Genomic DNA, 226,989 nt, shown 5'->3' on the forward strand with positions numbered 1-226,989 from the left:
ACCATGGCGAAGGGCGCACTCTTCGGCGGCATATCGGGAAATCCACCATGGCCACCATCGACGCATCATTCGCACCCGCACGGCCCGCACGCCGCAACGACTGGCTCGGGCGCAGCGCGACGTTCTGCTATCTCGCCATCGCCGCCGGACAATTGCTCTTCGTCGCCTTCATCCTGCTTTATTATTATCCGCCGACGCTCACCGGTAATTTTGCGGCATGGAACGACAAGCCGATCATCAAGGGCTTTGTGGCGGGCGACACCGCCGGCAACCTCTTCTTTGCGCTGCATGTCCTGCTCGCGGCCGTCATCACTTTCGGCGGTCTCGTCCAACTCGTCCCCGCCGTCCGGGCCCGCCGCCCCGCAATCCATCGCTGGAACGGCCGTCTCTATATGCTGTGTGCGCTGGCGCTCGCACTTGGCGGGCTGTGGATGACGTGGGGCCGCGGAACCTGGCTGAATTATATCGGCGCGATCGGCATCACACTCGACGCGCTTTTGATCACGGGCTTCACCGCGCTCGCATGGCAGGCGGCGCGTCACCGGCAGTTTGCCGATCATCGCCGATGGGCGATCCGCCTGTTCGCTGTCGCAAGCGCGGTCTGGTTCATGCGTGTCGGCTATATGGCGTGGGGGCTCGCGACCGGCGGCGCCGGGATCGGCAAGGCGATGGACGGTCCGTTCGACCTGTTTCTCGCTTTCGCCAATTCGCTGCTGCCGCTCGCGATCGCCGAAATCTATCTCCGCGCCGGGGCGCGCGGGACGCCGCTCGCGCGGCAGGCCACCGCCGCACTGCTCGGCGTCAGCGGCCTTGTCATCCTCGCGGGCAGCGCGGGCGCGTGGATGGTGATGTGGGGGCCATATATCTAGCCGCGCTTGCCTTCGCTTCCGGGCTGACTAGTGTGCGCGCCATGACCCGCCTTCTTGCGCTGCTGCTCGCCCTCTTTGCCCTCACCCTGCCATTGTCGATCCCGGCCCGCGCCGCCGACGATATCAGCGCCGCGTCGCGCAGCGTCGTGCGCGTGGTCACCGTCGCGATGGTCGACGGCGAGGTGGTCGGCTTCGGCCATGGCAGCGGCATCGCAATCTCGCCGACGCGGATCGTCACCAACGCGCATGTCGTCGAATCGGCCGCCAAATATCCCGGCGATGTCGCGCTGGGCGTCGTCCCGTCCGAAGGCAAAAAGAGCTTCGCCGGCAAGCTGATCGCGATCGACACCGCGCGCGACCTCGCGCTCGTCGAGATCACCGAAGGCCGCCTGCCCGCGGCCGCAATCTACACCGGGCCGCTCGATTCGGGCGCCGACGTCGTGGCTTTGGGTTATCCCGGCAATGTCGACCTTGCGACCGCGCGCAGCGCCAACGACTATATCACTCCGCGCACGCCGACGCGCAGCGAAGGCAATATGTCTAATATGCAATCGGTCGACGGGGTCGCGATGCTGATCCACACCGCGAAAATTTCGCGCGGCAATTCGGGCGGTCCGCTCGTCGACCAGTGCGGGCGCATCACCGGGATCAACACCGCGATCACGCGCGCCGACGACGGCGATTCACCCTTTGCCTTTGCGATTGCCGGCCGCGAACTGACGCGTTTCCTGACCGACGCAGGGCAGGAATATGCCAGCATCGGCACGCCATGCCTGTCGATGGCAGAAGCCGACGCGCGCGACCGCGCGGCGATCGACGCCGAAGCGCGCGCCAGCGAACAGGCCAACGCCGCAAAGGAAGCCGCAGCGCGGCTCGACCGCGAACTTAAGCAGGCGCGCGCCGAGGAAGACGCGCTCGCTTCGCGCGAAAATCGTATCGCGCTCGCCGGCGTGCTGTTCGTGATCGGGGCACTCGCCGGGGGTGCCGGCCTGATGTTCTATAACCAGAAGAACCTGCGAAACGCGAAGATCGCGGGCGGCGCGGGCGCGGTGCTGGTGCTCGGGGCCGCGATATTGTTCGTGACGCGTCCCGACGCGCACGCCGAAATCGCCGAAGAAGCCGCCAAGACGACAGGCACGACGGCGCCCACGCTCGCGCAGGGGAATCTCCTCTGCACGATCCGGCCCGACCGCAGCCGCATCACCGTATCCGCGACGACCGACGTTCCGATCTCGATCGGCAAGGGCGGCTGCGTCAACGGCCGCACCCAATATACGCAGGGTGCCGACGACCGCTGGCAGCGCATCCTCGTGCCCAACGAAGAAGCGACCGTCACCGTCGCCTCGATCGATTCGGCCGGACGCGACTATCGCGTCGAACGCTATTTGCTCGATGCTGAAACGATGACGAAAGCGCGCGAAACGCGCGCGGCGATCACACTCAAGAGCTGCACCGCCAACTCCGACGAGCTCGCAGGACTTGCGGCGCAACAGGATGCGATCCGCAGCGCGCTGCCCGCCAGCCCGAACGAGCGGCTCGTCTATCGCTGCCAGCCGGCGAGCGGTGCGGCGGTCAAGCCGGCGACCGCGCCTTGAGGCGGTAACCGGCGTTCGCGCCGATCCAGATATAATTGCTCATCATCTCGCCGGCAAACTCGCCGTCGACCGTGCCGACCTCAAGATGCAGCGGATCGTCCGGCCGCGCATAGGCATAAGCACAGGTTTTGCGGTTCCACAGCGTCGCGACAAGTTCATCGCGATAAAGGATCGCATAGCGCTTGTTGTCGGCGGCCGGATAAGGCGCGCGGCCGCTGACGATGCGAAAGCCCGCCATATAGGCATCGTTGACGACCCCGCAGAGCGCGTCCCCTTCGCGCGTCGCCGTCATGCGCAGCTCGGCCGCAAGCGAAGGGCTGTCGCTGAGCGCGGTAAGCTGGCGCACCTGCACCTTGCCTCCGGCGCCTTCGCTGAACCAGGTCATGATGCGGCAGGTCCGCGCGGCTGTGTCGGGGTCGTGACACTGGAGCCGCCCCGCGCGCGCGTCGGCAAGCTGGTCCTTCACCGGCCTGTACGCCGGATCGATATCGAAACTGGTCCCCGAGACCAGCAACAACAGCACGGCAAGCAAAGACATGGCGGTCCCCCCGGCGAAAGGATGCGGCCGAGAGGTTGAAATCGCGTTAGCCGTTCAGGGCAGCACGCCCATGAGCGCACGAGCGACACCTGCGATGGCGACGAACCGCGCCAGTGTCGATTAGATCGCCAACGCCGCGAGCCCGCACCTCATGCGCCGCATGCTTTGAACAGCATCAGCGTGCGCTCGCGCGCCAGCTCGCTCGACGCCTCATGATAATCCTTGCGGCGGTCGCTGTTGAAACCGTGGTTGGCATCATAGACGAAGATCTGCGCGGTCGGGTGCTGCCTGGCGATCAGCGCGTCGACGCCTTCCATCGGGATGCCCGCGTCATAGCGGCCGAAATGGGCGATGGTCGCGCATCGCGGCGCCTGATCGGCGAACTGGGTGGGAACGAGGCTGCCGTAATAGGCCGACGCCGCGGCAAGGTCGGGGCTGAGCTGCGCCATCCGCCACGCGACCGAGCCGCCATAGCAATAGCCGGTGATGAATACCGGGCCTTGCCCCTTCAACGCGTCGATACATGTCTGCGCGTCCTTCAGGCTTTGCTCGAAGGGGTGCAGTTCGCGCGCCAGTTGAACCGCGCGTTCGAACTGCGGCCCCGAATAGTCGCTCTCGAACCCCGGATGCTCGCGGTCGAACAGCGCGGGCGCGAGCACCTCATAACCGTCGGCGGCATATTCGTCGCACAGGTCGCGGATATGATCGGTGACCCCGAAGATTTCCTGGATCAGCACCAGCCCGCCGCGACGTGCGCCCTCTGGCCGCGCATGATAGACGGCGATTTCGGCCTCATCGTCCATTGTCATCCGGATCATCTCGCCCATGCGCCTCCCCCTCTTCCGTTCGTGCCGAGCTTGTCGAAGCACCGTTCTTCGCTCTTACGACCTTTGAAGAAAGAACGGCCCTTCGACAAGCTCGGGGCCGGGGGCTGTGGGGAAGCCCGCCATTCCCCAAGCCCCGCCTTGCATTGCAGCAAAATCGTTGCTACGCGCGCCCCGACTTTGCAGCGGGGGCATTTTCGGATGTCATCAAAAATCCGCGCAACCATCCCCCTCGGGATCGTAGAAAAGGACTTTCGCGCGTGGAGAATTCCGGCGGCATTCAAGGCAACATCACGGCGGGCCTCGCGGGCCGCTATGCCAGCGCGCTGTTCGATCTGGCCCGCGAATCGAGCGCGATCGACGCGGTGGCCAAGAGCCTCGCAACGCTCAAGGCCGGTCTTGCCGATTCGGCCGACCTGTCGGCGCTGATCGCCAGCCCGGTCGTCGGCCGCACCGACGCCGCGAACGCCATCGCCGCGGTCGCCAAGGCGCTGAAGCTCGATTCGCTGACTGCCAAGTTCCTCGGCGTGCTTGCCGAGAATCGTCGGCTCGCCGACCTGCCGAAGATGATCGACGCCTTTGACGCGATCGTCGCCGATCACCGCGGCGAAGTGACCGCCAAGGTCACCAGCGCCCACCCGCTCACTGCCGAGCAGGTCAAGGCGCTGACCGCGAACCTCAAATCCCGTGTCGGCCGCGACGTCACCGTCGCGACGACCGTCGACCCCGCCATTCTCGGCGGCCTCGTCGTCCAGCTGGGCAGCCAGCTGATCGACGGCAGCATCCGTACCCGTCTCAATAGCTTCGCACAGGCGATGAAAGGCTAAACAATGGAAATCCGCGCCGCTGAAATCAGCAAGGTCATCAAGGACCAGATCGCCAATTTCGGGACCGACGCCACGGTCAGCGAAATCGGTTCGGTGCTCTCGGTCGGCGACGGCATCGCCCGCGTCCACGGCCTCGACAACGTCCAGGCCGGTGAAATGGTCGAATTCGCCAACGGCGTGCAGGGCATGGCGCTCAACCTCGAAGCCGACAACGTCGGTATCGTGATCTTCGGCAGCGACGCCGAGATCAAGGAAGGCGACACCGTCAAGCGCACCGGCACGATCGTGGACGTCCCCGTCGGCAAGGGCCTTCTCGGCCGCGTCGTCGATGGCCTCGGCAATCCGATCGACGGCAAGGGCCCGATCAAGGCCGACAAGCGCATGCGCGTTGAAGTGAAGGCACCGGGCATCATCCCGCGCACCTCGGTTCACGAACCCGTCCAGACCGGCCTGAAGGCGCTCGACGCCCTCGTCCCCGTCGGCCGCGGCCAGCGCGAACTGATCATCGGTGACCGCCAGACCGGCAAGACCGCCGTCGCGATCGACACCTTCATCAACCAGAAGCAGGCGAACGCCGGCACCGACGAATCGAAGAAGCTCTATTGCATCTACGTCGCCGTCGGTCAGAAGCGCTCGACCGTCGCGCAGATCGTCCGCCAGCTCGAAGAAAACGGCGCGATGGAATATTCGATCGTCGTCGCCGCGACCGCTTCGGAGCCCGCTCCGCTGCAGTTCCTCGCACCCTACACCGGCTGCACCATGGGCGAATTCTTCCGCGACAACGGCATGCATGCCGTGATCGTCTATGACGATCTTTCGAAGCAGGCCGTCGCCTATCGCCAGATGTCGCTGCTGCTCCGCCGCCCGCCGGGCCGCGAAGCCTATCCGGGCGACGTTTTCTATCTCCACAGCCGCCTGCTCGAGCGCGCTGCAAAGATGAACAGCGACAATGGTTCGGGTTCGCTCACCGCGCTGCCGATCATTGAAACGCAGGCGGGCGACGTTTCGGCGTACATCCCGACCAACGTGATTTCGATCACCGACGGCCAGATCTTCCTCGAAACCAACCTGTTCAACGCCGGTATCCGTCCCGCGATCAACGTCGGCCTGTCGGTGTCGCGCGTCGGCTCGGCCGCGCAGACCAAGGCGATGAAGAAGGTGTCGGGTTCGATCAAGCTCGAACTCGCGCAGTATCGCGAAATGGAAGCCTTTGCGCAGTTCGGTTCGGACCTCGACGCGTCGACGCAGAAGCTGCTCAACCGCGGCTCGCGCCTGACGCAGCTGCTGAAGCAGCCGCAGTTCCAGCCGATGCCGTTCGAAGAGCAGACCGCGTCGATCTTCGCCGGCACCAACGGCTATCTCGACAATGTCGCGACGACCGACGTGTCGCGTTATGAACAGGCGATGCTTGCCTATCTGCGCAGCGACCATGCCGATGTGCTGACCGCGATCCGTGACACCAAGGACCTTGGCGACGACGCCAAAAAGGGTCTGGTCGCGGCGCTCGACGCCTTCGCCAAGATCTTCGCTTAATCGCTTTCCGCATCCCGGCTCGGCCGGGACGCAAAGAGGGGCTTAAATGGCTTCGTTGAAGGAACTCAAAGGGCGCATCGTCTCGGTCAAGTCGACCCAGAAGATCACCAAGGCCAAGAAAATGGTCGCGGCCGCCAAGCTTCGCAAGGCGCAGGCCGCGGCCGAGGCTGCGCGTCCTTACGCGGAGCGTCTCGAAGGCGTCGTCGCCAGCCTCGCGTCGAAGGTCGGCGGGTCGGACAGCGCGCCGCAGTTGCTCGCCGGCACCGGCAAGAGCGACACGCACCTGCTCGTCGTGCTCAACAGCGACCGCGGCCTTGCCGGCGCGTTCAACTCGAACATCGTCAAGGCGGCGCGCGACAAGGCGCTCGACCTGCAGGCCCAGGGCAAGAAGGTCATCTTCTACCTGATCGGCCGCAAGGGTCGTCCGGTGATCGCACGCCTGTTCGCCGGCCAGATCGTCGAACAATATGAAACGACCGGCATCCGCGACATCGGCTTCGAACAGGCGCACGACGTCTCGGCAAAGGTGATGGAACTGTACGAAGCCGGCGCGTTCGACGTCGCGCATCTCTTCTATTCGAAGTTCCGCTCGGCGCTTCTTCAGGAAGCGACCGGCCAGCAGTTGATCCCCGTTCCCGCCCCCGTCGATGTTCCGGCGTCGAGCGGCGCCGCGGTCGAATATGAGCCCGACGAGGAAGCGATCCTCGCCGACCTCTTGCCGCGCAACATCACGATCCAGATCTTCAAGGGCCTCCTTGAAAACGCCGCGTCCGAACAGGGTGCGTCGATGACCGCGATGGACAATGCGACGCGCAACGCAGGCGACCTGATCAACAAGCTGACCATCGTTTACAACCGCACGCGTCAGGCGGCGATCACCACCGAACTCATCGAAATCATTGCCGGCGCCGAAGCGCTGTAAGCTATCCAAGCAAGGAAGAAACCAATGGCTACCGCTCCCGCTGAAAAGAAGGCTCCTGCCAAGAAGGCCGCCGCGCCCAAGGCTGCTGCGCCCAAAAAGGCCGCCGCTCCCAAGGCTGCAAGCACCGGCACCGCCACGGGCCGCATCGCACAGGTCATCGGCGCCGTCGTCGACGTCCAGTTCACCGGCACGCTGCCCGCGATTCTGAACGCGCTCGAAACCGACAACAACGGCAACCGCCTTGTCCTCGAAGTCGCCCAGCACCTCGGTGAAAACACCGTCCGCACGATCGCGATGGACGCGACCGACGGCCTGACCCGCGGCCAGCCCGTGACCGACACCGGCGCGCAGATCTCGGTCCCCGTCGGCCCGCAGACGCTCGGCCGCATCCTCAACGTCATCGGCGAGCCGATCGACGAACAGGGCCCGGTGAACGCCGTCAGCGTCGCGCCGATCCACGCCAAGGCTCCGGAATTCGTCGACCAGTCGACCGAAACGAGCATCCTCGTCACCGGCATCAAGGTCATCGACCTGATCGCCCCCTACGCAAAGGGCGGCAAGATCGGCCTGTTCGGCGGCGCGGGCGTCGGCAAGACGGTTCTCATTCAGGAACTGATCAACAACATCGCCAAGGGCCATGGTGGTACGTCGGTGTTCGCGGGCGTCGGTGAACGCACCCGCGAAGGCAACGATCTCTATCACGAATTCCTCGACGCCGGCGTTATCGCCAAGGACGCCGACGGCAATCCGACCCCCGAGGGATCGAAGGTTGCGCTGGTGTTCGGCCAGATGAACGAACCCCCGGGCGCCCGCGCTCGCGTTGCGCTCTCGGGTCTGACGATCGCCGAATATTTCCGCGATCAGGAAGGCCAGGACGTGCTCTTCTTCGTCGACAACATCTTCCGCTTCACCCAGGCGGGTTCGGAAGTGTCGGCACTGCTCGGCCGTATTCCTTCGGCTGTGGGTTACCAGCCGACCCTGTCGACCGACATGGGCGCGCTGCAGGAACGCATCACCTCGACCAACAAGGGTTCGATCACCTCGGTGCAGGCCATTTACGTTCCCGCGGATGACCTTACCGACCCTGCGCCGGCAACCTCCTTCGCTCACTTGGACGCGACGACGACGCTCAACCGCGCGATTTCGGAACTCGGCATCTATCCGGCGGTCGATCCGCTCGACTCGACCTCGCGCGTTCTGACCGCCGCGATCGTCGGGCAGGAACATTATGAAACCGCCCGCCGCGTTCAGGAAACGCTGCAGAAGTACAAGTCGCTTCAGGACATCATCGCAATTCTCGGCATGGACGAGCTCAGCGAAGAAGATAAGCTGGTCGTTGCCCGCGCGCGCAAGATCCAGCGCTTCCTGTCGCAGCCGTTCCACGTCGCCGAAGTTTTCACCAACATCCCCGGCAAGTTCGTGGCGATCGAAGACACGGTGAAGTCGTTCAAGGCAGTCGTCGACGGCGAGTATGACCACCTTCCCGAAGCGGCCTTCTACATGGTCGGCGGCATCGACGAAGCGGTCGCCAAGGCCGCGAAGCTCGCCGAAGACGCGTAACACACCTACACCCCTCCCCCGTGGGGAGGGGTTTAAGGACATATCATGGCTCTGAAGTTCGAACTCGTCACCCCCGCCCGCCTAGAGCGGACCGCCGACGTCCATATGGTCACCGTGCCGGGGACCGAGGGCGATTTCTCGGTGCTCGAAGGCCACGCGCCCTTCATGGCGACGCTGCGCAACGGCCCGCTGACGATCTATGCAACCGCGGGCGCAGCGCCCGAGGTGATCGAAGTCGAAGGCGGCTTTGCCGAGGTTAACGAAGCCGGCCTGACCGTCCTCGCCGAGCATATCGCAAGCTAATTGCTTCCGCCGTCCACGGCGATCAAAAGCCCGCATCCTCTTCGGATGCGGGCTTTTTTTATGCGTTCGCGATGGGACGAGAAAAATTCGCGCAGAGAGACGCCGAGGCCGTAGCTATTCTGCTCACGCGGAGACGCGGAGGATCAGGTTCGCGCAGAGGCACAGAGATCTCAGCAATATGATGAAAGGCGGCAAAGCCGCCAATTTTTCTTCTCCGCGTCTCCGCGTGAACCCTTTGCCGTGCCCATAAGCCGCATTCACAATCGCCCGGCGCATTAGGACAATGTCAAAGTTTCCGATTTATTCACCGTGTCGGATGGGGGTTCGTTTGCACTGGCAGCGATGCTCCTGAAAGATATGGAAGCAGGATAAAACGGATGAGTGCATTCGGACGCCGCCCCGGAACCGCTGGCCGCCCCGCCTTTGGCGTCGCGAAGCCGATGCAGACTGGCCCCGGCGTGCCCGGCGGCTCGCAGTTCCCCGCGATCGACACCCCGGTCGAAATCCCGCAGATGCCGTCGAACATGACGCCCGAAGAAGAGGCGATGGAACGGCTCAACCAGCGGTCGACCGCCGAAATGGCGGAACCCGAAAAGGCGCAAGGATTCGAGGCCAGCGTCCACAAGATCAAGGAACAGGTGCTGCCGCGCCTGCTCGAACGCGTCGACCCCGAAGCGGCCGCGACGCTTAACAAGGAAGAACTCACCGAGGAATTCCGCCCGATCATCCTTGAGGTGCTCGCCGAACTGCGCATCACGCTCAACCGCCGCGAACAGTTTGCGCTCGAAAAGGTACTCGTCGACGAATTGCTCGGCTTCGGTCCGCTCGAGGAACTGCTGTCGGACCCGGACATCAGCGACATCATGGTCAACGGGCCCTACCAGACATATGTCGAGCGCAAGGGCCAGTTGGTCATCGCGCCGATCCAGTTCCGCGACGAACAGCATCTGTTCCAGATCGCGCAGCGGATCTGCAACATGGTCGGCCGCCGCGTCGACCAGACCACCCCGCTTGCCGACGCCCGTTTGAAGGACGGCAGCCGCGTTAACGTGATCGTACCGCCGCTATCCCTGCGCGGCACCGCAATCTCGATTCGTAAATTCTCGGCCAAGCCGATTACGCTCGACATGCTGTGCCAGTGGGGCGCGATGAGCCAAAAGATGTGCACCGCGCTGAAGATCGCGGGCGCGAGCCGTTTCAACATCGTCATCTCGGGCGGTACGGGTTCGGGTAAGACGACGATGCTCAACGCGCTGTCGAAGATGATCGACCCCGGCGAACGCGTGCTGACGATCGAAGACGCCGCCGAACTCCGTCTGCAGCAGCCGCACTGGCTGCCGCTCGAAACGCGCCCGGCGAACCTTGAAGGCAATGGTGCGATCCACATGGGCGACCTTGTGAAGAACGCGCTGCGTATGCGTCCCGACCGCATCATCATGGGCGAAGTTCGCGGCGCGGAGTGCTTCGACCTTCTCGCCGCGATGAACACGGGTCACGACGGGTCGATGTGTACGCTCCACAGCAACAGCCCGCGCGAATGCCTCGGCCGTATGGAAAATATGGTGCTGATGGGCGACATCAAGATTCCGAAGGAAGCGATTTCGAAGCAGATCGCCGACTCGGTCGACCTGATCGTCCAGATCAAGCGCCTGCGCGACGGTTCGCGCCGCGTCACCAACGTTACCGAAGTGATCGGCATGGAAGGCGACGTCATCGTCACCCAGGAACTCTTCAAGTTCGAATATCTCGACGAGGACAAGGACGGCAAGATCGTCGGCGAATATCGCGCGATGGGCCTGCGCCCCTATACCCTGGAAAAGGCCCGCCAATACGGCTTCGACCAGCCCTATCTCGAGGCCTGTCTCTGACCTTATCTGCCGCTTAGCCAGAATGCCGTCGCGAACAGCGCGACGGCGGCGGAGCCCAGCGCGATGCCGCGCCACGGCATGAATCCGACATTATCGACGTCGCGCCGGTTGTTGCGGCGCCAGCTCGCAACCTCGGCAACGCCGAACAGGATCGCGGCACCGATCCCGACTGACAGCATCGACACTTGCATTGCCGCGCATCCCTTCGCAAACAGGGCCTTCCCCTGGAGAGAGGTGCCCATATGCGTTCCCTGTTACTGGTTGCAAGTGCTGCCGCCCTGATCGCCGTTCCCGCTGCCGCGATGCAGCATGATGCCCACGCCGCCCACAAGGCGCATGACGCGATCGCCGCCGCCGTGGCAGCCCCCACCCGCTCGGCAACGAACACGCCGCGCGACAAATATCGCCACCCCGCCGAAACGCTCGCCTTCTTTGGCGTGAAGCCCGGCGACACGGTGGTGGAGCTTTGGCCCGGCGGCGGCTGGTACACAGAGATTCTCGCCCCGCTTGCAAAGTCGGGCAGCGGCACGCTCTATGTCGCGGCGCCGTGGGAACGCGGTCTCAACCGTGTCAAAGCGAAGCAGGCCGAGAATGCCGAAGTCTATGGCGCGGTGAAGCTGGCCGAATTCCCGAATGCGGGTACCAATCCAAAGGTCCCCGATGGCAGCGCCGATGTCGTGCTGACCTTTCGCAACGTCCACAACTGGCGCTTCGACGGCACCGACAATACCGCTGCGGCCTTCAAGCAGATCTTCGCGATGCTCAAACCCGGCGGCACGCTGGGCGTCGTCGAGCATCGGCTCAACGAAAGCGACGACAGCGCGAAGGAAGAAAAGTCGGGCTATATGAAGAAAAGCTCGATCGTCGCCTTTGCCGAAGCCGCGGGCTTCAAGCTTGCGGGCGAGAGCGAGATCAACGCCAATCCGAAAGATACCAAGGATTACCCCAAGGGCGTCTGGACGCTGCCGCCGAACCTGACCGAAGGCGAGACCGATCGCGCGAAATATATCGCAATCGGCGAATCGGACCGGATGACGCTGAAATTCGTGAAGCCCGCGAGCTGAAACACTTCGAATCCATAGACCCGGCGCTGTTGCTCAGCGCCTATGCGCAGGGCATTTTTCCGATGGCCGACGGGGCGGACGACCCGTCGGTCCATTGGGTCGAACCGCGGCTGCGCGCAATCCTGCCCCTGGATGGCTTTCACCTGTCGCACAGCCTGAAAAAGGTGATCGTGTCGGACCGCTTCCGCGTGACGACCGACACCGCCTTTTCCGACATGGTCGCGCTGTGCGCGCAGCCCGCCGACGACCGGCCGACGACGTGGATCAACCCCGTGATCAAGGCGAGCTATGACCGCCTGTTCCAGATTGGTCATGCGCATAGCGTCGAATGCTGGCTCGATGGCGAGCTCGCGGGCGGCCTCTACGGCGTGTCGCTCGGCCGCGCCTTTTTCGGCGAATCGATGGTCAGCCGCGCGCGCGACGCATCGAAGGTCGCACTCGCGCACCTCGTCGCGCGGCTCATCGCCGGCGGGTGGCGATTGCTCGACTGCCAGTTCATCACGCCGCATCTCGCCAGCCTCGGCGCGATCGAAATCCGCCAGGCCGACTATCTCGCGCGGCTTTATTCGGTGTTGGCTGGCGGCGACGGCGCCGCCTTGGGTGCCGGCGCCGGGACGACGGGCGGCGCCACGGGCGGCGCAGTGCCCTCGCCGCCGTTCGTCGCCGGGGACTGGGGCGCACTCGACGCCTTGGGCGCGGCGGCGGCGCCCGATTTGGGCGCCGAACGCGCAACGGGTTCGCCCCCCGGATATGTCATTGCGCAGCTTTTGACAAAGACGTCATAGATCGGGTGCTGGATCACGTTGCGGTCGGGCCGCTCGCGAAAAATCCAGCCTGAAAAGACGCGGCGCCATTTGTCGTCGCGTTGATCCTGGACCGTCAACTGTACGAACGCGCCCGTTTCGGGCGGGTCTTCCCACGGCGCGGTTTGCTCGCAGGCGCGCAACCGGACGATCGCGCGTCCAACCCGCGCCGTTTCACCGGGCTTCATCTCAAGCTCGCGAACCAGGCCGTTACGCTTGTTGAGCAGGCCGACGACGGCGACGCGCTCGGCCATCGGCGTCGCGCCCTCTATGCCGCCGACTTCCTGCGGCACGCGTTCGGATTTGGCGACGGTCGGGACCGTGGTGCTGCCTCCCGGTTTCGACGGTGTCCGGTCGCAGGCGGTCAGCGCGGTCGCGGCCAGAAGCGCGATCAGCGCAGTCGAAATCTGGCGCGGCACGCTACGCTTCACTCGGCGCCGGGCCGCCAGGCCTCATAATCGCCGGTCGCAGCGGCACGCTGGCCGCCGCGTTCGAGCGCCCCGGCGGGGCGATAGGCGCCCGTGCTGCCGGTCAGATTCGGGGTCGGTTCCTTTTCCCACGCGCGCGGCGCGGGGAGGATATCGGTCGGGAGTTCGTCGAACGTGCCGTGCAGCCAGCCGTGCCATTCGGGCGGCACGCGGCTCGCGTCGTTCGATCCATTGTAGATCACCCAGCGACGGCTGCCCTTTTTGGCGCGGAAATAGCGGTTGCCGAGGCTGTCCTCGCCCACCTTCGTGCCGGTGCTCCAGCTATTCAGCAGGGTGCCGACGGTCGCACCGTCCCACCAGGTAAAAATCTTGCCCAAGATGCTCATGGCGTGGCGTTTACAGCCAAGCAGCGCGGTCGCGCAAGCGCCAAAGCGGCATAGCGCTTCCCCTTTGTCCGTTTGTCCTGAGCTTGTCGAAGGACCGCACTTGCCTTCGACCTCGACAGGAAAAGGACCGCCCTTCGACAAGCTCAGGGCGAACGGAAACGGGGATGGCTCAATCCGTCCACGTCACCTTTGCCGTCTCGTCGATCCCGAGCCGCGCCGCCGTGCCGCCCGCAAGTTCGAGCACCGCCGAAACCTCGCCGCCGCTCACCACCGGTTCGAGCGATTCGGGGATCGTATTTTCGGCGATCCGGTCGATGCTGCCGTCAGCGCGAATGAAGAGCATATCCAGCGGGATCAGCGTGTTCTTCATCCAGAAGCTGCCGATACGCGGTTTCGCGAACGGAAAGATCATGCCGCCGTCGGCGGGCAGGCTGGTGCGGAACATCAGCCCGCGATCCTGCTCTTCATCGGTGCGCGCGACTTCGACGTTGAATTTATGCGCCGTCCCTTTTGACGTGATCGTCAAAGGGATCGTTGCGGCGCTCGCATTCTCGCTTGCATCCTTGCTGCATGCCATCATCGGCAGAGCGAGCGACAGGGCAAGGGCGGTCAATATGGCGCGCATCGGCAAATCCTCATCCCGAATGAATTGCGCCCGACCTAATCGAACGCTGCTTCATCGTCCAGCGCTGCCAGCCCGGCCTCGTCCCCCGGCGCCACGGAGAGGATACGGCGCGCGATCGTCATGCTGTGCCCCGCGCGCAAAAAGGCGCCCATTTGCCGCTCGCGCTGCTTGGGATCGTCGGACGCGCGGACGGCAAAGGGTCCGAACCGCCGTCGACGTGCAAAGCCGACTGCCGCCGCCACCGCGGCGCCTTCGGCCGTCTCGATCGCCTCGCCGCTGTCCTCTTCGGCAATTCCGTCGACAAAAAGCTGCGCTTTGACCCGCTGTACGCCCAGCCCGCGCCGCGTCATCGCGCCCGCCCGCATTGCGGCATATTGGCGGTCGTCGAGATATCGCAATTGCTCCATCCGGTCGGCGATCGACTCGCACGCCGTCATGGCGTCAACATCGTCTATCCATTCGGATTCGCGGATTTTTCTTGCCAGATAGCGCGTCAATTTGGCCCTGCTGGTCGCGAATCGCGCGACATAGGCAAGCGCCAGTTCGTCAAGCTTGGCTGCGCCGAGGGGCCTTTTCGATCGGTCGGATGAGGGGCGGCGGTTGGCCATATGCCATGTTTGTGCCACAGTCGGGCCTGATTGAGAACGATCAACACCGCCATATCGGGCCATAACGCCCGGAAATGGGCGATTGTTCTAACAACACAGGGCTCGCGCACGGTACTATGGCTTCAAAAGATGACATGCTTGTTGCCGCGCGGCCCGTTTCACGGGATGTCGCACCCCCTATGACCGATATCATCGAAACACCGGCCGACGAACTGACGTCGACGCCCACCCTTTGCGCCCAGCCGCGCCGCTTTTCGGACTTCGCCACCGTCGGTGAAGCGCTCGACTATGCCGCCGCGGGCACGCGCGGGCTCAATTTCCACGATCCGCGTGGGCGTCTTGTGCGACCCTATCCGTACAGCGAACTCAAGGCCGATTCGCTCGCCACCGCCTATCGCCTGATCGCCGCTGGCGTGAAGCCCGGCGACCGTATCGCGCTGATTGCCGAGACCGGTGCCGAGTTCGCCGCGCTCTTCTTCGGCACCATCTATGCCGGCGCCTGGCCGGTGCCGCTGCCGCTGCCGACCAGCTTCGGCGGACGCGATTCCTATGTCGGCCAGCTCGTCGTCCAGCTTTCGAGCTGCGACCCGACGATGCTGTTCTTCCCGCCCGAAATCGCCGCGATGGCGATCGAAGCGGCGGAAAAGGAAGGCGTGAAGCCCATCGACTGGAGCGAGTTCGAAAAGAAGCCGGCACCGGTGACAACGCTTCCCGAGCAGAAGTCGGACGAGACCTGCTATCTCCAGTACAGCAGCGGCTCGACCCGCTTCCCGCATGGCGTCGCGGTCACCCACGCCGCGCTGCTCAACAATCTCGCCGCGCATAGCCACGGCATGAAGCTTGAGGACAGCGACCGCTGCATCAGTTGGCTGCCCTGGTATCACGACATGGGCCTTGTCGGCTGCCTGCTCTCGCCCGTCGCCAACCAGGTGTCGGTCGATTACCTCAAGACCGAGGATTTTGCCCGCCGTCCGCTCGCCTGGCTCGACCTGATCAGCCGTAACGAGGGCACGACGCTCAGCTATTCGCCGACCTTCGGCTACGATATTTGCGCGCGCCGCGTGTCGAGCCAGACGCATGTCGCCGACCGTTTCGACCTGTCGCGCTGGCGCGTCGCGGGCAATGGCGCCGACATGATCCGCCCCGACGTGATGCAGAGCTTCGTCGACGCCTTTGCCGACGCGGGCTTCAAGGCCAGCGCCTTCCTGCCAAGCTATGGCCTCGCCGAAGCGACGCTCGCCGTCAGCATCATGCCCCCGGGTGAGGGCATTGTCGTCGAACTGGTCGAGGAAACCGAATTGTCGGGGGCTGCGAATGATTCGGGCCGCCCGACGCGTTATCGCGCGATCGTGAACTGCGGCCGCGCCGCGCGCGACATGGTGATCGAGGTTCGCGACGAGGCGGGGGGCGTACTGCCCGACCAGACGGTCGGCAAGGTGTGGTGCACCGGGCCGTCGCTGATGACCGGCTATTTCCGCGATCCCGAATCGACGGCCGCCTGCATGAAGGACGGCTGGCTCGACACCGGCGATATGGGTTATTTGTCAGACGGCTATATCTACATCGTCGGCCGCGCCAAGGACATGATCATCATCAACGGCAAGAATCACTGGCCGCAGGATATCGAGTGGGCGGTCGAACAATTGCCGGGCTTCAAATCGGGCGACATCGCGGCCTTTGCGATCACCGCGCCGGGCGGCGAGGAAACCCCCGCCGTGCTCGTCCAGTGCCGCACCAGCGACGAGGCCGAACGCCTCGCGCTGCGCGAGACCATCCGCGAACGCGTCCGCGCGATCACGGGCATGAATTGCCTGATCGAGCTGATCCCGCCGCGCACATTGCCCCGCACCAGTTCGGGCAAACTCAGCCGGTCGAAAGCGCGCGCGCAATATCTGGCCGGGGAAATTCAGCCTTTCGCAATGGCTGCGTAGGACGGACTCGACCGTTTTCGGCCGAAAGCCGACCTATCTTTCGTCGTCACCCCGGACTTGATCCGGGGTCCCGCTATTTCGTGAAACGTGCCCGTGCCTTCAAAAAGCGGGATCCCGGGTCAAGCCCGGGATGACGGAAGTGGGTGGCCGATCGCCCGCTTCCCACCCCAAAACAAACATCGCCTTCAAATAGGTCTTTCCTACATTATCCGGCCGTGCCAGCTTTCATTCGGCGAACAAAAAAGCGGTCGCGGCCCGGCTTGCGGGTGCGACCATGATCGGACGTGCCGCACATATCCAGCACTCCGCGACTTGCAAATGGGAGCGCTCATAGGGCTGAACTTCCCTGAACTTTGGAAGATGGCGCTCTCCTTGCGCCGACCCGATCGCGGATCCAGCCGGGCGATATCCAAAGAGGGCAGCGGCAGCTCACCACCCCCATTGCCGGCTGTCGCGCACATTGTCCCTCGGTGGGACAGATATTCTCACCAGAACAGCCGCATAGTTACCTTCGGGTAACTCCCGCGCGCTAGACAGGGCGGGTGAAAAGCCTGCTGACCGATCCACTTGCTGCCGAAGTCATTCCTGCGCGGACCCTGTTGGGGCTGGGGCCGCGTGATCAGGACATCGGCAACCTCCGCCAGCTCCAGCTTGCGCCGCTCCGCGGCCGCGGCTCGCTGCGTCTGGTGATGGGCATGGGCATGGCGATCGTCGCGGCATTCACCATGATCCTCAACGTGCCGATGGCAGTCGCGGGCGGCTGGCTGGCATGCACGCTGATTTTCGGCTTTTGGTCGTACAGTCGTTTTCGCGGCCTTCCATTCGGCGACCTCAAGCTTTCGGGCGTTGCCGAATATCGGCTTTGCACGCGCCATGCGCTCTATTCGGCGCTGGTCTGGGGCAGCCTTTTCTGGCTGCAGGGACTGACGCCCACGCTCGACCATGTGCTGTCGATGTGGACGATCGCGGTGCTGATGATGGTTACCCTTTCGATCGTCGCGCACAGCGTCCCGCTGGCCTGTGTGCTGTTTATCGCGCCGGTTTCTTTGTCCGCCGCCGCCGCGCTCACGCGCGCGGGAGCGCCGCAACTCGCCGCGGTCGCCCTTGTCGCGGGCTTTCTGCTTTGCGCCTTTTGCGTGCGCTTCGCGCAAAGCCATATCCGCTTCCGCCGCGCCGAAGAGACGCTGCACGAAAAGACCGAGACGGTCAGCCTGCTGCTCCGCGAGTTCGAAGAAACCTCGGCCGACTGGCTCTGGCAGACCGATAATAGCCGCCGCCTGATCCATGTCTCGCCGCGCCTTGCCTATGCGCTCGGCGGCACCGCAGAGACGCTGGAGGGCGTCCCGCTCCTGCAAGCGCTTTCGGGCGACGCCTGGGAGACCGGCCTGTTCCCCAAAAGCCTGCACGACATGGCCGAACGGATGAAACGGCGCGAAAGCTTTTCGAACCTGATCGTCCCCGTGACGATCGGGGGTGCACCGCGCTGGTGGGAATTGTCCGCATCGCCGCGCCTTGACGAAACCGGCAAATTCCTCGGCTTTCGCGGCGTCGGGTCGGACGTCACCGAAAAGCGCGCGACCGCTGAACAGATCGCCAAGATGGCGCGATTCGACAATCTGACCGGCCTGCCCAATCGCCTCAGCCTCAACGAAGATCTGGCGCGCGCGCTGAGCCATGCCATCGACGCCAAATCGCGCTGTGCGCTGCTGATGATCGACCTCGACCGGTTCAAGGCGGTCAATGATACATTGGGCCATCCCGTCGGCGACAAATTGCTCGCGCAGGTCGCGGCGCGGCTCAAGGGCCTGATGGAGCGCGGGATGACGTGCGGGCGCCTTGGCGGCGACGAATTCGCGGTCGTGCTCCACAATGTCGCCTCTGCCGACAGCGCCGAGGACCTTGCGCAGCGGATCATCACGACGATCAGTCGCCCTTATGTGGTCGACAATCACCAGCTTTTCGTCGGCGCCAGCATCGGTTTCGCGATCGGGCCGACCGATGGCGCGACGGTCGAGACGCTGACGCGCAACGCCGACCTTGCGCTCTACAAATCCAAGGACAAGGGGGGCAATGTCGTTGCCGCCTATGTCGCATCCCTGCACGCCCAGGCCGAGGAACGGCGCGTGATGGAGCAGGAATTGCGCGGCGCCCTCGAACGCGGCGAATTCGAGCTTTATTATCAGCCGGTGGTGACCGCGGTCGACGGCACGCTCAACGGTTTCGAGGCATTGATCCGCTGGAATAACAAGAAGCTCGGCAATGTGTCGCCGGGCCGCTTCATCCCACTGGCCGAGGATGCGCGCCTGATCTCGCCCATCGGCGAATGGGTGCTGCGCACGGCGTGCCGCGAAGCGATGAAATGGCCGTCTAACCTGAAGGTCGCGATCAACGTCTCGGCCGACCAGCTTACCGACCCCAGCTTCGCCTCGGTCGTCGTCTCGGCGCTCGCGCAGAGCGGGCTTTCGCCGCAGAGGCTCGAGATCGAAGTCACCGAAAGCGTGTTCCTGCGCGACGGCGGCGGCGCGGCGCAGTTGCTCGACCAGCTCATCGGCCTCGGCATCCGCCTGTCGCTCGACGATTTCGGCACCGGCTATTCGTCGCTCGGCTATCTGCGCAAGACGCAGTTCTCGACGATCAAGGTCGACCGCAGCTTTGTCGTCGGCGCGGCGAAGGGCAGCATCGAATCGATCGCGATCATCCGCGCCGTCGTCGCGCTGGCCGACAGCCTGGGCATGTCGACGACCGCCGAGGGCGCCGAAACCGAACTTGAGGTCGAGACGCTCCGCGGCTTCGGCTGCAGCAATATCCAGGGCTATTATTATGGCCGTCCCATGCCCGCGAGCGACGTGCTGACGCTGTTCCGCGCGCCCGACGACATCGCGACCGTCGCCGCCTGACGGCGATAAAACGAACCGTCCGCGCGACGAATTGAACGGCTTAACAAAAGGTTCCCCCATCCACCGCAGCGACGGCGCGACTCGTCGCTAGACGGGTGGTGGACCGCGCGCGACGTGGCAAAGACGCTCCAACGCTTGAAGACAAGCCTCGGGGGTCGCATTTCATGCTCTATCGTCGTTACCTGGCAGCCGCCATCGCGTCTGTGATGACCATCACCGGCCTGCTTGCGAGCGTTCCGGCTGCGGCGCAGGGTTATCTGCAGTGCGTTCCCTTTGCCCGCGCCGAATCGGGCGTCGAAATCCGCGGCAATGCCAAGACCTGGTGGTCGCAGGCGGCCGGAACCTATCAGCGCGGCGAAGAGCCCCGCAAAGGCGCCGTGATGGCGTTCGCCGGGACCAGCGGCATGCCGCTCGGCCATGTCGCGGTGGTCAAGAAAATCGTCAGCGACCGCGAAATCCTGATCGACCACGCCAACTGGTCGCCGATCAACGGCCGTCGCGGCCAGATCGAGCGCAACGTCCGTGTCGTCGACGTCAGCAACGCTGGCGACTGGAGCATGGTCCGCGTGTGGTACGCCCCGATCGGCGACCTTGGCCTCCGCGCCAACCCGGTGCAGGGCTTCATCTACGCCGACGGCGAAGCCGGCGCGCCGAACAATGCCCCCAGCTTTAAGGCGCCGGTCTGGGTCCAGAACGATTGGAAGCCCGGCAACGGCCTCGAAACCGTCGCCGCTTCGCTCGGCCAGTAAGACCAAACGACTTTCTGCAAGCGCATCGCGCATAAAGAAAAGCCCCGGATCGCTCCGGGGCTTTCTTTATGCGCGGGCGCGTCAGTTGATTAGGCGTCGTCGCCTTCGCCAGCGGCGGTGCCTTCACCAGTGGCGGTGTCTTCGAACCAGGCCTCGACTTCGCCCGACAGCTTGATCGTCATCGCCTGACCGAACCGGTCCTTCGACTTGCCCGCGGCGACGCGGATCCAGCCTTCGGAGATCGAATATTCCTCGACGTCGGTGCGCTCCTTGCCCTTGAAGCGGATTCCGATGCCGCGCTGCAGCACCTCCATGTCAAAATAGGGCGAGCGCGGATTGGTCGACATGCGGTCGGGGGGCGTATCGGTCATGACTATATTTCCCAAAAAATGATGGCGCGGCCCTAGCTGGACCGCGCCATCATCGTCAATCGTTGAGAAGCGGCGCCGAGGGACCGGCGCCGCGACCTCAATCCTAGAACCCGGCCTTCAGCGTGACGAAGAACTGCTGCGGAGCCCCGGTGAGCAACGTCTGGCTGTCGCCGCGGTTGGCGAAGCCGTTGGTGCCGATCGTCGACACATATTCCTTGTCGAACAGGTTCGTCGCATTGGCCTGGATCGAGATGCGGTCGTTCAGCCGGTATCCGATGCTGGCATCGACAATGATGAACCCACCCACCTCGGCGTCATTCTCGTACGAATAATAGCGCTTCGACGTATAGTTGGCACCGACGCGCGCGAAGAAATCGCCATTGTCCCAGGTGATCTCGCCCTTGCCGAGATGGCGCGGCGAGTTGACCACCGTCTTGCCCGCGGTCGCCGCAACCACCGCGCCCGCCGCGTTGACGACATCGTCCTGATATTCGGAGTCGTTGTAGGCATAGGAAGCGAAGAGCGAGAGTTCGGGGGTGACGCGGAATGTCCCCGCCGCCTCTACGCCCCAAGAGCGGACATCGCCGACGTTGCTGAGGATCGCGGGGTTGCCCTGAATGCCCGACCCGTTGGCGAACGCGATGATGCGATCCTTGAAGTCGACATAATAGCCCGCGATCACGCCCTGAAAACGCGGCGACTTGGTGCGGAAACCAAGCTCATAGGTCGTCGACGTCTCAGGCTTGAGATCGAGCGCGTCAAAGCCTGCCTGCGTCGTCGCGAAGGGCCCACCGGTCGCCGACGATTCATAGGCGCGGATATTCTCGGTATAGCTCGCGAACAGCTCGTTATCGTCGTTCAGGCGATAGAGCAGGCCAGCCTGCGGCAGGAACCAATCCTTCGCCTCGGTCGTCCCCGACGCCAGTCCGCCGCTCACGACCGGCGTCGCGCGGTTGGTGACGCGCAGCCCCTTCCAGCCGGCGTTGATCTGGAACTGGCCCAGATCGAGCGTGTCCTGCACATGATATTGCAGCGTCTGGGTGTTGAAATCGAACTCCCACTGCGTCGCCAGCGGATTCTTCGGGAAGGTCAGGCTGCTGCGATCGGGGGCGCCGGTCGTGTTGCCAAGGCCGTAGAAGCGCCGCGCCTGATTGAAGGCATTATCCTCGTACCACATGCCGATTTCGAACTTGTTGTCGCCGACCTCGAACAGGCTGGAGGTGACGATGCCATAGCGTTCAATGTCATATTCGGTGGTGCGGATCGTCATCGGCGCGCCGCCCGGCGTGGTCACATAGGGGGTGAACCAAAGGCCGCGCCCCTTGTTGCCGTGATAATAGCCCATCGCCTTCAGCGTCCAATGTTCGCCGAGCGGCGCCTCGACGCCGACGCCGGCGAGCCAATCCTTGCGCAGGCCCGCGGCATCATAATAGGCGTCGTCGACCGTTCCGACCGGTGCCGGAAACGCCTGACCGACGCCGGCATAGGGCGCGGTGAAGGGCGTGCCGAGCGGCAGGCTGCCATTCGCGATCCCCGCGTCATAAGCGGCACGGGCGACCTGATTCTGATAGACTTTGGCGACCTGGACCGCGAGGTCCCAATCCTTCGCGAAATTGTCCCACTGATAGCCGAGGCGGCCGATCATGTCGGCGCTCAGATCCTGATAGTCATTCTCGCGGCGGTTCGAATAGTTGACGAAACCGAAGAATTGGCCGTCGCCGACGGGCTGGACGATGCGCACATTGACCTGGTCCTGACGCTGGACGCCATTGCCCTTCCACTTGTCGGCATCCTGCCACGCATAGCTCAGCGACAGGCGCGGCCCGCCCGCGCCGATCTCGCCGCTGTCGATCCGTGCGAAGAGGCGCTTGGTATCGTCGCTGCCATAGGTCGCCGACGCCTCGACCCCGAGCTCTTCGGCCGGCGCCCGCGAGAAGAATTCGATCGTCCCGCCAAGGTTGCTCGTCGATGCGGCGGCGAGCGAACCCGCCCCCTGCGCGACTTCGACGCGGCCGACATTCTCGCTGATGATCGCGCGGCTGATGTGCAGGCCGTTATGGTTGCCATAGTTCATGTCGCCAAGCGGAACGCCGTCGAGCGTGAAGCCGAGCTGGTTCTGGCTGAACCCGCGGATCGAGATGCGCGCCGACCATTCATAGGCGCCAAACGGATCCGCGGCCTGGAAATTGACGCCGGGCAGCTTGTCGATGGCCTTCAGCGGGCTGATCCCCGATACTTCGAGCGCGATGTCGGCGGCGCCCAGTTCCTGCACCTGACGCGCCTGCCCCTGCCCGAGCACAACGATCTCTTCGACATCGCCGCCGTCGGCGGCCACATCGACGGCGGCTTCCTCGGCAAAAGCCGGGGTCGCGGCCAGCACGGCAAGCGCAGCGATCGAAGCGGCCCCGGCCCGCAGGCGGTTCCTGAACTGATAGGTCATTGATGAATCCCCTTTTCCCGGTCGCGAAATGGCGCCTGGGTCGCGGGGGCATTAGGCGGACGATATTGCGGCGCTGCGGCGAAGACGTGACAAGCCGATGACGGAACGAAGAAGGATCAGCGGCAGTCGCGCACTCAAGCCGACGGGAACTATTAACATAAATCAAATTGTGGAAATCATGTCCCTTGGTGAACCACATATTGAACTGACAAAAGTTTATGCAAAGACCGTAAGCAGAAAAATTTTAGTTAACGCCTTTTGTGAAATCGCATGGGATTCCGTAACGACCTCCTCAACTATTAGTTTACGCCCTGAGTTAACGACAATTAATTTCAACAACAGCGGGAACTTTGACGTTCATTCGGGAATCTGGGGCTTAGGGACCAGATCATGTACCAAGGGGATGTCTCATGCCTTTGTCCTGTCTTGAATTCCGCCCAGCCCATCTCATCCTGATCCCGGCGTGCCTTGCACTCGCCGCGTGCGAATCGTCGGGCAGTTACCGCGTCGGCAGCGTCGGCAGCGGCGGTGCCACGGGCACCGTCGGCCCGGCAGGCGCCGCGGGACCGACCGGTGCAACCGGACCTGCGGGCCCCGCAGGTCCGGCTGGTAGCGGCCTCGGCCTCGGCGATGCCGGCGCGCTCGCGGTCGGCGGCCTTGTCGGTCCAAGCGGTATCGCCGGCACCGGCCTTCTCGCAAACACCGGCGATCCCGCTGCGACCAATCCGGTGATCGGCAATGTGCTCGTGAAAACGGGCGGCCTCGTCAATGTCATCGCCGACAAGGGCCTGCTCCTTGCGAGCGCGGTCGACAGCAAGGTGCCCGGCAACGCGAATCTGGTCGGCACCGTCGTCGGCGTGGTCAAAAGCACCGGCGTCGCGCTCGTCCAGACCGGCAGCGGCCAGCAATATCTGGTCGACGGCCTTGCCGCCGCCCCAGGCCAGTTGATCACCGCAACGATCGGCAAGGCGACCGCGATCGGCAGCCCGAATGCCTCCCCCCTGATTGGCGCCAGCATCCTGTCGCCCGGACAGCAGAACGGCAGCCTGCTGACCGTCGGCGTCGGATCGGCGGGACAACTGGTCACGCTCCAACCCGGCACCGGCGGCAATTTGCTGGGCGGCGTCACCGGGGGCCTGACCGGGGGCGCGACCGGCAGTCCCACGGGAACGCCCGTCACGCTCGTCAGCAATGTCGTGACAACCACGACCGGCGCGCTCGGTCAGGTCACCAACGGCCTGACGGGCGGCACGACCGATGGCGGAACGGCGGTCGATCCCGTGACCGGGCTCGTCACCGGCGTGACCGGTACCGTTGGGGGTGTCCTCGGCGGGCTGAAGCCGAAGCGCGGCAACTGAAGCCGCACCCGATGCGCCCATTGCGCAACGCCTGCACCGCGGCGGTAGTGGGAGCCCTGCTCCTCCCCGCCGCGGCGCTCGCGGCCCAGCCGGCGGCGACGCCGCTCGATGGCCGCCCGCCGCTAGCCCCCGATCGCAGCCGCGACCCGCTCCCCGATCCCGAGGCCAAGCCGCTCTCGCTCGGCAAGGTCGAACTCGGCGCGCGGCCCGACGTCATTATCCGCGAAATCCGCTTCGTCGGCGCGGGCGTGCCCGCCAATGTCGGTCGCGCCGCGCAGCGCTTCGTCGGCAAGCCCGCATCGTCGGAAAATCTCGCGAAGCTCGCCGCCGCGATGACACGCGCATACAATCGGTCGAGCGTCGCGCTCTTCACTCTCGTCATTCCCGAACAGGATCTTTCGGGCGGGGTCGTCACCGTCGCCTCCGCCGAAGGCTATATTGGATCGGTGACGCTGAGCGGCGAGCGCGAAAGCGGCCCCGCGCCGCTCGTCGGCAAGATGGCCGGCAGCCTCGCCGGGCAGCGTCCGCTCCCCCGCGCGCGCTTCGAACGCGCGCTCGGCAATATCGCCGACATTCCCGGCGTCACCGTCACCCCGACATTGGCGCTCGGCGGCGCGCAGGGTGCGGTTGCGCTCGATCTCGCGGTCGACGCAAAGAAACCGACGATCGGACTCGGCTTTACCACGCGCACCAGTCAGTTCGTGAACGACGGGATCGTCGAGGCGAATGCGCGCGGTGCCAGTTTGCTGCGTAGCGGCGACGAAACGCGGCTCACCGGCGCCGCAGCACTCAATCTCAAATCCTTGCTCTACCTTGCGGCGAGTCATTCGACCCCGATCGGCGCGGGCGGCACACGCGCCGAACTGTCGGGCGCGGCGCTGCGCACGCGTCCCAAGGGGCTCGCGATCGATGGCGAGGCGTGGAGCGCGGGGTTCGGCGTCACCCATCCGCTGATCCGCGCGTCGCGGCGCAACCTCCTCGCCTCGGCTCGGATCGACTATCTCGATTCGAAAAACGCCCTTTTCGGATCGACGATCGCCGCCGAAAAAACCTGGACCGCGAGCGGCAGCCTTGCCTTTCGGCTCAGTGAAGAGCGCACCGTCGTCGGCGCGCGTATCGGCGGCGCAAAGGGTCTCGACATCGCCGGTGCGCGCGTCGATCCCGGCGTCGGGGAGACCGGCTTTGCATATGCCGACGCCAGCCTTGAGGCGAACCGCGCGATCGGCAAGGCATTCGTCGTCCGCGCCGCCGCAACGGGACGCTGGACGCGCGACCGCCTGCCCGCGGCGCAGCGCTTCAGCGTCGGCGGCGCCACCTTTGGCCGCGCGTTCGAAGACGGGCTGGTCAATGGCGACCGCGGCTATGCGGCGTTCGGCGAATTTGCGCTTCGCCCGCTGCGAAGCGGACGTTTCTCGAAAAGCGAAATTTACAGCTTTGTCGACTATGCCGACGTCACTTTACTCGGCCGTACCGCGATCCCGCGCACCGGTTTCGAACTTGGCAGTTGGGGCGGCGGCGTGCGCGTCGCCTATGCCGAAAATGCGACGATCGGCCTCGAACTCGCCGATCCGTGGAAGCAGCCCGTGCCGGGCTATGATCAGGATTTACGCGTCGCGCTCAGTTGGAAATTGTCGCTTCGTCCATGACCGCGGGACCCAGCGCCGCGGCAGCCGCGTAGAGCTTGTCGGCGAGCGGATATAGCTCGCGCTCCTCGCGCTCGACCCGCGTCGCCAGCACGTCGAAGACCGCTATCGTCTCACGGCAGAACGCCTCCCAGTGAGCGGCGACGCGCTCGGCGGTCCATTTATCGTCATAGGCGACATATTCCGCCGCAAGATCGCCCATTTCCAGTTCGAATTCGTGCGTGATGTGCATCAGGTCGGGGTCGCCCGTCGCCCGCAGGCGCGGATAAAGGATCCAGTCCTCGCATTTCAGATGGCGGACCAATGTCTCGCGAAGCAGTCCGCGCGCCGATGCCAGTTCGGTCAGCCGCGACGGTTCTGAAGCCTGGAGCAATTCGGTCACGATCCGCGCCAGCGCGATCAGCGCCACATGCTCGGCGCGCAGTCGCTCTATTTCGCGGCTTAGGGGCACGACACCTCCAGCGATACGAGCGGTCCCTCTGCGCCATCTTGAAGGCACCGCAATCGGAAAGCAAATTCATATTAAATAATGTCCGAAACGCACGAAAGGTCCGCATCAAATGCCGGACTCTTTGCGGCATCGCGGCGTCGCGCGGCGCACTAAACACGGCCCGAGTGGCCCGATCTATGGGATAGCTGGCCCAAACGATGGAATTCGCGCCGCAAAGGCAGTTGTCAATTGCCGGGGCAAGCCATAGGGCATTATTGATTATTCCTCGCAATAGCAGTAGCTTTTTCGCACCATGCAACGATCGACCATCCGGACGTGGTTTCTGATCCACAAATGGACGAGCATCGTCTGCACGGCCTTTTTGCTGATGCTGTGCGTCACCGGCCTGCCGCTGATCTTCCATCACGAGATCGACGAACTGACCGAAGAAGCGCCAAATTATGGCATGCCCGGCGTTGGATCATCGGGCGAAGCGCCGGGCCTGAAGCCGCTCGATGCAATGCTCGCCAAGGCGCTCGCCGCGCGGCCGGGCGAAGTGCCCGTCTTCATGGCGTTCGACAACGACCAGCCATCGATGACGATCACCACCGCGCCGCGGCCGAATTCGCCCGCCGAAGACATGACGATCCAGCTCCTGGATCGCTCGACGGGCGAGGCGACCGGGGCGGTGGATGAGGATGGGGTGATGCACTTCATTCTCCAGCTCCACACCGACATGTTCCTCGGCCTGCCGGGGATGCTCTTCCTGGGGTTGATGGGGCTGCTCTTCGTGATCGCGATCGTCTCGGGCGTCGTGCTCTATGCGCCCTTCATGAAGAAGCTCGACTTCGGAACGCTGCGCACATCGCGCAGTCGCCGCGTCAAATGGCTCGACTATCACAACCTCCTCGGCATCGTCGCGCTCGCGTGGATGACCGTCGTGGGCGCGACCGGGGTGATCAACGCGCTTGCGACCCCGATCTTTCAATATTGGCAGATGACCGAACTTGCCGAGATGACGAAAGCCTATGCCGGCAAGGGGGCGGTGGCGCCAGCGAACTACGGCTCGATCGACAGGGCGATGGCGGCGGCGCGCAAGGAAATCCCGGGCAACAATCCGCAGTTCATCGCCTTCCCCGGCGGGGCGTTCAGCAGCAAGCATCATTATGCCGTCTTTTTCCAGGGCGACACCCCGCTTACCGAACGGCTGCTCACGGCGGCGCTGATCGATGCCGAGACGGGCGAATTCACCGACGCGCGTCCGATGCCCTGGTACGCCAAGGCGCTCGCGCTGTCGCAGCCGCTCCATTTCGGCGACTATGGCGGGCTGCCGCTCAAACTGCTCTGGGCGATCCTCACCGTCTTCACGCTGATCGTCCTCGGCTCGGGCCTCTATCTCTGGCTTGGCAAGCGCCGCAGCGGGACCGACGCGCTCGTCCGCGAGGTCGAGAGCGGCGGCACTTTGGTGCCCTCCGAATGAGGAAGACCCACAGCCTGCGCGCAATCTTCGCGATCCCGCTCGCCCTCGCGCTCGTCAGCATCGTCGGGCTCGTCGTCGCGCTGACCGGTGACGGCGTCCGCGACGCCGCGTCGTGGGCTGCGCTCGCCATACCTGTTCTTGCCGTCGGTTGGGCCATGCGCGCCCGCCGAACCTGACCAATTCCGCGCGGGGTAGGGCCGCGTCTGTAGGGGAATATCTATGACCAAATCGACCGTTCGCACCGCGCTCGGCCTCTCCGCCGCGACCGCCGTGCTCGCTGCCGCGACACCCGCGATGGCGCAGGAGGGTGCAGCCGGCGAAGAGATCATCGTCACCGCGCAGCGCAACAACCAGACCAAGGTGACGGGCGGCGGCAATGTCGGCGTCTTCGGCACCAAGGCGGCCGAGGATATTCCGTTCAACATCCGCAGCTATAACGAGGCACTGATCCTGAACCAGCAGCCCGACACGCTGGGCGAAGTGCTGGAGAACGACCCGACGGTTCGCACCGCGCTCGGCTTCGGCATCGCCGGCGAAGTCTTCGTGATCCGCGGCTTCGATCTGTCATCGGACGATGTCGGCTTCGATGGCCTTTATGGCGTCACGCCGCGCCAGCTCGTTGCGCCGGAACTCTTCTCCTCAGTCCAGGTCATCAACGGCGCGAGCGCTTTCCTGAACGGCGCGGCACCGGGCGGCAGCGGCATCGGCGGCAGCGTCAACCTGATCCCCAAAAAGGCCGAGCGCGACATGGTTCGCGCAACGCTGGGCTATACCTCCGCCTCGCACATCTCGGGCGCGGTCGACGTCGCGCGCCGCTTCGGCGCCAATGGCGAATGGGGTTTGCGCATCAACGGCTCGGCGCGCCGCGGCGACATCGCGATCGACGAAGAATTCCACTCAAGCTACGTCCTCGGCGCGACGCTCGATTATAACAACGGCCCGCTGCGTACCTCGCTCAATCTCAACTACCAGCGGCTGAACCAGAAATATTGGCGCGGTCAGGTCGGCATCGGCGGAGTGGTCCCGCGCGTGCCCGATGCCGACACCAACTATTCGCAGCCATGGAGCCAGATCCTGACCAAGGATTTCTTCGGCACCTTCAGCATCGAATATGATGTGTCCGACCAGGCGATGCTCTACGCCAAGGTCGGCGCACGCGACGGCCGCGAGGACCAGACCACCGCGAGCATCACGGTGCTCGATGCCGTGACCGGCGCCGCCACGGGCAGCGGTTCCTATGTGCCGCGCGAAGATAATAATGAATCGGCCACCGCCGGCATCCGCATCAAGCTCGAAGGCGGCGGCATGAGCCACGAGATCAACGCCGGCGCTGCGGTGAGCTGGCAGGTCAATCGCAACGCCTATGATTTCTCGGCCACCAACTACGCCACCAACCTCTATGATCCCGTAATCGCGCCCGCACCCACGCCCGGCGGCTTCGTCGGCGGGGATATCGACGATGTGTTCCCGATCAGCCGCAACCGCGTGTCGAGCGTGTTTTTCTCCGACACGCTGGGGCTGTGGGACGACCGCATCCTGATCACCGGGGGCCTTCGCCTGCAGGAAATCAAGACGACTTCATACTCCTATTTCGGTGGCGCACGCACCGGCGGCTACAAAGAATCGGCGGCGACCCCGGTCTTCGGCCTCGTGATCAAGCCGGTCGAAGGATTGTCGCTCTACGCCAACCGCATCGAGGGCCTGGTCGCGGGCTCGACCGCACCGGTGACGATCGACGACGGCCAGGGCAACGACCTCCCCGTCACCAACGGCGGCGCAGTGCTGCCCCCCGTCAAGTCGAAGCAATATGAAGTCGGCGGCAAGCTGAACTTCGGTCGCTTCAACGCCGGCCTCGCACTGTTCCAGATCGACAAGCCCAACAGCTTCGTCGATCCGGTGAGGCTGATCTATGGCAATTACGGTACCCAGCGGAACCGCGGCGTCGAGATCACGCTCGACGGCGAGCCGGTCGATGGCCTCCGCATCATATCGGGCCTGACCTTCAACGACGCCAAGCTTCGCCGGACCGAAGGCGGCGTGAACGAAGGCAATGACGCGATCGGCGTGCCCGACGTGCTGGCCAACGCCAACGTCGAATGGGACCTTCCCTTCCTTCCCGCGCTGACGCTGGTCGGCCGCGTCGTCTATACCGGCAAGCAGGCGGTCGACGCCGCTAACACGCTCGAATTGGACAGCTGGACGCGCTTCGACCTCGGCGCACGTTATGTCGCGCTGGTCGGCGACACGCCGCTGACGCTGCGTTTCAACGTCGATAATGTTGCCGACAAGCGCTATTGGGCCTCGGCCTATAACGCGTTCAGTGCCTTCGGCTCGCGGCTGCTGCAGGGCGGCCCGCGCACTTTCAAGGCATCGGCCTCGATCGAATTCTGAGGGAGCGTCCATGACATGAGCGACATCGACAGTATCGCGGGCCTCGAGGCCATCCTCGGGAAGGCACCACCGGCGGTGGGACTCAAGGTCATAGATCATGTCGATGCGACGGCGCAGCGCTGGCTCGCGGCGTCGCCGCTGATGTTCGCGGGATTCGGCGATGCAGACGGCATCGCGATCACGCTCGGCGGCGGCGACGCCGGCTTCGCGGCGGCCGATCCTGCGACGCTGTCGATCCCGATCGCGGCGCTCGACGATCCGGCGCTGGCGGTGGCGGGCGCCAGCTTCGGCTCGCTCTTCCTCGTCCCCGGCATCGGCGAGACGCTCCGCGTCAACGGCCGCGTTGCGGCGGTCGACGACGGCGATGCGCGGGTCGCGGTCGAGGAATGCTATGTTCACTGTGCCAAGGCGCTGATCCGTTCGGGTTTCTGGTCTGCAGCACCGAACGACGACGCCCCCGGTTCCCCCGATGCCTTCGCCGGCGCAAGCTGCTTCATGGCTCTCGCGACGATGGATGCCGCGGGGAATGCCGACCTCAGCCCGAAGGGTGATCCCGCGGGCGCGATGACGCATGTCGCCGGCGACCAGCTATGGTTCGCCGACCGCCCCGGCAACCGCCGCACCGACAGCTTCCGCAACCTCATCGGCCAGCCGCGTATCGCGGCCGCGCTGCTGATCCCCGGCGCATCGTCGGTCGCGATCGTGCGCGGTACCGCGATGCTCACCGACGACGAAACCGCGCGCGCGACCTTCGCGGTACAGGGCAAGGTCCCGCTGCTCGCGACGCGCGTCGACGATGTCGACATCGCGATCCGACCCAGCGCGGCGCTGGCGCGCGCGAAGCTCTGGCCCGCAGCCGCCGCGCCCGCCGATATCAAGCCCGCGAAGATGTTCGCGGAGCATGTCCGGCTGAACAAGGACAAGGGAATCGGGGCACGCATCGCGAGCGCGTTCGTGTCGGTGCCGGGAGTGATGCAGAGCAGCCTGGACAAGGATTACAAGACCAACCTCTACTGAGGGATAGTTGACGGAACCCCTCGCCCGCTCCGAACATTTGGAATCGGAACAGCGAAGGGAAAGTCGATGGCCGCACGTGCATATTGGAAGGGTCAGATCCGGCTCGCGCTGGTGTCGATCCCGGTCGAAATCTATTCGGCAACGAAATCCGGCGCCGCAGTCACCTTTCGCCAGATCCACGAACCGAGTGGCAAGCCGATCAAATATGAAAAGGTCGTGCCCGGCATCGGCGCGGTCGACCATGACGATATCGTCAAGGGCTTCGAACTGTCGAAGGGCAATTATGTCCTGCTCGACGAGGAGGAGATCGAGGCGGTCAAGCTCGAGAGCAAGCGGACCCTGGAGCTTGTCCAATTTGTCGACACCGATGCGATCGACGTCCTCTATTACACCAAGCCCTATTATGTCGTCCCTGCCGACGAGCTCGCCGAAGAGGCCTATATCGTCCTGCGCGAAGCGCTGAAACGCACGAAGAAGGTCGGGCTGGGTCAGCTTTCCTTGCGCGGGCAGGAACAGCTCGTGGCGCTGCGTCCGTGTGGCCGCGGGCTGGTGCTCGAAGTGCTGCGCTACGCCGACGAGGTGAACAAGGCGGCCAATTATTTCCGCGACGTCGGCAATGCCAAGCCGGACGCCGACCTGCTCGACCTCGCCGAAACGCTGATCGGCAAAAAGTCGGGCGCGTTCGACGCAGGCGATTATCATAATCATTATATCGACGCGCTGAAACGCGTGATCGCCAAGAAGGCGAAGGCAAAAGGCAAGCGCGTGCTCGAAGATGTCGAGGAACCCGCAACCAGCAGCCGCGGTTCGAACGTCATCGACCTGATGGCGGCGCTCAAGGCTTCGGTCGATGGCAAGAAGACTGCGACAACCAAGGCGGCTTCGGCCAAAAAAGCGCCCGCCAAAAAGCCCGCCGCCCGCAAGCGCGCCTGAGATGGCGAAGCGCGCCGATCCGCTCGCGCAATATAATGCCAAGCGCGACTTCGCGCTGACACCCGAGCCCGCGGGCAAGATCGAAAAGGGCGCGGGCAACCGCTTCATCGTCCAGAAGCATGACGCGACCCGCCTCCATTACGACTTCCGGCTCGAAGTCGATGGCGTGCTCAAAAGCTGGGCGGTGACCAAGGGCCCGAGCGCCGACCCCGCCGACAAGCGCCTCGCAGTGCGCACCGAGGATCATCCGATGTCCTACGCCGATTTCGAAGGCGTGATCCCCAAGGGCGAATATGGCGGCGGCAGCGTGATGCTGTGGGACCGTGGAACGTGGAAGCCCGTCGCGGGCAAGAGCGCGAAGGACCTCGAAAAGGGCCATCTCCACTTCACGCTCGACGGGACCCGGATGAAGGGCGAATGGCTGCTCGTCCGCATGCAGCCGCGACCGGGCGAGAAGCGCGAAAACTGGCTGCTGCGCAAGGTCGACGATGCGTTTTCCGGCGGCACCGACGACCTCGTCGGGCGGCAGCTCACAAGCGTCCTCACCGGCCGCACCATGGCCGAGATCGCGGGCGACGAGGGCGGCGAGCAGTCGCTGAAGGGCGCCAAAGGCGCGGCCTTCGCACGGAAGATGCAGGCGGCAGCCGCGCACAACAAAAAGGTCGCGAAACCGGCAACCAAGGGCAAGCCGCCCAAATTCCGTCCGCTCCAGCTCGCGACGCTCGTCGACGCCGTCCCCGGCGGCAACGGCTGGTTCCACGAGATCAAATATGACGGCTATCGCGCCGAAATCGCCGCAGCGGGATCGGACGTGCGCGTCTATACGCGCAGCGGCCTCGACTGGACCGACAAATTCGCGCCGCTCGTCCGCCATATCGCCGCGCTCGATCTGCCGCCGTGCCTGCTCGACGGCGAAATCGTGGCCTATGGCAAGGACGGCAACCCCGACTTCTCGTCGCTGCAAGCGGTCCTAAAACGCGGCCACGGCGCGCAGGACGAAGCGACCGCGCTCCACTTCTTCGCCTTCGACCTTCTCGAACTGGACGGCAAGTCGCTCGCCAAACTCGGCAACCTCGAACGCAAGGAACGCCTCGAAGCCCTGCTCCGCGATGCCAAGGCACCGATCGCCGTCGCCGATCATGTCATCGGGGCGGGTGAGACACTCTACGCCGCGATGTGCGGCGCCGGGCAAGAGGGCATAATCTCGAAACGCGCCGACGCCGCCTATGCCGGCCGCCGCAGCAAAAACTGGGTGAAGGTTAAATGCACCCGCCGACAGGAATTCATCATCGTCGGCTGGAATCCATCATCGACCAAGGCGCGCCCCTTCGCGTCGCTCCTCCTTGCCCAGCGCGAGGGAGACGCGCTTGTCTACAAGGGTAATGTCGGCACCGGCTTCGATGCCGAGACGATGGCCGATCTCGCGAAATCATTCGCCAGGCTGGAGCGCAAGACCGCTCCGCTCGACGTCGACGCTGCCGCCGCGCGCAAGGTTCATTGGCTCAAGCCCGATCTCGTCGCCGAAATCGCATTCGCCGAATTTACCGCGAGCGGATCGGTACGCCACGCAAGCTTCCTCGGCCTGCGCCACGACAAGGAGGCAAAAGACGTGACTCCCGAAACGAAGCAACCCGCCCCCGCGCCGGAAAGCGACGTGACGATCAGCAGCCGCGACCGCGTCATCTTCCCCGAGGCAAAGGCGACCAAGGGCGACCTTGCCGACTATTACGCCGCCATCGCGCCCGTCATGCTCCCGCACACCGCGCGCCGTCCGATCAGCCTCGTCCGCTGCCCGCAGGGGCGCGGCAAGAAATGCTTCTTCCAGAAACATGATTCGGGATCATTCGGCGGGCATGTGATGCATGTGCCGATCAGGGAGAAGGACGGCGGACACGAGGATTATCTTTACGTCGAGGACGCCGACGGCCTGCTCGCCTGCGTCCAGATGGGGACGATCGAATTTCACGGCTGGGGCAGCCATGTCGATGCGCTCGAAAAGCCGGACCGCATGGTATTCGACCTCGACCCCGACGAGGGGCTCGATTTCGCGGCCGTCAAAAAGGCCGCGCTCGACATCCGCCGCCAGCTTGCCGACATCGGGCTCGTCAGCTTCGCGATGCTTTCGGGCGGCAAGGGCGTGCACGTCGTCGTCCCCCTCGATCCGGGGCATAGCTGGGACGCGCACAAGGATTTCTCGAAACGCTTTGCCGAAGCGCTCAGCCTCGCCGAGCCCGACCGCTTCATCGCGACGATGAGCAAGGCAAAGCGCAAGGGCAAAATCTTCATCGACTATCTCCGCAACCAGCGCGGCAGCACGGCGATCATGCCCTATTCGGTGCGCGCGCGCGAAGGCGCGCCCGTCGCGGTGCCCATCGGCTGGGACGAACTCGTCGATATTCGAAAAGCCGGCCAGTGGACGATCAAGGATAGCGAGGCGTTGCTCGCACGCGCCGCCAGCGCGGAACTCAAGGGCTGGGGCTTTGCCGGCCAGTCGCTTCCCGACTTTTGATATAGCGGACATTCGCTCCGCCTTTCCGTCACGGGCTCGCGCCGGTCGGCTGGCCTTCGCGCCACGCTATGATACCAATCAAATACCAAAATATCCCTCTATTCTCGATATCCGACGTTTTATTGCGCAAAATCGCGCTTGACGTTTAAATTGGTATGTCTAAGGTCCCCTCAAAATCAGAGCAATAATTGATTTTTGAACTTTTGGAGGGAGACTTAACATGACCAATGCAAGATATCTGCTCGCTTCGGCCAGCATTGGTGCATTGCTTTTTGCCGCCAGCGCAGCCCACGCCCAGGCGCCCGCCCCGGCCCCCGCCGATGCGGCGGAAAGCGAAATCGTCGTCACCGGCATCCGCGGCTCGATCCGCGAAGCGATTGATGCAAAGCGCGACCTCGCGGTCATCGCCGACGTCGTGACCGCCGAGGATGTCGGCAAATTCCCCGACAAGAATGTCGCCGAAGCGCTCCAGCGCGTTCCCGGCATCGTCGTCAACCGCGAGTTCGGCGAAGGCGAGCGCGTCTCGCTGCGCGGCACCGCGCCGAACCTCACCAAGACTCTCCTCAACGGCCACAGCGTCGCGACCGCCGACTGGTTTATCCTCGATCAGGTCGCCTCGACGCGCAGCTTCAACTATCTGACCCTGCCCGCCGAGATCATCGGCCGTCTCGAAGTGTACAAGAGCCCGCAGGCCGATGTCGAAGAAGGCGGCGTCGGCGGCACGATCAACGTCATCACGCGCAACCCGCTCGACCTCGACCCGCTCACCCTCTCGGCCTCGGCGCAGGCCGCCTATTCGGACCTGTCGGGCAAGGTCGACCCGCAGGTCTCCGGCCTCATCAGTTGGAAGAATGCGGATGAGACCTTCGGCGTCCTCGTCGGCGCCATCTATCAGAAGCGCCGCACGCGCCGCGACGGGCTCGAAATCTTCGGCTACCGTTCCTTCCCCGTCGGCGGCGGACAGAGCGCGCTCGTCCCGACGCTGATCGGTTCGACGATGTTCGAACAGGATCGCGAACGCTATGGCGCCAATGTCGGGATCCAGTTCCGTCCGTCGGACGAGCTCGAGATCAACATCACCGGCCTTTATTCGCGCTTCAACGCCGACAACTTCAACCAGAATTATATCGCATGGGGCGAGCAGGCGCTCGCCGGCGGCGGCACCATCAGCAATGCCGTGGTCCGCGACGGCGTCGCGGTCTCGGGCAATATCGCGTCGGCCACAGGCGGCACGACGGGCTTCGGTGTCGTCTATGACGCGATCGACCGCCAAGCGGTCGCCAAGACCGTCTCGGCCGACTTCGATTTGACCTACCGCCCGACCGACAGTCTGTCGGTGCATTTCAAGGCCGGTTGGACCAAGGCGAACGGCGACACGAGCAACGAGAATTTCATCGAATTCGCCGGCCCCGGCGCGTTCAGCTATGACCTCACCAGCGGCCGCCCCGAAGTCAGCTTCTCGAACCCCAACCCCCTCAACCCGCTCGGCATCCGCCCCGACTTTGCGCGTATCCAGTCGGTCACCAACGACGATGAGGAGAAATATTTCTACCTCGACGTCGAAAAACAGGTCGAATGGGGTCCGCTCACCGCGCTCAAATTCGGGGTCAAATATACCGACCACGACCGCGTCGCCGAACGTTTCGCCACCAACGGCGGCGTCTTCACCCCCGGCCTGCGCTGCAATGGCGCCCCATGCACCTCGGCCGACTTCGCGACCGGCAGCGGCATGCCCGGCGACTTCCTCGACAATATCGCAGCGCCCGGCACGCTGACCGACTATTGGCGCGTCGATCCGGCGAAGCTGCGGGCCATCTATGGCGCATCGACGTCACCCTCAAACGACCGCTTCCTCGTCCCCGGCAACACCTATTCGATCAACGAAAAGGCCTGGGGCGGCTACGGTCTCGCCAAATTCGGCGGCGAAGGCTGGCGCGGCAATGTCGGCGTGCGCGTGATCACGACCGACCAGACGTCCGAAGGCTATATCATCGGCGGCGCGAACCCCCAGTTCACCAACCCGTTCGGCGGCTTCACCCCGTCGACCGCGAAGCGATCGTACACCGACATATTGCCGAGCGCGAACCTCTCGGTCGATCTCTCGCCGCAGGTCGTGCTGCGCTTCGCCGCGGGCAAGACGGTTACGCGTCCCGACTTCGTCGACATCACCCCCGGCGTCGACCTCAACGGCACGTTGCTGACGGGCCGCGGCGGCGATCCGAACCTCGATCCGTATCGCGCCAACCAATATGACCTGTCGATCGAATGGTATCCCGACCGCGAGACGATCGTCGCGCTCGCCGCCTTCTACAAGGATATCCAGTCGTACATCGTCAACACGACCTCGACCGAAATCCTGCCGGGCGTGTTCGTGCCGGGGTCGCAGCCCGCGGGCTGCGTCGCGGCGGGTGGCGGCAATCCCAACCTGTTCAACTGCCCCTATCAGATCAACCGTCGCAGCAACGGCGACGGCGGACGCAACCAGGGCTTTGAATTCCAGGTGTCGCGTCCGATCTGGGGCGGCTTTGGCGCGGTGGTGAACTACACCTACTCCGACGCCAAGGCGAATAATGGCGACCCGATCCCGGGCAATTCGAAGCACTCGCTCAACCTGACGGGCTATTATGAGAATGACCTGATCAGCGCGCGGCTCTCGTACAACTACCGGTCGAAATTCTTCATCGATATCGACCGCGCGGCGCCGCTCAATCAGGCCGCACTGTCGTCGCTCGACGCGTCGGTCAGCGTGAACATCACCGACAATATCGCGCTCACCGCCGACGCGATCAACCTGACCAACGAGAAGATCGAGCAATATTCGGGCACCCGCGACCGCCCGCGCGCGATCTATGACAATGGTCGTCAATTCTATGTCGGCGCGCGCCTGAAGTTCTGACGCGCCGAACCGCCCGCGCTATCGTGCTGCGGCACGATAGCGCGACGGCGGCACCCCGAAGCGCCGCGCAAAGGCGGTCGCGAAATGGCTCGGCGAGGCAAAGCCCGTCGCCAGCGCCACCTCGGTCACCGGCTCCGCGCCATACCATAGCAACCGCGCCGCCTCGTCGAGCCGCGCGCGCATTACATATTGCCAGGGCGACACACCGAACGCGTCGCGAAAGGCACCGGTGAAGCCCCGCTCATCCATTCCGACCAGCGCCGCGAACGCAGCAAGGCTATGCTCCGCATCGAGCTGCCCGCGGATCGCATCGACCAGCCGGTTGCGATCCGATGCCGACAACGCCCGCCGCATGGGCCGCGGATCGCGATGCCCATAGCGATGAAACAAATGCCGTTCGAGCGCATCACCGACCTCGTGCGACGCCGTCCGCGCCAGATCATCATCCGCTTCGCGTACCAGCTCGAACAATCGCGCCGCCGCGTCGAAGAGAAACGGATCGCGATGCCGTACCCGCGCCACGAGCGGCGCGTCGGCCAGCAGCGCCGTCGGCACGCTCAGCTCGACAAACTCCGCCCGCTCCCCCTGTGCCAGCGCGGCATAGCGACACGCCGCAGGGATCATCCACACATCGCCGCGCGACGGCAGCACCGGCCCCGACGGCCCCACAGCGAACTCGCACTCCATCCGGTCGAGCCGGCCGCCAAGATGGACGACGATGACATGATGATCTTCCTCGAACGCCCAATCGGTCGGCGCTTCGAGATTTTCGGTGGCGGCGAGCACGCCAAGCTGGCCGATCTGCGCCTGATGCCGCGCGACGACGTCGCGCTCCGATCGCGGCCTGATACCATCCCAGACGGTTGCGGCTTCGGTCAATCACCCACCTTGCGAGCCCCCACGACTCGCCGAGACAATATTCGAAAACTGCGCCGGAATTTGAAAGCGGACAAGATCAAAGCGGCTTAGCCTTGGATAAACAACGACCAAGGAGACCAAAATGGCCGATCACCGCATCAAGGGTAAGACCGTCCTCATCGCCGGCGGCGGCAAGAATTTGGGCGGACTGATCGCGCGCGACCTTGCAGACCAGGGCGCAAAGGCGATCGCGATCCACTACAACAGTCCAGCATCGGCCGCCGAAACCGAAGCGACGCTGGCCGCGATCCGCGCGGCAGGTGCCGAGGCCGTCGCCTTTCAGGCCGACCTCACTTCGGCGGGCGCGATGGAAAAGCTGTTCGCCGACACGATCGCCGCGATCGGCCGCCCCGACATCGCGATCAACACCGTCGGCAAGGTGCTGAAAAAGCCCTTCACCGAAATCAGCGAAGCCGAATATGACGAGATGACCGCGGTCAATTCGAAGACCGCCTTCTTCTTCCTGAAAGAGGCGGGGAAACATGTGAACGACAATGGCAAGGTGTGCACGCTCGTTACCTCCTTGCTCGGCGCCTACACGCCTTTCTATGCCGCCTATGCAGGCACCAAGGCACCGGTCGAGCATTTCACCCGCGCCGCGTCGAAGGAGTTCGGGGCCCGGGGTATTTCAGTCACCGCGATTGGCCCCGGCCCCATGGATACTCCCTTTTTCTACCCTGCAGAGGGCGAGGATGCGCAGGCCTATCACAAGTCGGCCGCCGCGCTTTCGGGCTTCTCGAAGACCGGGCTCACCGACATCGAGGATATCGTGCCGTGGATCCGCCTGCTGGTGTCCGACGGCTGGTGGATGACCGGCCAGACGATCCTCGTCAACGGCGGCTACACGACCAAGTGACCCCTCCCCCGGCGGCCGTCCCTCCGGCCGCCGGACCTATCCCATGGGCCATCTTCCCTTGCCGCCGGGGCAGGGATATTCAGGCCGCGATCCATTCCGAAGGGGAATTTCATGCACGCCAGGCCGGTCACCGCGCAATGACGGCGAAGCGCCACGGCGCCTCCTCTGCCCGCCCGATGCTGCGCGACCGCGACGGTCATCACGCGCGCGTGACCTTCGAAGAATTATTCTTCGATCTCGTCTATGTCTTCGCGGTCACCCAGCTCAGCCACACGCTCCTCCACCACCTCAGCCTCGTCGGCGCGCTCGAAACGCTGATCCTCTGGTTCGCGGTGTGGCTCGGCTGGCAATATACCTGCTGGGTCACCAACTGGTTCGACCCCGAACATCCCCGGCTGCGTAGCTTTCTGTTCGTCCTGATGCTGCTCGCGCTGGTGATGTCCGCCGCAATTCCCGACGCGTTCGGCGACAAGGCGCTGGTCTTTGCCTGCTGTTATGTCGCGATCCAGCTCGGCCGCACGCTCTTCGTGATCTTCGCGCTCGACCGCTCGACCGCGCTTGCCGCGAATTACCGGCGCATGGCCGCGTGGTTCGCCATGTCGGGCTGCTTCTGGATCGCCGGAGCGCTCGCAGGACATGAGGCACGGCTGTTCCTGTGGGCCATCGCGGTCTTCCTCGAATATGTCGCGCCGATGACCGGCTTCGCCTTTCCCGGGCTCGGCCGATCGCGCACGAGCGACTGGACGATCGAAGGCGGCCATTTGGCCGAGCGCTGTCAGTTGTTCGTCATCGTCGCGCTCGGCGAAACCTTGCTCGCGACCGGCGCGACGCTCGCGCGCGGCGAAAGCTGGAGCGGTCCGCTCCTCTCGGCGCTCGGGGCGACCTTCCTCGGCACGCTCGCGCTCTGGTGGCTCTATTTCGGCACCTCGAGCAAGGACGCGACGACAAAGATCACCACGTCCGACGACCCCGGCCGCATCGGCGCCTGGTTCAACTATGTCCACGCGATCCTCGTCGCGGGCATCATCGTCTGCGCGGTCGGCAACGATCTTGCGATGGAGCATCCGGGCGGCCACGCCAGCCTGCCGCAGGTACTGGTGATCGCCGCCGGGCCGATCCTCTATTTGGCCGGCAGCGCGATCTATCGCCGCGTCGTTTATGGCCGCATCCCGGCGTCGCACCTCGCGGGGATCGTCGCGGCGCTCGCCCTCGCTCCCATCGGGCTGAACGCCGACCTGCTCACCATGGGGTGGCTCACGACATTGCTTCTCGCCGCCGTCGCGATCTGGGAAAGCCGGACGCGGCGCGCGGCCCCGGCGATCGAGGGGCGCTAACCGCCAACGCGGCAGCGCCCGGCCGGGTCAGCCGCGCCTATTCACAGCAGCGATCGGGGTCGTCCGAGGCATCGAGCGCGACGAGCAGGCCGATCCCCGCCAGCAGCACGAGCCCGCCGACGACGACCGCCGCGGTCCCCACGTCGGACATGTGACGGCGCCCCTTCCCCGGCGTGGAGCCGCCGGGCGCATAGCGCTGTCCGCCGATCGAAAGCTGCGGGGCCGCCCCGCCCCCGGCAAAGCCGAACTCCAGCCCTTCGCCGATCCGCCATGCAGGCCCTTTGAGCCCCGCGCCGTCGCTCCGCTGCATCGGCGCGACGGTCAGCCCGGCACGAATTTTCCGGTTCTCGTCGCTGCGCGTTCCGCCGAGCGGGATGCGCAGCCGCGCGCCCACGAAGCCGCCCGTCGCGACCGGCCCCGCGCCGTTCAGATGCGCGGGCTCGCGGACCGTCTGCGCATGGAGAGGCGACGCGGCGCACGATAGCAGCGCGAGCGATGCGGCAATCGACTTCATGGTCATAAGATACCCTCCCTGTTCGCGCTTGATCGCCCGCAATTGAGGCCGAAGAATGGCTGAAGTGTCGCGCGGAAAAAGCTTAGCCTTCCGCCGCTTTCGCCTTGCGCGCCTGCCGCCACGACGGTCGCTTCTTCACTTCGGCCACGCCGTCCGAAACCGCAGGCGTCAGCGGCATCGCCGGCACGCGCTCGCCGCGCGCCTCGGCCGCCTCGATCCACGCCAGATAGCCCTCAGGAATATCGTCCCCTGCGCTGACCCAGTCCGCCTCGCCCGCAAAGCGCTGCGCCGGCTCGGCATCGGCTGGGGGCCCTTCGTACATTTGCAGCGGCCCATGATAGGGTATGTCACCCTCGCAGAGCTGGACCAATTCCACGCCCGGATCGTCAATCTGCATCGCAACCGCCTCCTGCCCGCCCTGGTCGGCGGCGGCGATCAGCGCACGCTGGCGTTCGGCGAGCGCCAGCAGCGCCGCACCGATCTCGGCTTCTGCCCGCGCATCGAGCGCCGCCCCCTCGAACCCATCCAGCAGCGCCGCCGCCTCATCCTGCACCGCGGCCGGGTCGCCCGCGCCTGCCGCGCCGCCATGGATCACTGTCCGTACCGTCGTCGTCGAGGCCTCCGCCACCGCGGCCGCCGCCTCCGCGCCAACCTCGCCAGTCCCGGCAACGGCCCCGGCCCGTGTTGAAAAATAGTTGATCGTCGTCCGCTTGCCCCCCGCATCCTGCCCATAATGGCGAAGACAGAACATCAGCAGCGCGTCATTATGTTTGCGCCGAAACCCCATCAGCCTCTCGCCGACGAAGACCGGCACCAGATAGCCGTCGATGGCACGTTCGAACGCGATATCCTTCAGCCGCGCCACCCCGAAATCGAGCGCGGCCTCCCATGCCCGCCGAAAGCTTTCCGCGCCGGGCGCGCGGCGAAGCGTATAACAGTTCGCCTGCGCCATATTGACCATCGCGGCCGCCCGACTGACCGACCCGGTGTCGGCAAGCGCTGCGACAAACGCCCGCTGCCGCTCGGGCGTCCATCCATCGTGCCGATATTTGCGCGGCACCGGCGTAAATTCGGGAAGCGGCGCCCGATCTTCTGCTGCAATAGGTGTCCGGTTCTGCATGATAAGCCCTCCTGTCTGCCAAAACCGGACAGGATATGGCGGGGTAAAATATTGTAGGAAAGGGATTTGTTTATGATTTGTTCTCAATGAACCCGAGGCCCGTCGCGCCCGATATCATGCGCGGCGGCGGCTCGGCTATCCTGCTGCGGTCCATGTCGGCGATCGAGGCGTCAGTGCACCAGCAATCTATCTGGACCGCTCGGCGGGAGCCGGTCACGCTTCCAGTGCGCTCTCGCAAATGTGCGCACCCCTTGATCGGCCCAATTATATATCCGAGCGAAGACGATACCGAAGCCGATCGCGGCAAAAAGGGAAAACCATGGCATCGGCCCGTGGAATAGCCGAATGACCAGCGACTTCACCTGATAGTGGCTGAGATACATGAACATCGACGAAGCGGCGATCTCCGCAACGATCGTTTTTACCCAGGCCGGAACCGATATCTCGGGCACAAAGAGCAATAGCGCTACCCCGCCCGTTATATAGGCGCTCGCCGAAGTGAGGCCGTGGTGCTCGACGACAGCCGCGGTCACGACCACCATGGCAAAAACACGATCCCGCAGATCGCGCACGCTGGCTATCAGCATGCCGGCGCCAACCGTCCATAGATACCAGATCGGGGTGCGGTGGTAGAGATAGTTCGTGTCCCAGACCCTCTCGACCTGCCAGCTTATAATGATGGCAATGATCATGAGGGCCGTGGAACTACCCATCGGATGACTTCGGAACAATTCCCGCACCTTCGGAATCGCCAGCAGCGCTGCGACGATCAGGAGCAACTGCATGTAGATTTCGGCGAAATAATAATATGCGACGTGATATTGTTCGGGGTCGAACCAGTTGGATATCAATAGCGGCGGCTTCGGTTCGAAAGTCCTGGCCCAAAGCTGCATGGCGACGACGACCATGAATGTCGGGATGGCGACCCGCACGATGGTTCCGAAAATTGTGCTGACGTTCCCGGTACGGCTGATTTCCGGCCACTGGAAGCGCATGACGCTATATCCGCACAGCATGAACAGGAAATATGCTGCGCCCCAGTTCTTGCTGTAGACAAAGGTATCCAGATGCAGCGCAACGATACAGATCATGAAGAATGCGCGCGTCAACGTGGCGGATTCCAGCCGGCGCCAGCTATTCGCGCGAACCGGGGTCCTGCACTGTTCCAGCTGCGCGACCGTCAGCGCTTCCCATCCGCTGGGTAGCGGACCAAAACGTTCCTCAAATCGAAGCGAGAAGTGGATATAGCTGAGCGAATCCCCACCCATGGTTTCAAAGCTGTCTTCCGGTCCGACATTCCTGCCGGGGAAAAACTGCCGAAAAAATGCCTGCACATTGTCGGGTATAGGCGCGGCGGCGTGATCGACATCGGGATCGGCTGCGGCCGCCTCGTTCGCCTGGACAAATTCTTCGGTAAGGCTGCGCCGCAACGGTTTGCCGGTTGCCGTCCGTGGAAGCGCCGGCATCACCCTGACGTGCAGGGCGTCTCCAGCGTTCACTCCCATTTCTTTCAGGGCTTTGGCCGCAACGGAATGAAGCCGGTCGGCCGCGAGATCCATCGACTCGGCCGCTACCAGGACCCCTTCTCCGCGAAGGGCGTCGGGTACTTTCGCCACGACGACCTTGCCGCCCAGGCCAAGGCGCTCGGCAATCCGCAATTCGAGCAGGTCCGGGTTGATCTTCACGCCGCCGGTGTTGATCAGATCGTCCGCCCGGCCGTCATAATAGAGATAGCCGTCCTTGATGTGGCCCAGATCGCTGGTTTCCAACCAGCCATCGCGACCGACCAGGTCCGCGAGTTCATCCGCATCGAAGCGCCAGCGGGCGACATGCGGCCCCCGAATCCGGATCCGGCCCGCCGTGGTTATCCCGACCTCGGTCGCGCCAACCGCTTTCCCGACGGATTCAAGATATTCGTCGGGGACCTCCGAGATACGCAGGAAGCTACTGCGGGATGCTTCCGTCAAGCCGTAGTGCTGAACGATCCGGGCATTGGGAAAAAGGTCGCGAACCGCACGTTTCTCTGCGCCCGACATGAATTGCGAACCGATTTCCATCCAGCGCAGCTTCTTGCCGGCATCGCCGATGACATCCGGCGCATTCAGTATAATTCGCAGAAGCGTGGGCACCGCAGAGAGCGAATTGACCTCTCCCGACTGGAGCATGCGAGAAAGTTCGAGGGGATCGAAGCCGCGCGGCGGCAGATAGGCGTGACCGCCGACCGCGCTGATCGCACGAATCCGGCCCATGCCGAAACTATAGGTCGCCGGCACACCGACATATTCGCGGACCTCTGGCGTCAGATCCATCTGATCAATGATCCGGTCCGCCGCATCGGCCAAGTTCGAATAGGTCAGGACGATGCCTTTGGGCTTGCCCTCCGTCCCCGAGGTATAGGTGACCTGCGCCGGTCGATCGTCGCGGATCAGGGGGTGCCGCTCGGTGAACCAGCCAGTTTCCGCATCGGGAATGATGCACCGGTCGATGTCCATCCCGGTCAGGGTCCGCGCGAAGGCCTCGTCGGACACAATGACCAGCGGCTGTCGAGCCTCATTTAGCGCAAACAGATTCTCGATGAATGACAGCGAGTTTCGCGCAACTATCGCGGAGGCCGTTAACTTCGGATCTCTCACCATGCAAACCCTGTACTGACTGCCGAATAGGCGCTTCGACTGAACATGGCACGGAGCGCGCGCCGAAAACGAAGCGCCCCCCAAGCGAGTCTCCATTATGCCAGTGAATGGGGGCCGAAGGTGCTTGGTGAATTCATTTCCGATTTTTCTGAAGGCCATAATCGGCATAATCGACGCAAATCAGGGCAGTTCACCCTTGCCGGCATGGCGCGCAGCGACGTCGAAGCATCCGGCGCGACGAGAGGGTAATGCCCGAGTCTGTGCAGCGCGCGGCACCCTCTCGATTGTCTCCGCAGCCACGAAGCGGGCCGGCGTCAGCAGGCTCAGTATCTGGCAGCTCGGATGGTCGCCGCCGCACTTACACCCATAAGGCCGCTGGGCTGGGCCATTCACCCAATCGCGCGCCAAGCCCCTACCGCCAGATCCCCAATCTCCCACTCCCCGATACGCCAGCGGACCAGCCGCAACGTGGGGAAACCGACTGCGGCAGTCATGCGGCGGACCTGGCGGTTGCGACCTTCGGTAATCGTCAGTTCGATCCAGCAATCGGGCACGCTCTTGCGGTATCGCACCGGCGGGTCGCGATCCCACAATGTCGGCGGATCGATGCGGCGGACGGTCGCGGGGCGCGTCGGGCCGTCGTTGAGTGTGACGCCGCGGCTGAGCGCCTCTAGCGCGGCGGCATCGGGTTCGCCCTCGACCTGCACCAAATAGGTCTTCGGCATCTTGTGCTTCGGCGATGAAATGCGCGCCTGCAACGCTCCGTCGTCGGTCAGGATCAGCAGGCCTTCGCTATCCCGGTCGAGCCGCCCGGCCGGATAGGCGCCGGGGACATCGATATAGTCGGACAGCGTCGCGCGCGCCTCGGGCGTGCCGCGATCGGTGAATTGCGACAGGACGCCATATGGTTTGTTGAACAGGATCAGCCGTCCCAAACTTGCGTCCTCCTGGATGGCGGCAAATCCATTGTAACCGCTCGCGTCGGTGCGAACGGGAAATGGAGCCGAACAAAGAAAAACCGGCGGCCGATAGGGCCGCCGGTCTGTTTCTTACGCCGCTTCCTTCTTGCGCGACGCCTTCTTGCGCTCGTGCGGATCGAGCAGCGCCTTGCGGATGCGGATATTCTTCGGCGTCACCTCGACCATCTCGTCGTCGTCGATATAGGCGATCGCCTGCTCCAGCGTCATGCGGCGCGGCGGGGTCAGGCGGATCGCGTCGTCCTTGCCCGTCGAACGGAAGTTCGTGAGCTGCTTCGACTTCATCGGGTTGACCTCAAGGTCGTCGGGCTTCGCATTCTCGCCGATGATCATGCCCTCATACAGCGCCTCGCCGGGCGAGACGAACAGGATGCCGCGCTCTTCGAGCGGGCCGAGTGCATAGGCAACAGCTTCACCGTTGCCGTTCGAGATGAGGACGCCATTCTTGCGGCCCTCGATCTGGCCCTTGTGCGGGCCATATTTCTCGAACAGGCGGTTCATGATTCCGGTGCCGCGCGTGTCGGACAGGAATTCGCCATGATAACCGATCAGGCCGCGCGAGGGGCCGCTGAAGGTAATACGCGTCTTGCCGCCGCCCGACGGACGCATGTCGGTCAGGTCGGCCTTGCGGATCTGCATCTTCTCGACAACCGTGCCGCTATGCTCGTCATCGACGTCGATGACGACCGTTTCATACGGTTCGGTGCGCTTGCCGGCCTCATCCTCGCCATAGAGGACCTTCGGGCGGCTGATGCCGAGTTCGAAGCCTTCGCGGCGCATCGTTTCGATAAGCACGCCAAGCTGAAGCTCACCGCGGCCCGCAACGTCGAAGCTGTCCTTGTCGGCGCTCTCGGTGATGCGGATCGCGACATTGGTTTCGGCTTCGCGCAGCAGGCGGTCGCGGATCATGCGGCTCGTGACCTTGCTGCCTTCGCGGCCGGCCATCGGGCTGTCGTTCACCGCAAAGCGCATCGACAGCGTCGGCGGATCGATCGGCTGCGCGGCGATCGGCTCGCTGACGCTCGTGTCGGCGATCGTGTTGGCGACGGTCGCCTGCGCGAGGCCCGCGATCGCGACGATGTCGCCCGCCTTGGCTTCTTCGACCGGAACGCGGTCGAGCCCGCGGAACGCGAGCAGCTTCGACGCACGGCCGGTTTCGATGACCTTACCGTCCATGTCGAGCGCGTGGATCGGCTGGTTGACCTTCACCGTGCCCGACTGGACGCGACCGGTCAGGATGCGGCCGATGAAATTGTCACGGTCGAGCAAGGTCGCGAGGAAGGTGAAAGGCGCGTCTTCGTCAAGGCCCGGGGTCGGGACATGGCTGACGATCGTCTTGAACAGCGGCTCCAGCGTGCCCTCGCGCGCTTCCGGGCTTTCGGAGGCATAGCCGCCGCGACCCGAGGCATAAAGGATCGGGAAGTCGAGCTGTTCGTCATTGGCTTCGAGCGCGAGGAAGAGTTCGAACACTTCGTCGAGCACTTCGGCGGCGCGCGCGTCGCTGCGGTCGATCTTGTTGACGACGACGATCGGCTTCAGGCCGAGCGCCAGCGCCTTGCCGGTCACGAACTTGGTCTGCGGCATCGGGCCTTCGGCGGCGTCGACGAGCAGGATGACGCCGTCGACCATGCTGAGAATGCGCTCGACTTCACCACCGAAGTCAGCGTGGCCCGGGGTGTCGACGATGTTGATGCGCGTCTGATCGGCACCTTCGCCCCATTCGACCGAGGTACACTTCGCAAGGATGGTGATCCCGCGTTCCTTTTCGAGATCGTTCGAGTCCATCGCGCGCTCCTCGACGCGCTGGTTGTCGCGAAAGGTGCCCGACTGGCGGAACAGCTGGTCGACGAGAGTCGTCTTGCCATGGTCGACGTGTGCGATAATCGCAATATTGCGCAAAGACATGCGTAGAAAGCCTTGATGGAAGGGGGCAGCGCGCGGAGCGCCGCGAAACGCCGCGCCCCTAACAGAAGTGGTGCTGCGGCGCAACATGATTGCCCGCCACGAAATTCCCGATGTCAGGCACAGGGCGACGAGATGGCGCGATAATCGGCGCCCCAACGCCGGAAACCCGACGTATCGACATGAAAGCGTGTCGCGGCATAGATACCGAGCCCGACGCGTTTTGCGGCGCCGGTGCGCGCATGAAGCGGACAGAGCTTTGCAATAAGAGCGGCCCGATCGAGCTTGCGCTCCGGCATCAGGTCGAGCGCAGCGAAGCGGAGGTGACGGCTCGCCTTCGCACCCCTGAAGCAGCGATTTGCAACCGGATCGCGGTAGCCCGAAACCACCCGCACCGGCCCGACGGCCGGAACTACTTCATCGCGGATATAGCGCAGCGTCGGCACCATCGCGGGCCACATCGACCGCGGCGGAACCGCAAAAGGCTGCGCGTTCGGACAGCGGCGCCAGCGCGCGTCGCTCCGCAATATGTCGCCGAGCGGCAGCACCTCGCCAACGCCCTCGCGGGCGAGATAGGCCTCGATCGCGGCGAGCTCGTGCTTCGCCTTTCCCGCGCCCCAGCCCGCGAACAGATCGCCGTCGGTCACGCGAAAGCTATGGCGGATTGGCGTCGCCAGCAGGAAGGTCAACGCGAGCGCGATCAGGCTAACGACGAGCCAACGCCTCATCGACGCGCCAGCGCTTCGCGAAGCTGCGCCGCGTCGTATAGCGACCGGCCTTCGCCCCGGCGCAGCTTCTGCACCAGTCCCTTGTCGAAGCCGACCTTCCAGCGCCGCAGAGCCGACAGGCCTCCATCTCCGTCGCCGAGCGCCTGCAACGCGCGCGATGCCGACAGGAGTTCGAGGCGGCGCGCCGGATAGCGCTCGGCGATCAGGCCGAGCTGGTGTCGCATCGAAGCGATCGACAGGAGAGTACCAGCATGATCGCCGCGATCGAGCATCAACGCCGCGCTTGCCATGCCGTCGTCGATGGCGCGCAGCTGGTCGTCGACGCTTCGCTCCATAGGGCTATCCGGATCGCATCGCCCGATCGCGCGAACATAGGTTGCGAGGGCATCGAGCATCGCGGGGGTTGGCTCCTCGCCACCGAATTCTTCGACGATCAGATTGCGGATAAAGGGTTCGAGCGCCCGGGCCTGCGCATCGCGCGATATCTTGCCAGGCATGGCGAGGTCGGGGATTTCAACCGGATCGAAGCGGCCGTTGCCGCGCGCGGCGCTGAAAAAGCTGTTCGTAACGTCAGCGGTCCCCGCGCCCGCCGACACGCCAAAGAGGAGGAAATGCGGATTGCCGCGGCCGTTGACGTGGCAGCTCGCACAGCTCAGCCCCGCCTTCGCTGCCTGCCCACCGAGCAGCGTCGGTGCCGCGAACAATGCGCGACCGCTGCGAACGCGCAGTCCTTCGCCCGCAAGGCACACCGATGGCTGTTTCGACAGGAGCGAATATTCGGCGCCCGGCTCTGTCCAACGCAATTGCTCGAACGCGGGCAGTGGATCGGCGCGCGTCGCGCCGAGACACAGGACCAGCGCGGCGAGCGCGATCAGCTGACGGATGACCGCCCCTCCGCGATCCAGCGGCGGAGCTCGTCGACCTCGTGGCAGCCGAAGCCGCAGATGCTCTCGAGCTTGGCGAGATGCGCCCTCGCCCCCGCGATGTCGCCACGTTCGAGCTTCAACTCGCCATAATATTCGAGCGCACCGCGATGCGATGGCGCGATGGCAAGCGCTTCGCGATAATAGGTTTCCGCCGCGTCATAGCGTTTCAGCTTCCTGTTCGCGAAGCCCAGATAGGTGAGCACATCGGGGTGCGGCCCCGCTGCCCACAGCGCCGTATCGAGCTTCGCGATCGCGGCTTCATAATGATGCTCATTGATCAGGCTGACGGCGGCAACATAGGTCGCGTCGAGCGTTGCGGCCGAAGCCAGCCGCACCTCCGGCTCGACCGCATTTTGCGCCTGCGGCCCCGCGGCGACGGCCGCCTCCAGTTTGGCGATCGCGTCAGTGAGCTTCGCCGAATCGGCACACGTGGCCGCGCAGCCTTCCTGCATGGCTTTCAGCGCACCGAGCTGCTCGTCGGCTTTTTCGGCCTTGCCGAGCTTTGCCTGCGCGATGCCGAGATCGCGGCGCGCGTCGATCATCTTGTCGTCATAACGCAGCGCGGTTTCGAGCGGCTTCACCGCGCGCGAAAAATCGCCCTGCGCCATATAGCTCGCGCCGAGCAGATAATTAGCCTGCGGGTTCTTCGGCACCGCCGACACGACCTTTTTGAATGCTTTCGCTGCCTCGTCATATTTGCCCGAGGCGTAGGCGTCGGCGCCCTTCTGATAATCGACCGTCGGGTCGTAACTGCTCTGGCTCGGCGGAGCGCCGCTTCCGCCTCCGCCGCTGCCGGCCGCGAAGGCGATCGGCGCAATAAAAACCGCACAGGCGGCGAGTGTGGCGAACGAAGACCGGTAGCGCATCGCGAGTCTCTCCCTCGGTCGTTGCGGCGCCAGCGTATCACAAGCGCGGTGTGTGCGGAACGGTTCAGATCATTGCGATCAACCGCTCGACCTCGCGCGCCGCGGCCTCCGCCGCGCGGACGAGATTAGCGTGAAAATCGCCCGCGCTGTCATCGTTCGCTTCGTCGGTTACCGCCTTGATCGCTGCCCAGGGCTTGCCCAGCCGTGCCGCGATCTGCGCCACCGCGCCGACTTCCATGTCCACGAGCGTCGCGCCCAGGCTGGCGAGATCCGCCGCGGCATCGGGGCAAGCGACGAAGCTGTCGCCGCTCGCGATCCGCGCGTGCGGCAGACCGAGCCCCGGATCGGCCATCGCCGAAAAATGCGCCTCGCCCGCCTCGCCGATCGGCCATTCGCCCGCGCGGTAGCGACGGAAGAGGCCAGGCTGGCTGGCGCCATAGTCATGCTGCAACGCCTCCGCGATCCAGTAGGCGCCCGGCGCCGCACCGAGCGACCCGCAGGTGCCGGTCATCAGCAGCATATCGGCATCGCTCGCCAGCCCCCCCACACACAGCGCGGCGTTGACCTTGCCAAGCCCACAGGTCGCGATGGTGACATCGTGTCCGGCAACGACCCGCCGCCGTTCGGCGAACAGTCCGCCAACACGGTCGCCGGTGCCGGGAAACAGCGCATCACCCTCTTCGGGCAGCGCGGCGAGGATCAGGATACGGGTCATGCGGCCTCTCTATCGTGTCGCGCGCCCTTGCCAAGCGCGCGTCGTCCCGCCATCGCTGATCGCAATGCTGTCCCGCATCTTCCCCGACCGCTTCGTTCCCATATTGTTTGCGACGATTCTGCTCGCGAGCCTGCTGCCGGTGCACGGCGCGGCGGTGCCGATCGCGAGCGGGCTGTCGACCGCGGCGATCATCTTCCTTTTCTTCCTGAACGGCGTGCGCCTGCCGCGCGACGAAGTGCTGCACGGCATCCGAAACTGGAAGCTGCAGGGCAGCGCGCTTACTTTCTGCTTCGGCTTCATGGGGCTGCTCGGCCTCGCGGCGCAGGCGGCAACCGCGCCGCTGCTCCCCGCCACGCTCGCGCTCGGCTTTCTCTTCCTCGGCATCCTGCCTTCGACCGTCCAGTCGGCAACCGCCGCATCGAGCCTTGCGGGGGGCAATGTCGCGGCGAGCGTTGTCGCGGCGGCGCTGCTCAATCTCAGCGGGGTCGCTCTGTCGCCGCTGCTCTTTGCGCTGCTCGCAGGAGCAGAAGGCGAGATCCATGGCGAGGCGGTGCTTCGTATCGTGTCGATCCTGCTCCTGCCCTTCGTCGCGGGACAGCTCGTCCAGCGCTGGCTGCGTCCATGGGTGCTCGCGCATCGCGGCCTCGCCACCTTCATGGATCGCACCGCCATTGCCATCGCCGTATATGTCGCCTTTTCGGCGGCAGTGGTGGCGGGGATATGGAACCTGCTCGACGGGCGCGAGATTGCCATCGTGTTCGCAGCCGTCGCAGCGCTGCTCGCCTTCTCCTTCGGCGGTGCTTGGGCACTCGGCGGACTGCTGAAGCTCGCGCGCGCCGACCGGATCACGCTGCTATTTTCAGGCGCGCAAAAAAGCATCGCAGTCGGCGCTCCGCTTGCCGCGACGCTTTTCCCACCGGCCATCGCCGGCATGGTGCTTGTTCCGATCCTCGTCTATCACATGGCGCAACTGATCCTGTCCGCGTGGATCGCGCCATTGCTGCGGCCGGGACAAGGTGTGGTGCTTGAATAACACAGATGCGCATGCCATATAGGCATTGGCTTGGGGCTGGAAGGAAGACGAATGAGCGAAGAGAGTGCGACGGCGACCGCGACCGTTACCGACGAGCTGAAACTGACTCCGCCCGATCCCGTCCCGACGGTCGCCCCAGAAAAGGCCGCCGGCCTTGTCCCGCTGTCGACCGACCAGAAGTCGAAGCTCGGCGAACGCGTTGATGGTTTCATCGACGATCTTGTCGCGCAGGACGTCAATTCACCTGCCTTCGGCCAGAAGGTCGACCAGATCACCAACATGGGCCGCAAGGAAATGCTGGAAGCGGCGAGCCATTCGAACCGCTTCCTCGACAGGCCGATCCGCGCAATGGACCGCGACACCGACATCGGCCAGAACCTTATCGAACTGCGCACGACGGTGGAGCGGCTCGACCCGTCGGCGAACGGCAAGCTGATCTCGAAGCGCGGTTTTCTTGACAAAATCTTCGGCGGCAAGATCAACAATTATTTCGCGCAATATCGCAGCGCACAGACACATATCGGCGGAATCCTGACCGCGCTTGCCAATGGCAAGGACGAGTTGCTGATGGACAATGCAGCGATCGACGTCGAGCGCCGCAAGATGTGGGAGTCGATGGGCAAGCTGGAACAGATGGTCCACATCGCCCAGACGCTCGACGAGAAGCTCGAAGCCAAGGCAAACGAACTCGACGGCGTCGACCCCGCGAAGGCGAAGGTGCTGCGCGAGAATGCGCTTTTCTACGCGCGCCAACGGACGCAGGATTTGCTGACGCAGATGGCGGTGACGGTGCAGGGCTATCTCGCGCTCGACCTTGTGAAAAAGAACAACGTCGAGCTGGTGAAGGGCGTCGACCGCGCCTCGACCACCACCGTCGGCGCACTGAAAACCGCGATTACCGTCGCGCAGGCGATGACGAACCAGAAACTGGTGCTCGAACAGATCACCGCGTTGAACACCACCACCGCGAACATCATCGACGGCACGTCGAAGATGCTCAAGGACAATACCGCGCGCATCCACGAACAGGCGGCGTCGAGCACGATCCCGATGGAAACGCTGCAGCGCGCTTTTCAGAACATCTATGACACTATGGACGCGATCGACACCTTCAAGCTGAAGGCGCTCGACAGCATGAAGACGACTGTCACCACGCTCGAGGGCGAAGTCGCAAAGTCGAAGGGCTATATCGCGCGTGCCGAGGGCGCGAGCCAGGCGCAGGCCAGCGTCGGCGGCGCCGACAGTCCGCTCGCCGCGCTCGAAGGCTAAGGCAAAAGATGAGCATGAGCGAAGTCGACAAGATCCGCATTTCGGCCGCTTCGGCGATCGAACGGTCGCGCGAACGCCGCCGTCCGATCGGAACCAAGAGCGTCGCGCTGCGCCGCCAGCATCTCTACAAAAAACTGGGCCGTGTGCTGATCGCCGGCGGGATCGTGCTGATCGGGGCGGCGGTGTTCGGCGCGCTGATCCAGCCGCTCGGCTTCACCGGGCTGCTCGCGCTGTTCATCCTCCTGATCGGCGTCGCGGTGCTGTTCGGCCGCTCGCCCTTCCCCGAACCGCGCCAGGCTGACCTTCCCAAGACCGACCTCAAGCAGCTTGCGGGCCGCACCGAAATCTGGCTTGAGGCGCAGCGCCCCGCGCTCCCCGCTCCCGCACGCCAGCTCGTCGACGGTATCGGCGTCCAGCTCGATCTGCTCGCGCCGCAACTCCAGACGCTCGACGCATCGAGCCCCGCCGCGGCGAATATCCGCAAGCTCGTCGGCGAGGATCTGCCAGAACTCGTTGCTGGTTATCAGCGCATCCCCGCCGGCCTTCGCACCGAAGCGCATGCGGGCCGAACTCCCGACGAAACGCTCGTCGGCGGGCTCAAGACGCTCGAAAGCGAGATCGGCCATGCCGCGCGCAGTCTTGCCGCGGGCGAACTCGACAAACTCGCAACGCGCGAACGCTATCTCCAGCTCAAATATCAGGGACTTGAGGGCGAAGACCCGGCGTAAAACCGTCCGCGGCACCGCTTGCCAAGTGGAGCACGCACGGTCACATAGACACTGATGTTCGACCAGTTTCTTGCACCCGAAAATATCGTCTTCAGTTCGGCGCTTTTGCTGATGCTGTTGATAGGCGTCGTGCAGGCGATCGGGCTCGCGGGTGATATCGACGCCGACATGCACGGCGATACCGACGGCGACATCGGCTTTGCAGATACGCTACTCGCCTGGGCCGGGATTGGCCGCGTGCCGTTCCTGATGTGGCTGGTAATCTTTCTCGCACTCTTCGGTGCACTCGGGCTTGGGCTGCAACAACTGATGACCGCGCTAACCGGGGGACCGGGGACCAACCTGCTGATGGTACCCCTGACCGCCGTCGCTGCGCTCCCCGTCGCCGGCGGCGCGGCGCGCCTTGTCGCGCGCATTCTTCCCGGTCTCGAAACCACGGCGATCGAACGCGACGATTTGGTCGGGCTCTATGCCGAGATCAGCATCGGAACCGCCCGCGTCGGGCATCCTGCGCGCGCGCGCGTCACCGATCCACACGGACAGCCGCACCAGATCATGGTCGAGCCCGACAGCGCCGATCAGGTTTTCCAGACCGGCGAGAGCGTGCTGCTCGTAAAGCGCGAAGGCGATATATTCAAAGGCTTTACCCGAGGCGATTTCTATTTACCGCGGCTCGACTGACTCTAATATCCGTGCGGGGGCTTCCAATCACGGAGGCACGAATCGACAGCAACGGGTGGTCCATGATTGAAATTGCTATTTACGCCGGCATCGGGCTTGCCGCGCTCCTGATATTGGGATTGATTGTCACGCGGCTTTATCATCGCGCGACCAAGGAAATTGCGTTTGTCCGCACCGGATTTCGCGGCGAGCGCGTGATCATGAACGGCGGCGCGCTCGTCCTCCCCGTGCTCCACGAAACGATGCCGGTGAACATGAACACCGTGCGGCTTGCGGTCGAGCGCAAGAATGTCGACGCGCTGATCACGCTCGACCGCCTGCGCATTGACGTGAAGGCCGAATTCTACGTGCGCGTCCGGCCTGACGCCGGCTCGATCGCGATGGCCGCGCAGACGCTGGGCCTCCGCACGATGAACCCCGAGGCGCTCAAGGATCTGGTCGAAGGCAAGTTCGTCGACGCGCTGCGTTCGGTCGCTGCGGGCATGACGATGAACCAACTTCACGAACAGCGCGCCGATTTCGTCCAAAAGGTGCAGCAGGTCAGCTCGAACGACCTGTCGATGAACGGTCTTGAACTCGAATCTGTGTCGCTGACCGGGCTCGATCAGACGTCGATCGAGCATTTCAACGCCAACAACGCCTTCGACGCCGAGGGTCTGACCAAGCTGACGGAGCAGATCGAGCTGCGCAAGAAGGCGCGCAACGACATCGAACAGGACACCCGCGTCCAGATCGAGACGAAGAATTTGGAGGCCGACAAGCGCAGCTTCGAAATTTCGCGCGACAACGAGTTCGCTCGTCTCGAACAGGAACGCGAGGTCGAGATGCGCCGCGCGGCGCAGGCGGCCGAAATTGCGCGCGAACAGGCGCAGCGCAATCAAGAGGCCGACAATGCGCGCATTCAGGCGAAGCAACTCGTCGACGCCAAGCAGATCGAGGCGGACCGCGCGATCGAGGAAGCGCGCATCGCGCAGGAACAGGCCATCGAACTCGCCCGGCAGGAACAGCAGATCCTGATCCAGAACAAGAGCCGCGAGGAAAGTCAGGCGCGCGGCGAAGCCGACGCCGCGCGCGCCATCGCGGTTGCTGCTGAGGAACAGGTTGCCACCGCGCGCGAAACCGAGGTGGCCGAGCGTTCGAAGCGCATCGAATTGATTGAGGCCGCCAAGGAAGCCGAACGGCAGGCGATTTCGGTCAAGGTCGAGGCCGAGGCCGAAAAGGAAGCTGCAGCGAACCGTGCCGCGGCTCTCCGCCTCGAAGCCGAAGGCCAGGCCGAAGCCGAAAAGCTGCGCGCCGAGGCCGCGCGCATCCGTTTCGAGGTCGAGGCCGCGGGCCAACGCGCAATCAACGAGGCGGCGAACCTTCTGTCGTCGAACCAGATTTCGCTCCAGACCAAGATGGCGCTGCTCAAGGTGCTGCCCGAGGTCGTGCGCGAAGCCGCGAAGCCGATGGAAGCGATCGATTCGATCAAGATCATCCAGGTCGACGGGATCAACCAGAGCGGCGGCGGTGCCTCGACCAACGGCGCGAACGGCGATGGCGGCAACCTCGCCAGCAATGCGGTGTCGGCGGCGCTCGCTTATCGCGCGCAGGCGCCGGTGATCGATAGCCTGATGAAAGAACTCGGCTTCGACGGCGGATCGCTCGATGCCTTGGTCAAGGGCGCTGCGGCGCTCGATCCCGTCGCGCAGCCCGCGATCGCGGCGGCACCGCGCGGACGCAAGCCGCGTTCGGACGCGCCGCTCGCGAGCGAAGCCGAAGACAGCGACGCCTGATCGGGCGGCTGGCGCTAGTCAGGTCTGGCGCCAGCGCTGTGTCCCGAACCAAAGCAGAAGGATGAGCAGCAGAGGCGGCGCGAGGCCCCACTGGGTGCTACCGACGAGCGGGGCGAGCATCGGCGCCGACGACAGCAGCCACAGCGCTGCAAGCAGCGCACCGATCGCAAGCGCCTCGAACGCGAAGCTTCGCCAGAAGCGCCGGCGCGCCCGCGCATAGGCGGCCTGCGCGTCGATCGCGCGCTCGACGCCGATCGCAAAGCCGCGATCGCCCGGCCGCGCGGATGGCGCCAGCAGCGCAGCGAGCATCGCGTCGATGTTCTGATCGTTCGGGCTCGTCATGCGTCCGTTCCTTCGCCGATCATCTTCTGCGCCTTTGCGCGCCCGCGCAAGACGAGCGATTTGAGCGTCCCCAATGGCAAACCCATGATCGTGGCCGCCTCGCCGTGCGACCAGCCATGGCCAAAGCATAAGGTGAGCGCGGCTCGTTCCTGTGGAGACAACGCCCCGAGCAGCCGGTCGGCGTCGATCGCCGCATCACTCGCCGGGCGCGGGTCGGTCGCAGTCGCCCCCTCCTCGCCCGCCGCCAACGCATCGCGCCGCCGCGTGGTCCGCCGTTGGTCGAGGAATAGCCGCCAGCCGATCCCCATGATCCAGGCCGCGTAGCTCCCCTGCCCCCGATATTCGCCCGCGCGTTGCCAGGCGCGCACGAAAGCTTCCTGCGCCAGATCGTCGGCGTCGCATCCGGCAGCGCGGGACAGAAAGGCACGCAATCGCCCTTCGTGCCGCAGCACGAGGAGCTGAAAAGCTGCGCGATCTCCCCCGACGACACGCTGGTTGAGGGCCCAATCTTCTTCGGCGCATCCCTCATCACGCAGCGGTGCGCTCCTCGGCAGCCGCGGCGCGCGCAAGGCGGCGACGGACAAGGAGCGCGATGCCGACGAATATGGGGAAAAGCGCAGCGCCGGCCGAGGTCCGGATCAACTGCTCATGCCCCTGGATCAGCCCGAAACCGGCCATCGCAAGGCCGATGGCCAGCAACACGAGCGCGTTGCGGTCGTCTCCGCCGTTGGTGTTTTCTCTGCCGCTCTGCCAACCCAGATGTTCATAGGGCTTGTTGAGCTTGTCGATCAGCGGGCTGACCGCGTCCGATTTCGCGTCGAGCGCACGGCGGATCGAGCGATGCAGCATCCATGCATGGAGCAACCGTGCGAGCAGGAAAAAGCCGACGACGAACAACGCGACCATCGTGATATTTTCGAGCCAGCCGAAGAAATTGTTGCTGATTGCGACCAATTCGGTGGTTGGAGGCGGCGGCGGCAGGAACGACGCTATGTCACGCGGGTCGATATAGGCAGCGACGTCGGCCGGGCTGATCGATTGCGCCCCGGTAACGGGAACCGTCACCGTTGCCGCAGGCGCCGCCGCTGCGGGCGCGGCGGTGGCGACAGCGGCCGTCGTGATCATCAGGTCCATCGAAATCTCTCTCCTTCATGCCGCTATGGCATGGTGAAACCACAGGCGACGGCTCCCGGCAAGGCGGGGATGACCTGCACCGGGGAGCACATATCAACACCGCGGGGGCACCGCCGCCCGGACTGGCGAAGGCCGGTCATGAACTGGACGGCACGATGGCTGCCATTGGATGCAGGAGAGAAAGTTTTTTCGGAGAGGGCGAGGCCTAAAGCCCTTCGCCGCCGGTCCAGTGCGCGTTGACGAGACGGCGCGCGAGCGCGCTGACCTGGTTGCGGATATCGGGCACCGCGACGACTTCCCACAAATCGCCGCGCGTCATCGGGCCGATTGCGAGAATATGCTCCGACGAACGCCCCGATGCATCGACGATATGCCCGTCGCGGTCGATATCGAGCCCCAGGCGGAGCGCATCGGGGCGGATACGCCGCGCACCGAGCAGGCGCTTCACCAGCGGGTCCGACGAACGCAGAAGATCGCCTTGCGGACCGGTGCAGTTGATCACCCGCGCGGCGCGCGTCGTTACCGGTTCCGCCTCACCGCGCGGCAGCCAAGCGACGGCCAGCGCGTCGGATTCGACCGCGACTTGCGCGATCTTGCCCGCGCGGAAATGGAGCTGCCCCGACGCGATCAGCGCATCGATCCGGTCGGCGACCTCGGGTGCGAGCCGGTGGCGATGAACATCCCAAAAAGGGCGAAGGTGGCGCAGAAAGCGCGCGCGCTTCTCCGCATCGGCGGCGGACCACATCATCTGTGTGATCGGACGGATCGAATCGACGACCAGTCGCCAGTCGCGATCCTTCGCCTCGTCGCGCGCCCAGCCCACCAGTTCGGAAAGATCGGGCGCAGGCTTGGCCAGCACCGGCTTGGGGCGCGGCAGGCCGTCGATATGGCGATGCGGGCGCAGGCCGCGCCGCGACAGCGCAGTGATCGGCCCTTCATGCCCGTGCGAAACGAGACGGAGGATGACGTCGATCGCAGTGAGCCCGGTGCCCACGACAAGCACCGGCGCCTGTTTGTCGAGCCCATCCTCGAAAGCGCTGGCCCACGGATCGCCGATGTAGCGATGCGACGGCAGATGCGCGCCCTCGATCGCGGGCGGGTCGTGCGGCGGCAGATTGCCGATCGCGAGCACCGCGCGGTCGGCTTCGATCAGCCCGCCGTTGACGAGCCCCAGCGTGACTTGCCCGCGCTTCTCCTCGATATCGAGCACCTCGTCATCGACGAGCTTCAGTCGCCGGCCATATTTCTCCATCGCCGCGCGCAGCGTTTCGCGCAGATAGCGGCCATAGGTTGCACGCGTCACGAATGCCGCCTCGCAGCCGAGCCCGCGCGCCGCCAGCCAATCGCAGAAATGGTCGGGACGGTCGGCAAAGGCGCTCATATTGCCCGCGCGGACGTTGAGCAGATGCGAGGTTTCGGTGCTGCTATAGGCGACCCCGGCGCCCATGCGGTGCCGGTCGCGCTCGATCAGCAACACTTCGACGTCGGGCTGTTCGAGCAGGTTGATCGCAAGCAACGTCCCCGAGAAGCCCGCGCCGACGATCGCGACGCGGGTCGCGGTGCGGAAGCGCGGACGCGGAGAATGAAGCTGCGCTTCGATCATCCTCATGATGTTACCACATCGCCGGAGACAGTCACACGTTCGAGTGCGCGATATTCGGGCCAGTAATCGCCGACCGCATAATGCTGGGTCGATCGATTGTCCCAGATGCCGATCGCATTCGGGGTCCAGCGGAAGCGCACCTGATATTCGGGCACCTTGATCCGGTCGAACAGCAGGCGGAGCAGGCTGTCGCTCTCTTCCTCGCTCACCCCGATGATGCGGCTGGTGAAGGTGTAATTGACGTAGAGGATCTTCTCGCCCGTTTCTGGGTGCGAGCGCACCACCGGGTGGCGCACCGGCGGGAAATCGCGCGCGAGTTGCGCCCTTTTTTCCTCGGTGACACGGCCGCCAAAGCTGCGGACGATGTCATGTTCGGCCTGGAGTCCCTCGATGCGGTCCTTCACGGGCTGCGGCAGCCCGGCGTAGGCGGCGACGGTGTCGGCCCACATCGTATCGCCGCCAAGCGGCGGCAGGTGTCGCGCGCGCAGGATCGACGCGATCGAAGGCCGCTCGCGGAAGGTCACGTCGGTGTGCCATTTGTTATACGCCTGGAAGGGTGCAAGCGTCTCGGCGGTGAGCTGGACGCCCTCAACGCCCTCGATCTTGAGGATTTCGGGATAGCCTTCGACCGAGGGGATCACCGGATGACCTTCGAGATCGCCGAACAATTCGCCAAGGCGGACGTGGCTTTCGTGGCTGATATTCTGATCGCGAAAGAAGATGACCTTGAAGCGCAGCCACGCGGCGCGAAGCAGGTCGGCCTCTTCGGAGGAGAGCGGTCGGTCGAGGTCGAGCCCGCTGATCTCTGCGCCGATCGTCGGGGTCGAAGGCGAAATCGACACGCCGAGCGATCGCGCGGTTTCGAACAGGTCGGGGGTGTTGAGCTGCGTGGCCATGAGCAGTCCTTTCGGTCGTTCGATTCGGAAATACGTCCCGGAACGGCGAAAGTAACTCAACTAATCTGATTGACAAGCCCTAACGCGCCAAAGCGCATGATATGCGCGACCTATGGCCGATAGGGAATGGCGTCGGGCAGGATCACGCCGACATCCTGCGCATAACGATCCCACGCCGCAGCAAGCTCTGCCTTACGATCAGGGTGCGCCAGCGACAGGTCGCGTGTCTCGCCAGGATCGCGCGCGATGTCGAACAGCCGCCAGATGCCGTCGCCGATGTCGGTGAGCTTCCAGTCGCCGCGGCGATAGGCACGCGAGCCGAACAGCTCCGCACCCACGCCATCATTAGCGCCATAGACCCGCGCACCGGAATTCTTGAGCCAGGCAGCCCACGACCGGCCGGTGATCGGACGCACGACCCGCCCCGCGACTTGCGTCGCCTTGGCATCGGCGCCCGCAAGATCGAGCAGGGTCGGCGCTATGTCGGCGACCGAGAGATATTGCGTCTCGGCGCTCTGTCGCGCCGCAATGCCCGCGCCGCTGATGAACGCGACCGCGCGCGTGCCGCCTTCGCTCTGATAGCCCTTGGTCAGCCACGACGGCGCGGTCGCCGCCTGGGCCCAGCCCGCGCCATAGGTCAGATAGGAGGACGCAGCGCCGCGATTGGCAAAGCTGTTGTCGGCGCCCTTGAGCGAGCTCGCCAGCATCTGCGCCCCGGTCGTTTCGACGTCGAGCGCCTCGGCGCCATTGTCGGCGAGAAAGACGATGACGGTGTTGTCGAGTTCGCCCGACGCGCGCAGCGTTTCGATCACGCGCCCGACATTCTGGTCGAGCCGGTCGACCATCGCGGCATAGATTTCCATGTTGCGCGCGGCGAGCCGCTGCTGATCGGCGGTCAAGCTATCCCAGCTACCGTCGCGGTTGCGCGGCGTGTGCGCGGCAACGTCGGGACCAAATATGCCGAGTTCGCGCTGCCGCGCCAGCCGCCGCTCGCGCAATATGTCGAAGCCCGCATCATAGCGCCCCTTGTAGCGCGCGATGTCCTCGGCCGGCGCCTGTAGCGGCCAGTGCGGCGCGGTGAAGGCGAGATAGGCGAAGAGCGGCCGCTCGCTTTTCCCCCTAGCTGGCCGCTCGCCGAGAAAGTCGATCAGCCGGGTCGCGAAATAGTCGCTCGAATAAAAGTCCGACGGCAAACGCGCGACGATCTTGCCATTTTCGCGATAGGTCGCGATCCCGCGCGTCCCGGGGCTAACTTCGGGCTTGATGTCGGTGCCATAATGATTGTGCCCACCCTGCAGCAACGCAAAGCTGCGCTCGAAACCGCGCGCGTGCGGATCCTGCTCGGGCGTCAGGCCGAGGTGCCATTTCCCCGACAACAAAGTGCGATAGCCGCTGGCGCCGAGCCGCTCGGCAAGCGTCGCGACATCGCTGCGCAAATAGCCCTCATAGCCCGGCTTGCCTTGCTGGTTCGGGCGGATCATCTCCGCCATCGTGCCGAGTCCGGCGCGATGATTGTCGGTCCCGGACAGCAGCATCGAACGCGTCGGCGAACAGGTCGGCGCGGTATGGAAGCCGGCAAGCCGGATGCCGTTCAGCGCCAGCTTGTCGAGGTTCGGCGTACGTATCTCGCCCCCGAACGCGCCAAGGTCCGAGTAGCCGAGATCGTCGGCGACGATGACGAGCAGGTTCGGACGTCGCTCCTTCGCCTGCACCGGCCCGATAGTCGCGGCAGCGCCGATCAGCGCGGTAAGGAGGAAGCGGGCGAAACGCGAACCATGGGTCATCGGATGGGCTTTCGAACATAAAAGGTCGGCGCGCCCGGGCGAATGGAACCGGGGCGCGCCGCAGACAGGGCCGACGCAGTCACAGGAAGGAAAGGGAGAACCAAAAGCGCCGGCCGATTTCGTCAGGCGGGTTCGTACTGAACCGCCTTTTCCTTGCGGACGGTGCGGCTGCGGCGCCCGTCGATGCCGACCGGCACCTCGCCCGAAATCGTCGCGCGGCGGAGCGTCCGGCGCTGCAAACCGAAATCGGCAGTCGCGCGGTGCTGGGTCGCCTGATTGTCCCAGATGGCGACGTCACCCTCGCGCCAGCGCCAGCGCACGACATTTTCGGGCTTGGTGATATGATCCTGCAGCGTCTGGAACAGCCGCGCGCTGTCGGCCGCGTTCAGCCCGACGAACTGCTTGACGAAGTGGCCGAGCAACAGACTGCGCTGCCCGCTGACCGGATGGACGCGAACAACCGGATGCTCGGTTTCATAAACGGTCGAGGCGAAGACATTGCGATGTTCCTTGATCCGCTTTGCCGCGCTTTCGCCGTCGGGCGCCGATTGCAGGATAGAGGCGTAATCATAGAGGTTGGTGTGCGTCGCCCACAGATTGTTGACGAGTTGACGCAGCACTTCGGGCAGCCCCTCATACGCGGTCTCGCCATTTGCCCATTGCGTGTCGCCGCCCGCTTCGGGGATCGTCAGCGCGCGCAGGATCGATGCCTTGGGATAGGCATCGACAAAGGTCACGTCGGTGTGCCAGCTCGACGCGGCATAGCCTTCCTTGCTGTCGAGTTCGAGCAGGTAGCGCGATCCCTCGGCAACCGGCACCGTCGGGTGCGCGACCGGATCGCCGAGCAGGCCTGCGAAATCCTCATGGTCCTGATCGGTCAGATGCTGCTGGTCGCGGAAGAAGAGCACCTTATGCCGCACGAGCGCCGCCTGGATCGCCTGCACCGTCGCCGCGGGCAGGTCGCCCGATAGCTGGACGCCGTTCACGATCGCGCCGATCGTGCCGGTCACGGGGGTGACGTCGAGGTCGATGCTCTTGTCGCGGGCATTGGCATAGCTGTTGTGAAGGTCCGTCATATCAGTCTCCTTTGGGGGTTGGACGGCGAGTATTCGGCGCAGGCGCGTCCGGCCGGTTCCGGCTGTCGTCGCGGCGAATTTCTGAAAGGGCGGCGTGCATCAGATCTTCGTCCGCAGCGTCACGCCGATCGTGCGCGGCTCGCCGATCAGCGAGGTCACGATGCCGGTGTTCTGCGCCGACAAAGTCTGGAAATAATCCTTGTCGAACAGGTTACGCGCCCAGAGCGACAGGTCGAACAATCCGTCGTCGGTCTTGAAACCGATGCGCGCATTCGCGATCCCGTAAGCGGGAACATCGGCGTAGATGCTGTCACTCGACGAGGTGTTGAATGACGAGCGGTGCGAATAATCGGCATGGGCATAGATCGACAGGTCGCGTCCGCCGAGACTGCCGAGTGGTGCCGACACATCCCCGCCGAGCGTGTAGGTGAACTTCGGAACGCCGGGGAGCTGCGCGCCGGTCAGGTCCTGGATTCCTCCCTCGTTCAGCCGCTCGGGCGCCTGCGGGGCGGTGCGGTAGTCGCTGTACGTCGTGTCGGCATAGGCGACCGAAGCATAAAAGCTCGCACGCTCCGACGGCGCGAAACTCAGATCACCTTCGACCCCGCGCGAGCGGACACCCGGGATATTGGCGATATATTGGCGGACGTTGACCGTGTTCGGCACCTGTTCGGTGATCGCGGTCTGATAATCGCTGATCTCGGTCCAATAGCCCGCGACGTTGAGCGTCACCGCCTTGTCGAACCATTGCGATTTGATCCCGAGTTCGTAGCTGTCGACCTTTTCGGGCGCGACGTCGGGATCGATCCCCGCGGGCAGGTTGGTGAGGTTGAGCCCGCCCGACTTGTTACCGCGCGAATAGGTCGCATAGGCGAGCGCGTCGTCCGAGAATTGCCAGGACAGGGTCGCGAGCCCCGACACGCTGTTGTCCTTGAACCCCGTGGAGTAGCTGGTGACGGGGTTGAACTGGGCACGGAGCGCCGCCGCCTGTGCCGCCAATCCCGCCGGAAGGGTGGCGAGGTTGGTCCCCGCGACATGGATTTGCGTGAACGAGCCGCTCTTCTTTTCGTGCGTGTAGCGCAGCCCCGCGGTCAGCGTCAGCCGGTCGGTGAATTTCCAGTCGAGCTGACCGAACAACGCATAGCTTTTGGTGCGCGGATCCGAGGTCGAATTGGCCTCGAAGCCATTCAGCGCGGCTTCCCATGCGGCAAGCGGGATGGGCGAGGTCGCGGGGCGGTTCCACAGCGCCGCCGCCGGGCCATAGGCGCTCGCGCCCCTGCCGCGGATGACTTGCCAGAAATAATAAGCGCCGACGACATAGTCGATCGGACCGTCGGTGTCGGAGGCCAACCGGAGTTCCTGGCTGAACTGTCGCTGGCGGTTCGCCTGCTGCGCCTTGACGATCACCGGGAGCGAGGTCGAATCGCCGTCGTTCGCGGGGTTCCAGTCCCACCAGCGATAGGCGGTGATCGAGGTCAGTTTCGCCGCGCCGACGTCCCAGTCGACCTGCCCCGACACGCCATAACCGTCCATGTTCGACTGATAATGGCTGTCGGCCTCGCCGCGCCGCGCGAAGGGGTCGATCGTCGGAAAACTATAGCCCGGGAAGCGCGCGGCCCGCTCGGCAAAGCTGTTCGGTATCGCGGCGCCATTGGCATAGGTGCCGAAATAATCGGCGAAGATGTTGAGGACGTGGTTCTGTTTCTGGCGCGCGAAGTCGCCGATGATGCGGACTTCGAGGTCGGCGGTCGGCGTGAACAGCAATTGCCCGCGGACGCTCCAGTTCGAATAGTCCTGCGCGCGTTCGTTCTGCGTGTCATTGTACAGAAAACCGCGCCGCTCGGTCACCGAACCGCTGAGGCGCACCGCAAGCAGATCGTCGACCAGCGCCCCCGATGCCGATGCGCGGAGCTGGTAATAGCCATAGTCGCCGACGGTGGCTTCGCCCGAAAATTCAGGGTCGAAGCTTGGCTTGCGCGAGCTGATGTTGATCGCGCCCGATGTCGTGTTCTTGCCGAACAGCGTCCCCTGCGGCCCGCGCAGCACCTCGATCTGTTGCAGGTCGACAAGGTCGAACTGCGACTGGCCGACACGCCCGAAATAGACATTGTCGACATAGAAACCGACGCCATTCTCCAGCCCGTCGTTGGTCAGCGCAACATTGCTGCCGAGCCCGCGGATGTTGATGTTGGTGTTGCGCGGATTGAAGCTGAATACCTGCAGGCTCGGGACGATCTGCTGGATCTGGGTCAGCGTATAATTGCCTGTCTGTTCAAGCTGCGATGCGCCCACGACCGAAAGCGCGATCGGGACATCCTGCGCGCTTTCGTCGCGGCGGCGCGCCGACACGATGATTTCGGCGCCGTCATAGGCGGCGGCTGAAGCGGCCGCGACGGCAGCCCCCGCGGCCCCCTCGTCGGCGCCTGCTTCCGCGCCGTCGGCAGATGCGCCTGCCTCGGCGACGGTTTCGGTGGCGAATGCCGGCGCCGTCGGCAGCAGCAGTGCGGCGCCGAGCAGAAGCTTGAAACGATGATCAGGAGAGAAACGGTTCATTAGATATGGTCCCCGGGCGGTGATCCCGCCCCCTTTTTGATGTGATGAATGGTGGCGCGGTGCGCCGCGCCGGGTCGGGCAGTCGCCAGCTCCGCCCCCCACAGCGCACGGGCGGCGCTGCGCAGGGACGCAGGATAGCGAGCCAGATCCGACAGGTCGGATTGGGTCAGCAAAGGCATGATGTTTCCCCACGCCGGCGCTCGGGTGCCGGACGTCAGACCGCAACGTCTCGCGTGAGGAGGCGCGGTTGGAGATTTTGGGATGCCGCGATTGTCGGCGGGGCGCGGTCGGTCCGCTACCCCGCGCATGTCACGCGGCGATGATTTAGTCGATGCTGCTACACATACGCATCGCAATACCCCTTCTGGGGGGAACGCAATGCCTGGCGCTGTCGCCCGAGCATCACGCGCTTTAGCCGTTGGTAACGCGGAGCAAGCTGCTTCCCGGTCAAAAGCCGCGGGTCGAGGGGAGAGCCCGTCATTCGTCTCGACCAGTCCCGAATGACAATGTCAACTTAATCGATTGATTTTAGTTTCGTCAACGCCGGAGGTCGGTTTTTGCGACGAAGAAAATCTATCGGCGGACAAGCCGAGGCTTATCCGCCGTTGATACATATTTGATAATGCTGTGTTTAACGCGGCGCGGCGGCCGGCGTGGTCAGTATCTTCTCGTTCGTATCGACGACGAACACGGCGAGCAATGTCGCGGGCTCGGTCTGGCTCGCATTGGCGCTGACATTGTGGAAGTCACCCGGCAACTCGGTGAAATTCTCGCCCTTGCGGAAAGTGCGCACCGGCCCGCCATTGATCTGGTTGAGCACCGCGCCGTCGAGCACGGTTGCATAGATCAGCGCCGAAGGCGCATGGACATGCGAGGCATTCGCCGCCCCCGGACCATATTCCACAAGCACGCCCTTGACGCTCTTACCGGGGACGTTCGGCAGTTCGTGCTGATACACCAAGGTGACCTTTGCCGGCTTGGCGGCGGGGGTATCATGTCCGGCATGGTCGGTTTGCGCAGCGGCGGGCGCGGCGGCCAGAAGCGCGGACAAGGCGAAAGCGGCAATCGCGGTCTTCATCGTCGGTCTCCAGATCGAACGGGTGGCAACATGATGCTAACCCGCTCGCACGCACCGCTGGAGAACCGAGGTCCGGCGAAACGCCTGTACCATTGCCGGAGGATCAGGATATGCGGAGTGCCAGCGCAAGCGCGCCCAGAAGGCCGGTATCGGGACCGAGCGCGGGTGCGACGATCACCTCCGCAGGGTCGCCCGCGAAATAGCCTGCGCCGCCCTCGGCGGCTTTGACGCGAACCCGATCGAGCAAACCCCGCGTTTCCATTACGCCGCCGCCGAAAATCATCCGCGACGGAGAAAGAATGGCCTCAAATGTCTGCGCGGCCTGGGCAAGATACCAGGCAATGATATCGTGGCCGGGATGATCGGCGGGGAGATCGGAAAGCGAAACGCCCCAGCGCGCGATGATCGAGGGTCCCGCGGCAAGGCCTTCGAGGCAATCGCCATGAAAGGGACAATGCCCGGCGAAACCGAGGTCGTCCGGATGGCGGGGGACACGGATATGGCCCATCTCGGGATGGCTGAGGCCATGGATCAGTCGTCCATCGACGACAGCGCCGCCTCCGACGCCGGTCCCGACGGTAAGATACAGGGTCGACTTCGTTTCCTGCCCTGCACCCCAGGTCCATTCGGCGAGCGCTGCACCGTTGACGTCGGTGTCGATCGCGACCGGGCAACCGAACGCGCGCGCGAAAGGTCCGGCTATATCGGCGTTGCTCCAATGCGGTTTCGTCGTGCGCGTGATATATCCCCATGTCGCCGAAGCGGGGTCGAGGTCGAGCGGACCGAAGCTTGCAATGCCCACGGCACTGAAATCGCCGCCCTGTTGCCGAAGCCAGTCGATTGCCGCGGAAATCGTTTCTTCGGGCCGCGTCGTGTCAATCCGCGTGCGCGCGATGATCCGCCGCGTCGCATCGCCGACCCCGACGATGAATTTCGTACCCCCCGCTTCGATCAGTGCAATTTTCCCGCTCATCTTTCGCTTCATCCCCCAATTGCGCCGATTTACAGAAAGGACGCGCCGGCGCTGGCGCGTTCGACCATGATCGCCGGCCTCTGACCCTCCGGCGTATGATAAGTGGCTTGGACATGCGCGGAGACTGCAGCAACGGCGTCGGCCTCGACCAGCGCGACAACCGCACCGCCAAAACCGCCGCCGGTCATGCGTGCGCCCCCGCGCCCGCCGATCACCCGCTGCAATTCCGCCACTAGCCGATCGATCGCGGGCGTGGTGATCTCGAAATCCTCGCGCATCGACGCGTGGGACAAGGCCATCAACTCGCCCAGCAGGATGAGATCGCCGGCCTCCATGGCCTTTGCCGCGGCCAGCGTACGCTCATTTTCAGTCACGACGTGGCGCGCGCGGCGCCAGGCGGTCGGGTCGAGGTCGCCCCGCGCAGCTTCAAGCGCCGATGGCGTCACATCGCGGAGCGCCGCCACACCGAAATGTCCGGCGACGCGTTCGCACTGCGCCCGGCGTTCGTTATACGCGCCGTCGACGAGGCCGCGGCGGATCCCCGAATGGACGATCAGCATCGCCAGACCGTGCGGCAGGGCGACCGGACGCACGTCGAGGCTGCGGCAATCGATCAGCAAGGCATGGCCCGCGAGCCCGTGCGCGGAGGCGAGCTGATCCATATTGCCGCAGCGCATGCCCACGAAATCGCATTCGGCGCGCTGCGCTATCAGCGCGATCGCTGTCGGATCGAACCGGCCGGGCGCGAACAAACCGCCGAACGCCATGGCGCTCGCAACCGACAGCGAGGCCGAGGAAGAAAGCCCCGAACCCTGCGGAATGTCGCCGGCGACGAGCATATCGAGCCCGCGGAATTCGACGCCGTCGGATTGCATCGTCGCAGCGACGCCGCGAATATAATTGGACCATGGCTGCGCCGTGTCGGGTGCGATCGGCGCGGCGAGATCGAATTCGCTTACGGCATCGCCGAAATCGGCGGCTATCAGCCGAACGATGCTGTCAGAGCGACGGCGGACCGCGACGATGCTTTGCAGACCGATCGCTGCGGGGAGAACGAAGCCATCGTTATAGTCGGTATGCTCGCCGATCAGGTTCACCCTGCCCGGCGCTCCGACGGCGAGGTCGGGGGCCGCGCCCATGAGCTGGGCGAAATGCGTCAGCACTTGACCGGCGAGCGTCACGGCCGCACCGCCCGCAACCGCTCGGCCGCCTGCTCGGGGGTCAGGTCGCGTTGCGCCTCGGCAAGCATTTCGTACCCGACCATGAATTTGCGCACCGTCGCCGAGCGGAGCAGCGGCGGATAGAAATGCGCGTGGAGCTGCCAGTGGCCGGCATCGCCTTCGCCGAAGGGGGCGCCGTGCCAGCCCATCGAATAGGGAAATGCACAGTCGAAGAGCGCGTCGTAGCGGCGGGTGAGTTCGCCCAGGGCCGCCGCGAGGCTCTGCCGCTGCGCGGTCTTAAGATCGGGCAGACGCTGCACCGCAAAACGCGGCAGCAGCAAAGTTTCGAACGGCCAACTCGCCCAATAGGGGACGATTGCGAGCCATTCGGCATGTTCGACGACGATGCGCGGGCCGCCGGCCTCGCGCTCCGCAAGCTCGATGAGCATAGGCCGGCCGCCCGCCCAGCTCCGCTGGTTCGCATCCTCGCGTTCGATTTCAGCGGGGATATGTCGGGTCGCCCACACCTGCCCGTGCGGATGCGGGTTCGAGCAGCCCATCATCTCCCCGCGATTCTCGAAGACCTGCACATTGGCATGGGTGCGGCCAAGGTCGGCGCATTGCTCGCACCAGCAATCGACGACCACGGCAATCTCGGCGTCCGACAGCGAGGGCAGCCCGCGCGCATGGTCGGGCGAGAAGCAGATTACACGGCAAGTGCCCGATGCGGCTTCGGCGCGGAAGAGCGGATCGTCGGAACATTCGGGCGCGGGCGTGTCGGCGAGCAACGCAGCGAAATCATTGTCGAAGACGAACGGGCCCGAATAGGCCGGATTGGTCGAGCCATTGGCGCGGCTATTGCCAGGACAGAGATAGCAGGTGGGATCATAGCTCGGCGGCCGTTCGGTCACCGCCCGCCCCTGCTCGCCCTGCCACGGGCGCTTGGCGCGGTGCGGCGACACCAATATCCACTCGCCGCGTAGCGGGTTGTAACGGCGGTGCGGATGTTCGGTTGGGTCGAAAGTCACGGCCACATGGCTCCGCTGCTATCGGTACAACGACTCTCGCCGGTTTCGGGATCGAGTTGCAGTTCGAGTGCCCGTCCGTCGGCAAGCCGTGTCCGCTGGACGATCCGCGCCTCGCCATTGCCAAGCGAGGGGTAGCGGCACTCGACGACGTCGAGGCCCGCGAGCGCATCGAGCAGCGTCGCGCGCTCCACGGTCAATTCGCCGAGATGGTCGCTCGTCATCAGCACCCCGCCCGACAGCCCAGCGAGCAGGGCGAGGCTGGCCACCTGCGCGTCACTGAGATCGTGGAAGCGGTCGCGAAGCAGGATGCAGTCGGGATCGGCCTGCCACAACCGCCCTGCGGCATGGTTGCGCGTCGCCTGATCGCGGAGCAGGCTTTCGGCCGACTGGTCGCCCGACCATTTGACCCCGACGTCGCGCCCGATGCGGACCGCATCGACCAGTCCGACCGACGCCCAGAGCGGGCAGCCGCAGCCGAGCAGAAGCGCATCGCCGATTTCCTCACGAATGATCGCCGCCATCTTGCGCCAGATCGCGATGCGCGAGAGGCCCGGTTCGTGCCAGGTCGCGCGGTCGGGTCCATATTCGGCGCCGAAGAACATGAAATCGGCCTTGAAGTAGCGCGCGCCCCATTCGCGCGTCCATGTCCGGAAAACGCGCCGGATCCAAGCCTCGGCACCCGGATGCGTGATGTCGAGGACATAATATTCCTCGCTGCGCTTGTGCCAACGAAACTCGCCGTAAAAGGCCATCTGGACGATCGGCATGCCGGTGTCGCGGTCGTGCACGACCCAGTCGGGATGCTCTGCATAAAGCCGGCTGCGGTTGCCGACGATGAAGGGTGCGATCCACAGGCCCGGCGTAAACCCGGCATCGGCAATCTCGCCGAGCAGCGGCCGCATCCCGCGCGGGAACTGCGGCTTGACGTCGAGCCAGTCGCCCATCTCTGGCGTGAAGCCGTCGTCGATCAGGAAGATGTCGAGATCGGTGCCGCGCGTATCGCGATAGGTGGCAGCGGCGCTTAGATGCTCGCGGATATTTTCCTCGGTGATCGCGGCGTAGAGATTGTACCAGGAACACCAGCCCCTGATGCGTTTTTCGGGAAGGCGCGGGGATATCGGCGACGCCGCCGCGACTTGGTCGGACCAGCGGACCAACGCATTTTCCGTATCGGCGTCGGCGTAAAAGAGCAGCGTCTCGGCGGCAGTCGCACCGGTCCGGTCGAGCAGGGTTTCGACGTCGATCGTCATCGCGTCGCCATCGCCGCCAAAGCGGAAGCGGTTCTGGAAGCGATCATGGCGATCGAAACCGAGCACGACGGCGCCCCGCCCTTCGACGGGCACCAGCGCGGTCAACGCAAAGCCGAGCGTCGGTTCCTTGCCCGGCGGCGCATCGCCCGCGGGAGTGCCGGGGTCGGCGAAGAAGCTGCCGTCCCAGCTATGATAGCCGTTGCGAAGATAGCGCCGGACGCCGCTGACCGCACCGAAGCGCAGACCGAGCGATAGCGGCGCTTCGGCAAGGCCGCTGACCGTGACGTCGAGGCGCATGACATCGCCTTGCGAGACCGCCAGCACGATCCGGCCGCCGTCTTCGAGCGACCATAGGATCCCGTTCGCGAGCACCGCCGCCGAACAGACAGGCACCGCGCCGTCGAGCAACGGTTGAACGCCGCCGAGGACGATCCCGCTCTTTTCAAATGACGTCATGACTTCAACCGGATTTCGCGGCGCTCGTCGGCCGACTGCCGTGCCGCGAGTGCGAGCTTGAGCGACGCCGCGCCTTCCGAAAGCGGAATATAGGGCGCGCCGCCGGTCGCGATCGCGCGATGCACGTCGGCAAGCTGCGCAACGAAGGGATCGGTCGGCCCGGCAATCTCCTCAGCCGCTACCTCGCCCGCCGTGCGGGTCAGCACCGCATCGTTCCAACCGGTAAAGCGCCCGGTCATGCGCTCGGCATAGACCGCCCATTCCTTGTGCCACACGCCGGGGACCGCAATGTTCGAGGCGTTGAGCGTCGCAATGCGGCCATCGTCCCAGCCGAAGAGGATCGCGCTGATATCCTCGACGTCATAGCCGGGCGTATCATGGTGCGCGAAATTGGTGCGGCGCGCATAGACGGTGTCGGGTTCGCCCATCAGATGACGGATCAAGTCGACCTGGTGGATGATCTGCTCGAGAATCTGGCCGCCCGATTTGGCCTCCTCGCGCCACCAGTCGGCGTGAAGCGCATTGCAATGATAAGCGCCGGCGTAAAGCCCGACTCGCCCGGTATCCGCCGACTTCCACCGCCGCACGGCGTCGCCGAAACGATACATAAAGCCGATCGCCGCGACGACGCCGGTCGCCGAGACGTCAGCGACCATTGCGTCGGCGGCTTGCTGGTTCAGCGCGATCGGCTTTTCGACGAGCAGGTGGACGCCGGCCTTGGCAACGCGTTCGATCTCACCGCCGCGATTATAGGGGGGCAAAGTGGCTACGACGAGGTCGGGACGCTCCTGCCGCAGCATTGCGTCGAGGTCCGTGTAAGCGGCGGCGGCGCGCGCCTCTGCAAACGCCTTTGTCCGCTCCGCATCGCGGCCGCAGCAGGCGACCAGTTCCATATCCGCGGGTAACGCCGCGACCGCGCCGGCATGGCGCGCGCCGATGCCGCCGCAGCCGAGCAGGCCGACGCGAAGCGCGCTCATATCCCGAACTCCAGCATCGCCTGCAACATGCCCGGCGCACCCCGGTCGAGCTGGTCGAACAATTCCGGCGCGTCGGCAAAGGGTGCGCGGTGCGTGATCAGCGGGATCAGGTCGAGCGTGCCGCCGTGCTGCAACTCGATCGCGCTTCGCCAGAGGCGCGGCTTCGACCAGCGATAGCTCGCGTCGGGCGAGACCCCCGAAATTTGCGAACAGATAAGCTGGATGCGGTTGTGGTGGAATTCCTCGCCGAGCTTGAGCCCCGGAATCGCGCCCTGGAAGAAACCCATCGCGACGACGCGCGCATTATAAGCGGCGGCGCGGATCGCTTCGCCAAGCGCGGGCGGCGCACCTGATACTTCGATACAGGCGTCGGCCCCGCGCCCGCCGGTGAGGCGCTTGATCTCCTCGGCCGCACCGGCGGGCTCGATCGCAAGATGCGCGCCGTGACGGATCGCGATATCGCGGCGCGCGGCGTCGGGGTCGATCGCGATCACGCGTGCGCCCGATGCGCGCGCGGCTTGCGCGACGATCTGGCCCGGGACGCCAAGGCCGAAGACGGCGATCGTGTCGCCGATACGGATCTGCGCGTCGTGGACGCCGTTCAGCGCGACCGCGCCGATGTGCGAGAAGATACCGATGCGCGGGTCGGCGCCCTCGGGCAGCAGTCGCTCACGTACATAATCGGCGGTCGCGACATGGTGTGTCTTGTGATTCCAGGTGCCGAAAAGACGCTGACCGACTTTCAGGTCCGCAATGCCGCCGCCGACCTCGACAATCTCGCCCGATTCCTCATAGCCGAGGTTGCGCACCGGCCAGTCCCAGCTCGGCACCTCGGCGTCGACGAACAGGCGCTGCGCCTCGTCGAACCGGCGGTGCATGAAGGGATTGGTGCCGCGATATTGCGTCAGCTCGGTGCCCGCGCTGATGCCCGAGAAGAGGGTGCGGATGCGCACCTCGTCAGGGCCAAGCGGGTCAAATGCGCTTTCCTCGAACGCAAGTTCGCGCGGCGCGGTGAGGATAAGCGCCTTATTCGACGACATTCACAATCTCCTGATTGGCCGCGACCCCGCGGCGAGCCTGCAGGCGCGTGGCGAGCAGGATGATTACGGCGGCCGCATAAAACCCTGCCATTGCGACGATGCCCGACCCCATGCCAAAGCTTTCGCCGATCCACGCGACGAGAATCGGGGTGATGCCCGCGCCGAGGAAGCCGATCATCGTCATCATGCCGACGGCGGTAGCGCGCGCCTGCGGCGGGACGACGTCCTGCATCGCGGCATAGATGCAGCCGTCGAACAACCCCTTCGCGATACTCGTCGCGACGAGCACCATGCCGATCTGCGTTGCGGTTTCGGCACCGAGCAAGGGCAGCAGCAGCAGGCCCGCAAGCCCGAGCCCGATCGCCAGCGTCGTGAAGCGTCCGATCGGCGATTTCTTCGCCAGCGTGTCGGCGAGGAGCCCGCCGAGCGGCACCGCGCAAAAGCCCGCGATATTGATCGTCGCCGAGCCGACCCATGCCGAATCGGCAAGATTCAGGCCGAGCAGATTCTTTACGAAGTAAGGCGCCCAGAAGGTTACGCCGGTCGATGCCCCCGTCGCGAGCGCGAAGACGACACAGAGAATCAACGCGGCGGGAATACGCAGTACGATCCCGATGGGATCGGCGGGCTTGCCCTGCTCGGCGGCGGTATGGACGATCGGCGCATCGCGGAGGAAAAACCAGAGCAGCGCAGCATGGACCAGCCCGACGGCCCCAAAGATCAGAAACGGCGCATGCCAGCTAAAAGCGTCGGCGATATAGCCCGCCGCGACCGCGCCGAGCCCCGAGCCCGCGAAAACCGCAGTCTGGTGCAGCGACAATGCGCGGCTGCGCATCTGCGGCTTGTGCCAATCGCCGATCAGCGCGGTGGCGGTGGGGTAGTAGGTGGACTCGCCGACCGCGACGAAGGCGCGCATCGTAAGCAGCAGCGCAAAGCCGGTCGCGAGGCTCGAGGCTCCGGTCGCGACGCTCCAGAAAACAAGGCCGAAGATGATGAGGCGGCTGCGGCGCACGCTGTCGCCGATACGCCCCGCGATGAAAGCACCGACGGCATAGATCCAGAAAAATACCGAGCCGAGCAGCGCAAGCTGGGTATCGGTGAGATCGAATTCGGCTTTCAGGTCGGGCAGCACGGCAAGCAGAATGTTGCGATCGGCGGCGTTGAGGAAGGCGACGAGCCAGAGCAGCCCGATCAATATCCACGGATAGTTGGCGCGCGACGCCAGACCTTCCCTGTTCCCAGCCATGTCGTCTCTCCCTTTACGCCGTCGGGTCGATCAATATCGCCCGAAAGTCGTTCACATTGGTCAGCGTGGGCCCGGTTATGACCAGGTCTCCAAGTTTTTCGAAAAAGCTGTAGGCGTTGTTCGACGCCAGATATTCCGCCGGGACGAGACCCGCCGCCTGCGCGCGCGCCAGCGTGTCGGGGGCGATCGTCGCGCCGGCGGCATCGTCGGTCCCGTCGATCCCGTCGGTGTCGCACGAGATGGCGAAAATGCCCGGCTCGCCGTTCAGCGCGATCGCGAGGCCGAGCAGATATTCGAGATTGCGCCCGCCGCGTCCCGCCTTGTTGGTAACCGTGACCGTCGTTTCGCCGCCCGAGATGATGACGCGCGCGGTGCCATCCTTTGCCATGCGACGCGCAAGGGCCGCGTGGCTTGCGCCCAGATGGCGCGCCTCGGCCTGGAGCTGGTCGCCAAGGTTGGTGACCTGATAGCCCTGCGCGCCTGCCATCGCCTGCACCGCCGCCAGCGCATCGCGCGCCTTGGCAATGATCTGCGTCTCGCCGCCCGCAATGCCGAGCGCATCGGCGGCGGGGGTCTCGTTCGCGGGGTCGTTCAGCGCCGCAGCAATTTGCGCAGACGGTTCGATGCCATATTTGGCGACGATGTCGCGCGCGTCGGACAGGCTGGTAAGGTCGGCGACCGTCGGCCCCGACGAGACGAAGCTGGGATCATCGCCGGGGATGTCGGAGATGATCCAGGTCGTGACATGCGCCGCGCCCGCCGCGACCGCGAGCCGCCCGCCCTTGACGCGCGAGAGATGCTTGCGGACGCAGTTGATCTCCTCGATCGTCGCGCCCGACTGAAGCAGCGCGCGGGTGATCTGTTGCTTGTCGGTGAGCGACAGTCCCGGCGCGGGCGCCGCAAGCAAGGCCGAGCCGCCGCCCGACAGCAGCAGGAGCAGATTGTCGCCCGCCTCGAGCCGCGTCGCGATCGCGAGCGCGCGTTCGGCGGCGACGAGGCTATTCTCGTCAGGATAGGGGTGCCCCGCCTCGATGATTTCGACGTCGCGCCATGTCGGCGCTGGTTCGGGCAAATGTCCGTGCCGCGTGACGACCAGGCCCTTGAGCGGTTGTTCGGCGCGGTCCTGCGCAACGCGCATCATTTCAGCCGCCGCCTTGCCGACCGCGATTACCACCGTACGGCCGTGCGGCGAGTGCGGGATTTTGCGCGGCATCGCCACCTCCGGGCTTACCGCGCGCACCGACTCGCGAAACAGCGCGATCAACCGGTCGCGTTGCGCAGTCTTGCCCACCTGTTCGGCCTCGGTAGCGATGACACCCTCCACTTGTGATTTGCCTTTGGGGTGAAGCAGAGCGGCAAAAGCGCCTAGCGCCAGATTATGGAACTATTTGTTCCATTTTTCGCAACTTGGTCAAATTTCCCAGGAAAGCGTCGGTCTCAGCTTCTCGGTCAGATAGTCGATCAGCGATCGCACGCGCACCGGCACCCCCTTGGGATCGGCGAACAGCGCGTAAAAGCTCATGTCGGGCGCCTGCCAGCCGGGCAGCACCTCGACGAGCTTTCCTTCGGCGAGATCGCTCTTGCAAAGGAAGGCCGGGAGCGTCGCAATGCCGAGTTCGGACCGCACCGCGTGGCGAAGCAGATTGAGGTCGTTGCACACGAGGCGCGGCGAGAATTCGACCGTCACCTGCTCGGTTTCGGTATGGAGCGGCCAGCGCTGACGGCGGTCGACGGTGCCGGTCGCGAGCAGGTCGAAGCGCGGCAGTTCGACATGGTTCTGCGGCATGCCCTTGCGCTCGAAATAGCCCGGCGCGCCGAAGAGGCCACATTCGGTGACACCGAGTTTGACCGCGACAAGCTCCGAATCGGCGAACGGCCCGACCGCAAGCGCGACGTCGAAACCCGCACGGAGCAGCCCGACGGCATCGTCGGTCATCACGCTGACAAGGCGCACGTCGGGATAGAGATCGAGGAAGCTCGCGAGCAATGGACCGATCAGGCTCTGCCCCAGCACATAGGGGATCGCGATCTTCACCACCCCGCGCGGCACATTCTGGCGGTTCTGCAACGCCCGCTCGCCGTCGCGCAGCACGCCCAGTGAGCGCAGGCAATATTCGAAGAACATCGCGCCGTCCTCGGTCACGGTCACCGATCGCGTCGAACGGTGGAGCAATTGCACGCCGAGATTTTCCTCGAGCCTTGAAATGCGCCGGCTGACCGTCGATTTGGGAAGCCCAAGCGCCTGCCCTGCCTTGGTCAGGCTTTCGGTCTCGACGATCTTTGAAAAGACCTGCAGATCGCCCAGATCGAGCATCATTCGTCTCCCGCAATTTATGACTTATCGTATCATTATCAGCAACACAGCGTTGCAACAATACGGGCTTTCGTTGAAGGACCCTCCCCTTCAGTTTTTATGACAACGGCCTGCAAAGGGCCCGGACGAGACCATGGGAGGAGACCAGCATGACCGCTCACCGCCGCTTTTCGCGCACTTTCCGTAACGCCCTGCTTTGCGCGACGCCGCTTGCCGCGACGCTGATGCCGTTGCAGGTGGCCCACGCGCAGGACACCGACCAGACCGCGCCGCAGACGGCCGACGAAGCGGTCGCGAGCGATCAGGACACGATCATCGTCACCGGCACCAGCCGCGGCCGCATCGCGCTCGACACGCCGCTCGCGGTGACGTCGGTCGGCGAGGATTCGCTGGCACGCCTGGGCGTCAGCAGCCAGGCCGACATTCTCGCGAGCATTCCGACGATCAAGGCCGACGCTGGCGGCGGCGAGGTCGCATCGAACGTGTTCGTGCGCGGTCTTCCCTCGGGCGGGCAATATCAGTTCACGCCGCTGATGTATGATGGCATCCCGGTGATGTCGACGTTCGGCCTCAATTCGTCGGCCTATGACGTCTATTACCGCAACGACCTCGGCATCTCGCGTCTCGAGTTTGTGCGCGGCGGCGTGTCGAACCTGTTCGGCCCCGGATCGGTCGCGGGCCTGATCAACTATATCAGCAAGAGCGGCCGCGACGAGCTGGAAGGCACTGCGCAGATCGAATGGGCCGAAAAGGGCCGCTATCGCGGCGACGCGGCGATCAGCGGACCGCTTGGCGAAAATCTCTATTTCGCGCTGTCGGGTTTCTATCGCAAGGACGACGGCCCGATCAAAACGGGCCTCGACACCGAGGGCTTCCAGGTCCGCGGCAACCTCAAATATGAGTTCCCCGACGACAGCGGGTCGATCACGCTTTACGGCCAGTATATCGACGATCAGGCACAATTCTATTTGCCCGTCCCGCTCGATGGCACGACGCGCGGGCGCATCGCCGGCAACGACGGCAAAAAAGTCTATCAGTTGATGACGCCCGACGTCGCGGGGCTCGGCTTCAACACTCCCGACGGCCCGTTCGCGACCGATATCACCGACGGCGTGACCACCCGCGGCGGCCAGGTCGCCCTCGCTTTCGACAAAAAGTTCGGCGACAGCGGCTGGGGCATCAACGGACGCGTCAAATATTCGGACTATAAGCACAAGTTCGGCCTGTGGTCGGATGGCGACGGGGTCGTGAACGTCCCCGAAACGCTGAATGCCTTTGTCACCAACGCCGCACGTCGCGGCCAGATTCCCGAGCTCAACGGCATCACTGCGGCCAACGCGACCTTCACCTATGTCGGCGGCGGCGCGGTGGCGGCGGACGACCTTGTCTTCGCCAACCGCTTCACCGACCGCAACCGGCCGATGCACGACCTGTCTGCCGAGCTGAACCTGACCAAGGAAGCGACGACCGGCAATATCGAGCACAGCTTCACGCTCGGCGGCTTCTATGCCGACACGGTCGCGCGCGACGTCAACGTCACGACGACATTCCTCGCGGCGTTCAACAACCAGCCGCAGTTGATCAACCTGTCGGTCACCAACCCCAATACGAACGTCACGACGATCATTTCGCGGAACGGCCTGCTCAACGCCGGCGGCGGTTATGTCAACAACCGGCATCAGGCTGAGCGCTACGCCGCCTATTTCGCCGACCAGATGCAGATCGGCGACCGCTTCAACCTCGATATCGGCGGACGCGTCGAACATTATAAGGGCGACATCAGCCGCGAGCGGACGTCGACGACGGTGACCGACGCCACCACGCCCAACCTGTCGGCGTCGCTGCGCGACGTGATCTGGGGCAATGACGGCTATCTGACCGGCAAGGTTTCGACGACCGAGTGGGCGCTGGCCGCCGGCGCGCTCTACAAACTGACCGACGATGTCAGCCTCTATCTCAATGCCAGCCGGGGCTATTTCTTCCCCGAGGTGCGCGCGGTCGGTTTCCTGCCGCTGCCCGCCGGGACCGCCGCCAATGCCAGCGTGGCCCCCGGCACGCAAAGCTATGAAGGCGAAATCATCAAGCAGGTGCAGGGCGGCATCAAGGTCAGCCAGCCGGCCTTCAGCCTTGAAGCCTCGGCCTTTTACACCAGCCTCAAGAACCGCCGGCAGGTGCTGTTCGTCAACGCGCCGGGCGGCGGTTTTCAGGAACTCGTCAATCTGGTCGCCACCGAATCCTATGGTGTCGAGGCGGTGTTCGACCTGAAGCTGCTCACCAATCTGCGCTTCAACGGCAATCTGACAGTGCAGAAGGCGAAATATACCGAGTTCCAGTCGAACGTCGGCGGCGTCCCGACGTCGAATCCGGCGATCATCGGCAACGATCTCGAGCGTCAGCCGCAGATCCTGTACAATGCCGGCCTCTATTATGACGATGGCGCGCTCGATGTGTCCTTCTTCACCAACTACACCGGCGACAATTTCACCGCGTCGAACAATTCGATCAAGCTCGACGGGTGGAATATCGTCAACCTCGACGCGGGCTATACCGTGCCGCTCGGCAACAAGAGCCTGCGCCTGGGTGTGAATGTGTTCAACGTCTTCGACACCGATGCAACGACCGAAGGGTCGCCGCGTCTCGACAACAACCAGACGGTCGGGGGCGCTTACTTCGTCGGCCGTCCGGTCCTGCCGCGCCGTATCACGGCGCGCGCCACCTTCAACTTCTGAGAGAGAAAACGGGCATCCGCGACATGACAATTGACAAGCTTGACGCGGGTGCCCGCGCCATCCTGACCGCCAACGACCGCGGCGGCTACACCGTCCCCAACGGCCGGGTCTATCCTTTCCAGTGGAACTGGGACTCGGCCTTCGTCGCCCTCGGCTTCGACACCTATGATCGTGACCGCGCGTGGAAAGAGGTTGAGACGCTGTTCAGCGCGCAGTGGGACGACGGCTTCCTGCCGCACATCGTCTTCTGGCAGGACGACCCCGGCTATTTCCCCGGCCCCTCGGTCTGGGCGACGGGCAAGACCCCTGTCACCTCGGGCATCACCCAGCCGCCCGTGGCCGCGACGGTCGTCCGCAAGCTGTGGGACAGCGCGATCGCGGCAGAGGCAGAGGACGCCTATCGCCTCCGCCTCGAAAGCCTGTTCGACAAGCTGGTCGGCTGGCATCGCTGGTTCCGCGACTATCGCGACCCCGAAGGCCGCGGCGTCGTCGTCGCGATGCATCCCTGGGAAACCGGCCGCGACAATTCGCCCGAATGGGACATCCCCGGCGAGCCGATCGACATCTCGAACGTCGGCGAATACACCCGCCGCGACACCGGCCATCTCGACGCGAAGATGCGGCCGACCAAGCTGGAATATGACCGCTATCTCGCGCTCGTCCAATATGGCGTCGCGCAGGGATGGGACCATGCGAAGATCACCGCGGGCAACCCGTTCAAGGTCGCCGACATCGGCATGTCGATGATTCTGCTGCGCGCGAACCGCGACCTCCTGGCGCTCGCCGAATATCTTGGCCGCGACGAGGAAGCTGCCGAAATCCGCGCGATGATCGCGAAGGCCGAAGCCGGGATCGACTGGCTGTGGGACGAGGAAAAGCATAGCTGGTGCTCGCGCGACCTCCTCACCGGTCGCTCGTCGGGTTTCATCACCAGCGCATCGTTCCTGAGCTTCTACGCCGGCCTTGCCGACCCCGCGAAGGATGCCGCGATGCTGGCGCACCTGCACCGCATCGGCAGCAAGGTCGAATATCTGATGCCCAGCCTCGATCCCGAGGATCCGGGCTTCCAGATGATCCGCTACTGGCGCGGCCCGGTGTGGGCGGTCGTGAATTACATGATCGGCACCGGTCTGGCCGAAGCGGGTTTCGATGCCGAGGCGGCGCGCGTCCGCCACGACACGCTGGCGCTGATGGAACGCAATGGCTTTTACGAAGCCTATAGCCCCGTCGACGGGTCGGGCAGCGGCGGTGACGATTTCTCGTGGACCGCGGCAATCTGGCTGGCCTGGCGCTGATCAGCGATCGGGATCGACCACCGGTCCCCGGACACGCGCGCGTACGGCGCTCGGGCTCGCGCCGAGCAGGCTCCGCACCATCTTGTTGAAGCGCTGTGCGTCGGCGACGCCGCAGCGTTCGGCGACGCGCCAGATCGGCAGGTCGGTCGATTCGAGCAGGAAGCGCGCATGTTCGGCGCGCCGCTGGAGCAGGCGGTGCGGGACCGTGGTACCGAAGCGGCTGCGGAACAGCCGCGCGAGATAAGCGGGCGCGCGACCCGCCGCGGCGGCGATGTCGCGCACGCCGATCGCTTCGTGGAAATGACGGTCGATATATTCGGCGGCGCGCGCCGCGGCATCGTCCTCGGGCAATGGGTCGGTGCGACGCGCAAGCGTCAGGAGAAGGTCCTGCGCCGCGAGCCGTGCCGCGATATGCGCGATCGGGTCGCTGGCGGTCGCGAACAACCCGCTGATATGCGCAAAGCGTTCACGCAGGGCGGCGCATCCCGGCAGGTGGAGCGCAATCGGAGCACACGTCCCTTGCCCTTCCACAGCTTCGATATGGATGCACCAATGGGCGCCCGGCGCGGCGAGGTCGTAACTCGACACCAAGCCCGCGGGGCTCAGCGTGATATCGCCAGGCGCGATGCGGATACGCTGTCCCGCCAGCTCCATTTCGCCCGTGTAGCCGTGGAGATGCAGTGCGTGGGTGCGCCCCCGATGGATCGTCGAAAAACCGCTGTCGGCGAGGACAAATTGCCCCGCGACAGCAATGCGGGGCAAATCCTCCAGCGGCAGATCGAGGTTTTTCATGTTCGATTTTTTACCACAAGATAAGACGTAGGCCAATTGCGATCATCGGCCGAAAGCGGCACGGTCGGCGCATATCTGGACCATAAGGATGCCGCGGCGATGCTGAGCGAAGAGCAGAAAAAATTCTATGACGAGCAGGGCTATGTCCTCGTCCCCGGCCTGTTCAGCGCCGAGGAAGCCGCGGCCTTCCGTGCCGAGATGCACCGGATCGCCGACAAGGAGGGCAACAGCGACGCGACGTGGGACAGCGTGCGCGGCAGCGGCACGACGATCACCCACTGCCACGACGTCCATTTCCGCTCGGCGATGGTGACGCGGCTGCTCACCGACCCCCGGCTGACCGAAATCGCGCAGGACATCATCGGCCCGAACGTCCAGCTTCACCACAACAAGATGTTCATCAAGCCGCCGGAAAAGGGCTCGCCCTTTCCGATGCATCAGGATTATCCCTATTTCCCGCATCGCGACCATTCGATGATCGCCGTGATCCTGCACTTCGACGACGCGCCCGAGGAAAAGGGATGCCTGCGCGTCTATCCGGGCACCCACAAGCTCGGCCCGCTGCCCGCCGAGGGCAAGGATCATCATGCCTCGACCGAAACCTATCCGATCGAGGGCGCGACCCCGCTTCCCGCGAAGGCAGGCGATGCCTTGTTTTTCCATTATCTGACCGTCCACGGGTCGGGGCTCAACACCTCCGACGAACCGCGCACGACGCTGCTGATCCAGCTCCGCGATCCCGCCGACGTGCCGCTCAACGACCGGCATAGTTCGCGCGGCCAGGGGATGATGCTCGCGGGCGTCGACCCGACGGCGGGGTCGTTCAAATTCGCATGGGAAGACGAGCAAGCTGCCTGACGTCTTCGCCTGGCTGCCCCTGCTTCTGTCGTTCGGCAGCCCCGCCGTGGATGACCGCTGCGCCCATCTTGCCACGCTGGCGCTCGACAAGGCCGTGGTCGAAAGCGCGGTGCTTTCGGACGGCATCTGCCGGGTCAGCGGATCGGCGCATCCGGTGCCCGGGTCGGACATCCGTTTCACCGTCTACCTGCCCGCGCCCGAACGCTGGCGCGGGCGTTATTACCAGATCGGCAATGGCGGCTTCGCGGGTGCAATCCATTTGCCGACGCTGGCCGAGGGCGCGGAGCGCGGCGATGTCATCGCGGCGACCGACACCGGACACCGCGGCGACGGCTTCGATGCGAGCTGGGCCGCGGATCGCCCCGTGGCCCTCGCCGACTATGGCTGGCGCTCGATCAAGGCGACCCGCGACGCGGCGGACGCGATAACCCTCGCCTATTATGGCCGCGCGCCCGGGCATCGCTATTTCATGGGCTGTTCGAACGGCGGGCGGATGGCGCTGATGGCGGCGGCGCGCTGGCCCGAGGATTGGGACGGCGTGATCGCGGGCGCGCCGGCCAATCCATGGACGGTCCAGCTACGTCATTTCGGCGCTATTCAGGATAGCGTTCGCAGCGCGGACGGTTGGCTCGGCACGCCGCAGCTCGACCTCATCCGACGCACCGCAATCGCGGCCTGCCCGGCGAAATCGGTACGGAACGGCATTGCTCAACAACCCGGCGCGTGCCGGCCGGACTGGTCGCGCCTTGCCTGCACGGGCGGGCCACGGTCCGGCTGCCTTTCGAAAGGGCAGCTTGCCTCGCTCGCCCGCATCGTCGACGCGGGCTACCAGCCGGCCGCGATGGATATCGCCGACTGGCAACGATGGATCGTCAACGCGGATCCGGCCGCCCAATCGCAGCGGACCTTCGCCGAACAGTCGCGGCAGCATCTGTTCGCATATTATTCACCCGCACAGCTTTCGGCCGAGCTTGATGTGCGCCCCGCCGATCTTCAGCGCTTTCGCGACAAAGGCGGCAAGATCCTGTCCTATTTCGGTTGGTCCGACGCCGTCATTGCGCCCCGCCTGGGTCTCGACTGGTACCGGTCGGTCGGAAAGGCGACGCAGGGGCAGGCACCGCTGCCCGATTTCTATCGGCTCTTCATGGTACCGGGCATGCAGCATTGTCAGGGCGGTGCGGCGGCGACGAACTTCGGCCAGTCGCTCGATGCCCCTGCGGGCGCCCGGCATCCCCAGTACGACATCCGTCTCGCGGTCGAGGACTGGGTGGAAAAGGGATCGCCCCCCGACAGGTTGATCGCCCAGGGCAACGGCCGTTCCGCGGTTTTGCGCCCCGTCGATCCGGATTTCTAAATACCGCCCGCAGACCGCCGAACAGCGGCCAGCCAGGGCGTGGATAACCCCGGGGATAACCCAGGGGACAACTCCGGCATAAGCCTGTGGATCAGCTGTTGAGAGCGCGCCGGATCGCCGCGATTTCGGCGTCGAGTTCGCTGTCGGCGACGCGCAGCGCCTCGACCGTGCGTACCGCGTGGATCACCGTCGAATGGTCGCGCCCGCCGAAACGGCGGCCAATCTCGGGATAGGAACGCGGCGTGAGTTCCTTCGCGAGGTACATCGCGACCTGGCGCGGGCGCGCGACCGCGCGGACGCGGCGCTTCGACGCCATTTCGCTCTTGTCGAGACGATAATGCGCACAGACCACGCGCTGGATCTCGTCGATCGTGATGCGCGGGCGCGCGGTACGGACATTCTCGGCGAGCCGGTCTTCGGCGAGCGTCAGGTCGACCGTCGTGCCGGTGAGCGCGGCATAGGCGAGCAGCTTGTTGAGCGCGCCTTCGAGTTCGCGAATGTTGCGGGTGAAATGCTTGACCAGATAGGCGACGACATTGTCGGGCACGTCGACCATCGGCATCGCGGCGAGCCGCTGGCGAATGATGCGTTCGCGAAGATCATCCTCGGGCGCTTCGATATCGGCGACAAGCCCGCCCGACAGACGCGACAGCAGGCGTGCCTCGACCCCGTCGAGCATCGCGGGCGGACGGTCGGCGGTTACGACCAGGCGCTTGCCCGCGGTCATCAGGTCGTCGATCGTGTGGAGCAGTTCTTCCTGCGTCGAATTCTTGCCGATCACGAACTGGAGATCGTCGAGCAGCAGCAGGTCGGCGGCGCGCAGCCGCGCCTTGAACGCCATCATGTCACCGCCACGCATCGCGCCGACGAATTCCAGCATGAATTTTTCGGCCGACATCAGGATGATGTTCGCGGTCGGATGCGCTGCGGCATAATCCTGCGCGATCGCCTGCAGCAGATGCGTCTTGCCCTGCCCGGTGCCCGAGCAGAGGTAGAGCGGATTGAACTGCGGCGCCTCGACCATCGCCATGCGGCGCGCGGCATTGGCGGCAAGAATGTTGCTGCGCGCGACGACGAAGCGGTCGAACGACTGGCGCGGGTCGAAACCGAGCAGCGCCGGATTGGCGGCGGGCACAGCCGGCGCCGGTGTATCGAAGTTCGGTAGCGGCGCGGCCGCGAGGCTCGCGGCGCGGTCATCCGCTGCGGCGCCGCCGCGCACCATGACGCTGCGGACCGCGGGCAACTGCTGCCGCCACGCGAGTTCGAGCCGGTCGCCGAAGCGTTCGTTGATCCAGTTCGCCGAAAAGCGGCTGACGGTTTCGAGCGTCACCACGCCCGACAGCGCGCAATAGTCGGCAAAGCGCACCGGCTTCAGCCAATGGTCGAAGGTACGCACGCCAAGGTCGCGGCGCAGCCCTTCGGCCACGCGCGGCCAAAGCGTCGCAGCATCTCCGCTCATCGCTCCGCCCTTTGCGTCTTGCCCATGCCGATTGCTGCTCTCTATCACGCCGTGCCGCCCCCTCAGGTCCCCGCGCGCCGGACGATCGGGCGGCCGGCCACGCGCCGATCCGTCCGCTGCGCAAGTGGCACAGCTTTCCTGTCCGAGACAAAGCGTCCCGAAAAGTTGCGAATCATGTCGATGTGGCGGCCGCCGGCGAAGGCCGACGACGCCCCTGTCTAGTCAGGGGTCGCCGAGTCGATCAAGGGGCGCCCATGTAAAAATACTGAAATAAAAATCTTGACTCATCGGGGGCACCGGAATCGCGCCAGCGTGCCATTTTTCCTTATATTTTCAATGAGTTAAATGTGACAATCCAGAGACGAAACAACGAATCGCCGTAATTCCGTCACTTACCGCGCTGCAACACTATTGCCATCGCGCTGTCACAATATCGGACGCAAAAAAGGACCCGCGGGCAAGATGCCAGCGGGTCCTTTTTGTTCCCTTTCGGGACGAGCCGGTTCAGGCGATCGCGTTGACGCTTTTCGTCAGGCGCGAGAACTTGCGGGCCACGGTGTTCTTGTGGAGCACGCCCTTGGCAACGCCGCGCGCCATTTCAGGCTGCGCCGCCTTCAGTGCGGTCGCGGCCGCATCCTTGTCACCCGCTGCGACGGCGACTTCGACCTTCTTCACCAGCGTGCGAATGCGCGAAACGCGATTCTTGTTCACGACGGTGCGCGCGGTGTTGCGGCGGATGCGCTTCTTTGCCTGCGGCGTATTGGCCATAAATTCCTCTAGTCTTTCAAACGGTCTACATGGTCGGAGCACAGCCTCAGCGGAGCAGCCGAATCGCGCAATTTGCAGCGAATCAATGTCCGGATGCGGCCGGTTCCGGACGACCGGACCCTGCTCGAAGGGTGCGCGCATAGCGATGAAGGGTGATTTGGTCAATGGCTTTGCGGGTGATTCCCCGCATTATCGTTGGCATTTCGGGCAATAAAAGGTCGACCGGCCCGATTGCACGATACGCGCGATCGTCCCGCCGCATTCGCAGGCCTCGCCTTCGCGGCCATAGACACGCCAGTCCTTCGCGAAATAGCCGAGGTCGCCTTCGGGGCTGAGGAAGTCGCGCAAGGTCGATCCGCCGGCCGCGATGGCGGCGATCAGCACCTGCTTGATCGCGGGCACCAACACCGCAAGCTTGGCCTTCGATACGTCGGCGGCAGGCTTCACCGGCGAAATGCGCGCCATGTTGAGCGCCTCGCAGACGTATATATTGCCCAGCCCTGCGACGATCGTCTGGTCGAGCAGCATCGCCTTGATCGGTGCACGCCGTCCCGCCAGCGCCCTGGACAAATAGGCGGCGTCGAAAGCATCCGACAGCGGTTCGGGGCCCAGCGTGACAAAGGCGGGAAACCGCATCAGCGGATCACCCGACACCAGGTCGACCGATCCGAATCGCCGCGGGTCGTGGAGGAATAGCCGATGCCCCGCCCCGGTTTCGAGCAGCAGATGGTCGTGCTTGCCCGCCTCGCCGCCCTCGGTACGCCAGCGCCCCGACATGCCGAGATGAAAGATCATATGATCGTCGCGGTCGGTCGAGATGACGCCATATTTGGCGCGGCGCGACAGGCCGGTGACCGTCGCGCCGGTCAGTCGCTGCGCGAGGTCGGCGGGAAAGGGGCGGCGCAAGTCCGGACGATATGTCGTGACGGCGGTCAGCCGCTGGCCTTCGAGAAACGGCGCGAGGCCGCGGACAGTGGTTTCGACTTCGGGGAGTTCGGGCATATCGCCTATCGGGCTACGCGCCATTTGCGCGGGCGGCAAGGCCCCGCTAAAGGCCGTTCGACTTTACCACTCCCCCGCAAAGGCGCGCACTCCATGGCCACTCCCGACACCGTCAGCTTCGGCTATGAACAGGTCCCTGCGGGGGAAAAGACCGCAATGGTCGGCGAGGTGTTCAGCCGCGTCGCGCGCAAATATGACATCATGAACGATGCGATGTCGGGGGGCATGCACCGCCTGTGGAAGGATCGCTTCGTGCGCCGCGTGAAACCGCGCGAAGGTGAGACGATCCTCGACATGGCGGGCGGCACCGGCGACATCGCCTTTCGCATGGAGCGCTTCGGCGCCAGCATCACCGTTGCCGACATCAACCCCGACATGCTGGGCGTGGGTGTCGAACGCGCCGCCGAACGCGGCATCGACAGCCTCGTCTGGTCCGAACAAAATGCCGAGAAGCTGTCGTTTCCCGACCAGTTTTTCGACGCCTATACGATCGCCTTCGGCATCCGCAACGTCACCGACATCCCCGCCGCGCTGAAGGAAGCGCACCGCGTGCTGCGCTATGGCGGGCGTTTCTTCTGCCTCGAATTTTCGACCAACGAATGGCCGGGTTTCGCGCAGGCCTATGACGCCTATTCGCACCATCTCGTCCCCAAGCTCGGCAAGCTGATCGCCGACGATGAGGACAGCTATCGTTATTTGATCGAATCGATCCGCCGCTTTCCGCCGATGCCCGAATTCGCGAGGATGATCCGCGAAGCCGGCTTCACGGCGGTCAAGGTCGAGCCGATCCTCGGCGGGCTCGTCGCGATCCACAGCGGGTGGAAAGCTTGACCCGACCCGTCACCCATATCGTCCGCCTGCTGAAGTGGGGGCGCATCCTTGCGCGTCACGGCGCGCTGCGCGGAATCGAGAGCGCGCCGCAGACCCCGCCGGGGGTCAAGCGCCTCTGCCGCATTGCTCGGCTAGGTACGATCCAGCCAAAGATACCCGACTATGCCGCGGCCTTTCAGGCGATCGGCCCGGCCGCGGTCAAGCTCGGCCAGACGCTCGCAACGCGTCCCGACCTCGTCGGCGAGGAAGCCGCGCACAATCTGCTGACGCTGCAGGACGCGCTCGCCCCCGTCGCCTTCGAGCGCATCCGGCAGGAAATCGAGGCGACCTTCGAGGTTCCGCTTGAGAGCCTCTATAGCGAATTCGATCCCGAACCCATCGGATCGGCGTCGATCGCACAGGTCCACCGCGCGGTGACGACCGATGGCCGCAAGGTCGCGGTAAAGGTGCGCCGTCCCGGAATCGACAAGCAATTCGCGCGCGACATCGAAACCTATGAATGGGCAGCCGCGCATCTCGAGGCGCTCGGCGGTGAAGCAACGCGGCTGCGCCCGCGGCAGGTGATCGCCAATTTCCGCCGCTGGACGCTTCGCGAACTCGACCTCCGCCGCGAAGCCGCCTCGGCGTCCGAACTTCGCGACGCCATGGTCGGCGTTCCGACCTATGAGGTCCCCGCCATCGACTGGGACCGTACCGCGAGCCGCGTCATGACGCTCGACTGGATCGACGGGATCAAGATTTCGCGCCGCGACGCGCTGATCGCCGCCGGGCACGATATGGAAAAATTGTCGGCGAACCTCGTGAACGCCTTCCTGCGGCAAGCGATCGCCGAGGGCTTCTTCCACGCCGACATGCACCAGGGCAATTTGTTCGTGAAGTCCGACGGCACGATCGCCGCCGTAGACTTCGGCATCATGGGGCGGATCAACCGGCAGGCGCGCTACTGGCTCGCCGAAATCCTCTATGGGCTGACCACGGGCAATTACCGCCGCGTCGCCGAAATCCATTTCGAGGCGCAATATGTCCCCGACTATCACAGCGTCGAGGAATTCGCGACGGCGTTGCGCGCGGTCGGCGAGCCGATGCGCGGCAAGCCGGTGAGCGAGCTTAGCGTCGGGCAGATGCTCGACGGCCTGTTCGCGATCACGCGCGATTTCGACATGCAGACCCAGCCGCATCTGCTGCTGCTGCAAAAGACGATGGTGATGGTCGAGGGCGTCGCCACGATGCTGAACCCCAAGATCAATATGTGGGACGTCTCGGGCCCGTTCGTGAGCGAATGGATCCGCGACGAACTCGGCCCCGAGGCCGCACTGGCCGATGGTTTGCGCGAACAGGGCAAGACGCTGGCGCTGATCCCCGACATCATCCGCCGCCTCGACGCGCAATTGCCGAAGAAGGGCGCCGCGCCGCCCGCACCGCCGCTGCCCGACATTCCGTTGATGTGGGATTCGGGCGAGAACCGCCGCTGGTGGCGTTATGCGCTGACCGCGCTGGCGGGTGCGGCGGCGGGCGCCGCGGCATTGTGGGCGCTGGGGATCAGCTAGAGGTCAGGTCCTTCAGCGCATCCTTCTCGGGCTTCTTGCCAAGGTTGCGGATGCGCCAGACCACGACCGACAGCACGCCAAGCGCGCTGACCAGCGCGAGCAGCATCGTACGGACACCGCCAAGGCTGTCGGTCAACCGCGACACCATCATATCGAAGCGGCCGATCGCGTCGGCTTCGACATCGACCGCGATCATCCGGCTGTCGATCGTATCGAGCGGTTTGCCATTCTGTTCGGCAAGGCTTTCGACCTTCACGCCCAGCTTGAGCTGTCCGTCCTGCTTTGGCGAGACGGTCCAGTCGAACGAGAGCATGCGCGACAGCCCGCGTTCCTTGCACTGACGTGCCGGCCCGTTCAGCTCGAACTGTGTCGCGAGCAATTCGGCGCAGACCCACGAGCCGAGCCGAATGTCGACGGTCTTCACGTCGCCGGCGTCGGTCGCGCTGTCGACGACCTGCGCCGCGACCTCCTTCGCGCCGATCACCAGCTTGACCGGATAATCGCGCCCCATCGCCATCCGGCGGGGCGGATCAAAGGCGGCAACGCCGCTCTGCATCGTCGCGAGCAGGCCCGAATAATTGGCACATTCTTCGGGTGTCGCGAGGCCGCCGAGCTGCGGGCAGGCGATCTTTGCGGAGGCGCCCGGATCGCTCGCGGAGCCCGCAGCGGAATCGGCCAAATGCGTGGCCCCCGTCGACCCTGCACTGGCGCCCGGGATGTTGATATGCCCCTTGCGCGCGGCTTCGACCTGTTTCTTGGCCTGGGCCACGGCGGCCTTTGCTTCTTCATAGGCGCGCATGGCTTCGGCGCGTGCCGATTGCTGTTCGCGAGCAGCTTGCTGTGCCATTGCTTCCTGTTGGGCGCGATAGGCGGCCGCGCGCTCGTCTTCATAAGGCGAGGCCCCGCCCGGCGCAGGCGGCAGCATCTCGGGCGCCTTTTTTGCGTAACCGCACCCCGAAAGCGCAAGCGATATCGCAAGCACAAGCGTCCCGCCCCAAAACCCGTTCATTCAGCCCCCCATCCCCGAAGGCGACCCCCAATCGCGAAATTGCATGTTTACAAGGTCGCGTCCACATGAAGCCGCCATTGGTTACCGGATATTTACCTTAAATCGCCACTATCCGATCCTGACCAACCCCGGACGTGAAATCCGGAAAAACCGAGGTTTCATGCGCCACGACACCCTGATTGCCGAAACGATCCTCCCCGTCGACGCGCTGCCGCTCGAGGTTGCGGTCGTCGTGCCGACGCTCAACGAGGCGGGCAATGTCGAAAGGTTGATCGAAAAACTCTCGGTCGTACTCGCCGGGCGCGGATGGGAAGTCGTATTCGTCGACGACAATTCGCCCGATGGAACAAGCGAACTGATACGCCGCATCGGCCGCGGATCGCGGCATGTGCGGATCGTCCAGCGCGTGGGCCGCCGCGGCCTGTCATCGGCGGTTGTCGAAGGCATATTGGCGACGGCGGCCCCCGTGATCGCGGTGATGGACGGCGATCTTCAGCACAGTGAGGATGCGCTGCCGCAGCTGATCGACGCGATCGCGAACGGCGCCGATATCGCCGTTGGAACGCGCTATGTCGCAGGCGGCGGAATCGGCGACTGGGACAAGGACCGCGCCCGTATGAGCCGGCTTGCGACGCGCGCCGGGCAGATCGCGCTCGGCACCGATGTGAGCGACCCGATGAGCGGCTTTTTCGCGGTTCGCCGCGACGCCTTTGAACGCGCGCTGCCGCGCCTGTCGGCGATCGGCTTCAAGATATTGATCGACATATTGGCGTCGAGCCCGACGCCGCTGAAGGTCGCCGAAATCCCCTATCAATTCCGCACGCGCGAGGCGGGCGAAAGCAAGATCGGCGCACGCGTGATCGCCGAATATGCCGAGCTGATCGCCGACAAGACGATCGGCCGTTTCATCCCCGTCCGTCTGCTCAAATTCCTGATGGTCGGCGGGATCGGCGTATTCGTCCATCTCGCGGTGCTGCGCACGATCCTCGGCACTGGCAGCGCCTTCGTCACCGCGCAGACGGCGGCGGTGATGACCGCGATCGCTTTCAATTTCTTTCTCAACAACAGCTTCACTTACGCCGATCGCAAGCTCAAGGGCTGGCGCGTCGTCGGCGGCCTTGCCAGCTTCTATGCGATTTCGGCACTGGGCGCGGTCGCCAATATCGGCATCGGCACATGGATGGCGGGGCATGACGAGCGCTGGTGGGTCGCCGGGGTTGCCGGCGTCGTGGTCGGCGCGATCTGGAACTTCGCAATGTCGTCGGCGCTGACATGGCGCAAGTAGCGACCGCAAAGCGAGACTGGAACCGCTTCGCCGGCGTCTCGCGCCCGGTCGCAGCGGCGATTCTCGGCCTGCTCGTGCTGCTGATGGCGTGGGGAGTTGCCGGCGGCGTCGGCCGCGATCATGTCGAAGTCGCAAAGCCCTCTTCGGCGCATTTCGACGGACTCGTCGGCGATCATGCGCTTTATGCGCGCATCGCGCAGCGGGTTGAGGCGGGAGACTCCTATTATGCCGCGGCGGCGGCCGAACACCGCGCCGGCAATTATCCGCTGCGCCCCTTCGTCGCCGTTCGTCTGCCCACGCTCGCCTATATCGTGGCCGCGCTTGGCGAGCAGAAGGTGCAGTTCGCACTTCTCCTTATCGGCGGTGCCGCGGTCCTTGCGTGGTATCGGCGGCTGCGAACCGAACCGGACCTCCCGCGCACCGCCACGATCGGTGCCCTGTTCGTCGCTGCGAACCTGACGCAGTTGGCCGCACGCGAGTGGCTGTTCATCCACGAAGTCGCGGCGGGCGCGCTCGTCGCGCTCGCGCTCGCGCTCTATCGCCCCGCCCGCCCATGGGCCGCGATGGCGGTTATCGCGGCCGCGCTCGCGATCCGCGAGACCGTATTGCCGGTCGCAATGCTGTTCGGCCTCTTCGCATTGATCGACCGCGACTGGCGTGCGGCAGCGGGATGGCTCGCGATCGGCCTTTGCTTCGCCGCCGGCCTTGCGGCGCATATCGCGGCACTGGCGACGGTCACGACCCCCACCGATGCCGCGAGCCAGGGCTGGAACGGGCAAGGCGGCTGGATCGCCTACGTGTCGTTCGTCCAAGCCTCGTCGCTGCTCCGCTTCTTCGCGGGATGGGTCGGCGCACTGCTCGTTCCGCTCGCGCTGCTCGGCTGGGCGGCATGGCGTTCACGCCTGGGGCTGGCGACATTGCTGATCCAGCTTGGCTATGCGGCCCTGCTGATGGTCTTCGCGCGGCCCGCCAATTTCTATTGGGCGATGCTCGTGACGCCGACCCTGTTCATCGGGCTCGCCTTCGCGCCCGCCGCGCTCGCCGAAATCATCCGTTCGCTGCGCGGTGAAAAGCGAACTGTTCGAGCTGCCCCCGTTTAAGGCGTGCGCTTGAACTGAAGCCAGGAAGCGCATAACTGATGCGCGAAGGAGACGGCGATGAATCACCCCCTGTCGATCGCCCGCCCTAGCGCGCAGGCCTGCCACCGCTGATGCCCGCGCCGCGCATTCTTCTGATCATCGGCGGCGGCATTGCCGCGTACAAGAGCATCGAGCTCGTCCGGCTGCTGCGCAAGGGCGGATATGTCGTCCGCTGCGTGATCACACGTGCGGGCGAGCAGTTCGTGACGCCGCTGACGCTCGCGGCACTGAGCGAAAACAAGGTCTACACCAGCCTCTTCGACCTCAAGGATGAGGTAGAGATGGGGCATATCCAGCTCAGCCGCGAGGCCGACCTGGTCGTCGTCGCGCCCGCGACCGCCGATTTGCTGGCCAAAATGGCGGCGGGGATCGCCGACGACCTTGCAACCACGTTGCTGCTTGCCACCGACAAGCCGGTGCTCGCCGCGCCCGCGATGAATGTGCGCATGTGGCTGCACGCCGCGACGCGGCGCAATATCGCGACGCTGCGCGGCGACGGCGTGACGGTGATGGAACCCGACGAAGGCGAGATGGCGTGCGGCGAATATGGTCCGGGCCGGCTGCCCGAACCCGCGGTGATCAAAGATGCGATCGACGCGGCGCTTGCCAACGCACCCACGCCGATTCCGCTGACCGCTCCGGAGGCGCTGGCGGGCCAGCCCGATTTTGCGCCCGCGAACCGCCGCCCGCTCTATGGCCGCCGCATTCTGATCACCGCGGGACCGACGCATGAGCCGATCGACCCGGTGCGCTACATCGCCAACCGCTCGAGCGGGAAGCAGGGCTTCGCGATTGCCGCCGCCGCCGCCGAGGCCGGAGCCGAAGTGCTGCTGATCGCCGGGCCCGTCCCGCTGCCGACCCCGCCGGGCGTGATCCGCGTCGATGTCGAAACCGCCGTCGAGATGGCGGCCGAAGTCGAGCAGGCATTGCCCGTCGATGCCGCGATCATGGTCGCCGCGGTGGCCGACTGGCGCGCCGCCGATACTGCCGCGCAAAAGATCAAGAAGGATGGCAGCGGGCAGGTTCCGCCGCTCGCGCTCGCCGAGAATCCGGACATCCTCGCCGGCCTCGCCAAATCGTCCGAACGCCCGAAACTGCTGGTCGGTTTTGCCGCCGAAACCAACGACGTCATCCCCCACGCGCAGGCGAAGCTCGCGCGCAAGGGATGCGACTGGATCGTCGCGAACGATGTCTCGGCTGATCCGATGGGTGGCGAAAGCAACCGGGTACATATCGTTAGCAAAGACGGCGTAGATAGCTGGGACCGGCTTCCCAAGCAGGCCGTCGCCCGCAAATTGATGGAAAAGATCGCCGATGAGCTCGAAAAACGTGCACTCCTTGAAAGAGATTGAGATCGCCATCCAGCGGCTGCCCAACGGCGGCGGTCTGCCCCTGCCTGCCTATGCCAGTGACGGCGCAGCGGGCATGGATGTCGTCGCGGCCGAGACGCTGACGCTGCGCCCCGGTGCGCGCTACGCGGTCGCGACCGGCTTCGCGATGGCGATCCCGGCGGGTTACGAGGTGCAGGTCCGCCCGCGCTCGGGCCTCGCGCTCAAGCATGGCATCACCTGCCTCAACACGCCCGGGACGATCGACAGCGATTATCGCGGTGAGGTGAAGGTGATCCTCGCCAATCTTGGTGACGAGCCGTTCGAAATCAGGCGTGGCGATCGCATAGCACAGATCGTCCCGGCGCCCGTCCAGCGCGCAGCCTTCGCCGAAGTCGAGACGCTCGACGAAACGGCGCGCGGCGCTGGCGGTTTCGGGTCGACCGGAGTCGAAAGCGACGCGGTTGACGAGACTGCGGATGCGGCGGGCGTCGCTTCGCTATCGGGCATCAAGCTGCGCTGACGGTGCTCAGCGACGCCGAACTCGACCGCTATGCCCGCCAGATCATCCTTCCGGCCTTTGGCGGTGCGGGACAGGCGAAGCTGAAGGCCGCGCATGTCGCGATTATCGGCGCGGGCGGGATTGGTTGTCCCGCAATTACCTATCTGGCGGCGGCGGGGGTCGGCAGGCTGACGATCATCGACCATGATGTGATCGAATTGTCGAACCTGCAGCGGCAGCCACTCTTCACCGACGCAGATATCGGCGCGCTGAAGGCCGATGTTGCCGCCCGCGCGGCGCAGCGGATCAACCCGCATGTCGAGGCCATCGCGGTCGCCGAACGACTGGACAACGGCAATGCCGAAGCCCTGTTAGCGGACGCGAACCTGATTCTCGACGGCTGCGACAATTTCGAAACGCGGCTGGCGGTGAACCGCGCCGCGGTCGCGCTGCGCATTCCGCTGCTGAGCGCGGCGATCGGCGCGTTCGAGGGACAGGTCGCACTCTATGAGGGCTGGCGCGCGGGGCACGCCTGCTATGCCTGTCTGGTCGGTAACGATCCCGACCGGCCGGGGATCAATTGTGCCGAAACCGGCGTCATGGGCGCGCTCGCCGGAATGATCGGCACCATGGCCGCGCTGGAGGCCGTACGCGCGCTCAGCGGCTGGGGCTCCGCGTTGACGGGACGGCTCGCGATCGTCGATATGCTCGACCGGCGCTGGCGCGAGGTCGGCGTGCCTGAGGATCCCGAGTGCCCGATATGCAAGGCCTGAACATCATTGTCGCGGTTGCCGAAGGGCGGCGGCTCTATGCGGCGCTAGAGGCGGGAATGGCGGCGGCGGCGCTGGGGCGTCCGGTGCGCGTCTTCCTGCAGGGCGAGGCCGCAGCGCTGCTGCGCGAGCCGGTGGCGTTCGCCGGCGACGAGGCGCGCCGCGCCGCTGGGCAGCCCGACCTCGCATGGCTTGTCGAGGAAGCGATCGCGATGGAAATCGCGCTTTTGGTTTGTCAATCGGGCATGGCGCTCGTCGGCTTGGCGGCGACCGAACTCGTGCCGCACGTTCGCGCCGCGGGGCTGGTCAGTTTCCTCGCCGAAGTCGGCGCCGAGGATCGTCTGATCGTCTATTAGGACGAGTGTCCTCAGGGATTGTCGCAGACTTTGATCGCATCGGGCTCGGGGCGTTTGCCCTCGGGCTCGAAGCGGGCGAGGTAGCCGCCGGCATGCTGCTTGTCGTCATAGGAAACGAGCTTGTAGCCCACAGCCTCGAACTCGCAGACGAGCAGGCGGAAGGGCGTGCCGTGCTGCGCGATCGGACGGTCGCCGTCGACGACGAGTATCTGCCCCCCCTTGCGAAGCGCGGGACGCAGGCGCCACAGGAAGGCGTAGGGTTCGCCGATCTCGTGATACATATGGACCATGAAGATTCGGTCGAAGCTCGCCGCGGGCAGGCGCGGGTCGTCGACCGCGCCGAGTTTCAGCGACACATTGTCGAGCCGCTCGCGCGCGACGCGGTCGGCAAGACGCTCGATCACCTCGGGAATGATGTCCTGCGCAAGCACGCGCCCGCTCGCGCCGACACGCTGGGCAAGCCGCACCGTATAATAGCCGTCGCCCGCGCCGATATCGGCGACGGTCATTCCGGGGCGGACGTCGGCCGAGTCCATGACATCCTCGGCCTCGTTAACGCGGTCGCGCGCCTCCTCGGTCGACCATTTGGTCGATACGGTCGGCGCCACCGGCCGGTCGGCAGGCGGAAAGTCGCGTGCGCTTGTCGCGCGGTCGCTGCCGTCATCCCAAGGCGCATCGCAGCTGCCAAGCAGCGGCAAAAGCACCAGCGCGGCAAGGACAACCGCGCCCCGCATCAGTCGATGTCTTCCACTTCGACCTTTTCGCCCGTCACCTTCTGCGACAGCGCCGCCGCCATGAACGGGTCGAGCGCGCCGTCGAGCACGTCACCCGGCGCCGTCGAAGTCACTCCGGTACGCAGATCCTTCACCAGCTGATACGGCTGGAGGACATACGAACGAATCTGGTGGCCCCAGCCGATCTCGGTCTTCGCCTGATATTCGCCCGACGCGGCCGCCTCGCGCTTCTGGAGCTCGGCCTCGTACATGCGCGCCTTCAGCATCCCCATCGCAGTCGCGCGGTTCTTGTGCTGCGAGCGATCGTTCTGGCTCGCGACGACGATGCCGGTCGGGATGTGCGTGATGCGCACCGCCGAGTCGGTCGTGTTGACGTGCTGCCCGCCCGCGCCCGAGGCGCGATAGGTATCGATCTTGAGGTCGCCTTCGTTGATCTCGATCTCGATATTATCGTCGATCACCGGATAGACCCAGACGCTCGAAAAGCTCGTGTGGCGCCGCGCCGAGCTATCGTAGGGCGAGATGCGGACGAGGCGATGAACCCCGCTTTCGGTCTTCGCATAGCCATAGGCATTTTCGCCCTTCACCAGCATCGTCGCCGATTTGATGCCCGCCTGGTCGCCCGCCTGATATTCGACCAGCTCGACTTTCATCCGGCGCTTTTCGGCCCAGCGCATATACATGCGCTGAAGCATTTCGGCCCAGTCCTGGCTTTCGGTTCCGCCCGCGCCCGCGTGGACTTCGATATAGCAGTCGTTCGCGTCGGCTTCGCCCGCGAGCAGCGCCTTGATCTTGTCCTCTTCGGCGCGCGCGGCAAGGACGCCAAGCGAGGCCACCGCCTCGTCGACCATCGACTCATCGCCTTCCATCTCGGCAAGTTCGATCAGTTCGGCGGTATCGGTACATTCCTTTTCGATCGCACGCGTCGCGGTGATCGCCTCGTCCAGCCGGCGGCGTTCGCGCATGACTTCTTGCGCCGCCTTGGCGTCGTTCCACAGCGTCGGGTCCTCGACCTTTGCATTCAGTTCGTCCAGCCGCCGCACCGCGCGGTCCCAGTCGAGAAAACGGCGCAGCAGCGCCAGCGCGGCGCCAATCTTGTCGATATGATCCTGCGCTTCGGCGCGCATGTCCTTGCTCCTGAAATATGTTGATCCCGCCCTTACGGCCTCATGAGCCGCAGGGGAAGGCGGTGCGCGGCGTCAGATGATGCCGCCGCGGTCGTCGAGGAAATCGCTGTCGGTACGGCCGGTCGACCCCTTTTGCGACGCGCCGCCGGTCGCCCGCCGCTGTGTCCTGATCGGCTTGATTTCTTCTTCACGGATCGTGCGGCGCGGTTCGCTCTCGGGCTTGAAGGCCTCCCAGATGATCGACGCCTTCGGATCGGTGCCCGGCCAGCTACCGTAAACGCGGCGGCCCGACTGGCGATCGATCCGCACCATCCGCACGCCCTTTGGCGCCGAAAACGGAATCGGCTGGCGGTCGGCAAGCGCGGCGAGCGCAAAATCCTTGAAGATCGGCGCCGCATAGCTGCCGCCCTGCGCATAGCCGCCCATGCTGCGCGGCTGATCGAAACCGATGTACATGCCAGCGATGACATCGGGGGAGCCGCCGACGAACCACACGTCGTTCGGGCCCGAGGTCGTGCCGGTCTTGCCGAACAGCGGCACGCCAAGGTCACGCAGCCGCACCGCGGTCCCGCGCTGGACGACGCCTTCAAGCATATGCACGACCTGATAGGCGGTGATCGGGTCCATCAGCTGCTTGCCCGACCGGGCGAAACGCGGCATCGGCCGGCCATCCCAGTCCTTCTTGTTGCAACCTTCGCACGGCCGCCAGTTCGCCGGGAAAATCACCTTGCCGCGGCGATCCTGCGCATAGTCGATCACGCGCGGCTTGAGTTCGCGGCCGTGATTGGCGAGCATCGCATAGGCGTTGGTCATCTTCTCGACCGTCGTCGACCCCGCGCCGAGCGCCGTCGACAAATAGGGCTCGTGCTTGCCGATGCCCATCGTGCTGATCATTTCGACCACCGGCTCCATGCCGATCTGGCTCGCGGTGCGCACCGTCATCAGGTTGCGCGACTGTTCGAGGCCCCAGCGCATCGTATGTTCGCCCGAGCCGCCCGCGCCGCCAAAGTTGCGGAAACATTTGTTGCCGAAACGCGCGCCCTGATAGACGCAGAAGGGCCCGTCGACGATCATCGTCGCGGGCGTCATGCCATTGTCGAGCGCCGCGGCGTAGACGAAGGGCTTGATCGTCGACCCCGGCTGACGCTCGGCCTGCGTCGCGCGGTTGAAGGGCGACAGGCGCACGTCGAAGCCGCCCTGCATCGCATAAATCCGGCCCGAATGCGGGCTTTCAACGACCATCCCGCCCGATACTTCAGGGATGTTGCGAAGCGCATAGCTGCTGCCGCCGCTGGATTTGACGGCGATCAGGTCGCCTGGGCGCATTGCCGAAAAGGCGCTGCCGCCGGTCTTGCGATAACCCATTGTCGCGGCGCTGGCGGGCAGCGTCCCGGTGTCACCATTGGAAAAGCCGATTTGCGCCGCGCCCGCCGATTTCGACAGCACCGCGGCGATCCGCCAATTGTCATAGTCGATGCCGATGAAGCTCGACGCGAGGCGGCTCTGCCATTGGTCGTCGGCCTCGATCGCCGCGATCGGCCCCGACCAGCCCTTGCCCGCGTCGTAGCGCTGGAGCCCCTTGCGGAGCGCCATCGTCGCACCCTGCTGCATCTTCCCGTCATAGGGTGTGCGCACCCAGAGGCCGCCAGCATAGACGCTATGGGGGCCCTTGTCGGCAGTTTCCCCGAACTGGGCGATCAACTGACGCCGCACCTCTTCCATATAATAGCCGCCGACCTGCGCGATCGCAGTGTTGCCGCTGTTGGTAAGGCCGAGCGGCATCGCGCGCGCCGCGTCGCGCTGCGCAGTGCTGATCCAGCCATTGCTCTGCATCGACCCCAGCACGAAATTGCGGCGCGCCAGCGCCTCGCGCTCGAAACGCGCGCGGCCGTATTTTTCGGGTGCCTTGGGCAGGATCGCAAGGAACGCCATTTCGTGAAGCTGGAGCTGGTCGACGTCCTTGTCGAAATAGGCGCGGCTCGCAGCCTGCACGCCGAAGCTGCGGCGGCCGAGCGGGATTTCGTTGAGATAAAGCTCGAGAATCTGTTCCTTGGTCAGCGCACTCTCGATCCGCATCGCGAGAATCGCCTCGCGCACCTTGCGGCGATAGCTGAGCTCGTTCGTCAGCAGCAGGTTCTTCGCGACCTGCTGCGTGATCGTCGACGCACCGACAGGGCGGCCGCTGCTCGTCAAGTTGGTGACGATCGCGGTCGCGATGCCCGGATAGTCGATGCCGCCGTGGCTGAAGAAGGTCTTATCCTCGGCCGCGAGGAATGAACGCACAAGGAGCTGCGGATATTCGCTATATTCGAGCTGGACGCGCCGTTCGCGGGCGTAGCTGTGAACGGGCTTGCCTTCGCCGTCGCGGACCATGGTCGGCAGCGGCGGCTCGTAATCGCGAAGCTGGTCGACCGAGGGCAGGTCGCGCGCGAAAACCACCCACATCAACGCAAGGAAAAGGATACCCGCCAGCGCAAGATAGCCAAGCCAGCGGAACCAGCGCCGCGTCCACATATCGCGGACCCAGGCGATGACGGCATTGCTGTCGCGGCGCAGGCGAAGGCGGAAATTGGGCGGACTGTCGGCGGCCATATGTCCCCGCCTCTAAAGCCTGTGTCGACGAAAGGGAAGCGTGCATGCGGCGAGGCGCACGACTAGGCGCCCGTTGTCAGATCGAACAGCGTCGAGCGGAGCATTGCCGCCACTTCGGCGCGCACGGTGGCCGCTGAAACACGATCTTCCTCATAGAGCATTTCGTCGGCGGCGAAGCCGAGTTCGACCGCGAGACGCAGCCGCGACCAGAGCATCTCTTTGTCGATACCGTGAATATGCGGCACGCAGGCATCGGCGAGCCTACCAGTCACGTGCCGGTGCGATTCGAGCCGGACATGCACGAGGCGCGGCGTCGCGTGGAGCGCGCGCAGGATCCAAACCGCCCCCGGCTCGGCGCGCGTCACTGCGGCGTTTTCGGCCAGAAGCTCACCGATATGATCGGCCATGCCCGCTATCCCGCCGGGCGAATGGCGCGCGATCCAGCGTTCGAGCACATCGTTCTGGCCTTCCATCAACCGCCGCCCGAGCGCCTCGATGACCGCATATTTATCGTCGAAATAGCGATAGAGCGCAGGCGGCGTCAGCCCGGCACGCGCGGCGATCATGTTGGTCGAAATCCGCTCGAGCCCCACATCGGCAAGCAAGTCGCCCGCGACGTCGAGCAGCCGTTCGCGCGTCTGGCGCGCGCGATCCTGCTTCGGCGGCTGGCGGGCAGCGGCGATCACCGCGCCCGGCCGCGCGCACTCACTGGCCAGATATCGACGAGCGCGTCGCCCGCGACGACATGGTAATGATCATAGAGATTCACCGTCGGGTCGCAGTGCGGCACGGTCAGGCTGACCGGATCGCCGGGGCGGAGTTCATTTCCGATTTCGGGCGCAATCAGCGCGGCATGCTCGTCGCCCATGAACGCGAAAAAGGCGGTTTCGGGCGCGCCGCGCTGGACCACCGCAACGCCGCCGTCGGTCGACAGCGACTTGTAACCCGCGTCGATCGTGACGAGCCCGCTGTGATTGGCGCTGACGACGCGCGAATCGACGCTAAGCGAAACCTCGAAGGGCGGTTCGGCGCCATCGGCGATGTCGCAGTCCAGATATTGCTTGTCCATGAAGACATAGCTTCCCGCCTGCAATTCATTGAAGACGCCAAGGTCCAGGTCGATCCGGTGCGTACCGGTGCCCGATCCGGTCACGATGGACGGCGCGAAGGCTGCGTCGGTGAGCGCGGCGATGACCTCCTGCAGATAGGCGGTGCGTTCGACGATCGCGGCGCGGCGATCGGCATAGCTTTCGATATGCTGCTGCGACCCGCAGTAAAATTGCACCCCGCGATATTCGAGGTTCGCCGATGCGCTGATCGTCTTCGCGAGCGCCACCGCCGCCTCGGCCGAAGCAACGCCGGTGCGCGCGATGCCGGGGTCGATGTCGATGATTACGTCGAGCTTTGCGCCGGCCGCCCCCAACGCCACATCGAGGCGTTCGGCGATATTCGGATGATCGACGACCGCCATCAGCCCGTCCGCTGTTACCGCGAGCCGCGCGAGCCGGTCGATCGCCGCGGGCGCTGCAACGGGCGAAGTGATGAGGATGCCGGTCACCCCGCCCCCCGCCAGCGCCTCGGCCTCGCCGATCTTGGCACAGCACACGCCGACGGCGCCCGCCGCGATCTGACGCTTTGCGATATCGACGCTCTTGTGCGTCTTGGCATGCGGGCGCAGCGCGACGCCGCGGGCGGCCACAAGCGCCGCCATCGCCGCAATATTGCGGTCGAGCGCATCGACGTCGAGCACCAGCACGGGCGTGTTGAGGTCGGCGCGCGAGCCTTGCCGGCCGATCAGATGGTCGTGCAATTCACGGTCGGTCGTCATGCGAACAATGTCTCCAGGTGGGGGTTCAGAAATTTGCCGGTCGGATCGGCGCCGCGGCGCACCGCTGTATAGCGTCCCGCCATCGGGTAAAGCGCGGCGACGTCGGCACGGCTCAATGTGTGGCGCTTTGCCCAGTGCGGCCGGCCTCCGGCGCCGCGAAAGATTGCTTCGGCGTCGGCGAACAGGTTTCGCCAAGGCATTTTCGAATATTGATGCATCGAGATCGCCGCGACCGGGCCCGCGTTCATCGGGCTCATCCAGATATCGTCGGCAGCGACGGTGCGATATTCGAAGGGGAAGGTGACCGACAGCCGCTTCTTGCGGATCCAGCCGACGACCTCGTCGAGCGCCTCAAGCCCGACCGCGCGCGGCATTTCATATTCCATCTCCTCGAACCGGATCGTGCGATCCGACGGGAAGATGGCGTGCGCAGGACCACGACGCCGACCGCTGATGTTCGTCCGCATCATCAGGCGCTGAAGAAAGGGCGTCAGGAACGGCAGCCGCGCCGAAATGTCGAGAATGCGCCGGAACGTCGCCTCTTCCATGTCGGTCGTGCTCGGCGGCGGGTCGCAGGGGTCGCACGGATCGAGCGTTTTCAGGATCACATGGTCGCTGTGCGGGAAGAACCAGAATTCGATATGGCGGTGCTGCTGCGCCAGCGCGTCATAGCTTTCGCGGATTTCCGCCCAACGCCGCTTTTCGATCCGCTCTGAAAGACAAAAGGCTGGGACGACCGCAACCTCGATTTCGGTCGCGACGCCAAACAGGCCGAGCGACAGCCGCTGCGCCTGAAAGAGATCGGCGTTGGTCGCCGCATCGCACCAATGCGCCTCGCCATCCGCCCCGACGAGGCGGAACCCGCGCGCGAAAGTCGACAGAGAGCCCAGATCGACCCCGGTGCCGTGCGTGCCCGTCGCCATCGCACCGGCGAGCGACTGCGGGTTGACGTCGCCCTGATTGGCAAGCGCCAGCCCCTCCTCCCACAGCGCGGCGGTCAGGCGTCGGATGCTCCAGCCGGCGGGGATGCGCGCGGTGCGGCGGTCGGCGGCGACATGTATCGCGCCCGCCATATCGTCGAGGCTGACGATGAGCTCACCCGATTCGCACAGCGGCATGAAGCTGTGCCCCGCGCCGGTGACGCGCAGCCTATTCGCGCTGCGGACGAGCGCCGCCAGTTCATCCTCGCTTCGCGGACGCGCGACCTCGCCGTTCGCTGTGACGCTGCCCGACCAATTGCTCCACGCCATGCTTCTCTCCCGCGGTAAGCCACGCGAAGCTGAGCGCCGCAAGAAAGTTAGTCAAGACTATATTTATTCGTCTTGGAGACAGCTTTCGGCCGGAAGCGAGCAGATTCTCTCCTCGTCACCCCGGGCTTGACCCGGGGTCCCGCTAGAAGTCGGTGAGTGCGTCAAAAAGCGGGATCCCGGGTCAAGCCCGGGATGACGAGAGCGAAGAAACGACCGGAAACTAACGACGGCAATATGTGCCCCGGCGAAGGCCGGGGTCCAGGGCGGCAATCCGCACAGCTCGGCTTTCCAGAGCCCTGGGGCCCGGCCTTCGCCGAGGTACAACATAGTAGCAAACGCCCGCTTCCCACCCCAAACAGACATAGCCTCCAAAAAGGTCTTTCCTACATTATCTGGCCGTGCCAGCCTTCATCCGGCTCTTTCATTCGGTGAACAAAAAGCGGTCGCTGCCTAGCTTGCGGGTGCGACCATGATCGGACGTGCCGCGCACATCCAGCGCTCCGCGACTTGCAAATCGGGGCGTTCACAGGGCTGAACTTCCCTGAACTTTGGAATATTGCGCCGACCCGATCCCGGATCCAGCCGAGCGATATCCAAAGAGGGCAACGGCAACTCTCCACCCCTAGGCGGACAATATGGCAACCTCACTGCTGAGTACGAACCGCGCCTAACGAGCCGAAATCTGCCGCGCGAAGTGGAACTGCACCGCATTGCGCACGCCGCGCGCGACCTTTTTTTGGCCCGCCTGCGAACCGAGAAATTCGCTGTCATCCTTGTTCGAGATAAAGCCCGTTTCGAACAGGACCGACGGCGTGTCGGGCGCCTTCAGCACGATGAACGAGGCGAAGCGGTGCGCGGTGGTGCGGAACTTGACGTCGCCCGACGCCTCACGCTGCAGCAGCCGCGCGAATTCGGACGCGACATTCATCGTCTCGCGCTGGGTCAGGTCGAGCAGGATCGCCGACACATCGCCGCTGTGCGCGCCGAGATCGACGCCATTGATGACATTCGCCTTGTTCTCGCGCGCGGCAAGCCGCGCAGCCTCTCGGTCGGAAGCGACCTCGGACAAGGTATAGATCGATGCGCCGCTCGCCTGTTGATTCTCGGCAGCATCGGCGTGGACAGAGATAAACAGGTCGGCTTTCAGCCGCCGGGCGATGCCATAACGTTCTTCAAGCACCAGAAAACGGTCGTCTGCGCGCGTCAGCGCAACGCGCACGCGGCCCGAGGAAAGCAGATCGGCGCGGATCGCGCGGGCAAGCGCGAGCGTGATATCCTTTTCGCGTTTTCCGCTATGCGGGCTGATCGCGCCGGGGTCGTGCCCGCCATGCCCCGCGTCGATCACGACCAGCGGCAGGCGGTCGTTCGCCGGCCCCTCGATGCGCGGCAGCGCGACCGAAGGCTTCGGCTTTCCGATCGGAACGGTCACGCTGTATCGTTTTCCGGGGCGCTTGGCACGGAAACCCGCCGAAATCTGCATTTCGCCGCGCGGCCTGTCGAATGCCGGATCGACGATTGGCCGTCCCGCAACGACTGCGGACGGCGACGCGATCATGCCAAGCAGGGCGAGCAGGCTCATGGCGCGTCTATGCCGCCCGAAACGCGTCCCGGTCCAGCGCTTATTGAAAAACATGGCGTCGCCGGCCGCACGACGATGTGAATCATCCATTAGTCATCATGGGTCAAACCCACCGCAACCGGTGGGATTATCGGGCAATTCAACCCGTTTGCGGATGCGGGTTTTCTTGCAACACCCCCGCACCATCCTATCTTTGTGCGGTGGTTGTGGTTGCCGTCGACAGATGCCGATGCTAGCACGCCCTCACTGACGGTGTCGTTCCCGGTGCCGTCCGGCCTTTTGAGGGGAAGGCCTGCTCCGCGACTATGCGGATCATGGCCGCCTTGGTGCCGGACATGCGGGGAAGGGCGACCTGCCGCCAGTCCACCCGGTTGACCGGACAGTCGGGGCGTTCGCAAACGCCCGCCCTGCCCGCCCGCTCATCCCGTAACAGGTTGATGCCGCATGAGGCTTGCCATGCCCTCTTTGAATCCCGACGCGGGCGCTTTCGCCCCGGCCGTCGCCGGATTTGAAGACCGCATGCGCGTCCAGGACCGGACGCAGGCTCCTTTCGGCAATAACGTCTTTTTTCTTTTCACCCGTATCCGCCGTGGCCTTCCCTCGGGGAGGTTCGCGGGATTTTTTGATGGCGCGCTGAGGCGCGCTTGGAGTGTATCTAATGACCACGCGCATGTTGATCGACGCGCGGCACCGGGAAGAAACCCGGGTCGCCGTCACCAAGGGAAACCGAATCGAGGAGTTTGATTTCGAGTCCGCCGAGCACAAGCAGCTCAAGGGCAATATCTATCTGGCCAAGGTTACCCGTGTCGAACCGTCGCTGCAGGCGGCGTTCGTCGAATATGGCGGCAATCGCCACGGCTTCCTCGCCTTCAGCGAAATCCACCCCGACTATTACCAGATTCCAAAGGAAGACCGCGACGCGCTGCTGCGCGAAGAGGCCGAACATGCCGCCGCCGCCGCGCAGCGCGCGGAAGAGGATCTGGACGAACTCGAAGGCGATGTCGCCGACGTCGAATATCACGACGAAGACGAGAATGGCGATGCACCCGCACCCGAAACCATCGGCGAAGATGGCGACGGCGACGAGGATAGCGACGCCGATAATGGCGACAACGACGGCGAAGAAGGCGCTGAGGAAAGCGCAGAAGGAACCGGGGACGGCCGCGGCGACCGCAAGCGCCGCGGACGCGACGGGCGCAAGGGCGGCCGGGGCCGCGGCCGGGGCCGTCGGGGTGAAGACGAGGACGGCGAAAGCCGCATGTCGCTCCGCCGCCGCTACAAGATTCAGGACGTCATCCGTCGCCGTCAGGTGATGCTGGTGCAGGTCGTCAAGGAAGAGCGCGGCAACAAGGGTGCAGCGCTTACCACCTATCTGTCGCTCGCCGGCCGCTATTGCGTGCTGATGCCGAACACGATGCACGGCGGCGGGATCAGCCGTAAGATTTCGAACGGCGCCGATCGCCGCAAGCTGAAGGCGATGATCGACGAACTCGCGCTGCCGCCGACGATGGGCTGCATCGTCCGCACCGCGGGGATGAGCCGCACCAAGGTCGAGATCAAGCGCGACTTCGACTATCTCGCCCGCCTGTGGGACGAAATTCGCGAAAACACGCTGGGATCGAGCGCGCCCGCGCTGATCCATTCGGACAGCGACCTGGTGAAGCGCGCGATCCGCGACATTTATCACAAGGATATCGAGGAAGTGCTCGTCGAGGGTGACGAGGGCTATAAGGCCGCAAAGCAGTTCATGAAGCTGCTGATGCCCAGCCACGCGCGACGCGTGAAACAATATGCCGACCCGGTGTCGCTCTATCAGCGCTACGGCGTCGAGGATCAGCTCGCGGGGATGCTCAATCCCGTCGTCCAGCTAAAATCTGGCGGCTATCTGGTGATCAACCCGACCGAGGCTTTGGTGTCGATCGACATCAACTCGGGACGCTCGACGCGCGAGCATAATATCGAGCAGACGGCGCTCAGCACCAATCTTGAGGCCGCGCACGAGATCGCACGCCAGTTGCGCCTGCGCGACATGGCCGGGCTGGTCGTGATCGACTTCATCGACATGGATCATGGCTCGAACGTCCGCAAGGTCGAGCGCGCGATGAAGGACGCGCTGAAGAACGATCGCGCGCGCATCCAGGTCGGCCGCATTTCGGGCTTCGGCCTGATGGAGATGAGCCGCCAGCGCCTGCGCACAGGCGTGCTTGAGGCGTCGACGCGCCCCTGCCCCCATTGCGAAGGCACCGGCCTTGTCCGCACCGCCAGCTCCGCGGGTCTCAGCGCGCTGCGCCTGATCGAAGAGGAAGCGGCACGCGGCAAGGGCAACAAGATCACCCTGCGCGCAAGCCAGGAAGCGACCTTCTACCTGCTCAACGAAAAGCGCCGTGAACTGCGCGAGATCGAAGAGCTTTATGGCGTTACCGTCGAAATCTTGCCCGATGGCGAGACCGAGGGCGCGCGTATGGCGGTTGAGGTGAGCGGCCCGCCGCCGATCGCGCGCCGCAGCTTTGCCCCCATCGCCCCGATCGAGGACGACGACGACGATTATCCCGAGGACGAAGAAGAGGAAGCCGAAGAAGAGGCGACCGAAGAACGTCCTGCGCGTTCGCGCGACCGCGAGGAAGGCGCGCGCGAACGCGACGAAGGCGAAGGCGACGGTGAGGGCCGCAAGCGCCGCCGCCGCCGCCGCCGTGGCCGCCGCGGCCGCCGCGACGACGAGGGCAATGAAATCGTCGAAGGTGGCGAGGGCGGCGACGATCGCGGTGACGATATCGCCGACTCCGACGCCGAGAACGGCGAAACTGCGCCGGCAGAGGCTGTCGAGGCCGCTCCCGAAGCAGACGCCGAGGAAGCCGAAGCCAAGCCGCGTCGCCGCCGTGGTGGACGTGGCCGGAAAAAGACCGACGCGGTAGAGACCACTGACGACGCTGCAGCCGAAGCGGAAGCTGCGCCGGTAGAGGTCGCCGAAATCGCCGAGCCCGTCGCCGAAGAAGCCCCGGCCGCCGAGGAAAAGCCGAAGCGCAAGCGCGCGCCGCGCAAGACCAAAGCCGCTTTGGCCGCCGAAGCCGAGGCCGCGGAAGCTGCGGAAGCGCCGGTTGTGGAAGCACCCGCCGCCGAGACGCCTGCCGAAGCCGAAGTCGAACCGGCCAAGCCCGCGCCCAAAAAGCGCGCGAGCCGCGCGAAGAAGGCGATCGCCGCCGAAGCTCCAGCCGAACCCGCGACCGCGGGCGAAGCCGAGCCGGTTGCAGCGGATGCCGACGGCGAGAGCGAAGGCCCCGACGGCGAACCCCGCCGCGGCTGGTGGCAGCGTACGTTTGGCAATTGATCGTCCACGCCGATCGAGTGGCAACTGATATCAGGGCCGATTGATCGCATAAGCACGATCTGCATCTTGCGTTCGCGCGACCTGCCCCCCAATAAGCCCTCATGGCTTCACTCGGGGTTCAGGCGCGCGGCGCAAGAGAGGCGGGGATGACTGCCCCCTCCCTGCAACCCGCGCTCGGAACGCACAGGCTGCGCTCCATTTTCCGTATCGCGCTGACATTGCTTGCGATGTTCGCCATCGCGTTGCGCCCGGCGGCGGCGCAGTCGATCCTGCGCGACGCCGAAACCGAGGCCTTGTTCCAGGACATGATGGACCCGCTGCTCGTCGCCGCGGGGCTCAAGCCCGGGCAGGTGCGCGTTCACCTGCTCGGCGACCGCAGCATCAACGCCTTTGTCGCCGGCAGTCAGGACATCTATGTCTTCAGCGGGCTGATCGAAGCCGCGGACAGCGCCGAAGAGGTGCAGGGCGTGCTGGCGCACGAACTCGGACATGTGATGGGCGGCCACGCGATCCGCGTCAATGAAGGCGCCAAGACCGCGACGGGCATCTCGCTTCTCAGCTTGCTTCTCGGCGCCGCGGCGATTGCGGCTGGCGGCGGCGAGGCCGGCATGGGGATCATGATGGCGGGCCAGCAGGCCGCACTCGGCAAGTTCCTCGCGTTCAGCCGCGTGCAGGAATCGACCGCCGACGCCGCAGGCGCCCAATATTTGTCGAAGGCCGGAATCAGCGGCCGTGGCAGCCTGGCCTTCTTCAAGAAACTGCAAAACCTGGAGTTCCGTTACGGGGTAAAGCAGGACGACGATCAGGCTTATGGCCGGACGCACCCGATGTCGGGCGACCGCATTCAGGCGCTGCGCGAAGTCTATGTCATCGATCCCGCGTGGGAAAAGCCCGCCGACCCGAAGATCGAGGCCCGTTTTCAGCGGATCAAGGCGAAGCTGTCGGGCTATATCGCCGAGCCCGAACGTACATTGCGCAAATTCCCCGAGAGCAACACGACCATCCCGGCGCGCTACGCCCGGGCTTATGCCTGGCACAAAAGCGCCTATCCGCAAAAGGCGCTGACCGAGGTCGAAGGTCTGCTCGCGACAAACCCGAACGATCCCTATTTCCTCGAACTCGAAGGACAGGTTCTGCTCGAATCGGGGCGGCCGAAGGAAGCGATCCCGGCACTGCGCAAGGCCGTGACCCTGTCGCGGTCACAGCCGCTGATCAGCGCGACGCTGGGCCATGCGCTGATCGCAACCGAGGATCCGGCAAACTATGCCGAAGCCGAAGAGGTGCTGAAAACCGCCGTTGCGCTCGACAATCAGAATCCTTTCGCCTGGTATCAGCTTGGCATCGTCTATGCGAACAAGGGCGATCAGGCGCGCGCCGCGCTCGCCTCGGCCGAACGCTACAGTCTTGAGGGTGGACAGTCGGGGCTCGCGCTGCGTAATGCCGAACTGGCGATGCAGGGCTTGCCCCAGGGCTCGCCCGACTGGATCCGTGCACAGGATATTTCACTGGTCGCTCGCGCCGAGGTGGAACGCGAGCGCAAACGGCGTTAGATTCGGGTGAAGACAGGGACGACGCGTCGCATTTCCGTGATGCTCGAGGGCGATAAGTGACCGATAAAAAAGACGATTATTACCAGCCATGGCTGCGCAACCCCGCACCGACGCCGACCGGCGGCGCGCCGGCGCATGACGAGGGATTGGCGAAACCGAAGGAGGAGCCGCCCGTCGGCATCGACCTCGCGCGTTACGGCGCCCCCGAAAAGCCGCGCGATCCTCTTGTAAAGCCGGAGGCGTTCAAGGCTGGCGCTGCGAATCTGTGGGACCGCATTCAGAGCGGCGCCGAAGCCTTTGCCGACTGGACGATCCGCGTCGGCGACCGCGCCGACATTCCCGCGCGCGTCGAAGCGATGGAAATCCCGCGCCGTTCGCGCGAACTCGCGGCAAAGACCGGCGCGCTGACGGCGCGCGCGGCTCGCGCTGCGGGCCGCGGGTCGGCGCAGGCGGGCCGCGCTGCCGCAAAAGCGAGCGGCGAAGCGTGGGAGAAAATGGCTCTTGGCGACAAGGTGGCCAAGCTGTCGAGCGAAGCCGGGCGCGGGCTCGGCGAAGTCGCGGGCAAGACCAAGGCCGGTGTGGTCGATATCGCCAAGGCAGGGGGCGAAAGCCTGCGCGACGGGATCGGCGATGCCGCAAGCAAGCTGCGCCCCGCACCGCGCGAGGAATTGGTCCCGCCGCCTTCCGGACTAGAACAATTGCTCGCGCGCGAGGAAGCCGCGGCCGCGCAGGCGAATGCGCCTGCGGCGCCCGATCTGCCGCTGTTCGCCGGCGACGCTGCGATCCCCGCTATTGCAAAGCCAGCCGCGGCGCATGCAATGGAGGGCGATGATCGCTCGCCGATTGCGCAGCCGGCGAAAAAAGCCGCAACGACCAAGGCGATGTCGGCGCAAAGCTTGCCGCAGGTGAAGGGGATGGGGATGGAAGGCGTTTCAACGCGCCCATGGGCCATGGTCGCGGGCGGAATTCTTCTGCTCGCTGCCGTTTTTTGGCTCGGCGGGCGCTTCGGCGGCGGAATGAGCAAAAGCGAGGTCGAGACGATCGTCGCCGACTATATCAAGGCAAACCCACAGATTATTCCCGAGGCGCTCGAAGCGCAGCGCAATGGCGAAATAGCAAAGGCCATCGACGCGATCCGCCCAGCACTCGAAAAACCCTATGCCGGTGCGTGGGCGGGCAATGCCGACGGCGACGTCACCCTCGTCGTCTTCACCGATTATGCGTGCGGTTTCTGCCGCGCGAGCGTGCCCGACGTCGACCGCCTGATCCGCGAGGACAAGCGGCTGAAGGTCGTGTTCCGCGAACTGCCGATCATCGCACCGCAAAGCCGCGACGCCGCGATCATGGCGCTCGCCGCAGCGCGGCAGGGCAAATATGACGCCTTCCACCACGCGATGTTCGCGGCGGGTTCGCTCGACAAGGCGGCGATCGCTGCGGTCGCCGAAAAGGTCGGCGTCGTTACCGACGGCACCGCCGACGCGACCGCGAACGAGGCGCTGTTCCAGCGCGAGCTCGACAGCAATCTTGCGATCGCGACCCAACTGCAGCTCAACGCCACCCCGACGTGGATCATCGGCAACCAGCTGTTCCAGGGCCAGATCGGTTACGACGGGCTGCGCCAGGCGGTGGCGAAAGCCCGCGCGGCGAAAAGCTGAGGCCGGCGCATTTGGCGACCGTCACCCATGATGAAGCGCTCGCCAACGCCCGCCGCCTGCTGAGCAGCGAGCCCGCCGCCGCGCTTGCGCAGGCGCAGGCGATCATCGACGCCGTCCCGACGTCGGCGGCGGCGCATCGTCTCGCCGCCCATGCACTGCGCGCGCTACGCCGCGAGGCGGAAGCGCAGGCCGCGTCGCTTGCCGCAGTCGGTGCAACGATCCACGACGAAGCGATGGTCGATGCCGCGATCGCGCTCGCCGAGGACCGACTGCCCGACGCCGAGGGGGCGCTGCGCCAGCGGCTGCGCGAGGATGCGACCGACGTCGCCGCGATCCGCATGCTCGCCGAGGTCGCGGGGCGGATCGGGCGTTACGACGATGCCGAAAAATTGCTGTCGCGCGCGCTCGAACTCGCGCCGGGTTTCGGTGCCGCACGGGCCAATCTCGCAACCGTCTATTACAAGCAGAATCGCTTCGCCGACGCGGCGGCGACGCTCGATGCCGTGCTCGGCGACGATCCCGACAACCCCGCCCACGCGAATTTGCGCGCCGCGGCACTCGGGCGGATCGGGGGGTATGACGAAGCCCTCGCACTCTATGAAGAACTGACGCAGCGCTTCCCCAATCATGCCAAGCTGTGGATGAGCTATGGCCATATGCTCAAGACCGTGGGGCGCCAGGACGACAGCATCGCCGCCTATCGCCGCGCGCTTGCCGCCGATCCGGGACTCGGCGAAATCTGGTGGAGCCTTGCGAACCTCAAGACGATCCGCTTCGATGCTGGCGACCGCGCCGCGATGGAGGCCGCACTCGTCGCAGCCGAGCCTGACGGCGACGCGCGCGACGACGACCGGCTTCACCTGCATTTCGCGCTCGGCAAGGCCTATGACGATGCGGCCGAGCACGAGCCGGCGTTTCGGCATTATGCGGCGGGCAACGCGATCCGGTCTGCCCAGCTTGGCTATCGTGCCGCCGAAACAAGCGCCGCGGTCGATGCGATCATCGCCGCCTGCACCCCCGAATTCTTTGCCGCGCGCGCCGGTGCCGGCGACCCCGCGCCCGATCCGATCTTCATCCTCGGCATGCCGCGCGCCGGATCGACGCTGATCGAACAGATTCTTAGCTGCCATTCGGCGATCGAGGGCACGATGGAACTGCCCGACATCCCCGCCCTCGCCCTCGGCCTGGGCCGCGAGGCGTATGGCGACGGCCGCCGTTGGATCGAGGCGCTGGCGGATACGCCGCACGAACGGCTGGCCGAACTGGGGGCCGACTTCCTTCAGCATACTGCCGTGCAGCGCAAGACCGGCAAGCCCTTCTATATCGACAAGCTTCCGAACAACTGGCTCTATACCGGCTTCATCCGCCTGATCCTGCCCAATGCGAAGATCATCGACGCTCGGCGGCATCCGCTCGACTGCTGCTTTTCGAACTTTCGCCAGCATTATGCCAAGGGGCAGGCATTCAGTTACGGCCTTGCCGACGTCGGCGGCTATTATCGCGACTATGTGCGGCTGATGGCGCATATCGACGCGGTGCAACCCGGCCGCGTCCACCGTGTGATCCATGAGGCATTGCTCGACGATCCCGAGACCGAAGTGCGCGCGATGCTCGCCTGGCTGAACCAGCCTTTCGAAGAGGCGTGCATGGCGTTCCACACCAATGCCCGCGCAGTACGGACGGCGTCTAGCGAGCAGGTGCGGCGGCCGATCAACCGCGACGGGGTCGGGCAGTGGCAGCCATATGAACAATGGCTCGCCCCACTGAAACAGGCCCTGGGGCCCGTTCTGGACACGTATCCCGCAGTTCCGGTCGGGTTGCGCTAAGTCGCCGCACGACAAAACGTTGCCTTTGGGCAACAGCATGCGACATTTTCGACCAACAACTTCGGCGCGGCACAACAATGCTTGCGCTTGCGGTGCGCCGCGTCATTCTCGTCACATCACTGTCATCGAGGGGGAACTCCATGCGGAAACTATCGACAGTATTGACCAAAAGCGGCGCATTTCTGCTCGGCACCACAGTCCTGTGCACATCGGGAGCGGCGCTGGCGCAGCAAAGCAACACCGACGACGATCGCGACATCGTCGTTACAGCGTCGAAGCGCGAAGAAAATCTGCAGGACGTCCCTCTCGCGATCACGGCGATCGGGACCGAGCGGCTCGACGAGCTGCAGGTCAAGGAATTCCAGGACGTCGTCAAATTCCTGCCCTCGGTAACGATCCAGACGCTCGCGCCGGGGTTCAGCCAGGTCTATTTCCGCGGCGTCGCATCGGGCGAGAACGCCAACCACTCGACCTCGCTCCCGACCGTCGGCACCTACCTAGACGAAATGCCGATCACGACCATCCAGGGCGCGCTCGACATCCACGCCTATGACTTTGCGCGCGTCGAGGCGCTCGCGGGGCCGCAGGGCACGCTTTATGGCGCGAGCTCGATGGCGGGCACGATCAAGCTGGTCACCAACCGGCCCGACACGAGCGGAACCTATGGCTCGGCGGGGCTTGAGCTCAATACGGTGTCGCACGGCGGCATCGGGGGGGTTGCCGAGGGCTTTGTCAACGCCCGGCTCAGCGATCGCGCTGCCCTGCGTCTCGTCGGCTGGTATCGCCACGATGCGGGCTATATCGACAATATCGCGGGAAGCCGAACTTATCCGTCTAGCGGCGTGACCCAGACCAACGACGATCTGGTCGAGAAGGATTATAACACCGTCGACACCTATGGCGCGCGCCTTGCGCTCGGTATCGAACTCGACGACGACTGGACGATCCGTCCTACGCTGATGGGGCAGATTCAGAAAGCCGACGGCAGCTTTGCACAGGAACGTTCATCCGCAGTGACGCGCAGCCTGCAGACGGTCCAGTACAACCCCGAACGCAGCGACGATAAATGGATCCAGGCCGCGCTGACGATCGAGGGCAAGATCGGAAGCTGGGACCTGACGGTGACTGGCGGCCACCTGCGCCGCAAGACACTGACGGACAGCGACTATTCGGACTATGCGTATTTCTATGACGCGCTCTTTGGGTCAGGGGCCTATCTCTATGACAATGCGGGCGATGTCATCAGCCCCAATCAATATATCCAGGGCATCGATCGCTATCGCCGCAATTTCGGAGAAATCCGCGTCGCCTCGCCCGCCGACGCGCGCATCCGCTTCATCGGCGGATTGTTCTACCAGCGCCAGTCACACAATATCGAACAGCATTATATCATCGACAATCTGTCCGACGATCAGCAGGTGCCGACCACGATCGACAATATCTGGCTGACAAAACAGCTGCGCGTCGACCGCGATTATGCGGCATTCGGCGAACTCAGCTTCGACATCACCGAAAAGCTGACGCTTACCGGTGGCGGCCGCCTGTACAAGTTCGACAATAGCTTGGTCGGCTTCTTCGGATACAATAATCCGGGTTTCAGCAGCAATCCGGTCTACGCTTGCCAGGGACCGGCCGTGGTCGACGGGTCGCCCTGCACCAACCTCGACAAGCGGACGAAGAAGACCGACTTTATCCACAAGCTGAACCTGACGTACAAATTCACCGACGATGTGATGATGTATGCGACATGGTCGCGCGGTTTCCGCCCTGGCGGCATCAACCGGCGCGGCTCGTTGCCGCCCTATGGTTCTGATACGCTCGACAATTATGAACTGGGGTGGAAGACCAGCTTCGGCCCGGTCCGCTTCAACGGGGCCGTCTATCAGGAGGATTGGAAGAATATCCAGCTTTCCTTCCTCGGCGCCAACGGCCTCAGCGAAGTGCGCAACGCGGGCATCGCGCGGATTCGAGGGCTTGAGGCTGATGTCAGCTATCGCGCGGGCGGCTTCTCGCTCGGCATAGGCGGCAGCTATAACGACGCGACGATCCGCCGCGATTTCTGCGCCATTGCAAACGCCGATTTCGACTGCACCACACCCGGCAACGCCGAGCTCGCGCCGTCGGGATCGCGCCTGCCGGTCACCGCGAAATTCAAGGGCAACGCGGTTGCGCGCTATGAATTTCCTATCAGCGGGTTGGACGGCCACGTCCAGTTTGCGGTCAACCATATCGGCAAAAGGCGGTCCGACCTTCGCACGCTCGAAAATGACATCGTCGGCGATTTCAAAGCCTATACGACCGCCGATTTCAGCATAGGCGTGAAGGGCGAAGGCTGGGATGCCGAATTGTTCGCGACCAATTTGTTCGACAGCCGCGGCGTGATCAACAGCGCGGTCCAGTGCGGCGAGACGGTCTGCGGCGATGCCGATGGCGACACGGCGAATGGCGGCGTCTTTTACGACAATGTCATCCGTCCGCGGCTGATCGGGATCAAGGTAAGCAAGGACTTCTGAGCAACCCGCCGGGGCGCGGCGCAATATCCGCCGTGCCGCGCCCCGGACACCATTCCCCACCCGGGGCATGGACGAACAGGTCCCGTTCGGACGGTATCGACGCCCGGGTCGATCGCGACCGGACATTCAGGATGGGAACCGGCTTCGCATGACAGATACGACGACCGCAGGCGTCAGGCCCGCCCAGAAGCTCGGCCTTTCGATGTGCGTCGCGCTCGTCATGGGAAATATGATCGGGTCGGGGGTGTTCCTCCTCCCCGCCAGCCTTGCTCCCTTTGGCTGGAACGGCGTTGCAGGCTGGGCGATCACAATCGCCGGCGCGCTCGCGCTCGCCGTGGTGATCGCGCGGCTGACTGTCGCCTTTCCGAAGGCGAGCGGGCCGACCGCTTTCGTCCAACTCGCTTTCGGACGCATCCCCAGCTTCATGATTGGCTGGGCCTATTGGGTGTCGGTGTGGACTGCCAATGTTACGCTCGCGGTCGCTGCGGTCAGCTTTCTCAGCCTGTTTGCGCCCGTGCTCGGCGAGCATATCGCGCTGTCGACGCTCGCCCTGATCTGGATCGTCACCGCAATCAACTGGCGCGGCGCGCGCGCGGCGGGGCGATTCCAGGTCGTCACACTGCTCATCAAGCTGATCCCGCTGTTGACGGTGATCGTCCTTATCCCCGTCGCGTTCGGCGGCGAGACACCCGTCGTCACGACGCCCTTCCCGGCCGAGGGATTGTCGCTGACTGCGGTCAGCGGATCGGCGATCCTGACCTTATGGGCGCTGCTTGGCTTTGAATCGGCGAGCGTCGCGACCGATAAGGTCAAGGACCCGACCATCACCATCCCGCGCGCGACGATCATCGGCACGCTGACAACCGGCATTCTCTACCTGATCGTCTGTTCGGCGGTCGCGCTGATGCTGCCCGCGGACGAAGTCGCCAAATCCGACGCACCCTTCGCCCTTTTTGCCGAAACCTATTGGGGCCACGGGCCGGCGCTGTTCATCGCCGCCTTCGCAGCGATCAGCGCAATCGGCGCGCTCAACGGCTTTACGCTGATCCAGGCCGAGCTGCCGGCCACACTCGCGCGTCAGGGCCTGTTTCCGCAGTGGTTCGCACGCACCAACCGCCACGGGACGCCGGTCGCGGCGCTGCTCTGCGCGAGCATGCTGGCGACCGCGTGCGTCATTCTCAACAACAGCAAGTCGACCGCCGAAATGTTCACCTTCATGGCGATCCTGTCGACGTCGGTGACGCTCTGGCTCTACCTCTCCTGCGCGGCGGCCGCGTTGCGGCTACGCGTCGCGATCCCGGTCGCCCTTATCGGCCTAGCCTATTCGGTCTGGACCTTATGGGGCGCCGGGCTACAGGTCAGCGCGATGAGCCTGATTCTGATGGCGGCGGGGTTGCCGCTATATTGGTGGACGCGCGAGTCGGCGCCCGCCTCAACGCCATCGGGGGGCGAAGAAGCCCCGATCGCGTAAGATGACCTCGGCGGCATTATGTCCCGGTGCGCCGGTGACGCCGCCACCCGGATGCGTGCCCGCACCGCACATATAGAGCCCCTTCACCGGCCCACGATAGCCACCATTGCCGAGCACGGGCCGTGCGGCCCACAATTGATCGAGGCTCATATTGCCGTGCATGATGTCGCCGCCGACGAGGCCGAATTTGCGTTCGAGCCCCTTGGGCGAAAGGCGCGTCTGGCCAACGATGCTCGCGCGGAATCCGGGCGCGTGCTTTTCGACCGTGTCGATGATGCAGTCGGCCGCGGCCCCCTCCTCATCGTCCCAATCACGCCCGCCGGGCAACTCCGGCGCAAACTGCTGGCAGAACAGGCTCGCGACATGGCACCCCTCGGGCGCGAGGCTGTCGTCGACGGTCGAAGGGATCAGCATCTCGACGATCGGCGCCTTCGACCAGCCGTACTGCTTCGCATCGAGGAAAGCGCGGTCCATATAATCGAGCGTCGGCGCGAGGATGATCCCCGACTGATGATGCTCGCCCGGTTCGGGAAGGCAGGTGAATTTCGGCAGCTCGCTGAGCGCGACATTCATGCGGAACGTGCCGCTGCCCGCCTTGAAGCCCTTGATCCGGCGTTCGAAGTCGGCGGGCAGATCGCTCGCGTCCATCATCCGCTCGTAGAGTAGCTTCGGACCGACATTGGCGATCACCCGCGCCGCGGCGATTTCCTCGCCGCCGACAAGCTTGACGCCGACCGCCTTGCCGCCGTCGACAAGTACCTTGGCAACGGGGCTTTCGAGGCTGATCTCGACACCCATGTCGCGGCAGACCTTCGCCATGATCTCGGTAATCTTGCCCATGCCGCCGACGCTATGGCCCCATGCGCCCTTCTTGCCGTTCACCTCACCAAAGACGTGGTGGAGGAGGACATAGGCACTACCCGGCGTATCGGGGCTGGCGTAGTTGCCGACTACGGCGTCGAAGCCGAAGGCAGCCTTGACCGCCTCGCTTTCGAACCAGCTATCGAGCATCGTGCGCGCCGATTTCGTGAAGAGGTCGAGCACATCGCGCTGTTGTTCGAGGCTGAGGCCTGCAAAGCGCCGCCCCTGCCGCGCGCCGTCGAGCAGCGTGCGCAGTCCTTCGCCGACATTGGGCGGGACGCGCAGCGCGAGGTCGCGAAGCAGTTCGGCGACATTTTCAAGCGCGTCATAATATTGCGGCAGCACCTCGGCGTCGCGATTGCTGAACTTGCGGAACTCGGCCTGCGTCCGTTCGAGCCCGCCGCCGAGCTTCAGATAACCGCCATCCTCTTGCGGCAGGAAATTGCTGATCGGCCGCTCGATCACGCGGTAACCGTGATCGGCCAGCTTCATGTCGGCGATCACCTTCGGCTGCAGCAGGCTGACCGTATAGCTCGCGACCGAATTGCGGAAACCCGGGGCGAATTCCTCGGTCACCGCGGCACCGCCAACAACATCCCGCGCCTCGACGATGCGTACCTTCAGCCCCGCCTTGGCAAGATAGAAGGCGCAGACGAGGCCGTTGTGGCCGGCACCGATAATCAGGGCGTCATAGGCTTTGGTCATTGAAAATCTTTCGCGAGCGGGGATTGAACATGTTGGCGGCCGAAGCCGAGGCCGAGGATTCGGCCCGGAATGCGGCGCAGCAGCGGAACGCGGTCGAGCAAGCGGACAGCGAAGGGCACACGCGTGATTTCGCCGCGCAACATCGGTTCGATGACGCGCTGATGCGCGAACCGCTGGATCGCCTGCATACGCGTCGTCGGTTTCCAGCGGCGCTCCTGCACGCGCGCGAGCAGCGGATCGGGGTCGGCGCCCGCAGCGAGCGGCGCCGCAAGGATGTTCGCTGCCGCAACCGCATCCTGCACAGCGAGATTGATGCCGACACCGCCGACGGGCGACATCGCGTGTGCGGCATCGCCGATCGCAAGCAGGCCGGGGCGCGACCAGCGCGTCAGCCGGTCGAGCGCGACCGAAAGCAATTTCACATCGTCGAAGCTCTGGATCGCCTCAATCCCCGCAGCCAGACCCGGGGCAATTTCGACCACCTTGTCGCGAAACGCTGCAATTCCCCGCGCCTCGATCGGAGCGAAGCCGCCCTTTTCGATGATCTGCGCGCATTGCCAATAATCGCCGCGCGGGATTGCGACGACCATGCCGCCCTTGTCGATCGTGCCGAGCGCGACTTCGGACATGTTCATTCCTGCCGGAACGGGGACACGAAACCACAGCACATCCATCGGCGCGCCCAGATCTTCGAGAGGCAATTCGGCGGCATCGCGCAGCACCGAGCGACGGCCGTCGGCAGCGATGACGAGCCGCGCGGGCAAGGTTTCGCCGCTGGCCAGCGCCACGCCGCTGGCGCGGCCGTTCGCATCGAAGGTCAACCCAGTCGCCTCGGTCGACATGCGCAGGTCGAAGGTCGGATATTTCCGGCCCTGCCCGGCGATGAAATCGAGCAAATCCCATTGCGGCATCATCGCGACAAAGCGCGCCGCGACGGGCAGATGCTTCATCGTCGCGATCGTATAGTGACCGCCGAGCAAGTTCAGCGTCATCGTGTCGATCGCAGCGTGCGGCTCTTTCAGCAACTCTTCGAGCAGACCGATCTCGTTGAACAGTGCGAGCGTCGAGGGATGCACCGTGTCGCCGCGGAAATCGCGGAGGAAGTCGGCGTGCTTTTCGAGGATGGTGACAGGCACGCCGGCGCGCGCGAGCAGCAGGCCGGCGACCATGCCCGCGGGTCCGCCGCCCACGATGATAGTAGGTAGATCAGCCATGGCTATCTCCGGTCGTGTCGAGCGAAGTCGAGACACCGGGAGGCAGGGCGTTCCCGATGGGCATCTCGACTTCGCTCGATGCGAACGGAAATAGGAGGATACTCATCCCCTCCTGCTCCACCCCGACGCCGGCGCTCGCTCCAGCCGCGCCTCTGGAACCAGGTCGCGCATCCGCGAGCAGAAATGCTTGAGGCACACTTCCTTGTCGCTGAGCGGTCCCATGGTGAAGCTCTTTGACTGCATCCCCTGCTGGACGCGCGTGATCAGTTCGGTGTCCTCGGCGTTGACCTGTCGGTTGATGCGCCAGTTGAGGTAGCGCGCAGCCTTCATCTCGCGGCGCTCATCGGGGAGCACATAGCTGATCTCGCGGATCAGGCAGGTCGTCGGCCCGGTTGGAAGCCATTGCATGAAATCGACCTGATCGGGATAGATGTCGAACGCGACATTCGGCCACAGCTTGAAATAGAGCCAGTGGCGCTGGTTCGCTTCGGGCAAATGCGGCACCGGGGGCAGCAGTCGTTGATACATGCGTTCGGACCAGTTCACCGACGGCCGGTCGATCAGGTCGCCCCACATGCGATCGACATTATCCTCGGCCTCGACACCATAGCTTTTGCCGAAAAGCCGCGTCAGCCCAGGGTGCGCGACGGGGATGTGAAGGCCGTCCGAATAATTGTCGCCGACATTCTTCCAGTTCACCTCGCGCGGGCGCAGCGTGACGCGGCCCAAAGCGCCGAGTTCCTCGAAACGGTACGGAGCGACCTGCGCCTCATAGGGTGCCATCATCGATGCGACCGACGGCCCGCCATCATCCTCCAGCCGCACGAACCAGAAACCGCGCCATTGTTCGAGCCCCACAGGAACGAGCCCGGCCTTGCTCTTGTCGAGCGTCGGATAGCTCGCCGAATCGGGAACCCCGGTCAGGCGGCCGTCGAGTTCATAGGTCCAGGCGTGATAGGGGCAGACGAGCTTCTTCGCGCAGCCGGCCGCGCCATCGACGAGGCGCGAGCCGCGGTGGCGGCACACATTAGTGAAAGCGCGCACGTTGCGGTCGGTGCCGCGCACCAGGATCACGCTCTCGCCGCAATAGTCGATGCTGTGCCAGTCGCCGACGTTCGGGATATCGCTGTCGTGGCAGACGACCTGCCAGCTCGGGCGGAAGATGCGCTCCATTTCGGCGGCGTAGAAATCGGGGTCGCTGTATGTCCACGCGGGAAGCGACCAGCCGTCCAGCGGGTCGATGTTGTCGAAAGTGTCGCGTAGCGTTGCCATAATCCCGTCCTTGTTGTACAAACGTATAACAACATGCAGCCCTCTCGCCAAGCCTTTACGCGCGAAAGCGCCGATGCCCGCCGGGCCGACCTGATCGAGGCGACTGCGGCGGTGCTTGCCGAACATGGTCTTGCGGGCACGAATGTTCGAGCCATCTGCGCAAAGGCAGGTGTTTCGCCCGGTCTGCTGCGCCATTATTTCGGCGGCATCGACGATCTGGTCGCGGCCACTTATCAAGCGACGAGCGACCGGATGGACGCGATTTTCGCGGCGGCGGTCGAGGGCGCGGGCAAGGATTCGCGCGCGCGGCTGAACGCATATCTTACCGCCAGCTTCCGTCCGCCGGTGACCGATCCCGAACTGCTGGGCGCATGGACCGCCTTTTGGGCGCTGGCACGAAGCGATGCACGGATGGCGGACATCCACGCGGAAAGCTACGCCGGCTATCGCGAACGGCTGGGCGAGTTGCTCACGGCATGCGGCGCGGCGGATGCCGAACGGCTGGCGATCATGCTGACCGCCATGGTCGACGGCTTGTGGCTCGAACTGTCGCTCGACTCGACAAGCTTCGGCGCGGATGCGGCAGTCCAGATGGTCGAGCGCGCGGTGAGCGCTTTGGTGTAGCGCGTCGCCCCAGCAAAGCCGGGGCGACGAGCAGTTATCTCGAAAGATCGCGCAGCAGGCTGTCCCAATGCGCGAGCGCGGGCGTGATCGCGTCGACGGGGACGCGCTCGTTAAGGCCGTGCGCATAACTGTCGCTGGCCTTTGAGAAAAGGCCCGCGACACCATAGCTCGGCACGCCCTGAATGCGGAAATGATAGCTGTCGGTGGCGCCCGCGCTCATCGACGGGATGATCGGCAGGCCCGGCGCGCGCGCATGCACGGCCTTCGTCACCGCCGCGACGACATCGGGGCGCAGCGGCGATGCATCGCTCGCGCTCGCGTCGGGATCGGTCTTCACCTTGACCGCAGGATCGGCGATCACCTTTTCGAGCTCGGCACGCACCGTTTCGACCGGAACGCCGGGAAAGATGCGGCAGTTGATATTCGCGGTCGCCCGCTGGGGCAGCGCATTTTCGGCATGTCCGCCCTTGGTCAGCGTCGGGACGCAAGTGGTACCGATCTGGCCGATATATTCGGGGTCGGCACGGATTGCTGCGATGGCTTTCGCATCGGCGGGGTTGGCGGCAAAAGCCTTGAGCGCCGCGCCGATATCGCCGCCGACCTGATCGGCGACGATAGGCATGCCGACCTTGGTCAGCTCATTTTGTTGCGGCGTGAAGCGATAGGCGCCGACTTTGGCGAGCGCGTTCGAAAGCTGGACGATCGCATTGGTGTCCGACGGGCGCGAACTGTGGCCGCCGGGATTGGTCACTTCGAGCGTGAAGTCGGCATAGGTCTTCTCGCCCGCCTGCAGGCCGTAATATTTGGGCTTGCCGTCCTCGCCGATCAGCCCGCCGCCGCCGTCGCCGTTCAAGGCGAATTCGGCGCCCTTATACTTCGCCGCAAGCGCGCGCGTCGTCACCATCGAAGTTTCCTCGTCACCGGAAAGCAACAGGATGATCGAACGCTTCGGCTTGAAGCCGTCCTTTTTGAGCTGTGCCATCGTGGCGACCATCATCGAGACGTCGAACTTGTTATCCTCCGACCCGCGGCCGAAAATATAGCCTTCCTCCTCGACGGGCACGAAGGGATCACGCGTCCAGTCCTTGGGGTCGGCCTCGACGACGTCCATGTGGCCGAGCAGCACGATCGGCTTGCCCTTGCCCGTTCCGGCGAGCGTCGCGGCAAAGGTTGCGGTTTCGCCCATCGGCGTGATCTCGATATCGCTGTCAGCATAGCCCGCGGCTTTCAGCACGCTCGCATAATAGGCCGCGAGCTTCGGCACCTGTCCGCGCCCTTCGACCGTCGGGATCGCAATGCTGTCCTTCAATATCTTTTTCGCCGCGTCGGTATCGGCGGGCTTGGCGTGGACGGGTGCGGCGGCCAGCAAGGCGGCGGCGAGGGCGAGCGGGCTGTATGACATGCGCATGGCGGCGGACTATGCCGCGTCCGCAGGGCTTCGCAAGAGGGCATAGGCCAAGTGATGATCGGGGCGGCGATCAGGCAGGCAGGATTTGCCCGAGAACGCCGCCAGCGAGACGTGCGGTGGCAAGAAGGCGCGGCAGATCGTGCCCGCTTCGCGCCTTGGCTGAGAGCCCCGACATCGTCGTGCTCACAAAATCGCCGACCTCATCGGCGGCTTCGGGATGGCGGGCCGCAATATAGTCGCGGATGAACTCTTCAGCCCCAAGATTGAGCGTGCGGGCGGCTTCGCGCGCACCGTCGTCGTTGCAACGCGTGCCTTCGAGCACGAGACAGCCCCCCGCCGCCGGATCGGAGGCATAGCGACGCGCGGCATCCTCCAGCATTGCGGCCAGGGCAGCGGCGACGGGAACGTCGGGACGCAGGATATCCGCGAGCGGGATCGCCTCGGTCCCCGTCCAATGGTCGAGTACACGTTGATAAAGTCCGGCCTTGCTGCCGAAAGCGGCATAAAAGCTGGGCGGATTGATACCGAGCGCCTCGGTGATATCGGCGACGCTGACCGCATCATAGCCGCGCGCGTGGAACAATTGCTGCGCCGTCACCACCGCCGCTTCGGGGTCGAAGCGCCTAGGCCGGCCGCGCGAACGGGATTTATTTGTAGTCACTGTTACAAAATACCTTGACGATAGCTTTCGCAGTTTTATGTAGTGGTTCCTACATTAATAAGCAAGGAGTCTCCCCATGTCCGAATTCCAAGGAAAATCCGTTCTCGTCCTCGGCGGCAGCCGCGGGATCGGCGCGGCAATCGTCCGCCGCTTCGCATCGGACGGCGCAAAGCTCGTCTTCACCTATAATGGCTCGCGCGAGGCGGCCGAGCAGTAGGCGGCCGAAACCGGCACGACCGCCGTCCCGACCGACAGCGGCGACCGCGACGCCGTGATTGCACGCGTGCGCGAGAGCGGCCCGCTCGACATACTCGTTGTCAATGCGGGCTTTGCGCTGTTCGGCGACGCGCTCGACCTCGATCCCGACGACGTCGACCGGCTGATCCGCGTCAATGTGAATGCGCCCTATCATGCGTCGGTCGAGGCCGCCCGGCAGATGCCCGAGGGCGGTCGCATCATCGTGATCGGGTCGGTCAACGGCGACCGCATGCCCGTCCCCGGTATGGCCTCCTACGCGCTGAGCAAGTCTGCGTTGCAGGGCATGGCGCGCGGGCTGGCACGCGATTTCGGACCGCGCGGGATCACGATCAATATCGTGCAACCCGGCCCGATCGATACCGATGCGAATCCGGAGGATGGCCCGATGCGCGAGTTGATGCACAGCTTCATGGCGATCAAGCGCCATGGGCGCCCCGAAGAGGTCGCGGGCATGGTCGCCTGGCTGGCGGGCCCCGAAGCGGGCTTTGTCACCGGCGCAATGCACACCATCGACGGCGCGTTCGGCGCCTGAACCGTTCGGGACGGCATCGGTAACGACCGATAACGGACGATTCTATCGTCATCCCGGGTCAAGCCCGGGATGACGAAGGATTAAGGAAGCAACGTCCGCTCACCACCCCAAGGCCGTCGCCAGCAGCCGTTCACCCCATGATGAAGGCGTTGAGCTTGTTGCCGTCGGGATCGCGAAAATAGCCCGCGTAGAATCCCTCGCCGCGCGGCCCCGGAGGGCCTTCGCAGGTGCCGCCGTTGGCGAGCGCGATATCGTAGAGACGCTGGACCTGATCCTGGTCCTTAGCCTCTAGCGCGACCATCACGCCATTGCCCACGGTCGCGACATTGCCGTCGAAGGGTTTGGTGATGCCGATGCCGGCACCGCCGCCCGGTTTGCCCCACGCGATGAAGCTGTCATATTCCATCATCCGCGGCGTTTCGAGCTCGGCGGCGATTGCGTCGTAAAAGACCGCAGCCTTGGCGATATCCTTCGTTCCCAGCGTCACATAGCCAATCATCATCATTCTCCCGACTCGATGTTATGCGAACATAGTAGGAACATTGAGGAGCATGCGCAACAAAAAGGGCGCCGGACCCGAAGGTGCGGCGCCCCTTTTCGGCCAGCCGAAGCTGGGCCTATTTCACGCGTACGGCGATGAAGGCCGAGGGGCCACCGCGACGCAGGATTTCGAGCAATACCGCATCGCGGCCCGCCTTCTTTGCGTCGGTGACCGCCTTTGCAAGCGCATCGCTCGACGTCACCGCCGCGCGATTGACGCTGAGGATCACGTCGCCGCGACGCAGGCCCTTGCGGCCGGCATCGCTGTTCGCCGACGCGGCGCCGATCACCAGCCCCTTGGTTCCGGCGTCGACACCCACCGCACGTGCGATGTCGGGCGTCACGACCTGTACCGACAGGCCAAGCACTTCCTGGATCGTCTTGTCGGCGGCGCCGGTCGGATCCTCGGGGACCGCCTGTTCATCCTCGGGATCGAAGTTCGAGCCGGTCAGTTCACTCTCGGGCGGACGCGTACCGACCACGGCATTGAGGGTCATCGTCTTGCCGTCGCGGATGATCTCGATCGGGATGCGCGTCCCGGGCTTGGTGTTCGACACGATGTACGACAGCGTCTGCTGCGGCGTGACATCCTTGCCGTTGACCTTGGTCACGACGTCGCCGCGCTTCAGCCCGGCCTTCGCCGCCGCCTGATCGTCTTCGACGCGCTGGACGAACTCGCCGCGATCCTTGGGCAGGCCGAGCGCAGCCGCCAGATCCTCGTCGACCGGCGCGATGCCGATGCCCAGATAGCCGCGCTGGATTTTCTCACCCGAACGCAGCGCATTGATCACGGGCATCGCGGCATCGGCGGGGATAGCGAAATTGACGCCTATGTTCGCGCCGACGGGCGAGATCAGCATATTGTTGATGCCGACGACATTGCCCTGAAGGTCGAACAGCGGACCGCCCGAGTTGCCGCGGTTGATCGCGGTATCGGTCTGGATATAGCGGTCATAGGCACCGCCGCTGCCAAGGTTGCGCTGAACCGCCGAGATGATGCCCGCGGTCACTGTCGAGCCAAGGCCGAGCGGGTTGCCGATCGCGACGACCCAGTCACCGACGCGTGCCGTGCTGCTGTCGGCGAATTTCACGAACGGCAGGCCGGTCGCATCGATCTTGAGCAGCGCGAGGTCAGAGGCGACGTCGCGGCCGACGATGGTCGCCTTATATTCCTTTTGATTGGTCAGCGTCACCGTGACCTGATTCACCTCTTCACCGCGCGGACCGCCCGAGATGACATGGTTGTTGGTGACGATATAGCCGTCGGCCGAAATCAGGAAACCCGATCCGCCGCCCTGCTGTTCCTGCGTGATCGGCTCACGCGTCCCGGCGAAGGGATTGAGCCGGACGCCCAGCGTGACTTCCTGCTTGGTCGAAATGTTGACGACCGCAGGCTGCAGCTGTTCGACAAGATCGGCAAAGCTTTCGGGCGCGCCCGAACGCGGCACGACCTTGGCGATTTCGCTCTTCTCATTCTGCGCGACCTGCGCGCCGACGGGAGACTGGGTGACCAGCGCCAGCGCGGTGCCACCCGCCAGCAAGGCCGAAGTGATGCCATAAACATAACGCACGATCGGTAATCCTCTTCGTTCTCGAAAAACTCAATTTACCCCGGCTGCGGCGGTCTGCGGCGAATTGGCTGAACGGCAATTGAACATGAACGGGAGTTGCCCAATCTGTTCATCGAGCCGTCCGCCCGGCGCAGAACCGTCAGTTGCCGCGGAAACGCTTCAGATATTCATTATCTGCCGACATGATGATCGACGTCCCGCCCTGGTTATTTTCACCCAGGAAAGTCTGCCGATAGCTCTGCATCGCCCGGTAGAAGTCATAGAATTCGGGATCCTTGCCGAAACTGGCGGCATAGATGCGTGCCGCTTCACCGTCGGCACCGCCCCGGATGATCTGCGCTTCCTTCTGCCCTTCGGCGCGGATCGAGATCGCTTCCTGCTGGCGCGCCGTGCGCATGCGGTTGTATGCCGCCTCCAGCGTTGCGCCTTCGGGAAGGTCGGCGCGCTTGATCCGGACGTCGATAATCTCGGCGCCATATTTGTTCGCCTCACGGTTCAGTGCGACCTGGATATTGTCCATAACCGCGCCGCGTTCGGGCGACAGCAAGGTCGCGAAGGTACGCTTGCCAAGCTCGTTGCGCAGCGACGAGCCGAGGATCGTCGCAAGCTGCGCCTGCAACTTATCCTCGGTACGGATCGCGGTGTACATGCGCACGGGATTGGTGATGCGGAAGCGTGCGAAGGCGTCGACCTGCAACCGCTGCTGATCGGTCGAGAGCACCTGCTGACGCTCCATGTTCACGCCGAGGATGCGCTTGTCGATATATTGAATGCCGTCGGTGAACGGCACGCGGAGGACAAGACCGGCGCCCGAGCGCCCGAAATCCTCGTTCGGCTTGTAACGGTTCACCGTCCGCTCGATCTCGCCGAAACGCAGGATCAGCGCCTGCTTATCCTCCGGCACGATCGCGAGCGATTGCGACAGGATCACGAGCAGGATGACGACGCCAAAGAGCAGCCGCATCGGGTTCTGGAACAGCGAATTCATCATTCGCCTCCCTTCTGGGTGGCTTCGGGCGCCTTGATCCGCTTCTGCACTTCATTGAGCGGCAGATAGGGGGTTACCCCGCGCGCCTCGACAATCGTCTTGTCGACGTTCGACAACACCGTCTCCATCGTTTCATAGTAAAGGCGCTGCTTGGTCACGCCGGGCGCCAGCTTATACTGTTCGTAAATCTTGTCGAACGCCGCAGTGTCGCCGCGCGCGCGCTCCAGAACCTGCTGCTGATAGGCGCGTGCAAGGTTGATCGCCGATTCGCGTTCCTGCCGTGCCGCAGTCACTTCCTTGAACGCCTCGTCGACCTGGCTCGGCGGATCGACCTGGCGGATCGCAATGCCCTGGATCATCACGCCGGCGCGATACTGATTGAGCAATTCCTGCATGCGCTGCTGGACCTGCGTCTCGATCTCGACGCGACCGGGGCCGATCGCCTGAACAAGGTCGAAGTTCGCGACCGTCGCGCGCATCGCGCTTTCGGCGACTTCGCGGATCGTGCCTTCGGGATCGGCGAGCTGGAAGAAGAAGAGTTCGGGATCGCGCACCGACCAGCGGACTTCATAGGCGAGGTCGACGATGCTCTGGTCGCGCGTCAGCACGAAATTCTCGTCCGTCGCGTTCGGCGAGCCGATCGCCATCGTACGGATCGCACGGACGTCCTCCAGCCGGATGCGTTCAATCGGCGCCGGCCAAGTCAGCTTTACGCCCGGTCCGACAGTACGCGAATAGCTGCCAAGGCGCGTGATCACGCCTTCCTTTTCAGGCGGGACGATGTGGAAAGAGGAGAATAGCACCCATGCGACGACGAGTGCGAGGACCACCCATTTCCAAAGCTTCGCCGAATCGCCGAAATTGAACTGGCCACCGCCGCCGGAGCCGCCACCGCCGAAACCGCCGCGCCCTTTGCGCAGCAATTCGTCGAGCGCCGAGGGGCCGCGCGGCTTTTGCGCGCGCCGCTGGTCAGCCGGATCGGGAGTGACCCACGGGTTGCGCGGACCGGGGCGTTTGCCGTCGCCCTTTCCGTCGTCATCGCCCTTGCCGGGGCTGCCCCACGGGCTGTTCGCCATCTGGGTGATCGACCCGAAAAATCGCCGCAATCCCCCCGGACCGCGGCCAGCCATGCTTCCGTTATTTTCGTTGCTCATGCTGCTTTTATAGGGGCGGCGTGCGCGATTAACAGGGGGTGCGAGCGAAAATGGCTGGCAAACAGGCCAATCATGCCTATCTGCCGCGGACATGACCGAACAAAGCGCCGATATCGCCCGCCTGACCGCCGCCGCCGCCGAGCTTAGCGAAGGGCGCACATCCGGCCTGCGCCTGCTCGACGATTCGGGCCTGCTTGCCGTGGTTCTCGACGTGTCGGGGCTGGCGGCCGAAGAACGCAAACCGCTTGAGGACAAGCTCCGCGCCGGCCTGCTCGCCGAAGCGGGGGTGCGTGAAGTCCGCATCGCGATGACCGCCGAGAAAAAGGCGATGACGATCATCGCGGTCGGCAGCGGCAAGGGCGGCGTCGGCAAATCGACCCTCGCCGCCAATTTGGCGGTCGCGCTGCGCCGTCTCGGCGTGAAGGTCGGGCTGGTCGACGCCGACATCTATGGTCCATCGCAGCCCCGATTGATGGACAGCGAGGGCGTAAAGCCCGAGGCGCGGGGATCGAAGCTGGCACCCGTGCCCAATGCCTATGGCGTGCCGATGCTGTCGACCGGGCAGATTGCGGCGCCCGGACAGGCGATCGCCTGGCGCGGCCCGATGGCGGGCAAGGCGCTCGAACAACTCGTCGATGCAAGCTGGGGCGACATCGACACGCTCGTCGTCGACCTGCCCCCCGGCACCGGCGACGTCCAATTGACGATGATCCAGAAGCACAAGCCCGCGGGCGCCGTCATCGTTTCGACCCCGCAGGACCTGGCGCTGATGGACGCGACGCGCGCGGTCAGCCTGTTCGAACAGGCCCATGTGCCGATCATCGGGCTCGTCGAAAATATGGCGGGCTATACCTGCCCGCATTGCGGCGAGGTCAGCGACCCGTTCGGCAGCGGCGGCGCCGAGGCGGCGGCGGGCACGATGGGTCTCGACTTCCTCGGCCGCGTGCCGCTGTCGATGGGTATCCGCCTTGCGAGCGATGGCGGCGTGCCGCCCGCGGCGGGAACCGATCCCGCCGGTGAACCATTCCACGCGATAGCGGCAAAAGTGGCCGAATGGCTGAACGCACGAAAGGGTAGATGATGGCGATCAACGACGAAGGCGAAATTCGCGATTTGCTGAGCCAGCCGCGCCGCATCGCGGTCGTCGGCGCGTCGCCCAACCCGGCGCGCCCGTCGAATGGCGTGCTCGCCTTCCTCGTCCGGCAGGGCCATGACGTGATTGCGGTCAATCCCGGCCATGCCGGATCGACGATCCACGGCGCCCCCGTCGTCGCGACGCTCGCCAATGTCGAGCCCCCTGCCGAACTGGTCGACATCTTTCGCAACAGCGACGATGCGGGAGCCGCGGTCGACGAGGCGATCGTCCACGGCGCGAAAGCTGTGTGGATGCAGATCGGCGTCATCAACGAAGCCGCGGCGAAACGCGCCGATGCAGCAGGACTGACCGTGGTCATGGACCGCTGTCCCAAGATCGAGGTTCCGCGCCTGGGCCTGCTGAAATGAGGCGCGGCACCGCGCTGCTCGCTGCAGCAATGCTCGTGGGCTGTGCAAGCACGCCTGCCAGGGCAAACCCGCAAGACGCCTTTTTCGAGGGGCTCGCCGCCCGCTGCGGCCAAGCCTATGCCGACAAGCTCGCGAGCGATCAGGAAGCCGATGCCGAGATGCGCGGCAAGGCGATGGTGATGCATATCCGCCATTGCACCGCAGACCGGATCGAAATTCCCTTTCATATCGACGGGATGGCCGAAGACGGCGGCTGGGACCGTTCGCGGACGTGGATCATCAGTCGGACGGCCACCGGCCTCCGCCTCAAGCACGATCATCGCCACGCCGATGGCACGTCGGACGACGTCACGCTCTATGGCGGCGACACCGCCGATGCCGGCAGCTCGGCGCGGCAGACCTTCCCCGTCGACGCCGAATCGATCGCGATGTTCGAACGCACCGGCCGCGGCGTGTCGACGACCAATATCTGGTCGGTCGAAACCACCGATGCTGGGTTCACCTATGGCCTGGACCGCGAGGGCCGGCATTTTCGCGTCGCGTTCGATTATGCCAAGCCGGTCGCGCCGCCACCCGCGCCGTGGGGCTGGTAGGGAACCGCTTCGCGCGTCATACGCTGGACAGCCATGACGGGAGAAAGTTCATGCGCAGCCAGACCCTTATACTGATCCCGCTGCTCGCGCTCGGCGCATGCAGCGAAAAGGCGCCCGACCCGCGCGGTGTCGGACATGACGAAACGCTGCTTTCGGTCTCGGCAACCGGCCGATCCGAAACGCGGCCTGACGAGGCACGCTTCACCGCCGGGGTGAGCACGATCGCCGCCTCCGCCGAGGACGCGACCCGCCGGAACAATGAAACGATGACCAAGGTGACCGAGGCGCTGAAAGCCTTTGGTGTGGCGGGCAAGGACCTTCAGACGCGCCAGCTCACGGTGAACCGGATCGATTGGGGCGCCAACAAGGGCAAATATGAAGCGGTCAATCAGGTCGAGGTGCGGATGCGCGCGGTCGACAAGGCGGGCGAGGCGGTCGCCGCAACGACGCAGGCCGGCGCCAATGTCCTGTCGGGGCCGACGCTGCGCGTATCCGATCAGGAAGCCGCGACCAAATCGGCCTATGCCGCCGCTTACCGCGCCGCTCGCGCCCGCGCCGAAGCCTATGCGGGGGCGGCCGGGCTCAAGATAGACCGCGTGCTGACGATCCGCGATGGCGGCGACGGTTCGCCGCCAATGCCCTATTATGCCGAAGCCGACGCAGCCAATGCGGTCGTTGCCCAATCCGCCGCCCCGCCTTTCAATCCGGGGGTCAGCGAATCGCAGGTTTCGGTGCGCGTCGATTTCGCGCTCTCGGAAAAATAACCGCGACCAAGCCCCCCACGCGAAAGGGCGATTTTCTTTGCGCCGATTCGCGCCCCTGACTATCAGCAGCGGGCATGGCCGGCATTCGCGACACTGTGAGGAAAGATAAATCGCGCCTGCCGCACGTCAGCCGCCGTTCGTTGCTGGTCGGCGCGACCGCGGCGGGTGGACTTGCCGTCGCATGGAGCATGTGGCCGCGCGATTACCAGCCCAACCTTACCGCCGCGCCCGACGAACATGTTTTCAACGCTTTTCTGAAGATCGGCGACAATGGCCGCATCAGCGCGATCGTCCCGCAATGCGAGATGGGTCAGGGCGTCACGACGCTGTTGCCACAGATCATGGCGGACGAACTCGGCGCCGACTGGCGCACGATCGCGGTCGAAACCGCGCCGATCAACCCGCTCTATACGAACACGCTGCTCGTCGACGAGGATAGCGCGGTCTTTACCCCGCGCACGGGCGTCCCCGATTTCGTTTCGGACGTGCGCAGTTGGGCGCGCCGCGAATGGGCGGTTCGCCATGCCGTGATGCTGACCGCCAACAGCTCGTCGGTGCGGATGTTCGAGGCGCCGTGCCGCGCCGCGGCGGCGCAGGCGCGCGCGCTGCTGATGATGGCCGCGGCCGCGCGCTGGGATGCCGATTGGGAAGAATGCGACACGCAGGACGGCTTCGTCACTCACGGCAAGAAAAGGATGCGCTTCGGCGACGTCGCGGCGGCGGCCGCCTTGCTCGAACCGCCGGTGGAGCCCGTCTATCGCGCGAGCAGCGCGGACCCGCTCTACGGCAAGGAACTGACGCGGCTCGACCTGCCCGCGAAGATCGACGGATCGGCCAATTATGCCGGCGACATTCGCCTGCCCGACATGGTGTTCGCGGCGATCCGGCAGGGGCCGCTGGGCGCGACTCGACTGAAAAGCATCGATCGCAAACAGGGGCTCGCTTCGCCCGGCCTGCTCCATGTCGTCACGCACGAACGCTGGGTCGCGACCGTGGCGCGCAATTGGTGGGCGGCGAACCGCGCGCTCGACCGTTTCGCCCCGGTGTTCGAGACCGAGGGCACGCCGATATCGACGGACCGGATCGACAAGGCGCTGAAGGCCGCGCTGAAGGACGACGGCTATCGCATCGCGAGCGAGGGCGACGTCGCCGAGGCGATGGAAGGGCGGCAGAAGGTGGCGGCCGAATATGCCGTCGCCCCCGCGCTCCATGCCCCTATTGAAACGCGCAGCGCAACGGCCGCACCCGACCGCGACGGGTTGCGCGTCTGGGTCGCGACGCAGGCGCCCGCGCAGTGCCGCGACGCGATTGCCGGCGCGACCGGACTGGCACCCGCGAATGTCACGCTGTTCCCGATGATGGCCGGCGGATCATTCGACGCTTGCCTCGATCACAATGTCGCTGTGCAGGCGGCGATCATCGCGCTCGAAGTCAAACGCCCGGTCCAGCTTGCCTGGTCGCGCGCCGAAGAGATCATGCGCTTGCCGCCCCGCGCACCGGCGCGCGCCAAGCTGACCGCGACGCTCAACGCCGCGGGCGGGATCGATGCGTTGGTGACGCGCATCGCGGTGCCGCCGACGAATCACGAGGTTCGGGATCGCCTGTTCGACAATGCGCCGGCCGATGTCGCACAGCGCGCGGCGGCGGGCAGCGCCGATGCAATGGCGGTCGAAGGCGCGGCAAGCGGCTATGCGATCCCGCATCGGGCAGTCGATCATTGCCCCGCCGATATCGGCCTGCCGACGGGGCGTTGGCGCGGCAATGCCGACAGCTACACCGCCTTTTTCACCGAATGTTTCGTCGACGAAATGGCGGCGCGCGCCGGGACCGACGCGCTGTCCTATCGCATGGCGATGCTCGGCAATTCGCCGCTGCTCGCGCGCTGCCTGCTTACGGTGACCAGCCTCGGCGGTTGGGAAGGCGGGCTTTCAGGCACAGCGCAGGGGCTGGCCTGCCACTCGATGCGCGGCAGCCATATCGCGCTGATGGCAACCGCACGGCAAAGCGAACGCGGGCTTCAGGTCGAACAATTGGTCGCGGTGGTCGACGCCGGACGGCTTGTGAACCCGGTGATCGCGCGCCAGCAGATCGAGGGCGGGCTGGTCTTCGGCCTTGCCGCGGCGGTCGGCGCAACGACCGATTATGAAGGCGGGTTGGCAACCGCACGCAAATTCGGCCAGCTCGGCCTGCCTGACCTGTCACAGACGCCGCAGATTCTGGTCGAATTCATCGAAAGCGACCGCGAACCCGGCGGTCTTGGGGAAATCGGCGTTCCGGTCGTCGCACCGGCCATCGCCAATGCGATGTACGCCGCGACCGGTCGCCGCATCCGCCGTATTCCGCTGTCGGCGCAGCCGTTATGACAAACGGCAAGGCAGCCGCTGCGCCCCTTCCGGCCGACCACCCGCAAGTGGCGACGCCGCGCATCGGGGTGCTGCTGGTCAACCTCGGCACTCCCGACGCGCCCGACGCGCCGTCGGTGCGCCGCTATCTCGCTGAATTCCTATCCGATCGCCGCGTCGTCGAAATCCCGCAGATCCTTTGGCAACCGATCCTGCGCGGGATCATCCTGACGACACGGCCGAAAAAATCCGCGCACGCCTATGCGCAAGTGTGGACCGACGAAGGATCGCCGCTCGCCGCGATTACGCAAAGGCAGGCTGAAGCATTGCAAGCCGTGTTCGGGGAAACCGTGAAAGTCGCCCATGCCATGCGCTACGGCGAACCGGCGATCGGCGGGGCCATCGACGCGCTGACGGCGGCGGGCTGCCGCAATATCCTCGTCGCGCCGCTTTATCCCCAATATTGCGCCGCGACGACCGCAACGGTGGTCGATGCCGTGGGCAAACATCTGCAGACGCTGCGCTGGCAGCCGACGTTGCGCTTTCTGCCGCCCTATCACGACGATGCCGCTTATTTGGGCGCGCTCAAAGAGTCGGCGGAGCGCGGACTTGCCGCGCTCGATTTCACCCCCGACGTACTGCTCGCCAGCTTTCACGGGATGCCCGAACGGACGCTGCACCTCGGCGATCCTTATCATTGCCAGTGCCGCAAAACCGCACGACTGCTGTCGGACGCACTCGGCCGTCCTGTCGAGGTGGTGTTCCAGTCGCGCTTCGGGCGCGCCAAATGGCTCGAACCCGCGACCGATGTGCGGCTTGAGCAGCTCGGCCGCGAAGGCCGCAGCGTCGCGGTGTTCGCGCCCGGCTTTTCGGCCGATTGCCTCGAAACGCTCGAAGAGCTGGCGATCCGCGGCAAGCAGCAGTTCGAGAGCGCAGGCGGGCGGCATTTCGCCTATCTTCCATGCCTCAACGCCGACGCGCCCGGCATGGCGATGCTCGAAACGCTGGTGCGCCGCGAACTGGCGGGATGGCTCTGATCCCGTCCGCTTACCAACTGTTTAGGTCCATGCGCTAATTTCCTCCGACCCGGTGCGGAAAAGCCATGAACGCGCCATTTTGGAGATTCACCATGAACGAGGTCGAATCGGCGATGCTGATGCTCGCCGGAGCCACATTGGCCTTTCTGGGAATCGCTTTCGCCATCTGGTGGTCGCGGCGCCCGCGCCCGGTCGCCGCCGCCCCGCGCGCGCCACGAGCGCCGCGTGAAATCCGTCTGCCAAAGCTCTCCCGCAAGGCCGTACCCGAATATGAGGAGGTCGAAATCTCCCCCTCGCGCCTCGCGCGGATCCGCCGCACCGACCCGCCCGAGATGCCGGACGAGAGCGGATATGAGGCCGACTCCGAACCAACGGCCGCGGTCGAGCCCGTTATCGAACCCGTCGAAGCCACGCTCGAGACGATGGCATCCGAAGTCGCGGCGGAAGCGCACCGTATGGGCAATCCCGACGCCGAAGAGGTCACGCTTCGCCTCGTCCCCCAGATCCCGCCGCGCGATGCGATCTCGACGAATAGCTGGATCGGTGGTCGCCCACACCTGCCGGCCGGGACGAATTGGCCGAAGATTGACGATCAGCCGGCAGATTTCCTGGCGCAGATCAACTGCGCCGACCTGCCGCAGCATCTGTGGGGCGGACTGGGGCCGCGCGACGGCGCGCTCGCATTCTTCATCCATCGCCGCAAATATGCCGTGAGCGTGCTTCATCTGCACGAACCGGGTCTGCCCGTTGCGCCACCCTTCACGCTCAACGACCCCGAAGGATGGTTCGCCCCCTATGGTCGCCTTGGCTCGGGCGATCTCGCTTCATATGCGGTGCGCGCCTTTCCCGAATGGCCGGTCGACCTTGTCGCCGTGCATCCGGGCGAAGCTGATCCGCGCAGCGAAAGCGATCCCGCCGAGCCCGGCGCCGCGCTTTACGACGGCGGCTACGACATCGCCGACCCAGCCTTCCACCCCTTCGACTGGGGCAGTATGACGATGATGGTCACATTGCTCGAGCAACGGCTCGACCGGCTGACGGCCGAGGCCACGCCGCCGCCGGGCGCCGCCGCCGAGCACGTCTCCGAGATGGAACAACGTGCCGCGATCAACCGCGAGGCGCGCACGCGCGCGGAAGAGATTATCGCCATTATCCGTGACAGTGCGGCGCGCGCCGATTTCTCGGCGGCCGACGCTACGGCGGTGATGGCGGGGTTGCACGCGATCCGCTGGGCCAAGGCGATCCGCTCGGTCGATCCCGAAACGGGCGCGGAACAGGTTGAGACGATCATCCTGCCCCTGACGACCCATCGCGCCGACGCGAATTTGTGGGTCCATGATTATCAGACAATCCTGTTCGATCGCGCAAAGCACGCATGGTGCGCCAATCCGGATAATCTTTCGGCACCCGCGCGCGCGCTGTTCGAACCCTGGTGGCAGGCCCTGGCCGAACGCGAAATGGCCGCGATGGGGCATCAGCCCTTTCGCCACCTGATCGACTATGACGAAGAGCGCGACGCAGTGCTGCTCGAATTGCCGACCAGCGGACTTATGAGCCGCATCTTTGGCGATCGCGACAATCTGGTCGTGACGATCGATAGGGCGAACCTTGCCGTCGGCGACTTTTCCAAAGTCCGGGCGCAGGTGAGCAGCTAGCGCCCCCCAAAGGGTTCATGCGGCTGCATAGCTTTGCGATTGACGTTCCGGTCAACTTGCGGGCTCCGGCGACGCAGCCTAATCATCGTCCCATAACTCTGTGGGAGAGCTTGATTTATGGCACGAATCGCAATCGTCACCGGCGGCAGCCGCGGCATCGGGGAAGCGATTTCACTGAAACTGCAGGAACAGGGCGTCACCGTCGTCGCCAACTATGCCGGCAATGACGAAAAGGCGCGCGAGTTCAGCGAGCGGACCGGCATCCGGGCGATGAAGTGGGACGTCGGCGATCACCAAGCATGCCTCGACAGCTGCGCGCAGATCGCGGCAGAGATCGGCGCCATCGACATCGTCGTCAACAACGCCGGCATCACCCGCGACGGCACGCTTGCCCGCATGAGCTATGACGATTGGGACGATGTGATGCGCGTCAATCTTGGCGGCTGCTTCAACATGGCGAAAGCGACCTTCGGCGGCATGGTCGAGCGCGGCTGGGGCCGCATCGTCAATATCGGTTCGATCAACGGACAGGCGGGCCAGTACGGCCAGGTCAATTATGCGGCCGCGAAATCGGGCATCCACGGCTTCACCAAGGCGCTGGCGCAGGAAGGCGCGAAGAAAGGCGTGACAGTCAACGCGATCGCGCCCGGCTATATCGACACCGACATGGTTGCCGCGGTGCCCGCGCCGGTGCTCGAAAAGATCGTCGCGAAGATTCCCGTCGGGCGCCTCGGCCAGGCCGATGAAATCGCGCGCGGCGTCGCCTTTTTGTGCAGCGAGGATGCGGGCTTCGTCACCGGGTCGACGATGAGCATCAACGGCGGCCAGCATATGTACTGACGATGGCGGGCGGCGGCTTTGCCGTCGCCCGCGAAGCTGCCCCTATTCGATCGTAACCCCGACGACGCGCCACTCCTCGCCCTCGCGAACCAGCGACAGCGTTTCGATCGCCCCTGCCTTGTTCGCATAGCTCGTCCTGAACTTTACGACCTGATAGCCATAGGGCGGCGCGGGCACATATTCTTCGCCGATCAATTCGCGGGAAACGAGCGCGCCGAGCGGCGTGCGGACCGACCGCGACACTTCGGCCCACCGGTCGCTCGTGTTGAGCGACTTGAACGCCTGTCCGGTGGCGTTCCAACTGCCGTTCCAGTCGCTTTTGTCGGTCAGGGCGAGCCACTGACGCGCCGCCTGTACCGCAGCGGTTTCACTCGCCGGTGCCTCCGAGGCTGGCTTGGGCGCGGCGGGGGCCCCGGCGGTCCCCGACAAGGACGCGAACGCAAAGAGAGCAAGGCTGATCGACATGACAATTCCTCCGGCTATCCAGCCAGTGCGGCGCGATATGCGGCGCGTCCCGGCTGGTGTCCGAAGCTCTCCCATGTCGGCCGCGACGGCCGCATCCCTGAAAGCCCTGTCCGCCAAAAATTGGGGGGTCTCCCGTTCGATCTCGCGTAGCTGCCGCGCGGCCTCACGGCTGCTCGACGCCGACATCTTGCGCCGTGCATCGCGCAGGCGTTCGTTGATCGTATGGACCGACAATCCCAGATGCCGCGCCATGGATTTCGCGTCATGGCCGTCGACCAGCAGGCGCAACGTTTCCTTTTCCTTTTCGGTGAGCGCCTGAAGTCCTGTCATGAGCCTGCCTGCATTTGTACCGGATCGGCTGGCCGGTTTACGGAAGGCCGAAATGGCCTGCCACCCCAAATAAATCGTACCTCGGCTTTGGGGATGGCCGGAACAGGAGCCGCCGGGCTGCAGCCTTGCTGTGGCGCATCAAGTCGCTACACCCGAAACATGATCGAAGCCCCGTTCGCCGCTGCCCTGATCGTTCGTCGCGGGCGTGCGCGCCGTTGAGCACGCCGCTTCACCCCCCGGTCAAACGATCGGTGACGATCGCCGGCCATCCGACCTCGATCAGCCTTGAGCCGATGTTCTGGGACGCGCTCGAAGCCGAAGCCGCGCGGCAGGGCCTGCCCATCAACGCGCTCGTCGCGCGGATCGATGTCGCGCGGATGGAAGCGGACGATCCGCCGAACCTGACCTCGGCGATCCGCCAATGGCTTTGGCGGAGCCGGCCCGGTCAGATCGCCCCATAGACCGCCGATCCGAACGCCGCGCCCTTGTCCGGTGCATGGTGGAGGAACAGCGACGGCTCGATCAGTTCGAGTTCCATGATGTGCAGCGTGCCCAGCGCGTCGCCGACCATATCGACGCGCGCGTAAACAGGCGCCGCCGGCGCCGCGGCGAGGGCCTGCGCGGCGAGCGCCTGCGCGGCGTCGCTCGCCGCGCACGCCGTCTCGCGCCCGCCGAATTGCTCCTGAACGCGAAAATCGCCCGAAGCCGGACGCTTGACGATCGCGTGGCTGAACTTGCCCGCAAAAAAGAAGAGCGAATATTCGCCCTCGGTCAGGATGCCGGGCATCAGCGGCTGGACCAGCCGCCGCGCCCCCAATGCATCGGCCGGGATCGGCGCCCCTGGCGCGATGCGATGCGTTCCGTCGGCGCCGCCCGAGATCGCCGGCTTGATCACGATTTCGTCGGTCGCCAGCTCCGACATCGCTTCGGTCAGGCTCGCGTCGTCGAGCGCATCGACCTCGACCGTCGGCACGACCGCGACGCCCTTTGCACCGAGTTCGCCAAGATAGGCCTTGTCGCTGTTCCAGCGCAGCACCGGCACCGGATTGGCAACCGGCAGGCGCGCGTCCTCCAGCCGATCGAGCAGCGCATACCAACTGGCGACATCGCGCTGATAACCCCAGGCGAACAGCGGAAGGACGAGGTCATAACCCGACAGATCGCCGGGATCGCTCCAGACCCGCTGCTCGACGATCAACCCGGCCGCCGTCAGCGCCGCCGCCTTGCGGGCAAAGGCGGGCTGCCACTTCTCGTAATAGTCGGGCGCCGGGACGAGGATCGCGACGCGGGGCTGAAACGGCATGACCTACTTCACTTTCTCAAATCCGTCATTGCGAGGAGCCGAAGGCGACGCGGCAATCCAGAGCAGGCACAAACCGCCCTGAATTGCTTCCCCCGGCTTTCGCCGGGGTCGCAATGACGGGGTAGGCAGCGGGATATTTACCGCCCCAGCAGCCCGCGCGCCTGCCCCGCAATATGCGACAGCATTGCACCGTTCGGGGTCGGGATCATCCGCGCGCGGTCGACCGTGGCGCGGAACTGCTCGACCCGCGGTGCATGGTCGGCAAGCCATTTGGTCACCGCCGCGTCGAGATCGCCTTTCGGCAGCCCGGCGAGGAAGGTCAGCCGCATTTGCTGGAAATCGCGCGCGAGGCTGTTGACGAGCAGGCGTTCCCACGGATCGGCCGGGCTCATATGCGCCGCCAGCGTCTGCGCCCAATCAAGACCCAATGCTTCGCCCAGATGGCTGAAGGCGCTGGTCACCGCGACCTCGTCGTCGCCGCGCCGTTCGGCGAGGTCGACGATGCCGATCGCGCCGTCGGTCTTGAACAGCCGCACGACCGAAGCGGTCAGCGCCTCGGGCGCGCCCGCGTCGAGCAGTTGCTGCGTCAGCATGTCCCACTGATGCTTGACCGACGGGCTGAGCAGACCGTCGACGCTGGCGTTGAGACGGTCGACACCGGGTTCGAGCCGCGCCACGACGGGTCCGGGCTGCGAGAGCGACTGCGTAACGCGCAGCAGGTCGGCCATCTGCGACGTCATCGCCGACGCGGCCTGACTGAACAGCGACAGGCGGATGCTCTCGTCGATCTTCGCTTCGTCGAGCGCGTCCCAGATCGCGGGCAGGTCGAGCAGGCGCTCTACCGCGACGAATGCCGCCGCGATATCGCCGAGCGCACAGCCCTCCTCTTCGACCAGTTCGAACGGATGGACGATGCCCATGCGGTTGATGATGCGGTTCGCGATCTTCGTTGCGATGATTTCGCGGCGAAGCTGATGGTCGGCGATCGCCTGCCCGAAATCGCGCTGCATCTCGTCAGGGAAGGCCGCGGCAAGGTCGCTGCCGAGCGCAGGATCGTTCGGCAGGTCGCTATGCTCGATTGCATCCTGCAGCGCGAGCTTGGCGGTCGAGAGCAGCACCGCGAGTTCGGGGCGCGTCAGTCCGCGCCCTTCGGCGGCGCGGCGGAGAAGCTCGTCGTTCGCAGCAAGTCCCTCGACCTTGCGATCGAGCCGGCCCGATGCCTCGAACGTCTCCATGATCCGCACGAGCGACGGCACCGCCGCCGAACCGCCCTTTTCGGCGATCGACAGCGCAAGCGCCTGCAGCCGGTTGTCCTCGAGCACCAGTTCCGAGACATTGTCCGTCATGCGCACGAGCAGCGCGTCGCGATCATCCTGCGACAGGCGCCCTTCGGCCATCTCGCGGTTCAACGCGATCTTGATATTCACCTCATTATCCGAACAATCGACGCCGGCCGAGTTGTCGATGAAGTCGGTATTGATCCGCCCACCCTTCGCCGAGAAGGCGATGCGCGCGGCCTGCGTCGTGCCGAGGTTGGCGCCCTCGCCCACCGCCTTGACGCGCAGATCCTCCGCATCGACACGCAGCGCGTCGTTCGCGGGATCGCCGACTTCGGCATTATTCTGGCTTGCCGCCTTCACATAGGTGCCGATGCCGCCGAACCAGAGGAGGTCGGCAGGCGCTTTCAGGATTGCCGAGATCAGCGAGCCAGGGTCGATTTCGCTGACCGAAAGGCCGAGCATCGCCTGCACTTCGGGGGTCAGCGTTATGCTCTTCTGGCTACGCGGGAAGATGCCGCCGCCCTTCGAGATCAGCTTCTCATTATAGTCGGCCCAGGATGAGCGCGGCAGGTTGAACATCCGCTCGCGTTCCTTCCAGCTCTTTGCCGGATCGGGATTGGGGTCGAGGAAGATGTGGCGATGGTCGAATGCTGCGGTCAACTGAATTGCCTTCGACAGCAGCATGCCGTTGCCGAACACGTCGCCCGACATGTCGCCGCAACCGACGACGCGGATCGTGTCGCTCTGCACATCGACGCCCATTTCGGCAAAGTGGCGCTGGACCGAGAGCCAGGCGCCCTTGGCGGTGATGCCCATCGCCTTGTGGTCATAGCCCTTCGATCCGCCGCTGGCGAACGCGTCGCCGAGCCAGAAGTCGCGTTCCATCGCGAGCGCATTGGCGACGTCGGAGAAGGTCGCGGTGCCCTTGTCGGCGGCGACGACGAAGTAAGGATCGTCACCGTCGTGGATCACAACGCCCTTCGGATGCACGACCTTGCCCGCGACCAGATTGTCGGTGATCGACAGCAAGGAGCGGATGAAGATGCGATAGCATTCGGTGCCCTCGGCGAACCAGGCGTCGCGGTCGAGCGACACGTCGGGCAGCGCCTTGGGATAGAAGCCGCCCTTTGCGCCGGTCGGCACGATGACGGCGTTCTTGACTCGCTGCGCCTTCATCAGCCCGAGAATTTCGGTGCGGAAGTCGTCGCGGCGGTCGGACCAGCGGAGGCCCCCGCGCGCGACCGGACCGGCGCGCAAGTGAATGCCCTCGACGCGCGGCGAATAGACCCACACTTCGCGCCAGGGCAGCGGCTTGGGCAGGCCGGGAACGAGGCTCGAATCGATCTTGAACGCCAGCGCTTCCTCGGCCGCGGGTGCGAACGCGTTGGTACGCAGCGTCGCGCTGATCACGGCGTGGAACAGGCGGAGGATGCGATCCTCGTCGATCGACTTGATGTCGGCAAAGTCGGCAAGGATTTCAGCCGCAAGTGCGTCGGCACGCTTCGCGTCGCGCGCCTTGGGGTCGTGGAGCGCGCGGAACCGTTCGATCAGCGCCGCCGTCAGCTTGGGCGCATGCCGCAGCGCGCTCACCACCGTGTCCATGCCATAGGCGGAGCCGCCCTGACGCAGATAGCGGAACCAGGCGCGCAGCCACACGATCGCGTGCGGGTCGGTCTGATTGGTCAGCACAAGCTCGTTAAAGGCGTCATTTTCGGCGCGCCCGTCGAGCACCGCCGCGATCGCGCCTTCGAGCACTTCGGCATAGGGAAGCAGCGCGAGTTCATCGACATTGGCGGGCAGCCGCAGCGTGAAATCATGGATGACGATCGACTGCTCGTCTTCGCCCTCGGCACCGGGAGCCCTGCTCTGGAGCGCGGTCGGGATTTCCTCGAGCACCTCAAACCCGAAATGTTCGAGCGCGGGTACGACGTCGGACAGCGCGAGCGGGCCGACCGCGCTATAGACTTTGAGCCGCAGCCGGTCGTCGCCGTCGAGGCTCTTGCGCGCCAGCCGCACGCTGCGCGGGTTGGCGGCGTCGAGATCGCGCAGGCGAAGGATATCGCGCGCGGCTTCCTCAGGATTATAGAGGTTGCGGTAGTTGGGCGGGAAGGTCGGCGCAAAACGCGCCGCGAGTGCCGCCGCGCGGCCGGGATCCCCGCGCTTCGCCAGCGCCGCTTCAACCTCGGGCTGCCAGCCACGCACCATCTGTTCGAGCTGGGTGTTCAGCGCCTCGGCGTCGGGTACGACCCCGCCGCTGCGCAGGTCGAGCGTATAGCGCAAGAGCGCCGCGCCGCCGTCTTCGAGCACCATCGTCCAACCGATAACGCCGGCCTTCGCCTCGCGCACCAGCAGCGATTCGACCGCAAGGCGGCGGCCGGTCGAAACTTCGTCGCGCGGCAACCAGACGAAAGCGAACAGGTGACGGCCGAGCGCACTCTGCACCATCACCACCTTCGGCCGCGGCCGGTCGGTGATCGACATAGAGGTCAGCACCAGCTCTTCGAGCGACGCCGCGTCGAACGCGATGAGCAGATCGTGCGGCAGCGCGGTCAGCGCGTGCGCGAGCGCCTTGCCCGCGTGGCCCGTGGGGTCGAAACCGAATTTCGCCATCAAGGCTTCGAGCTGCGCGCGCAGCACGGGCACCTTCGCGGGCGGCGCGGACAGCGCGGCACTGGTCCAGAGGCCGGCATGAATCGACAGGCGATCGACCTTCTTGCCCTTCACCTCGGGTACGATGACGAGGTCGAGCAGGACGCGGCGATGCACCGCCGACAAGCGGTTCGATTTGATCAGCAGCGGCGCGGTGCCGCCCTGATCGAACCAGGCGAAAGCGGCTTCGAGCGCGGCCGGCGACAGCAGTTGGCCGTCGGCGCTTTCGCTGATGCCGAGCGGGTCCTGCACCTTGCCGTCGCGCGTGCGCCATTCGTGGCCGAGCTGGGTCATCGCCCCGCCCTCGAACCAGCGGAGCAGTTCGGCCGCCTCGCCCTCGACGCGCATCGCGGCGTCGGCGAGCATCGCGGCGCGCATCGCACGCCAGTCGCGCACCGCCGCACGCACGTCGCGCAGCGCGGCCTCGAGCGCGTCGAGCAGGCGGCGACGCGCGCGTGCGTCGCCGCGTTCGAGTTCCATATAAATGACCGACTCGCGGGCCGATCCTTCACCGGCTTCCTGCAAATGCCCCTTGGCATCGCGCTTCACGGTTACGACGGGGTGGAGGATGCGGTGGACGGCCAGACCCTGCGCCGCGACGATCTGCGACGTCGAATCGACCAGGAAGGGCATGTCGTCATTGATGATGACAAGCCGCATGCGGCGGTCGGTGCCGTCGGCGGCAATCGGTTCGAGCAGCAACGACGGCGTTTCGGCCGTGCGCTCAAGCGCAGCACGCGCAGCGAACTGGCTCGCATCGGACAGCGCCGCCTTGTCCATATCGTCGCCCTCGCCCGGCAGCGCGCTGCCGGCGAGCGCGGCCAGATAGGCGGCGGCAACTTTCGGAGGAATTTTGACGGTGGAGGGGGTTGGCGTGTCCGTTTCCGGCGTGTCGGACGTATTCTGAGGCATAAAGTGCAGCATCCCGAACCAAAAGAGGGGGATCCCAGCCGACGATCGGCGGGGGTCCGTTCGCTGCGCCCCCTATGCGCCTGCGCGGCGCGCGGCTCAAGGCCTCGTTCGCGCGTCCACGCAAAAATATTTCAATTTTGAGATTGTCTGTTGCGTGAACGCTCTCAATCCGCGCCGTCAGGCGCCGGGCGTGATCGGAACCGCCCTTTTCGCAAGCTTCGCGACGAGGGTCGGATCGTCCGCCGCCTTGGCAACGATCCCGATATGGCCGCCCGGCATCGCGCGCGCGATCAGCACGACGAATTCGGCGTCGCCGGCATCATGTTCGAGGATCAGCGCCGGGTGCGCGCGGCGCAGCGCTTCGAGTTTTTCGTCCGTCCGCTCGCCGTCGTCCTGCGCCGGCTTTCGGCGCGCGCGCGCATCCTTGACCAGTCCCTTGAGCCCGCCCGGATAGCGATCGAGATAGGCTGCAAGTTCGCCCCGGCCGACGCCCTCTTCCCTGGCATGGCCCAGAACACAGGCATATTCGGCCAGCCGCGTCTTGTCATAGGCGGCGCCGAATACCAGCTTCACTACCGGCGTCATCGGCGCGCGGTCCTGTACCGCCAGTCCGGCATCGTCGAGCAGCGCGGCAAAGGCTTCGGGCTGTTCCTCGGCCGCCAGTGCGAAATCCCACGCCTTGCCCACCGCCTGATAGAGCGCACCGCGGCTCCGGCTGTCGGCAGCGATCGCGCGCTCGGCCGTTTCGCGCGCAAGCGCCAGCCAGTCCGCGAGTTCGGCATCCTGACCGGGATCGGCCGACAGTTCGTCATCGTTCGCCGGGTCGTTCGCGTCGGCGAATGGGTCGGTTCCCAGCCCGGCAAAGCCCGGCAGGACATCGGCCGCGACATCGTCGTCGAGATGCTCCGAATCGGGGCCGTCGGCCCACACGGGTACCGGCGCGGTCAGCGGCGGCGCGCTGCGCAGCGCCTGCTCGACCGAAAGCTGCAATTCCTCTGCCTGATCGGCGGGAACCGCTTCCTTCCAATTGATCACGCCCATGATGAAATCGATCGTGTCGTCGTCGGACGAGAAGGGCAGCAGGATGCCGCGGTACATGATCGTCGTACCGCGATCATTCACGAACTCGGCCTCGAATCCGATCGGCGCGCGGTTGGCGATGATCTGGAGATAATGGTCGGTCAACCGCGACAGCAGCGAGCGGCCGGGAATCTGGCTGATATAATGGACGTCCTCGTCGATCTGCGATTCGTCGCGCAGCCGTTCGCCCAGAAAGGCAATGCCGGGGTTCTCGATGCCCTGCGTGAAATCGAGCAGCACCGAATAGGGACCGAAATCGGCGCCCTCCAGATCGAGATCCTCGACGGAGGGATAGGCACGGTCGGCCAGCAGCGAAGCCCAGTAATTATAGGCCCGGACCTGCATCCGCCGTTCGTCGACTCCGACGGACGCGGGCGCATCGATCGCCCCGTCATCCTGATCATGGCTACCCGAAAGCAGGCCGCGCATGCTGTCCATCATTTGTCCCCAGTCGCAAACATCGGTAAATCTTATGCACCGGGACTGGTAAAAGCGGCGTAAACGATGGCTACGGCGACGCGCGATCCCGCGCGCCGCCGCATTCGCCTATCGAAAGGCAGACCGGACTTCCCCGGCGGCACCCTGCGGGTCCTGAAGGTGCGGATAATGTCCGATGCCTGGCAAGAGACGGAATGAGGCGCCGATGCGCTGGGCCAGTTCGGCTCCCAACGCGTGATTTATGAAGACGTCCTTCTCACCCCACATGACCTTCACCGGGGTCTTCAGCCGCCCGATATTGGCCTCGAAATCATTCTGATCGCGGCTGAAGTGCGAATAATAATGATAGAAGGCATCGGCGGAGGTCATGGCGCCCTGCCCCCATCCCCGGCGCCGGTCTTCCTGATAGGCTTGCGGCACCCCGAACTGCGCTTCGGGCGCAAGGCCGCGCCGGGTCGAATTCTCGAAAATCTCGTCGCGCGCCTGATTGAACTGTATCCGCGCGGCCTCCGCCGTTTCGGGCGATTTCAACTGCTGTAATCTTTCCTGCATATGCTGCGGCCGATCGAACGGCGCGAAATCGCCGACGATGATCGTGCGAGCAATGTCGGGATCGTCGAGCGCGGCGAGCAGCGCGGGCAGCGCCCCGATATCGGTCGCATAGATCGTCAATTTCGACCGATCGATCCCCGCCTTCGCGATATAGGCTTTCAGGACACGGGCATAATCGCGCGGCGCATAGGCGAACTCGCTGGCCGCGGGGCGCGACGATTGCCCATAGCCCGGCCAATCGAACGCATGGACCTCATAATCGTCGGCGAGCGCCGCCGACATGTCCTGCCAGACATATAATGTTTCGGGGAAGCCGTGGAGCAGGAGCACCGTCCCTTTCGGGTTGGGATTATGGACGACCATATGTCGGAGCGTGATCGCGGGGTCGACTTCGATAAAGCCGACCGCTGCCTTCGCCGGTTCGCCGGCGAGGACGGGCGCGGAGCCGATAGTGAGGGCCGCGGCGAGCGCGGCGCGGACGACCCGGTTCATGCCGCCACCCCTTCACGAACCGCATAGCGCGGTGCGGGCGTATCGGTCGACAGCTCGGCCGCCATCGCCTGCCGTGCCGCCTCGAAGGTCTCCCATCGGCTTTCGTCATGGAGACCGGGGATCGTGACAAATTCTTCGCGTGCAAGGCCCGCGAGCGCGGCATCGACCATATCGTCGGCGCGCATGACGATCTCGCCGGGCAGATGCTCGACGGGTGTACCCGCGATGCTCCAGAAATCGGTCGCGGTGGCGCCGGGGAGCACGACCTGGATCTGAACCCCGGTGCCCGCGAGTTCGTGACGCAGATTCTGGCTGAAGGCGAGGACAAAGGCCTTGGTTCCGCCATAAACGCCATTCAGCACTTCGGGCGCCACCGCGACGATCGAGGCGATGTTGACGATCGTGCCGTGCCCGCGTCCGGCAAAGGCCGGGACCGCCGCATAGCTGAGGCGCATCAGCGCGTTGACGTTGAGCGACACCATCGCGCTCATCGCGTCGACGTCGGCTTCCAGCGCCTGTGCGGTCGATCCGATGCCGGCATTGTTGACGAGCATGGTGATACCCCCATCGCTCGCGAGCCGATCCTCGATGGCCCGCAGATCGTGCGGGTTGCCAAGATCGGCGGTGACGGTTTCGATCTTGCGGCCGGTGGCCTCGCGGATCGCCTCGGCCACCCCGCCGAGCTTGTCGGCGCTGCGCGCAACAAGGATCAAATCATAGCCCTGCCGCGCGAGACGATCGGCGTAAAGCGCACCGATTCCGCTCGATGCTCCGGTGATGAGGGCGATGCCCTTTGCTTCGTTCATGATGCTTCCTTTCCAGGTAAATCGGGAATGGAAGCGATGTAACGGGTGCGGCAGAGCGCCAGTAGACGCCCGATCCGGGAGCCAGCCTCTCGTCCGCCGATAGGGTCAGCCGGTCCCGAAGCCGTCGCAGGCGGCACGTAGGCGTGGCGCCGCCCAGTCGATGAAGCTGCGCACCTTCAGGGGCAGCAGGCCCTGCCGCGGATAGACGATATGCACCGGCCGCGGCGGATCGGGATAATCGATCAGGATCGGCACGAGCGCGCCGGACGCGATTTCGCCGGTCAGTTGATAGTCGAAAAGCCGTGCGATCCCCATTCCGGCGAGCGCGGCCGCCAGATTGCTCGCGGCGGTGTTGACCGCGACGCGCGGGCGCGGCGTGACAATCCGTTCCTCGCCATCGACGGTGAAGGTCCAGAATATCGGCTTTGGCCCGAACGCCACGCCGTCATGCCCCGCCAGCTCGTCCGGATGCCGCGGTATGCCGCGCCGTTCAAGATAGGCGGGGCTGGCGCAGCTGATCAGCCGGAACGCGCCCGCCTTTACCGCATAGAGGCCGCTATCGGCGAGATGACCTAGGCGGATTGCCACGTCGACATGTTCCTCGACCATCGGAACGATGCGGTCGGACGTCACGAGCTTCAGCGTGACCTCGGGAAATTCCTCGATGAAGGCGAGCGCAATCGGCACGACGTGGCGCGCGCCGAACTCGACCGGCATCGTGATTGCCAGTTCGCCGCGCGGTGCCTGATATTCGCCCGACGCGCGCCGCTCGGCCTCGTCGACATCGGCGATGATGCGCCGCGCCGCCTCGACATAGTCGCGCCCCGCGTCGGTGAGCTGGATATTGCGGCTCGTCCGAACGAGCAGATTGGTGCCGAGATGGCGTTCAAGATCGGCGACCTTGCGGCTGACGCTGGGCAGCGGTGCGCCGAGCTTGCGGCTGCCCGCCGACAGGCTGCCGGCATCGACGACCGCCAAAATCACCCGCATTGCGTCGAGACGATCCATCCGCCCTCCGTTCCACCCACCCGCTTTAATCCCATTCGGCCGCGCGACATAGCCGGCGAGATTGTCCGGCAAAATACCCCGCAACCGTCGCCGTTGGGTCGGTATTGCCAAATTATGCATGGATTATATTGTTCAGATAGCCATGCTAAAATTGGGATCTCGTTATATAATAGATATATTTCAATTACTTGATTGAATTCTTCAATTTTCTCGGTCCTGAACCTATGTCCGCTTTGCATGGCATTGGCTATGCGTCGATTGGAGTCGGATATGACAAGCGGCGATCTCGGAAACGAAAAACTGCGCTGGATTCTGTGGTCGGGCTGGCATGGCAAATGCCCCGAATGCGGCAAGGGTCGCATGTTCCGCTCGTGGCTCAAGCTGGCCGACCGGTGCGAGAATTGCGGGCTGGATTTCAGCTTTGCCGCGCCTGACGACGGCCCGGCCTTTTTCTCGCAGTGCATCGTCGCCTTTCCGCTCACCTTCGTGATCGTATGGTTGCAGATCGCCTACAGCCCGCCGCTCTGGATTCACCTCGTCTTCTCGATCCCGATCATGGTCATCGGGTGCGTGCTCCCGCTGCGCCCGATCAAGGGCTGGCTGGTCGCCTCGCAATATGTGAACAAGGCACAGGAATCGGGAACCGAGCATCTGTGGGCAAAGCTGAATGCGCGCGAAAGGCACGAAGCGGACGAACGGCATGGCGGCTGACGCCTGGACGCCCGATATCGCGGGTGCCGCAGGACCCAAATATAAGGCGGTGACGGGCGCGATCGCCGCCGCCGTGGCGCGCGGCGAACTCCATCAAGGCGACCGCCTGCCGCCGCAGCGCGAGCTTGCAGCGCGGCTCGGCATCGACCTGACGACCGTTACCAAGGCCTATGATCTGGCACGGCAACGCGGCTTGATCGTCGCGCGCGGACGCGCCGGCAGCTTTATCAGCGATGCGGTGCGGACGGGGGAGATAGCCACCACCGCACAAAATGACATCGCAATGAACAGCCCGCCGGTCGCCGCCGAATCGCGGCTTGCCGAAGCCATGGCCTCGGCACTCGGAACGTTGACGCAGGGCGGCGGCGTCGCCCGCCTTCACTATCAGCGCCCCGGCGGCGCCGCGGCCGACCGCGAAAGCGGCGCCGAACTGCTGATGCGCCTTGGCCTGTCGTCCGACCCCGAACAGATCGTCGTCACCGCGGGTGCGCAGAACGGACTTCATGCCATTGCGTCGACCATCCTTAGGCCCGGCGACCGCATCGCGTGCGGGCTCTATTCCTATCCGGGGTTTCGCGCTGTCGCCCGCCGGATCGGCGCCCACCTCGTCCCGCTGGCCGAAATGACCGTCGAAGCGATCGAGGCAGCGCATGCCGATGCGCCTCTGCGTGCGCTCTATGTCGTGCCGACGAACGACAATCCGACCGCCGCGACGATCGCGCTCGAAGGCCGCAAAGCCATCGCGGGCTGGGCGCATGATACCGGCGTGCAGATCATCGAAGACGATGCCTACGGCCTGCTTCCCGATGCACCGCTTCCCGCGATCACAAGTTTCGCGCCCGGCAACGGCTGGTACATTGCGAGCATGGCGAAGGTCGTGTCGCCCGCACTGCGCGTCGGCTTTGTCCGCGCGCCAGGCGTCGCCGAGGCCATGCAAATTTCATCATTCCAGCACGAAAGCGCCGTGATGGCACCGCCGCTCAATGCCGCGATGATATCGCTGTGGTTGACCGACGGCACGTTCGACACGCTCGTCGACGCGGTGCGCAAGGAAGCCGCCTGGCGGCAAAAGCTCGCCCGGACCGTGCTCGGCGAGGGGCACCATAACGCACACCCGCAGGGCTATCATCTCTGGCTGCCGCTGGCCGATGATATTAACCCCGATACGCTCGCCGCCGCGCTGGCGCTCGACGGACTGTCGGCGGTGCCTTCGGACCGGTTCGCGGTGGCGCCCGATGCGCCGGCGGCGATGCGTATCTCGCTCGGGGGAACGATCGATCGCCGGAACCTGTCGCGCGCGCTGCACCGGCTCGCCGCGCAGCTCTGGACACCCGGCAGCGCGGCGAACAACATCGTCTGACCCCCAGGGCCCGACCCTAGGTCGACCAGCCGCCCGCGAGCGCGCGGAACAATGCGATCTGGCGCCGCGAAATCTGACCGTCCTGCGCGGCGAGCACGGCTTCGGTCTCAGCGAAAGTCCGTTCGGCGTCGAGCCATTCGAGCGAATCCGATGCGCCTTCCTGCCGCTTCGCGCGCACGATACGCGCCGCGCGTTCGGCCTGATCGCGTGCGGCCCGCAGCGCTTGCCTTTGTTCGAGCGAACGCGCGTAGGACGACAGCGCGGTTTCGGTTTCCTCGAGCGCGCGGAGCACCGTGCCGTCGAATTCCGCCAGCGAGGCCTGCGTGTCCGCTTCGGCGGCGGCGATGCGCGCGCGCGCGGGCTCCTGATTCGGGAAGGCCCAGTTGAGCAGCGGGCCGAGCAACCAGCGGACCGGGCCGCCGCCGAATATGTCACCAAAGCCGGAGCCGGTCGAACCGGCCGAACCGCCAAGCGTGATGCGCGGGTAAAGATCCGCCGTCGCGACGCCGATACGCGCCGTATCGGCGGCAAGGCGGCGCTCGGCGGCGCGAATATCGGGACGGCGCTTCAGCAGCGCCGCCCCATCACCGACTGGGATCGGGTCGGTGATCTCGAGGCTGATGTTGCGGTCCGCCGCGATGGGGGGGAGCGCAGCGGGGGCACGACCGGTCAGAGTCGCGAGGCGGAATAACGCCGCCTGCCGCTCGGCCTCGATGGAGGGTATGTCCGCCGAACGCTGGTCGCGCAGCGTCGTAATGCGCGCGAGGTCGAGCCCCGTCGCCATCCCGACCTCTTTGCGGCGTTCGGTAAGCTTTACCTGCTGATCGAGCAGGCTGACGATGCGCCGTGCGACGTCCAGACGGGCGGCGCCCGAGGCGGCATCGGCATAGGCTTGCGTCGTATCGGCGGCGACGATCACCCGCACCGCGTCGGCATTGGCCTCGGCAGCGGCGGCGTCGCCGCGCGCGGCCTCGATCGAGCGGCTGACGCGGCCGAACAGGTCGACCTCGTACGAAACGTTGATCCCGACATCGACCGCCCAATCCTCGCGGTCGGCGCCGGGAAGGCGCTGACCTTCGGGGCTGCGGCCGTAGTTGGCGCCGGCGCCGATCTCACCCTGCGGCAGCCGGTCAGCGCGCGCACCGCGCAGCGATGCGCGGGCGCGGGCGATATTCGCGACCGCGACGCGCACATCGGTGTTGTTGGCGAGCGCATCGCCGACGAGCCCGTCGAGGACGGGATCGTCGTAGAGCCGCCACCAGTCGCCCGCGACGGGCGCGAGCGATACTGCGGGACTGTTCGCCGAGACGAACGGCCCGGTGGCGACGGGCGCCGACGCGGATTGCGGCGCCTTATAGTCGGGGCCGACGGCGCAGGCGGCAAGCGCCAGGGCCGAGGCGGCGGTTAGGATGTTACGAAGGATCATGATCTTGTTCCTTATTCCGCCGGAACCGGCAGCGCGGCCCCGTGGTCGTCCGATCCGCCGCGCCGCGCCCGCCGCTCGGCTGACCATAGGCTGAGCGAGCGCGCGACGACGTAGAAGGTCGGGGTGAAGATGAGGCCGAACGCCGTCACGCCGAGCATGCCGAAGAAGACCGCGGTACCCAGCGCCTGGCGCAGTTCCGCCCCCGCCCCGCTCGCGATCAACAGCGGCACGGCGCCGAGGATGAAGGCGAAGCTGGTCATCAGGATCGGGCGCAGACGGTCGCGTGCGGCACGCACCGCGGCTTCGATCGGCGACAAGCCATCTTCTTCTTCGGCCTGCTTGGCGAATTCGACGATGAGGATCGCATTCTTCGCCGCGAGCGCGATGAGCACGACGAGCCCGATCTGCGTCAGCACATTATTGTCCATGCCGCGCAGATTCACGCCGACCATCGCCGCGAGCAGACACATGGGCACGATGAAGATGATCGCCAGCGGCAGCATCAGGCTCTCATATTGCGCCGCGAGCACGAGGAAGACGAAGACCACTGCAAGCGCAAAGACGATCCCCGCGGTGTTCGCCGCCGCCTTTTGCTGGAAGGCGATGCCCGTCCATTCGGTGCCATAACCCGCCGGCAGATTATCGGCGGCGAGCTTTTCCATCGTCGTCAACGACGCACCCGAAGACGACCCCGGCGCGGTATCGCCGTCGATCTCGACTGCCGGGAACAGGTTGTAACGCGTGACGCGGTACGGCCCCGTGCGGTCCTCGAAATTCGCGACCGACCCGATCGGCACCATCGCGCCCGAATCGGACCGCGTGCGAAGGTTCGCGATATCTGCGACGGTCTGGCGATAGGGCGCATCAGCCTGTGCGGTAACGCGATAGGTGCGGCCGAGCAGGTTGAAGTCGTTCACGAACGCCGAGCCGAGATAGACCTGCAACGCTTCGAACACACGTTCGGGCGGCACCCCGAGCGCATTCGCCTTCGCACGGTCGATATCGGCAAAGACGCGCGGGTTCGACGGATCGAAGAAGGTGAAGACGTTCGCGAGGCCCGGGGTCTGGTTCGCCTTGCCAATCAGATTGTTCGTCTCGTTCGCGAGCGCGGCATAGCCGTTCCCGCCGCGATCCTGCACGATCATCCGGTAGCCACCCGCCGAACCGATGCCCTGGATCAGCGGCGGCGGGATCACGACGATCTGCGCCTCGGTGATGTCGGCGGTGTTCGCCCGCGCCTGATTCATGATGTCCTCGAAATTGACGCCGAGCTTCCCGCGTTCCTCGAACGACTTGAGCGGGAAGTATGCGGCAGCCGAGTTCGGCGCGAGCGTCTGCGACGGGCCATCGAAGCCCGCGAGCATCACCGAGCCGAGAACGCCTTCGACCGGCAGGACGCGCGCCGCGACCTTTTTCAGCACCGCGTCGGTGCGTTCGACCGAGGCGCCTGAAGGCAGCTTGGCGACGACGAGGAAATAGCCCTGATCCTGTGCGGGGATAAAGCCGGTCGGCGTAGCCCAGAACAGGCCGGCCGTCGCGGCGATCAGCCCGGCATAGGTGACCATCATCTTCTTCGGCGCGCGCACCAGCCGATCGGTGAGCCGCGCATAGCCGTTGCTCAGCCGCTCGAAACCCTCGTTGAAGCGTTCGCCGGCGCGGTGGATGCGTGCCATCAGCCATCCGTCGGCCTGCGCCGGGGCGTGCGGCTTGAGCAGGATCGCCGCAAGTGCTGGCGACAGGGTGAGCGACAGGACGAGCGAGATGATCGTCGCGGTCGAGATGGTCACCGCGAACTGCTGATAGAAGGCGCCGGACAGGCCGGTCAGGAACAGGGTCGGCACGAACACGGCGCAGAGCACCAGCACGATCGCGACCAGCGCGCCCGATACCTCGTCCATCGATGTGCGCGCGGCTTCGAGCGCGCTCATGCCCTTTTCGAGATTGCGCTCGACATTCTCGACGACGACGATCGCGTCGTCGACGACGATGCCGATCGCAAGCACCAGCCCGAAGAGGGAGAGGTTGTTGAGGCTGTAGCCGAACGCCGCGAGCACCACGAAGGTCCCGATCAACGATACCGGGATCGCGAGTACCGGAATGATCGCTGCGCGCCATTTCTGAAGGAACACGAGAATCACGATGACGACCAGGAACACCGCCTCGATCAGCGTTTCCATCACGGCGTCGATCGACTGGGCGATGAACTCGGTGGGGTTGTAGATGACCCGATATTCCAGGCCCTTGGGGAAATTCTTCGACGACGACGCCATTTCGGCCTCGACGGCTTCAGCGGCGGCGAGCGCGTTCGAGCCGGGGCGCTGGAACACCGCCATGATGACCGTGGGATCGCCCGAGAGATAGGTGTTGCTGTTATAATCCGACGCGCCGAGTTCGACGCGCGCGACGTCCGACACGCGGACCTGCCGCCCGTCCGCATCGCTGCGGATGACGATATTCGCGAAATCCTTGGGATCGGTAAGGCGGCCCTGCGTTTCGACGTTGAGCTGGAAGTCGCTGCCATTTGCATAAGGCGGCTGGCCGAGCGTCCCCGCCGCGACCTGCACATTTTCGCGGCGCAGTGCGGCGACGATCTCACCCGCGGTCAGGTCGAGCGCGGCGGCGCGGCCGGGATCGATCCACACGCGCATCGCATAGTCGCGCGCACCGAACAGGCGCACGTCGCCGACGCCGTCGATGCGGCTCAAACGGTCGCGGAGCTGGGTCAGCGCATAGTTGGAGATATAGGCGCGATCGAGCGACTTGTCGGGCGAGACGAGGTTCACAACCATCAGGAAGTCGGGCGAGGTCTTGCGTGTCACCACGCCCAGCCGCTGCACCGTTTCGGGCAGGCGCGGCGTCGCGATCGCGACGCGGTTCTGCACCAGCACCTGCGCGGCATCGAGGTCGGTGCCGATCTTGAAAGTCACGGTGATCGTGACGACGCCGTCGCCGGTCGACTGGCTGCTCATATAAAGCATATTGTCGACGCCGTTGATTTCCTGTTCGATCGGCGCCGCGACCGTGTCAGCGACGGTTTCGGCCGACGCGCCCGGATAGGTTGCGGTCACGGTCACCGTCGGCGGGACGATGTCGGGATATTGCGACACGGGCAGGCCGATATAGGCGACCGCGCCGACGATGGTGATGATAACGGCGAGCACGGCGGCGAAGATCGGCCGGTCGATGAAAAAGCGTGATAGGCGCATGGGAGAGCCCCTGTCTGAAATTTGGCCTTCGGTAACGCGAGCGCTTCCATCATCCCGACACAGGCCGGGATCTCGACGTCAGCAAATCAACGCACCTTTGAGACCCCGGCTTGCGCCGGGATGACGAGTTTAATTATTTTGCGAACGTCGCCTGCGCCGACACCGGTTCAGCGGCTGCGGCCGCACCTTGCTTCGGTGCCGCTGCGGCGATCTTGCCGACCTTGGTTACTGCCTTGGTACCCGGGCGGGCGAACTGATAGCCGTTGATGACGATCTGGTCGGTCGGCGTCAGGCCCGAACGGATGACGCGCAGGCCATCGACTTCGGGGCCGATCTCGACCGGCTTTGCCGCGACCATCCCGTCCTTGCCGACGACATAGACGATCTTGCGCGCCTGGTCGGTCTGCACCGCGGCAGCCGGGACCAGCAGCGCACGCGCCGTCTGGCCGGTCGAAAGGCGCATATTGCCGAACATGCCGGGGGTCAGGAACATCTCGGGGTTGCGGAAGCTGGCGCGGGCGCGGATCGTGCCCGAACGCGGGTCGAGGCCGTTGTCGGTAAAATCGAGCTGGCCCTTCCAGCGATAGTCGCTTTCATCCTGCAGGCGGACTTCGACCGCCGCTCCCTTGTCGCCACCCTCGCGCTTGGTCTTGAGGAACAAGGCCTCCGAACCCTGGAAGGTGAAATATACGGGGTCGAGCGCGTTGATCGTGGTCAGCAACGTGCCGCCGGCGTCACCCGCAGACACAAGGTTTCCCGCGTCGATCTGGCGGTCCGAGATGCGACCGCTCAGCGGTGCACGCACGGTGGTGAATTCGACATCGAGCGCGCGTGCGGCGATGCGGGCATCGGCGCCAGCCAGTGCCGCGTTGGCCGCATTGACACGGGCGCGCAGCCGATCGATCTCGCTCTGCGACACCGCCTCGACATCGACGAGACGGCTTGCACGTTCGAGTTCGAGCCGTGCGAGCGCGAGATCGCTACGCGCGCTCGCCGCCGAAGCGCGTGCTTCGGAAAGCGCGGCGCGATAGGGACGCGGATCGATGGTGAAGAGCGGCTGTCCCTGGCGGACGATCTGGCCGTCGGTGAAGTGGATGCCGGTGATCGCACCCGAAACGCGCGGACGCACCTCGACTGCCTTCGATGCCTCGAAGCGCCCGATATATTCGTCCCACAAGGTTACGTCGCGCGCGAGCGGCGCGGCGACAGTGAGGACGGGTGCAGGCGCGGCAGCAGCGGGCGGCGCACCATCGCGGAGCAGCCACCAGGCGCCGACGATCAGGACCAGAAACGCGCCGACCCATGCGGCGCGGCGGCCGCGGGCGGGATGGAGCAAGGTTTTGAGTTCGCGGCGGACCTTCGCATCGGCGGGGTCGAGCTTTTCGATCGGGGTGTGGACGGTCATGAATATGCCCTCTTCTATTCGTTCGTTTCGGTCGCCCGCGCCCCGCTGAAAGAGCGAGGGCGCAGAAATCCTGTGCCGGAAGCGCGTGCTTCCGGCCGGTGACTTGATGGTCCTTGTCGCCAGAGGGCCCTCTTCGAAGAGGACGGCCACCCTGTCCCGCCGCACGCAAGGATGCGCGCGCGAGGTCCCTGTTTATGTCTTGCGGACGAACGCCAGCAGGCGCCAGACCGGAACAGGACGCGTTCCCGGGTTACTGATCGGTGATGATGGTTCCGGCCGCCGCACGATCTTTGTCCTGCGGCGGCCGGCCCGGGGGGAGAGCCCTATCTTTGTATACTGAGTGGTATATAAGTCTTGCTGCGCTGCGTCAAGACCATTCTGTACCGGGCAGTAAAAATAATTCTATCAGCGCCCCGGCCACAGCTTCAGGCTGGTTTCGACCAGCCGTTCAAGTTCGGCGCGCGTCGCGCCGGCGCCGGCCTGCACCGACATGCCCTGATTGACTGCGGTCAGGAACGCAGCGAGTCCTTCGGCGTCGGTATCGGGCGGGAAGTCGCCTTCTTCCTTGGCGCGCGCGAAGCGTTCGAGCATCGCGCGCTTCGCCGCGGCGCCGCGTTCGAGCACGGCCTGACGAATGCATTCGGCCTCCGCACCGCACGCGACCGATGTAATCACGCCCAGGCAGCCGTTTGGATTCTCCGGACAGGTATACATGTCGAGTGCGCCGTACATCAGCCGCTCGGCAACACCGCGCGCGGTCGGCGCTTCGAGCGCCGCGCGCATATAATCGGCCTTTTCGCGCTCATAGAGGTCGAGCGCCTTGTTGAAGAGCGCCTCCTTGTTGCCGAATGCGGCATAAAGGCTGGGCTTCGTTATCCCCATCGCCTCGGTGAGGTCGGCCATCGAGGCGCCCTCATAGCCCTTCGACCAGAAGACGCGCAGCGCCGACGCCAAGGCCATATCGACGCAAAATTCGCGCGGACGGCCCTTATGCGGAGCGGCGACGGTGGCAGTTTCGATTTCCATAACGGCTGGTATATAAGTGGTAGATCGCAACTTGTCCAGTGGCGCGCCCGTCAGGCGAGCCGCGTATCGATCGGCAGGCCATTCTTGAGCGTCAGCGTAACCGGCGTCCGCTCGGCGATATCGGCCAGACGGGCCTTCTGTTCGTCGTCGAGCCCCGCAATCGCCAGCACCCGGTCGACCCGAAGGCCGTCCTTGCTCAGCAATCGCAGGCCCACGTCGACCGATTCGAGCGGCCAGCCTTTGCGGTCGGCGTACATGCGGAGTGTAATCGCTGTACAGGCGCCAAGACCGGCGAGCAGGAAGTCATAGGGCGCGGGTCCCTCATTCTTTCCGCCAAGCCCCGGCCCTTCGTCGCCGATCAGGTCATGGCCGCTGACGTTGATCTCGGTGCGATAATGATCCTTGCCGATACGCGCGGTTCCGTGAGCCATGACGATCCTTTCTGGCGATGGGGTCGCCATCCCTATTCCGTGTTACGGCGAAACGACAAGTCGATTCCCCAACTTCGCGGGCGCCGGAGCAACGCGCGTCCAGAAATAGTCGAACGCATGCGCGTCGGTGACGTTGAACGACAGCGCGCGAGCAGTCGTTCGCGGCTTGCAGCGAATGTTTCGGAACTGCGACCGCGTGCCGGAGGCCGATTTTGCGCGCAAGAAATGTCAAAACTCGTTGCAAGGCGCGCTAAAGCCAGATCGCGCCCCTCGCCTTAGTCTTCCTAGCTGACAGGGCTCGCAGAAGCCCCGCCAAATTGGGAGAAGGACTATGGCAGCTTTGCCTTTCGCGCGCGCCATGCTGGCTGCGCTCGCCGTTTCGACATCGACTTTCGCCATGGCGCAGGATGCGCCGACGCCGCCCGACACCGCTGCGACCGACGGCGATATCGTCGTCACCGCGCAGCGCCGCGAACAGTCGCTGCTCGACGTGCCGCTCGCGGTTACTGCCCTCGGCGGCGACACGCTGGCCGACCGCGGCATCACCAATTCCGCGCAACTCGGCGACGCGGTCCCGAACCTTCAGATCAACAGCCCCTATGGCGACACGCAGCCGAACTTCTCGCTGCGCGGCATCGGCGTCGCGAACGAATATAACAGCAATCAGGCGTCGCCCGTCGGCGTCTATCTCGACGATGTCTATCTGGCGCCGCGCACCAGCCACGGCATGGGGTTGTTCGATCTCGACCGCATCGAAGTGCTTCGCGGGCCGCAGGGCACGCTGTTCGGCCGCAACACCACGGGCGGCGCGATCAACTTCATCACGAAGAAGCCCGGCCTCTCCGGCACCAACGGCTATGTCCAGCTCGGTTACGCCAATTTCGACACAATCACCGCGCAGGGCGCCGCCGAAGCAACCCTCGCCGAGGATGTCGCAGGGCTGCGCCTTGCGGTGAACTACGCCAAGGGCGACGGGCAGATCAAAAACATCTTCCCCGGCGGACGCGACGCCGCGTCGATCGACACGCTGCAGGGCCGCGCCTCGCTGCGCGTCAAGCCGGTCGAGACGCTCGACATCGTGCTGCGCGCCTATGCCGGCCGCGACCGCGGGACGCAGGCCGCGGTGCATGGCCTCGAACCCTTCCGCACCGGGCTCGGCTTTTTCGAGACGAACGAGAATCGGATCGGCGAGAACCGCACCGACGCCTGGGGATTCTCGGCAAATATCGCACTCGAACTCAGCGATACGCTCAGCCTGACCTCGATCACCAGCTATGATGGCGGAAAGCAGAATCTTCAGCAGGCGGCCGACGGATCGCCGCTCGATATTCTCGATATCAACTGGCGCTCGAACTATCGCCAATTCAGTCAGGAACTGCGCGCCAATTACGACGGCGACGGACTGACCTTCGTCGGCGGGCTCTTCTATGGCTGGGACCGCAACATCACCGACAACACGTTCAACCTGCCGCTGCCGCCGGCAGGCGGCTTCTTCCAGCATTACCGGCAGGTCCGCAAAAGCTATGCCGTGTTCGGACAAGCCGACATCGACCTCGCCGATCGGCTCGTGCTCACGCTCGGCGCGCGCTATACCAAGGACAAGTCGCGCTACGACGACGCCTTTGCCTATCTGTTCATCGGCGGGGTCGACGACCCGCAGACGCCGATCGCGACGACGGTGCCGTGCGCCGGGGTCGCGGGCACCTGCCCCTATGATCCCGCCGCGCGCTTCGCGCTCGCAGATACGAATAATGCGCTGACCGGCCGCGTGGCATTGAGCTACACCTTCGACGACGGCCCGCTCGTCTATGCGAGCTACAACCGCGGTTACCGCGCGGGTGCGGTCAATGGCGGCGGCTACACGTCGTCGAGCGGCATCGGCTATATCGAGCCCGAGCGCGTCAACGCCTATGAAATCGGGATCAAGGGCCGCGCGGGCGGGCGCCTGCTCACTTACGCAGCATCCGCCTTTTACTACGACTATTCGAACCAGCAGTTGCAGGACACGCGCGCGGGACCGGTATCCTTCCTCGTCAACGCGCCATCGTCCGAAGTATATGGGCTGGAGGTCGAGACCACGCTGCGCCCAACCGACGGTCTCCGCATCAACGCCTCGCTCGGCTGGCTGCATTCGAAATATAAGGAATTGACGCTGCAGGGCGCCGACCTGTCGGGCAATGAGCTGCCCTTCGCGCCGAAGCTTACCGCGCAACTCGGTTTCGAATGGGATGTCTTGGACGTCGTGGGCGGGAAAATCACTTTCGCGCCGAACATGGCCTATTCGAGCCGCCAATATTTCTCGCCGTTCAACGAGATCGACGCGCCCGGCACGCCGCAAGTGAACAGCGAGTTGCAGCAGGGCGCGAACGCCAAAGTCAACGCGTCGCTCAGCTGGAGCAATGACGCACTGACGGTCCGGGCGTTCGCGAACAATATCTTCGAGCGCAAGACATATGGCTACGGCCTCGACTTGCGCGGCGCGGGCTTCCCGTACAACTTCCTCGTACCGTCGGCGCCGCGTACCTATGGCGTGTCCTTGCGCTACAGCTTCTGACGATGACCGATCTCAAGGATCCGGATCTCTACGTCGGCGGCATGCCTTATGCCGAGCTTGCGGCCTTGCGCGCCGCAGGCTCGGTCCACTGGAACCCCGAAAGCGATGGCGCGGGCTTCTGGGCGGTGCTGGGGTTCGATGACATCATCACCGTGTCGCGGCAGGCCGATCTCTTTTCCTCGGCACACGAAAATGGCGGGCATCGCATCTTCAATGAAAATGAGGTCGGGCTGACCGGCGCCGGCGAATCGGCGATCGGCATTCCCTTCATCTCGCGCGATCCGCCGACGCACACCCAATACCGCAAATTCGTGATGCCCGCGCTGTCGCCGGCGCGATTGGAAGGCATCGAAGCGCGGATCGCCGAACGCGTCGAGCGGCTGTTCGCCGATGTGCCGCTGAACGAGGCGGTGAACATCCTGCCGCTCCTGACCGTGCCGCTGCCCCTCCTCACCCTCGCCGAACTGCTCGGCGTCTCCGCCGATATGTGGCACGATCTCCACCGCTGGACCGACGCCTTCGTCGGCGAGGACGACCCCGATTTCCGCCAGTCGCCTGAAGCGATGCAGGCGGTGATGGGCGAATTCATCGGCTTTGCTTCGGCGCTGTTCGCGGAACGCCGCGCCAACCCCGGTCCCGACATCGCGTCGCTGCTCGCCAATGCCGAAATACACGGCCAACCCGTTCCGCTCGGCGATTTCATCGGCAATCTGATCCTCGCACTCGTCGGCGGTAACGAGACGACGCGCAATTCGATCAACCACAGCCTGATCGCATTTGCCAACAATCCCGATCAATGGGACGCCATCCGCTCCGATCCCGGCCTGCTGCCCAATGCGGTCAAGGAAATGGTGCGTCACGCCAGCCCCGTGATCCACATGCGACGAACCGCGACACGCGACACAAAACTTGCCGGGCAGACGATCCGCCAGGGCGACAAGGTCGTCGTCTTCTACCCCGCCGGCAATCGCGACCCCGCGGTGTTCGCCGATCCTGACGCCTTCGATGTGATGCGCCCGATCCGCCAGCATCTCGCCTTCGGCGCCGGTACGCATGTCTGCGTCGGATCGCGACTCGCCGAAATGCAATTGCGACTCGCCTTTGAGCAAATGGCGCGTCATGTTCGCCGCATAGAGATCATGGGAGAGCCGATCCGCGTGCGGTCGAACTTCATCAACGGCTTCAAGCGGCTCGACGTCAGGCTGGTGACGTGAACAACGAGAGCGTCTGGGACAATAAGGAGATCATCTGCGACGTTCTCGGCCGCGCGCCCGATGTCGAGATGGGATCCATCGGCGATGGGTGGTCGCTCTGCCGCTGGCGTCAATTCGTCGGCAGCTATACCCTCCCCGCGCTGCCGCAGCCGATCTTCACCGTCCATGTCGCGGGCAAGCCGCAGGTGAAGACATGGGACCGCGACGGCTGGACCGAAACCAGTTCGATCCCCGGCTGCGCGACGATCGTTCCCGCGGGAATGCCGACGGGCTGGCTCGTCGACGGCGAACTTGATGTCGTCACCCTGTCGATGTCGTCGGATGTACTCGCGGGGCAACCGCACGCCGACCAGTTCAACAAGATGCGCTTCGCCTTCGCCGATCCTTTGGGCGTCGCCCTCACACGGCAAATCCTCTCCGAACTCTATGCCCCGCAGGCCGAGGAACGCACCGCCTATGTCGCAGCGATGGTCAATGCGCTGAAGGCGCATATCCTCTCCGGCCCGCCCGCGCACGGCAATCCGACCGAAATCCCGGTCTCGGATTTCTCGGCCTACCGACTGCACAAGATCATGAATGCGGTGCTCGCCAATCCTGCCGAAGAGCATAGCCTGGAGGCGATGGCGTCGGTCGCGGGCGTCACGCCCTCGCACTTTTGCCGCCTGTTCAAGAAGGCGACCGGCATCTCCCCGCATCAATATGTGATGAAGGCGCGGCTTGATCGTGCGCAGCAGATGCTCGTTCAGACCGACCTCAGCCTTGCAGCATTGTCGGAAGCGACGGGTTTCACCAGCCAGAGCCATTTCAGCCGCGCGTTCCGCGCCTGGTTCGGCATGGCACCAAGCGATTATCGCCAGCAGGAACGGCGCGGGCTGCACTGAACGGAGAAAAAGATGACCGAAGCGACGGCGGCCGTGGTGCGTCAGCCCGGCGGCAATTTCACGATCGAGACGATCGAGGTCGAGGCGCCGCGTGCGGGCGAGGTGCGTGTACGGATCGCGGGTGTCGGACTTTGCCACACCGACCTCATTTTCCGCGACCAGTTCGCCCCCTTCGCGCTGCCCGGCGTGCTCGGCCATGAAGGCGCAGGGGTGGTCGAGGCAATCGGCGAGGGTGTCGAAGGCTTGAGCGTCGGCGACGAGGTGGTCGTCGGTTTCTCAAGCTGCGGCGCCTGTCCGCGCTGCGACGAGCATCTGCCGAGCTATTGCCAAAGCTTCGTGCCGCTCAACTATGCGGGGATGCGCCTCGACGACGGCTCGACCGCTTATTCGAAAGGCGACGAACGCGTCACGTCGCACTTCTTTGGCCAATCCTCCTTCTCGGCCCTCACAGTCACCCGCGCGCGCAACGTCGTGAAGGTCGACACTTCGAAGGTCGCTCTCGAACTGCTTGGCCCGCTCGGCTGCGGTTTCCAGACCGGCGCCGGCGGGGTGATGAACTCGCTCGCCTGTCCCTCAGGTTCGAGCATCGCAATCTTCGGTGGCGGCCCCGTGGGGCTCGCCGCGGTGATGGGCGCGGTGATCCAGGGCTGTTCGACGATCATTCTCGTTGAACCTGTCGCCGCGCGGCGCACAATCGGACTGGAACTCGGCGCGACGCATGTCATCGACCCCGGCGAATCGGTCAATCTGTCCGAGGCCTTGCGCGCGATTGTGCCCGCGGGCCTCGACTTCGCTTTCGACACCAGCGGCGTCGTGCCCGTCATTGAGGCGGGCCTCGCCGCCCTCGGCAGCCATGGCGCAATCGGGCTCGTCGGCGTGCCATCAAAGGCCGACGCCGCAATCAGCGTCAATATCGCGGCGCTGATGACCCCGGGGCACCGGATCATCGGGATCATCGAAGGCGACAGCGACCCGCAAAGCTTCATTCCCGAGCTGATCGCGCATCACGCCGCCGGACGCTTCCCGTTCGACAAGCTGATCAAGACCTTCCCGCTCGCCGAGATCAACGAGGCGCTGGGCGCGCAGGCGCGCGGCGAGTGCATCAAGGTCGTGCTGATACCCTAAGGAGAGAGACGATGGATTTCGACCGCGACTATGCGATGCTGATCGGCGGTAAGCTCGATAGTGGCAGCGCCCGCTTCGACGTGCTCAACCCCGCAACCGAACAGGTCATCGGCAGCGCCCCCGACGCGAGCCCGGACGACCTTGACCGGGCCATCGCTGCCGCCCGCGCTGCTTTCTCCGGCTGGGCCGCGACGCCGATCGCCGAGCGCAAGGCGGCGCTCAACGCGATGGGGCAGGCCGTGCTCGCGAACGCCGACGCCTTCAAGCGCCTGCTGACCGCCGAACAGGGCAAACCCCACGCCGAAGCCGAAGGCGAAGTCATGGGAGCCGGATATTGGCTGATGGGCGCCGCCAGCCTCGAACTGCCAGTCACGATCAATGAAGATAGTGCGGAGCGCTATAGCGAGACGCGCCATGTCCCGCTGGGCGTCGTCGGGGCGATCGCGCCATGGAATTTCCCGATGGTCCTTGCGATGTTCAAGGTCGGCCCGGCATTGCTCGCCGGCAATTGCATGGTGCTCAAACCCTCCCCTTTCACGCCGCTCGCGACCCTGAAGTTCGGCGAATTGGTGAAAGACATGCTCCCCCCCGGCGTGCTCAATATCGTCACCGGCGGCGATGCGCTCGGCCCGTGGATGACGAGCCATCCCGGGTTCGACAAGATCAGCTTTACCGGATCGACCGCGACCGGTCGCCGCGTGATGGAATCGGCGGCGCCGACCCTCAAACGCGTGACGCTCGAACTCGGCGGCAACGATGCGGCGATCGTGATGCCCGACGTCGAAGTCGAAAAGGTCGCCGAGGAACTCTTCTGGGCCGCGTTCCGCAACAATGGCCAGATCTGCATCGCGACCAAGCGCATGTATGTGCACAAGGACATCTACGAACCGCTGAAAGAAGCCCTCGTCGCCTATGCGAAGACAGTGAAGGTCGGCGACGGTTCCGAGCAGGGGACCCAGATCGGCCCGATCAACAACGAAGCGCAATACCGCCGCGTCCTCGAGTTGATCCAGGATGCAAAGGACAAGGGCTATAAATTCCTCGTCGGCGGCGAGACGGCGGATGTGCCAGGCTATTTCATTCCCGTCACCATCCTCGACAATCCGCCGGAGAACAGCCGCATCGTGCAGGAGGAGCAGTTCGGCCCCGTTCTGCCGCTCATTAAATTCGACGATTATGACGATGTCGTCGTGCGGGCCAATGCGACCGACTACGGCCTCGGCGGCTCGGTGTGGGGAAAGGACGAGGACAAGGCTTTCGAAATTGCGCAGCGCATCGCGAGCGGCACCGTCTGGGTCAACGAAACGCAACATTTGTCGCCGACCGCGGCGTTCGGCGGGATGAAGCAATCGGGCGTGGGGGTCGAAGGTGGGGTTGAAGGCCTGCTGGAATATACCAACGCTCAGACGATCGTAAGGAGGAAGGCGATCGCTACAACTTGAATGAGGCGCAAAAAATTCTACATTGGCCCCATCGTCAACAAGCGAAAGGAGGTGGTCGAATGTCTCATTGTCACACGCCGCATGCGGCAGATTTGGGCATGACCTTCCTCGCGGGGGTCCGACTCGGATAATCGTCCGCGAACCGGTACGACAATGGAAGGGCTGCTTCGAAAGAGGCAGCCCTTTGTCTTTGGAGGCGGCCGGCGGCTTTCCGCCGTCAGGCCGTTGTCACAATTTCGGAAAAAGTTTGGAGCCGAGCCGGAATCTAATTACGCGAAAAAATTGGCAGTTTTCCGGGATATTCCTCTATTCGCAAATCGTCCAGTGCCCCCAAAAAGGCCCCAAATTGATCTTAGACCACTGGATTACATCGGATTTTTGGCCGGCTGCGTACCCTAATCGTGCCGATTCCCACTCAGTTCGTCACGCGGCAATCGGCATGCGATATGGGAAATACCAAGCGGCAAGCGCCGCCGTCAGTGCCTTCATTTCCTCCTCGCCATGCAGCGGACCCGGCGTGAAGCGAAGCCGCTCGGTTCCGCGCGGTACCGTTGGATAGTTGATCGGCTGAACATAGGCGCCATGCTCGGTGAGCAGATGGTCGCTGAGGGCCTTGGCGCGGACAGGGTCGCCCACGAGGAGCGGGACGATGTGCGTGTCGCTCGGCAAGACCGGCAACCCTGCGGCCCGAAACAGCGACTTGAGCCGCTGAGCAGCGGCCCGCTGTCCTTCGCGTTCAGATGTCGACACTTTCAGGTGGCGAACGCTTGCGAGCGCGCCGGCGGCGAGAACAGGTGACAGCGAGGTCGTGAAGATGAAGCCTGGTGCATAGCTGCGAATGCAGTCAATGACTGCGCGGTCCGCGGCGATATAACCGCCCATGACCCCGAAGGCCTTGGCGAGCGTGCCCTCGATCACGCTGACGCGGTGCGCCACTTCATCGCGCTCCGATATACCGCCACCGCGCGAGCCGTACATGCCGACGGCGTGGACTTCATCGAGATAGGTGAGGGCCTGATAGCGATCGGCCAGATCGCAGATCGCGGCGATCGGCGCGACGTCGCCGTCCATCGAATACACACTCTCGAAGGCGATGAGCTTGGCCCGCGCGGGGTCGGTTTCGGCAAGCAGTGCCTCGAGATGCGCCAGATCATTGTGGCGAAAGATCTTCCGCTCGCATCCCGCATTGCGAATGCCGGCAATCATGCTTGCGTGATTTAGCTCGTCCGAAAATATCACGCAGCTGGGCAGGAGCTTGCCCAGCGTCGCGAGCGTGGCGTCGTTCGACACATAGCCCGACGTAAAGAGGAGCGCACTCTCCTTGCCATGGAGATCGGCAAGCTCGCGCTCGAGTTCGATATGATAATGGGTGTTGCCGCTGATATTCCGTGTGCCGCCCGAGCCCGCACCGACATCAGCGATTGCGGCTTCCATTGCATCGAGGACCGCCGGGTGCTGCCCCATGCCGAGATAGTCGTTCGAACACCAGACGGTGATCGGCCTCGCTTCCCCATCGGCATCGAAGCAGCGCGCGCCGGGGTAGGCGCCGCGGTCCCGCAGGATATCGACGAACACCCGATAGCGTCCCTCGTCGTGCAGGCGCGCGATCGCATCGCTGAAAATCTGGTCGTAGCGCATGAGCCTGCCCCTAAAGGTTGAAATAGCCGGGATATGAGGCTTCTATCTGTCAGGGCGGATACGCTTCCCATTAGGAATAACACGTACAGGTAAGCTGCAGATTTCTGCAGTTAGCGGAGGATTTATATCATGCCCTGCTTGCTGTCCTATCTGCGCAATTGGAAAACATAGGCTCGAGGTCCACACGAGTGATCGCGCCGCGATGACGGTCGAATTGCGCGGCGACCAGTCGGGCGTAGGGCAGGCCATGGTCCTCGACGACGAGCCTTTCGCCCTCCCAGCGAAGGATATTCAGGCGCTCAAAGGGCGCAAGCGCGGCCCGCGCAGACTTTAGCCAGCGCGCGTCGAGGCAAGCGGTCCCGTGGCACAGCAATTCTTTGATGAGCCGCCCGCGCTCGCGGTCATCGGCGTCGATCGCAACGCCGCGAACAGCGGTCAACTGATCGGCCGCGATGAGGTCACGATAAACGCCCGCGCGTTTTTCATTCTGGACAATGAGATCGGGAAACCGGCTGATCGCACTGGCACCGATGCCAATCAAAACCGGGCTGTCATCCTCGGTAAAGCCCTGAAAATTGCGGCTCACCCGCCCGTCGCGCGCGGCGTCGGCAAGTGGATCGGAAGGCAGCGCGAAATGATCGAATCCGACGGGAACATAGCCCGCATCGGTGAGGCGCTCATACCCGCGCCGAGCCTGCTCGAAGCGCAATTCATGGTCGGGCAGATTGCTGGCGTCGATCTGGCGCTGGCGCGGAATCATGTTCGGGAGATGCGCATAGCCGAAAAGCGATATCCGGCTCGGCGCGAGACGGATCGTTTCCTCGAGCGTCTCATCGAGATCGGCGAGGGTCTGACCCGGCAGGCCGTACATCAGATCGAAATTGATGGCGTCGATATCGCGCAGCCGAAGCCCGGCCACGACGCGTTCGATATGGGAGAGCGGCTGGATGCGTCCGATTGCCTGCTGGATATGCGGTGCGAAGGTCTGCACGCCGAGGCTCACGCGGGTCACGCGCGCGGCAGCCAGTACAAGTGCCCATTCGGCAGAGAAGCCGCGAGGATCGAGCTCGATCGATATCTCGGGCCGGTGCGCATCGAACAGGGTAAGCAACAGGTCGAGCAGGCGCACCAGCTCGACCGGGGCGATCGCATTAGGGCTACCGCCGCCGAATGCAATGCGCTGCACGCGTCCGCGGCCCCCGAGCCGCTTGGCGACAAGCGTAATCTCCGACTGGAGCGCCGCGAGATAGTCGGCGAGCCGATGCTTGCGTCCCGCCGCGCCGGTGTTGCAGCCGCAATACCAGCAGATCTGCTCGCAAAAGGGGATATGGACATAAAGCGAAATCGGCGTCGCGGCTTCGACTGCGTCGAGTGCCTGTGCATAGGCGTCGGCGCCGACGTCGTCGGCAAATTCCATCGCCGTTGGATAGCTGGTGTAGCGCGGCACGGGCCGGGCGAGAAGATCGGGATGATAGGACCACATGCGACGGTTTTACGCGGCGCCCGCAGCGGCGACATTGACCGGGATCAAAACCCGCCGCGTCAACAGCATCCTCGCTTGCCGGACAGCCGGTCCCGCCGGTCGGTCATGGTGTGACACGCCTTGGCGCAATTGCCGCCCTCGTCGCTCGGCCGGGCGGGATCGGCAGGCACGACAAGATGCTGCGCGGCGCCGCCGCACTTCCCGACGCGTATGACGCGCGCGTCGGTCGCGAGCGGTGCGGTGGCGAGGCCCGCCGCCGCCACAACGGCTCCGATCCGGCGCGCGATCATGCGGCCCGGTCCTCTTCATCCTCAACGAAGATCCGCAGCGCCGCGCCGTCGAGATCCTCGAACTGCCCTTGGCGCAATGACCAGAAGAATGCAGCGAGCCCGAGCAGGCCGAGCCCCAGCGCGATCGGTATGAGCAGTATAAGGCCGTTCACCGGATCGCGCCTTTAAGGCGCAGGGCATTGCCGACGACGAGAAGCGACGATCCCGACATGGCGACCGCGGCGATCAACGGGGTGACGAGTCCGGCGAAAGCGAGCGGCACGGCGACGACGTTGTAGACGATCGCGAGCATGAAGTTCTGCCGAACGACCGCCTGGGTTCGCCGCGCCATGCGCACCGTCTCGACCACGGGCATCAGCCGGTCGCCCATAAATATGCAGTCGGCGGCATTTTTGCCGACGTCGCTCGCGGAGCCCGGCGCCATCGAGGCATGCCCCGCGGCAAGCGCCGGACCGTCATTGAGGCCGTCGCCGAGCATCAACACCTTGTGCCCGAGCGCCGTCTGCCGTGCGATCGCGGCGAGCTTGTCTTGCGGGGTCATACCGGTCTGCGCGGTAAGGCCGAGCTCACGCGCCACGGGGGCGACGGCTTCGGCGCGATCGCCCGACAGGATCATGGCCGCGATCCCGGCTTCGCGCAGCGCATCGACCGCGTCGCGCGCGTCGGGACGCAGCTGGTCGGCGAAGCGGATCGTCGCCACCGGACGCCCGTCGACGGCGAACTGGGTCGCGAGCGCATCGCCCAGCCCGGTGCCGAGCGGCCGACCGAGCGTCACGGTGCGGCCGGCCCAGCGAGCTTCCACCCCGAACCCCGCGGTTTCTCGGATCGAAGCGACCTCGGCGGGACGAACGTCATAGGCTTGCAGCCCGCGGGTCAGCGCTTCGCTGAGCGGATGACGGCTCGACTGAGCCAGCGCGAGGACCAACGATTTGACGCCGATATCGAGCAGCCCGAGATCGAGCGCCTCGGGGCGGCCAAGCGTGAGCGTCCCGGTCTTGTCGACAAGCGCGAGGTCGACTTCGGACAGGCGCTCCAGCGCCGAGCCATCCTTGATCAGCACCCCCTTGCGCATCAGGGCCCCCGCGGCGACGATTTGCGCGGCGGGCACAGCAAGGCCGAGTGCGCACGGGCAAGTGATGATCAGCACCGCTGCAGCGATGAGCAGGCTGTGATGCCAGCCGGCGCCCGCGATCATCCAGCCTGCAAAGGCAAGCAGCGCAAGGCAATGGACGGCCGGTGCATAGAGGCGGGCCGCGCGATCGGCGATCCGGACATAGCGCGACTTACCCTGCGCGGCCTCGCCCATCAGCCTGGCGATATCGGCGATCGCAGTATCGCTGCCCGCAGCGGTGACGCGAACCTTCAGCGGTGCATCGAGGTTGAGGGTGCCCGCATGAACGACGTCGCCCGGGCGAACCGTCTGCGGCGCGCTTTCGCCGGTCAGCAGCGACAGATCGATGCTGCTCGATCCGCTCGCGATGACGCCGTCCGCCGCGAGCCGCTCACCGGCAGCGACGAGCATGACCATATCCGGCTCAAGCGCAGTCGCGTCCACCCAGCGCGTCGAGCGTTCGTGCCCAAAGACCATCGCACCGGTGCCCATGTTGCGGAGCAGCGCGGTGACGCCGCCCCGCGCGCGGTCGCGCATCACGCTGTCGAGCCAGCGGCCGCAGAGCAGGAAAAAGAGCAGCATTACTGCGCCATCGAAATAGGCGTGGGCGCCGTGCGTCGCCGTCTCGTAGAGGCTCATGACGCTGACGAGCAGGACCCCGATGCTGATCGGCACGTCCATATTGGTGCGGCGATGACGCAGCGCGCGCCAGGCCGAACGGAAGAAGGGGCGTCCGGCGTAAGCTATCGTCGGCAGGGCGATCGCCGCCGACAGCCAGTGGAACAGGTCGCGCGTAGCCCCCGCCGCGCCCGACCAGACCGACACCGAGAGCAGCATGATGTTCATCATCGCGAAGCCCGACACCGCGACCGCCCGCAGCAACTCACGGCTCGTTTCGGCTTCGGCATCGGCTTCGTCGGGGCCGCTCCCGATCGGGTGGGCTTCGAAACCCAGGCTCGAAAAGGCGCCGATCAGGTCGGGCATGTCGGTGTCGGGGGTGCAGGACAGATGGACGCGCTTCTCGGTGAAGTTTACGCGCGCGGCGGCGATGCGCCTGTCGCGCACCAGCCCCTGCTCCAGCTTGGCGATGCAGCCCGCGCAGCGGATATCGGGCACCGCGAAGTCGCGTTCGACGAGGGCGGTCGCGGTCATTGAAGATTCTCGCGATAGCGGGCTTCGTCGGCGCCACGCCGGACGATAAGGTCGAGCCGCCAGCGCCCCAACACCAGCGGCTCGACCGAGCGCAGCACGCCGCCCGCCGCCGGCTCGAAATTGAGCGCGGCGGGCGGGGTGCGCCCAACGGGGTGGTTGATCGTTGCCGACGCCCGAATGCCGTCGAGCGGAACGCCATCCTTGCTGAGCGCCAGAAGCACGTGCCGCCTCGCATCGAGCGTGATGCGCGCATCCCATCCGAGGCGGTCCTGCGCGTCGGCACGTTTTAGCCATTCGTTATAATGCTGGCTCGCAACATAGCTGTTCTCGACTACCTTGCCGCCAAAGGTCGACATGGCGAAGCGCGCCATGGTGAGATTGACCGCGATCACGACCGCAAAAAAGCCGACGAGGATCGCCGTCATATGCCGGCCGGTGAAGGCCTTGGGTTTGCGTGTGTCGGTCATTGTCCTGCCTCCGGCCGGTCGAACTGGATGATGTCGCTGTCGCCGCGCGGATCGCCGTCGAGCCCGCGCGTACCGATCGTGAAATCCTGCCGCGCCGGACCGATGGCGGGCGCCGCGACGAAAAGTTTGACGCTCGTGACGCTGTCGGCGGGCAGCGCCAGTTCGATACGCTGCCCGGCCTTTTCACGCGAACCGGCGTCGGTCCACAGCACCGCACCGGGAAGCCCGCTGACACTCACCGCGACCCGGCGCGGGCGCGTTTCCATATTGCGCAGCTTCAGCGTGTAATTGTTGCGGATGTGGCCGTCGGAAAGCTGGACGAAGAGCGGGCTGCGCTCGTGCTGGACGGCAAGGTCGAGCCGCGTCCGCTGGCCGAGCGAAAAGAGCATCGCCGCACCGATTGCGGTCCAGACGCCGAAATAGATCAAGGTGCGCGGACGCAGCAGCGTCTTGCGGATCGGCTGCCCGGTGCCGCCTGCCTTTTCGGTCGCCGCATCGTCGAGCGTGCAATAGTCGATCAGCCCGCGTGGGCGACCGACCTGCGCCATCGCCCCGTCGCACGCGTCGATACAGAGTGCGCAGGTGATGCAACCGATCTGCGGCCCTTCGCGAATGTCGATTCCCGTCGGGCACACGGCGACGCACTGGTTGCAGTCGATGCAGTCGCCGAAGCCGCCGGGGTGAGCCTGCGCCTTCTTGACGCTGCCGCGCGGTTCGCCGCGCCAGTCCTTGTATGTCACCAGCAGCGATTTTTCATCCATCATCGCGGTCTGGATGCGCGGCCAGGGGCACATGTAGACGCACACCTGTTCGCGCATAAATCCGCCGAGGATGAAGGTCGTCGCGGTCAGCACGGCGACGGTGCCATAGGCGACAAGCGCCGCCTGTCCCGTCCAGAAATCCGCCGTCAGCGTCGGCGCATCGGCAAAATACATGATCCACGCGCCTCCGGTCCAGAAGGCGATGGCCAGATAGATGCCATATTTGATCACCCGCTTCGCCAGCTTTTCGGCCGTCCACGGGCCGTTCGCCAGCCGGACCTGCGCGTTGCGGTCGCCGTCGATCAGCCGGTCGACATGCTGGAACAGGTCGGTCCACACCGTCTGCGGACAGGCATAACCGCACCAGGCGCGCCCGACTGCGCTGGTGACAAGGAACAGCCCGATCCCCGCCATGATGAGCAGGCCCGCGACATAATAGAATTCATGTGGCCAGATCTCGATCTGGAACATGTAGAAACGCCGGTTCGCAAGGTCGACGAGCACCGCCTGATCGGGCGCGTAAGGACCGCGATCCCAGCGGATCCACGGCGTGCCGTAATAGATCGCCAGCGTCACCGCCATGATCGCCCATTTGAAGCGGCGGAAGGGACCGTTCACCGCTTTGGGGTAAACGCCCTTCCGCGCTTCATAGAGCGGCGCCGACTGGCCGGAAAGATCTTCAGGGCTGGCCATCGGCTCCCGCCCCTTCGGCGACGGGCGCGAGCCCCTTCTCGCCGCCGCCCAGCGAATAGACATAGGCCGACAGCATCTTGATCGTGACCGGATCGAGCCGGCCACCCCAGCGCGGCATCACCCCGTTGCGCGGCTGCGTGATCGTCGCGGTCAGGCTGTCGCGATCGCCGCCGTACAGCCAGATCGCATCGGTCAGTTTCGGCGCGCCGACCTGCCGCCCGCCTTCACCGCCCGCGCCGTGACACACCGCGCAATTGTCCGCGAACAGCGCCGCGCCGCGCGCCGACGACGCGCTGGCCTTTTCCTGCCGGCTGATCGTGCGCACGAAGCTGACGACATCGCCGATCTGCGCCGCATCGAGAATGCCGTCGCGGCCGAAGGCGGGCATCAGGCTGGTGCGTGTCGCCTTGTGGTCCGGGTTCCGGATGCCATGGGTGACCGTATATTCGATGGTGGCCAGATCACCGCCCCACAGCCAGTCGTCGTCGGTCAGACTGGGGTAGAGCTTCTTCACCCCCGCGCCGCCCGCACCATGGCACTGGACGCAATGGACGCGGAACGCCGCGCCGCCGCCCTGTACCGCCGCCTGCATCAGTTCGGGCTTCGCGGGCAGATCGGTAATCGTGGTTGCCGCAATGGCATTGACCGTCGGCGCGCGGCGCTTCGCATCGGCCGCCATTTCGCTTGCGAGGTCGCCTCGGCTCGACCAGCCGAGCACGCCCTTGGTCGCGCTGTCGACCATCGGCCAGGCCGGATAGAGGACGACGTAGGCCAGCCCCCAGACGATCGTCGCGTAAAAGGTCCAGAGCCACCAGCGCGGCATCGGCGTATCGAGTTCCTCGATCCCGTCCCACTCATGGCCGACCGTGCTCGTGCCGGTCGCCTCGTCGATGCGCTGTTTCAGATCAGCCATGCTCGTCGTCCTTGAAGATCATGCTCGCGGCCTCGTCGTTGCGGGCGCGCGCGCTCGGCCGGAACGGCCAGGCGATAAGGGTGAGGAACAGCAGCGCCATCGCGAGCAGCCCCCAGCTATCGGCGAAATGGCGAAGCGCGTCGTAGCTCATCGCGCCGCCTCCGTTTCGCCGGCGCGTTCCTGCGGCGCCGCCTTGTCGACATCGACCAGCGTGCCGAGCATCTGAAGATAGGCAATCAGCGCATCCATCTCGGTCACGCGCGCGGGGTCGCCGTCAAAGTCGCGGACCTGCGCCTTCGGATAGCGCTTCTGCAGATCGCCCGCGCCGGCATCGGGGTCGGCCTGCGCCCGGATGTCATCGTTCGCCTTGGCGATGTCGGCCTTCGTATAGGGCACCCCGACACGATAGAGCGCGGTGAGGTCGTTCGACATATCCCCCGTCTGGAGGTCGCGCTCGGCAAGGAAGGCATAGGGCGGCATGATCGATTCAGGCACGACGCTGCGCGGGTCGATCAGATGCGCCTTGTGCCATTCGTCCGAATAACGGCCGCCGACGCGCGCCAGATCGGGCCCGGTACGCTTCGATCCCCATTGGAACGGATGGTCGTACATGCTCTCGGCGGCGAGGCTGTAATGGCCATAGCGTTCGACCTCGTCGCGGAACGGACGGATCATCTGGCTGTGACAGGTGTAGCAGCCCTCGCGCATATAGATGTTGCGCCCGGCGAGTTCGAGCGGGGTGTAGGGCCGCATCCCCTCAACCTTCTCGACCGTGTTGTCGATCCAGAAGAGCGGCGCGATCTCGACAATGCCGCCGATCGTGACCGTGAGCAGCGCGAGCGCGCCGAGCAACGTCACATTGCGTTCGATCTTCTTGTGGCTGAAGCCCTGTTTGGCGGGTCTGGTGGCCATGATCCGGGCTCCTTATTCGGCAGGGACGGGCGCGAGCGGGCGGTCCGCTGCGGCGTTGTACGGGGTTTCGGTCATCGGCTTTTCGGCGCGCACCTTGCCGCTGAGCGTCGCCCAGACGTTGAAGACCATGATCAGGAAGCCGGCGAGATACATCGCCCCGCCCGCGGCGCGGATCAGGTACATCGGGTGCATCGCCGCGACGCTTTCGACGAAGCTGTAGACGAGGTAGCCGTCGGCTCCATATTCGCGCCACATCAGCCCCTGCATGATGCCCGCGACCCACATCGACGCGGCGTAGAAAACGATGCCGACGGTCGCGAGCCAGAAGTGCCAGTTGACCATGCGCAGGCTGTAGAGCCGCTCGCGGCCCCACAGGCGCGGCACGAGATAATAGACGCAGGCGAAGGTGATCATGCCGTTCCAGCCGAGCGCGCCCGAGTGCACATGGCCGATCGTCCAGTCGGTGTAATGCGACATCGAGTTGACCCATTTGATCGACATCATCGGGCCTTCGAAGGTGCTCATGCCGTAGAAGGCGAGCGCCATCACCATCATGCGGATGATCGGGTCGGTGCGGATCTTGTCCCACGCGCCGTTGAGCGTCATCAGACCGTTGATCATGCCGCCCCAACTCGGCATCCACAGGATCACCGAAAAGACCATGCCCAGCGTCTGCGCCCAGTCGGGCAGCGCGGTGTAATGGAGGTGGTGCGGCCCCGCCCAGATGTAGAGGAAGATCAGCGACCAGAAGTGGATGATCGACAGGCGATAGCTGTACACCGGCCGCTCGGCCTGCTTCGGCACGAAATAATACATCATCGCGAGGAAGCCCGCGGTCAGGAAGAAGCCGACCGCATTATGCCCGTACCACCATTGCGTCAGCGCATCCTGCACCCCAGCAAAGGCGGCATAGCTCTTCGACCCGAAGATGCTCGCCGGCACCGACAGATTGTTGACGATGTGGAGCATCGCAATGGTGACGATGAAGCTGAGGTAAAACCAGTTGGCGACATAGATATGCGGCTCGCGGCGCTTGACGATCGTGCCGGTGAAAACGACCAGATAGGCGACCCAGACGATCGTCAGCCATAGGTCGACATACCATTCGGGCTCGGCATATTCCTTGGCCGCGGTGACGCCCATCAGATAGCCGGTCGCGGCCAGCACGATGAAGAGTTGATATCCCCAGAAAACGAAGCGCGCGAGCGCCGGAAAGGCAAGCCGCGCGCGGCAGGTGCGCTGGACGACGTAAAAGCTCGTCGCGATCAGCGCGTTGCCGCCGAAGGCAAAGATCACCGCCGAGGTGTGCAGCGGCCGCAGGCGGCCGAAGGTCGTATATTCAAGATTGAGGTTCAGCGCCGGGAAAGCGAGCTGCAATGCGATGAAGAGGCCTGCCGCCATGCCGGCGATGCCCCAGAACAGCGTGGCGACGACCCCCCAACGCACCGGATCGTCGTCATAGACGCCCTGATCGGCGGGCATCTTCAATATCCCGCGCGCGATCGCCTCATAATCGGCGCGCGACACGGTCGTCCAGAGCATCAGCAAAGCGGCCAGCGCGACGATGATCATATGGACGGCGAAGGGCGCATCGACCGCGACCGCCGCCATCACCAGCGCGAGCAGGGCCAGGCCGAGCCAGCCCCCCGCCTTTGCTACCAGAGTGTCCATATCGCTTGTCCCTGTTTTCGCGCGGCTTTGGCGCCGCATGGTTCAGGACCGCTCTTGGCCGTGCGGCGGGGCAAAAACATTGACCAGGATCAACGAATAGATTGCGCGGCATCAATGCCCGGCGACCACGCCGGGTGCAGGGAGCCCAGGTCAACGCAAGGAGCAACGACCATGAAAAAACAGCATCTCTCGCTGATCGCGCTGGCGGCCGCCGCCGCGATTCCCGGGCAGGCCGCGGCCAAGGCCGGCGATGTCCAGTTCAAGATTTTCGCGACCTATGTCGCACCCGACGGCAAGATCAGCGACGTCAAGCTCGACCGGATCGGGCTTCCGGCCGGGACACAAACCAAGGCCGACGACAATGTCACGCCGACGGTCGCTATCGAATATTTTGTCGCCGACCATATCTCGCTCGAGACGATCGCCGGGGTGACCCAGCATGACGTGAACGGCCGTGGCGCGCTGAGCGGCGCGACGTTGGTGTCGAACGCCAAGATCGTCCCCGCGACGCTGACGCTCAAATATCATTTCGGCAAGGAAGGCGGCATCCAGCCTTATGTGGGGGCGGGTCCGAGCTACTTCATCTTCATCGACGAAAAGCCCGGCGCCACGACCCGGTCGCTCGGCGCGACCCGCCAGAAGATGGGCGACAAGCTCGGCGCCGCGCTCCAGGCCGGGGTCGATATTCCGGTGAACGACAAGGGACTCGCGCTATCCTTCGATGCCAAACGCTATTTCCTGCGTCCGACCGCGACATGGTATGCCGGGACGACCGAGGTGCTGAAGACGCGGCACAAGCTAGATCCCTGGGTGATCAGCGCCGGCGTCGCTTTTCGTTTCTGACCTCCCAACTGGCGCCGTTGGCCGGTCAGCCTGCCATTTCGTTCAGAGCCGCAAGGTCGTTGATGACGATCTTGCGGCGGGATGGAAGGTCGATCAGGCCATCGGCGCGCATTTTGGTGAACTGGCGGCTCGTGGTCTCGACGGTGAGACCCAAGATGTCGGCGATCTGCTGACGGCCGAAGGGCAGCTCGAAGCCTCGCGCCGTATCCGCCGCACCGGGAGGTGGCGACAAGCGATCGGCCATTTCGAGCAGGAAGGAAGCAACCTTCTCGGACGCCGACTTGCGCCCGAGCAGAAGCATCCAGCGGCGCGCGCGATCGAGTTCGCCGAGCGTGCGGCGCAGCAATTTTTGTTGGAGATCGGGATGGTCGGCGGCGAACTCGTCGAACTGGTCGCGATGGAAGATGCAAAGCTCGGCGGCGCTGATCGCGCTGACGCTATACGGGCTTTCCTTCCCGAACGGCCGCCCGATGAAGTCCGAGGGAAAGACGATACCGACGATCTGCTCGCGCCCGTCGGCGGTGGCGGCGACGAGTTTCAGGACGCCTTCAAGGACATTGGCGACGACCGGCGCGTCGTCGCCCTCCCACAGGAGCGTATGCCCGCTGCTCACGCGCTGGCGCCGGCCCATCCGGCCGAGCAACAGGAGCTCGTCCGGCCGCAGGCTCGCACAAATGGCGCGGTTGCGCACGATGCAGGACAGGCAATCGGTCATGCGCCGGGTGCCCGGCAGGCAGGCATCGCGGTCAATGGGCGAGGAGGAGCGGCGCCGGCGCGGCTTCGAGCAGATAGCGCGTCACCCCGCCGAACAGGGTCTCGCGCAGCCGCGGACGCCCATAGGCTCCCATCACGATGAGCCCCGGGGCCATTTCCTTCGCGGTTCGCTCGAGTATCTCCTCGGGCGTAAGCGCCCCGCGATCGTGGCGGCGAAGCTCAGCATGAATGCCGTGCCGCGACAGATAGCAGAGCGCGTCCTCGGCCGGCACCCGTCCCTCATCCGGCCCGACCTGCACCATCGTCACGCTGCCCGCGCCCGCCATCAACGGCCCAGCGGCGCGCAAGGCGTGCGCGGCTTGCGGGCTGCCGTTCCACAGGATCATCACCGGGGCATCAAGGTCGAGCGGCTGGCCTTCGGCGGGCAACGCGAGCACGGGCGCGGGCACAGTCATTGCGAGGTCGCCCGCCAGCGTCGGCTGAGCGAGACCGCGCCGGTCGCGGGGGCCGAGCGATACGATGGCAAGATCGGCTAGCGTCGCGGCGAGCGAGAGCGCCGCGAGCGCATCGCCGTCGGCGATGGCGACGTCCCAGGGCACATCCTCGCGCGCGAGCTGCGCCGCGAGCCGGGTCTCGAGCTCGGCATCGGCAAGCTGCGCCTTGGCGAGCTGTTCGCGCGCCAGATACATGCCGCCAAAGGGATCGGAGGCGATGAACTGCTGGAAGGGCGAGCAGATCAGGAAACTGAGATGAGCGCCGAGGCGCCGTCCGATAGCGAGCGCCGTCTCGGTGCGCGCGGCCATGGCCGGGCTCGCGTCGGCGTGAATCAAAAGATTTCGCATGTCTTGCTCTCCTTCATGATGGAGAGGGAAGCGCTTATGCGCGCCGGCTTCATTGACACCGGTCAATAAACCGCGCCCTTCAGGCCGGGCGGCATAATGGGCGTCGCTCCGTATAATTACGAAATGCGCCGACCGCGCGGGGCGTTAGCCTGACGTCGCAAAGGAGCAAGCGATGCCGAGACCCAGTCCATTGACCCCATTTCGCGCGCACCCGCGCCGGACTCCGGTGAATCGCGCGCCGGCGGACCCGCGGCGCGAGCAAAGCCGTATCGCGGGCACCCTCACCCTTCGCCCTTCGCCGCTCCGGCGGTCCGATCCAAATCAAGGAGACAGAGGATGACGCTCACCAATGCGCCCGACACCACGCTCAGCGAGGCGACCGAGACCTGCCTGCAGACCCGCAGCGGCGTCGACCTTCGTCTCCGGCCGGTCGCGGAGAGCGACGCGGATATCGTCAATCATTTCTTCGACGGCCTGACGGCGGACGATATGCAGTTCCGCTTCCTGAGCGGCCAGTCGCACCTGTCGAGCGCCCAGCTCGCAGCGATGATCGGTGTCGATCACCGCCACCGCGAGCATCTGCTCGCGTTCGATGCCGCGACCTCGGAGCTGATTGCGAGCCTGCTGATTGCTGCCGACGATGCGTTCGTGACCGCCGAGGTCGCGATTTCGGTCGCGCCGGCGTATAAGACACGCGGCGTCGGCTGGACCCTCCTCAATCATGCCGTCGATCTCGCCCGCGCCCGCGGCCTCAAGACGTTGCGGTCGATCGAGAGCCGCGCCAATCGAGGCGCGATGGAGGTCGAGCGGACGCTGGGGTTCAAGGCGAGCGACTATGATGGCGACGCCACGCTCGCTCTGCTCGAACTCGAGCTTCGCTGACCTTGGCCATCGGGTCGGCGCCCGGCAGGCAGCCGGCTGGAGACACTCCCAATGGACCAAGGCTTTCATGCCATGCAGCTCGACACGCCGGGCGCACCGCTGCACCGCGTCGAACGCGCGATCCCGACTCCGGCCGACGGCGAAATCAGGATCGCGATCACCGCTTGCGGCGTGTGCCGGACCGATCTCCATATCGCCGACGGCGACATCAGCGGCCGGCTTCCGATTGTCCCCGGACATGAGATCGTCGGCCGCGTCGACGCACTCGGCGCGGGCGTCACCCAGTTCGGGCTTGGCGAGCGGGTCGGCGTGCCTTGGCTCGGCAGGAGTTGCGGCACCTGCCCCTATTGCGCTGCGGGCCATGAAAATCTCTGCGACGCGCCCGAGTTCACCGGATTCACGCGCGACGGCGGTTTCGCTTCGCATGTCGTCGCCGATGCGCGCTTCTGCCTCGCAATCCCTGCCGCCTTCGACGATCTTCATGCGGCGCCTTTGCTCTGCGCCGGCTTGATCGGCTACCGCGCCTATCGCATGGCGGACAGCGCGAAGGCGCTCGGCCTCTATGGTTTCGGCGCCGCCGCACATATTCTCGCGCAGCTCGCGATCGCCGACGGCACCGATGTCTACGCCTTCACACGCGAAGGCGATACCGCTGGTCAGGATTTCGCCCGCCGCCTCGGTTGCGCCTGGGCGGGCGCGTCGACCGAAGCACCGCCGGACCCGCTCGACGCAGCGATCCTCTTTGCGCCGGTCGGAGCACTGGTTCCCGAAGCGCTACGCCATGTCCGCAAGGGCGGACGCGTCATCTGCGCCGGCATTCATATGAGCGACATCCCGTCCTTTCCTTATGCCGATCTCTGGGAGGAAAGGTCTATCCGGTCGGTCGCCAATCTGACCCGTGCCGATGGCGCAGCGTTTCTCGAAGCCGCGGCGCGCTGCGGCGTGCGGACGCATGTCACCGCGCTACCGCTCGCCGACGCCAATCGCGCGCTCGACCGGTTGCGCGCCGGCGAAGTCGAAGGCGCGCTCGTCCTCGTCCCCGAGGGCGCGGCTAGGGGGAATCCCTAATGGCGCGCCCGCACCGGCGGCGCGAAAGTGGCGAAGGCCAGATCGGCCTGTCAGGAGAGACTGCCATGGATCGTTTCGAGCGAGACCCCGCCAGCGCGGCGCGCCCTCCCGAATGTCCCGATTGCGACCCGCCGACGCAGCCCGACAAGGCCTATCCGGAGACGCCGGCACCGGACCCCGATCGCCAGCCGCTGCGCACGTCGCCGGAGGCACCGGTGCTTCCCGACAGCCATCCCGAAACCACGCCGCGCGAATATCCCGAATAGCTGCGCGCGGCCGGACAAGACCTCAAGGGCTTGCGGGCGGCGTGCCGCTGCGCGTGAGCCTCGTCACGGCGTCGACAAGCATATGCTCGCGCAAGGGCTTTTCCAGAACGAGCGCGAAGCCCGCCTCGCGCGCGCGCGCGCTCAGTTCCCCGGACGGATAGGCGGAGATCAGGATGGCCGGCCCATCCCAGCCCTGCGCGCGCAGCGCGCCCAGCATCGCGATCCCGTCGCTGCTCTCGAGCCGGTAATCGACGATCAGGCAGTCGGGCGCGGCACGCGCCGCCTCGGCGAGCGCGGGATCGGCGGCGGGCCAGGCCTTCACCGCAAATCCGCGTCCCTGCAGAAGCAGGAGGAGCGAGCGGCGCACTGCCGGGTCATCCTCGACGATAAGAATGGTCGGCGGTGCCTCGCTCCAACCCGATCGGGCGATCAACATGTCCATGGTCCCGTTATCGAAGCTTTGGCATGGCGGCAGGTTTCCGGCCGCTACCGGCCAGGTCTTGCAGAATTGTTGGGCTCGCCCTTTCGGAGGTGCGAGCCCGAAGCCGGAAAACAGGGCCGGGGGCCACCGATCAATGGCTCATGAGCAGGGGGAATTTGCTCTTCGTCAGCAGATTCTTCGTGGTGCCGCCGAAGGTCTCGCGCAGCCGGCCGCGGCCGTAGGCGCCCATCACGAGATAATCGGCGCGGAACATCTTTGCCTCGTCCGAGATCAGGAAATCGGCGTGAAACTTGCCGATGTCGGTCTTGCGCACATTTGCCGCGATGCCGTGGCGCGACAGATAGGCCGCGGCATCCTCGGGCACGATATGATTGTCGGACCCTTGCGCGGTGAAGATCTCGACCTCTTTCGCGAAGACGAGCAGCGGTACAGCGGCGCGGAGCGCGGCCGCCGCCGAGGGGCGGCCGTCCCACGCGACGAGCGCGCGCTCGAGCTCGAAGCGTTCGAGCGTCTCGGGCACCGCCAGCACGGGCGCACTCGCGCGCGCGACAATGCGGCTCGCGATGTCGCGCATGTCGGGCATCGGAAAGCCGTCGAGCGCGCGATTGAGGATGATGAGGTCGGCGAGGTCGGCTGCATCGAGTACCGCATTCGCGATCTCGTCCATCGCGTCGATCCAGCTCCAGCTGACATCCTCGCGCGACAGGCGCTCGCTGATCACCGACTTGTTCTTCGCCTCGCTTTCGCGCTCGTCGAGGATGACGACGGTTTCGGCAAAGCCGAACCCGTCACCGGCGATGAGGGGATAGGGCGTGACGTCGATGCAGGTCAGATGGCCTTCGACCGCGCGGGTGATATCGAGCGCCGCCTGCAGGCGAGCTTCCTGGCCATGGTCGTCATGTACGAGCAACAGGATATTCTTCATGAGCCGTCTCCTTGGTTTCTGCACCGAGACTATGTGTCGTCAGCCGAGGCCGATATGCGCAATGATACGGATGGAAAGGCGGCCGCCCGGATGTCCGGACGGCCGCAGGGGGGTCGCCTCTTCCCCAGGCGAGCGGGATCAGCTGTCGACCGCGAGATAATCCTCGACGTCGGTCACGCCGGGCGCCGACCAGGCAGCGAGCTCGGCCATGCGCCGCTCGCCCCACGCCTTGACCCGGCCGCGCAGCGTGACCGTGCTGCCCTCGGTGGTGACCGATACGCCGCTTGCGTCGAGACCCGCCTGGCGCTTGAATGCCGCCATGATCCGCGCCTTGACGTCGGCAGGGGTGGGAATATCGCCGACCTTGATCAGGTTCGAGACGCCGGTGACCCCCGATATCTGCCCCGCGGCGCGCGCGACTTCCTTTGCGATGAAGTGCCAGTCGACGGTGCCGGTCAGCGTGACCCAGCCGCGCTCGACCTTCACCTTGATCTGCCCCTCGGGAATCGCGACCGTCCAGCCGATCATGTCGACGATCCGCTTGGCGATTTCATGATCGGCGGTCTTGGGATCCGACGCGAAGCGCACTTTCAGTTCCTCGGCGAGCGCGCGAACCCCCGCGACGCGCCGCACCGCACGTTCGGCCGCGACCTTCTGCGGAAAGCTCTTCACATAGCCCGCCAGCGTCACGACGCCGTCATTGACCGAGACGCCGATATCGGCGTGATCGACGCTCGGATCCCATTCGAGTTCGGCGACCACGTCATCCTGCAGCTGGCCGTCACTCTTCTTCTGCATGATCTTTCTCCTTCGAAAGAAATCCGGCTCGCGTTGCGAGCGGACCGAAGCCGGCGAACATCGGCAGGAGCCGCCGGCGCGTGCGGGCAGCCTTACCCGGGACGAAGGGTGCGGCTTATCCGCAACTTTCCGTAAGGAGAGCTCCGCTTGGGAGCTTCCCCGATTCTGCCGTCGCAGCCTGCTCGCTAGGTCCCGATTGCGCTCCGGCGTATCGCGGCGACGAGGGTCCGCCCGGCACAGCCCGCCGCCGCGATCCCTCTCGATTTTCAAGAAGGAGCAAGCTGATGAACGATCTGACCCCGACCCGCACCGCGGGTAGCCAGCCCGCTGAGGCGGAGCTTGGCGCGATGAACTGGCTGCGCGGCGAGCTCGACCGCATGTTCGAGGAATTCGCTCGCCCCGGCCGCAGCCTGCTGAGCTATGTCCCGCGGCTCGTGAGCCCGCTCCCGGCGGTCGAGCTCGTCGATACCGGCCCGGCCTACAAGCTGACCGCCGAGCTCGCGGGCCTCACCGAGAAGGACATCCGGCTCGAGGTCGCCGACGGGGTCCTCCTGCTCGCGAGCGAAAAGGAGGAATCCTCCGAGCGCCGCGAGGATGGACATCTGATCAGCGAGCGGCGTCACGGCAGCTTCCGGCGCCGCATCGCCCTGCCCGCCGACGCCGATGCCGACAAGATCGAAGCGAAGTTCAAGCACGGCTTGCTCAGCGTCGAGATCGCGAAGACCGAAAAGGCGCGCGATCACGCTCGCAAGATCAAGATCGCCAGCTAGGCAAACGGGCCGGAACCGCAGACGCGGCTCCGGCCCTCCCGCTCGATCTCGCGCGATTCCCTCGCACCGGAGTTATATCATGCCCCTTGGTATTCACACCGACCGGCACGGCGAGGCGCTGCTTCGGCTCAAGCTCGGATCGGCGATGCTTTCGCTTGTGATCTGCGCGTCGTTGATCCTGTCGCTCGCTCCGCGGCTGTGGCCGTAGGACCAGACGCGCCGATGTCGGCGCCTAGCGATCCGGCGCGCCTTCCTCGTCCCCGCCGAGAATCTCCGCCGGCACCGGGCTTCCGGCGCGCAGCGAATCGGGCGTGATGATCACGCTCGTTCCCGCGACCAGAAGCGGGCCGAGCAGCGCGCGCAGATCGGCCGCGATGTGGACGCGCCCGGCGAACGACGTCGGTGTCCTCGCGGCGATCGCGCCCGGGAGGGGGACTTCCGTCCAGGTTGCCGGCCCCTCGACGCCCGACCGCCGGATGAAGGCGGAAGTGCCCGTCATTGATCCCTCGATGCGCGCGGGCGCCGAGCCGATGATCGTTCCGTTGCGAAGGATCAGGATCCGCTGGTCTGTGGCACTGGCGATGATCGACAGGGGGCCGCTGCGCGCGCGTTCGGGCGTCCAGAGCAGCGCGCCATCGGAAGGGCGCGTTTCGGTCATGGCGAGCGGATCGGTCGGGGCCGCACGCGGCACCGCTGCGGCATCGGTGACGATGACCGTCATGCCGAGCCGGGAGACGCCATAGAGGAGACGGGCGAAGCCATGCGGCAGGCGAATGCAACCGTGCGAAGCGGGGTAGCCCGGCAAGGTGCCGCCGTGCAGCGCCACGCCGCCCCAGGTCAGCCGCTGCATATAGGGCATCGGCGCATCGTCGTAGAGGCTCGAGCGATGGTCGACGTCGCGCTGGAGGATGGTGAAGACACCGGTCGGGGTTTCATGGCCGGCCTTGCCCGTCGAGACAGTGGTAATCGCGATCGGGACGCCATTGCGGTACAGCGTGCCGCGCTGGGTCGCGAGACTCACGATCATCATCAAGGGCCCGCGCGGCGCGATCTCGGGCGCCCAGATATAATCTCCGGGCTTCAACCGCTCGGCGGCATCGAGCACGCTCCCATGCGGGCTTGAGGGCACGGCCGAGGCCGCGAGTGGCAACAGCAGCGCCGCTCCCAGCAAAAGCGCTGCCCTTCCGGCGAGCTTCGCCCAGGTTCCCACTTTCTCAACCGGCCATCGCTGCCACTCGGGCGCGGTCGTTGATCCGTACCGCGCGCCGCGAGGGCAAGTCGACGAGGCCGTCGCTGCGCATGCGCGTCAGCTGCCGGCAGGTCGTTTCGATCGTCAGCCCCAATATGTCGGCGATCTGCTGGCGGCCGAAGGGGAGCTCGAACCCGCCCGGGGTCTCGCCGGCGTCGGCGGGCAGCCGCTCTTCCATGTCGAGAAGGAAGGAGGCGACCTTTTCGGGTGCCGACTTGCGGCCGAGCAGCATCATCCAGTGCCGCGCGCGGTCGAGCTCGTCGAGCGTGCGATGGAGCAATTTCTGCTGGAGATGCGGATGGCGACCCGCGAAATCGTCGAACTGCTGGCGATTGAAGATGCAGACCTCGGCGTCGGTCATAGCGGTGACCCGGTAGGGGCTTTGCTTGCCGAACGGGCGGCCGATAAAATCGGAAGGGAAGACGAGCCCGACGATCTGCTCGCGGCCATCGGCGGTGGCGACGACCAGCTTCAGGACGCCCGACAGGACATTTGCGACCGTCGGGGCTTCGTCGCCTTCCCAGAGCAGGGTGTGACCCGCCTTCACGCGTTGCCGCCGCCCCATGCGGCCGAGTTCGGCGGCTTCGTCGGCGGCAAGGCTGGCGCAGATGGCGCGGCAGCGTACGGCGCAGGATGCGCAATCGCTCATCGCCGTGCACCCGCAAGCGACGCGCGCTCCGCACGCCACTCCGTTGCTTGGCGGTCGCGGCCTGGATGGCGGAAAAGATGTGGCTGACCCCTCATGCGGCCGGGAATAGCGGCTCCGCATGCGCCCGTGATTACGCAACTGTACGTATGTGGTGCGAGGAAAGGCCCGACCGGCGCGAACCGCCAGGGGCGTAAGGGCTATTGCGTAACGACAGGGCGCGCGTCCCGGCGCAATCCGGCGAGACAAATCCGCGACGAAAGGACCCAGGATGAGCGAAGCCGGCCACGATCTTCATGCGCTGTTTCCGGACCACGGGCCGGCGCTCCATGCACTCAAGCTTGGCAGTTCGAATTTTCGCCAGCTCGCCGAGGAGCATCATGACCTTCAGAGCCGGATTCAGCGAGTCGAGGCCGGTCTTGCGGCGGTCGCCGACGACCAGCTGGAGGACCTCAAGAAACGGCGGCTGTTCACCCTCGACGAGATTGCCGCGCTCATCGCGATCGAGGAGGAGGCGTGATGCACAGTCTTTCCGAAATACGCGCGGGCCTGGTCGTGCGCCTCGACCAGCTCGCAGCGGAGGTTGAGCGGCTGGAAAGCGAGCAGCGCGTGCCGCTCGACGACGATTCCGCCGAGCAGGCTGTCGAGCGCGAAGACGACGAGACGATCGATGCGCGGCAAAGCGCCGCAACTGAGCAGATGAAGGCAATCCGGCTCGCGATCGCGCGTCTCGATGCCGGCCATTACGGCCTCTGCACCGCGTGCGGCATCCCGATCGATGCCGCGCGCCTCGAAGCCGTTCCGCACACCGCGCATTGCATCGACTGCGAGCGCGAGTTCGGCGGCTGAACATACGCCCGGCGAACGACATGATCGAATCCCTTCCAGACGCCAACCTGCAGCAACTCGCCGGCATCGGACTGGCGCTTCTTCTCGGGCTGCTTGTCGGCATCCAGCGCGGCTGGAGCCTGCGCAACGAGACCGCGGGCAGCCGCTTCGCGGGTGTGCGGACCTTTGCGCTGTTCGGCCTTGCGGGCGGCATCGCGGGAGCGACCGGATCTCAAAGCCCGGCGATCGCGGCGATCGTCGCCGGGGCTGCAGCTGTCCTCACCCTCATCGGCTATGCGAAAACCGCGCGGGCGCCCGAGCAGCTGAGCGGGACATCGAGCCTCGCGGCCCTCATCACGCTCGGTTGCGGCTATCTCGCGGCCAGCGGTCGGAGCGAGATGGCGACGGTGGTCGCCGTTGCCATGACGCTGGTGCTTGCGCTGCGCACCGAGCTTCATCGCTGGGTTTCCGGTCTCAGCGATATCGAGGTCGGCGCGATCGTCCGGTTCGCGCTCATCGCGCTCGCCATATTGCCGCTGCTGCCCGACCAGCGCTTCGGCCCCTATGACGCCTGGAATCCTCGCCAGCTCTGGCTGGTCGTGGTGTTCGTCTCGGGCTTCTCCTTTCTCGGCTATATCGCAGCGAAACGCTTTGGCGCCTCGCGGGGCACGCTCGTCATGGCCGCGACCGGCGCGATGGTTTCCTCGACCGCGGTGACCGCGGCGCTCGCGATGCGCGTGCGCGACGGAGAGGAAAGCGAGGCGATGGCCATTGCCGGCATCGGCGCGGCGTCGGCGGTCATGCTGATCCGCGCGATCGTCCTGACCCTGTTCCTCGCGCCGGCAGCGATGCCGGCCTTCGGCTGGCTTGCGGCACCCGCCGCGCTGGTGAGCGGCGGCGCGATGTTCTGGGCTTTGCGGAGCCGCCGCAAGGAAAGCGCTGCCAACCGTCCCGTCGAGCTCAAGAACCCGTTCCGGCTCGCGCCGGCGATCGGCCTCATGCTGCTCGTCATGGTGCTGACCGTCGCCGCACGCTGGATGATGGCGATGGTGGGCGAACGCGGCCTCGCGCTGGTCATCGCGCTTTCGGGCCTGGCCGACGTCGACTCCGCGATCATCACGGTGGGATCGCTACCTCCGGGTCTGCTCGAGGGCCAGATCGCGACGATCGTCATCATTGCCCCGGTGCTCGCCAACACGCTGTTCAAGGGCGCCACCGCCCTGGCGATCGCGGGGCTGCGCAAAGGATGGAAGCTCGCCTTGCCGCTTGTGCTGAGCGTTGCAGCCAGCCTCGCGGTCCTGCCGACCCTTCTCGTCTGAGCCCGATCGGACGCCGCATGGAGTGGCCAGAGGTGGAATGGTTTCAAAAGGGGGCCTTCGGTGACCGCAGCAACAGACCATAATGAAGGACCGCCGACCCAGCCGGCGAACCTCTCGTCAAACCCGCGGACATTTCTTCGCGCGCTCGGTCCGGGCCTGATCGCCGGCGCCGCCGACGACGATCCGAGCGGAATCGGAACGCACAGCCAGATCGGCGCGGCATTCGGTTACCGGCTCTCCTGGACCTTCGTGCTGAGCTTCCCGCTGATGGTGGCGATCCAGGAGATCGCCGCCGAGATCGGGCGGGTTACCGGCGCAGGGATCGCGCGCAACCTCCGCCGGCATTATTCGCGTCCCCTGCTCTGGTCGATGGTATCGCTGCTGCTCGTCGCGAACATCATCAATCTCGGCGCCGATCTCGGCGCGATGGGTGCGGCGCTGGCCCTGCTCGCCGGAGGCAAGGCCGGACTCTATACCTTGTTGTTCGGGATCCTCAGCATCGTCCTCGAAGTCGGCCTTAGCTATTCTCGCTACGCCGCAATCCTCAAATGGACGACGCTCACCCTCTTTACCTATGTCGCGGTGCTGTTCGTGGTGCATGTTCCATGGGGCACGGCCCTCACGGCGCTGCTGCTTCCCGACATCGAACTCAATGCAGCCTATGCCACGGCGTTCGTCGCAATCCTCGGCACGACGATCAGCCCCTATCTCTTCTTCTGGCAGGCGGGGCAGGAGATCGAGGAACAGCATTGCCATCATGCCAAGCCGCTCTGCCTGACGCCCGCGGCAGCCGATGGCGAGTTCAGGCGCATTCGTGTCGACACGCTGACGGGCATGGCGTTCAGCACTCTCATTTCGCTCGCGATCGTCTTCGCGACCGCGGCGACGCTGCATGCCGAGGGCATACGCGATATCGCCACATCGGCGCAGGCCGCCGAAGCGCTGCGTCCGCTCGCCGGGCCGTTTGCTTTCGCGATGTTCGCGCTCGGAATCATCGGCACCGGCCTTCTCGCGGTCCCGGTGCTGGCCGGATCGGCCGCCTATGCCGTCACCGAGATGGCGGGAATGGCAGGTAGCCTCGACGCCAAGCCGCTTTCGGCGCGTCTCTTCTACGGCACGATCGCCGCGACCACGCTTGCCGGCGCCTCGCTCTCGGCGATCGGCATCGACCCGGCACGCGCGCTCTACTGGGCAGCGGTGGTCAATGGCGTGCTCGCCGCGCCGCTCATGCTGGTGATGATGCTGATCGCCCGCAATCCGCGCGCGATGGGCCGTCTCGTCATTTCGCGCCGCCAGAGCTGGTCGGGCTGGGCCGCAACCGCGGTGATGACGGCAGCAACCTTGCTGTTTTTCTTCTTCCTCGTGACGGGAGATATCTAGCGCGGGGCGCGGGCGTGCCGCGCGATCAGTGCGTCGATCCGGTCGCGCTGGGGCAGGATGATACCGAGGAGCCCGGCGAGCGTCGCGGCGCCGAGCTTGCGCATCAGGCGCGAGCGATGAATTTCGACGGTGCGGTGACTGATGCCGAGCTCCTGCCCGATCTGCTTGTTGGTGAGACCGCGCACGAGCCCGCCCACGACTTCGAGCTCGCGATGTGTGAGCTGTTCGATGAGAGGGGGCGAATGCCGCGACCGCGCAGCGCGGTCCGGCGCGGGGCGGCGGATCGCGGCCTGTGGGTCTTCGCGGCGGGCTGTCGTCATGCGGTCCATCCTCCGATGGACAGTCGTCTAGCGCTCGGGCGTCCTGCGGTCGTTACGTAATGTCCGCAGATTTCAGGCACCGAGTCCTGCGGCGAAGGCGAGCCGCAGCGCGTCGGACAGGCTGCGGACATCGAGCTTCGCCATGAGGTTCGCACGGTGGACTTCGACGGTACGCGGCGAGATGCCGAGGTCATAGGCGATGGTCTTGTTCGGCAGTCCCTGCGCGAGCCCTTCGAGAACCTCGCGCTCGCGCGGGGTCAGGATGCCAAGAACGACCTCGGCCTCGGCGGCGCGCGCCACCGCTCCATCGGCCGCCGCCATGCGGGCGAAAGCGGCCTCGATCGAGGCAATGAGCACCGCCTTTTCGAACGGCTTTTCGAGGAAATCGACCGCGCCGGCCTTCATCGCCCGGACCGCGATCGAGACGTCGGCGTGCCCGGTAAGGACGATCACCGGCATGGTAACCCCGCGCTCCAGCATCGCCTGCTGGACCTCGAGCCCGTCCATTTCGGGCATGCGCACGTCGAGCAGGACACAGCCTTCGGGCACGTGCCGGATTTCCTTCAGGAACAGCGCGCCATTGGCCCAGGTCTCGACCGCATAGCCCGAGGTCTTGAGCATGAAACTCGCCGACCGCCGGATCGCCTCCTCATCGTCGACGATATGCACGAGCTTCCTATCCGACATCATTTTCCTCCGCCTTCGCGCTCACCAGTGTGAAGTGAAATTCGGTCCCGCCGCCGGTGCGCGGCTCCATCCAGATACGTCCGCCATTGGCCTCGACGATCGTCCGGCAGATCGAGAGACCGAGTCCCATGCCTTCTGCCTTGGTGCTGACGAACGCCGTAAAGAGCTGCTCGGCGACCTCCGGCGTCACGCCCGGTCCGGTATCGGCGACGATCACGCGGACAAAGCCGCGCTGGTCGGGACGGCTCGTGACGGTCAGCTGCCGCACCGGACTGTCGGCCATCGCTTCGACAGCGTTGCGAATGAGGTTGATCAGCACCTGCTGGATCTGGACCTTGTCGACGAGCACCGGCGAGGCATAGGGATCGAGGTCGAAGCGCGGCTCAACGCTCTTCTCGCGCGCGCCCATCAGTCCGAGCACCGCCGCCTCGTTGATGAGCACCGGCAGTTTCTCGATCGTCTTCTCGACCTCGCCGCGCGCCACGAAGTCGCGCAGGCGGCGAACGATATGCCCTGCGCGCAACGCTTCCTTCGCCGTATCGTCGAGCGCATCGCGGATCATCGGAATATCGTCGGGATCGGGATTGGCGAGCAGGTCGCGCACCGCTTCGACATAATTGGTGACCGCGGTAATCGGCTGGTTGAGCTCATGCGCGAGCGTCGAGGCCATCGTCCCCATCGCGCTGACGCGCGAAACATGGATCAGCTCGGACTGGAGCGATTCGAGCCGCGCCTCGGTCTGCTGGCGTTCGGTGAGGTCGCGGATGAAGCCGGTAAAGAGCGGGTGACTGTCGCTCGACGCCTCGCCGATCGACAATTCCATCGGAAAGGTCGAGCCGTCCCTGCGCTCGGCGAACACCACGCGTCCGATGCCGATGATGCGCTTTTCCCCCGTTTCGAGGAAGCGCCGGATGTAGGCATCGTGGCGCTCGCGATCGGGTGAGGGCATCAGCCGGCTGACATTGACCCCGAGCAGCTCGGCCTCCTGATACCCGAACAGCCGCTCGGCGGCCGCGCTGAAGGACACGATCGAACCTTGATCGTCGATGACGACCATCGCGTCGGGCACCGTCGAGAGGATCGACCGGAGATGGCTTTCCTGCGACCGCAGCGCCTCCTCGGCGGCGCGCCGTCCGGTGATGTCCGAGACGACCTTGGCGAAACCGCGAAGATCGCCGCCCGCGGTGCGAAGCGCCGTGATAGAGACATCGGCGAGGAACTCGGATCCATCCTTGCGGACGCGCCAGTCCTCCATCTCGAGACGTCCCTCGCGCGCCGCAACGGCAAGGTCGCCCCCAGGTTTGCCGGCCGCGACGGCGTCGGGCGGATAGAAGATCGCGGCATCCTTGCCGACAACCTCTTCCTCGCGCCAGCCCTTGAGGCGTTCGGCGCCCTTGTTCCAGATCGTCACGCGGCCTTCGGCATCGAGCAGGTAGATCGCATGCCCCTGCGCGCCGTCGATGAGCAGATTGAGTTCCTCGGCGACCAGCGCCGCCTCGGCATCGCGCCGCGCAGCGCGATGGTCGCTTTCATGCACGCGCCGCCGCATCCGCTCGAAGGCTTGCGAGAGCGCGACGATGCCGGCCGCGGTGACCAGAAACACTATGACCTCGACGAGATTATAGCTGCCGCCGTCCCGGAAGCCGGCGAAATAGAGACCAAGCCCAAGGGCTGGCGCGGTCGCAATCGATGCCGCCATCGGACCGGCATAGAAAGCGGCCGCAAGGATGGCGGGTGCGAAAAGCAGGAAGGATGCACTGCCGCCAAGCCAGGGAGTGAGCGCATAGCGGAGCAGCGCCGCAGCAGCGACAAACAGCAGCGCCAGCGCCAGGCGTATCGCAAAAGGACGTTGTATCATCGACATCGACCGCGCGGCCTCCGCCCGCGCTGCAAAGGCGCCGCCGCCCTCGCGGTGCGCCTTCCCCCGATCACCGTCCATAGCGGCTTTTGGCGGGGCGCGAAACGCCCGGCGCGTTCGCGATCCGTATTGTTCCTTAAGGGACATCCCGCTTCGCTAGGGCGGTGTGCGCCGTGCGCCCATGCGGGAATCTACGGATAGGAGGAACCCGCCCGCGATATCAAAAGCGGCACGCGGATCGTCGCGCCTCGCCCGTCCCGTCCAGCTCGGCCCGGCGCGGCGGTCCATTGCTCCCGCGCTAAAATCCGGCAGCGGCCCTTCGTTCAGGATGTCACATGCAGACCAGACGGATCACGCTCATCGACGGACATCCCGACCCCGATCCGGGACGGTTCGTCCATGCGCTGGCCGATACCTATGCGGCGGCGGCGCTGGCGGCGGGTCATGAGGTCCGCCGCATCGCGGTTGCGGAGCTCTCGTTCGATTTGCTCGAAAGTCGCGCCGAGTGGGAAGAAGGTCCGCTTCCGCCCGCGATCGCCGAGGCGCAGGACGATATTGGATGGGCCGAACATCTGGTGATTTTCTACCCGCTCTGGCTCGGAGACCTGCCCGCTCGCCTCAAGGGCTTCTTCGAACAGGTGATGCGCCCGGGCTTCGCGTTCGCGCCCAAGGCGAACGGCTTGCCCGAAAAACGCCTCAAGGGCCGGACGGCCCATATCGTCGTGACGATGGGGATGCCCGCGCTTTTCTACCGCTTCTTTTTCCGCGCGCACAGCCTGCGCAGCCTCGAGCGCAACATTCTGCGCTTTGTCGGCATCGCGCCGACCGAACGCAGCATCGTCGGCAATGTCGAGGGCGATCCCAAGCACCGCACCATGTGGCTCGAGACAATGGCCGAACATGGCGCGGCGGGCCGCTGAGCCGATGCAAGGTCGTCGATCCCATCCGCGAAAGAAGGGCAGCTAGTCATGGCCAATACCGAAACGCCGCTGACGATCCAATTCCATGGTGCCGCCGGAACCGTCACCGGCTCGTGCATGGAACTCACGCTCGGGCAGCACAGAATCCTGATCGATTGCGGATTGTTCCAGGGATCGCGAAGCCTCGAAACACTGAACCATGGCGCGTTCGCGTTCGAGGTCGGCAAGATCGACGCCGCGCTCCTGACCCATGCCCATATCGATCATTGCGGGCTGTTACCGAAGCTCGCGAAGGAAGGCTATCACGGCTCCGTCTGGTGCACCGCGCCCACCGCAGACCTTCTCGAATATATGCTCGCCGACGCGGGGAGAATTCAGGAGAGCGACACCGCGCGCCGAAACCGCCGCTATGACCGCGCCGGCGAAGCGATGTTCGAGCCGCTCTATACCGAGGCCGATGGCCTTCGCGCCTGGCGACTCGCCGAGCCGGTCGGACTTGGGACATGGTTCGAACCCGCGCCGGGTTTCCGGGCGCGGCTGTGGAACGCCGGCCATATCCTGGGTTCGGCCTCGGTCGAACTGGAAGCCGGCGGGGTGCATCTGCTCTTTTCCGGCGACATCGGCCCCGACAACAAGGCGTTTCACGACGATCCCGCAGCGCCGGAGGGCATCGATTTCCTCATATGCGAAGCGACCTATGGCGACCGCACGCGGCCCAAACTCTCGATCGAACAGCGCCGCGCGCTACTCGAAACCGAAGTCAAAGCGGCTCTCGCGAGGGGCGGGAATCTCGTGATCCCGACCTTTGCGCTCGAACGCACGCAGGAACTGCTGCTCGATCTCGCGCGCCTTGCCGACGCGAACCGCATCCCCAATGTGCCTATCTTCGTGGACTCGCCGCTCGCGAGCCAGGCGACGAAGGTGTTCGCGGCCCATGCTGCCGAGCTCGAAGATGTCGAAGGCGCCGACATCTTCCGGCATCCCTCGATCCGCTATGTCGAGGATGTCGCCGAATCGATCCGCCTCAACAGCGTGTCGGGCGCCATCATTCTCGCTGCCTCGGGCATGTGCGAGGGCGGGCGCATCCGCCACCATCTCGAGCATAATCTTCATCGGCGCCAGTCGACGATCCTGTTCGTCGGGTTCCAGGCGCGCGGATCGCTCGGGCGAGTCATCCTCGACGGAGCCGGGCGCGTGCGGATTTCTGGCAAGGACATCAATGTCCGCGCCGCCGTCCGGCGCATCGACAGCTATTCGGCGCATGCCGACCGCGACGAGCTCGCGGCATGGATACGCGAACGTCACCCGATCCGTGGCGGACTTTTTCTGGGTCATGGCGAGAGCGAATCGATCGAAGCGCTGCGCACGCTCGTCCAATCCGAAACGCCCCGCCTCGCCGTCGTCGCTCCGGCGATCGGGGAGACTTTCGCGCTCGCCCCCGGCGCACCGCCCAAGCGAATCCGGACCGGACGCGTCGATATCGCCCGGCTCGCGGGTGAAGACTGGCAGAATGACTACGCCGATTTCGCCGCCAATCTGAAGCACAACCTCGCGCACATCCGCAGCGAGGAAGGGCGGCGCAAGGCGCTCGACGAGATGCGGCGGGTGCTCGCCAACTATGAGGCGGCGCGCTCCCAGCAGAAGCGGCGGCGCCGCGCGGCATAGACAAAATCCTCGCAACCGGCGGGTTCCACGCGATCGAGGCCGCCAAGACAAAGGTCCGGACGCCCCGCCACATACAAAGGAGACATCGCATGAAAGCCCTCGTCTATAACGGCCCCGGCCTGAAAGCCGTCGAGGAGCGGCCGGTGCCTCAGGTGCAGGACGCGGGCGACGCGATTGTGCGCATCACCAGGACGACCATTTGCGGCACCGATCTGCACATATTGAAAGGCGATGTCCCGAGCTGCGAACCGGGGCGCATCCTCGGGCACGAGGGCGTCGGTATCGTCGACAGCATCGGGACGGGCGTGACCGTTTTCGCGCCCGGCGACCATGTTCTGATCAGCTGCATAACCGCGTGCGGCCGCTGCGACTATTGCCGTCGGGGCATGCCATCGCATTGCACGACGGGCGGCTGGATCCTCGGCAACATCATCGACGGCACGCAGGCAGAATATGTTCGTATCCCACATGCCGACACGAGCCTCCATGCCATCCCCGAGGAGGCCGGCGAGGATGCGCTGGTCATGCTCAGCGACATCCTGCCGACGGGCTTCGAATGCGGCGTGCTCAACGGCAAGGTCGCGCCGGGATCGACCGTCGCGATCGTCGGCGCGGGTCCGATCGGCCTTGCCGCGCTGCTCACGGCGCAGCTCTTCTCGCCCGCCCGGATCATCATGATCGATCTGGACGAGGCGCGCCTCGCCATCGCGCGCCGGTTCGGCGCCACCGACACGATCAACAGCGGCACACGCGACGCCGCGGCGGCGCTGATGGAGATGACGGATGCGCGCGGCGCCGACACGGTGATCGAGGCTGTCGGCGTTGCCGCCACCTTCGAACTTTGTCAGCTGCTTGTCGCAGCCGGGGGAACGATTGCGAATGTCGGCGTGCATGGCGCCAAGGCCGACCTGCACCTCGAACACCTCTGGTCCCGCAATATCACGATCACGACGCGATTGGTCGATACCGTCTCGACGCCGCAGCTCTTGCGGATGGTCGAGGCGAAACAATTGGATCCCGGAGAGCTTGTCACCCATCATTTTGCGATGGCCGACATGATGGACGCATATGAGGTCTTCTCGCGGGCGGCCGAGACCAAGGCACTGAAGGTCATCATCGAAGCCGACGATCCGCGCACGGCGAGGCCTGCAGCGTGACGCAGCGCATGAAAGAGATCGCGCGGACCATCGTCGAACTGCAGGTCGAACTCGATCGCGAGATCGAATTTCGGCGAAGGGCGCTGGGCGTCCGGGTTCATGACCGGCTCGTCGAGTTCGAACGCGGCATCGTGATCGAACAGAGGAAACTCAAGACGAGCGTGCGGGCGTTTCTCGCCCGCTCCTCCTTCGGTGTCATCATCACCGCGCCCGTCATCTACTCGATGCTGCTTCCGCTGGTCCTGCTCGATATCTGGATCAGCGTCTACCAGGCCATCTGTTTTCGCGCCTATGGGATCGCCCGTGTCGAGCGACGCGACTATATCGCGTTCGACCGGGGTCGCCTCGCCTATCTCAACTGGGTCGAAGCGCTGAATTGTGCCTATTGCGCCTATGCCAATGGCGTGATCGCCTACGCCCGCGAGATCGGAAGCCGGACCGAGCAATATTGGTGCCCGATCAAGCATGCGCTCAGGATCAGCGATCCGCACCAGCGCTATTATGAGTTTCTCGAATTCGGCGATGCCGAGGGGTATCGGACGCGTCTCGCCGCGTTCCGCGAGCTGCTGGCCGCGGACGGCGACGATATCGCCGCCGGGACCCGCGCCGCGTCACCGCGACCGGAAGCGGAGGAACAGACGAGTCCGTAGAATCCCGCAATGCGGCGCTTGCGGCACGGCGTTATGCCTGCTCCCGACGCAATTTCCGCAAAGGAGACGATAATGATTGCGACCGACGCGCCCGGCCGACCCGTGCAGAGCGGCCTCTGGAAGGAAATCTCGGTGCTCGAGATCGGGGTGGCGGTGTGCCTCCTCATCCTGTTCGTCCTCTCGCGCACCTTCCTCGAGACGATCGCCGCCATCTACATGCTGGTCGCCGCGATGCTGTTCGCCGCGCTCGTCCAAGGCCGCATGGCGGCGACCTGCAATGACCGGCTGGACCGGCGGCTATGGCTCGCAAGCGCGCTCGCCTGCCTCGTCCAGGCGATCATCCTGTTCGTCGATCCGCTGCTCGGGGGTTATCATACCGCCATGGCGATGGCGGGTATTCTCGCCGCTGGCGCGGCGGCGCGGCTGACGCTTGCCCTCGTGCGGGGCCATGCGGGCCGCGGCTGGCTCTATCTCTCGGGCGCGGTCAGCATGATGGTATCGCTCGCGATCGGATTCGCCTGGCCGTTCGCCTCGATCGTCCCCGCGGCGCAAAGCCTCACGCTCGACCTGCTCGCCGTCGCGGCGATGCTGGCGAGCGTCACCGGAAAGGCCCCGGCATGTTCGAGATGATCAAAACGAACGACGACGTGCTCGCCGTCCGTATAGAGGGCAAGATCACCGGGGCAGAACTGGCCTCGATCATGGACCGGCTCGACGCCACGATGGCGGCGAACGAGACGGTGCATGTCTATGCAGAGACGCGGTCGATCGACGGTATCGAGATCAGCGGGCTGGGCGCTCATATCGCGCGCGCCGCGCCCCTTTTCGCAAAGCTCGACCGGTTCGGACGCGTCGCGGTCGTCGCCAACCAGTTATGGATCCGGGCCCTCACGCGGATCGAAAGCGCCCTTCTGCCGCATATCAGCTATAGGGTGTTCAAGCCCGAGGATCGCGGCGCGGCGCTGATGTGGGTCGAAGGGCGCGACGGATGACTGGCACCCTTCTGCCCGGTCCCTGGCCGTCGGCACGCGGCGATCACCGCGAAGCCCATCTCGTATCGCGGACGGGGTGGCTGCGGGCAGCCGTGCTCGGCGCGAACGACGGGATCGTCTCCACCGCAAGTCTTATCATCGGCGTCGCGGCGTCGGGTGCCACCCGTCAATCGATCCTGGTTTCGGGGGTTGCCGGCCTCGTTGCCGGCGCCATGTCGATGGCGGCCGGCGAATATGTGTCGGTCAGTTCGCAGGCCGATACCGAGCGGGCGGACCTTGCCCGCGAAAAGAGAGAGCTGGCGAGCGACCCCGCGGCTGAACGCGACGAGCTGGCCGGCATTTATGAACGACGCGGCCTCGATCCGGAAACCGCGCGCATCGTGGTCAACCAGATGACCGCGTTCGACGCGCTCACGACGCATGCGCGCGACGAACTCCATATCACCGACATGACGGCCGCGCGCCCGGTCACCGCGGCGCTGGCGTCTGCCGCCACCTTTACCGCCGGCGCGTCGCTGCCGCTCCTCGTCGCCGCGCTGGCGCCGACGACAGGGATCGTTGCACTCGAAGCCATCGGGTCGCTGCTGTTCCTCGCCGCGCTGGGATGGCTCGGCGCATTTGCAGGTGGCGCCGCGCCCGCCCGTCCGGTTGCACGCGTCATATTCTGGGGGGCGCTTGCGATGGCCATCACGGCCGGAATCGGCCGGCTGGTGGGCACGGCTGTCTGACGGACATGGGCGGACCCCGCCCCGATCTTAGAACAAATGATCGGGCGAGGCAGCCTTTTCGCACCTGCACGGTTACCTGTTTCATGACGGCCGCGGACAAACCATCGAAGCATGTGCGGCTCCCGGCCGCTTGGGCCACCCTGCACGCATGTGGAAATCCGGGCGCCGGTCGTAGTGGAACGGGAGCAACATGACCGCGGCAGTCGCTGCCGCGCCGACCCAACCCGGCGTTGATCGGGGCTTCTGCTCGCCGCGCAGCGCGTCGGTCTTCTCTATGGCTGGCGCCATGGCCGCCCCATCGACTGGAACCATCCCGCCCGCTTCACCGAACTTGTGCAGCTTAGAAAGCTGACCGATCGGTCGCAGATCCAGACCCAGATGATGGACAAGATCGCGGCGAAGCGCTTGGCGGGGGCGCGGCTGGGCGAGGAGTGGATCGTGCCGACGCTCTGGCAAGGCACGGACCTGCCCTGGCTGATCCCGTTCCCGGCCCCCGCGATCATCAAGTCGCGCCACGGCTGCAATCAATATAGGGTCATCACGGCCGTGCCCGACTGCGCGCGATGGCAGCAACTGCGCAGAACAGCCCGCCGCTGGCAGCGCAGACCCCACGGGCGCTGGCTCGACGAATGGGCCTATCGCGACGTTCCGCGCGGCATCCTCACCGAGCCGCTTCTTGGCGGCGCGCTCCCACTCCCGATCGACTATAAGATCTATGTGTTCGGCGGCACCGCAACGCATGTCCAGGTCCATCTCGGGCGGGGCCGCCGGCATCGATGGATCCTTCACGACCGTAGCTGGCGACAGCTCGTCAGGGCCGCGGACGAACCACCCCCGCCACCGTCACTGCCTGCGATGCTGGAGGCGGCCGAAACGCTGGCCGGCGACATGAATTTTCTTCGCATCGACTTCTACGACATCGGGGGTCGACCCTATTTCGGGGAATATTGTCTCTATCCGGGTTCCGGTCTCGACCCCTTTGCCGCGGACTGGATAGACCTTGAACTGGGCGCGCTCTGGCTCGCGGCCATGGCTGAAAATCCGGTGTCATCCGCACCGATTGGTTATGCCTAGCAGCCACACCGCGTCAGCATCACCGCTAGGTCATCCGCCACCATGATCGGTATCCAAACTGCGTTCGAGGAGTTTCATGCGATCGACGATCGAGAAAAAGAAGGCCGTGGACCAGCCGATCAGGATGATACCGCTCGCGCCCTCGATCGCACCGAGGACGCGCAGCCCCGGGGGCAGGACGAGATCGCCATAGCCTATCGTGACATAGGTCGATGTCGAGAAATAGAGCGCATGCTCGAAGTCTGTGAAAGCGCCGAGCAGCTGGTAAATGCCTGCCCAGATCCAGATTTCGGCCGAGTGCAGCGCGAATAGCCCGAAGGCGGCGACGAGGATCGCGCCGCCGTTGAGAAGAATGACGAGATAACGCCGCGAAGCACGCCGATAGCGGCGCAGAATGGCGAGCAACAGTGCCAGGCCGGCGAGATGCACGACGACCGTGACGCCGACGACGAGCGTGGCGAGAGCCAGCTGATGGGCGAGCGTCACGGACTGCGCGGGGCGGCCGCCTCTATCATGGGAGGCCTATGCCCCTCGCCGATGTTGCGGCGGGGCCACGCCATCAGGCCGCAACGTCCGTAGTGGCCCGCTTGGACACCCCCGGTCGCTCACCGTCATAGACGAACTCCGCTCCGCGCAGGTCGATGCGCGGGAAAGCGTCCTTCTCCGCCCAATAATCCTGATTGTGGCGCCATTCGGGTTTGTCACCGCGGCGCGGCATCGCGCCCAGCCCACGCATCAGATAGCCCGGATTGAAATTATCCTCCTCGATCCACGGCAGGATCTGCATGCCCTCATCCTCGGGCCTGAGCGCGACCTCGACCCTCCTCGCACCGATGTCGTCCATATGGTTGAGGAGGTTGCAGACAAAGTCTCCCATCATGTCGACCCTGAGGGTCCAGCTGGCGCGAAAATAGCCCATGACCCAGGCAAGGTTGGGCACGCCGGTCATCATCATCCCGCGATAGGTGATCGTCTTCGCCCAATCGACGGGTGCGCCGTCGATATCGAACGGGATCCCGCCCATCACCGACAGATTGAATCCGGTCGCGGCCACGATGATGTCGGCCTCGATCTCCTCGCCGCCGACCGTGCGGACACCCGTCGCAGTAAAATGGTCGATCGTATCGGTGACGACCGTCAGCTTTCCCTGGGTCGCCGCCTTGAAGATGTCGCCTTCGGGACAGAAGGCGAGCCGCTGCTGCCACGGGCGGTATTTCGGCGTGAAATGCGGCTCGAATTTGAAGTCGGGATCGCCCGAATAACCCCGGATCAGCGCTTTCAGATCCTCGAACACCGCGTCGGGCTCGGATTGGCACCGCCGTGTCATCAGATCCTGGTCGTGCATGATCTGTGCCCGCACGACGCGGTGGACCGTGGGCTCGTCGATTCCGACCTCGCGAAGCCGATCGGCAAGTTCGTTCCTGTTCTCGCTGCAGTAGAAATAGGTCGGCGAACGCTGGAGCATCGTCACATGCGCCGCCTTTTCGGCGAAGGCCGGCACGATGGTCGCAGCCGTCGCACCCGACCCGATGACGAGTATGCGCTTGCCCGCATAATCGATCGCCGAATCCCAGAGCTGGGCATGGATGAACTGCCCCTCATAATCCGAAAGTCCCGGCCAATCGGGGATATAGGGCTTCTCATGATCATAATAGCCCTGGCACATCCACAGGAAGCCGGCCGTGAAGGTAACCGGCGCGCCATCCGACGCGCGCACCGCCTCTATCGTCCAGTGATTGGCGGCGCTCGACCAGTGGCAGGCGGTAATGCGATGGCCATAATGGATATGGACCCCGATCTCGTTCTCCTCGATCACCTCGCCCATATATTTGAGGATTTCGGCGCCGCTGGCGATCGGCGCGCCCACCCAGGGCTTGAAGCGATAGCCGAAGGTGTAGAGGTCCGAGTCCGATCGCACGCCGGGATATCTGTGCGTGTCCCATGTCCCGCCGAAGGTCGGTTTCGCCTCGAGGATCGCGTAACTCTTCCCCGGGCACTGCTGCTGGAGATGATAGGCCGAACCGATGCCCGAGATGCCGGCACCAACGATCAACACGTCGACATGGATTGGACGGGGCTGGCTCGCGCGCCCTCGGTGCCTGATTTCCGCCATCGACAGCTCCCTTCACTTCTATCTTTGGAAAGGCATGAACACCGCATCGGCAAAGGTCATTGACCTTGGTCAACCAGGCCGTCGCCTCATCTGCTCTGGGATTTGCCGCACCCGCGTGGGCGGCGCCGGTCAGAGCCGGAAGAGAAAGAACCAGACCGAGCCCAGAATGACGAAGGCGAAATAGACGAGCCACAGTCGGAGCGAAGCCGCGTGCTCGCGGTCACGCTCAATCGGATCCTCGGGGTTCGATGGCGCCACTTTCAGGACCCCTTGCGTGCAAATCTGCGCGCCGCGAGGAGGCCAGCGGTAAGAATGGGGACCAGCGCCGCCGCCGCGCGAAGCTTGGGCGATCGCGAAACGCGGCCGATCTTCTTGCGCATCCGGCGCGGCACGCCGAGTTTCGCAAGCGACTTGTCGACATCGGGCATATCCATATTGGCCTCCTTCACCTTAAGCGTGGTCAGAGATTGAGCGAAAGCGTCAGACCGCGAAATACGTAGATTCCGCACATGGCCGGGGAACGAAGGGCGCGTTACCTTTCAGCCATAGCTGCGCGGCGGCGCCGAAGACTGGCGGGCAGAACCGCTCGCAGCGATGATTGGGAGAGGGGATCGATGCCGACAAACAGCTGCGACTGCCAGTGATAGCGCGAAGCGCCGGGATACTGCTTTATCGGCTGAAGGGCGGGAGCGCGGAAGTCTTGCTCGTCCATCCCGGCGGACCCTATTGGCGTGGGCGCGACCGCGGCGCCTGGCAGATACCGAAGGGAGGAATTGGGGCGGGTGAAAACGCGGAGGCTGCCGCCTTGCGCGAAGCTCAGGAAGAGCTTGGCATATCGCTGCAAGGTACGCTTGTTCCGCTGGGCCCGCTCCGGCAGGCTGGCGGAAAGATCGTCGAAGGCTTCGCGCTCGAGCAGGATCTCGATGCTACTGCGGTCGTGAGCAATCGCTTCGAGATCGAGTGGCCACCGCGCAGCGGCCTGTACCAGTCGTTTCCCGAAATCGACGCGGCGCGATGGTTCACGGCGGCGGAGGCTGCGGCCATGATACTTCCAAGCCAGCAGCCTTTTGTCGACCGGCTCGCCGATTATCTGGCGCTTCGACACTGACGCAAAAGCGGCCGCCCGTCTTCGAGGGCGGCCGCAAAGCGTATTTTCGGGATCGCTCCGCTCAAAGGGCGATCGTGATATTATCCTCGACCCGGGTGACCCCCGGCGCCGACCATGCGGCCCTCTCGGCGACCCCGCGCTCGGCCCATGCCCTGACCTTGCCGCCGAGCTTCACAATTCCCCCTTCGGTGGTCACGGTCACCGCGGCGGCGTCGAGATCGGCCTGGCGTTTGAAGGCCGAAACGATCCGCTCCTTCACGTCGGCGGGCGCCGGGTGCTGCTTGACCTCGATCAGGTTGCTCACGCCCGCGACGCCGGTAACGCGGCTGGCGGCCCGGAAGGCTTCCTTGCGTTGATAGTCCCAGTCGACCATGCCGCTCAGCGTCACCCGGCCCCGCTCGACCTTGACCTGAACCCTGTCGGTCGGGATCGACACCGTCCAAGCCATCATGTCGAGCAGGCGCCTGGCGATTTCATGATCGGCCATCTTGGGCTCGGACGCGAAATGGACCTTGATCTCTTCGGCGATCGCCCGGACGCCGGCGACGCGGCGCGTCGCCTTCTCGGCGGCGATCTTCTCCGGATAGGTTTTCACGTAACCCGAGAGAGTGACGACGCCATCTGTTACGGCGACGCCGATATCCGCATGATCGACGCTTGGCTCCCATTCGAGCTCGTCCATCACGTCGCGCTGCAACTGCCCGTCTGTCTTCTTCAACATCATCTGTCTCCTCTTCGTCCGAAGGTCGCAACCCGGCCAAAGGCCGGCAGGACCCGATGGTTCGGTTCGGAGATCTTCGCCTTCCCCGCGCACCGGCCCAATTCGGAAAACTCCGTAAGGGTAGCGCCTGCCTCCAATGGCATCGTACGTCAGCGAAATATGGGTCGGCTTAAAGGCTCCGGTCAGAGAACCGGACTTTTGCTCCTGCTTTCGATCTCAGCCCCTGAACGGAAGCATGATGGCCGCTCGCGCCGAACAATGGCGTAGAGACATCGCCGGCACGGCGATGCAATCGAAGACTCCATGATCCGGTACGATAAAAGCTTTCGAAGAGTGGCATTCTGCCTCGCCGGGCCGGCGGGATTTGTCGATGCCATCGGGTTTCTCAGGTCGGGCGGGCGCCTCGATCACGATCTTCCACCGCGACGGAGAGGTCCGTATCAGCGTCACCTTCATGACCGGCACCTTGGCCAAACTCGGCCATAGGTTTGCGGTGCGGCATTGGGCGGTAGCCCGACGGCCTGGAATCCATACCTGCTGCTTTGGCTAGCCCTCGTCGGCGGAGGCATTTTCGGCTCGGCCAGCCATGCTTGGTCTCCCGACGCAAGATCGGGTTCGCCGCCGCCTTCGCTCTCGCCCTCGTTCCCGTAAGGCAAGGGTTGACCGCCACCTTGTCGCCCTGAGCTGACCGGCTGCGGTCAGTCCGCTTTTTGGCACGGATCGCAAAAAGCGGACGTACGCCGCTGACCCAGATGGGATGGCAGGAAACGACCGGGTCGCGGACATTCAAATCCGAGCATAGCGCATCCGAAAGAGAAGACTGTCTTTTAGAACATAGTGGCGAAACAATGCTGCTGCTGCGTGGAAACCGATTAGCCAATATCCGATTGTGCCGCCCAGGCCGTGGAGGTCTTCGACCTCTTCCGCCAGTGCATGGTTTGGGGCCGCCAAGGGCGGCAGCTCCAAACCGAAGAAGGGAATGGGTTTGCCCTCAGCGCTGAGGATGAGCCAGCCGGCGATCGGCATTCCGATCATCAGAAGATATAGAGCAAAGTGAGTGGCGTTTGCGATCAGTTTCCGCCAGCCCGGCCCTTCCAAAGGCGCTGGTGCCGGCCATATGAGCCGCGCCATGATCCTGAGCCAGACGAGTCCGAAGACGGATAGTCCAAGCATGAAGTGCCAGTTCTTGAGCGCTTCACGGGACACACTGCCTTTTGGCCAGAATTCCCGTAGCTCGATAGCGGCGTAGACCGCAGCGATGACCAGCACCGTAAGCCAGTGGAGGATTATCGATGGCCGACTGTAAGAATCGGATTTTTTCTCAATCGTCATGGCGGCGCTCCTGCGATCACATTGCCCTGTATGAATTCTCGCTACATTGATCTGCATCAATCCGCGCGGATCGCTATGCGGTAAGCTTTTTACCCCGTTTGGGCCAACCCCTGACCTGACACCGGTCAAGGCCCCGCTACAAAATGACCTGGCCGCAAAGGGACCGTCCGCTCTTGAACCGCTTTGCGGCCAGGCGGCTTTTGGAACACAGTGCACAGAAGCAGCCCTGACGGCCCGATCAAGGTTTCTCCGCCACCCCGTGAGGAAGCGCTGGCCAACTTCTGTGGGTCCACGCAACGACCACCGCCGTCCATAGGCTGCCACTTTCTTCGTGCTGTCTCCGCGACTATGACGGACCCATGCCACGCCGAATGACGATAGCCGGACAGATCGAACAATTGATAGGGAACCTCGGTGGCTCGCCCATCTGCGACGACTGCGTCACCGATCGGCTGAACCTGTCGGTTCGAAGCCAGGCCAATGTCGTAACCCGCGAACTCGGCCAGCGCGAGGAATGTAACCGCGCCAAGACCTTATGCGGGCAATGCGGCGTGCTCAAGACGGCCATTCAGATCAGAATATAGGGGTCGATTGTCGGCAGATGCTCAATTTCTGTCGCGAGCCAAAGCGAGGCGATCGACAGCGACTGCGCTTCTTGAAAGTCGCTATCGAAACTGTCGCCAAGCCTTTCATCGCGCGATTTGATGCCGTCCGATATTTCGTTCGCCAAAAGCAAAAAGGATATCGGATGGATGCGATCGAGATCGCCGGCGGTCTGCAATAGCGCGGCAGGATCCGAAGGGAGCCGCCCATCCCTGAATGCGAAGATGATCCGGTTCATCCCTATCTTCATGGGAAGATCGATCGTACATTCGAAATGCTCTCTTATGCGAGCCAGGATAGAGCCGTGCTTCCAGTAATCATCGCACAGGTTGACGACGAGAATGCCGCCAGGCTTCAACCGCGAATGGCAATCACGATAGAAACTTGAAGAACAGAGCTGCGCAGGCTGTCCGTCCTTGTCGAAGCCATCGACAAGCAAGACATCGCAGCTTCGTGTATCCCGCCTCACGAATTCCGCGCCATCATCGCAGACGATCTCGAAGCGCTCGCTCTCGGGCGGCATGAAGAATTGCTCCCGGACCGCAATGACGTCGGGGTCGATCTCGACCGCGACGATCGACGCCTCCGGAAGATATCGGTGGCAGTATTTTGCCAGCGATCCGCCGCCGAGCCCGATGATCTCGATGGTCCCCGGAGAGGGATGGAACAGGAGGAACCCCATCATCCGGCGCGTATAGTCGAGGATCAACATGTCCGGATCGTCGATACTCATCGCGCTTTGCACGAAAGCCCAGTTTGCGAGGAGGCTCCGTATATTGCCCAGCTCGAAGACGAGCGGGGCGGCGAGTTCGCCCGGCTCCATCGGAGACGCGCGATGATGTTCGGTCCCATATCGTTCAAAATAACGCTGTTCGCGGTCGATATCGTCGAGATGATCGAGAAAGCGATCGAGTTCGGTTTCCGCTTGATCGATGCTCCGGCAATCTGCCCCTGTTTCGAGTTCGCAAGCGATCTCGACCTCGAAATCTTCCGCGGACCTATCTGTCATGGTCGCGGCGCTCGTTCTGCCGATCATGCGATCGTCCGCCCGCAATGGTGACGCCGATAAACAGGGCGAGAAGCAAGACGGAGACGAGAATGATCAGGAATATCGTCATGCGCACTTCCCGCAAGGATGTGTCGATTGCCCGAAGGCCAGGCTGCCGGTCGCCTCCGAACGCCAGACAAACCCCGTCGGGGTCATGATCACCGCGGCCGGGATCATTGGCTTTGCCGCTGCTCGAACTGCAGTGCCTTCTGATACATCTCGCGCCATGCAACGGCCGCACGAAGGGCCCGGTCCCGTACGTTCGGAAGCGACGCCTCGTTCGCTTCCGTCTGACACGCCTGCATGCGAGCCAGATAGAAGCGGCTGTTCCGTGCGGTCGGTTTGAGATTCTGGGAAATCATGTCGCAAGTTCCGTTTCTCGGTATTGTGGTGGAACGTCATCGCGAGGCCCGGTCGATCCGGCCCCGGCAGGCCGGCGGAACTTTGCGGCTCCACCGATCGGCCCGGCGACGAGCCACGCGCCGCTGCCGCCACGACAAGGCTTCGCAAGCGGAAAACCTAGCGCTTGCGCACGAACTCGGCGCGCAAGACGAGCCCCCTGATGCTCTCGTGACGGCAATCGATCTCCTGCGGATCGCCCGTCAGGCGGATCGACTTGATGACCGTCCCCACCTTGAGCGTCTTGCCGGCCCCCTTGACCTCGAGATCCTTGATCAGTGCGACGCTGTCGCCATCCTCGAGCAGGTTCCCGACCGCGTCGCGAACCTCGACCTGCGAGGCCGCGGCCTTGCGTTCCGCAAGCTCCGACGCCGGCATCCACTCGCCGCTTTCCTCGTCATAGGCATAGTCGTCACTGTCACTCATTTCATTCTCCAGACTTGGTCAGAATTGGGTTTCCCGGCCGCCGGCCGATCGAGAAACGGCGCGTGCGAATGGCCTGCCGCTCACAGGGGCCGCTGTCATTTCGCACCCGCGAGATCGATCGCAAGCGCCTGCGCGCCCGCATAATCGGCCGCATAGGCGATGCGGCCCGCCGCTTCGCCAAGGCCGATCCGCCCGAGCATCGCCCGCGGCTGGGGCTGCACCCCCGAGACAATCACCCGCGCGCCCGCCAGCCGGGCCTGTTCGACAAATTCCTCAAGTGCCTGCGCGCCGCTCGCATCGAGGAGCGGTACGAGCCGCATGCGCAAGATGATGACGCGCGGCGACTGCCCGACGCGGCGCAGCGTGTCGAGCAGCTCACCCGCGACCCCGAAAAAGAAGGGACCGGCGATCCGGAACACCTCGACGCCCGGCGGCAGGTCATCGCGCTGGTCGAGATCTTCGGCATCGAGTTCGGCGTCGCGCCGCCCGCTTCGATCGACCTCGACCGCTTCGGCCATACGCGCCATGAAAAGCAGCGACGCGAGCGTCACCCCGACCGCGATCGCCACCGTCAGATCGACGAGGACTGTCAATCCGAAGGTGATGAGCAGCACCGCCCGGTCGCTGTTCGGCATCCGCAGCAGCGCGAGGAAGCGCTGATACTCGCTCATGCCCCAGGCGACCATGAACAGGATCGCGGCGAGCGCCGCCATCGGCACATAGGCCATCAGGTCCGTGCCGAAGAGGATGAAGACGAGCAGAAAGGCCGCGTGCATCATGCCCGCGACGGGCGTCTTCGCACCCGACCGGATATTGGTCGCGGTGCGCGCAATCGCTCCGGTGGCCGGGAGGCCGCCGAACAGCGCCGAACCGAGGTTGGCGACGCCCTGCCCGACCAGTTCCTGGTTCGAACGATGCCGCGTACCGGCCATGCCGTCGGCGACGACTGCGGACAGCAGCGCCTCGATCCCGGCGAGAAAGGCGATCGTGAAGGCCGACGGCAGGACGGCATTGATCTTGACGAGCGAGATGTCGGGAAACGAGGGCAACGGAAGGCCCGCCGGAATGTCGGGAAAGCGCGATCCGATCGTGTCGACCGGCAGGTTCAGAAGCGGGACGGCGAGCGAGGTCACGACCACCGCGATCAGGAAGCCCGGCAGCCGCGGCGCGAATTTGCGGAGCGCGATAATGATCGCCAGCGCGCCGCCGCCGATTCCGATCGCGGCCCAGTTCGCGCTGGGCAGCGCCCCCAGATAAGCCTGCCACTTGGGGAGGAAGTCGGCGGGCACCTTGTCGATGGCGAGGCCGAGGAAATCCTTGACCTGGCTCGAGGCGATGATGACCGCGATCCCCGCGGTGAAGCCGGTCACCACCGGATGCGGGATATATTTGATCATCTGGCCGAAACGGAGCAGTCCCGCCGCGATGAGGATGAGCCCGGCGAGCAAGGTCGCGATCAACAGGCCGTCATAGCCGTGGCTCGCGATGACGTTGAAGATCACGACGACGAAGGCGCCGGTCGGCCCGCCCACCTGCACGCGCGATCCGCCGAGCGCCGAGATCAGGAAACCCGCGACGACGGCTGTAATCAGCCCCTTGTCGGGCGAGGCGCCGCTGGCGATACCGAGTGCCATGGCAAGCGGCAACGCGACGATGGCAACTGTCAGACCCGCGATCGCATCGGCGCGAAATGTGGCGACGGAATAACCCTCGCGAAAGACCGTGAAGAGCTTCGGCGTATAGGCCTCGGACTTCACCGGATTGCGGGCCGGCTCGGAAATTTGGCGGACAGAAGCGCGCGGCCGGGCGCCTTGGGATCGGCGTCGGCGGGCTCGCGAAGCCGCACGCCGCGCCCGGATCCGACACTCGATGAATATTCGCCGACCAGTTCGATGCCGGCGCTTTCCAGCGCCGTAATCACCTTCACCAGCGTATCGACGACACCGCGGACCTGGCCGTTCGACGCCTCCATGCGCTGGATCGTCGGAAGCGAGAGACCCGCGAGTTCGGCAAGCTCGCGCTGGTCGATCCCGAGGAGCGCGCGCGCCGCGCGCATCTGCTGCGATGTGATCATATCGACTCCAATGATGTTTCATACATCATTTATCAATCTTAACATTATGGATCGATGCTGTATATATACATCATGCTCGCCATTATATCGAATATGCTTGCTTTGGCGGGAGCCGCTCGCTGCTCCCACCTTCGCGCAGGAGGCGGCTGATGCCCGATTTCATGCAAACGCCTCTGGATCGCTCTTATCGTGCGGACAACGCCCGAAAATTACCGATCTCCGCCAATCACGGGAATCCTAAGACGGAAAGCGCGGAGCTTCCTGCCTCGGCCTGGAAAGCGATGCTCCGCGGCGCGCGCGGTCGCTGTCCCCGCTGCAACGAAGCGAAGCTATTTCATCGCTTTCTCAAACCCGTCCTTATTTGCTCCGCGTGCGCGCAAGACTGGACGCATCAGCAAGCCGACGATTTCCCGGCTTATATCGCGATCCTCCTGACGGGGCATATTATGGCGCCGATCATCATTGCACTCGTTCAGGACACGAAGCTGTCGCTCATCGCATTGGCCGCGATAATCGTGACCGCCATGCTCGTTTTGATGATCGGGTTCCTTCAACCCGCCAAGGGCGCGATAATCGCATTGCAGTGGTGGTTCGGCATGCACGGATTCACCACGGAACGACGCGCTCCGGAAAATACCGGTCGCGACAAATGAAGGTTATCGGTGGGCCTGCCCCGATCATGGCCCATCAGGCGGGATTTGAAACCTCCGCGCGGCATCCGAACCGCGACAGCGCGGTTAGTGGCTGATAGCGGACGGGCTGCTATCACATCGGATCTGGCCCAAGCGGCCCCTGATTTTGTTGCCGGAAATTATTGCTCCGCTCTTTCGCCCGTCACTTCCGATATTGCCATTGATACTCCGGAATATTGCCCTTGCGAAGAAAAGCGGCGGTCCAGAAATTGATCTTCAATCCGGGCTTGCCGTCGTAGGCCGCCGACTGCACGAAAGCGTGACCAGGGCACGCCATCGTGTCTGACCGCGAGGTGTCGATCAATTCGAGGCATTGGCCGACGAACCGCGCCGACTTGGGTCCGGTCGATTCCACGCCCGTGATGCGAGCGATGACGGTTCCGGCAGGTGCCGCGATCTTCTTGAGGTAGGGATCAGCGGTGTCGTTCTCCACGATCGTTACCACGCCATTTGCCACGGACAACTTGATCTTGTGGTCGACGCCATACCATTCGCCATCGATCGCCTTCAGCGGATTGGCGGGCAGGTCCGGCACCGTCTGAGCCTGAGCCGGCGATGCCACCAGCGCCATCGCCATAAAAATATTCGCATTTCGCATAAGTTTCCCCCTCTTAATGGAAAAATGCTGCAGCATTCCGCCCGGCCTGGCAATAGCGGCAATCGTTGAGAGGACCGCAGGCGGCTCGCCCTCCCGCACATAAATTGGCCCGTCGCGTCCCATGAGCGACGAACGGTTGGGCGCATCCCATGCCCCTCCGCAACCTTTTGTTAACCTCAAAACCGCATCTTTGCCGCGGGGGGCACTCATACGGCAGCAGCCGAGCGAATGGAGAGTTCGCAGTGCTCGAATTTACGACGAGGCCGACATCGGTCGCCGGGCCGGTCGGGCCGCTGACAATCGACGATTTGCCTTCATCGACGGCAGGCTATTGGGTCGCGCGCCGCAAGGCGGAGTTGCTTGCCGCGATCGATGGCGGGCTAATCGGGCTGGCCGACGCCTGCGCAAGATACCGCCTCAGCGGCGAAGAGCTGGAATCGTGGCGCCGCACCATCGACCGGGCGGGCATACCCGGGCTGCGCGCGACAAAGTTGGGGCGCCTGCGCGATCAGACTGTCGAATAGACTTTTCGTCACCGCCCGCACCCCCACTGCGTGCGGTGTCCAGGGGACGGCGCGAGCAGACTGGTCCCTCTCGCGCCGTCCTTTCACATCAGCGGCATTTCAGTTCACCGCGATCGATAGCCCGGCCGAGCAGCCCGCCGCCGGCCGCGCCGATGATCGTGCCGACCGTGCGGTCACGCCCGCCATCGAGTTCGCGCCCGACGAGCGCACCGACGGCGGCGCCAATGATCAATCCGGTCGTGCCATTCTCGCGGCGGCAGTGGTAGCGGCCATCCTTGCTCCGCCAAATACGGTCGTTGTGCGAAATGCGGCGGGGTTCGTAATAGCGCCCATATCCGTCATAAAGACCACGATCCTTGGCGCGCTTGCCGTGCGCCGGCGCCCAGGGCGGCGGATCCGCCAGCGCCGGGCCGACGGGAACGGCGAGCGCAGCGAGGACCGCGGCGGCGATATATTTTTTCATGACCCGTCTCCTTCAATCATGGACCGGACGTAGCGGCGCGCAGCCGAACCCCGGCTGAACAACCCGCCATGGCTCGGCCGATTGCAGAACGGGTCCTATTTGAACCAACCTGCGGTCGACGTCCAATGCGCGCCAAGGCATCTTTTTTGGCGCAGCGGTACAATTATCACCCGGCCCGCAACATTATATGCGCCGTGCGACCCAGGAGACCTCGTCCTTTCAGAAAACCGAGATCTTCATCTGACGCCCGCACGGTTTCGGCCGCGCGGGCGTCTTTTTTGGCGTCCAAAGATTGGCGATTTGAAGACCAAAGTGGCCGGTTGGATACTGTCCGCTATTAGCCAACGAGTGGGGTAATAGCGGACACTCGGCTAAATTCATCGGATATTTCCGATAGGAATTGACGAGCGTCAACGCATCGGATAATTCCGATGTATGAATATCGATTCCGCGCTTCCCGCTCTCGCCGCTCTCGCCCATCCGACACGTCTCGAAGCCTTCCGCTTTCTTGTCCGGCATGAGCCGGAGGGTCTATCGACCGGTGAACTTGTTGACGCGTCGGGTCTCACGCAGAGCACCTTCTCGACGCATCTCGCTGTGCTCGCGAAAGCCGGTCTCGTAAAATCCGAGAAACTCGGGCGGCAGCAGATACAGCGAGCCGATATCGATACGCTCCGAGAACTGATGCTCTTCCTTGCGAAGGACTGTTGCCAAAGCCGCCCCGAGCTGTGCGAACCGCTTCTGGCCGAACTCACCTGCTGCTGAAGGAACCGGCGTGTGACCGACATCATCATCTACCACAATCCCGACTGCGGCACGTCACGCAACACGCTCGCGCTGATCCGGAATTCCGGGATCGAGCCGCATGTCGTCGAATATCTAAAAACGCCGCCGGCTCGTGCACTGCTCGAACAACTGATCGACCGGGCGGGAATCAAGCCACGCGAATTGCTCCGCGAGAAGGGCACGCCTTATGCAGACCTCGGCCTCGGAAACGAAAGCCTGAGCGATGACATCCTGTTCGATGCGATGATGGAGCATCCCGTCCTCATCAACCGCCCGCTCGTCGTGTCGCCCCTCGGGGTCAGGCTCTGCCGCCCGTCTGAAGCCGTGCTCGACATCCTGCCCGCACGGCAGCTTGGAGCCTTCTCCAAGGAAGATGGCGAACGGGTCGTCGATGCCGCTGGCAATCGCGTCCAGGGATGAGGCCGGCATCTTGACCACTGCCGCCAAACGCGAACGCCTGTCGTTCCTCGACCGCTATCTGACACTCTGGATTTTTCTTGCCATGGGCCTCGGCGTGTTGCTCGGGTCGGCCTTCAAGGGGCTGCCCGCCGCGATCGACGCCATGTCGATCGGAACGACGAACATCCCGATCGCAATCGGCCTCATATTGATGATGTATCCGCCGCTTGCCCGCGTGCGTTACGACGAGCTGCCGCGCGTGTTCGAGGACAAACGCGTTCTGGCGATTTCGCTGATCCAAAACTGGATCATCGGCCCGGCGTTGATGTTCGCGCTCGCGGTCATCTTCCTCTCGGACAAGCCCGAATATATGACAGGCCTGATCCTGATCGGCCTCGCGCGCTGCATCGCAATGGTGATCGTCTGGAACCAGCTCGCGAAGGGCGACAATCAATATGTCGCGGCGCTCGTCGCCTTCAATTCGATCTTCCAGATCCTCTTCTTCAGCATCTACGCCTGGTTCTTCCTGACCGTCCTGCCGCCGCTGTTCGGGCTCGAAGGCAGCGTCATCGACGTGAGCTTCTGGACGATCGCCGAAGCGGTTCTCATCTATCTCGGCATTCCCTTCATTGCCGGCTACCTCACCCGCCGCTTTCTCACGAAGGCGAAGGGAGACGAGTGGTACGAGACGCGCTTCCTGCCCAGGATCGGCCCGATCACGCTCGTCGCGCTGCTGTTCACGATCGTCGCGATGTTCAGCCTCAAGGGCGGCGAGATCGTCACCATCCCTGCCGACGTCGTGCGGATCGCGATCCCGCTCACTATCTACTTCGTCGTCCAATTCCTCATCAGCTTCTGGATGGGCAAGCTCATCGAGGCGGACTATCCGCGCACCACCGCGGTCGCCTTCACCGCCGCAGGCAATAATTTCGAGCTCGCTATCGCGGTGGCCATCGCGGCCTTCGGGCTCGCTTCGCCGGTCGCCTTCGCCGCCGTGATCGGGCCGCTCGTCGAGGTTCCCATCCTCATTCTCCTCGTCGGCGTCGCTTTCCGCCTCGGACGCCGCTGGTTTCCCTCGACCGTTCCTTCACAATCCTGAGTATCATGACAGAACAGACCCATAATCGCCTGCGCACGCTTACCGATCCCGACCGTCTGCCGGCGCTCAGCCCCGAATATCTCCGCGCGCAACCCGCCCTCGGCCTCGGCCCGCTCGATCCGGCGCCGCGCATCCTCCTCCTCTACGGGTCTTTACGCGAACGCTCCTATTCGCGCCTCGTCGTGGAAGAGACGGCGCGCCTGCTCCAGCTCTTCGGCTGCGAGACACGCATCTTCGATCCGTCTGACCTCCCCTTGCCCGATCAGATCGCCGACGACGACCACCCCGCGGTCGAGGAGCTGCGGCAGCATTCGATCTGGTCCGAAGGCCAGGTCTGGTGCAGCCCCGAACGCCATGGCCAGATTACCGGAATCATGAAGGCACAGGTCGACCATCTCCCCCTCGCCTACAAGGGCCTTCGCCCGACGCAGGGCCGCACGCTGGCCGTGATGCAGGTGTCGGCAGGATCGCAATCGTTCAACAGCGTCAACACGCTGCGCGTCCTTGGCCGCTGGATGCGGATGATCACCATTCCCAACCAGTCGAGCGTCGCGAAGGCCTATCAGGAGTTCGACGAGGCCGGCCGGATGCTGCCCTCGAGCTACTACGACCGTATCGTCGACGTCGCAGAGGAGTTGGTGCGCTTCACCGTGCTGACACGCGGTCATGTGGACCAGCTCGTCGACCGCTATTCCGAGCGCAAGGACCGCAAGAAACCAACTGCCACGCCGGCTGAACTAGCCCGGTTGCCGGGGCGCTGAAGAGCCATCGGGACCAGTTTCCGCCCATTGCCCACACTTCGATATGAGTAAAATCGCTTCAGCGATGCCTTGGCACTTCTACATCGCTCACAGCAGTCGTTGCCACCAACCGACGTCGTGCCAAGCATCGAATTTTCGCCCGACCTCACGGTAGATGCCCACCGGCTCGAAGCCCATGGTTTCGTGCAGCCCGACGCTTGCGTCGTTTGGGAGTGCGATGCCAGCAAAAGCCGCGTGATAGCCCAAGCTTGCCGCGTCAGCCAGCAGGCGCGAGTATAGACTTCGCGCTACACCGCGCCGTTGCGCGCCAGGCGCCACATAGACTGCTACATCGACAGATGTCCGGTATGCGGCGCGCGCCCTATGTTCGCTGGCGTAGGCATAACCGACGACCCGCCCATCCACTTCGGCTACCAGATAGGGATAGCGCGGCAGAATAGCGGCGATGCGCCTTTCAATCTCCATAATATCAGGCGGGACTTCCTCGAACGAGATGGTGGTGGCAGTTACATAGGGTGCGTAAATTACTTGAACCGCTGGCGCGTCCCCCATCGTTATTTGACGCACATGCATGTTTGCACCACCTCCGAAGCAGAATTTAATCAGACTGGCCCGCCACGTCCCGGCAATCAAGGCACTGCGTCCACTTAAGCCTGTGAGGAGCGCGGAGGCTGCCTGTACGGAAGCCGCCCACTCCGGCCATTCGCCGCAGATCTGGTCCCATGCAGGATTGGCCGATTTCTGACCGGCAGCTTCCGGCCGCCAATCCGAGGTAGCCGACATTCGCCAGGATCGCATGCGGACGGCGCAAAGCGAACGATTGCAGTGCCCTTCCGACGAAGGTGCGAAACCTGCTCTCCAAACGGTCAGGATGATCGCTTTGAGATCTCGGGTACCAATCGCCGTGAAGTGCGAGCAAAGTCGCACGGCGTAATCATCTCGGCGCCATATGCCCCGGTAGAAACCGGGAATGCCATTTGCTATCCAACGCTCATGCCCCTTCTCCTTGCTGTCGCGCTGATCGCGCCGTCCGTTTCCGAAGCATCCGAAACACCTAACCAGGCCTGCTTCGAGATTTTCGCCGATTCTGAGGGTGAGATGGCCCGTGCGACCGATCCCGCCTGGCGGAAGAAGGCCCTGCCGGAAATCGAGAAACTGCGCGCCGAGAGCGAACGGCGCCGATCCCGGATCGACGGCGAACTCGCAAAACGGGCAAGAGATCGCGACCGGCTGCAACGCGACTACGACCGCGGCGCGATTCACGACGACGACTTCAGATCGGCGCGCTTCGAGCTGGAAACCGAGGTGCGGACCCTCGTCGCCGAGCGCGACGCGAAGCAGATACCGGCCTGCGACTTCTGATCGGCACCCCTAAAGGGGCTTAATTCTGTCCGAACTCGGCCGGTCCAGGAGAACCGGAGTTGCACGTTTGACTTTCGCGCGCCGGCCTGTTTCAGAAAGGCGCGTCATGAGAATCCAGTCCCTTTCGGCTGCGGTGATGTCGAGCTGGCCCCGGTGGATGCCTGTTGCAGGCCTGGTAGCACTTCTGCTGCATCCGGCACAAACGGACGGTATCGCTCTTGCCGGAACAAGCGCGATCCTTGTCGGCTGCATCCTCGCGACGGTCCATCATGGCGAGGTCGTCGCCCACCGGGTAGGAGAGCCGTTCGGCACGCTGATCCTCGCAGGCGCGGTCACCATTATCGAGGCTTCGCTGATTCTGTCCATGATGCTGAGCGGGTCGGCGAATCCGGCCTTGCCGCGCGATACGGTGTTTGCCGCAATCATGCTTATCCTCAACGGCGTTGTCGGCGGATGCCTGTTGGTCGGCGGCATTCGGCACGGCGAGCAGCGTTTCGTGCTCGAAGGAGTCAACGCCGCGCTCTGCGTGCTGGCGGCGATGGCAACGCTGGTACTTGTTCTGCCGAGTGTGAGCGCGAACGCAGCCTCGCCCTCTTATTCCGCCGCGCAGCTTATATTTACCGCGATCGTGTCGACGCTGCTCTACGCAACCTTCGTGTTTGTCCAGACCATCCGCCATCGCGACTATTTCCTGCCTGAAGGCGTAGGCGCGCTGGCCGGCGATGCGCATGCTTCGCCACCCAGCTCGCGCGCGGCGGCACTATCGCTTGGCCTTCTTCTGCTCGCGTTGGTGAGCGTTGTCTTCCTCGCCAAAAGCCTCTCCAAACCGTTCGAAACAGCGATCGCTGCCGCCGCATTGCCGCGCGCGCTTGTCGGCATTGCCGTCGCCGCGCTCGTTCTCGCTCCGGAAAGTCTTGCGGCATTGCGCGCTGCGCGGCGCGACCGCCTCCAGACAAGTCTCAACCTTGCGCTGGGATCGGCGCTTGCGACAATCGGCCTTACGATCCCGACGGTAGCGATTGCGGCACTCGTCATGGGCTGGCCGCTATCCCTCGGCCTCGACCCCAAGGGCATGACACTTCTGGCGCTCTCGCTTGGCGTCGCGATTTTATCTTTCGGAACCGGACGAACCACGATTTTGCAGGGCGCCGTGCATCTCGTACTGTTGGCCGCCTATATTTTTACGACGGTCTTTTCCTGATCGTCCTGAGTTCGCCGTGCCGGGCAAAGTCTGATGATGCGACGGGCCGAAGCAGTGGCGAAGCAAAAAGCTCTTGAAAGTGATTTGGCGCTTCCTAGCTTTTTATCGCCGGGCGCCGAAACCGGGCTCGGTGGGTCAAATGAGAGCGCCGGCTCTCTCCGGCGCGTCTCATGCCCAAATTGCTCACTTAGGAGGATTTGGAAAATGAGAAGCAGCTTTGATTTTGCGCCTTTCCGGCGCTCCACGGTCGGTTTCGACCGCCTGTTCGATCTCCTCGAGACCGATCAGCGCGGCGACGGCAGCGAAGGCTATCCGCCCTTCGACCTCTCGCGGCGGGGCGAGGACAGCTACCGCATCACGCTAGCGGTGGCGGGCTTCCGCCCCGAGGATATCGAGGTGGTCGCCCAGCAGAACCAGCTCACCATCAGCGGCAAGCGCGGCGAAGAGAAGGACGAGGAGCAGTATCTCCACCGCGGGATCGCGGCTCGCCCCTTTGAACGGCGCTTCCAGCTTGCCGACTATGTCGAAGTCGAATCCGCCGGTTTCGACAATGGTCTGCTGCGGATCGATCTGCAGCGCGTCGTCCCCGAGGCGATGAAGCCGCGCAAGATCGAGATCGGCGGCAGCTCGCCCGCCCAGGATCGCCTCGCAGCCCCGCGGGAGAAAGACCGCGAATCGGCCTGATCGAGGCCACCGGCTCGCCGCCGATGACGGCGGCGAGCCTTGCTGAACCCTCTAGCCAGAAAGGAGATGACATCATGTCTATTCGTGATCTGATTCCCTGGAGCCGGCAGGAGAACCGGCTCCCCGTCGCGGTGCGCGCCGAGCAGGGGCGGGGCGATCATCCGCTCCTCTCGCTTCACCGCGACGTCAACCGGCTGTTCGACGATGTCTTTCGCGGCTTCGGCCTGTCGTCGTTCGGCGGTCTCGGCCGCGAACCCGCGTGGCCGAACCTCGAGTTCGGCGAGACCGACAAGGAGGTCCGCATCGTCGCCGAGCTCCCCGGGCTGGACGAGAAGGATGTCGACATCAGTGTCGAGGAAGGCGTGCTGACGCTTCGCGGCGAGAAGAAGTCCGAAGTCGAAGACAAGGACCGCGGCTATAGCGAACGCAGCTACGGCCGCTTCGAGCGGCGGATCGGTCTCCCGCGCGGTGTCGAACGCGACAAGGCGAGCGCGACCTTCAGAAATGGCGTGCTCACGGTCACCCTGCCGAAGGCGGAGGCGGCGAACGAAAATGTCCGCCGTATCCCGATCAATGGACAGGCGGCGTGACGGGCAGGTCCGGGACTTCGGTCCCGGGCCGGGCTACGGGGGCGCGTCGCCCCCCTCGCCGGCAAATGATAATTGTGCATCGGTCGGCCATCGCGCCAGCATGTTGCCGCCCGATGCATGGGCGATTATCGAGCCTGTGCCCCTTCGTGTAAACCAGTCGGGCCGCGCGCATGCCGGACTGTGGCGGTTGCGCTTCGGCCCGCGCTGGGTTCCACGGGCCGATCCGCTGACCGGATGGACCGGCGGCGGCGATCCCCTCGGACAGATCGAACTTCGCTTCGCGAACCGCGATGCGGCCGAGCTTTACTGCCGGCGAGCGACTATCCCGTTCGAGATACGGGGCTCGTCTGAAGTACGCCGGCCAGCCATGCCCTGCTTGACTAGCGAAGCGCCGCCCCGGCTTTGTTGCTCGCCAACTGGTCCGCACGCTTTGCGCTGCGGCGATTATCCGATCGGCGCGCACCGCGAAACACAGGCCAGGCCGGACGCGGCGAGTCATTCTGCATTCAGTTTCGCAGGATAGATTTTGGCTTCCATCATCAACAGAGGAGGACGATTGATGCGTAAAATCCGTACGGCCGTCTTCGCCGGTGTCGCGGCTCTTGCAGCCGCAGGCACGGCGTTGGCGGCACCTGCCGAAACCCGTGTGATGAAGGTCGGTCTGCCCGATGGCTCGATCGCGCGGATCGAATATCGAGGCGAGATCGCGCCGAAGGTTGTCGTGGCGCCCGCGGCACGCTTCGTTCCGGTCCAGTGGATCGACCCGTTCGACGCGGCCCCCTTCGCGATGTTCGACCGGATCGCGGCGGCAATGAACCGGCAAAGCGACATGATGATGCGGCATATGCTCGCGCTGCAATCTCAGCCGAATCCGCTCGGAGAGATCAACCTCGCCAGCCTCGGCTCGCTGCCGGCCGGAACCGTAAGCTATCGTTACGTAGCGACCAGCAGCGGAGCGGGAACCTGCAGCCGCAGCGTCGAGGTCACTTCGCACGGGTCCGGACAGAAGCCCAAGGTCGTGTCGAGGAGCTCCGGCGACTGCGGGGGCATGTTGTCGGACCCGACCGCCGAAGAGACCGAGGTCGCGATCGAACACCCGGCGCAATACACGACCTAGAGCCACCGGGAGCGCGGAGCGGCGCATCACGCGCTGCTCCCCCTTTGGGCTTTTGTTCTCTTTTGCGCCGTAAAAAATGGAACATGAGACGACGGAAACGCGTTTTATTTTACCCGCCGCTCACGGGCTTGCCCAATCGGGCGGCGCAGTTTCTCGAAACCCGAAACTTAGCCCGGCGGGCGAATCTTGAGGCATGTTCCCATGACCTGTATCGACGCAGAGCTTCTTTCCCGGCTCCCCATCACAGATGTGCAGAAGGTTACCTTCTATAAGCGCGACGAACTCACAACCGACCTGGTCTGTTGCGACGTCAGGGTCGCCGGAAAAGTCTGGACGTTCGATGAAGCGCTGGTTGGATGGGAATTGCTGATCGAGCACCTGAAGGGCCTTCCCGGATTCCGCTCTGGCGCGCTGTCAGCGATGTGCGATCCGCCTTTAGAAGTCTCCGAATCAGTGGCATTTGAACGGTAGTGTTCCTTCGCTCGGCCGCAGCGGCGGGAAGCCTATGTTGATCTGGACCGATTGCTACCGGTCCTCATTCCTCTCGCCCCCTGGATTCCTTCAATGGCGCAAGCGATTCGTCACTGCTCTTCAAATATGATAACCTCTGGCAGATGCTGCGTAACAACCACGAGGTTGATTATGACGGACGATTGGCGAGTGGATGACTTGGCGCTGTGCGTCAGCCGGCACGACTGCTACCCCTCCCAGGTTCGTCCCGGAGCGATTTTTACTGTCCGCGCCGTGCTCGCTAACATGCCCGACCTTGCCGGGGGGAATGCCGGGACGGCGCTGAACTTCAGAGATGTTGCGGAACTGGGGCCGCGCGCAGCCTATTGCGCGAGCCGCTTTCGCAAAATCGCGCCACATGCCCCCGACGCATTCGACTCCGAGGTGATCGAGATGCTGTGCGGCTTGCGGCGAGCTTCTCGCTGAACGGTTGAAATTTAGCTCTCATTTTAATCGACCGAGACGATTACTGTACCCGAAAAATTGGAATTGAGCCGCCGGGACGGAGTGCATAGATGCGCCTCTGCAAATCGTTTTGCAGTGCAGCAAACAAAGGAAACACTCTCCCATGGGTATCATCGGAAGCTCGATCAAGCCGTTCAACGCCACCTCATACTACCAGGGCAAGTTCGTCCCCGTGACGGACGCCGACACCAAAGGCAAGTGGGCGGTTTTCTTCTTCTATCCGGCCGACTTTACCTTCGTCTGCCCGACCGAGCTCGAAGACCTCGCGGATCAGTATGCCACGCTTCAGGGCCTCGGCGTCGAGGTCTATTCGGTGTCGACCGACACGCATTTCAGCCACAAGGCCTGGCACGACAGCTCGCCCGCGATCGGGAAGATCAACTATCACATGCTCGGCGACCAGAACCACGTCCTCGCCAACAATTTCGGCGTGCTGCGTGAAGATTCGGGCCTCGCCGACCGCGCGACCTTCGTTGTCGATCCCGACGGCGTGATCCAGGTGATGGAAATCACCAGCGAAGGCGTCGGCCGCAATGCCGAGGAACTCGTCCGCAAGATCAAGGCTGCAGTCTATGTCCGCGCCAACCCCGGCCAGGTCTGCCCGGCGAAGTGGGAAGAAGGCGCCGAAACGCTGGCTCCCTCGATCGAACTCGTCGGCAAGATCTAAGCCGATTTGCGAGGACCGGGCGGGCGGCGCCCGCCCGGTCTCAGCTTTTCATAAAACAAAAGATTCTGACGCCGTTCCCCGCGGCGAACCCCTGTTTCTGTCCGAAAGGCTCTCCCCATGCCGATGCTCGACGCCAACACGACCTCCCAGCTCAAGACCTATCTCGGCAACCTTCGCCGACCGATCGAGCTGGTCGCAAGCCTCGACGCATCGCCCAAGTCGGCCGAGATGCGCAGCCTGGTCGAAGAGGTCGCGGCGCAGTCGGACCTCGTCACCGCGCGGTTCGACGGCGACGACGCCCGCCGCCCGTCCTTCGCGATCCGCGCCGATGAGGGCCGCGCCGAAGCCATGTTCGCGGGCCTGCCGATGGGGCATGAATTCACTTCGCTGATCCTCGCGCTCCTCCATGTCGGCGGTCATCCGCCGAAAGAAGAGGCCGAACTGCTTGACGCGGTGCGTGCGCTGGAAGGCGATTTCGTCTTCGAAACCTTCTTCTCGCTGTCATGCCAGAATTGCCCCGACGTCGTGCAGGCGCTCAACATCATGGCCGCGCTGAACCCGAACATCCGCCACACGGCGATCGACGGCGCGCTTTTTTCAGGATGAGGTCGAACGCCGCAAGGTGATGGCGGTGCCCGCCGTCTTCCTCAACGGCGAGCTTTTCGGGCAGGGCCGGATGGACCTCGCGCAGATCGTCGCGAAGCTCGACACCGGCGCCGTGGCGCGGGCGGCCGAGAAGATCGCCACCAAGGAGCCGTTCGACGTGCTCGTCGTCGGCGGCGGGCCCGGCGGCGCCGCGGCCGCCATCTATGCCGCGCGCAAGGGCATCCGCACCGGCATCGTCGCCGAACGCTTCGGCGGGCAGGTGCTCGACACGCTGGGGATCGAGAATTTCATTTCGGTCCAGCACACCGAGGGCCCGAAACTCGCCACGCAGCTCGAGGCGCATGTGAAGGATTATGACGTCGACGTCATGAACGTTCAGGAAGCCGCCGAGCTCATCCCCGGCGGCGCGCACGGCCTCCACGAAGTGAAGCTCAAGAGCGGCGCGAGCGTGAAGGGCAAGACCGTGATCCTGTCGACCGGCGCGCGCTGGCGCCAAATGGGCGTCCCGGGCGAAGCCGAATATCGCAACAAGGGCGTCGCCTATTGCCCGCACTGCGACGGCCCGCTGTTCAAGGGCAAGCGCGTCGCGGTGATCGGTGGGGGCAATTCGGGCGTTGAGGCGGCGATCGATCTCGCCGGGCTCGCCGCGCATGTGACGCTGATCGAGTTCGATAGCCAGCTTCGCGCCGACGCGGTGCTCCAGACAAAGCTACGCAGCCTGGCCAATGTCACGATCATTACGTCAGCGCTCACCACCGAGGTGCTCGGCAATGGTGAGAAGGTGGTTGGCCTGCGTTATCGCGACCGCAACAAGGATGAGGAACATCTTGTCGAACTCGAAGGCATCTTCGTCCAGATCGGCCTCATTCCGAACACGGAATGGCTGGGCAGCGCCGTGGCGCTCAGCGACCGCGGCGAGATCGAGGTAGACGCGCGCGGCGCGACAAGCCAGCCCGGTATATTTGCTGCGGGCGACGTGACGACCGTGCCGTACAAGCAGATCGTCATCGCGATGGGCGAAGGATCAAAGGCGTCGCTCTCTGCGTTCGATCACCTAATCCGCTCCTCGGCTTGATGTGACTGGGCCGATAATTTCTCCGCTGAAGTCGGAACTACAGAATCCAAATGCAGCCGTTTTTGGCCGATTGCGGACCGCCAGCTTTCGGGTTGAAACCGACAAAAGCAGACGTTGAATGGTTCGCACCTAGCCCCGCAAGAAGGTCCATCGGGTCGCACCGCTCTGCAACACCATTCGCCCACCGCCAATTTGAACGTCATATTGCTCCGACGTCTGCGCGAGCTTCGAACCACCTTGGCGGCCACAGCTTGATTCAAAGCTTTCCGTGCCATTTTCGACCGCGAAAATTGTCTTGCCACCCTCTTGACTGACGCGCCCATGTTTCACTTGCGTCGTCGTCATCGAGCAGCCTTCCTTTTCGGCATGGCGTTTGGCGATCTTCCACGTAAAACGTCCGTCCTTCCCGATTTCAAGCGTCATGGAACGCGCCACCCGCATCGACGCCGGTTCGGTCACGATCGTGGTGCGCGTAGGCGAACCATAGCCGGCGGTGCCGCCCAGGCTGGTGCCATAGGACACGCCGACGTTGGGTTGGAGTTTGATGCGCGGGACAAGTACCAGCTCTTTGCCGCTGCTGGATTGCGTCCAGACACCTGCGGCGCTTGCCGGAATTGCCTCAGCATGGAGCACCGAGGTCGCGGCGATCGCAGTTACGGCGGTAAAAATGGCCAAATTCTTCATAAAAAAACCTCGCTTTGTAACCGATTTTCTCGCGAGCCTTAGCCCGTCGTCGACCCCGGCGGCTCAGTATATCTCGTGCCAGTTTTCGACATCCGACGAGCTGTTCGCCAGTCCAAGGCAGATCAGGCCGGGCCGACTGACAGAAGACCCGCCCCGCTCCAGCCGATATTCAAGCCGGCGGCACTGAAAGCCGTCGACCCGCTCTTCCGACATCAAGGTCAACGTCCCCTTAGAGGCTCTACCCTGCCAGCGGTGGATGTGGCCGATCGGCCAGCTTCCCGCGCGCTTGGCACGTTCATTATATCGTCCGCTGAACTCGTCGAACGGGAAGGTCGGGCGGCCATCGAGTTCGATTCCGCCTTCGCAGTCGTTGCAGCTCACTTCACCGAACTTGTTATACTCGGCCTTCTTCGCTTCAACGTGGGGTGGCGTCTTGAGGCTGTCGATGTAACGTGCTTTTGGCGCGGGCGCTTCGGGAACGGGCTGAACCGACGCCGGCTCCTGCGAAGTCTCAACAGGGACAGGTGCCTCGTCATTCGAGCTCTCATCCTGTCGGGGTTTTGCCGATCCATTGATTATGTCGCCGGCGAGCTTTTCCGCGTTCTGCTCTACCTTCTCCGCAGCGCGATCGGCGAGCCGCTTCAGAAAACCTTGGGCATGCGCGCCTTCGGCCGAAGCTAGCAGAACCGAGGCGGCAAGCGCCGCGCACAAGATGCGTTGCATGATGATCTCCGGAAATTTCGATTGGAAAAGGTCAGCCGAAATCAGCTGTCAGCGTGGCGGTCAGCCGGCGCGGAAGGTTGTAGAGGTAGATACCCGAGGACCCGTTCGCCCAGCCATATTTGTTGCCGATGTTCGCGACCTGCACACGCAAGGTTGCGGGCGCTTTGCCGAGCTTGAACCGGTAGCGGCCCCCGACCGACGCTATGGCACGCGCCGGGATAACAAGCTTGCCGTCGGCGCTTGCGACCCGGTCCGACGTGCTTTCGACGACGAGGTCGACCGAGACGGCGGGCGCGAAGGTCGGCCGATAATCAAGTACCGCGGTCGAAAGCCGGCCGAAGCTCGCGAGCGGTTTCCGGCCGACCAGCCCGCTATCGACGGCGTCGCCCGACAGCCTGGCGTCGATCAGCGCCGTCCCGGCGATTGCGGTCAGGCCCGGAGCGATCTGGCCCGAAAGCGAGAATTCGGCGCCGCGATGGCGCACGTCGCCGAGTTGGCGGAACAGCCTTGCATTGTCGAGCGAATAGAAAGGCTTAGTAACTTCGAACACCCCCGCGACCAGACGGATCCCGGGGACGATCGACCAGCGAAGGCCGGCGTCGACTTGGCGCGTTCGGATTGCCGGCGGCGCTTCGTCGCGGTTGACCGCATGACCGGGGGCGACGGGGCTCTCCTCCAGCCCTTCGGTGTAGCTGCCGTAAAAGGCGAGCGACGGCGAAGCGTAGAGGGCGGCGGTCGCGTTCAGCAGCAGCGGCGCATCCTTCGTCGTGATCACGGGCAGGTCGGGGCCGAACACGCGCTTGCTATAGTCGGTCTTCTGCACGCCGATGCTCACTTCGCCGACGTCCTTCCAACGTCCCTCATAGGCGATGCCCGCGGTCCACTGCCGGACGGTATCGCGCGTCTGCGGACCAAAATTTGAAACGGGCTCGGGGAAGTCGACGGGATCTTCGATCGGATGGTTGCCGACAAAGATTTCACTGCTGCCGCCATAGACGCGTGCCCGGTCGCGACCCTTGATCGAAAAGTGGAGCGTGTGGAGCCGCGGCCCGTCGGCGAAGCGGCGCGACAGCCGCACCTCGCCGCTCGTCGAGGCCGAACGGCGCCCGGGTTCCGCGATGACAACCTCATCGGCGGTCCCGTCAGGTCGAACATTAAGAAACAGCTGGGTGTGCGAGCGGTCAAGATCGAGGATCGAACGAAATGCGCCGGCCTTCAGCGTCCAGCCTCCGCTTTTCAACGTGGTGGCCAGACCCGCGGTGATCGTTTC

General features: G+C 64.7%; 208 protein-coding genes and 4 pseudogenes (1 of these 212 cut by a window edge). 102 read left to right on the top strand and 110 right to left on the bottom strand.

What is annotated here, in order from left to right; all coding sequences use genetic code 11:
* Positions 1-47: 47 nt before the first annotated feature.
* Positions 48-869 (top strand): DUF2306 domain-containing protein, encoded by an 822-nt coding sequence (locus SC1_RS16755; RefSeq protein WP_062185221.1) that lies wholly within the window; start codon positions 48-50, stop codon positions 867-869.
* A gap of 41 nt (positions 870-910) precedes the next feature.
* Positions 911-2,464 carry a S1C family serine protease gene (locus SC1_RS16760; RefSeq protein ID WP_062185224.1) on the top strand — a complete coding sequence of 518 codons (1,554 nt, stop codon included), beginning with the start codon at positions 911-913 and terminating at the stop codon, positions 2,462-2,464.
* Here the strand turns inward: SC1_RS16760 and SC1_RS16765 are convergent.
* A complete protein-coding gene (locus SC1_RS16765) occupies positions 2,442-3,002 on the bottom strand; it encodes a hypothetical protein (protein WP_152682476.1) in 561 nt (186 codons plus the stop codon). The genes SC1_RS16760 and SC1_RS16765 overlap by 23 nt on opposite strands.
* A 149-nt stretch (positions 3,003-3,151) precedes the next feature.
* On the bottom strand, positions 3,152-3,829 hold the full coding sequence (locus SC1_RS16770) for a dienelactone hydrolase family protein (protein ID WP_062185229.1): 678 nt from the start codon (positions 3,827-3,829) through the stop codon (positions 3,152-3,154).
* 257 nt (positions 3,830-4,086) lie between these two features.
* On the opposite strand from SC1_RS16770, the gene SC1_RS16775 reads away from it, so the two are divergent.
* The 6 genes from SC1_RS16775 to SC1_RS16800 all read left to right on the top strand — a co-directional run bounded on the left by SC1_RS16775 (position 4,087) and on the right by SC1_RS16800 (position 10,839).
* Complete coding sequence (locus SC1_RS16775) at positions 4,087-4,653, top strand: F0F1 ATP synthase subunit delta (RefSeq protein ID WP_062185231.1); 567 nt, start codon at positions 4,087-4,089, stop codon at positions 4,651-4,653.
* Between the two features lie 3 nt (positions 4,654-4,656).
* Positions 4,657-6,186, top strand: a complete 1,530-nt coding sequence (gene atpA, locus SC1_RS16780; RefSeq protein ID WP_062185234.1) for a F0F1 ATP synthase subunit alpha — start codon at positions 4,657-4,659, stop codon at positions 6,184-6,186.
* 46 nt (positions 6,187-6,232) lie between these two features.
* Positions 6,233-7,108 carry a F0F1 ATP synthase subunit gamma gene (locus SC1_RS16785; RefSeq protein ID WP_062185237.1) on the top strand — a complete coding sequence of 292 codons (876 nt, stop codon included), beginning with the start codon at positions 6,233-6,235 and terminating at the stop codon, positions 7,106-7,108.
* A gap of 24 nt (positions 7,109-7,132) precedes the next feature.
* A complete protein-coding gene (gene atpD / locus SC1_RS16790; protein WP_238586754.1) occupies positions 7,133-8,668 on the top strand; it encodes a F0F1 ATP synthase subunit beta in 1,536 nt (511 codons plus the stop codon).
* A 45-nt stretch (positions 8,669-8,713) separates the two neighbouring features.
* Entirely contained in the window at positions 8,714-8,971 is a 258-nt protein-coding gene (locus tag SC1_RS16795; RefSeq protein ID WP_037513563.1) for an ATP synthase F1 subunit epsilon, read from the top strand.
* A gap of 377 nt (positions 8,972-9,348) precedes the next feature.
* Positions 9,349-10,839 (top strand): CpaF family protein, encoded by a 1,491-nt coding sequence (locus tag SC1_RS16800; protein ID WP_062185238.1) that lies wholly within the window; start codon positions 9,349-9,351, stop codon positions 10,837-10,839.
* Positions 10,840-10,841: 2 nt separating this feature from the next.
* Here the strand turns inward: SC1_RS16800 and SC1_RS21965 are convergent, their stop codons facing one another.
* Positions 10,842-11,030, bottom strand: coding sequence for a hypothetical protein (locus tag SC1_RS21965; protein WP_152682477.1), 189 nt, complete (start codon positions 11,028-11,030; stop codon positions 10,842-10,844).
* Positions 11,031-11,081: 51 nt separating this feature from the next.
* Here SC1_RS21965 and SC1_RS16805 point away from each other — a divergent pair, with 51 nt between their 5' ends.
* Together SC1_RS16805 and aat are read left to right on the top strand one after the other, a co-directional pair.
* Positions 11,082-11,903: a class I SAM-dependent methyltransferase gene (locus tag SC1_RS16805; RefSeq protein ID WP_062185241.1), complete on the top strand. Its 822-nt coding sequence runs from the start codon at positions 11,082-11,084 to the stop codon at positions 11,901-11,903.
* Positions 11,900-12,688 (top strand): leucyl/phenylalanyl-tRNA--protein transferase, encoded by a 789-nt coding sequence (aat, locus tag SC1_RS16810; RefSeq protein ID WP_152682520.1) that lies wholly within the window; start codon positions 11,900-11,902, stop codon positions 12,686-12,688. Before SC1_RS16805 ends, aat begins: the two co-directional genes overlap by 4 nt.
* A gap of 35 nt (positions 12,689-12,723) precedes the next feature.
* On the opposite strand, the pseudogene SC1_RS22475 reads toward aat, so the two are convergent.
* The 4 genes and pseudogenes from SC1_RS22475 to SC1_RS16825 all read right to left on the bottom strand — a co-directional run.
* Positions 12,724-12,960: pseudogene (locus tag SC1_RS22475) on the bottom strand (DUF2155 domain-containing protein); the annotation flags it as partial.
* A 173-nt stretch (positions 12,961-13,133) separates the two neighbouring features.
* Entirely contained in the window at positions 13,134-13,520 is a 387-nt protein-coding gene (locus tag SC1_RS16815) for an NADH:ubiquinone oxidoreductase subunit NDUFA12 (protein WP_062185244.1), read from the bottom strand.
* A gap of 169 nt (positions 13,521-13,689) precedes the next feature.
* Positions 13,690-14,145, bottom strand: coding sequence for a DUF192 domain-containing protein (locus SC1_RS16820; RefSeq protein ID WP_062185247.1), 456 nt, complete (start codon positions 14,143-14,145; stop codon positions 13,690-13,692).
* A 35-nt stretch (positions 14,146-14,180) separates the two neighbouring features.
* Positions 14,181-14,771: a RecX family transcriptional regulator gene (locus SC1_RS16825; protein WP_238586756.1), complete on the bottom strand. Its 591-nt coding sequence runs from the start codon at positions 14,769-14,771 to the stop codon at positions 14,181-14,183.
* A gap of 161 nt (positions 14,772-14,932) precedes the next feature.
* Between SC1_RS16825 and SC1_RS16830 the strand changes: the two genes are divergently transcribed.
* The 3 genes from SC1_RS16830 to SC1_RS16840 all read left to right on the top strand — a co-directional run bounded on the left by SC1_RS16830 (position 14,933) and on the right by SC1_RS16840 (position 20,330).
* Positions 14,933-16,684: a fatty acyl-AMP ligase gene (locus SC1_RS16830; protein ID WP_062185253.1), complete on the top strand. Its 1,752-nt coding sequence runs from the start codon at positions 14,933-14,935 to the stop codon at positions 16,682-16,684.
* Between the two features lie 542 nt (positions 16,685-17,226).
* Entirely contained in the window at positions 17,227-19,581 is a 2,355-nt protein-coding gene (locus tag SC1_RS16835; RefSeq protein WP_062185256.1) for a bifunctional diguanylate cyclase/phosphodiesterase, read from the top strand.
* A gap of 164 nt (positions 19,582-19,745) precedes the next feature.
* A complete protein-coding gene (locus SC1_RS16840; protein ID WP_062185259.1) occupies positions 19,746-20,330 on the top strand; it encodes a CHAP domain-containing protein in 585 nt (194 codons plus the stop codon).
* A gap of 89 nt (positions 20,331-20,419) precedes the next feature.
* Here SC1_RS16840 and SC1_RS16845 read toward each other — a convergent pair whose 3' ends face one another.
* On the bottom strand, positions 20,420-20,701 hold the full coding sequence (locus tag SC1_RS16845) for a DUF3297 family protein (protein WP_062185263.1): 282 nt from the start codon (positions 20,699-20,701) through the stop codon (positions 20,420-20,422).
* 103 nt (positions 20,702-20,804) lie between these two features.
* Positions 20,805-23,141 (bottom strand): TonB-dependent receptor, encoded by a 2,337-nt coding sequence (locus SC1_RS16850; protein WP_083435966.1) that lies wholly within the window; start codon positions 23,139-23,141, stop codon positions 20,805-20,807.
* Positions 23,142-23,551: 410 nt separating this feature from the next.
* On the opposite strand from SC1_RS16850, the gene SC1_RS21975 reads away from it, so the two are divergent.
* A complete protein-coding gene (locus tag SC1_RS21975) occupies positions 23,552-24,499 on the top strand; it encodes a hypothetical protein (RefSeq protein WP_062185266.1) in 948 nt (315 codons plus the stop codon).
* Positions 24,500-24,510: 11 nt separating this feature from the next.
* Positions 24,511-26,145, top strand: coding sequence for a ShlB/FhaC/HecB family hemolysin secretion/activation protein (locus SC1_RS16860; RefSeq protein WP_062185269.1), 1,635 nt, complete (start codon positions 24,511-24,513; stop codon positions 26,143-26,145).
* Here the strand turns inward: SC1_RS16860 and SC1_RS16865 are convergent.
* Positions 26,117-26,593 (bottom strand): hemerythrin domain-containing protein, encoded by a 477-nt coding sequence (locus tag SC1_RS16865; RefSeq protein ID WP_193749206.1) that lies wholly within the window; start codon positions 26,591-26,593, stop codon positions 26,117-26,119. The genes SC1_RS16860 and SC1_RS16865 overlap by 29 nt on opposite strands.
* Positions 26,594-26,885: 292 nt before the next feature.
* On the opposite strand from SC1_RS16865, the gene SC1_RS16870 reads away from it, so the two are divergent.
* The 7 genes from SC1_RS16870 (at position 26,886) to SC1_RS16900 (ending at position 37,798) form a co-directional block, all read left to right on the top strand.
* Complete coding sequence (locus SC1_RS16870) at positions 26,886-28,052, top strand: PepSY domain-containing protein (protein ID WP_062185274.1); 1,167 nt, start codon at positions 26,886-26,888, stop codon at positions 28,050-28,052.
* Entirely contained in the window at positions 28,049-28,228 is a 180-nt protein-coding gene (locus SC1_RS16875) for a hypothetical protein (RefSeq protein WP_062185277.1), read from the top strand. The genes SC1_RS16870 and SC1_RS16875 overlap by 4 nt, the downstream gene beginning before the upstream one ends.
* Before the next feature lie 43 nt (positions 28,229-28,271).
* The gene (locus tag SC1_RS16880; protein WP_062185280.1) at positions 28,272-30,443 is read left to right on the top strand and encodes a TonB-dependent siderophore receptor; all 2,172 of its coding nucleotides are present in this window, start codon (positions 28,272-28,274) and stop codon (positions 30,441-30,443) included.
* Between the two features lie 15 nt (positions 30,444-30,458).
* Positions 30,459-31,460 (top strand): pyridoxamine 5'-phosphate oxidase family protein, encoded by a 1,002-nt coding sequence (locus tag SC1_RS16885; protein WP_062185283.1) that lies wholly within the window; start codon positions 30,459-30,461, stop codon positions 31,458-31,460.
* Between the two features lie 66 nt (positions 31,461-31,526).
* The gene (locus SC1_RS16890) at positions 31,527-32,393 is read left to right on the top strand and encodes a Ku protein (protein WP_062185285.1); all 867 of its coding nucleotides are present in this window, start codon (positions 31,527-31,529) and stop codon (positions 32,391-32,393) included.
* A 1-nt stretch (position 32,394) separates the two neighbouring features.
* Positions 32,395-34,902 (top strand): DNA ligase D, encoded by a 2,508-nt coding sequence (gene ligD / locus SC1_RS16895; protein WP_062185288.1) that lies wholly within the window; start codon positions 32,395-32,397, stop codon positions 34,900-34,902.
* Between the two features lie 220 nt (positions 34,903-35,122).
* On the top strand, positions 35,123-37,798 hold the full coding sequence (locus SC1_RS16900) for a TonB-dependent receptor (RefSeq protein WP_083435970.1): 2,676 nt from the start codon (positions 35,123-35,125) through the stop codon (positions 37,796-37,798).
* 18 nt (positions 37,799-37,816) lie between these two features.
* Here SC1_RS16900 and SC1_RS16905 read toward each other — a convergent pair whose 3' ends face one another.
* A complete protein-coding gene (locus tag SC1_RS16905) occupies positions 37,817-38,677 on the bottom strand; it encodes a helix-turn-helix domain-containing protein (RefSeq protein ID WP_062185290.1) in 861 nt (286 codons plus the stop codon).
* A 121-nt stretch (positions 38,678-38,798) separates the two neighbouring features.
* Between SC1_RS16905 and SC1_RS16910 the strand changes: the two genes are divergently transcribed.
* Positions 38,799-39,572, top strand: coding sequence for an SDR family oxidoreductase (locus SC1_RS16910; protein WP_062185293.1), 774 nt, complete (start codon positions 38,799-38,801; stop codon positions 39,570-39,572).
* Positions 39,573-39,709: 137 nt separating this feature from the next.
* On the top strand, positions 39,710-40,906 hold the full coding sequence (locus SC1_RS16915; protein WP_062185295.1) for a low temperature requirement protein A: 1,197 nt from the start codon (positions 39,710-39,712) through the stop codon (positions 40,904-40,906).
* Between the two features lie 37 nt (positions 40,907-40,943).
* On the opposite strand, the gene SC1_RS16920 is transcribed toward SC1_RS16915, so the two are convergent.
* From SC1_RS16920 to SC1_RS16960, 9 genes are all read right to left on the bottom strand, one after another.
* Positions 40,944-41,426: a hypothetical protein gene (locus tag SC1_RS16920; RefSeq protein WP_152682478.1), complete on the bottom strand. Its 483-nt coding sequence runs from the start codon at positions 41,424-41,426 to the stop codon at positions 40,944-40,946.
* Between the two features lie 76 nt (positions 41,427-41,502).
* The gene (locus tag SC1_RS22290) at positions 41,503-42,540 is read right to left on the bottom strand and encodes a hypothetical protein (RefSeq protein ID WP_062185301.1); all 1,038 of its coding nucleotides are present in this window, start codon (positions 42,538-42,540) and stop codon (positions 41,503-41,505) included.
* Positions 42,541-42,710: 170 nt separating this feature from the next.
* Positions 42,711-45,068 (bottom strand): AMP-binding protein, encoded by a 2,358-nt coding sequence (locus tag SC1_RS16930; protein WP_238586757.1) that lies wholly within the window; start codon positions 45,066-45,068, stop codon positions 42,711-42,713.
* 494 nt (positions 45,069-45,562) lie between these two features.
* The gene (locus SC1_RS16935; protein ID WP_062185306.1) at positions 45,563-46,108 is read right to left on the bottom strand and encodes an rRNA large subunit pseudouridine synthase E; all 546 of its coding nucleotides are present in this window, start codon (positions 46,106-46,108) and stop codon (positions 45,563-45,565) included.
* Positions 46,109-46,222: 114 nt separating this feature from the next.
* Complete coding sequence (gene typA, locus SC1_RS16940; protein WP_062185309.1) at positions 46,223-48,055, bottom strand: translational GTPase TypA; 1,833 nt, start codon at positions 48,053-48,055, stop codon at positions 46,223-46,225.
* Between the two features lie 113 nt (positions 48,056-48,168).
* Positions 48,169-48,780: a D-Ala-D-Ala carboxypeptidase family metallohydrolase gene (locus tag SC1_RS16945; protein ID WP_062185313.1), complete on the bottom strand. Its 612-nt coding sequence runs from the start codon at positions 48,778-48,780 to the stop codon at positions 48,169-48,171.
* Positions 48,777-49,583 carry a hypothetical protein gene (locus SC1_RS16950; RefSeq protein WP_062185316.1) on the bottom strand — a complete coding sequence of 269 codons (807 nt, stop codon included), beginning with the start codon at positions 49,581-49,583 and terminating at the stop codon, positions 48,777-48,779. The genes SC1_RS16945 and SC1_RS16950 overlap by 4 nt, the downstream gene beginning before the upstream one ends.
* Positions 49,584-49,651: 68 nt before the next feature.
* On the bottom strand, positions 49,652-50,572 hold the full coding sequence (locus tag SC1_RS16955) for a lipopolysaccharide assembly protein LapB (RefSeq protein WP_062185319.1): 921 nt from the start codon (positions 50,570-50,572) through the stop codon (positions 49,652-49,654).
* 64 nt (positions 50,573-50,636) lie between these two features.
* Positions 50,637-51,287 carry a 5'-methylthioadenosine/S-adenosylhomocysteine nucleosidase gene (locus SC1_RS16960; RefSeq protein ID WP_062185322.1) on the bottom strand — a complete coding sequence of 217 codons (651 nt, stop codon included), beginning with the start codon at positions 51,285-51,287 and terminating at the stop codon, positions 50,637-50,639.
* On the opposite strand from SC1_RS16960, the gene SC1_RS16965 reads away from it, so the two are divergent.
* From SC1_RS16965 to SC1_RS16985, 5 genes are all read left to right on the top strand, one after another.
* Entirely contained in the window at positions 51,286-52,320 is a 1,035-nt protein-coding gene (locus SC1_RS16965) for a bile acid:sodium symporter family protein (RefSeq protein ID WP_238586758.1), read from the top strand. The genes SC1_RS16960 and SC1_RS16965 overlap by 2 nt on opposite strands.
* A 51-nt stretch (positions 52,321-52,371) precedes the next feature.
* Positions 52,372-53,589, top strand: coding sequence for a toxic anion resistance protein (locus tag SC1_RS16970; RefSeq protein WP_062185324.1), 1,218 nt, complete (start codon positions 52,372-52,374; stop codon positions 53,587-53,589).
* An 8-nt stretch (positions 53,590-53,597) separates the two neighbouring features.
* A complete protein-coding gene (locus SC1_RS16975) occupies positions 53,598-54,317 on the top strand; it encodes a hypothetical protein (RefSeq protein ID WP_062185327.1) in 720 nt (239 codons plus the stop codon).
* A 54-nt stretch (positions 54,318-54,371) separates the two neighbouring features.
* On the top strand, positions 54,372-54,998 hold the full coding sequence (locus SC1_RS16980; protein ID WP_062185329.1) for a YqiJ family protein: 627 nt from the start codon (positions 54,372-54,374) through the stop codon (positions 54,996-54,998).
* A gap of 62 nt (positions 54,999-55,060) precedes the next feature.
* Positions 55,061-56,773, top strand: coding sequence for a flotillin family protein (locus SC1_RS16985; protein ID WP_062185332.1), 1,713 nt, complete (start codon positions 55,061-55,063; stop codon positions 56,771-56,773).
* A gap of 18 nt (positions 56,774-56,791) precedes the next feature.
* On the opposite strand, the gene SC1_RS16990 is transcribed toward SC1_RS16985, so the two are convergent.
* The 18 genes from SC1_RS16990 to SC1_RS17075 form a co-directional block, all read right to left on the bottom strand.
* Positions 56,792-57,115, bottom strand: coding sequence for a hypothetical protein (locus SC1_RS16990; RefSeq protein WP_062185335.1), 324 nt, complete (start codon positions 57,113-57,115; stop codon positions 56,792-56,794).
* Positions 57,112-57,699: an RNA polymerase sigma factor gene (locus SC1_RS16995; protein WP_238586759.1), complete on the bottom strand. Its 588-nt coding sequence runs from the start codon at positions 57,697-57,699 to the stop codon at positions 57,112-57,114. Before SC1_RS16995 ends, SC1_RS16990 begins: the two co-directional genes overlap by 4 nt.
* Entirely contained in the window at positions 57,644-58,249 is a 606-nt protein-coding gene (locus SC1_RS17000; RefSeq protein WP_062185340.1) for a hypothetical protein, read from the bottom strand. The genes SC1_RS16995 and SC1_RS17000 overlap by 56 nt, the downstream gene beginning before the upstream one ends.
* Positions 58,250-58,454: 205 nt before the next feature.
* Positions 58,455-59,858 carry an FAD/NAD(P)-binding protein gene (locus SC1_RS17005; RefSeq protein ID WP_238586760.1) on the bottom strand — a complete coding sequence of 468 codons (1,404 nt, stop codon included), beginning with the start codon at positions 59,856-59,858 and terminating at the stop codon, positions 58,455-58,457.
* Positions 59,855-60,748, bottom strand: a complete 894-nt coding sequence (locus SC1_RS17010; protein WP_062185343.1) for a TauD/TfdA family dioxygenase — start codon at positions 60,746-60,748, stop codon at positions 59,855-59,857. Before SC1_RS17010 ends, SC1_RS17005 begins: the two co-directional genes overlap by 4 nt.
* 110 nt (positions 60,749-60,858) lie before the next feature.
* Positions 60,859-62,532, bottom strand: a complete 1,674-nt coding sequence (locus tag SC1_RS17015; protein WP_062185345.1) for an arylsulfatase — start codon at positions 62,530-62,532, stop codon at positions 60,859-60,861.
* Positions 62,533-62,654: 122 nt separating this feature from the next.
* Complete coding sequence (locus SC1_RS17020) at positions 62,655-63,608, bottom strand: TauD/TfdA family dioxygenase (protein ID WP_062185347.1); 954 nt, start codon at positions 63,606-63,608, stop codon at positions 62,655-62,657.
* A 99-nt stretch (positions 63,609-63,707) separates the two neighbouring features.
* Positions 63,708-66,161: a TonB-dependent receptor gene (locus tag SC1_RS17025; RefSeq protein WP_062185350.1), complete on the bottom strand. Its 2,454-nt coding sequence runs from the start codon at positions 66,159-66,161 to the stop codon at positions 63,708-63,710.
* A gap of 631 nt (positions 66,162-66,792) precedes the next feature.
* Positions 66,793-67,239: a cupin domain-containing protein gene (locus SC1_RS17030; RefSeq protein ID WP_152682479.1), complete on the bottom strand. Its 447-nt coding sequence runs from the start codon at positions 67,237-67,239 to the stop codon at positions 66,793-66,795.
* A 103-nt stretch (positions 67,240-67,342) separates the two neighbouring features.
* On the bottom strand, positions 67,343-68,212 hold the full coding sequence (locus SC1_RS17035) for an ROK family protein (RefSeq protein ID WP_062186901.1): 870 nt from the start codon (positions 68,210-68,212) through the stop codon (positions 67,343-67,345).
* Positions 68,213-68,241: 29 nt separating this feature from the next.
* Positions 68,242-69,393, bottom strand: coding sequence for a galactokinase (galK, locus tag SC1_RS17040; RefSeq protein ID WP_062185353.1), 1,152 nt, complete (start codon positions 69,391-69,393; stop codon positions 68,242-68,244).
* Complete coding sequence (locus tag SC1_RS17045; RefSeq protein ID WP_062186903.1) at positions 69,390-70,400, bottom strand: UDP-glucose--hexose-1-phosphate uridylyltransferase; 1,011 nt, start codon at positions 70,398-70,400, stop codon at positions 69,390-69,392. Before SC1_RS17045 ends, galK begins: the two co-directional genes overlap by 4 nt.
* Positions 70,397-72,106: a glycoside hydrolase family 36 protein gene (locus tag SC1_RS17050; protein WP_062185356.1), complete on the bottom strand. Its 1,710-nt coding sequence runs from the start codon at positions 72,104-72,106 to the stop codon at positions 70,397-70,399. Before SC1_RS17050 ends, SC1_RS17045 begins: the two co-directional genes overlap by 4 nt.
* Positions 72,103-73,083 (bottom strand): Gfo/Idh/MocA family protein, encoded by a 981-nt coding sequence (locus SC1_RS17055; protein ID WP_062185359.1) that lies wholly within the window; start codon positions 73,081-73,083, stop codon positions 72,103-72,105. Before SC1_RS17055 ends, SC1_RS17050 begins: the two co-directional genes overlap by 4 nt.
* Positions 73,080-74,123 (bottom strand): zinc-binding dehydrogenase, encoded by a 1,044-nt coding sequence (locus SC1_RS17060; protein ID WP_062185362.1) that lies wholly within the window; start codon positions 74,121-74,123, stop codon positions 73,080-73,082. Before SC1_RS17060 ends, SC1_RS17055 begins: the two co-directional genes overlap by 4 nt.
* Complete coding sequence (locus SC1_RS17065; RefSeq protein WP_062185364.1) at positions 74,110-75,369, bottom strand: MFS transporter; 1,260 nt, start codon at positions 75,367-75,369, stop codon at positions 74,110-74,112. Before SC1_RS17065 ends, SC1_RS17060 begins: the two co-directional genes overlap by 14 nt.
* Positions 75,370-75,382: 13 nt before the next feature.
* A complete protein-coding gene (locus SC1_RS17070) occupies positions 75,383-76,693 on the bottom strand; it encodes a glycerate kinase (protein ID WP_202966824.1) in 1,311 nt (436 codons plus the stop codon).
* 87 nt (positions 76,694-76,780) lie between these two features.
* The gene (locus SC1_RS17075) at positions 76,781-77,683 is read right to left on the bottom strand and encodes a LysR substrate-binding domain-containing protein (RefSeq protein ID WP_193749208.1); all 903 of its coding nucleotides are present in this window, start codon (positions 77,681-77,683) and stop codon (positions 76,781-76,783) included.
* A 149-nt stretch (positions 77,684-77,832) separates the two neighbouring features.
* On the opposite strand from SC1_RS17075, the gene SC1_RS17080 reads away from it, so the two are divergent.
* On the top strand, positions 77,833-80,412 hold the full coding sequence (locus SC1_RS17080; protein WP_062185369.1) for a TonB-dependent siderophore receptor: 2,580 nt from the start codon (positions 77,833-77,835) through the stop codon (positions 80,410-80,412).
* Positions 80,413-80,435: 23 nt separating this feature from the next.
* Complete coding sequence (locus SC1_RS17085; RefSeq protein ID WP_062185372.1) at positions 80,436-81,707, top strand: trehalase family glycosidase; 1,272 nt, start codon at positions 80,436-80,438, stop codon at positions 81,705-81,707.
* On the opposite strand, the gene SC1_RS17090 is transcribed toward SC1_RS17085, so the two are convergent.
* Positions 81,708-82,499: an AraC family transcriptional regulator gene (locus tag SC1_RS17090; protein WP_062185375.1), complete on the bottom strand. Its 792-nt coding sequence runs from the start codon at positions 82,497-82,499 to the stop codon at positions 81,708-81,710.
* Between the two features lie 36 nt (positions 82,500-82,535).
* On the opposite strand from SC1_RS17090, the gene SC1_RS17095 reads away from it, so the two are divergent.
* Together SC1_RS17095 and SC1_RS17100 are read left to right on the top strand one after the other, a co-directional pair.
* Positions 82,536-83,357, top strand: coding sequence for a phytanoyl-CoA dioxygenase family protein (locus SC1_RS17095; RefSeq protein WP_202966825.1), 822 nt, complete (start codon positions 82,536-82,538; stop codon positions 83,355-83,357).
* A gap of 46 nt (positions 83,358-83,403) precedes the next feature.
* Positions 83,404-84,711: a tannase/feruloyl esterase family alpha/beta hydrolase gene (locus tag SC1_RS17100; RefSeq protein WP_062185378.1), complete on the top strand. Its 1,308-nt coding sequence runs from the start codon at positions 83,404-83,406 to the stop codon at positions 84,709-84,711.
* Between the two features lie 91 nt (positions 84,712-84,802).
* On the opposite strand, the gene dnaA is transcribed toward SC1_RS17100, so the two are convergent.
* The 3 genes from dnaA to mutM all read right to left on the bottom strand — a co-directional run bounded on the left by dnaA (position 84,803) and on the right by mutM (position 87,940).
* A complete protein-coding gene (gene dnaA / locus SC1_RS17105; RefSeq protein ID WP_062185381.1) occupies positions 84,803-86,170 on the bottom strand; it encodes a chromosomal replication initiator protein DnaA in 1,368 nt (455 codons plus the stop codon).
* A 504-nt stretch (positions 86,171-86,674) separates the two neighbouring features.
* Positions 86,675-86,938 carry a 30S ribosomal protein S20 gene (gene rpsT, locus SC1_RS17110; protein ID WP_062185384.1) on the bottom strand — a complete coding sequence of 88 codons (264 nt, stop codon included), beginning with the start codon at positions 86,936-86,938 and terminating at the stop codon, positions 86,675-86,677.
* A 189-nt stretch (positions 86,939-87,127) separates the two neighbouring features.
* Positions 87,128-87,940, bottom strand: coding sequence for a bifunctional DNA-formamidopyrimidine glycosylase/DNA-(apurinic or apyrimidinic site) lyase (gene mutM / locus SC1_RS17115; protein ID WP_062185388.1), 813 nt, complete (start codon positions 87,938-87,940; stop codon positions 87,128-87,130).
* 93 nt (positions 87,941-88,033) lie between these two features.
* On the opposite strand from mutM, the gene SC1_RS17120 reads away from it, so the two are divergent.
* The gene (locus SC1_RS17120; protein ID WP_062185391.1) at positions 88,034-88,771 is read left to right on the top strand and encodes a class I SAM-dependent methyltransferase; all 738 of its coding nucleotides are present in this window, start codon (positions 88,034-88,036) and stop codon (positions 88,769-88,771) included.
* Positions 88,768-90,318 carry a 2-polyprenylphenol 6-hydroxylase gene (gene ubiB / locus SC1_RS17125; RefSeq protein ID WP_062186909.1) on the top strand — a complete coding sequence of 517 codons (1,551 nt, stop codon included), beginning with the start codon at positions 88,768-88,770 and terminating at the stop codon, positions 90,316-90,318. Before SC1_RS17120 ends, ubiB begins: the two co-directional genes overlap by 4 nt.
* Here the strand turns inward: ubiB and SC1_RS17130 are convergent.
* Positions 90,311-91,327: a hypothetical protein gene (locus SC1_RS17130; RefSeq protein ID WP_062185394.1), complete on the bottom strand. Its 1,017-nt coding sequence runs from the start codon at positions 91,325-91,327 to the stop codon at positions 90,311-90,313. The two genes, ubiB and SC1_RS17130, sit on opposite strands and share 8 nt — an antisense overlap.
* 160 nt (positions 91,328-91,487) lie before the next feature.
* Here SC1_RS17130 and SC1_RS17135 point away from each other — a divergent pair, with 160 nt between their 5' ends.
* The 6 genes and pseudogenes from SC1_RS17135 to SC1_RS17160 all read left to right on the top strand — a co-directional run bounded on the left by SC1_RS17135 (position 91,488) and on the right by SC1_RS17160 (position 96,707).
* Complete coding sequence (locus tag SC1_RS17135; RefSeq protein ID WP_062185398.1) at positions 91,488-92,612, top strand: glycosyltransferase family 2 protein; 1,125 nt, start codon at positions 91,488-91,490, stop codon at positions 92,610-92,612.
* On the top strand, positions 92,600-93,712 hold the full coding sequence (locus tag SC1_RS17140; RefSeq protein ID WP_062185400.1) for a hypothetical protein: 1,113 nt from the start codon (positions 92,600-92,602) through the stop codon (positions 93,710-93,712). Before SC1_RS17135 ends, SC1_RS17140 begins: the two co-directional genes overlap by 13 nt.
* Positions 93,713-93,822: 110 nt before the next feature.
* Positions 93,823-95,103 carry a phosphopantothenate--cysteine ligase family flavoprotein gene (locus SC1_RS17145; RefSeq protein ID WP_062185402.1) on the top strand — a complete coding sequence of 427 codons (1,281 nt, stop codon included), beginning with the start codon at positions 93,823-93,825 and terminating at the stop codon, positions 95,101-95,103.
* Positions 95,066-95,527: pseudogene (gene dut, locus SC1_RS17150) on the top strand (dUTP diphosphatase); the annotation flags it as partial. The gene SC1_RS17145 and the pseudogene dut, both read left to right, overlap by 38 nt.
* A gap of 77 nt (positions 95,528-95,604) precedes the next feature.
* Positions 95,605-96,354, top strand: a complete 750-nt coding sequence (locus tag SC1_RS17155) for a HesA/MoeB/ThiF family protein (protein WP_062185407.1) — start codon at positions 95,605-95,607, stop codon at positions 96,352-96,354.
* Positions 96,342-96,707, top strand: coding sequence for a DsrE family protein (locus SC1_RS17160; RefSeq protein WP_062185409.1), 366 nt, complete (start codon positions 96,342-96,344; stop codon positions 96,705-96,707). The genes SC1_RS17155 and SC1_RS17160 overlap by 13 nt, the downstream gene beginning before the upstream one ends.
* An 11-nt stretch (positions 96,708-96,718) precedes the next feature.
* On the opposite strand, the gene SC1_RS17165 is transcribed toward SC1_RS17160, so the two are convergent.
* The 7 genes from SC1_RS17165 to SC1_RS17195 all read right to left on the bottom strand — a co-directional run bounded on the left by SC1_RS17165 (position 96,719) and on the right by SC1_RS17195 (position 105,907).
* Entirely contained in the window at positions 96,719-97,441 is a 723-nt protein-coding gene (locus tag SC1_RS17165; RefSeq protein ID WP_062185411.1) for a class I SAM-dependent methyltransferase, read from the bottom strand.
* A complete protein-coding gene (gene prfB, locus SC1_RS17170; RefSeq protein WP_062185413.1) occupies positions 97,441-98,568 on the bottom strand; it encodes a peptide chain release factor 2 in 1,128 nt (375 codons plus the stop codon). Before prfB ends, SC1_RS17165 begins: the two co-directional genes overlap by 1 nt.
* Before the next feature lie 72 nt (positions 98,569-98,640).
* Entirely contained in the window at positions 98,641-101,160 is a 2,520-nt protein-coding gene (locus SC1_RS17175; RefSeq protein ID WP_062185415.1) for a penicillin-binding protein 1A, read from the bottom strand.
* Between the two features lie 62 nt (positions 101,161-101,222).
* On the bottom strand, positions 101,223-101,846 hold the full coding sequence (locus tag SC1_RS17180) for a TetR/AcrR family transcriptional regulator (protein ID WP_062185417.1): 624 nt from the start codon (positions 101,844-101,846) through the stop codon (positions 101,223-101,225).
* Complete coding sequence (locus tag SC1_RS17185; RefSeq protein WP_062185419.1) at positions 101,843-102,988, bottom strand: DSD1 family PLP-dependent enzyme; 1,146 nt, start codon at positions 102,986-102,988, stop codon at positions 101,843-101,845. Before SC1_RS17185 ends, SC1_RS17180 begins: the two co-directional genes overlap by 4 nt.
* On the bottom strand, positions 102,985-104,238 hold the full coding sequence (locus SC1_RS17190; protein WP_062185421.1) for a D-arabinono-1,4-lactone oxidase: 1,254 nt from the start codon (positions 104,236-104,238) through the stop codon (positions 102,985-102,987). Before SC1_RS17190 ends, SC1_RS17185 begins: the two co-directional genes overlap by 4 nt.
* Before the next feature lie 667 nt (positions 104,239-104,905).
* Positions 104,906-105,907, bottom strand: a complete 1,002-nt coding sequence (locus SC1_RS17195; protein ID WP_368389951.1) for an N-acetylmuramoyl-L-alanine amidase — start codon at positions 105,905-105,907, stop codon at positions 104,906-104,908.
* A gap of 568 nt (positions 105,908-106,475) precedes the next feature.
* On the opposite strand from SC1_RS17195, the gene SC1_RS17200 reads away from it, so the two are divergent.
* From SC1_RS17200 to SC1_RS17225, 6 genes are all read left to right on the top strand, one after another.
* Positions 106,476-109,142 carry a ribonuclease E/G gene (locus SC1_RS17200; protein WP_193749210.1) on the top strand — a complete coding sequence of 889 codons (2,667 nt, stop codon included), beginning with the start codon at positions 106,476-106,478 and terminating at the stop codon, positions 109,140-109,142.
* 146 nt (positions 109,143-109,288) lie between these two features.
* Positions 109,289-110,692 (top strand): M48 family metalloprotease, encoded by a 1,404-nt coding sequence (locus SC1_RS17205; RefSeq protein ID WP_062185423.1) that lies wholly within the window; start codon positions 109,289-109,291, stop codon positions 110,690-110,692.
* 56 nt (positions 110,693-110,748) lie between these two features.
* The gene (locus SC1_RS17210) at positions 110,749-112,347 is read left to right on the top strand and encodes a DsbA family protein (protein WP_062185425.1); all 1,599 of its coding nucleotides are present in this window, start codon (positions 110,749-110,751) and stop codon (positions 112,345-112,347) included.
* An 11-nt stretch (positions 112,348-112,358) separates the two neighbouring features.
* Positions 112,359-114,173 carry a sulfotransferase gene (locus SC1_RS17215; RefSeq protein ID WP_062185427.1) on the top strand — a complete coding sequence of 605 codons (1,815 nt, stop codon included), beginning with the start codon at positions 112,359-112,361 and terminating at the stop codon, positions 114,171-114,173.
* A gap of 140 nt (positions 114,174-114,313) precedes the next feature.
* Positions 114,314-116,686, top strand: coding sequence for a TonB-dependent receptor (locus tag SC1_RS17220; protein WP_062186913.1), 2,373 nt, complete (start codon positions 114,314-114,316; stop codon positions 116,684-116,686).
* Between the two features lie 148 nt (positions 116,687-116,834).
* A complete protein-coding gene (locus SC1_RS17225; protein ID WP_062185429.1) occupies positions 116,835-118,157 on the top strand; it encodes an amino acid permease in 1,323 nt (440 codons plus the stop codon).
* Here SC1_RS17225 and SC1_RS17230 read toward each other — a convergent pair.
* The 3 genes from SC1_RS17230 to SC1_RS17240 form a co-directional block, all read right to left on the bottom strand.
* A complete protein-coding gene (locus tag SC1_RS17230) occupies positions 118,119-119,723 on the bottom strand; it encodes an NAD(P)/FAD-dependent oxidoreductase (RefSeq protein WP_062185431.1) in 1,605 nt (534 codons plus the stop codon). The genes SC1_RS17225 and SC1_RS17230 overlap by 39 nt on opposite strands.
* Entirely contained in the window at positions 119,720-120,937 is a 1,218-nt protein-coding gene (locus SC1_RS17235) for an FAD-dependent oxidoreductase (protein ID WP_062185433.1), read from the bottom strand. The genes SC1_RS17230 and SC1_RS17235 overlap by 4 nt, the downstream gene beginning before the upstream one ends.
* Positions 120,938-121,039: 102 nt before the next feature.
* Positions 121,040-122,209 carry an aromatic ring-hydroxylating dioxygenase subunit alpha gene (locus SC1_RS17240; RefSeq protein ID WP_062185435.1) on the bottom strand — a complete coding sequence of 390 codons (1,170 nt, stop codon included), beginning with the start codon at positions 122,207-122,209 and terminating at the stop codon, positions 121,040-121,042.
* Positions 122,210-122,242: 33 nt separating this feature from the next.
* On the opposite strand from SC1_RS17240, the gene SC1_RS17245 reads away from it, so the two are divergent.
* Positions 122,243-122,833 carry a TetR/AcrR family transcriptional regulator gene (locus tag SC1_RS17245; RefSeq protein WP_062185437.1) on the top strand — a complete coding sequence of 197 codons (591 nt, stop codon included), beginning with the start codon at positions 122,243-122,245 and terminating at the stop codon, positions 122,831-122,833.
* A 34-nt stretch (positions 122,834-122,867) separates the two neighbouring features.
* Here the strand turns inward: SC1_RS17245 and SC1_RS17250 are convergent, their stop codons facing one another.
* Together SC1_RS17250 and SC1_RS17255 are read right to left on the bottom strand one after the other, a co-directional pair.
* Positions 122,868-124,241 carry a M20/M25/M40 family metallo-hydrolase gene (locus SC1_RS17250; protein ID WP_062185439.1) on the bottom strand — a complete coding sequence of 458 codons (1,374 nt, stop codon included), beginning with the start codon at positions 124,239-124,241 and terminating at the stop codon, positions 122,868-122,870.
* 70 nt (positions 124,242-124,311) lie between these two features.
* A complete protein-coding gene (locus tag SC1_RS17255; protein WP_062185441.1) occupies positions 124,312-124,902 on the bottom strand; it encodes a TetR/AcrR family transcriptional regulator in 591 nt (196 codons plus the stop codon).
* Positions 124,903-124,978: 76 nt separating this feature from the next.
* Here SC1_RS17255 and bdcA point away from each other — a divergent pair.
* Positions 124,979-125,692 (top strand): annotated as a pseudogene (gene bdcA / locus SC1_RS17260) (SDR family oxidoreductase).
* Between the two features lie 130 nt (positions 125,693-125,822).
* On the opposite strand, the gene SC1_RS17265 reads toward bdcA, so the two are convergent.
* The 4 genes from SC1_RS17265 to hflK form a co-directional block, all read right to left on the bottom strand.
* Positions 125,823-126,191 carry a VOC family protein gene (locus SC1_RS17265; protein WP_062186915.1) on the bottom strand — a complete coding sequence of 123 codons (369 nt, stop codon included), beginning with the start codon at positions 126,189-126,191 and terminating at the stop codon, positions 125,823-125,825.
* Positions 126,192-126,309: 118 nt separating this feature from the next.
* Complete coding sequence (locus SC1_RS17270; protein ID WP_062185443.1) at positions 126,310-127,803, bottom strand: trypsin-like peptidase domain-containing protein; 1,494 nt, start codon at positions 127,801-127,803, stop codon at positions 126,310-126,312.
* 139 nt (positions 127,804-127,942) lie between these two features.
* Positions 127,943-128,791 (bottom strand): protease modulator HflC, encoded by an 849-nt coding sequence (hflC, locus tag SC1_RS17275; RefSeq protein ID WP_062185444.1) that lies wholly within the window; start codon positions 128,789-128,791, stop codon positions 127,943-127,945.
* Positions 128,791-129,921 (bottom strand): protease modulator HflK, encoded by a 1,131-nt coding sequence (gene hflK / locus SC1_RS17280; RefSeq protein WP_062185446.1) that lies wholly within the window; start codon positions 129,919-129,921, stop codon positions 128,791-128,793. The genes hflC and hflK overlap by 1 nt, the downstream gene beginning before the upstream one ends.
* A 115-nt stretch (positions 129,922-130,036) precedes the next feature.
* Between hflK and SC1_RS17285 the strand changes: the two genes are divergently transcribed.
* From SC1_RS17285 to phbB, 8 genes are all read left to right on the top strand, one after another.
* Entirely contained in the window at positions 130,037-131,026 is a 990-nt protein-coding gene (locus tag SC1_RS17285; protein WP_062185448.1) for an Mrp/NBP35 family ATP-binding protein, read from the top strand.
* A complete protein-coding gene (locus SC1_RS17290; RefSeq protein ID WP_062185450.1) occupies positions 131,026-131,448 on the top strand; it encodes a CoA-binding protein in 423 nt (140 codons plus the stop codon). The genes SC1_RS17285 and SC1_RS17290 overlap by 1 nt, the downstream gene beginning before the upstream one ends.
* A complete protein-coding gene (locus SC1_RS17295) occupies positions 131,445-132,041 on the top strand; it encodes a hypothetical protein (RefSeq protein WP_062185452.1) in 597 nt (198 codons plus the stop codon). Before SC1_RS17290 ends, SC1_RS17295 begins: the two co-directional genes overlap by 4 nt.
* A 50-nt stretch (positions 132,042-132,091) precedes the next feature.
* Entirely contained in the window at positions 132,092-132,805 is a 714-nt protein-coding gene (locus SC1_RS17300) for an SIMPL domain-containing protein (protein WP_062185454.1), read from the top strand.
* A 74-nt stretch (positions 132,806-132,879) separates the two neighbouring features.
* Positions 132,880-135,168, top strand: a complete 2,289-nt coding sequence (locus tag SC1_RS17305; protein ID WP_062185456.1) for a xanthine dehydrogenase family protein molybdopterin-binding subunit — start codon at positions 132,880-132,882, stop codon at positions 135,166-135,168.
* Positions 135,165-136,184, top strand: coding sequence for a ferrochelatase (gene hemH, locus SC1_RS17310; RefSeq protein ID WP_062185458.1), 1,020 nt, complete (start codon positions 135,165-135,167; stop codon positions 136,182-136,184). Before SC1_RS17305 ends, hemH begins: the two co-directional genes overlap by 4 nt.
* Positions 136,185-136,276: 92 nt before the next feature.
* Positions 136,277-137,839 (top strand): DUF1963 domain-containing protein, encoded by a 1,563-nt coding sequence (locus tag SC1_RS17315; RefSeq protein ID WP_062185460.1) that lies wholly within the window; start codon positions 136,277-136,279, stop codon positions 137,837-137,839.
* Between the two features lie 117 nt (positions 137,840-137,956).
* On the top strand, positions 137,957-138,679 hold the full coding sequence (gene phbB, locus SC1_RS17320) for an acetoacetyl-CoA reductase (protein ID WP_062185462.1): 723 nt from the start codon (positions 137,957-137,959) through the stop codon (positions 138,677-138,679).
* Between the two features lie 42 nt (positions 138,680-138,721).
* Here the strand turns inward: phbB and SC1_RS17325 are convergent, their stop codons facing one another.
* Positions 138,722-139,474 carry a DUF4019 domain-containing protein gene (locus SC1_RS17325; RefSeq protein ID WP_062185464.1) on the bottom strand — a complete coding sequence of 251 codons (753 nt, stop codon included), beginning with the start codon at positions 139,472-139,474 and terminating at the stop codon, positions 138,722-138,724.
* A 215-nt stretch (positions 139,475-139,689) separates the two neighbouring features.
* Here SC1_RS17325 and SC1_RS17330 point away from each other — a divergent pair, with 215 nt between their 5' ends.
* The gene (locus SC1_RS17330) at positions 139,690-139,935 is read left to right on the top strand and encodes a ribbon-helix-helix domain-containing protein (protein ID WP_062185466.1); all 246 of its coding nucleotides are present in this window, start codon (positions 139,690-139,692) and stop codon (positions 139,933-139,935) included.
* On the opposite strand, the gene SC1_RS17335 is transcribed toward SC1_RS17330, so the two are convergent.
* The 6 genes from SC1_RS17335 to SC1_RS17360 form a co-directional block, all read right to left on the bottom strand.
* A complete protein-coding gene (locus SC1_RS17335; protein WP_062185468.1) occupies positions 139,920-140,777 on the bottom strand; it encodes a RimK family alpha-L-glutamate ligase in 858 nt (285 codons plus the stop codon). The genes SC1_RS17330 and SC1_RS17335 overlap by 16 nt on opposite strands.
* 137 nt (positions 140,778-140,914) lie before the next feature.
* Entirely contained in the window at positions 140,915-145,618 is a 4,704-nt protein-coding gene (locus SC1_RS17340) for an NAD-glutamate dehydrogenase domain-containing protein (RefSeq protein WP_062186917.1), read from the bottom strand.
* A gap of 177 nt (positions 145,619-145,795) precedes the next feature.
* Positions 145,796-147,136 (bottom strand): hypothetical protein, encoded by a 1,341-nt coding sequence (locus SC1_RS17345; protein ID WP_062185470.1) that lies wholly within the window; start codon positions 147,134-147,136, stop codon positions 145,796-145,798.
* 108 nt (positions 147,137-147,244) lie between these two features.
* Entirely contained in the window at positions 147,245-148,180 is a 936-nt protein-coding gene (locus SC1_RS17350; RefSeq protein WP_062185472.1) for an alpha/beta fold hydrolase, read from the bottom strand.
* A complete protein-coding gene (locus tag SC1_RS17355; RefSeq protein ID WP_062185475.1) occupies positions 148,177-148,986 on the bottom strand; it encodes an SDR family oxidoreductase in 810 nt (269 codons plus the stop codon). Before SC1_RS17355 ends, SC1_RS17350 begins: the two co-directional genes overlap by 4 nt.
* 105 nt (positions 148,987-149,091) lie before the next feature.
* Positions 149,092-149,994 carry a LysR family transcriptional regulator gene (locus SC1_RS17360; RefSeq protein ID WP_062185477.1) on the bottom strand — a complete coding sequence of 301 codons (903 nt, stop codon included), beginning with the start codon at positions 149,992-149,994 and terminating at the stop codon, positions 149,092-149,094.
* A gap of 270 nt (positions 149,995-150,264) precedes the next feature.
* Between SC1_RS17360 and SC1_RS17365 the strand changes: the two genes are divergently transcribed.
* Together SC1_RS17365 and SC1_RS17370 are read left to right on the top strand one after the other, a co-directional pair.
* Positions 150,265-150,705: a DUF983 domain-containing protein gene (locus tag SC1_RS17365; RefSeq protein ID WP_062185479.1), complete on the top strand. Its 441-nt coding sequence runs from the start codon at positions 150,265-150,267 to the stop codon at positions 150,703-150,705.
* Positions 150,695-152,065: a PLP-dependent aminotransferase family protein gene (locus SC1_RS17370; RefSeq protein ID WP_193749211.1), complete on the top strand. Its 1,371-nt coding sequence runs from the start codon at positions 150,695-150,697 to the stop codon at positions 152,063-152,065. Before SC1_RS17365 ends, SC1_RS17370 begins: the two co-directional genes overlap by 11 nt.
* Before the next feature lie 16 nt (positions 152,066-152,081).
* On the opposite strand, the gene SC1_RS17375 is transcribed toward SC1_RS17370, so the two are convergent.
* From SC1_RS17375 to SC1_RS17395, 5 genes are all read right to left on the bottom strand, one after another.
* Positions 152,082-153,491 carry an efflux transporter outer membrane subunit gene (locus SC1_RS17375; protein WP_062185483.1) on the bottom strand — a complete coding sequence of 470 codons (1,410 nt, stop codon included), beginning with the start codon at positions 153,489-153,491 and terminating at the stop codon, positions 152,082-152,084.
* A gap of 11 nt (positions 153,492-153,502) precedes the next feature.
* Positions 153,503-156,697, bottom strand: a complete 3,195-nt coding sequence (locus SC1_RS17380) for an efflux RND transporter permease subunit (RefSeq protein ID WP_062185485.1) — start codon at positions 156,695-156,697, stop codon at positions 153,503-153,505.
* Between the two features lie 133 nt (positions 156,698-156,830).
* Positions 156,831-158,102, bottom strand: coding sequence for an efflux RND transporter periplasmic adaptor subunit (locus SC1_RS17385; protein WP_062185487.1), 1,272 nt, complete (start codon positions 158,100-158,102; stop codon positions 156,831-156,833).
* Between the two features lie 405 nt (positions 158,103-158,507).
* The gene (locus SC1_RS17390) at positions 158,508-159,128 is read right to left on the bottom strand and encodes a TetR/AcrR family transcriptional regulator (RefSeq protein WP_152682482.1); all 621 of its coding nucleotides are present in this window, start codon (positions 159,126-159,128) and stop codon (positions 158,508-158,510) included.
* Positions 159,129-159,178: 50 nt separating this feature from the next.
* Positions 159,179-159,559 (bottom strand): OsmC family protein, encoded by a 381-nt coding sequence (locus SC1_RS17395; protein WP_062185488.1) that lies wholly within the window; start codon positions 159,557-159,559, stop codon positions 159,179-159,181.
* 331 nt (positions 159,560-159,890) lie between these two features.
* Here SC1_RS17395 and SC1_RS17405 point away from each other — a divergent pair, with 331 nt between their 5' ends.
* Genes SC1_RS17405 through SC1_RS17425 form a run of 5 tightly spaced genes read left to right on the top strand, consistent with a single transcriptional unit; the run spans position 159,891 to position 166,775 of the window.
* Entirely contained in the window at positions 159,891-162,113 is a 2,223-nt protein-coding gene (locus SC1_RS17405) for a TonB-dependent receptor (RefSeq protein ID WP_062185490.1), read from the top strand.
* A gap of 2 nt (positions 162,114-162,115) precedes the next feature.
* Positions 162,116-163,327, top strand: coding sequence for a cytochrome P450 (locus SC1_RS17410; RefSeq protein WP_062185491.1), 1,212 nt, complete (start codon positions 162,116-162,118; stop codon positions 163,325-163,327).
* Positions 163,324-164,208, top strand: coding sequence for a helix-turn-helix domain-containing protein (locus tag SC1_RS17415; protein ID WP_062185492.1), 885 nt, complete (start codon positions 163,324-163,326; stop codon positions 164,206-164,208). The genes SC1_RS17410 and SC1_RS17415 overlap by 4 nt, the downstream gene beginning before the upstream one ends.
* 12 nt (positions 164,209-164,220) lie before the next feature.
* Complete coding sequence (locus SC1_RS17420; RefSeq protein WP_062185494.1) at positions 164,221-165,333, top strand: NAD(P)-dependent alcohol dehydrogenase; 1,113 nt, start codon at positions 164,221-164,223, stop codon at positions 165,331-165,333.
* An 11-nt stretch (positions 165,334-165,344) separates the two neighbouring features.
* Positions 165,345-166,775: an aldehyde dehydrogenase family protein gene (locus tag SC1_RS17425; RefSeq protein WP_062185496.1), complete on the top strand. Its 1,431-nt coding sequence runs from the start codon at positions 165,345-165,347 to the stop codon at positions 166,773-166,775.
* A 423-nt stretch (positions 166,776-167,198) separates the two neighbouring features.
* Here SC1_RS17425 and hemA read toward each other — a convergent pair whose 3' ends face one another.
* The 11 genes from hemA to ccoN all read right to left on the bottom strand — a co-directional run bounded on the left by hemA (position 167,199) and on the right by ccoN (position 177,866).
* A complete protein-coding gene (gene hemA / locus SC1_RS17430; protein WP_062185498.1) occupies positions 167,199-168,413 on the bottom strand; it encodes a 5-aminolevulinate synthase in 1,215 nt (404 codons plus the stop codon).
* Between the two features lie 127 nt (positions 168,414-168,540).
* Complete coding sequence (gene hemN / locus SC1_RS17435; protein WP_062185500.1) at positions 168,541-169,896, bottom strand: oxygen-independent coproporphyrinogen III oxidase; 1,356 nt, start codon at positions 169,894-169,896, stop codon at positions 168,541-168,543.
* Between the two features lie 59 nt (positions 169,897-169,955).
* Positions 169,956-170,186 (bottom strand): hypothetical protein, encoded by a 231-nt coding sequence (locus SC1_RS17440; RefSeq protein WP_062185502.1) that lies wholly within the window; start codon positions 170,184-170,186, stop codon positions 169,956-169,958.
* Complete coding sequence (gene ccoS, locus SC1_RS17445) at positions 170,183-170,338, bottom strand: cbb3-type cytochrome oxidase assembly protein CcoS (RefSeq protein ID WP_058538811.1); 156 nt, start codon at positions 170,336-170,338, stop codon at positions 170,183-170,185. The genes SC1_RS17440 and ccoS overlap by 4 nt, the downstream gene beginning before the upstream one ends.
* Entirely contained in the window at positions 170,335-172,449 is a 2,115-nt protein-coding gene (locus SC1_RS17450; RefSeq protein ID WP_062185504.1) for a heavy metal translocating P-type ATPase, read from the bottom strand. Before SC1_RS17450 ends, ccoS begins: the two co-directional genes overlap by 4 nt.
* On the bottom strand, positions 172,446-172,916 hold the full coding sequence (locus tag SC1_RS17455; RefSeq protein WP_062185506.1) for a FixH family protein: 471 nt from the start codon (positions 172,914-172,916) through the stop codon (positions 172,446-172,448). The genes SC1_RS17450 and SC1_RS17455 overlap by 4 nt, the downstream gene beginning before the upstream one ends.
* Positions 172,913-174,370: a cytochrome c oxidase accessory protein CcoG gene (gene ccoG, locus SC1_RS17460; RefSeq protein ID WP_062185508.1), complete on the bottom strand. Its 1,458-nt coding sequence runs from the start codon at positions 174,368-174,370 to the stop codon at positions 172,913-172,915. Before ccoG ends, SC1_RS17455 begins: the two co-directional genes overlap by 4 nt.
* A complete protein-coding gene (gene ccoP / locus SC1_RS17465; RefSeq protein WP_062185510.1) occupies positions 174,357-175,283 on the bottom strand; it encodes a cytochrome-c oxidase, cbb3-type subunit III in 927 nt (308 codons plus the stop codon). The genes ccoG and ccoP overlap by 14 nt, the downstream gene beginning before the upstream one ends.
* Positions 175,276-175,434 (bottom strand): cbb3-type cytochrome c oxidase subunit 3, encoded by a 159-nt coding sequence (locus tag SC1_RS17470; protein WP_062185512.1) that lies wholly within the window; start codon positions 175,432-175,434, stop codon positions 175,276-175,278. Before SC1_RS17470 ends, ccoP begins: the two co-directional genes overlap by 8 nt.
* The gene (gene ccoO / locus SC1_RS17475) at positions 175,431-176,195 is read right to left on the bottom strand and encodes a cytochrome-c oxidase, cbb3-type subunit II (protein WP_062185514.1); all 765 of its coding nucleotides are present in this window, start codon (positions 176,193-176,195) and stop codon (positions 175,431-175,433) included. Before ccoO ends, SC1_RS17470 begins: the two co-directional genes overlap by 4 nt.
* Before the next feature lie 12 nt (positions 176,196-176,207).
* The gene (gene ccoN / locus SC1_RS17480; protein ID WP_062185516.1) at positions 176,208-177,866 is read right to left on the bottom strand and encodes a cytochrome-c oxidase, cbb3-type subunit I; all 1,659 of its coding nucleotides are present in this window, start codon (positions 177,864-177,866) and stop codon (positions 176,208-176,210) included.
* Between the two features lie 171 nt (positions 177,867-178,037).
* On the opposite strand from ccoN, the gene SC1_RS17485 reads away from it, so the two are divergent.
* Entirely contained in the window at positions 178,038-178,709 is a 672-nt protein-coding gene (locus tag SC1_RS17485) for an OmpW family protein (RefSeq protein ID WP_062185518.1), read from the top strand.
* Between the two features lie 25 nt (positions 178,710-178,734).
* Here the strand turns inward: SC1_RS17485 and SC1_RS17490 are convergent, their stop codons facing one another.
* Both SC1_RS17490 and SC1_RS17495 read right to left on the bottom strand, forming a co-directional pair.
* Positions 178,735-179,424 (bottom strand): Crp/Fnr family transcriptional regulator, encoded by a 690-nt coding sequence (locus SC1_RS17490; RefSeq protein ID WP_062185520.1) that lies wholly within the window; start codon positions 179,422-179,424, stop codon positions 178,735-178,737.
* A gap of 31 nt (positions 179,425-179,455) precedes the next feature.
* The gene (locus SC1_RS17495) at positions 179,456-180,265 is read right to left on the bottom strand and encodes a universal stress protein (RefSeq protein WP_062185523.1); all 810 of its coding nucleotides are present in this window, start codon (positions 180,263-180,265) and stop codon (positions 179,456-179,458) included.
* 336 nt (positions 180,266-180,601) lie between these two features.
* Between SC1_RS17495 and SC1_RS17500 the strand changes: the two genes are divergently transcribed.
* The 3 genes from SC1_RS17500 to SC1_RS17510 are packed head-to-tail and all read left to right on the top strand — an operon-like array spanning position 180,602 to position 182,481.
* Positions 180,602-181,147: a GNAT family N-acetyltransferase gene (locus tag SC1_RS17500; RefSeq protein ID WP_062185525.1), complete on the top strand. Its 546-nt coding sequence runs from the start codon at positions 180,602-180,604 to the stop codon at positions 181,145-181,147.
* 51 nt (positions 181,148-181,198) lie between these two features.
* On the top strand, positions 181,199-182,215 hold the full coding sequence (locus SC1_RS17505; protein WP_062185528.1) for a zinc-dependent alcohol dehydrogenase family protein: 1,017 nt from the start codon (positions 181,199-181,201) through the stop codon (positions 182,213-182,215).
* Positions 182,215-182,481 carry a hypothetical protein gene (locus tag SC1_RS17510; RefSeq protein ID WP_062185530.1) on the top strand — a complete coding sequence of 89 codons (267 nt, stop codon included), beginning with the start codon at positions 182,215-182,217 and terminating at the stop codon, positions 182,479-182,481. Before SC1_RS17505 ends, SC1_RS17510 begins: the two co-directional genes overlap by 1 nt.
* Before the next feature lie 22 nt (positions 182,482-182,503).
* Here SC1_RS17510 and SC1_RS17515 read toward each other — a convergent pair whose 3' ends face one another.
* From SC1_RS17515 to SC1_RS17525, 3 genes are all read right to left on the bottom strand, one after another.
* Positions 182,504-182,923 carry a response regulator gene (locus SC1_RS17515; RefSeq protein ID WP_238586762.1) on the bottom strand — a complete coding sequence of 140 codons (420 nt, stop codon included), beginning with the start codon at positions 182,921-182,923 and terminating at the stop codon, positions 182,504-182,506.
* A gap of 130 nt (positions 182,924-183,053) precedes the next feature.
* Positions 183,054-183,848 carry a universal stress protein gene (locus tag SC1_RS17520; protein ID WP_062185532.1) on the bottom strand — a complete coding sequence of 265 codons (795 nt, stop codon included), beginning with the start codon at positions 183,846-183,848 and terminating at the stop codon, positions 183,054-183,056.
* A gap of 138 nt (positions 183,849-183,986) precedes the next feature.
* Entirely contained in the window at positions 183,987-184,646 is a 660-nt protein-coding gene (locus SC1_RS17525; protein WP_062185533.1) for a BON domain-containing protein, read from the bottom strand.
* A gap of 284 nt (positions 184,647-184,930) precedes the next feature.
* Between SC1_RS17525 and SC1_RS17530 the strand changes: the two genes are divergently transcribed.
* A complete protein-coding gene (locus SC1_RS17530; protein ID WP_238586763.1) occupies positions 184,931-185,416 on the top strand; it encodes an Hsp20/alpha crystallin family protein in 486 nt (161 codons plus the stop codon).
* Between the two features lie 79 nt (positions 185,417-185,495).
* A complete protein-coding gene (locus SC1_RS22580; protein ID WP_274520274.1) occupies positions 185,496-185,624 on the top strand; it encodes a hypothetical protein in 129 nt (42 codons plus the stop codon).
* 24 nt (positions 185,625-185,648) lie between these two features.
* Here SC1_RS22580 and SC1_RS17535 read toward each other — a convergent pair whose 3' ends face one another.
* Together SC1_RS17535 and SC1_RS17540 are read right to left on the bottom strand one after the other, a co-directional pair.
* The gene (locus SC1_RS17535; protein WP_238586764.1) at positions 185,649-186,626 is read right to left on the bottom strand and encodes a L,D-transpeptidase family protein; all 978 of its coding nucleotides are present in this window, start codon (positions 186,624-186,626) and stop codon (positions 185,649-185,651) included.
* Positions 186,627-186,630: 4 nt separating this feature from the next.
* A complete protein-coding gene (locus SC1_RS17540; protein WP_062185535.1) occupies positions 186,631-187,314 on the bottom strand; it encodes a Crp/Fnr family transcriptional regulator in 684 nt (227 codons plus the stop codon).
* A gap of 268 nt (positions 187,315-187,582) precedes the next feature.
* On the opposite strand from SC1_RS17540, the gene SC1_RS17545 reads away from it, so the two are divergent.
* From SC1_RS17545 to SC1_RS17560, 4 genes are read left to right on the top strand one after another with little or no spacing between them, the layout of a single operon-like run.
* Positions 187,583-187,831, top strand: a complete 249-nt coding sequence (locus tag SC1_RS17545) for a YdcH family protein (protein WP_062185537.1) — start codon at positions 187,583-187,585, stop codon at positions 187,829-187,831.
* Complete coding sequence (locus tag SC1_RS17550; RefSeq protein ID WP_054731556.1) at positions 187,831-188,160, top strand: TraR/DksA C4-type zinc finger protein; 330 nt, start codon at positions 187,831-187,833, stop codon at positions 188,158-188,160. The genes SC1_RS17545 and SC1_RS17550 overlap by 1 nt, the downstream gene beginning before the upstream one ends.
* 20 nt (positions 188,161-188,180) lie before the next feature.
* Positions 188,181-189,458 (top strand): DUF4010 domain-containing protein, encoded by a 1,278-nt coding sequence (locus SC1_RS17555; protein ID WP_062185539.1) that lies wholly within the window; start codon positions 188,181-188,183, stop codon positions 189,456-189,458.
* A gap of 60 nt (positions 189,459-189,518) precedes the next feature.
* Positions 189,519-190,838, top strand: coding sequence for an NRAMP family divalent metal transporter (locus SC1_RS17560; protein WP_062185541.1), 1,320 nt, complete (start codon positions 189,519-189,521; stop codon positions 190,836-190,838).
* Here the strand turns inward: SC1_RS17560 and SC1_RS17565 are convergent.
* The 3 genes from SC1_RS17565 to SC1_RS17575 all read right to left on the bottom strand — a co-directional run bounded on the left by SC1_RS17565 (position 190,835) and on the right by SC1_RS17575 (position 193,703).
* A complete protein-coding gene (locus SC1_RS17565; RefSeq protein ID WP_058538791.1) occupies positions 190,835-191,158 on the bottom strand; it encodes a response regulator transcription factor in 324 nt (107 codons plus the stop codon). The two genes, SC1_RS17560 and SC1_RS17565, sit on opposite strands and share 4 nt — an antisense overlap.
* Positions 191,159-191,230: 72 nt before the next feature.
* Positions 191,231-191,845, bottom strand: coding sequence for a response regulator transcription factor (locus SC1_RS17570; protein ID WP_054733988.1), 615 nt, complete (start codon positions 191,843-191,845; stop codon positions 191,231-191,233).
* Entirely contained in the window at positions 191,835-193,703 is a 1,869-nt protein-coding gene (locus tag SC1_RS17575; RefSeq protein ID WP_193749212.1) for a PAS domain S-box protein, read from the bottom strand. The genes SC1_RS17570 and SC1_RS17575 overlap by 11 nt, the downstream gene beginning before the upstream one ends.
* A gap of 335 nt (positions 193,704-194,038) precedes the next feature.
* Here SC1_RS17575 and SC1_RS17580 point away from each other — a divergent pair, with 335 nt between their 5' ends.
* The 8 genes from SC1_RS17580 to SC1_RS17615 all read left to right on the top strand — a co-directional run bounded on the left by SC1_RS17580 (position 194,039) and on the right by SC1_RS17615 (position 200,889).
* Positions 194,039-194,623: an NAD(P)H-dependent oxidoreductase gene (locus SC1_RS17580; protein ID WP_062185543.1), complete on the top strand. Its 585-nt coding sequence runs from the start codon at positions 194,039-194,041 to the stop codon at positions 194,621-194,623.
* Between the two features lie 48 nt (positions 194,624-194,671).
* Positions 194,672-196,288 carry an MBL fold metallo-hydrolase gene (locus SC1_RS17585; protein WP_062185545.1) on the top strand — a complete coding sequence of 539 codons (1,617 nt, stop codon included), beginning with the start codon at positions 194,672-194,674 and terminating at the stop codon, positions 196,286-196,288.
* 89 nt (positions 196,289-196,377) lie between these two features.
* On the top strand, positions 196,378-197,445 hold the full coding sequence (locus SC1_RS17590; protein WP_062185546.1) for a zinc-dependent alcohol dehydrogenase family protein: 1,068 nt from the start codon (positions 196,378-196,380) through the stop codon (positions 197,443-197,445).
* Between the two features lie 8 nt (positions 197,446-197,453).
* The gene (locus SC1_RS17595) at positions 197,454-198,095 is read left to right on the top strand and encodes a hypothetical protein (protein WP_238586765.1); all 642 of its coding nucleotides are present in this window, start codon (positions 197,454-197,456) and stop codon (positions 198,093-198,095) included.
* Between the two features lie 72 nt (positions 198,096-198,167).
* Positions 198,168-198,725, top strand: a complete 558-nt coding sequence (locus SC1_RS17600) for a hypothetical protein (protein WP_062185550.1) — start codon at positions 198,168-198,170, stop codon at positions 198,723-198,725.
* Entirely contained in the window at positions 198,713-199,087 is a 375-nt protein-coding gene (locus SC1_RS17605; RefSeq protein ID WP_062185552.1) for an STAS/SEC14 domain-containing protein, read from the top strand. The genes SC1_RS17600 and SC1_RS17605 overlap by 13 nt, the downstream gene beginning before the upstream one ends.
* Positions 199,084-199,815, top strand: coding sequence for a VIT family protein (locus SC1_RS17610; protein WP_062185554.1), 732 nt, complete (start codon positions 199,084-199,086; stop codon positions 199,813-199,815). Before SC1_RS17605 ends, SC1_RS17610 begins: the two co-directional genes overlap by 4 nt.
* Before the next feature lie 333 nt (positions 199,816-200,148).
* Positions 200,149-200,889 carry an ATP-grasp fold amidoligase family protein gene (locus SC1_RS17615; RefSeq protein WP_238586766.1) on the top strand — a complete coding sequence of 247 codons (741 nt, stop codon included), beginning with the start codon at positions 200,149-200,151 and terminating at the stop codon, positions 200,887-200,889.
* 30 nt (positions 200,890-200,919) lie between these two features.
* Here the strand turns inward: SC1_RS17615 and SC1_RS17620 are convergent, their stop codons facing one another.
* From SC1_RS17620 to SC1_RS22295, 4 genes are all read right to left on the bottom strand, one after another.
* On the bottom strand, positions 200,920-201,375 hold the full coding sequence (locus tag SC1_RS17620) for a potassium channel family protein (protein WP_062185559.1): 456 nt from the start codon (positions 201,373-201,375) through the stop codon (positions 200,920-200,922).
* Positions 201,376-201,448: 73 nt separating this feature from the next.
* The gene (locus SC1_RS17625) at positions 201,449-203,002 is read right to left on the bottom strand and encodes an NAD(P)/FAD-dependent oxidoreductase (protein ID WP_062185561.1); all 1,554 of its coding nucleotides are present in this window, start codon (positions 203,000-203,002) and stop codon (positions 201,449-201,451) included.
* A 129-nt stretch (positions 203,003-203,131) separates the two neighbouring features.
* On the bottom strand, positions 203,132-203,260 hold the full coding sequence (locus SC1_RS22585; protein WP_274520277.1) for a hypothetical protein: 129 nt from the start codon (positions 203,258-203,260) through the stop codon (positions 203,132-203,134).
* A gap of 2 nt (positions 203,261-203,262) precedes the next feature.
* Positions 203,263-203,436: a hypothetical protein gene (locus SC1_RS22295; RefSeq protein WP_156419645.1), complete on the bottom strand. Its 174-nt coding sequence runs from the start codon at positions 203,434-203,436 to the stop codon at positions 203,263-203,265.
* A gap of 206 nt (positions 203,437-203,642) precedes the next feature.
* On the opposite strand from SC1_RS22295, the gene SC1_RS17630 reads away from it, so the two are divergent.
* Entirely contained in the window at positions 203,643-204,110 is a 468-nt protein-coding gene (locus tag SC1_RS17630) for an NUDIX domain-containing protein (protein ID WP_062186925.1), read from the top strand.
* Positions 204,111-204,171: 61 nt separating this feature from the next.
* On the opposite strand, the gene SC1_RS17635 is transcribed toward SC1_RS17630, so the two are convergent.
* The 3 genes from SC1_RS17635 to SC1_RS17640 form a co-directional block, all read right to left on the bottom strand.
* Entirely contained in the window at positions 204,172-204,831 is a 660-nt protein-coding gene (locus tag SC1_RS17635; protein WP_062185563.1) for a BON domain-containing protein, read from the bottom strand.
* A 216-nt stretch (positions 204,832-205,047) separates the two neighbouring features.
* The gene (locus tag SC1_RS21990; RefSeq protein WP_152682483.1) at positions 205,048-205,287 is read right to left on the bottom strand and encodes a hypothetical protein; all 240 of its coding nucleotides are present in this window, start codon (positions 205,285-205,287) and stop codon (positions 205,048-205,050) included.
* 330 nt (positions 205,288-205,617) lie between these two features.
* Positions 205,618-206,163 (bottom strand): cytochrome b, encoded by a 546-nt coding sequence (locus SC1_RS17640; protein WP_058538779.1) that lies wholly within the window; start codon positions 206,161-206,163, stop codon positions 205,618-205,620.
* Between the two features lie 371 nt (positions 206,164-206,534).
* On the opposite strand from SC1_RS17640, the gene SC1_RS21995 reads away from it, so the two are divergent.
* On the top strand, positions 206,535-206,747 hold the full coding sequence (locus SC1_RS21995) for a hypothetical protein (protein WP_152682484.1): 213 nt from the start codon (positions 206,535-206,537) through the stop codon (positions 206,745-206,747).
* Here SC1_RS21995 and SC1_RS17645 read toward each other — a convergent pair.
* On the bottom strand, positions 206,732-207,589 hold the full coding sequence (locus SC1_RS17645; RefSeq protein ID WP_062185565.1) for a fused MFS/spermidine synthase: 858 nt from the start codon (positions 207,587-207,589) through the stop codon (positions 206,732-206,734). The genes SC1_RS21995 and SC1_RS17645 overlap by 16 nt on opposite strands.
* A 12-nt stretch (positions 207,590-207,601) precedes the next feature.
* On the opposite strand from SC1_RS17645, the gene SC1_RS22300 reads away from it, so the two are divergent.
* On the top strand, positions 207,602-207,826 hold the full coding sequence (locus tag SC1_RS22300) for a hypothetical protein (RefSeq protein WP_062185568.1): 225 nt from the start codon (positions 207,602-207,604) through the stop codon (positions 207,824-207,826).
* 161 nt (positions 207,827-207,987) lie between these two features.
* Here the strand turns inward: SC1_RS22300 and SC1_RS17655 are convergent, their stop codons facing one another.
* The 4 genes from SC1_RS17655 to SC1_RS17670 form a co-directional block, all read right to left on the bottom strand.
* Positions 207,988-208,176, bottom strand: a complete 189-nt coding sequence (locus SC1_RS17655) for a hypothetical protein (RefSeq protein ID WP_062185570.1) — start codon at positions 208,174-208,176, stop codon at positions 207,988-207,990.
* Positions 208,177-208,333: 157 nt separating this feature from the next.
* A complete protein-coding gene (locus SC1_RS17660; protein WP_062185572.1) occupies positions 208,334-208,639 on the bottom strand; it encodes an alkylphosphonate utilization protein in 306 nt (101 codons plus the stop codon).
* Between the two features lie 95 nt (positions 208,640-208,734).
* Entirely contained in the window at positions 208,735-210,396 is a 1,662-nt protein-coding gene (locus SC1_RS17665; RefSeq protein ID WP_152682485.1) for a SulP family inorganic anion transporter, read from the bottom strand.
* On the bottom strand, positions 210,393-210,713 hold the full coding sequence (locus SC1_RS17670) for a helix-turn-helix domain-containing protein (protein ID WP_062186927.1): 321 nt from the start codon (positions 210,711-210,713) through the stop codon (positions 210,393-210,395). Before SC1_RS17670 ends, SC1_RS17665 begins: the two co-directional genes overlap by 4 nt.
* Positions 210,714-210,862: 149 nt before the next feature.
* Between SC1_RS17670 and SC1_RS17675 the strand changes: the two genes are divergently transcribed.
* Complete coding sequence (locus SC1_RS17675) at positions 210,863-211,366, top strand: DUF983 domain-containing protein (RefSeq protein ID WP_336444415.1); 504 nt, start codon at positions 210,863-210,865, stop codon at positions 211,364-211,366.
* A gap of 181 nt (positions 211,367-211,547) precedes the next feature.
* Here the strand turns inward: SC1_RS17675 and SC1_RS17680 are convergent, their stop codons facing one another.
* The gene (locus tag SC1_RS17680; protein WP_193749213.1) at positions 211,548-211,982 is read right to left on the bottom strand and encodes a hypothetical protein; all 435 of its coding nucleotides are present in this window, start codon (positions 211,980-211,982) and stop codon (positions 211,548-211,550) included.
* 263 nt (positions 211,983-212,245) lie between these two features.
* Here SC1_RS17680 and SC1_RS17685 point away from each other — a divergent pair, with 263 nt between their 5' ends.
* Positions 212,246-212,527 (top strand): DUF1153 domain-containing protein, encoded by a 282-nt coding sequence (locus SC1_RS17685; RefSeq protein WP_062185578.1) that lies wholly within the window; start codon positions 212,246-212,248, stop codon positions 212,525-212,527.
* A gap of 88 nt (positions 212,528-212,615) precedes the next feature.
* Here the strand turns inward: SC1_RS17685 and SC1_RS17690 are convergent, their stop codons facing one another.
* Complete coding sequence (locus SC1_RS17690) at positions 212,616-212,990, bottom strand: glycine zipper 2TM domain-containing protein (RefSeq protein WP_062185580.1); 375 nt, start codon at positions 212,988-212,990, stop codon at positions 212,616-212,618.
* A gap of 435 nt (positions 212,991-213,425) precedes the next feature.
* On the opposite strand from SC1_RS17690, the gene SC1_RS17695 reads away from it, so the two are divergent.
* The 4 genes from SC1_RS17695 to arsH are packed head-to-tail and all read left to right on the top strand — an operon-like array spanning position 213,426 to position 216,035.
* Positions 213,426-213,755, top strand: coding sequence for a helix-turn-helix transcriptional regulator (locus tag SC1_RS17695; RefSeq protein WP_058538767.1), 330 nt, complete (start codon positions 213,426-213,428; stop codon positions 213,753-213,755).
* 12 nt (positions 213,756-213,767) lie between these two features.
* Positions 213,768-214,196, top strand: coding sequence for an arsenate reductase (glutaredoxin) (gene arsC, locus SC1_RS17700; protein ID WP_062185582.1), 429 nt, complete (start codon positions 213,768-213,770; stop codon positions 214,194-214,196).
* Positions 214,168-215,274 (top strand): ACR3 family arsenite efflux transporter, encoded by a 1,107-nt coding sequence (gene arsB, locus SC1_RS17705; RefSeq protein ID WP_193749214.1) that lies wholly within the window; start codon positions 214,168-214,170, stop codon positions 215,272-215,274. Before arsC ends, arsB begins: the two co-directional genes overlap by 29 nt.
* A gap of 5 nt (positions 215,275-215,279) precedes the next feature.
* Positions 215,280-216,035 (top strand): arsenical resistance protein ArsH, encoded by a 756-nt coding sequence (gene arsH / locus SC1_RS17710; protein WP_062185584.1) that lies wholly within the window; start codon positions 215,280-215,282, stop codon positions 216,033-216,035.
* An 87-nt stretch (positions 216,036-216,122) separates the two neighbouring features.
* Here arsH and SC1_RS17715 read toward each other — a convergent pair whose 3' ends face one another.
* Positions 216,123-216,818 (bottom strand): arsinothricin resistance N-acetyltransferase ArsN1 family B, encoded by a 696-nt coding sequence (locus SC1_RS17715; RefSeq protein WP_238586767.1) that lies wholly within the window; start codon positions 216,816-216,818, stop codon positions 216,123-216,125.
* A 210-nt stretch (positions 216,819-217,028) separates the two neighbouring features.
* Here SC1_RS17715 and SC1_RS17720 point away from each other — a divergent pair, with 210 nt between their 5' ends.
* From SC1_RS17720 to ahpF, 10 genes and pseudogenes are all read left to right on the top strand, one after another.
* Entirely contained in the window at positions 217,029-217,397 is a 369-nt protein-coding gene (locus SC1_RS17720) for a hypothetical protein (RefSeq protein WP_062185588.1), read from the top strand.
* Positions 217,398-217,503: 106 nt separating this feature from the next.
* Complete coding sequence (locus tag SC1_RS17725; protein WP_238586768.1) at positions 217,504-218,598, top strand: calcium:proton antiporter; 1,095 nt, start codon at positions 217,504-217,506, stop codon at positions 218,596-218,598.
* A gap of 204 nt (positions 218,599-218,802) precedes the next feature.
* A complete protein-coding gene (locus tag SC1_RS17730; protein WP_062185590.1) occupies positions 218,803-219,282 on the top strand; it encodes an Hsp20 family protein in 480 nt (159 codons plus the stop codon).
* 74 nt (positions 219,283-219,356) lie between these two features.
* Positions 219,357-219,872 (top strand): Hsp20/alpha crystallin family protein, encoded by a 516-nt coding sequence (locus SC1_RS17735; RefSeq protein WP_062185592.1) that lies wholly within the window; start codon positions 219,357-219,359, stop codon positions 219,870-219,872.
* 100 nt (positions 219,873-219,972) lie between these two features.
* Positions 219,973-220,395 carry an NADH dehydrogenase ubiquinone Fe-S protein 4 gene (locus SC1_RS17740; protein WP_193749215.1) on the top strand — a complete coding sequence of 141 codons (423 nt, stop codon included), beginning with the start codon at positions 219,973-219,975 and terminating at the stop codon, positions 220,393-220,395.
* A gap of 36 nt (positions 220,396-220,431) precedes the next feature.
* Positions 220,432-220,989 carry a hypothetical protein gene (locus tag SC1_RS17745; protein ID WP_056369390.1) on the top strand — a complete coding sequence of 186 codons (558 nt, stop codon included), beginning with the start codon at positions 220,432-220,434 and terminating at the stop codon, positions 220,987-220,989.
* A gap of 201 nt (positions 220,990-221,190) precedes the next feature.
* On the top strand, positions 221,191-221,460 hold the full coding sequence (locus SC1_RS17750; RefSeq protein WP_056369389.1) for a hypothetical protein: 270 nt from the start codon (positions 221,191-221,193) through the stop codon (positions 221,458-221,460).
* A 171-nt stretch (positions 221,461-221,631) separates the two neighbouring features.
* Positions 221,632-221,925 (top strand): hypothetical protein, encoded by a 294-nt coding sequence (locus SC1_RS17755; RefSeq protein ID WP_056369387.1) that lies wholly within the window; start codon positions 221,632-221,634, stop codon positions 221,923-221,925.
* Between the two features lie 142 nt (positions 221,926-222,067).
* Complete coding sequence (gene ahpC, locus SC1_RS17760; protein ID WP_062185594.1) at positions 222,068-222,631, top strand: alkyl hydroperoxide reductase subunit C; 564 nt, start codon at positions 222,068-222,070, stop codon at positions 222,629-222,631.
* 123 nt (positions 222,632-222,754) lie between these two features.
* Positions 222,755-224,312 (top strand): annotated as a pseudogene (gene ahpF, locus SC1_RS17765) (alkyl hydroperoxide reductase subunit F).
* A gap of 129 nt (positions 224,313-224,441) precedes the next feature.
* Here ahpF and SC1_RS17770 read toward each other — a convergent pair.
* From SC1_RS17770 to SC1_RS17780, 3 genes are all read right to left on the bottom strand, one after another.
* Positions 224,442-224,996 carry a hypothetical protein gene (locus tag SC1_RS17770; RefSeq protein ID WP_062185596.1) on the bottom strand — a complete coding sequence of 185 codons (555 nt, stop codon included), beginning with the start codon at positions 224,994-224,996 and terminating at the stop codon, positions 224,442-224,444.
* Between the two features lie 63 nt (positions 224,997-225,059).
* Entirely contained in the window at positions 225,060-225,719 is a 660-nt protein-coding gene (locus SC1_RS17775; protein WP_062185598.1) for a hypothetical protein, read from the bottom strand.
* Positions 225,720-225,750: 31 nt separating this feature from the next.
* Positions 225,751-226,989, bottom strand: the 3' portion of a protein-coding gene (locus tag SC1_RS17780; protein ID WP_062185600.1) for a TonB-dependent receptor domain-containing protein. 681 nt of this gene lie beyond the right edge of the window; 1,239 of the gene's 1,920 nt are visible here — the last part of the coding sequence; its start codon lies off the right edge, out of view; the stop codon is at positions 225,751-225,753.

The sequence above is a fragment of the Sphingopyxis sp. C-1 genome, from assembly GCF_001047015.1.
In the GTDB taxonomy this organism is placed as follows: domain Bacteria; phylum Pseudomonadota; class Alphaproteobacteria; order Sphingomonadales; family Sphingomonadaceae; genus Sphingopyxis.

What these genes read in the sequence shown, in the direction of transcription:
- SC1_RS17225 (WP_062185429.1), top strand. Translation starts at nt 116,835, where the DNA reads ATGACAGATACGACGACCGCAGGCGTCAGGCCCGCCCAGAAGCTCGGC.
- ccoG (WP_062185508.1), bottom strand. Translation starts at nt 174,370, where the DNA reads ATGGCCAGCCCTGAAGATCTTTCCGGCCAGTCGGCGCCGCTCTATGAA.
- SC1_RS17000 (WP_062185340.1), bottom strand. Translation starts at nt 58,249, where the DNA reads ATGGACCTGATGATCACGACGGCCGCTGTCGCCACCGCCGCGCCCGCA.
- atpA (WP_062185234.1), top strand. Translation starts at nt 4,657, where the DNA reads ATGGAAATCCGCGCCGCTGAAATCAGCAAGGTCATCAAGGACCAGATC.
- SC1_RS17130 (WP_062185394.1), bottom strand. Translation starts at nt 91,327, where the DNA reads ATGAACGGGTTTTGGGGCGGGACGCTTGTGCTTGCGATATCGCTTGCG.
- SC1_RS16945 (WP_062185313.1), bottom strand. Translation starts at nt 48,780, where the DNA reads ATGAGGCGTTGGCTCGTCGTTAGCCTGATCGCGCTCGCGTTGACCTTC.
- SC1_RS16900 (WP_083435970.1), top strand. Translation starts at nt 35,123, where the DNA reads ATGACCAATGCAAGATATCTGCTCGCTTCGGCCAGCATTGGTGCATTG.
- typA (WP_062185309.1), bottom strand. Translation starts at nt 48,055, where the DNA reads ATGTCTTTGCGCAATATTGCGATTATCGCACACGTCGACCATGGCAAG.
- SC1_RS17240 (WP_062185435.1), bottom strand. Translation starts at nt 122,209, where the DNA reads ATGGCAACGCTACGCGACACTTTCGACAACATCGACCCGCTGGACGGC.
- SC1_RS16880 (WP_062185280.1), top strand. Translation starts at nt 28,272, where the DNA reads ATGACCAAATCGACCGTTCGCACCGCGCTCGGCCTCTCCGCCGCGACC.
- SC1_RS16770 (WP_062185229.1), bottom strand. Translation starts at nt 3,829, where the DNA reads ATGGGCGAGATGATCCGGATGACAATGGACGATGAGGCCGAAATCGCC.
- SC1_RS17775 (WP_062185598.1), bottom strand. Translation starts at nt 225,719, where the DNA reads ATGCAACGCATCTTGTGCGCGGCGCTTGCCGCCTCGGTTCTGCTAGCT.
- SC1_RS17140 (WP_062185400.1), top strand. Translation starts at nt 92,600, where the DNA reads ATGGCGCAAGTAGCGACCGCAAAGCGAGACTGGAACCGCTTCGCCGGC.
- SC1_RS17010 (WP_062185343.1), bottom strand. Translation starts at nt 60,748, where the DNA reads ATGGCCACGCAGCTCAACACCCCCGACCTGTTCGAAACCGCGCGATCG.
- SC1_RS17165 (WP_062185411.1), bottom strand. Translation starts at nt 97,441, where the DNA reads ATGCGGGGCGCGGTTGTCCTTGCCGCGCTGGTGCTTTTGCCGCTGCTT.
- SC1_RS16840 (WP_062185259.1), top strand. Translation starts at nt 19,746, where the DNA reads ATGCTCTATCGTCGTTACCTGGCAGCCGCCATCGCGTCTGTGATGACC.
- SC1_RS17720 (WP_062185588.1), top strand. Translation starts at nt 217,029, where the DNA reads ATGCCCCTTCTCCTTGCTGTCGCGCTGATCGCGCCGTCCGTTTCCGAA.
- SC1_RS17025 (WP_062185350.1), bottom strand. Translation starts at nt 66,161, where the DNA reads ATGAACCGTTTCTCTCCTGATCATCGTTTCAAGCTTCTGCTCGGCGCC.
- SC1_RS22290 (WP_062185301.1), bottom strand. Translation starts at nt 42,540, where the DNA reads ATGCAGAACCGGACACCTATTGCAGCAGAAGATCGGGCGCCGCTTCCC.
- SC1_RS16910 (WP_062185293.1), top strand. Translation starts at nt 38,799, where the DNA reads ATGGCCGATCACCGCATCAAGGGTAAGACCGTCCTCATCGCCGGCGGC.
- prfB (WP_062185413.1), bottom strand. Translation starts at nt 98,568, where the DNA reads ATGCGCGCCGAAGCGCAGGATCATATCGACAAGATTGGCGCCGCGCTG.
- SC1_RS17325 (WP_062185464.1), bottom strand. Translation starts at nt 139,474, where the DNA reads ATGACAGGACTTCAGGCGCTCACCGAAAAGGAAAAGGAAACGTTGCGC.
- SC1_RS17495 (WP_062185523.1), bottom strand. Translation starts at nt 180,265, where the DNA reads ATGCGAAATCTTTTGATTCACGCCGACGCGAGCCCGGCCATGGCCGCG.
- SC1_RS16860 (WP_062185269.1), top strand. Translation starts at nt 24,511, where the DNA reads ATGCGCCCATTGCGCAACGCCTGCACCGCGGCGGTAGTGGGAGCCCTG.
- SC1_RS17420 (WP_062185494.1), top strand. Translation starts at nt 164,221, where the DNA reads ATGACCGAAGCGACGGCGGCCGTGGTGCGTCAGCCCGGCGGCAATTTC.
- SC1_RS17455 (WP_062185506.1), bottom strand. Translation starts at nt 172,916, where the DNA reads ATGACCGACACACGCAAACCCAAGGCCTTCACCGGCCGGCATATGACG.
- SC1_RS17505 (WP_062185528.1), top strand. Translation starts at nt 181,199, where the DNA reads ATGGACCAAGGCTTTCATGCCATGCAGCTCGACACGCCGGGCGCACCG.
- SC1_RS17635 (WP_062185563.1), bottom strand. Translation starts at nt 204,831, where the DNA reads ATGTTGAAGAAGACAGACGGGCAGTTGCAGCGCGACGTGATGGACGAG.
- SC1_RS17405 (WP_062185490.1), top strand. Translation starts at nt 159,891, where the DNA reads ATGGCAGCTTTGCCTTTCGCGCGCGCCATGCTGGCTGCGCTCGCCGTT.
- SC1_RS17380 (WP_062185485.1), bottom strand. Translation starts at nt 156,697, where the DNA reads ATGCGCCTATCACGCTTTTTCATCGACCGGCCGATCTTCGCCGCCGTG.
- SC1_RS17060 (WP_062185362.1), bottom strand. Translation starts at nt 74,123, where the DNA reads ATGTCGTCGAATAAGGCGCTTATCCTCACCGCGCCGCGCGAACTTGCG.
- SC1_RS17755 (WP_056369387.1), top strand. Translation starts at nt 221,632, where the DNA reads ATGACGGACGATTGGCGAGTGGATGACTTGGCGCTGTGCGTCAGCCGG.
- SC1_RS16915 (WP_062185295.1), top strand. Translation starts at nt 39,710, where the DNA reads ATGACGGCGAAGCGCCACGGCGCCTCCTCTGCCCGCCCGATGCTGCGC.
- SC1_RS16795 (WP_037513563.1), top strand. Translation starts at nt 8,714, where the DNA reads ATGGCTCTGAAGTTCGAACTCGTCACCCCCGCCCGCCTAGAGCGGACC.
- SC1_RS17160 (WP_062185409.1), top strand. Translation starts at nt 96,342, where the DNA reads ATGCAAGGCCTGAACATCATTGTCGCGGTTGCCGAAGGGCGGCGGCTC.
- SC1_RS17500 (WP_062185525.1), top strand. Translation starts at nt 180,602, where the DNA reads ATGACGCTCACCAATGCGCCCGACACCACGCTCAGCGAGGCGACCGAG.
- SC1_RS17640 (WP_058538779.1), bottom strand. Translation starts at nt 206,163, where the DNA reads ATGACGATTGAGAAAAAATCCGATTCTTACAGTCGGCCATCGATAATC.
- SC1_RS17715 (WP_238586767.1), bottom strand. Translation starts at nt 216,818, where the DNA reads ATGTCGGCTACCTCGGATTGGCGGCCGGAAGCTGCCGGTCAGAAATCG.
- SC1_RS17030 (WP_152682479.1), bottom strand. Translation starts at nt 67,239, where the DNA reads ATGAAGACCGCGATTGCCGCTTTCGCCTTGTCCGCGCTTCTGGCCGCC.
- mutM (WP_062185388.1), bottom strand. Translation starts at nt 87,940, where the DNA reads ATGCCCGAACTCCCCGAAGTCGAAACCACTGTCCGCGGCCTCGCGCCG.
- SC1_RS22580 (WP_274520274.1), top strand. Translation starts at nt 185,496, where the DNA reads ATGCCCCTTGGTATTCACACCGACCGGCACGGCGAGGCGCTGCTTCGG.
- SC1_RS17135 (WP_062185398.1), top strand. Translation starts at nt 91,488, where the DNA reads ATGCGCCACGACACCCTGATTGCCGAAACGATCCTCCCCGTCGACGCG.
- ccoN (WP_062185516.1), bottom strand. Translation starts at nt 177,866, where the DNA reads ATGGACACTCTGGTAGCAAAGGCGGGGGGCTGGCTCGGCCTGGCCCTG.
- SC1_RS17315 (WP_062185460.1), top strand. Translation starts at nt 136,277, where the DNA reads ATGAACGAGGTCGAATCGGCGATGCTGATGCTCGCCGGAGCCACATTG.
- SC1_RS16970 (WP_062185324.1), top strand. Translation starts at nt 52,372, where the DNA reads ATGAGCGAAGAGAGTGCGACGGCGACCGCGACCGTTACCGACGAGCTG.
- SC1_RS17440 (WP_062185502.1), bottom strand. Translation starts at nt 170,186, where the DNA reads ATGATCGCGCGCCGGATCGGAGCCGTTGTGGCGGCGGCGGGCCTCGCC.
- SC1_RS16760 (WP_062185224.1), top strand. Translation starts at nt 911, where the DNA reads ATGACCCGCCTTCTTGCGCTGCTGCTCGCCCTCTTTGCCCTCACCCTG.
- SC1_RS16920 (WP_152682478.1), bottom strand. Translation starts at nt 41,426, where the DNA reads ATGACCATGAAGTCGATTGCCGCATCGCTCGCGCTGCTATCGTGCGCC.
- hemN (WP_062185500.1), bottom strand. Translation starts at nt 169,896, where the DNA reads ATGTGGTCCTATCATCCCGATCTTCTCGCCCGGCCCGTGCCGCGCTAC.
- SC1_RS17590 (WP_062185546.1), top strand. Translation starts at nt 196,378, where the DNA reads ATGAAAGCCCTCGTCTATAACGGCCCCGGCCTGAAAGCCGTCGAGGAG.
- SC1_RS21995 (WP_152682484.1), top strand. Translation starts at nt 206,535, where the DNA reads ATGACGATAGCCGGACAGATCGAACAATTGATAGGGAACCTCGGTGGC.
- SC1_RS17055 (WP_062185359.1), bottom strand. Translation starts at nt 73,083, where the DNA reads ATGAGCGCGCTTCGCGTCGGCCTGCTCGGCTGCGGCGGCATCGGCGCG.
- SC1_RS17395 (WP_062185488.1), bottom strand. Translation starts at nt 159,559, where the DNA reads ATGGCTCACGGAACCGCGCGTATCGGCAAGGATCATTATCGCACCGAG.
- SC1_RS17375 (WP_062185483.1), bottom strand. Translation starts at nt 153,491, where the DNA reads ATGATCCTTCGTAACATCCTAACCGCCGCCTCGGCCCTGGCGCTTGCC.
- SC1_RS17520 (WP_062185532.1), bottom strand. Translation starts at nt 183,848, where the DNA reads ATGAAGAATATCCTGTTGCTCGTACATGACGACCATGGCCAGGAAGCT.
- SC1_RS17050 (WP_062185356.1), bottom strand. Translation starts at nt 72,106, where the DNA reads ATGACGTCATTTGAAAAGAGCGGGATCGTCCTCGGCGGCGTTCAACCG.
- SC1_RS17600 (WP_062185550.1), top strand. Translation starts at nt 198,168, where the DNA reads ATGATTGCGACCGACGCGCCCGGCCGACCCGTGCAGAGCGGCCTCTGG.
- SC1_RS17570 (WP_054733988.1), bottom strand. Translation starts at nt 191,845, where the DNA reads ATGTCGGATAGGAAGCTCGTGCATATCGTCGACGATGAGGAGGCGATC.
- SC1_RS16800 (WP_062185238.1), top strand. Translation starts at nt 9,349, where the DNA reads ATGAGTGCATTCGGACGCCGCCCCGGAACCGCTGGCCGCCCCGCCTTT.
- SC1_RS17515 (WP_238586762.1), bottom strand. Translation starts at nt 182,923, where the DNA reads ATGGACATGTTGATCGCCCGATCGGGTTGGAGCGAGGCACCGCCGACC.
- SC1_RS16870 (WP_062185274.1), top strand. Translation starts at nt 26,886, where the DNA reads ATGCAACGATCGACCATCCGGACGTGGTTTCTGATCCACAAATGGACG.
- rpsT (WP_062185384.1), bottom strand. Translation starts at nt 86,938, where the DNA reads ATGGCCAATACGCCGCAGGCAAAGAAGCGCATCCGCCGCAACACCGCG.
- SC1_RS17295 (WP_062185452.1), top strand. Translation starts at nt 131,445, where the DNA reads ATGAGGCGCGGCACCGCGCTGCTCGCTGCAGCAATGCTCGTGGGCTGT.
- SC1_RS17245 (WP_062185437.1), top strand. Translation starts at nt 122,243, where the DNA reads ATGCAGCCCTCTCGCCAAGCCTTTACGCGCGAAAGCGCCGATGCCCGC.
- SC1_RS17575 (WP_193749212.1), bottom strand. Translation starts at nt 193,703, where the DNA reads ATGATACAACGTCCTTTTGCGATACGCCTGGCGCTGGCGCTGCTGTTT.
- SC1_RS17585 (WP_062185545.1), top strand. Translation starts at nt 194,672, where the DNA reads ATGGCCAATACCGAAACGCCGCTGACGATCCAATTCCATGGTGCCGCC.
- SC1_RS17120 (WP_062185391.1), top strand. Translation starts at nt 88,034, where the DNA reads ATGGCCACTCCCGACACCGTCAGCTTCGGCTATGAACAGGTCCCTGCG.
- SC1_RS17485 (WP_062185518.1), top strand. Translation starts at nt 178,038, where the DNA reads ATGAAAAAACAGCATCTCTCGCTGATCGCGCTGGCGGCCGCCGCCGCG.
- SC1_RS17220 (WP_062186913.1), top strand. Translation starts at nt 114,314, where the DNA reads ATGCGGAAACTATCGACAGTATTGACCAAAAGCGGCGCATTTCTGCTC.
- SC1_RS17675 (WP_336444415.1), top strand. Translation starts at nt 210,863, where the DNA reads ATGCCCGATTTCATGCAAACGCCTCTGGATCGCTCTTATCGTGCGGAC.
- SC1_RS17660 (WP_062185572.1), bottom strand. Translation starts at nt 208,639, where the DNA reads ATGAGTGACAGTGACGACTATGCCTATGACGAGGAAAGCGGCGAGTGG.
- SC1_RS17580 (WP_062185543.1), top strand. Translation starts at nt 194,039, where the DNA reads ATGCAGACCAGACGGATCACGCTCATCGACGGACATCCCGACCCCGAT.
- SC1_RS17740 (WP_193749215.1), top strand. Translation starts at nt 219,973, where the DNA reads ATGTTGCCGCCCGATGCATGGGCGATTATCGAGCCTGTGCCCCTTCGT.
- SC1_RS16755 (WP_062185221.1), top strand. Translation starts at nt 48, where the DNA reads ATGGCCACCATCGACGCATCATTCGCACCCGCACGGCCCGCACGCCGC.
- SC1_RS17555 (WP_062185539.1), top strand. Translation starts at nt 188,181, where the DNA reads ATGATCGAATCCCTTCCAGACGCCAACCTGCAGCAACTCGCCGGCATC.
- SC1_RS17015 (WP_062185345.1), bottom strand. Translation starts at nt 62,532, where the DNA reads ATGACCCATGGTTCGCGTTTCGCCCGCTTCCTCCTTACCGCGCTGATC.
- SC1_RS17190 (WP_062185421.1), bottom strand. Translation starts at nt 104,238, where the DNA reads ATGGCGTGGAGCAATTGGTCGGGCAGCGTCACAGCGAACGGCGAGGTC.
- SC1_RS17090 (WP_062185375.1), bottom strand. Translation starts at nt 82,499, where the DNA reads ATGAAAAACCTCGATCTGCCGCTGGAGGATTTGCCCCGCATTGCTGTC.
- SC1_RS17605 (WP_062185552.1), top strand. Translation starts at nt 198,713, where the DNA reads ATGTTCGAGATGATCAAAACGAACGACGACGTGCTCGCCGTCCGTATA.
- SC1_RS17690 (WP_062185580.1), bottom strand. Translation starts at nt 212,990, where the DNA reads ATGAAAAAATATATCGCCGCCGCGGTCCTCGCTGCGCTCGCCGTTCCC.
- arsH (WP_062185584.1), top strand. Translation starts at nt 215,280, where the DNA reads ATGACAGAACAGACCCATAATCGCCTGCGCACGCTTACCGATCCCGAC.
- SC1_RS17080 (WP_062185369.1), top strand. Translation starts at nt 77,833, where the DNA reads ATGACCGCTCACCGCCGCTTTTCGCGCACTTTCCGTAACGCCCTGCTT.
- SC1_RS16955 (WP_062185319.1), bottom strand. Translation starts at nt 50,572, where the DNA reads ATGCGCTACCGGTCTTCGTTCGCCACACTCGCCGCCTGTGCGGTTTTT.
- SC1_RS17530 (WP_238586763.1), top strand. Translation starts at nt 184,931, where the DNA reads ATGAACGATCTGACCCCGACCCGCACCGCGGGTAGCCAGCCCGCTGAG.
- SC1_RS17145 (WP_062185402.1), top strand. Translation starts at nt 93,823, where the DNA reads ATGCCCGCGCCGCGCATTCTTCTGATCATCGGCGGCGGCATTGCCGCG.
- SC1_RS16990 (WP_062185335.1), bottom strand. Translation starts at nt 57,115, where the DNA reads ATGACGAGCCCGAACGATCAGAACATCGACGCGATGCTCGCTGCGCTG.
- SC1_RS17335 (WP_062185468.1), bottom strand. Translation starts at nt 140,777, where the DNA reads ATGCCGTTTCAGCCCCGCGTCGCGATCCTCGTCCCGGCGCCCGACTAT.
- SC1_RS21965 (WP_152682477.1), bottom strand. Translation starts at nt 11,030, where the DNA reads ATGCAAGTGTCGATGCTGTCAGTCGGGATCGGTGCCGCGATCCTGTTC.
- SC1_RS16885 (WP_062185283.1), top strand. Translation starts at nt 30,459, where the DNA reads ATGAGCGACATCGACAGTATCGCGGGCCTCGAGGCCATCCTCGGGAAG.
- SC1_RS17540 (WP_062185535.1), bottom strand. Translation starts at nt 187,314, where the DNA reads ATGAGCGATTGCGCATCCTGCGCCGTACGCTGCCGCGCCATCTGCGCC.
- SC1_RS17595 (WP_238586765.1), top strand. Translation starts at nt 197,454, where the DNA reads ATGAAAGAGATCGCGCGGACCATCGTCGAACTGCAGGTCGAACTCGAT.
- SC1_RS17340 (WP_062186917.1), bottom strand. Translation starts at nt 145,618, where the DNA reads ATGCCTCAGAATACGTCCGACACGCCGGAAACGGACACGCCAACCCCC.
- SC1_RS17385 (WP_062185487.1), bottom strand. Translation starts at nt 158,102, where the DNA reads ATGACCGTCCACACCCCGATCGAAAAGCTCGACCCCGCCGATGCGAAG.
- SC1_RS16820 (WP_062185247.1), bottom strand. Translation starts at nt 14,145, where the DNA reads ATGCGCGCCATATTGACCGCCCTTGCCCTGTCGCTCGCTCTGCCGATG.
- SC1_RS16890 (WP_062185285.1), top strand. Translation starts at nt 31,527, where the DNA reads ATGGCCGCACGTGCATATTGGAAGGGTCAGATCCGGCTCGCGCTGGTG.
- hflC (WP_062185444.1), bottom strand. Translation starts at nt 128,791, where the DNA reads ATGAATTCGCTGTTCCAGAACCCGATGCGGCTGCTCTTTGGCGTCGTC.
- SC1_RS17680 (WP_193749213.1), bottom strand. Translation starts at nt 211,982, where the DNA reads ATGGCGATGGCGCTGGTGGCATCGCCGGCTCAGGCTCAGACGGTGCCG.
- SC1_RS17020 (WP_062185347.1), bottom strand. Translation starts at nt 63,608, where the DNA reads ATGACGGACCTTCACAACAGCTATGCCAATGCCCGCGACAAGAGCATC.
- SC1_RS22295 (WP_156419645.1), bottom strand. Translation starts at nt 203,436, where the DNA reads ATGGATATGCCCGATGTCGACAAGTCGCTTGCGAAACTCGGCGTGCCG.
- SC1_RS17525 (WP_062185533.1), bottom strand. Translation starts at nt 184,646, where the DNA reads ATGCAGAAGAAGAGTGACGGCCAGCTGCAGGATGACGTGGTCGCCGAA.
- ahpC (WP_062185594.1), top strand. Translation starts at nt 222,068, where the DNA reads ATGGGTATCATCGGAAGCTCGATCAAGCCGTTCAACGCCACCTCATAC.
- atpD (WP_238586754.1), top strand. Translation starts at nt 7,133, where the DNA reads ATGGCTACCGCTCCCGCTGAAAAGAAGGCTCCTGCCAAGAAGGCCGCC.
- SC1_RS16985 (WP_062185332.1), top strand. Translation starts at nt 55,061, where the DNA reads ATGATTGAAATTGCTATTTACGCCGGCATCGGGCTTGCCGCGCTCCTG.
- SC1_RS17365 (WP_062185479.1), top strand. Translation starts at nt 150,265, where the DNA reads ATGACAAGCGGCGATCTCGGAAACGAAAAACTGCGCTGGATTCTGTGG.
- dnaA (WP_062185381.1), bottom strand. Translation starts at nt 86,170, where the DNA reads ATGAGCGGAGATGCTGCGACGCTTTGGCCGCGCGTGGCCGAAGGGCTG.
- SC1_RS17470 (WP_062185512.1), bottom strand. Translation starts at nt 175,434, where the DNA reads ATGAGCTACGACGCGCTTCGCCATTTCGCCGATAGCTGGGGGCTGCTC.
- SC1_RS17355 (WP_062185475.1), bottom strand. Translation starts at nt 148,986, where the DNA reads ATGAACGAAGCAAAGGGCATCGCCCTCATCACCGGAGCATCGAGCGGA.
- SC1_RS17450 (WP_062185504.1), bottom strand. Translation starts at nt 172,449, where the DNA reads ATGACCGCGACCGCCCTCGTCGAACGCGACTTCGCGGTGCCCGATATC.
- SC1_RS17085 (WP_062185372.1), top strand. Translation starts at nt 80,436, where the DNA reads ATGACAATTGACAAGCTTGACGCGGGTGCCCGCGCCATCCTGACCGCC.
- SC1_RS21990 (WP_152682483.1), bottom strand. Translation starts at nt 205,287, where the DNA reads ATGAAGGTGACGCTGATACGGACCTCTCCGTCGCGGTGGAAGATCGTG.
- SC1_RS16975 (WP_062185327.1), top strand. Translation starts at nt 53,598, where the DNA reads ATGAGCATGAGCGAAGTCGACAAGATCCGCATTTCGGCCGCTTCGGCG.
- SC1_RS17005 (WP_238586760.1), bottom strand. Translation starts at nt 59,858, where the DNA reads ATGAGGATGATCGAAGCGCAGCTTCATTCTCCGCGTCCGCGCTTCCGC.
- SC1_RS16805 (WP_062185241.1), top strand. Translation starts at nt 11,082, where the DNA reads ATGCGTTCCCTGTTACTGGTTGCAAGTGCTGCCGCCCTGATCGCCGTT.
- SC1_RS17200 (WP_193749210.1), top strand. Translation starts at nt 106,476, where the DNA reads ATGACCACGCGCATGTTGATCGACGCGCGGCACCGGGAAGAAACCCGG.
- SC1_RS17735 (WP_062185592.1), top strand. Translation starts at nt 219,357, where the DNA reads ATGTCTATTCGTGATCTGATTCCCTGGAGCCGGCAGGAGAACCGGCTC.
- SC1_RS17625 (WP_062185561.1), bottom strand. Translation starts at nt 203,002, where the DNA reads ATGGCGGAAATCAGGCACCGAGGGCGCGCGAGCCAGCCCCGTCCAATC.
- SC1_RS17185 (WP_062185419.1), bottom strand. Translation starts at nt 102,988, where the DNA reads ATGACGACCGACCGTGAATTGCACGACCATCTGATCGGCCGGCAAGGC.
- SC1_RS17250 (WP_062185439.1), bottom strand. Translation starts at nt 124,241, where the DNA reads ATGCGCATGTCATACAGCCCGCTCGCCCTCGCCGCCGCCTTGCTGGCC.
- SC1_RS16980 (WP_062185329.1), top strand. Translation starts at nt 54,372, where the DNA reads ATGTTCGACCAGTTTCTTGCACCCGAAAATATCGTCTTCAGTTCGGCG.
- SC1_RS16765 (WP_152682476.1), bottom strand. Translation starts at nt 3,002, where the DNA reads ATGTCTTTGCTTGCCGTGCTGTTGTTGCTGGTCTCGGGGACCAGTTTC.
- SC1_RS17390 (WP_152682482.1), bottom strand. Translation starts at nt 159,128, where the DNA reads ATGGAAATCGAAACTGCCACCGTCGCCGCTCCGCATAAGGGCCGTCCG.
- SC1_RS17645 (WP_062185565.1), bottom strand. Translation starts at nt 207,589, where the DNA reads ATGGAGCCGGGCGAACTCGCCGCCCCGCTCGTCTTCGAGCTGGGCAAT.
- SC1_RS17425 (WP_062185496.1), top strand. Translation starts at nt 165,345, where the DNA reads ATGGATTTCGACCGCGACTATGCGATGCTGATCGGCGGTAAGCTCGAT.
- SC1_RS17350 (WP_062185472.1), bottom strand. Translation starts at nt 148,180, where the DNA reads ATGAACCGGGTCGTCCGCGCCGCGCTCGCCGCGGCCCTCACTATCGGC.
- SC1_RS17770 (WP_062185596.1), bottom strand. Translation starts at nt 224,996, where the DNA reads ATGAAGAATTTGGCCATTTTTACCGCCGTAACTGCGATCGCCGCGACC.
- SC1_RS17730 (WP_062185590.1), top strand. Translation starts at nt 218,803, where the DNA reads ATGAGAAGCAGCTTTGATTTTGCGCCTTTCCGGCGCTCCACGGTCGGT.
- SC1_RS17360 (WP_062185477.1), bottom strand. Translation starts at nt 149,994, where the DNA reads ATGGATCGTCTCGACGCAATGCGGGTGATTTTGGCGGTCGTCGATGCC.
- phbB (WP_062185462.1), top strand. Translation starts at nt 137,957, where the DNA reads ATGGCACGAATCGCAATCGTCACCGGCGGCAGCCGCGGCATCGGGGAA.
- SC1_RS16815 (WP_062185244.1), bottom strand. Translation starts at nt 13,520, where the DNA reads ATGAGCATCTTGGGCAAGATTTTTACCTGGTGGGACGGTGCGACCGTC.
- SC1_RS17545 (WP_062185537.1), top strand. Translation starts at nt 187,583, where the DNA reads ATGAGCGAAGCCGGCCACGATCTTCATGCGCTGTTTCCGGACCACGGG.
- ccoO (WP_062185514.1), bottom strand. Translation starts at nt 176,195, where the DNA reads ATGGCCACCAGACCCGCCAAACAGGGCTTCAGCCACAAGAAGATCGAA.
- SC1_RS16830 (WP_062185253.1), top strand. Translation starts at nt 14,933, where the DNA reads ATGACCGATATCATCGAAACACCGGCCGACGAACTGACGTCGACGCCC.
- SC1_RS16785 (WP_062185237.1), top strand. Translation starts at nt 6,233, where the DNA reads ATGGCTTCGTTGAAGGAACTCAAAGGGCGCATCGTCTCGGTCAAGTCG.
- SC1_RS22300 (WP_062185568.1), top strand. Translation starts at nt 207,602, where the DNA reads ATGATGTTCGGTCCCATATCGTTCAAAATAACGCTGTTCGCGGTCGAT.
- SC1_RS17510 (WP_062185530.1), top strand. Translation starts at nt 182,215, where the DNA reads ATGGCGCGCCCGCACCGGCGGCGCGAAAGTGGCGAAGGCCAGATCGGC.
- SC1_RS17610 (WP_062185554.1), top strand. Translation starts at nt 199,084, where the DNA reads ATGACTGGCACCCTTCTGCCCGGTCCCTGGCCGTCGGCACGCGGCGAT.
- SC1_RS17345 (WP_062185470.1), bottom strand. Translation starts at nt 147,136, where the DNA reads ATGGACAGCATGCGCGGCCTGCTTTCGGGTAGCCATGATCAGGATGAC.
- SC1_RS16850 (WP_083435966.1), bottom strand. Translation starts at nt 23,141, where the DNA reads ATGACCTATCAGTTCAGGAACCGCCTGCGGGCCGGGGCCGCTTCGATC.
- ccoP (WP_062185510.1), bottom strand. Translation starts at nt 175,283, where the DNA reads ATGGCTGATCTGAAACAGCGCATCGACGAGGCGACCGGCACGAGCACG.
- SC1_RS16845 (WP_062185263.1), bottom strand. Translation starts at nt 20,701, where the DNA reads ATGACCGATACGCCCCCCGACCGCATGTCGACCAATCCGCGCTCGCCC.
- SC1_RS16960 (WP_062185322.1), bottom strand. Translation starts at nt 51,287, where the DNA reads ATGACCCGTATCCTGATCCTCGCCGCGCTGCCCGAAGAGGGTGATGCG.
- arsB (WP_193749214.1), top strand. Translation starts at nt 214,168, where the DNA reads ATGCCGCTGGCAATCGCGTCCAGGGATGAGGCCGGCATCTTGACCACT.
- SC1_RS17175 (WP_062185415.1), bottom strand. Translation starts at nt 101,160, where the DNA reads ATGGCCGCCGACAGTCCGCCCAATTTCCGCCTTCGCCTGCGCCGCGAC.
- SC1_RS17655 (WP_062185570.1), bottom strand. Translation starts at nt 208,176, where the DNA reads ATGATTTCCCAGAATCTCAAACCGACCGCACGGAACAGCCGCTTCTAT.
- SC1_RS16965 (WP_238586758.1), top strand. Translation starts at nt 51,286, where the DNA reads ATGCGGCCTCTCTATCGTGTCGCGCGCCCTTGCCAAGCGCGCGTCGTC.
- hemA (WP_062185498.1), bottom strand. Translation starts at nt 168,413, where the DNA reads ATGCGCTACGACCAGATTTTCAGCGATGCGATCGCGCGCCTGCACGAC.
- SC1_RS17550 (WP_054731556.1), top strand. Translation starts at nt 187,831, where the DNA reads ATGCACAGTCTTTCCGAAATACGCGCGGGCCTGGTCGTGCGCCTCGAC.
- SC1_RS17745 (WP_056369390.1), top strand. Translation starts at nt 220,432, where the DNA reads ATGCGTAAAATCCGTACGGCCGTCTTCGCCGGTGTCGCGGCTCTTGCA.
- SC1_RS16875 (WP_062185277.1), top strand. Translation starts at nt 28,049, where the DNA reads ATGAGGAAGACCCACAGCCTGCGCGCAATCTTCGCGATCCCGCTCGCC.
- hflK (WP_062185446.1), bottom strand. Translation starts at nt 129,921, where the DNA reads ATGGCTGGCCGCGGTCCGGGGGGATTGCGGCGATTTTTCGGGTCGATC.
- SC1_RS17670 (WP_062186927.1), bottom strand. Translation starts at nt 210,713, where the DNA reads ATGATCACATCGCAGCAGATGCGCGCGGCGCGCGCGCTCCTCGGGATC.
- SC1_RS17695 (WP_058538767.1), top strand. Translation starts at nt 213,426, where the DNA reads ATGAATATCGATTCCGCGCTTCCCGCTCTCGCCGCTCTCGCCCATCCG.
- SC1_RS17410 (WP_062185491.1), top strand. Translation starts at nt 162,116, where the DNA reads ATGACCGATCTCAAGGATCCGGATCTCTACGTCGGCGGCATGCCTTAT.
- SC1_RS17205 (WP_062185423.1), top strand. Translation starts at nt 109,289, where the DNA reads ATGACTGCCCCCTCCCTGCAACCCGCGCTCGGAACGCACAGGCTGCGC.
- SC1_RS17035 (WP_062186901.1), bottom strand. Translation starts at nt 68,212, where the DNA reads ATGAGCGGGAAAATTGCACTGATCGAAGCGGGGGGTACGAAATTCATC.
- SC1_RS17075 (WP_193749208.1), bottom strand. Translation starts at nt 77,683, where the DNA reads ATGCTCGATCTGGGCGATCTGCAGGTCTTTTCAAAGATCGTCGAGACC.
- hemH (WP_062185458.1), top strand. Translation starts at nt 135,165, where the DNA reads ATGACAAACGGCAAGGCAGCCGCTGCGCCCCTTCCGGCCGACCACCCG.
- SC1_RS17725 (WP_238586768.1), top strand. Translation starts at nt 217,504, where the DNA reads ATGAGAATCCAGTCCCTTTCGGCTGCGGTGATGTCGAGCTGGCCCCGG.
- SC1_RS17230 (WP_062185431.1), bottom strand. Translation starts at nt 119,723, where the DNA reads ATGACCAAAGCCTATGACGCCCTGATTATCGGTGCCGGCCACAACGGC.
- SC1_RS17195 (WP_368389951.1), bottom strand. Translation starts at nt 105,907, where the DNA reads ATGGATGATTCACATCGTCGTGCGGCCGGCGACGCCATGTTTTTCAAT.
- SC1_RS21975 (WP_062185266.1), top strand. Translation starts at nt 23,552, where the DNA reads ATGCCTTTGTCCTGTCTTGAATTCCGCCCAGCCCATCTCATCCTGATC.
- SC1_RS17750 (WP_056369389.1), top strand. Translation starts at nt 221,191, where the DNA reads ATGACCTGTATCGACGCAGAGCTTCTTTCCCGGCTCCCCATCACAGAT.
- SC1_RS17305 (WP_062185456.1), top strand. Translation starts at nt 132,880, where the DNA reads ATGGCCGGCATTCGCGACACTGTGAGGAAAGATAAATCGCGCCTGCCG.
- SC1_RS17235 (WP_062185433.1), bottom strand. Translation starts at nt 120,937, where the DNA reads ATGGCTGATCTACCTACTATCATCGTGGGCGGCGGACCCGCGGGCATG.
- SC1_RS17300 (WP_062185454.1), top strand. Translation starts at nt 132,092, where the DNA reads ATGCGCAGCCAGACCCTTATACTGATCCCGCTGCTCGCGCTCGGCGCA.
- ligD (WP_062185288.1), top strand. Translation starts at nt 32,395, where the DNA reads ATGGCGAAGCGCGCCGATCCGCTCGCGCAATATAATGCCAAGCGCGAC.
- SC1_RS17290 (WP_062185450.1), top strand. Translation starts at nt 131,026, where the DNA reads ATGGCGATCAACGACGAAGGCGAAATTCGCGATTTGCTGAGCCAGCCG.
- SC1_RS17490 (WP_062185520.1), bottom strand. Translation starts at nt 179,424, where the DNA reads ATGACCGATTGCCTGTCCTGCATCGTGCGCAACCGCGCCATTTGTGCG.
- SC1_RS17565 (WP_058538791.1), bottom strand. Translation starts at nt 191,158, where the DNA reads ATGACGACAGCCCGCCGCGAAGACCCACAGGCCGCGATCCGCCGCCCC.
- SC1_RS17285 (WP_062185448.1), top strand. Translation starts at nt 130,037, where the DNA reads ATGACCGAACAAAGCGCCGATATCGCCCGCCTGACCGCCGCCGCCGCC.
- SC1_RS17370 (WP_193749211.1), top strand. Translation starts at nt 150,695, where the DNA reads ATGGCGGCTGACGCCTGGACGCCCGATATCGCGGGTGCCGCAGGACCC.
- SC1_RS17065 (WP_062185364.1), bottom strand. Translation starts at nt 75,369, where the DNA reads ATGGCTGGGAACAGGGAAGGTCTGGCGTCGCGCGCCAACTATCCGTGG.
- SC1_RS17265 (WP_062186915.1), bottom strand. Translation starts at nt 126,191, where the DNA reads ATGATTGGCTATGTGACGCTGGGAACGAAGGATATCGCCAAGGCTGCG.